Origin of the sequence: Sediminibacterium sp. KACHI17 (assembly GCF_040362915.1) — a bacterium.
In the GTDB taxonomy this organism is placed as follows: Bacteria; Bacteroidota; Bacteroidia; order Chitinophagales; family Chitinophagaceae; genus Sediminibacterium.
Genome location: NZ_AP029612.1, coordinates 519,042 through 749,727, shown reverse-complemented (window position 1 = coordinate 749,727; position 230,686 = coordinate 519,042). Strand labels below are relative to the sequence as shown.

The following is a 230,686-nucleotide window of genomic DNA, read 5'->3' as shown; positions in this document are numbered from 1 at the left end:
AATGAACGAAAGAAAAAAGAAGCAGATAATTTTATTCCAACCGTAAAGGTTATTACAAGGTATGATAACAATGTAGTGACTATTGTAGTAGAAGATAATGGATCAGGCATACCTCAATCGGTTCAACAAAAAATATTCCAACCCTTTTTTACGACAAAGCCGGCCGGACAAGGAACCGGTTTAGGATTGAGTTTGAGCTATGATATTATCAAAGCTCATGGAGGTACAATTCAAATGGAAAGTAAAGAGGGAGAAGGAACTTGTCTTGCTATCTATTTGCCAACATCATAAATACACAGTATTTTTCAATACCCAAAACTAAACCTAATGAAAATTCTTGTTGTGGATGACGAAACAGATGTTCAGGCTTTGTTTGAACAACGTTTCCGAAAAGAAATCCGATCCGGTGAATTCCAATTCGCCTTCGCTTTCTCCGGTGAACAGGCATTGGATTACATGCAACATAATCATCATGAAGCCGTTTTGATCTTATCAGATATCAATATGCCGGGTATGAGTGGACTCGAATTGCTCCGTGAGATCAAGGAAAAATATGAAGCTCCTCCGCCTGTTGTAATGATGCTCACCGCATATGGGGATCAGGAAAATCATGACCAGGCTATGCGTCTGGGTGCGGATGATTTCTTAACTAAACCCGTGGATTTTCATCTACTCAAAGAAAAACTAAAAACCCAAACAGCATGACCAAAATACTTGTAGCCGACGATGAAGCAGATCTGGAGCTGTTGATCAGGCAGAAGTTTCGACAGAAAATCCGGGAACAGCAATATGATTTTGTGTTTGCCTGTAATGGAAATGATGCACTCGAAAAATTATCCGCCCATCCCGACATCGATGTTGTACTATCCGATATCAACATGCCAGAAATGGACGGTCTGACCCTGCTCACTAAATTAGGAGATGTTGCTCCCCTTACAAGAGCTGTAATGGTATCTGCCTATGGTGATATGGACAATATCAGGGTTGCCATGAATAAAGGTGCTTTTGATTTTGTAACCAAGCCTGTCAACTTTGAAGATCTTGAACTCACGATCGAAAAAACGATCAAATATGTGAATCAACTCAAAGAAACACTGCAAGCGATTAAGGAGAATAATATCCTGAAGATGTATGTAGATTCCAATGTGCTGAATTTCATGGGCACGAAGGAATATGAACATTCATTACTGGAAAACGAAACAACAGAAGCTACTGTTGCTTTTATTGATATTTGTGGATTCACCAGTATCAGTGAAAAAGAAACGCCAGATACAGTGGTTCGTTTATTGAATCATTATTTTGATCTGATGGTGAAAGAGATCATTGCACAAAATGGCATCATTGATAAGTTCATAGGTGACTGTGTAATGGCTGTTTTCAAAGGTGATTTTCATCTTGATCGAGCGATTGAAGCCTGCTTGGCCATTCGTAATCGAATCGATGCACTGCCGGAAGAACACAGCTTTAGTCCACATGTGTCTATTGGCATCAATAGTGGTGAAATGATCTCTGGTAATATTGGGTCTGCTACTCTGAAAAGGCTTGACTATACCGTAATAGGTGATGTGGTAAATACTGCACAAAGATTACAAGCAGTGGCAGGCAGGGGGCAAATACTGATCACTGCTGAAGCATATGAGAAAGTAAAAATGTCTTTTCAATGTCAATCGATTGGCAAGAAAAATCTGAAAAATAAAGAAGAAGTAGCTGAACTTTTTGAAGTACTTAATTAATAGTAATGGATTCGTTTCAACATATATATAAGACCATTATTGATAAACTTGAGCATGGTTTACCGGCTTATTTGACATACCATAATGTACAACATACACAGAATGTTGTGGAAGCAGCCACACATTTGTCAAACAAAGAGGGGTTATCAGAACGTGAGACTTTATTGGTACAAACGGCTGCGCTATTTCATGATGCGGGCTTTTTGCAAAGTCATGATGAACATGAAATGCTTTCCTGTAAGCTTGCCCAAAAGCTATTGCCTGACTATGGTTTTACACCAGAAGAAGTAGAGCAGATCAGTATCATGATCATGGCTACCAAATTGCCACAGTCTGCTGCAGATACACTCAGTAAAATTCTTTGTGATGCTGACTTGTATTATTTGGGAACAGATACTTATAATACCATGGCAGAAGCTTTATACCAGGAAATGAAGCGATTTAATAGGGTGAAAGATGAACGGGAGTGGTTGATCAAGCAAATTGAATTCTTAAACGATCATAAGTATTATACCGATACAGCTAAGAAACAAATGGAACAAGGGAAACAAAAAAATAAAGAAGCTTTGCAAGAAAAACTTAATCAAACACTAGATCTTTCAAACGAAAAGGGAAGTGGCATTCAGATCTTTCAAGATTCACTTTTAATGATCCTGGGGATATTGTTTGCGGGAGTAGCGTTGAAAGGTTTTTTGGTGCCTAATCATTTTTTTGATGGAGGTGTCACCGGCATATCATTATTGATTCATGAGATCTATCATTACAACCTGGCAGTACTGATCATTGTATTCAATGTGCCGCTGATGATTGCCGGCTATTTTTCTGTTGGAAAACGGTTTGCTTTACGCATGTTAGCAGGGGTTTTACTGTTAGGGATATGTTTAGAATTGCTACCGAATTTTGCATTGACTGCTGATAAATTACTGATCTCTATTTTTGGAGGAGCTTTTTTGGGTATTGGCATTGGGCTGGTAATGCGTGTTGGAGCTGCATTAGATGGTATTGAAGTGATCGCATTGTATACACTCAAAAGAACTTCCTTTACCATCACTGAAATCATATTAGGGATCAATATTATCATATTCGCCATAGCGGCGTTTCAATTTGGTATTGAAACGGCTTTGTATTCTATTCTCACTTATTTCACAGCAACCCGCTGTATTGATTATGTGGTAGAGGGGATACAAGCTTATACAGGTGTTACCATTATTTCCTCAAAAAGTGAAGTGATCAAATACCAACTGGTAAATAAACTTGGCAGAGGGATCACTGTATATAAAGGAGAGCGTGGATTTTTACCTGGTAAATTCGAAGTCAGCTCAGAATGTGATATTATATTCACTGTTGTGACCAGACTTGAATTGCGAAAGCTTAAAAATCTCGTTCATGAAGTGGATCCAAAAGCATTTGTTTTTGCAAATACGATACGTGAAACTTCAGGTGGGGTATTGAAAAGAAGAAGTGCTCATTAATCGATTTTTTGATACTGCACAATTTTTACGATCAGAGCTTTGTATATCCTAATATTGTAAGGTCCTCAACGCTATTTGTTAAAACTGTTCGTCCATTAGACAGTAGATATAAGCTGTCTGCTAGATCAACGATATGTCTGTAAAGATGATCAGTCATGAGGATACCTTTGTTTTTCTTTTCTTCGATCAGCAGCGCTTTTACCTTTTCAATTTGTAATGGGTTTAGCATTGTAAAAGGCTCATCAAGCATAATGAATTGAGAATTTGATTGGATGATCGTATACAGTTCAACTAAACGTCTTTCGCCCCCGGAAAGCTTTCCAATACTATCTTTTTCTCTATGTATGAATTCAGGAAAAATTGCTTGAAATGATCGGTAATTCACATCGAAATCTCGAAAAATGCGATGTAATGATAAGGAATGAGGAATAAAATGGAACTGAGGTAAATACCTGATCAGATCTGGGTTTCTAAACCCTTCCGGTATTGATTTGCGATCGATCCTGACCGATTTCTCCGATGATAAACTGCCATATATAATATTCATCAGGCAAGATTTCCCCTGCCCATTTCTACCCAATAATCCTGTGATCTTTCCTGTTTCACATTTGACATAAATGCCTGATAAGATTTTTCTCCCATCAAATTCTAATTGAATACCATCTGCTTCTAGAATATGAGTCATGATAATTGATGGGCTATGCAGAGTAGAAAAATGAATAAAACAAAATCGAATAAAAGGCTAGTCGCCCATAATTGTATTTTCCCTATCCCATGATTGTAGTAATAGTAGTATTCTTTCTTTTTTATCTTATGTACAAATAAATAGGCTACCGCAAGACTGAATAGTTTACCCCAGAAAATACCAAAAAAAGATGCGAATCCATATAGCCAAAATGCCCTGACCAAAAACAGTGTAGCCAGTGCAGAGAATAAAACATAGCTTCTATAAAATGTCCAAATTAGTTGTATCGTTTTGATTTTTTTTGACATAATAGCTTATGAAAAATACAAAAGCTTATTTGGTGATTGCATCAATACTACGTTAAAATCATTACACATTTTCATCAAATCCTTACTGAAAGGCCTGGCCAAAATAAAAAGCCTGATTATTCCTTGGGGATAGTAAATCGGATTTTCCCGATTCAGGGCGAATCAATGACCCACTCGATAGAATCGGGATGTTCTACCCAGCAGCGCATAAAATAAAAAAGCCCCACATTTCTGTGAGGCTAGTGAACCGGATTGGATTCGAACCAATGACCTACTGCTTAGAAGGCAGTTGCTCTATCCAGCTGAGCTACCGGTCCATAAAGGACAAATTCTTACTCAATGACCTTCCCGATAGAATCGGGGTGCTCTATCCAGTTGAGCTCGTAGTCCAATTTTTCAGAGCCGCAAAATAAAGAAAAAAACATCAGTTCATCAAATCAAATGGCTTTCTCTTTTCCTTCTCCCAAAACTCCTTACTTTGCGACAAAGGATTGCTTCCATGAGCTATAATTACTTGCCCTTAGACAGAAAATGGCTGCATTTTAGTCAGATTAAGAATTTATTGGACTTCAACCAGCATGTTTCCATCACATTTGATGCACATGAACGCATCCTTGCTTGCCGAGAATACCTAGACCGTAAAATGGCTGAAAAAGACCGCCTTTTCTATGGAATCAATACAGGTTTTGGATTTCTTCAAAATGTGAAGATCGACGCTGATCAGATCGGGCAACTTCAGTACAATTTACTTGTTTCCCATGCCTGCGGATTAGGAGAGGAAGTGCCTGCCGATATTGTGAAACTGATGCTGATGTTGAAGATCAAATCCCTCAGTTATGGCCATAGTGGAGTTCAAATTGATACCGTTAAAAGGTTAATGGAGATGTACAATCACGATGTACTTCCCGTTATCTATACCCAAGGCTCACTGGGGGCTTCCGGTGATCTGGCACCACTAAGTCACCTGAGCCTGCCTTTAATCGGGTTGGGAGAAGTGTATTATCAAGGTCAGAAAATGCCTTCTGCCGAGGCCTTGCAGAAATTGGGATGGACGCCGCTTCAACTGCAGAGTAAGGAAGGGCTGGCATTGATCAATGGTACCCAATTTATGAGTGCTTATGGATTATACTGCCTCAAAAAGGCAGAACACCTCCTGGCCATGGCAGATATGATCAGTGCGCTATCTTTTGATGCCTTTGATTGTACAACCGAACCGCTTCGGGAACAAATACATGCCATTCGAGCACATGCCGGACAAATAAATACTGCTACTACTTTAAGAAAGTACCTTTCAGATAGTGCCATTGCTGCGAGATCCAAAGATCAGGTGCAGGATCCCTATTCCTTTAGGTGTATTCCACAAGTGCATGGCGCATCTAAAGATGCTTTTGAGCATGTATTGTCTGTATTTATTCGAGAAATCAATTCTGTAACGGATAATCCCAATATTTTTCCGGATGATGATCTGATACTAAGTGGAGGTAATTTCCATGGTCAGCCATTAGCGATGGCCCTGGATTATTTATCGATCTCAATGAGCGAGATCGCCAATATTGCAGAGAGAAGAACGTACCAGTTGATCAGTGGACAAAGAGGATTGCCCCTGTTTTTGGTGAAAAATCCCGGACTGCATTCGGGCTTTATGATTCCCCAGTATACCGCTGCGGGTATTGTCAGCGAGAATAAACAACTCTGCACTCCTGCATCCGTAGACAGTATTTCTTCTTCTAATAATCAGGAAGATCATGTGAGTATGGGGGCTAATGCAGCTACAAAATGTTATCGGGTCATCGAAAATGTTGAAAAAGTACTGGCTATTGAACTCATGAGTGCCGCTCAGGCACTGGATTTCAGACGTCCATCGAAAAGCGGCCGAGATATAGAGCACTTAGTGGCTGCTTTCCGCGAAAAAGTAAGCTTTAATGAACAGGATCGGGTATTACACGATGATATGAAAGCAGCGGTGAATTTCCTGCGTAACTACCGTATCCCGGAAGACGTCCGTTGACCTACAAAGCTTAACTTTGCAGGCCTAACCGAGTTTTATGTCTGAAGAAAAAAGTTTGAATTTTATTGAAGAGATCGTTGAAGCAGATCTGAATAGCGGAAAATATAAATCAATTGTTACCCGTTTCCCTCCCGAACCGAACGGTTATCTGCATATAGGTCATGCCAAAAGTATTTGCCTGAATTTTGGACTGGCAAAAAAATATGGTGGTATTACCAATCTTCGTTTTGATGATACCAATCCTGTTACAGAAGATACAGAGTATGTTGATAGCATTAAAGACGATGTACGCTGGCTGGGATTTGAATGGGCGGAAGAAAGATATGCGTCTGATTATTTTGAGCAACTATATGGTTTTGCTGTAAAGCTGATTGAAAAAGGATTGGCTTATGTAGATGATAGTACAAGCGAAGAAATCGCACAACAAAAAGGTACACCAACTCAGGCCGGAACCAATAGCCCTTTCAGAGATCGTTCTGTTACCGAAAATCTTGAACTGTTCAAAGCGATGAGAGCTGGTCAGTTCAAAGACGGTGAAAAAGTATTACGTGCTAAAATCGACATGGCACATCCCAATATGCATATGCGTGATCCGATCATCTATCGTATCAAACATGCGCATCACCATCGTACCGGTGACCAGTGGTGTATTTATCCCATGTATGACTTTGCTCATGGACAAAGTGATGCGATCGAAAATATCACGCATTCCGTTTGTACACTTGAATTCATTCCCCATCGTGCTTTGTATGATTGGTTCATTGAACAACTGGAGATATTCCCTTCCAAACAATATGAGTTTGCACGTTTGAATATGACTTATACGGTCATGAGTAAACGGAAGTTATTGCAGTTGGTAAATGAAAAACACGTAAATGGTTGGGACGATCCAAGAATGTCTACCATCAGCGGTATGCGTAGGAGAGGGTACACGGCTGAAGCCATTCGCGAATTTTGTGATCGTATTGGTATTGCCAAGAGAGATAATTTGATCGATGTCGGGTTACTGGAGTTCTGCGTTCGTGAGCACCTCAATAAAATTGCGGTAAGACGAATGGTGGTATTCGATCCCTTAAAAGTGATCATTACCAATTACGAAGGTGATGGAGAGGTTTTACTGAGTGAGAACAATCCGGAAGATCCGAATGCAGGTAACCGTGAAATTCCATTCAGCAGGGAGCTGTATATCGAAAAAGATGATTTCATGGAAGTTGCTCCCAAGAAGTATTTCAGACTTGCACCCGGACAAATGGTTCGACTAAAGAGTGCATATATCATTCGTTGTGATGAAGTGATCAAAGATGCGGATGGTAATATAACAGCATTACATTGTAGTTATATTCCGGAAAGTAAAAGTGGTTCTGATACATCCGGTATCAATGTGAAAGGCACATTACATTGGGTGAGCGCTCGTCACGCAGTAAAAGCAGAAGTTCGATTATATGATCGTTTGTTCAAGGTAGAAGATGTGGGAAATGCAGAAGGTGACTTTAAAGATCATATCAATACGGATTCACTGGAAGTGATCAGTAATGCTTATGCAGAACCGGCATTGGCAGCTGATTCAAGTGACAATCGCTACCAATTCTTAAGGAAGGGCTATTTCTGTTTGGATAAAGACAGTACAACAGAGAAACTCGTCTTTAACAGAACCGTGACTTTAAAAGATACATGGGCAAAAGAAGTAAAAAAAGGGTAGAGGATATATCATCATGAATTTGCTTCAGCGCTTTCAACAATCATTGGGAACTCGTTTTCCTTGGCTTTCTACTACACATGTGCAACTAGTAGTTGCGGTGAGTGGCGGTCTGGATAGTGTTGTGCTGACGCATTTATTGAAATCTTCCGGATTTGATCTGATGATCGCTCATGTTAATTTTCAATTAAGGGAACAAGAAAGTGATCGGGATGAGGCTTTTGTTCGTGAAATGGCAACGAAATGGCAATTGCCTGTCCACGTAACACATTTTGAAACCAAACAATTCGCCGAACAACATAAGCTGTCTACACAAGAAGCCGCCAGAGTACTAAGGTATGAATGGTTTGAGTCTTTACGTCAGCAATTGATCAAAGATCATTCGAAGAAAGTATTGGTTGTTACAGCTCATCATGCAGATGATAATAACGAAACTGTATTGATGAACTTGTTTCGTGGAACAGGATTATCCGGGCTTACCGGTATCAATCATTATAGACCTGAGCAAGCGTTGATCAGACCTTTACTGCCTTTTACTAAGCAACAATTACAAGAACATGCATCTGCTGAAGGGTTGAAGTATGTAGAAGACTCTTCTAACCTACAGGATGATTATACAAGAAATTTTTTCAGGAATCAGGTCTTGCCAATGATTCGTACAAAGTATCCTGCTGCAGATGAAAATCTGCAACATACAATATTGCGATTGAAGGAAGCTTATCAATTGTACGAAGCAGGTTTGCAAACGCAACTGAAAAAATTACTGCGATTTAAGGGTGAGGAAGTTAGTATTCCTGTTCTCGCATGGAAAAAAGCGAATCCATTGGCTACCATTTCATATGAATTATTGAAGCCTTATGGGTTTACTCCAGCGCAAACATTTGAAGCGATCAAATTATTGGATGCAGAGAATGGAAGTGTATTGTATTCAGAGACTCATCGATTGATCAAGAACAGGAATCATATGATTGTTTCTCCTGTTAATACAACGAAGGGCTCTATTCTATTGATTGATGAAAATACAGATAAAGTACAAGCCGAATCTTTCAAGTTAACCATTCAGCAACATATGGATCTTCAGATCCGTTCAAATTCGGATGAAGCATTGATCGATCAGGATGAGTTGCGCTATCCTTTGATCTTACGCAAGTGGAAGACAGGAGATTATTTTTATCCCTTGGGTATGATGAAAAAAAAGAAACTCAGTCGCTTTTTTATTGATCAAAAATTATCACTGACCGATAAAGAAAAAGTATGGGTACTCGAATCTGACAAAAGGATTGTTTGGGTACTTGGTTGTCGGATCGATCATCGTTTTCGTATTAAACCCTCGACAAAAAAGGGGATACTTTTTCGCTACGAGAAATAATTTTTTACCTGAAACAGGAAGTTGGTGATAGGATTAAATCTTGTCAGTAATAAGCAGGTAATGATGACGAATACAATTCCCCAAACGGCTCCCCAGAAATGCGCTGAGTGATTGATGTTATCACCCCCGCGCTTCGCCATATAAGCAGAAAGTATCAAATACAAGGGGCCAAATATAAAACCAGGAATTATAGGAGGAATGATAAGCAGCCCGATCTTAATGGTTGGGTCTAAGAATATTCCGGCAAATACAACAGCGGATACTGCACCTGATGCTCCTAAACTTCTATAGTGATAATTATCCTTGTTCTGTAAATAGGTTGGTATCAAACAAACGGGTAATGCAGTGATGTACATGGTAATGAATAAAATCTTCCCTCTTTCATCAAATAACGCCATGAAGTATTTCTCAACAAACTCTCCAAACATATAAAAGGAGAACATGTTAAAAGCCAGATGAGCAATGTCTGCATGGATCACCCCATTGGTAATGAAACGATACCACTGATTTCTTTGTGTAATAGCAGGAGGATAAAAAATCAGATCATTGATCACTTTCTGATTAGAGAATGCTGTGAATGAAATGATACAGGTTAATATTAGGATAACGATGGTGATGGAAAACATACCTGCAATTTAAGTGTTTTCACATATGATGGTATTTTTCATTCCTTAAAATCGTACAGGCCCGATAGAGTTGTTCGGATAGGATCAGTCTCACTAACATGTGTGGAAATACCAATTTTGAGAGGCTCCATATCATATTGGCTCTTTGTGTGATTGATTCATCTACACCAAATGCACCACCGATAATGAATATGAGTCGCTTTGTACTTTCATTGGCTCTTTTTTGTAAGATCTCTGCTAATTCTGTGGAACTGAATTGTTTGCCCCGCTCATCCAACAGTATCAGAAAATCATCTTTTTCTACTAGCTGTAATATGGCTGCTGCTTCTGCCTTTTTCTGTAGTTGATCAGACATTGAAGCAGACTGTTTGGGCGCGGGTATGATCTGCCATTGAGCCGGAAAATAATTGTTAAGCCGTTTTGTAAAATCTTCAATACCTGCTTTCACATAAGCATCATGAGGTTTGCCTACTGACCATAATTGAATTTTCATGTAATAAAGGTAGGGTAGAGTCCTTATAGAAAAAAGGCCGGACATTCATCCGACCTATTCTCAATAAACCTCGAAACCTACTAAAACCTATCTTTCAGAATCCCGCTGTGGATCTTTACTACTTTGTTTCGCTTGTTCAGCCATGATCTTTTCCAGGATCTCTTTATATTTTTCTGCATCATTATTTGCAGGATCTAATTCCAGTATCTTATCATAGAGCTCCAGCGCTGTATCATATTTTTTCTCTGCATTCACTTTGTAAGCTGCAATATATCCGTATGCTTCAATCAGCCATTTTTTATTATTGGCATTACCGGTGTCTTTGAGTGCAACATCGATCATGTCTTCATAATGTGGGATAGCAATACCCATTTCCATAGCGGTATCAACAGCCGCATTACTTCTCGCACGCCAGTAATAACCAAAAGTTTGGTCTGGATATTTCGTAGCATAAATACCAAATACACTATCTGCCATTTGGTAATTTTTAGCATTATAATATGCCACACCCCAATTGAAGATGTCTACATTGGTAAATGGTGCATTCATTTTATAAAGTTCTCCATTCCATTCTGCCTGTTTTACATAGTTCTTTTGACTTTTATATACAGCCATGATCTTCTTAACATAGTCCATCTTTAAAGTGGTATCTTTTTCAAGTTGATATGCTTTTTCATACCAGATAACACCTTCACCCGTATCTCCCTTGTTTGTTACGATCTTGCCCATAAGATCAAAGTCTTTGGCGACATAGTTGCTGTCATTTTCTTTTTCGAAATAATCTTTCATCCATTTTTCTGCATTGGTAGCGTCTTCTAATCCATCATAACTGTAAGCAAGCAACTTATAAATGCGAGGCTTTACCTGATTACCTTCTTTTGCTAAGACCTGTTGTCCTGCTTGTATCGCTTCATTGTACTTTTTTGATACATAGTACAGGTCTGTAAGCATATATTCATTTTCAATGCTATAGTCTGTTTTGCTTATGTAAGTCTGTAAGTATTCTAATGCTTTGTTTACATCCCTGAAATAGTAATAGTAATACAATGGATAGTATACCGGTGCAAAATCAGGATCGGCTTGAATAGCTTTATTGTAATATTCAGTGAAGACCTCTACATTATTTTGTGTTTGATAGATCTTGCCGATTTTATAGTATGCTTCTGCATTTTTAGAATCGGCATCAATGGCTTCCTGATACGCTTTTACTGCTTCTGATCCATTATACAATTTTCGATAAGCATCCCCAATGCTTAAGTAGATCAAAGAATTCTTTTTATCTCTTTCTGCTGCTTCACGTAATAATTCAATCGCTTTATTGAGATTTCCTTTAGGAGCATCGATCATTGCATTTGCTACCGCAAGTTGAATTGCAGGATCTTTCTTTCTTTTGGTTCCAATCGCTTCCGTAAATAATTGTAATGAAGTGATTGAGTCTTCTTTTTGTAGCAATACGGCACCCTGGATTACTTTTCCAAATGGCTGCAATTTGAGATCTGCTGGCATTTGTTGTATGGATAATGCTGCACTGTCTGTATTACCAGCTGCTAGCTGTGCACGCGTCAACCAATACCATCCATTTATATCCTGTGGATTTGCTGTAACTGTCTTCTTTAGTACTTCAATTGCACTGCGGTATCTTTCATACTCGAACAACTTTTTGCCTTCATCGACAGTTTGTGCGCTAACTGCAAACATCATTGTCATGAATACGCATACGGTATACCATAATTTCTTCTGCATAAACTAGATTTTAAATCGTTCTTTTCAAATAGGGTTTCAATGTCAGAATATGTAAAGCGGAAATAGGATTTAGCATATCTGTTATCCTTTGTCGCATAATGCCCGGGATTCGTTGTTTTTTATCAGGATTTACCAAGATCATATCTGCTTTAATCTGATCAGCATACCGCAGTAGAGCAGCATCACTGTCTGCTCCCTGCAGTATCTTGTATTGTGGGGGGTGACCATATTCTGATAAGATTTTATAAGTGAGATAAAATGCATCGACACGAATTTTCGCATCGCTGTCATTATTATCAAGCAGTGTGACCAAATGAATATGAGCATTGTATCTTTTGGCATATGCCAAAGCCACCTGTATTTTTCTTTCAGGAACAAACGATTTAACAGGCAGTAGAATAGATTTGATAGGGTGGTTCAAACATCCCTTTGTAACTGTAAGCACAGCAACACTGGCTTTTCTTGCCAGTTCTTCACTCCAATCCTTTTTAAACCAATGAAATCCTGAACGAGATGATTTATGTGTATTAATGACCAGGTCAATATTGTGTTGAGCCGTGTATTTGATCAGTTGATCACTGACGGCTGTTTCAATGATCACACTTGTTTTAACGATGGATAGCGGAGAAACAGTTGCAATCTTTGTTTTGATCGCTTCAATTTTTCTCTCGGCCAGAGTGTTTCTTTTTGCGAAGTATCGCTGTTTTCGAATAAAGTTTTCTGTATAAAATATCCGTTGCCAAAATGATCGGAAACGAATCACGCTGACTAAATGTATACAGGTCTCGCCCGGATCAGACAGTTCAAGTGCTTTTTCAGCAGCAACTTGGGCCTGATGCAATGAATCAATTGGGATTAATATGTTCTTATATGGGATCATAACAATTAACCAAACCTAGCCGTACTGAATTAGGGGGTTATTAGTGTTGAATTAAAAGATGATTAGAATATCAATGAGCTGCATACTCCAGCAATGGCTCAAATTTTTCTTCTTGTATTAAAAAATCAGCTGTTTGCTTCAGGTATTCATTTTTAGAACGAAACGCGATACCAAAACCGGCTTTTTTCACCATACAAATATCATTTTCACTATCTCCCATTGCAATGCAGTTGCCGTGTGTGATCTCATATTTATTCAATATGTGATCCAAAGCATTTGATTTACAAATGGTGTGTAAGCAGGAACTCTTTTCATGATGGAAAAAGAAGGAGGGGATCTTTACTTCTCCGGTAGCTATGCTATTTGAAAACTCTAATTCATTGGCTAACGAAAAATCAGCCCCAATCTTATGCCTGATGTGATTGGCCACAAAATCATAACTATCTGTAATAATGCCAACAATGTATTCACGATGGTGGAGTTCTTTCACAACTGCAGCGGCATCTGAAATGATCGCAATGCTATCTACCGTTTCCATCAACTCGCCTAGATTCTTTCCTTTAAACATTTTTGCAATCGCTTTTGTACGTAACGTACTATCAGTCACTCTATTCCTGATTTCAGTCAATTGCTCAGTCAAACCAAACTTTTCGGCAAAAATGTCTACAAATCTTCCTTTGAGAATGGTGTCGTCCATATCAAGTACTACCATTTTCTTAGCGTCTTTCAATTGTTCGGTAAATGCCATTTCCATTTGATCGCGAATGATATTGATGGATTGAAACTCTTCCATTGATATTGCATTTGTATTTTGACTAAATGCTTTTTTGATGATGGCACTTGCTACTTCTTTACTCATTTTACCTAACTCATGTAAAGGCTTACTGTCATTTTCAATATAACCGATATTCATTTCGAGGATCCTTGCCTTTTGGGTGTGCATATCGATGAGAATACCAATATCTACGCCATAGTCATTGAAGAAATCAATGTTTTCAAAAAAGCTTTTCTTCCCGGCTATCATACCGCTTAATGGTTGTGTATAATGGGAGAGACCTGGAAAAAACATACTGAGTAGTGGTTTGGCAACCAATTCTGTTACCCTGCCACTATTTCTGGCAAATGAGGCTTTGATGAAGTCGTATTGATCTTTTAAGATGGGTTCTGTCATTTGTTCGATCATTTTCTCAGGATAAGGATCGATATCACCATCCAGAAAAAGAATAATTTCGTTTTTAGCGCATAACAGTCCATCACGCATGGATGCTCCTTTTCCCAATCGTGTGCTTGTGATGGTTTTCGCACCGGCCTCACGTGCAAGTTTTACCGTATTGTCGAATGATTTATCATCAACCACGATTACTTCAGACACTACAGATTTCGACCTGCAATACTTGATGACATTGCTGATCGTTTTTTCTTCATTCAATGTAGGTATGATTACAGTTATCATAATTCAGCTTTATAATTCAAACGAAGATGTAAGACCACTCTTAAAAGAGAATTAGTGCTGAATTAGAAGGGTATTATAATTTAGGAGATGGTGGTAAAAACAAAGCCACTCTTAGACAAGAGCGGCTTTAAACTAAACCCTGAGCAAATAATAACAGTCTTAAATATTTTGAATGCAATATCATCTCGACCTATTAAGCATTCATTAGGACAAGATTAAAATAAGATTAGAAACTAAGTGATTGATTGTTAGCGTGTTCGAGTTCGTAAAATCAAATCAAATGAAATTTCCTTGCGATCGGTAGAGAAATGGTAAAGATGCTCCCTTGTGGTTGATTATTTGTTAGTTGAATATCACCTTTATGCAACTTGATGATTCTGGATGCCAATGAAAGCCCCAAACCAAATCCTTCGGAATTGGTTTCACTTTTACTTCTGAAAAAAGGCTGAAAAACAAGGGTTTGTTCTTCTTCTTTAATGCCGCTGCCAAGATCAGAGACAACGATCTTTAACTCATTTTCAGAAAAGTTTAATCCGACGATCGCTGTGTGGTCTCCTGAATATTTACAGGCATTGAGTGTGATATTTTTAATAGCACTTTCTAAAAGATCACCATTCCCAAATACTAATAACTTGTCTTCATCCTCAGGGAATGTATCAAAATGTAATTCAACTTTGAATTGTTCATTGGTTTTACGGAGCTCAACAGGTAGCTTCATCAGAATCTCATCAATTCGGACAAGAGATAATTCCATGCCATCAGAAGTGCCACTGGCTTTGGCCAATTCTAATAAACTTCTGGTTAGTCGGTTCAGATTTTTAACGTCGTCATATACTGAGAGCAAAACAGTCTTATATTCCTCAGCGTTTCTGCTATTTTGAAGCGATATCTCCAATTGACTGGAAATAGAAGTGAGTGGTGTTGAAAGTTCATGAGAGGCATTTGCAATAAATCTTCTTTGGATTTCAAAAGATTGTTGAAGTCTTGTCAGCAACTCATTAAATGTTGAGGAAAGCTCATGTAATTCATCTTTTGTATCATTAAGGATGATTCTTCTGGATAAATTTTGAGAAGAGATCTCTTTTACTTCACTTGTGATTTTTTTGATTGGAACAACCAGACGGGATGAAAAGATCAATCCGGACAATAGGGTGATCAAGGTTCCACTGATAAAGCTAACTACTAATACAAACCGTAGTTCTCCCATTTTATCAAGCCCTTCTTTATCGTAAGCGGCTGCTACGGATACATATTCGTGATCTCCTGCACGGTATTTTATTGCGATAACATCTCTATGACCTTTGGAGTATACATATTCACCATTATCTCGTGCGTATTGTAGTACACTGTTTTCCGGTCTTTCGAGTGTGGCACCTTCATCTCTGAAACGATAAACTTCTTTGTTATTGTTATCATAAACAATCACACTTTTTTCGCGCAGCGAAATGAGCATATTCTGATCAATCTTTTGTAACAGATCTCTGTCAATACCTTCTACTTTTACCAACAAGCTGATAGTAGATAAGGCTCTGTTACGAATTCTTCGCTGGAAGTCTAGTTTTCGATTTAGATCTGAGAAATAATAGATAGAGGCACATACAAAGAAGAGTATGAACGTTACCAATAAGGTAAAAAGAATCGTGATACGATATTTTATTTTCATCAGGTGCTCTCTTTCATGATATAACCCATGCCTACTTGTGTATGAATCAGTCGTGTATCAAATTTCTTATCGATCTTATTTCTCAGATAATTCACATAAACGTCAATAACATTGGTTTGTGTGTCAAAATCAATTTCCCAAACTCTTTCTGCAATATCCGCTCGGGAGAGAACCCTGTTCCTGTTGCGCATGAAATACTCTAGCAATTGAAATTCTTTTGCAGTGAGGGTGATTGATTGATCAGCACGTTTTACTTCCTTAGTGTCCAAGTTCATTTCAAGATCGGCTACTTTCAGAATATTTCCTGTGGGCAGCTGTTGGTTCATGGTTCTTTTCAGAAGTGCACGAATACGAACCAGTAATTCTTTAAACTCAAATGGTTTTATGATATAATCATCAGTGCCAGTGTCAAATCCTTCGATCTTGTCTTCGGTGGTATTCATGGCGGTCAGCATAATGATCGGAATATGCTGATTGATATTTCGTATGGCTTTACAAAGCTCATACCCGTTCATGCCAGGAAGATTGATATCAAGGATGAGTAGGTCGTATTCGTTGGAGTCGAATAATCTTTTGCCAATTAATCCGTCAAAAGCCAGATCAACATGATAGCCATTTTCAATGAGCCCTTTTTTTAATGTAGTGGCTATTTTCTTTTCGTCTTCTACAATCAATATCTTTCTTTCTTCCATAAGGATCCAATACGCTTAAGTCGTTAGCAAATTACATAATCTATTTAAGCAGCGTTGTTTCTAATCTGATTCTAATTTCGTTACTCCTAGAGTGGAAATACTGAAGCTGTTCCTTAAATTTACCCTTCGGCAATCATCCAAACCAACTTTATGACCAAACGATCTCGTCGTGCATTTCTTTCGACTTCTGTTTTAGCTACAGCAGCAACTGTAGTAGTTGACCCCTTGATAAGTGTTAAAGATTCTTCACCATTGATCCATCAGGTCTTTTTCTGGCTCAAAAATCCCGGTTCAATAAGTGATCGAAAGAAATTGGCTGAGGGACTTAAGAAGCTTTCAGCGATACCGCAGATCAAACTATTAAAGATCGGATTTCCGGCAGGTACTGAGAAGCGAGAAGTGGTGGATAATAGTTGGGATGTTTCAGAGCTTATGTTCTTTGAAGACCTGAAAGCACAAAAAGCTTATCAGGATCATCCTTTGCATCAAGCATTCATTCAGCAGTATAGTTATTTGTGGGAAAGAGTCATCGTGTATGATACTCTAACCATGGAGTCATAAGATCATTAAAGGCGCTTTTCGGCTGTGGCTTTTGCGAAGTCGGATATCTTCATTGAATTTGCTCTTGAAACAGGTAATTCGACGTCATTCACCGATACAAATCGTGTATTCATTTTTTGAACAGCCATCAGATTTACAATATAAGATCGATGAATTCGTTTGAATTTATGTTCTGGTAAATTTAATTCCGCCCATTCTAAGGATTGTCGGGCAATGATCTTTTGTGTTTTGGTAAAAATATGTATATAGTTGCCATTGCTTTCGATATATAAGATATCATCTGTAGGGATTCTTGTTGTCGTATTATTCTCTTTGATTGAAAGAAAAGATAGCTCAGGTGCTATATTGGTTTTCAGTGCCAATTGTATAGCTGCGAAAAGATCTGTTTTTTTAACTGGCTTTGTAATATAGCCTGATGCATTTACCTGTATTGCTTCCTGAATAATCAGCACATCAACATTAGCAGTAATAAAGATATACGGACATTTCTTCGTCTTATCAATGCTACGAGCGATTTCTAAACCATCTTTGGGTTGTTGTAAGTGGAGATCTAACAATATCAGGTCTATCTCCATACATGACAGTGCTTCAAGCGCTGTATTCTTTGTATGCGCCATACTGATATGACTGAAACCGAAATTCAAAAGGTAGTCCTTGATATGTTCGGCGATCAATATTTCATCTTCAACGATCAGTATCTTAAAATTTTTCATGCCGTTGCCTGGTTTATGACTAGTTTAAATCTAAATTTATTTTGTGTGGTTAATTCGTAGCTTCCTGCTAATTGTCTGCTAAAAATATCGACCAGTCTTCTGCCAAGTCCTGATTCGTTAGTAGTTGTTGTTATGCCATTTCCATTGTCTTCAAATACCAATTCAATATTTTTAGTGAGTTTATTTTTTTTGAGTTCGATATAGATCTGCGGTTTTTGAATATCTTTAAACGCATGTTTAAAAGAATTACTCATTAGCTCTGAAATAATAATACCCATTGAAAGTGCTTTTCTAGAGTCGAATGTGAGATCTTCTATCGAAAGCTTGATGTCTACTTGAGTTTCGTTTCCACCCTCAGCCATTTCTTTTAAATTATCGATCAATTGATAGATATAGGAAGTGATTGATATCCCCTTTGTATCGGGTTTTGCATATAGCATTTCATGAACAAGCGACATGGCTTTGATACGTCTAGATGTACTCAATAGTGCCTGTAATGTTTCCTTCGAATACTGCTTATTCATTTGCATCTCAAGCATAGCCATGATGAATTGCAGGTTATTTTTTACACGATGATTGATCTCTTCTATTAAAACTTCCTTTTCCTGATTTTGCGCATCGATGACATGAAGGCTTTCTTCAAGGGCATTCTTTTCTTTCAAAATAGTTGCCGTTTGTTCTTTCACTTTTTCTTCAAGCAATACATTTATTTTCAATTGTCTCTTTGCTTTTCTTCTAAAATATAGAATGATAGCTGCAACTACCGAGAAGCCTATAATACATCGGAAAAGGATTGTATTGTACCAGAAAGGATTTACAATAATATTAAATGGCTCAGCATAATAGATTTTATTTTTTTCTGTTCCTTTTAAAATAATCTGATAATTGCCCGGCACTAGATTATTGAGAGTGATTTTGCCATTGATCGGAACAGAAATTACTATTGTGTCTTTATCGTTATGAATTAGTTGATAGGATAGTTTTAAATGATTTTCTTTACCCCAATAAATAGTCCTGTAATCTATGATCAAAGTTTGATTAGGTAAAAATGAGATATCGTTATTGCCAGTAATCGTATCACTATTGAGAATCAAATTTTTAATAAAAAATAGCGGCTTTTTAGCAGGGGTAGTGAAGACACTGTCGTAGGTTAGTTTTTTCCCATTGATATTCCATGCTGGGTACCCAGAGTCATCGATAAAGACTTGTTGTGCATCACTTACAAACCTGCCATTGCTTTCATTGTAAATGGTATGTTCAGTGATCGATAATCCAGTCATTTTAAAAGATTCGATACCACGATTGGTAGCTATCCAAAATCGTCCTGCTCTATCCCTTCTGATATTTTTGATTTGATTGGAATACAACCCATTATTGGTTGACAACTGATATATACTCTGGTGGTGCTGTATGAATAGTCCATCTGAAGATGTTGTGAGAATACTGGTTGCAGAATCTACTATAAATTGTTCACCGACTATACCGGTGAACAATTTGTTATCGATATAGAATGTTTCCAATCCTCTTCGTGTAATTCTTTGTAAGCCTGCGTCACTCACAATATGAACTTGCTTCTCTTGATCTGTGTATAGCCGAATTGTATTCTCTGATAAAAGTCCGGATCTTTTGGTATACCTCCAGAATTCATCGTTCTTTAAATACATAAGACCATATTTGATAGGAGAGAACCATATGGTATTATTGAAATCTCTTTTTACGGATGTAATGATATTATTATCAGGTATTTCATTGATCTTATAACAGGTAAATTTATTTTTGGTGACTTTTGTTGGTCCCCATGCGTAACTTCCTAGCCATAATGAACCATCTGAATTTACGATGCCATCATTTATGTAAATCAGTTTTTTATTTTTTTCAGTGGGAGGTTCTATGTATTGAATAATACCACCCTTTGTTCGGTAGCATAACCCCTGCCCGAATGTAATAAGCCATTCTCCTTTGCCTTTTTCAGGAATAACGGTGTTCACTTGAGCATCGATATAATTTGTAAAATCAGACTGGTAAAACGAATTGTCATTGATTCGGGAAAAGCCGGATATAAAAGTACTTATCCAGATATTTCCAAAACTGTCATGAAACAAACGGAAATTCGATTGATAGGCCAATCCGTTGTTATGGTTAATATTAACTGTTCTTTTTTTATCAAAATAGTAGATGCCATTACTCAAGGTAGCAATCCATAGACCCGTTTTAACTGGAATGATATCGTTTATTTGTTCTCGGAAACTTCCAGTAAAGGAGTAGTGAATGGTATCTTTTAAACCAATGTTGATCAATGCCCCATTAAATAGACCCGCCCATATACCATCTTCATTTTCAGCGAAACATAAAAAACCATTCCAATCTAGTTTTTCGGGATGTCTGAAGAGTGATATCATTTTATCGGGCTGAATAATCACGATGCCTGATAGTCCTGATCCAATATAGATATCTCCTTTTTTATCAACAAAAACATTTATGATATATAGATCAGGTAAGCCTGCTCTTTTATCATAGATAGATACTGTTTTATTATTGATACATAAAACGCCTTTTTCTTTGGTGGCAATCCAAATGCGATGTTGCTTGTCGGCGGTAACTTTTCGCGCATTGATCTTTGAGAATTCAAGCGTTTTGGATTGAAGGGTAAAAATTGAATCGTTATGAATATAATAGATACCATTTTCACTGACCAGCCATAATCTTTTCAGATGATCGATAAGAATACTGGTTTCAGTGGTCGCAATATTAGGACTAGGGTATGCGTATAGAAAATATTGGTGGCCATCATATTTTATAAGACCATTACTGGAGCTGATCCAGATATTGTATTTGTCATCTTCTGCAAAAGTGAAACTGTTGGTGCCGGCAAATCCATGTTCTTTATTTGTATAAGACAGATTATAGATGGCGTTGTCACGAATTTGTAAGGGTGGGGCGTTCACAATTTCAGGAGCAGGTAATTTTTTACCGATAAAGGTCAGTGTTTCTATAACCGGAATTGTTGGGCCATTATGAATGAGTTTTCTTTCTGAAGGAATATTTTTTTTGTAGATCTTTCTTTCTGAATTTAATACCATGCGTTGTTGCAGCGGAAAGCTAAGAGGTGTTGTGGTAATTTTTTCTTTAACAGGAGAGGCATTAGTGAGTTTCCAGTTGGCAGATCCTATCAATTGAGGGTTAAGTTGCTGCGAGTGCACCTGAAGGTGTAAAAGGATCCCTAATAATATAAGCAGACAACTTCTCATTTTGGTTTACTACGGTATTTTTCAAGCAGTGGTTGACTTCTTTTCAACTGCTATAAAAATAGCATTGTGACAAGATAAGACATAATGTTATTGGTAGCTGTACAAATACCATTCGCACCTCATTTTGTGTAATTCACACCATTTTTAAGATTTTTTTAAAGATGTTATCAGCGATTGAATATTTTAGAATTATATAATCTGAAATACGATTATGTTAGTTAAAATCCAATGGAGTTAACTACGACTCCAATATCCAAGTAATAAATCCAAATCATAAAATTGTATCTACAGTAGATACAATTTTATACAACCGAACTAACTGTATGCAACCAAAACGTTTGCATGACGCATCATTTGATGTGGCCATGTGTATATCTTCTAGTGCTGAATCTAAACAGCCATTATCCCAGCAATATTTTAGTCTACTCTCAACGAAGTATACACTTCGAACAATGACGCAATCCGCTCAATCATTTATATCTAATCTCATGAAAACAAGTTTACTTAAACTTACGAGTGCCATTATATGCTCGTTATTTTCAATGTTATTGTTTGCACAAACAACAACTACATTCAGCTATACTGGTAATATAATTAACTACACAGTACCTACAGGAGTGACTTCTATAGTAATTGAAGCTTTTGGAGCACAAGGTGGGGGAACTGTACTTGCCGGAGGAAAAGGAGCGCAGATAAAAGGAACCTTCAGTGTTACGCCGGGTGAAGTGTTACGTATTCTTGTTGGTCAAAAAGGTGGTAGCTCTGGAAGTGACAATAACTACAATGGCGGAGGTGGGGGATCCTTTGTAGTAAGGCAGTTAAACAATACACCATTACTAATAGCTGGAGGCGGCGGCGGTGGGCCTAAAAGCCAAACTTCTACTAGTTGCCCTAGAGATATTAATCTGGCAGATGGACAAATCACAAATTCTGGGGCTACCATTCAATGTAATATTATAGCTTACGGAGGAAGTGGCGGATATGGTGGAGAAGCTAAGACTTATTCTTCTTATGCAGATGAAATAGGGGGAGGTGGAGCAGGATTTCATGGTGATGGATTCTCTTACTCAAGCGGCGGATGTGAAGGAAAAGGTGGCAAGTCTTTCATAAATGGCGGTGCTGGAGGATACAACGGATGTATTTCAAATGCTTATGGTGGATTTGGAGGTGGGGGTGCCGGTGGAAAAGATGCCCCAGGAGGTGGTGGTGGATATTCTGGAGGAGCTACAGCAGCAACCGGTGGAATTTTTCAAATTAATGCTTCCACTTATGGTGGAGGTGGCGGGTCATATAATTCTGGAGTCAATCAATTGAATATCCCAGGAGTTAGAACAGGTGATGGGTTAGTTAGTATCACAACTCTTACTCCAGCAGGTGCTTTAAAATTCGATCCAAGTTTAGCGATCAATGATAACAGCAGATTAAATTATGTAAGTGTCAATAATCCTTTTGAAGCTTTTCAGAAAGAAATGACTGTTGAGTTCTGGATGTATACGCCCAATGCGAATTTACCATTTGGTTCTGTAATGGGGCAAGGGGATAATAACGCCACAACGAATACAGTATGGCTGATGCACCCCAATAGAAATGGTACCATGACTTTCTATGTTAATGATGCAGGTACTTTACGAGGAACAACCGGTAACATTACGGCAAACGAATGGCATCATTATGCAGCAGTGTCGACTGGTGCCTTTACGAAATTTTATGTAGATGGTGTTTTAGTACATACTGGAGATGGTGTTTCAAATTCCATTGTAAACAATCCGAATTCTGTCATCCATATCGGTAAAGATGTTCGGTTTGCCACACGTCACGTTGCAAATGGTGATCCCGATAACCGTTATGGTACTATGATATTAGATGAGTTGCGTATTTGGAGTCGTGCATTGTGTCAGGAGGAGATTAATGCCAATAAAAATGTTGAGATCAATCCTACTGGGCAAAATGGTCTTCAAGAATATTATCGATTCAATCAAGGATTTGTTAATGCCAATAATTCAACAGTTACTACATTGACTGATCTTAGCGGTAATAATAGAAATGGTACACTGAATAACTTCACATTGGATGGAGCTAATTCTAATTGGGCAGCATCTGGTTCTACAAATACAGGTATTGTGAATGCTTTTGTACCTCCAACAGCGGCTATTCAAGGAGGCGCTACTATTTGTATTGGTCAGTCACGAACATTAACGAATACCATACCAGGGGGTAGCTGGACGAGTAGTAACACTGGAGTAGCTACCATTAATGCTACTACAGGTCAAGTTACTACCGTTAGTGCTGGTACCACTACGATTACCTATACAACAGCATGTGGTGGCGTTTCTACATTAAACTTTACCGTGAACCCTTTACCGACTCCGGCTATCGCTGGAACAAATACAATTTGTTCCGGAGGGTCTACAACATTAACAGCAAGTGGTGGAAATACTTATTCATGGAATACAGGAGCTACTACAGCTGCAATTACTGTGTCACCCACCGTTACTACTACTTATACAGCTACAGTTACAAATGTTAATGGATGTACAGCACAAGCATCAAGAACAGTGACTGTCAATGTTAAGCCAGATGTTACGGCTAGTTCAAACAGTCCGATATCGACTGGAAATAACCTTCAACTATCTGCAAATGGAGCATTTAGTTACTCTTGGTCTGGACCAAATGGATTTAACAGTACAGCCCAAAATCCAGTTATAAATAATATAACAAGTGCGGCTAATGGCACTTACACTGTAACGGGAACCAGTATATTAGGTTGTACTAATACAGCTTCTGTAAATGTAACTGTGCTGTCAACACCTGCTACTGCATTAAAAACAGATGGTGTGGATGATCATGTAACGATCAGTAATCCATTCAGAGCTTTCAACAAAGAAATAACTGTTGAATTCTGGATGAATACACCTACGGGTAAATTGGCCCAGGGTTCTATAATGGGTCAGTCTTCATTGAATGTGGATGGTATGGGTACTGATGTATGGTTGATGCATCCTGATATTGGCGGTACTAATCTTGACTTTTATGTAAATGATGCGGGAACATGGAGACGTGCAACAGTACCTATCAGAGCGGGAGGCTGGCATCATTATGTAGGTGTGGCGAGTGAGTTTGGTATTAAATTCTATGTAGATGGAGTATTGGAGCAGACAGGACCCGCTATCAGTACAGGTATCCTGAACAATGCCAATGCTATCATGCAAATTGGTAAAGACCCAAGACATACCAACTTCCGTTTTGCAGACATGTCTATTGACGAAGTAAGGGTATGGAGCCGTGCGCTTTGTGAGGCAGAAATCATTAATAATAAAAACTGTGAATTGAATCCTACAGGACAGACCGGATTACAAGAGTATTATCGTTTTAATCAAGGTTTTGTAGGTGCGAATAATTCAACAGAAACAACTTTGACAGATCTGAGTGGTAATAATCGTCATGGATTACTCAGTGGCTTTGGATTGACGGGTAATAATTCCAATTGGATAGAATCCGGATTTGTGAGTACAGCCAATTGTTCTCCATACGTAGCGCCTTCAGCACCTATCGTGGGTAATACTTCTCTTTGTATTGGAGGTAATAGTACATTGTCCAATACTATTACTGGAGGCTTATGGAGTAGCAGTAATACTGCCATAGCTACTATTAATGCGAATACAGGTGTTGTTAATGCATTTAGTGCTGGTACCACTACCATTACCTATAGAACTGAGTGTGGTGGAGTATCTACAGCTACCATAACGGTGAATACGTTTCCTGTAGCATCTATTTCAGGTATTAATACTACTTGTTTGGGAGGTTCAACAACATTGACAGCATCAGGTGGAGGTACCTATTTATGGAATACAGGTGCTACTACGGCATCCATTAATGTGTCTCCAACTGTTGCAACCACATATAGTGTTACAGTTACCAGTGCTGCTGGTTGTGTATCTACAGCGAATAGAACTGTAACGGTGAATCCAACACCAACTGTTACTGCCAGCTCAAATAGTCCGATCATCGCAGGTGATAATTTGCAATTATCTTCTACCGGAGCAACTACTTATAGTTGGACAGGACCGAATGGGTTTACCAGTGCGGTTCAGAATCCTGTAATAACAACTGCAACTACAACAGCCAGTGGTGTGTATACCGTTACTGGCACCAATGCTTCGGGTTGTAGTAATACGGCAACTGTAAATGTGACTGTTCAGGCAAAACCTGCTACTGCACTGAATACTGATGGTGTTGATGATTATGTTGTTATTAATAACCCATTCAGAGCTTTCAATAAAGAAATAACGGTTGAATTCTGGATGAATACACCTAATGCAATTATGCCTTATGGATCTGTGATGGGTCAGGCTACATCAGGTGTTGATAACATGTCTACCAATGTTTGGCTCATGCATCCGAATACAACAGGTGGAATTGATTTCTTAGTAAACGATGCGGGTACTTGGAGAGGTGCTACTGTACCTATCAAAGCCGGTGGCTGGCATCATTATGTGGGTGTGGCCAGTGAGTTTGGGACCAGGTTTTACGTGGACGGCGTATTGGAGGCTACAGGGCCTGCCATTACAACCGGAATCGTAAACAATCCGAATTCTGTGATTCATATTGGAAAAGATGTAAGACATAATACGGGTCGCTTTGGTAATATAACTGTTGATGAGGTCCGTATTTGGAGCAGAGTGTTATGTGAAAGTGAGATCAACAATAGCAAAAACTGTGAATTAAATCCATCAGGTTTAATCGGTTTGCAACAGTATTATCGTTTCAACCAAGGATTTGTTGATGCCAATAATATTTCTGTGACTACACTTGTAGATGCGAGTGGAAATGGAAGAGATGGACAACTCAATGATTTTACCCTAACAGGTGCTAATTCTAATTGGGTTGCATCAGGTTCTACCAATAATGGCACTTGCTCAAATTATGTTCCACCAACTGCACCTATTACCGGAACAACGTATATCTGTATTGGATCTACAAGTACTTTATCAAATGCAATACCTGGTGGTTTATGGAGCAGCAGTAATCCAAGTGTTGCTACCATTAATGCAAATACAGGATTGGTAACATCAGTTAGCGCAGGAGTAACTACGATCACTTACAAAAATGAATGTGGTGGTATTTCTACTACTACTGTTTCTACCCCTAATTTGCCTACACCTACCATAACTACACCTGTAGGAGGTACCAGTGTTTGTCCGGGTAATACCGTTACTTTAAGTGCTCCATCTGGCTTTGGTATAAGATACCAATGGTACAAAGATGGGGTGGAAATTCCAGGTGCAACATCTAGCAATTATACTGCAACAGTTTCTGGAACCTATACTCTCGCCAGAACTAGCATCCCATGTGTTTCAACTCAGTCAAGTCCTGTAATAGTAACTATTGCAGATGATGTTAAACCAAGTATTACATGTCCTCCAAATCAAACAATCGATCTTGATGCGAATTGTAAAGCAATATTACCGGATTACAGAAGTCTGTTAACAGTGAGTGATAATTGTACACCTTCTGGCTCTTTGACAATTACACAAAGTCCGGCAGCAGGATCAGAGATAAATGATAAAGGTTCTATGATTGTAGCATTTACAGTTAGAGATGCGGCAGGTAATGAAAGTACTTGTACCATTACTTTGACTAAGAAAGATGTTACTGCTCCAGTAATTACTTGTCCTGCTCCAATCATTGTGAATAATACTGCGAATACTTGTGGTGCAGTTGTAAACTTTATCAACCCAACTGCAACTGATAATTGTACAGGAGGAGCATTTAACTTCTGGAGTGGAGGTGAGCCGAATAATTTCCAAAATGCGAATGAAGATTATGTGCAGTTGTATACCAGTGGAAGATGGAATGATTTGCCTAACTCTTCGCTGAATAGATTTATTGTAGAGTTCAATGATATTCGTTCAACTGTTTACTCAGGATATACATTGATCGGAACATATGGTGGTCATACTTACTACATATCAACAGGTTCTGCAACTTGGACAGCTTCACGTTCTGCTGCTCAAGCGATAGGTGGTGATCTGGCATCTATTAACACATTAGGAGAAAGCTCATTCCTGGCTCCTTATGGTGGTAATACCTGGGTTGGAGGGTATCAAGACAAGTCAGTACCCGGATTTAGAGAGCCAGGTAATGCGAGTCAAAACTATTTGGGATGGAAATGGGTAGATGGCACACAACTAGGCGCTGGTCAAATCATCATCACACAAACAGCAGGTTTACCATCAGGTTCTGTGTTCCCAGTTGGTGTTACTACCAATACATTTGTTGCTCGAGATGAATCAGGCAATGAAAGTACTTGTAGCTTCACTGTGACTGTTCGTGATGTACAGCCTCCTGTGATCACTTGTCAGGCTAATATCAATGTTACTGCTACTAGTGCTGACGGTGTAGTGGTGAATTATACCACGCCTGTAGGCACAGATAATTGTAGCGGTGTAACAACTATAAGAACTGCAGGTCTTGCCAGTGGATCAACTTTCCCAATCGGTACTACAACTGTTACTTATCGTGTAACAGATGCTGCAGGATTATCAACGCAGTGCTCATTTACTGTAACGGTGGTTGGCGTGGCGCCGGTTATTACTTGTCCGGCCCATATCACTGTGAATGCAACTGCTGGTACTTGTGCAGCTAATGTGAATTTTGCTGCAACAGAGACAGTAGGTATTCCAGCATCAACTATTACTTACACCATCAATGGAAATCCAGTAGTATCAGGTGCCAGCTTCCCGGTTGGAACAACAACTGTTGTAGCTACGGCTACCAATGCAGCGGGAAGTTCAAGTTGTTCATTTACTGTAACTGTAGTGGATAATGAAAAACCAACTATTACAGCACCGGCGAATGTTCAAGGCAATAATACTACCGGACTTTGTACAGGAACTGTAACATTGGGTACACCTGTTACGGCAGATAATTGTGGAGTAGCATCTGTTGACAGTGATGCACCTGCTACCTTCCCAGTTGGTACAACAACTGTAACATGGACTGTAACAGATATTCATGGAAATACGAATACTGCAACACAAACAGTAACTATTAGAGATAATGAAAAACCGACTATTACAGCACCGGCGAATGTTCAAGGCAATAATACTGCCGGACTTTGTACAGGAACTGTAACATTAGGTACACCTGTTACGGCAGATAATTGTGGAGTAGCATCTGTTGACAATGATGCACCTTCAGTATTCCCAGTTGGTACAACAACTGTAACATGGACTGTAACAGATATTCATGGAAATACGAATACTGCAACACAAACAGTAACTATTAGAGATAATGAAAAACCAACTATTACAGCACCGGCGAATGTTCAAGGCAATAATACTGCCGGACTTTGCACAGGAACTGTAACATTGGGTACACCTGTTACGGCAGATAATTGTGGAGTAGCATCTGTTGACAATGATGCACCTTCAGTATTCCCAGTTGGTACAACAGTTGTTACATGGACAGTAACGGATATTCATGGGAATGCTGCTACTGCTACACAAACTGTAGTGATTGTAGATCATGAGAAACCCACGATTAGCACTTCTAATATATCGGTTAATAATGATCCAACTAAGTGTGGTGCATCAGTTTCGATCTCACAACCAACAACAGCTGATAATTGTGGTGTGCTTGCTGTGATGGGTATTAGAAGTGACAATGAATTGCTCACAGCCGATTATCCGGTAGGAACTACAACTATTACCTGGACTGTGAGAGATATACATGGTAATACAAATACCACTACTCAAACAGTAATAGTGAATGACACAGAGTTGCCGGTAGTTAAAACACAAAACATCATTGCTCAATTGGGTGCGAACGGACAGGTTTCAATTACTGCTTCGCAAATCAATAATGGATCAACTGATAATTGTGCAATTGCAACTGTTGTATTAGACAAAGTGAATTTCAACTGTAGTAATGTAGGACAGAATACAGTATTATTGACCGTGACAGATATTCATGGAAATAGCGCTTCTGGTACTGCAACAGTTACTGTTCAGGATAATATACGTCCAACAGTCATTACACAACCTGTTACAGTTACATTGATAAATGGTGCTGCATCTGTTACAGCAGCTCAGGTAAATAACGGTTCATTTGATAATTGTGGAATTGCTACAATCACCGTTTCTCCTGCCAACTTTAATTGTAACAATATCGGTAGTAACACTGTAATCTTAACTGTAACAGATGTAAATGGTAATACAAATACGGCATCAGCAACTGTAACAGTTGTTGGACAATTACCAAGCTGTTCAATCACATCTGTACCAACCAGCAATGTGTTTACTGGTGGTAATCCGAATAATATCTATCTGGGTTACGGTGCTCAAAGCACGGTATTGAATGTGGCAGCAACGGGTGGTAGTAGTTATACTTACCAGTGGAGTGGTACTGCAACACAAATGCTGAGCAGCATCACTGCTGCGGCACCAGTATTCACACCAACAGCACCGGGTAATTATACCTTCACAGTTACTGTTACCAATAACTTTGGATGTACTTCAACCTGCAGTATTACGATCTGTGTGAAAGATATCCGAGTGCCAGGAACAGGCTTGAAAGGAAGTCCGGCTAAAGTATACATCTGCCACTTACCTCCAGGTAATAAAAACAATCCTCAAACATTGGAGATCAGTGTTAATGCAGTTGCAACACATATTGGTCAACATTCTGGAGACAGACTCGGAACTTGTGCAATGACACCATGTCCTGAGCCAGCACCAGCAACTGTTTCAAATGCGCTGATTTCTAAAGCAGTGGTGGAAAGTGAGTCAAAAGCTGATACGAATGAAGAACTGAAAGTAACAGTGATGCCAAATCCAAGTGCAACATACTTTACATTGAAACTGGAAAGTAAGTATGCGGCCCCTGTTAATTTACGTGTGATGGATGCTTTGGGAAGGGTGGTAGATAACAGACAAAAACTTGGTTCGAATTCGACTGTTGAAGTTGGTCATAACTATCAGTCAGGAACTTACTTTGCAGAATTCATACAAGGTAATAGGAGAAGAGTGGTTCAGTTGTTAAAGATCAAACGATAATCATTTGTAACCCCTCAAATGATAAAGAAAAGGGTTCGTCAGAAATGATGAACCCTTTTTAATGAAATAGTGGTCGTAAAACGCAGATTTAATATATAAGTTGTGATAGGGTGGTTGCATAAAAAAAGACCAGCTATTGCTGATCTTTCTTTCTGTGTGACCTCGTCAGGATTCAAACCTGAAACCTTCTGATCCGTAGTCAGATGCTCTATTCAGTTGAGCTACGAGGCCTTTCCCTTAATCGGGGTGCAAATATAGGTCTAGAATGATTATTTTCAAAAAGCTTCCATGCTTTTTTAAAAAATCAATCCAATTCATAGATCCCTGCTGCGGTTTTTTCTGCCAACTTCTTTGGAAGAAGCCATACCAGAAAAGCGCCCAATTGATTGATAAAGCCGGTGATCACTTCCGCTTTTTTTCCATACATAGCATTCACTGCGATCTTAGCAACGGCTTCAGGTGTCATATTCACCTTTTCTGCGGCTTTTAATCCTTTTTGTCCAACTTTCGCCCTCGCTGCAAAACCTGTATCTGTTGATCCCGGACTCACAGCTGTTACTGAAACTCCTTTTTTTCTCAATTCATAACGTAATCCACGACTAAAATTCAGCATAAAGGCCTTGCTCGCTGCATAAGTACTAAGTCCCGGAACCGACTGATAAGCTGCGGAGCTGACGATATTCAGTATATATGAGGGATGATTCTGCTTTAAATCCGGTAGAAGCGCCGATGTTAATTCTACGGGAACCGTCATATTAACCCGCATCATATCCTTATGTTCTGATGCTGTATAAGATTCAAAAGGCCCACTCAGTCCATACCCTGCATTATTGACTAGGATATTTATTTGTACCTGTTGTTGTAAGATCCAATTGTATAACTGTTGAACAGCATCTGGTAAAGCAAGATCCAGAGAGCAATAGCGAACGTCAATATTGTGTTTTACAGATAAACCAGCGGCAAGTTCTTCCAATAAATGTTTATCTCTCGCTACTAATACCAAGTGAACGCCACGTGCAGCTAATTCCTGCGCAATGGCTTTACCAATTCCCTTACTGGCGCCGGTGATCAATGCATATTTCATATTCGATGAATTGAATAAAAAAGGTCAACATGCGTTGACCTTTTAAAGATATATTTTCTAATGAATTAGTGGTGTACTTTCCCAGTAAAACGGTGGTAGAAAGGTGTTTTACTGTTCTCATCCTTGGGTTTGTACTTACCGGTAACAATCGGTACATACATGACTCTTCTACGGCTTTCTTCACCGAATTTTGGTGATTGTTTTACACGATGCCATAGACGACCATCATGAACAGAAAGATCTCCTGAGAAAATATCAAACCCTACTTCACGCGGATCATCATTGTTATCAATAAAGTATTTCTTTCCGAAAAGCAGTTTGAACATGCCTTGTTTATGGGTGCCCGGTAAAACACGTAAACCACCGTTTTCAAACATGCAGGTATCCAAGTGAATTCCCACATTCAGCATTGGCATGATCTTTTGTCCCATAAAAAGGTCACGAGGACTATCTGTATGCCAGCCCATTTGGGTAAATGTGCTATTCGGTGTATTGATATAATTGTTGATGACCAATCCGTCCTTTTCATTCTCAGCAATACGTCCTTCGTAAGGATGTAAGAATGCAGTTAAGGCTTTCAAACGGTCATCTGACAATAGCGCATGCAATGGATCACTGTAAAGTGAGCTGAAACAAAGACGCTGAATTGTCGTATTTCCATTTTCGTCTTTACCAAACTTTAATGGAATACCATTGATCTTGTCTTTCTTTTCATCCAACCACTGTTTCTCCAGTCGTTGTAATTCGCTGATATAAGTGGCTACCTTTTCTTTGTCCAGAAAATTACGGAACACGATTACACCATGCTCATCAAAAAAATCCAGTTGCTCGGGGGTTACCGCATCGCCAAGCTTAAAATGACTTTCCCATTTTTTCATTCTGATCCGGTTCAGTTTTTTATGTGTCTGTAATGTTAATTATTTATTACAAAATTGTAAAACCATTACTGTTGTGAAACAAGCAAAAATAAGCAATTTACTGCTAGATTTTTGACTAATAAGGGTTCAACGGCTTATTTTGCATTTATATGACACAAATTATCAGGGTCTTATCTCTTTTTTCCTTCTTTCTTGGCAGTTTTTCCACATCCTTCGCTCAGGACAGTTCAAAACCCAATAAGGGTAAATTTGTGGCATTCCCGGCCATTACGCGCTCCATCGAAACAAGCTGGGCTGCGGGTGGGGCGGCTTCTTATACTTTCCGTCCATTTAAGGATGATACCATTTCCCGAACCTCCAGTATCCAGTTTGGATCAATTTATTCACTTCGCAAGCAATTGGTTGCTTCCGTAAAGGGAACCCAGTATCTCCGGAATGAAAACTGGATATTAAACGAGCAGATCTCATTCAGTTCTTTCCCCGATAAATTTTGGGGTATCGGAAAAAATACCAAGGATCTCACTGAAGAAGATTATGAGTTCAAACAAGCATATCTGTATTTACATTTCATGAAAAAAATCGCCCCACGTCTTTTTGGGGGTATCCTATACGAATACCAGCGTGTTTGGGATATCCATTATCAACCGGGTGGATTATTTGACCAACAAAAGGTTTTTGGTAGAACTGATTACCATGTTTCCGGTTTGGGAATGAGTATCACCTATGACTCCCGTAACCATGCATTTTGGCCTAATAAAGGATTGTTTGCGCAACTTTATTTTAACCATTACAGTCCGGTGACTGCTTCTGAATATAGCTTTACGAATATCGTTGCGGATTTGAGGAGATATATTCCAGCAGGCAGAAATGCTGTATTCGCTGCGCAAGCCTGGGTTTTCAGTAATATCGGATCCCATGTTCCGCTTAGGAGTCAGGCAGCTTTTGGCGGGGATAATATTATGCGTGGCTATTATCAGGGGAGATTCAGAGATAACCAGCAATTCGCAGTGCAAGGAGAATATCGGAGAGCAGTATACAAGAGATTTGGACTTGTTGCGTTTGCAGGTTTTGGTAATGTTGCGCATACGATAGATGGTTTGAATCTTCGTAACCTCAAATATTCAATAGGGGGAGGTATGCGTTATGCCTTGAATAAATCGGAAAAACTGAATCTTAGGATTGATTATGGAATCGGGAAAGGAATCAACCGAGGCCTTTACTTTCAACTGGGCGAAGCTTTCTAATGCGTAGCCGTCAACTTCGCAACCCTAAAAATCAGATAGGTAAATACAAAAGCAAATAGCACATCAACTGTATAGTGTACATGTTGTATCAATACCAAGCATGCTACCAAGATGGATGCTATTAAAGCTATTCTTTTATCGGACTTTCTCTCCAGGCATAAATACATCAAAAACATGTTGGAAGTGTGCCCTGAAAAGAACAGGTCTTTTGTAATGAATTTATCTTTCCCTCCGTAGATTAAACTTGTCAGTGGGTCATTCAATTTGATCAGTCCATCAGGTGGATCAAGGGGTACCATTACGATGCTTACCATTCTGGCCAAACAAAGAAGCGTGAATGACATCAGCATGAGCAAAGCAAATGAAGGCCTTTGAATACACCGGATGATGACCCAGCCACTCATTGACCAAATGATCAGAAATGTTAGTAGGGATACATCTGCAGCAGGTATATGTTGAAGGATCAGATCGTGCAGGTAGGCACCTTTTCTTTGCTCGATATAGTTAAAGAAAGTAGGTAATGAAAGAACAACAATGATCAGGATCACCACAGTGCTGATCATTTTTTTACGAAACGTTTTATTGGTAGACAGGATATCCTGCCACTCTCCAATAACACCTGTAAATCCCGTCATTTCCTTCTGCATGCCGCAAATATAAAATCAAAGCGATGGATTCAATCAGATGATTTGTTCAGTGGTCAAGTTAGTAATGCCAACGAACAAATGCCTCCATGGCTGCATATTTGGTCATACCTAAAGCTGCGTATAAATTGGCAGTATTGGCATTGCGGTCTTCTGCTCTTTGCCAGAATTCTCTGCTGTCACTTCCCTGGAAAGGCACCATATCTTTTTGAGATTGATGGATAAAAATGCCAAATCTCTTTTTCATGACCTGATCGGGGCTCATCGGGATGGCCATCTCAATTTCAGCGATATCCCATTCTTGCCATGCACCTTTGTACAACCACACCCAACAATCTTTGATCCATGGTTCACCGGCTGCTTTTAATCTACGGAGACTTTCAAAAATGATATCCAGACAAACCTTATGTGTACCATGTGGATCGGCCAGATCGCCTGCGCAGTAGATCTGCTGGGGTTGGATCTTCTTCAATAATTCCATGGTGATTTGTATATCAGCTTCACCCATCGGATTTTTTTCAACGGTACCGGTTTCGTAAAAAGGAAGATTCATAAAGTGGCAGCGATCATCGGTCAGACCTACATATCGGCAGGTGGCTTTGGCTTCACAGCGACGTATCAATCCTTTGATCGCACGAATCTCAGGGGTATCACGTTGGTTTTTTTGTTTGGATGCGATAAAACTTCTGGCTGCCTGAAGAATAGACTGACTTTTCTGGTTATCGATTCCAAACATATCTTCAAATCCTACTGCAAAATCTATAAAGCGTGTTACAAACTCATCAGCAACGGCAATGTTTCCACTGGTTTGGTAAGCAACATGTACTTCATGTCCCTGATCATGTAAACGCATGAAGGTTCCACCCATACTGATGATATCGTCATCGGGGTGAGGAGAGAAGATCAAACATTTTTTAGGATATGGAGTGCTTCTTTCCGGATGTGCAGGTATGATTGCATTTGCTTTTCCACCCGGCCATCCGGTTAAGCTATCACGAAGCATATAAAATACCTGCAAGTTGATCTCGTATGCTTCTCCTTTTTCAACGATCAGATCTGACAATCCGTTTTCATTATAGTCATGCTCTGTCAAACTCAAAACGGATTTATTCAGTTTCAGCGCCAGATTGATCACGGCTCTTTTGATCATTTTAGGTGTCCATTCACAATCGCCCGTTAGCCATGGAGATTTGATCCTGGTCAGTTCGGTCGATGCAGCTTCATCGATCACAAAAGTGCAGTCGGGGTGTTGTTGCAGGATACTCGCAGGTACCTGTTCGGTCACATCACCTTCCACAGAACGTGCGATGATCTTACCTTTCATTCCCCAGCCCATCAAAAGAATTCTTTTCGCTTTCAGGATGGTGCTGATACCCATGGTTACCGCCAGACGGGGTACTTTTGAAATATTCTGAAACTCATGCGCATTGGCAATACGAGTACTATTATCCAGATTTACCAGTCTTGTTTTTGAATAAATACTAGACCCGGGTTCATTAAAACCAATATGTCCATTGTTGCCGATTCCTAGTATCTGCAGATCAATGCCGCCTGCATCTTCAATCATCTGATCATATTCCGCACAATATTTTTTGATCTCTTCTTTTGGCCATAATCCATTGGGAAGATGAATGTTTTCAGGAGCAATGTCTACATGACTAAATAAATGCCTGTGCATGAAACTCCAATAGCTTTGAAAAGCATCACGCTCGATAGGGTAGTATTCATCCAGATTAAATGTGATGACATTGGCAAAACTCAATCCCTCTTCTTTGTGCATTCTCACTAATTCAGCATAGAGGCTAATCGGTGTAGACCCTGTTGCCATCCCTAACACGCATTTCTCTCCGGACTTTTGTTTGGCTCGGATCAACTGTGCGATTTCATTGGCTACATATTTGGAGCCTTCTTTCGAAGAAGTATGAATTTTTACAGGGATTTTTTCAAAAGAATCAACCATGACTGACATAGGATTTGTGTTAGACGAAAATACACCGATATTTCTAAAAACGCAAAAACCTGCATATTTTTAGCGTTATTATTTAGTTATAGGCTGATTATATAGCCTGTTTTTGCAATTTTCGGTTCTTTTTCGGATGAATAATGGGTTGATAATATTATTTTAAAACCGGCAGCACGATCTTCGAATCATTGTGATAGATCCGAATGGTGGCCTTTTTAAAGTCACTGTCTTTGGCCTGATAAATATCCATGAATTGTTGTGGATTTCTATCAACCAATGGAAACCAACTGCTTTGTACCTGTATCATGAGACGATGGCCTTTTTTGAATGTATGTGCCACATCCGGTAATTCATATTTTACACGTGTTGGTTTATTGGGAACGAATGGCTCTGGTTTTTCAAAACTGTTTCTGAATTTACCACGCATCACTTCACCGCGAACCAGCATTTGATAACCATTCATGACATAACCGTTCTCTTTCTCATATTTGAAATCATCCGGAAATACATCGATCAGTTTCACGACAAAATCAGCATCTGTTCCGGAGATAGCAACCATCAGATCTGCTGTTATTGGTCCTGCCAATGTGAGATCATTTTCCAGTGGTTCAGTTTGAAATACCAAAACATCCGGTCTTCTTGCCGCAAAACGTTGATCATCGGTCATGTATTCTCTGGTTCTTCCAAAATGCACATCTTCTGTATACGGAACAGGTTTGGCAGGGTCACTGGTATACTCTTGCCAGCTGCTTAGTGGCGCAATGAGTGGAACTGCTTTGGATAAATATCCTCCTTTCCGTAATGCATAACTTTCATAGGATACCTGATCAAGAGGCCATTTAGGTAACTGCTTCCATTCATTAGAGCCTGAGAAAAAGATGGTGGCTTCTTGTAACTGATCAATATTCCCTTTCTGTTTCAGATAATAGTTGAAGAAAGGCAGTTCCACATTTTTTCCATACCATTCACTTGTATTACTTCCCCATTGTACATTTCCTAAAAATGAACCATCCGTTCTGGCCCATTGTCCATGATACCATGGCCCCATCACGATCTTATTATTGTTCTTTGTTTTCTTTTCAATGGCCTTATAAAGATTCCATGCCCCATAACAATCTTCTGCGTCGTATAAACCGCCTACAACCAATGTTGGGATATCCTGTGAAATGAATTGCACATTCGCACGTGCATCTCGGGCCTTCCACCATGCATCATAATTTGGATGACTCATCAGGTCTTTCCAGAATTTGATACTATCACCCATTAATTTCGTGAAATTGGTGAGTGCTCCTGTTCTCAAATAAAATTCATAATTGTCTTTGGTTGGAAAATCAAATCCCTTAGGTCCGATCGTAGTGGGTTTGGGTCTGGGCTTACCAAAACCTGAATAGAAGGCAAAGCCATCCATTAACATAAAGGCACCATTGTGATGAAAGTCATCACCCAAAAACCATTCTGTAACCGGTGCTTGCGGACTTACTGCCTTAAGGGCTGGATGATTGCTCAGTGCTGCCATCGTGGAATAAAAACCGGGATAGGAGATTCCAAACACACCCACATTTCCATTATTGTTGGTCAGATTTTTTACCAACCAATCAATGGTGTCATAAGTATCACTGGCTTCATCTGTCTCTGTGCCTTTTTTATTCGGATTGTATGGACGAACATCTTCAAATACTCCTTCACTCATCCATCTTCCTCGTACATCCTGTTGTACATAGATGTAGTGCTCTTTCATGAAATAGCTTCTTGGACTACTCCAAAAGGCTGCGAATTTATCTTCACCATAAGGCGCACAGGAATACGGAGTTCTGGTTAGAAGGATCGGATGTTTTTCTGATACATTTTTTGGTAAATAGATACTGGTGAAAAGCTTAACACCATCCCTCATCGGGATATAGACTTCTTTTTTAGTATAATTATTTACGATCCAGGCTGAATCAGTTCCTTGCGTGAGCCCTACAAAGGGAAGCGTTAATAACAGGAGAATGACAATTTTCTTCATGGCAGCAGGTATGAATGATTAGGATGTACAATATAAAAAAAGATTCCCGTTGAGGAATCTTTTGATGGTAAAATATGATGACCTGTATATAAGGTTTAGATCACTTTGGTCAGCTTGATGATATTCGTTGGAAGGTGCTGCTCAACAGGAGTACTTCCCGTATTAACCACCACATCACCTGTCTTTAAAAAGCCTCTCTCTTTCAGAATATTGATCTGATCAAAAATGATATCATCTAAACTGTCTTCTTCTGCATAATAAAACGCACGAACGCCCCAGCTCAAACTCAATTGATTCACCAATGATTTTTCTTTGGTGAAAATATAGAGTGGGGAAGAAGGGCGATAACTACTCAACATAAAAGCTGTATAACCACTCTGAGTCATACCAACCAATGCATTGGCAGATACATCTTCAGATATTTTACACGCATTATAACAAATCGCATCACTGTGGAATGATGGAGAATGTGGTTGAGGTTTCAGATCTTCTGAGCGATTGTATCGGTATTCTTTTTTCTCTACTTCCAGAATGATCTTACGCATGGTTTCCACGACCAATGCCGGATGATTACCGGCTGCTGTTTCACCACTGAGCATTACGGCATCAGCGCCTTCTAATACTGCATTGGCAACATCCGTGATCTCGCTTCTGTTGGGTTTCACTCTGTCGATCATGCTCTCCATCATCTGTGTTGCAACGATCACAGGCTTTGCACGGTGAATACATTTGCGGATCAGTTCTTTTTGAATCAAAGGAATTTGTTCAACTGGAAGTTCAACACCCAGATCTCCACGCGCCACCATGATACCATCGCTCTCGATGATGATATCTCGAATATTGACCAGCGCTTCCGGTTTTTCAATCTTAGCGATGATCTTGGTTTTGCTTTTTTTCTCGGTCAGTTTACTTCTTAGGATGACAATATCTTTCACACTGCGTACAAAACTCAATGCTACCCAGTCAAGCTCTTGTTCAATAATGAAATCCAGATCGATCAGGTCTTTTTCAGTGAGTGCGGGAAGAGAAATTTTAGTGTCGGGTAAGTTGATTCCTTTTTTAGAAGAAAGAATACCGCCTAAGGTCACTACTACTTTTACATCACCGTTCTTTTCAATATTTACAACCTTAACTTCCAATTTACCATCATCGATCAAAATGATATTGCCGATGGTAACATCACCTGCCAGGTTTGGATAAGAAACATAGATCTTTTCAAGGGTGCCAATACATTTTTCATTCGTGAATGTGAGTATATCACCCACTTTTACTTCGAGTGCATTGTTCTCGATCTCACCCACACGCAATTTTGGGCCTTGCAGATCACCTAAGATGGAGATATTGTAAGGTTGGGTTTTATTGATATTTCGAATGTGTTCAATGATCCTTTGTTTGTCTTCATGACTACCATGAGAGAAATTGAGACGAAAAACATTGACACCGGCTTTTACCAGCTCCAGTAATTGTTCATAGCTGTCGCATGCCGGACCAACCGTTGCCACGATCTTGGTCTTGTGGTTCACGTGGGCGAGACCGGCTTCTTTGTCCATGTTTTTGTGGAGGTACTTTTCGAGATTCTTTGACATCTGTTTGAGTGTGTTTTGAGTTTAAGATCTGTACACATCCGCAAGTTTAGGGTCACTTGTTAACTGGCAAGGATCTTCACGATCTTCAACCAATCTTCGGATATTTTTTGCTTTGCTTTAATTGCGTTGTCGAGTGGTATATAGTTCATTTTGTTATTGAGAATACCTACCATCACATTGAATCGGCCGATCATCAGGCTTTCAACCGCATGATAACCCATTCTACTGGCGATGAGTCTGTCTAAACAGGTAGGAGAGCCCCCACGTTGAATATGTCCCAGGATACATACTCTCGTATCTGCATTGGGTAGTCTTTGTTTGATGATGGTAGCTACTTCATTCCCACCGCCAAAATCATCACCCTCCGCAACAACGATGAGATTTACTAGTTTCTTTCTTTTTTCTTTTTCTGATAAAGATGCGATCAGTTCTTCGATATCGGTCTTTGTTTCAGGGATGAGGATGTTTTCTGCACCGGTTGCAATACCACTGTGCAATGCGATATAACCGGCATCTCTACCCATCACTTCTACAATGAATAAACGGTCATGCGCATCTGCAGTATCGCGGATTTTATCGATGGCTTCAACAGCCGTATTGACTGCGGTATCAAATCCGATCGTAAAATCACTTCCGGCTATATCTTTATCAATGGTGCCCGGCAGACCGATACAAGGGATGTCGAATTCATTGCTGAACTTCTGTGCACCTCTGAAAGATCCATCTCCACCGATGATGACCAAACCATTGATCCCTCTTTTTTTCAGATTCTCATAGGCTTTTTGACGGCCTTCTTTTTCAAAAAATTCTTTACTTCTCGCAGTTTTGAGTATGGTTCCTCCGCGTTGTATGATATTGGCAACGGATCTGGAATCCATTTGGAAAATATCATCTTCGATCATGCCGCTATAGCCTCTCATGATGCCATACACTTCCATGCCATGATAGATACCCGTTCTTACAACAGCTCTTACTGCAGCATTCATACCCGGCGAGTCACCCCCGGAAGTAAGAACACCAATCTTAGTTACTTTTTTTTCAGCCATTTTGTTTCAGCAGTTCAACGTTTAGCGTTAGATGTGATTGACATACAAATACATATAGATTGTGTATCAATTACACGGAGTTTCAAAAATAAGCATTTGAGGCTAATTGTCCATCCCGATATCTAATTACATTTTAGTAAACTTGTCACATGAAAATCCTCATTACCGGCGCCAATGGATTTACTGGGATGCATCTTTGTTTAACCCTTATCAATAAAGGGTTTGAGGTATATGCCCTTGGGAGGGGAGAAAGACGACTCCCGATCATGGAACGATTGAATTATTACTCCATTGAACTAACAAGTGTTCGTTCTCTTTTGAAAATATTTGAACATGTTGCCCCCGATGTGGTGATTCATACAGCCGCGATGAGCAAACCGGATATTTGTGATCGTCATCGCAAAGAATGCCTGCTTAATAATGTGGAAGTAACGCGCTATCTATTAGAAGCCAGCCGTCATTTCCCGGTACATTTTATTCATCTCTCGACCGATTTCATCTTTGGAGATGGTGGACCGCATCACGAAGATGATATTCCTTCGCCATTGAACTTTTATGGTGAAAGTAAATTGCAAGCTGAAAAATTAGTACTCCAGACCGAGTTAACGACCACCATTGTTCGACCTGTTTTTATTTATGGTCCTGCGCTTCATCAGATCCGACCTTCTTTTATTCAATGGGTGCAAGAAAAGCTATCTAAGAACGAGAAGATCAAAGTGGTTACTGATCAGCAAAGAACACCGACATATGTATATGATCTTTGTGAAGGCATCGCAACAATCTTGATTTTCAAGAAGGCGGGGATTTATCATATCGCCGGAAAAGATATTTTATCTCCGTATGATATGGCTATAACTGTGGCAAAGGTGTTAGATTTGGATGCGCATCTGATTGAACCTGTAACCTCTGAAACTTTTCCCGAACCTGTTATCAGAGCTAAGCGATCAGGACTTCGTATTGATAAAGCCATCCGTGAATTGAACTATGCACCACATAGTTTTGAAGAAGCGGTCAGACTGAGTTTTAAATAGAAGAAACATGAGTAAGAGAAAAATATTATTGGTCATATTCCTCCTGATACTGCTAATGCATTGTTTGAGTATACAGGTAGAAATGACTCAGATACGTACAGTAACAAAAGTCGTATTGGTACCCTTACTGATGATCCATTTATTGATCAACCGATCCTTACGTTTATTGGGATATCTTCCATTGATCGCATTGCTGTTTTCCTGGATCGGAGACATATTATTGTTGGGGGATGAACCTGCATTTTTTCTCTCAGGTATGATCGCATTTGTCATGACCCATGTCAGCTATAGCTTTACTTTTTTAAAGATCAAACAGGTGACACCTAAAGACCGATCCTATTTTATCTTTCCACTGCTGGCATTATTGGCGTTTAGTTTATTGGTATTCTTTTACCTCAAAGACTATTTGGGCAGCTACCTGATTCCGGTTCTTTTTTATATGGTCTTTATCAGTCTGATGGCTGCTTTAGCCATTCATACCCGAACCAACTCCAAGATACAGACGCTAACACTCTACACATTTATACCGGGAGCACTTTTATTTGTTGTGAGTGATGCATTACTGGCCATTAATATGTTCAGGGTACAGCATATTGTACTGGAGGTATTAGTCATGTTGACATATGGATTGGCGCAATTCTTCATTACAAGAGGTTTTCAAAAAACTGCTGAGTTCTCCGAATAGTTTCACCGGAATGATTTAGATTGCTGTAACTCCTTAACCACGGTATATGGAATGGATACGCCGCAACATTCTTTATTTATTCTGGATGATATTAATTGTTCACTGTTTGTTTCATTTTTTCCATTTACCATTCGTAGGCATCAGTAAACTACTCTTAATACCCACGTTACTGGTATATCTGTTCACCAGAAAAAAAGAAGATGCATTGGCAGGTATCAATTTCTTTTATCTGGTTGCGATCGTATTTGCCTTTATCGGAGACATGTTACTGGTGATCATTAATGATCTTCTTTTTTTGCCGGGAATGATATCCTATATCGTTAACCTCTTTTTCTTGTGTATCTTCTTTTTGCAGTTGTATAAGATTCGGCTTGATCAATTGTTCAAACCCTTAATGGTGCTGCTTATCCTCGCGGTGATCGGATATTTTGTGTATGGATTTTTGGGAGATAAGTTAAAGCAGTTTCAACTGCCTGTTCTGGTTTATATGTTTTTTGTAGCGATTACTGCTGCTTTGGCGATGAATACAACACAGCACCCGCAATTGCATAAAACAGGATGGTATTTCTTTATTGGGATTCTTGTGTTTATTGTATCAAACACCATTTTGGTATTGAATCGCTTTCATTTTTTATACCATAATCTTTATATCGCAGTCATGCTCACTTATGGCACTGCACAATATTTACTTGTAAGGGGAGTAGCATTGGTAAGTAAAGATGTACGGTCATAAAAAATCCCCGCTCGCAACCGAACGGGGATTATTATTATTTCGCTTTTAGCGATGTTTTGATTAGTAACCCATACCACCCATGTCAGGTGCAGCATGTGTATGCGGCGCTTCAGGCTTTGGCTTATCTGCGATCACACATTCAGTGGTCAACAGCATAGCGGCGATAGAAGCTGCATTTTCTAATGCAACACGGCTAACTTTAGTAGGATCGATAACACCAGCTTTTAGTAAGTTTTCGAATACTTCTGTACGAGCATTGAAACCGAAATCAGCCTTACCTTCTTTGATCTTCTGAACCACGATAGAACCTTCGATACCACTGTTAGCAACGATCTGACGCAGCGGCTCTTCGATCGCTCTTTTTACGATCTGGATACCTGTTTGCTCATCTTCATTTGCACCTTTCAGTTTCTCCAGTGCTTCTACAGAACGGATATACGCAACACCACCACCTGGAACAATACCTTCTTCAACAGCAGCGCGAGTTGCATGCAGTGCATCATCTACACGATCTTTCTTTTCTTTCATTTCAACTTCAGTAGCAGCACCTACGTACAGTACGGCAACACCACCACTCAGTTTGGCCAAACGCTCTTGTAATTTTTCACGATCGTAATCAGAAGTTGTATTCTCGATCTGAGCTTTGATCTGATTTACACGTGCAACGATATCAGCTTTTTTACCTTTACCGCCAACGATGGTAGTATTGTCTTTGTCGATCGTTACTGAAGCAGCCTGACCTAAATAAGAGATGTCAGCATTCTCCAGTTTGAAACCTTGCTCTTCACTTACTACAGTACCTGCAGTGAGGATAGCGATATCAGTCAACATTTCTTTTCTGCGATCGCCGAAACCAGGAGCTTTAACAGCAGCTACTTTCAGCGTACCACGTAATTTATTCACTACCAATGTTGCCAATGCTTCACCTTCAAGGTCTTCAGCAATGATCAACAGTGGACGTCCACTTTGAGCAACTTTCTCCAGAATGTGGAGGATATCTTTCATAGCGCTGATCTTCTTATCGTAGATCAGGATGTATGGATTCTGTAATTCAGCTTCCATTTTCTCGCTATTGGTTACGAAGTATGGAGAGATGTATCCACGATCGAACTGCATACCTTCTACTACATCTACAGTAGTATCAGTACCTTTTGCTTCTTCTACAGTGATCACACCTTCTTTACCAACTTTAGCCATAGCAGTAGCGATTAACTTACCGATTTCACTATCGCTGTTTGCAGAAATAGTAGCTACTTGCTCGATTTTCTTGGTATCGTTACCAACAGCTTGTGATTGTGCTTTCAGGTTATCAACAACCTTAGCTACAGCTTTATCGATTCCGCGCTTCAGGTCCATTGGATTAGCACCAGCAGCAACGTTCTTCAAACCTTCACCGATGATCGCCTGAGCCAAAACAGTTGCAGTAGTAGTACCATCACCAGCAATATCAGCGGTTTTAGAAGCTACTTCTTTCACCATCTGTGCGCCCATGTTCTCGATCGCATCTTCCAATTCAATTTCTTTTGCTACAGTAACACCATCTTTGGTTACAGATGGAGCACCGAATTTTTTCTCGATTACCACGTTACGACCTTTAGGTCCGAGGGTAACTTTTACTGCATTCGCCAGGGTATCAACACCCTTTTTCATTTTATTTCTTGCTTCGATATCGAAGAATATTTGTTTTGCCATGTTTTTGGAATTTGAAAATTTGAAAATTTGGTCATTTGAAAAATTTGAGGGACAACTCTTGTGTGACTTGAATATTCATACAGATCAAGCCGTCCTGTCTGTAGGATCACAGACGATTTTTCAAATTAAACAATTGCCAACAAGTCGCTTTCGCGCATGATCAACAGGTCCTGACCTTCGATCTGGATCTCAGTTCCTGCATATTTACCATACAATACCGTATCACCTACTTTAACGGTCATAGGCTCATCTTTTTTACCATTTCCGGCAGCAACGATGGTTCCACGTTGAGGTTTTTCTTTTGCGGTGTCAGGGATAATAATTCCGCCGGCAGTTTTTTCTTCAGCAGCGGCCGGCTTAACAATTACTCTGTCATGCAGAGGAGTAACGTTGAGTTTCTTAGCCATACGTTATTGGTTTTTAATTTATGAGGTTTAAAATCTTTTTCCCACTCATCGAGAATTATGCCATGGGATGATAACAGGTCAAAATTTCAGTTTTAGCTTGTTTTTCAGTCCAGCAAGCCCTTTATCTGTCAGAACGGGCGGCAAAGATGCACTAAGTTTCTGGTTAGCAGTGTCAAATTTTCATTCCCGGCATTTATTTTAAAAAAAGACCCCCAGGACGCAATCCAATCCTTTCCGGTTACCGTAAATGTCATCAAACCGTCAGATTATGAAACTGATCAAGAAAATTGCCAAAGCCTTCATGATGACCTGTCTGGTCCTTTTTGCCACACTTTTTATTTATGCCAACTGGAATAAACCAAGTCTGGGAGAGAGGGTTTACATGGAAAATCCAACCCAAATCGTTGTTATGACTTTGCCTGAAACCTTTACGGAAAAGGATTCTGCGATGGTTGACCAGTTCCTTATGCGTAAAGAGGGCGTATATTCTACTGTTATCAGCAGATATAGTAATACCCTCTGTATCACAATTGATCCCAGGGAGACCGATAGAAGCAGTATGATCAAAACCATGGCTGCATTCAATCCTTCGATACAAGAAAGGGCTCCGTTGAACAACCGAGCTGAATGTCCGGTCAATCTGAATGCATTTCGAAAAATCACCTATGCGCTCAATGTGCGCAAATAGTCTTTCAAATCTTTAACCAATTAAATCAAATAGCAATGAAAAAGAGCCTCGTACGTATGTCGGCCCTTGCACTCTGTGCAGCCATGCTGTTCACTGCATGTAAAAAAGATGATGCACCTCCGGCTAATACCGGAAGTGAACTGTACAAAAGATTAGGCAGTAATGCAGGTATTAAAAAAGTAGTAGATGATTTTATCGGTATTGTGGTTGCTGATAATGTGATCAATGGCTTTTTTGCCAATACTGCCAGGTCTCAGGAGCGTGTAGATGACCTTAAAATGAATCTGGTGAACCAAATTGGTCAAGCCGTTGGCGGACCTGAAAAGTACACTGGTTTATCTATGAAGGCGGCACACGTTGGATTAGGTATTAAAGATGTACACTTCAATGCCCTAGTGAATGATCTGGTGGCGGCATTGAAGAAGAACAATGTAAGCGATGCTGATATCAACACAATTGGTGGTGTTTTATTACCAATGAGGGCTGATATCGTTGAGCCATAATCCGAAAGGGTTATTCATCATAGGTTGTATCAAGGTTAGACCCGTCCGTTCTCGGATGGGTTTTTCATTTTGAACGGGTCTTATTAATCAATACCTTTGCCGCTTCCAAACAAGTTCTTACCAGATGATCAGTAGAAGAAATATCCGTGTGAAAGTGATGCAGCTACTTTATATGATGGAAGCTGCCGAGACGAGTGTAACAAGACAAAAACCAGAGATCGAACTCAAAAAGCAATTCGATCAAACAACAGCTCTGTTTGTTTACCTGCTATATTTTATTACTGAAGTAGCGCGTTATGCTGAAACCCATGCGGTAAAGGGAGCTTCCAAAAATTTACCCACTACAGCTGATCTGAATATCAATACTAAGATTGCAGGGAATGAGTTGTTATGGACAATCCTGGAGAGTGCCACTTTTCAAAAAGCTGTAGAAACCCATACACCATCGAAATTGATCGATCAGGATCTGGTTCGCAAAACTTACACTGAATTAACCGCATTAACACAATACCAGGAATACATCAGTGTTCCGGCTCGTGAAAAAGCAAAAGAGAAGGAAATCATTAAGATCATTTTCACCCATCTCATGCTTCCGAATGAATCTTTTATCAGTCATGTTGAAGAACATTTCAATAACTGGGATGATGATGCTGAAATGATGGAACAACTGATTCTCAATTATTTTCAGAAACCATCCAGCTACAATATGCAAGAGATGGTAAGTCAGGAAAAATGGCAGTTCGCCAAGTCTCTGTTACTTACCAGCATTGAGAAAAAAGAGATCGCTACAGACCTTATTAAACCCAAGCTGAAGAATTGGGACGCAGAAAGGATTGCACAACTCGATATGATCTTAATGAGAATGGGAGTTTGTGAATTATTGTATTTTGAAACCATTCCTACCAAAGTCACTATCAATGAATACATTGATCTGGCCAAAGAATACAGTACGCAACAGAGCGGACAATTTGTGAATGGTATTCTGGATAATATTCATAAAGAGTTGACAGATGCCGGTAAGATCCAAAAAATCAATTACAAGAAATAAGATCAAGATGAAAACTGTTTCATGTCTGTTCTTTTTTGTTGCAACGATGTTCCTAATATCTTGTGCCGGACCGGAGAACACAACCCCGCCGGCAAATTCACATCTTGCAGATACAGCCAACTTTACCACCATTCAATGGCTTGACTCCGTCGTCGATTTTGGAACGATTACGCAAGGGGAGAAGATCCGGTTACAGTTCAAATTCAAGAATACAGGTAAAAAGCCTTTGTTCATTACGAATGTAAGAGCCGGATGTGGTTGTACAGTCCCTAACTATACCAAAGAGGCCGTTGCTCCGGGAACTACCGGAGAAGTAACCGCGGAATTCGATACCAATCGCTCGGCATCTGGTAATGTTCGTAAAAATGTGGTTGTACACACGAATACTTCTAACGGAAACGAACACACCCTTATCTTTACAGGAAATGTAAAAGAGGTTAAAGTCAACTAATTCTTTTATCACTTAAATAAATAGCAATGTTTTATCTTAATTCAGTATTACTTGCCGCAAATGGACAGCAGGGCGGAGGTATGGTTCAGTTGGTGATGATGGGAGCCATCATCCTTGTGTTTTGGTTATTCATGATTCGTCCACAAGCTAAAAAAGCAAAAGAGCAAAAAAAGTTCGTTGATAATATGCAGAAAGGTGATAAGATCGTCACTATTGCAGGTATCCATGGTGTGATCAATAAGATCAACGAGGATGGCACCATTCAACTCGAGGTAAACCCCGGAAGCTATCTGAAGATCGAAAAGTCTTCTGTTAGTATGGAATGGAGTGCTGCTTTGAACAAAGCTGCAGATAAAAAATAATTTCAACTGAAATTCAACTAAATTCAAGGTTCGGAACAGATAGATGTTTCGAACCTTCTTTTTTTATGCTTAAGATCGGCATTACTGGTGGTATCGGGAGCGGCAAATCTACCGTCTCAAGTATTTTTAAAGTGCTGGGTATTCCTGTGTTTGATGCAGATACCTGTGCCAAAAATATCATGCAAACCGATGAACAACTGAAAGCAGCTGTGATCGATTTATTCGGGGAAAACGCTTATCGACACGGTCTGCTCAATAGAAAATACATTGCCGAAATCGTCTTCAATGATCCTTCTCAATTAGAAAAATTGAATGCACTCATTCACCCAGCTACTATTAAGGCGGGTGAAGAATGGGCTGCCAGACAAACAAGTCCGTACACGATCAAAGAAGCGGCTTTGTTTTTTGAATCAGGATCGGCAGAAGGAATGGATTATATCATTGGTGTATACGCACCACAACATATACGGGTCAATCGTGTGATGCATCGAGATGGCGTGAGTAGAGAAGAGGTGATGAACAGAATGAAAAGACAAATACAAGAGGAAGTGAAAATGCGTCTTTGTGATTTTGTGATCATCAATGACGATCAGCATTTATTGATACCGCAGGTATTACAACTGCATGCAAATTTTATTACTGAATCCAAACAACAGCAGAATGAATAAGGTCAATGTGATTGAAAAGTTCGCTCAAGTAGACGGATACTGGAACCCTGCTGTAGTAGGGGCTTTGAATGGACAAGAAGTAAAGATCGTTAAATTCAAAGGACCTTTTACCTGGCATCATCATGATCATGAAGATGAGTTATTCTATGTGGTCAAAGGAAGTTTTGTAATGGAATTTCGCGATCGGAATGTTGAACTGAATGAAGGAGATTTCCTTATCGTACCCAAAGGAGTAGAACACAGACCCAACGCTTCAGAGGAAGTTTGGGTAATGTTGTTTGAGCCGGCTTCTACCTTGAATACAGGTAATGTCATCAATGAGTTTACAAAAAATACTTTACAGAAATTATGATTGCGCAAACACCACAGCCGCCTTATTATGCTGTCATTTTCACCAATGAGTTATCCGCTCATACTGAAGGGTATGAGGAAATGGCGCATCGTATGACAGAGCTCGCTTTACAACAAAAAGGATGTTTGGGATATGAGTCTGTTCGTAATGGTTTGGGGATCACCATCTCATACTGGGAGACATTGGATGATATCCATCATTGGAAATCCAATGCTGAGCATATGGTAGCGCAACAACAAGGCAGAGATATTTGGTACAAGCACTATAAAACCCGAATTTGCAAAGTAGAGAGAGATTATGGATATGAACATCCTTGATCCTTCCCCCTAATCCCTAAGCTATGATCTATGCCCCCATGCCTGACAATGAACAGGAAAGGTTACATGAACTCATTCGTTATGAAGTTTTGTATACGCAGTATGAAGAAGATTTTGATCAGATCGTTCGATTAGCTTCGGCTATTTGCAAAACTCCCATATCTACTATCACCTTACTGGATTTCAACAAACAGTGGTTCAAAGCAAAAATCGGTATCGATAATACAGAAGGAGACCGTGGTACATCTTTTTGTGGTCATGCCATTATGCAAGATGAGTCTATAATGGTGGTAAATGATGCTTTGGAAGATCAACGATTCATTGATAATCCACTGGTATTAGGAGACCCCAATATTCGTTTTTATGCCGGTTACCCCTTGGTAAGTCCATCGGGTTATAAATTGGGTACTTTGTGTGTCATAGATAAAGTTCCCCGAACATTAAATGAGGAACAGGAACTCACCCTGAAAACACTCGGGAATCAGGTTGTTAAGCTATTTGAATTGAGACTTCGCAACAAAGAAGCGCAGATAAAAGCCCAATTGATTGAAGACCAAAAAAAGCAGTTGGAAGAATCTTCATCGGCTCAAAGTAAGATCATCTCTATCATTGCGCATGATGTGCGTGGACCGGTTACTTCTCTCAAAACCATGATCGAGCTAACCAAGTCCAAGAGTTTGACCGAAGCTGAGACCGCTTTGTTGTTGGATATGCTCGATAAACAATTGGATGGTACTTTAGATATGTTAACTAACCTGGTGGATTGGGGAAGTATGTTACTGAGGAAAGGGAAGTTGTCGATAACATCAGTTCAGATATACGCATTGATCGATAAAGTATTCAAGAGTATTGCGCCAATGATGCAACTGAAAAAAAATCAGTTTCAAAATCTGGTGCCTGAAGATATTGCTGTAAAAGCAGATGAAAATACCTTGCGCTTCATCTTGCGGAATATCATCAGTAATGCCAATAAGTTTACCAGCAATGGTTCTATCACCATCAGTCTTGTACCTGCTGAAAATAAAGAGTATTTATCGATCGTTGTAGCGGATACAGGTTGTGGTATGCCTCTAGAGATCCAGCAAGAACTTTTTAATCCTGCCAAACGTCATAGTCGTGAAGGAACCAATAATGAGAAGGGGAGTGGGTTGGGATTGATCCTCGCTAAGGAATTTGCAGAGGCAATGCAGGCTTCCATCGAAGTGAAGAGCGAACCAGGAAAAGGAACGAGCTTTATACTAACATTGCCTGCCAGCATCTGAAGTTGACAATAACTCATGAGAAAGCCCGGCCATATCATCCGGGCTTTCTCATTTTTAGATATTATATTTCCTGATCCGGTAAACCAGGATCTTTTAGTTTCATTTTTTTATCATCACTTCCTCGATAACTTTTCCAACAGATCCATTGGGCATTTGAATGTTTAGCATGGCAGCCAATGTTACTGCGATATCTGTCATGTATCTTTCCTGATAACTCTTGCCCGGTTTAATATTCCAGCCATACCACAGTAATGGAATATGTGCATCGTATGGATTCCAAACACTATGATCGGTTCCTTTCCAATTTTCTTTGAACCAATTCGGTTTTGGGATGACTTGCAAGTCACCGCTCCGATAAGGAAAATAACCATTGATCAGTCTTTCCCGAATCGTAGCCTGCACATTTGATTCACCCAGTTCTTCTTTATCAACCACACGATAAATGCCTTCTTCTTTTTCCATCTCACGAATGATCAGTGATTTGATGGCATCCTTATCAATCCCTAACGAATCTATTTCTTTATGATTCAATGCCAGGTTGTAATAAGTTGAATGAATGATCCCATTCTTCACTTTGAATTTTTGTAGTATCAGGTCATTGACTTTTTTCACCAGATTACTCAGTGCAATCGAGCCACCGGGATGATTATTTTCTTTCAGAAATCCGGGTACATGTGCTGCACCATGGTCTGCAGTTAAAAAGAGCAGATAGTTGTTTTTACCTACCTGTGCATCGAGAAAATTGAGGAATTGTTCAATGTCCTTGTCTAATCGCAGGTAAGTGTCTTCCACTTCAATCGAGTTTGGCCCAAAACTATGACCGGTATAATCAGGTGAAGAAATACTCACAGCAAGAAAATCGGTCTCTTTATTTTTTCCCATTTGCTCATGGATGGCAGCTGCTTTGGCCATTTCAAATGTATAAGTAGCGGCTTGTGGCAGAAAGGGAAGTTTGTAGTAATCTTTTCCAATATATCCGCTCATATCATAAGGAAAACTGTTTTTGGGGCCGATCTCAGTACGTTCATAGTCTTTTGCATCACCGGTACTTTGAACATATGTATCGATCGGGTATAATGTTTTCCATCCTTCTTTGTAATAAGTATCAGGTAATTTTCTGGCGTTAAAATCTTTCACCCATTGCGGAAGGTCTTTCATGTAATAGGTACTGCTGATGAAGATCCCTTTTGACTCATCATACCAATAGGCAGCGTTGGCGGTATGTCCGGCAGGAAGAATTGCACCTCTGTCCTTGATCGAAATACCAATCACTTTACTTCTAAAGTTGGTGGCAAGCTTTAATTCGTCTGTGACAGTATTAGCAACCATGTTTCTCGGGCTCATTTCGCCGTCTTTACTATCAGAACCCACTGTAGCAACCGTTTTATCTTCGGCACAATACATTCTTCGTTGTAGTTTGGCATCCCACCAGTCATTACCGGTGATGCCATGAATGGCCGGAACAGTGCCCGAATAAACCGAAGCATGACCACAACCCGTAGCAGTAGGGGTATAGGGGATGAAGGTATTTTGACAGCTGAATCCCTGGGTCAATAAACGGTTAAACCCACCTTTTCCGTAACGATTTTGGTAACGGTACAGATAATCCCATCGCATTTGGTCTATCATAAGGCCTACCACCAGTTTTGGTCTTGCAACTGGTTGAGGAGTTGTGGCAGCTGTATTCTTTTGTGCAAAAGCCTGTAAAATCAGGAGGTTCAGGCATAATGCCCAGAGCAGATTCTTCTTCATTTTGAGTTTCTTTGATGTGAAGCAGGGGTGAAGATAGTACAAGGTGAATAAATGCGCTTGCCCCTTCAAGCCGAAAAGATTAGTTTTGCGCCAATTTTGAACCAAAGTAATAATTTGATAATATGGCAGACATCTTTGAGAAACTGGTTAAGAATTATGGACCGATAGGTCAGCACCGTGAGCGTGCACATGGATATTTCGCCTTTCCAAAACTGGAAGGAGAGATCGGAAGCAGAATGAAGTTTAGAGGTAAGGAAATGATCGTATGGAGTCTGAATAATTATCTCGGACTGGCCAACCACCCTGAGATCCGTAAAACGGATGCAGAAGCTTCACAGCAATTTGGTCTGGCACTGCCGATGGGAGCGCGTATGATGAGTGGTAACAGTAATTACCATGAGCAACTTGAAAAAGAACTGGCTGAGTTTGAGTCTAAGGAAGATGCTATTTTGATGAACTTCGGATACCAGGGTATCATGAGTGCGATTGATGCCATCTGTGGTCGTCATGATGTGATCGTATATGATGCAGAAAGTCATGCGTGTATCATTGATGGTTTACGTCTACATCCCGGACATCGTTATGTATTCAAGCATAATGATATTGAAGATTGTGAAAAACAATTACAGCGTGCTTCAGCATTGATCGAAAAACAAAAGACCGGTGGTATTCTTGTTATCACGGAAGGTGTATTCGGTATGGCGGGTGATCAAGGAAAATTAAAAGAGATCGCTGCACTGAAGAAAAAATATGAATTCCGCTTATTAGTGGATGATGCGCACGGTTTTGGTACTTTAGGAAAAACCGGAGCAGGTGCCGGTGAAGAACAGGGTTGTCAGGATGACATTGATCTATACTTTTCAACTTTCGCAAAATCAATGGCTTCTATCGGAGCTTTTATGGCCGGACCAAAGATCATCATCGACTTTATCCGTTACAATATTCGTTCTCAGATCTTCGCAAAAAGCTTACCGATGCCGATTGTAATTGGTAATCTGAAGCGTCTGGAGATGTTGCGCACCATGCCCGAATTAAAAGAAAAATTGTGGAGCAACGCCATGAAGCTGCAAAATGGTTTGAAAGAAAGAGGATTTGATATTGGTAAAACAGATACCCCTGTAACACCTGTTTATATGAAAGGTGGCGTAGAAGAAGCTACAGCGATGGTAATGGATCTAAGAGAGAATTATCATATTTTCTGTTCCATCGTAGTGTATCCGGTGATTCCAAAAGGTCATATCATTTATCGTTTGATCCCAACTGCGGCGCATACCGATCAGGATATTGAGGAAACATTAAAAGCATTCAGTGAAACCAAGGCGAAATTGGATGCAGGTGCCTATAAAGCAGAAGCCATTCCTGATATGGCAGAAACAAAAGCCTAAGTGAATTACAAGTAAATCATACAATGCCTTTCTTTTTGAAAGGCATTTTTTTTGATCTTTGAAAGATGAAAATTGAACATGTAGCAATATGGTGTCGAGATCTTGAGGTCATGCGTTCCTTTTATATCAGTTATTTCAACGCTGTCTCCAATGAGCTTTATATCAATGAAAAGAAACAATATCGTTCCTACTTTTTATCATTTGAATCGGGTGCGAGATTAGAGCTGATGCAGATGCATTCGGTTACCGAAAATCTAAATGGTACAGGTACGCAATATTTTGGCCTGAATCATTTTGCTTTTTCAACAGGTAGTAAGGAGAGTGTGGATGAACTTACCCGTCGTTTATCTGAAGCAGGATTTCAAGTGGTCGGCGCACCGCGAACAACCGGAGATGGTTATTATGAGAGTGTTGTGCTGGATCCTGAAAACAATCGTATTGAGATCACCATATAAAAAAGCCGATGTTGATAGACATCGGCTTTTTTGTATCAGAATGATATCCGTTTATAATTTTTTGATCAACTCAGCTCCCAGTTTCACATACTCATCATTCTTACCGGTAGTAGCTAATTCAATACATTTTTCAGCACTTGCTTTAGCTCCAACTTTATCTCCCATATCACGCTGGATCTTTGCTTTCAGTAAGAAGATCCAATAACCATTTGGATTTACTTCAGTTGCTTTTGTTGCAGCATTCAATGCTTTGGTCATATCCTTATCCCACTCATAATAAAAATTTGCAGCAGGGTAATACGCATTTGGATTTACTTTTTCTGCACTCAATGCTTTCTCTACCTGAGCACGTAAGCGATCTTTTACATTTGTACTGATCGGGATTCTTACTGAAGTGCCACCCCAAATAATATTCAGGTCGCAACTTTCAAATGCGATGTTTGCGAATTGCATGGTAAATGTTTCTGTATTACCGGTTGCTTTATCCGCTTTTACTTTAAAACGAACAACATCTTCTGCTTCTTTATAACCATCCGTTCCCCAATTGTTAAGACCTTTATTCAAGATCACTTCCCAAGTGTCTTTACCCGGGATCGTATACAATACATAAGAACCGGTATCTAATTTTTTGCCACCAATGGTAACGTTGTCTGTAAATTTCAGACGAGTTGCTGCATTGGCACCTGTGCGCCATAATTTATTGAGAGGAGCGAGGTCGCTGTTTTCTTTCAATAAAGAACGACCATTGATATTTGGACGTGAATAAGTCAGCTCAATACTACCCATGCCAAATGCTTGCGTAATATGCTGTGTAGTACTAGGCTGAGGCATGTTGATTTGTGCAAATCCATTCAAGCTGCAAATTGTTGCAACCAAGAAGAAAAACTTTTTCATATGTTTCCAGATTTTAGAATAGCGAAATTACCGCAATTTCATCGACCGCGCCTACCTTTTATACTTTAATCATTATTATTTCTTGAAAGCTGGATGAAACTGCTGCAAGGTGTTTCGCAGGAAGTCACGATCCAGATGGGTATATATTTCGGTAGTGGTAATGCTTTCATGTCCTAACATCTCCTGTACTGCACGGAGATCAGCACCACCTTCAACTAAATGGGTGGCAAAAGAATGACGGAATGTATGCGGTGAAATACTTTTTGTGATACCTGCTTTAGCCGCCAGATCACGAATGATATAAAAGATCATGACCCTGGTAAGACCTTTGCCACGTTGATTTAAAAAAAGAATATCCTCATATCCGGGAACCATGGGCTGATGAACACGAATATTCTCTTTGTACAGTTTAATGTATTTAATGGCATCAGATCCGATCGGTACCAATCTTTCCTTATCACCTTTACCGATCACTCTGATAAAGCCTACATCCAAATACAAACAGGAGATTTTTAAATTCACGACTTCACTCACCCGCAACCCACAGCTGTACATCGTTTCGAGTATAGCTTTATTTCTGCCGCCTTCAGGTTTACTTTGATCGATTTTTGAAATGATCAATTCGATCTCTTCAAAACTTAATACATCCGGTAATGCACGCCTGGTTTTTGGAGCTTCTAACAAGGCGGTAGGATCTGTGCTGATGATCTGTTCTGTAAGCAGATACTTATAAAAACTTCGAATCCCAGAAATGATCCTTGCCTGAGAGGTGGCGGTCATTCCCAATTCACTGATCCATTTTACAAATTGCTGAAGGTCTTTTAGATCAACTGCAGCAGGAGCTTTGATGCTTTCGCCGGATGCAAGGAATACAGTCAGTTTCTCAACATCCCTTAAATACGCTTCTACGGAATGATCGCTCAACGATTTTTCCAGACGTAAAAAAGCTTTGTATCCTTTTTTATAAGCATCCCACATAAAATGAAATGTACAATCAGTGGAGCAAAATGTCAAATAATGATGAAAATAAACGGTGCAAATTGTTTTGGCATTGCGGTAGGGGAGACCGATATTGCAAACTCAAAACAGACTAACCATTTTCGCATGCAGATCAATCTTCGTTCGTTCAAACAGAAAGTGAGACATCATCAAAAAGCCTTTAAAAAATTTTTAGGTAAGATCGAGAAAAACCCACCCAGACATCTAGATAAAATCGCAGAAGAAATCGATGCAGAAGTTTGGAAAGAAGTGGATTGTCTTAGTTGTGCCAACTGTTGTAAAAGCATGAGTCCTACTTTTACCAATACCGATATTAAAAGGATCGCTGCTCATTTTGAAATGTCTGCAAAAGAGTTCAAAGAGAAGTGGTTATATTTTGATGAAGAAGACAGTGACTGGATGAATAAGAAGCAACCCTGTCAGTTTCTGGATCTCTCAACCAATATGTGTTCCATTTACGAAGTAAGACCTGCAGATTGTGCGGGATTCCCACATTTGAAAAAGAAGAAGATGGTAGAATATATTCATGTTCACCAACAGAACGTTGAGTATTGTCCTGCTACATTTAAAATGGTTGAAAAAATGATGGCTCGCTTTTCCTGATCAATTGCTGATCAGTAGTGAAGTCATCGAGATCGAACCAAAAACGGTTTTGTCATTAAAGAACCGGATTTTTTCGTTCTCTTCTTTAAGCCCCAGTGTATACAATAACGGCAAATAGTGTTCCGGTGTTGGTATAGATTGATTTACTTCTGTACCCAGGTCTTTATACCTTGTCAAAGGCAGATGGTCATTATTGGCGATGAGTGCTTTTAATGTTTGATTGGCTTCTTCTGCCCAATCGTATCCTTTCTCCGGTGTTTTCCAGTTCATGACACCTAAGTTGTGCACCATATTACCACTACCAATGATGAGTACACCTTTGTTCCGCAATACACTCAACTCACGGGCCAATTCATAATGCCATAAAGGGTCTTGCAATTGATTTAAACTCAATTGAACCACGGGTATATTTGCATCAGGGTACATGTGTTGTAAAATACTCCAGCAACCATGATCCAGTCCCCAGGAAAGGTCTTTTTCAACCATGGTCTTTTCAACCGCTTCAATTGTGTCGTTAGCCAGCACTGAACTACCCGGTGCAGGATATTGCAGATCGAACAACTGTTTCGGAAAGCCATAAAAGTCATGGATCGTTCTGGGATGATCCATCGCAGTTACATAAGTGCCTCTGGTTTCCCAATGTGCAGAAATACACAGGATAGCGGTAGGTTGAACCAGCTCTTTTGTAATTTCCTGCCAGCCCTTGGAGAACTCATTTGATTCAATGGCGTTCATTGGACTACCATGGCCTGCAAAAATAACCGGCATTTTTGGCTGATCACTTTTAGCAGTGAGCGATGATGAAAAGGAGCTGACCGTTTGCATATTTAGTGTTTAAACATCAAATATACGATTTACTAAAATGAGGTATTGTTAAAAATAGACATCTTCGATCATAAAGATCTCTTTGGTGATACCATTGACTAGTGTAATAGCGATCACATCAAATTGGATATATTTCCATTCCGGATGTTGGTATTGGTATTGTTCAGCAGCATTTTTTAAATGGGACATTTTCTCTCTGGTGATACTTTCCTCCGGTTTCCCAAAACGGAGAGAGTTTCGTGTTTTGACTTCTATGAAATGAAGTTTACGGTTTCTGGAAGCGATGATATCAACTTCCCAATGTTTATAGCGCCAATTTCTCTCCAAAATATGATATCCTTTCTCGATGATGAATTCTCCGGCAATTGATTCCCCTAAATCACCGGTTTTTTTGTGATGGAGCATAAACTATTTCGTTAAAAATGAATAAAGGGATACGAATTAAAAAGATTTGAGCGTTCTTGCAACTGTTCATATGTCAAATCATCATTCCATCCTAAAATTGCAAGGTAAGGTTCAACACTACGAGTGGGGCGGATATACGTTTCTACCGGAGTTGTTAGGTATAAAAAATGAGGAAAACCTGCCTTTTGCGGAATATTGGCTAGGTGTGCACCACTCTGCTCCGGCGCAGGTTTCTATTCATAACCAGTGGGTAGCTTTACAAGAGTTGATCGATAATGAGCCGGCATCAACCCTGTCAGATTTTGTCCAACATCATTTTGGCAATATTCCTTACTTATTGAAAGTGATGGATGTTCGGGAGATGCTATCCATTCAGGTTCATCCCAGCAAGGAAAATGCAATAGCCGGTTTTGATCGTGAAAATAGGGCCGGAATTCCTTTGAATGCGTCGGCTCGAAACTATAAAGATCAAAATCACAAGCCAGAGTTTATGCTGGCAATCAGTGAGTTCTGGTTGTTACATGGATTTAAACAGAAAGAAGACTTAGAGCAAATCTTGAATGAAGTGATCGAATTTCAGATACTGCTACCACTCTTTAGAAAAGAAGGTCTTCAATCCCTGTATTGTTTCATCATGGAAATGGAACAACAAAGTATCAATGATCTTCTACTGCCGCTCGTGAAACGTGAGATTCGAAAAAAACAGGAAGGATTGCTCACCAAAGAACATCCAGGCTGGTGGGTTGCCAAGTATTTCCATGATCAGGCCCCTGCAGGTGATATTGATCGTGGTATCTTTTCTATTTATTTTTTCAATATCGTTCATCTGCAACCCGGTGAAGGTATCTTCCAAGGAGCCGGACTTCCCCATGCATATCTGGAGGGACAGAATATCGAATTGATGTCGAATAGTGACAATGTACTTCGTGGCGGTTTGACCAAAAAGCACATTGATGTTGCAGAACTATTGGCGAATATTGATTTTAGTCCGATTAGACCCGATATATTGAAAGGACAAAACAGACGTGACGGAGAGTATGTTTTCCATTTTCCGGTACCTGATTTTTCACTTACGCATCTGTTGTTGAATAGTGATACCATTTTTGAGGACAAAGCAGTTTCTCCTGAAATATGGATCGTTATTGAAGGGGGTGTTATTATAAATCAGCAGATCGTGGTCAAAAAAGGAGAGTCATTCATTGTATTTCCGGGGCAAGTCTATCAGATATTATCCTCCGGCAAAACTTCACTATACAAAGCTTTTGTATCAGTTCCGAATGCTTATTCACAGGATGAGGAAAATTGAGGACTAAACTTAGCTCATAACACCTATTTTTGTCTCTGAAATTCTTTACAATGAAATTGAATCGTTCACTCGTTATTTCTCTGGTTTTGACCATTTTTCTAAGTGCTGTGTACCGCGCTATGCCTAACAGACCTTGGGGTTTTGCGCCTCAGTTCGCCATTGCGCTTTTTGCTGGTGCTATTTTCGTAAAGGATAAGAAATGGGCTTTTGCATTACCACTGATTTCTATGTTCATATCTGACTTGTTATACCAGTTTTTATATAACAAAGGCCTGACAGAGATCCCGGGATTTTATAAGGGACAATGGGTTAACTACTTGTTGTTTACCAGTTTGACCATCTTCGGATTCATGGTTCGTAGTCAAAAACCTATGCAGGTATTGGGAGCCTCTATCGCAACACCTACTACTTTCTTCTTGATTTCTAACTTTATGGTATGGGCCGGTGGCGGCGGATTGAAACGCCCTAAAACATTTGAAGGTCTTATGATGTGCTATAATGATGCATTGCCTTTTTATGCTAATAGCTTAATGGCTACCGCTATTTTTTCTGCCATTCTTTTCGGCGGTTATTATTTCTTGAATCAGTCAGTTGCTAAGAAGAATATTTCTTTATAAAGACTTTTCGCACAATAAAAAAATCCGCAGCCATCGCTGCGGATTTTTTATTTCCTGAGTATGAGTTCCGAAAAGTAATATTGATTGTGCTGTAATGCTTGTTTTACTTCTACATGAAGAGGTTCCTTGAACAATGGACAGTCATACACCAAAGTATGAAATTCGCCATTTTCGCCACAAGCATCTACACCCAATGCTTCTAATTCATTGATCAAACTTGGAGTCAGGGTTTTTCCGATGAAAGATGGACCCATTACTTCATTACAACTTACGATCATGGTTTGAATACCACTAGCTAACATTTCTTCAACCAATGATCTTCTATCTTGCTGCCATAAGGGGAGAAGTGCAACGAGTCCGGCACCGGTACAAACTTTTTCCTCCCAATCTCGATGCGCTTGAAGGTCAATATCTCCAAATACAGCATGCGTCACGTGATAATTTGACTTGAGCTGTTTTAAAGCAGATGAAAAATGTTGCTCATACTCCTGCCAGCTACTACTGATCAGATGTATGGGTAACTGCGCAGCACTAGCTTGTGCTTGTAGAATAGATTCGGGTATACCATGACTTCTGGAAATTTTTCCATTTTCATTCATGACATTGAGGAGTACTTGAGGTGTATAGCCCAGTTCAATGGCTTTCATTAGCGCAAAACAACTATCCTTACCACCACTCCAGGAGCTTAAACAATGGTTCAATTTGAAGTCTTTTAAATACGATTTTTGATTTGAGGTTGATACATGACAGACACATCAATTATTTAAAACTTCTTTCTCGAAAACCTCATCCACTAAAAGATCAGTTCCATCTGCAGCAGTTGTGGCCAATTCATCACATCGATTGTTCCAAGGATTATTGGCATGTCCTTTTACCCACACAAACCGGATTTGAAAATGATTAGCGATTGCTTTATATCGCAGCCAAAGGTCTTTATTCTTTTTACCACCTTTGAAATCAGTCCGTATCCAATTGTCCAGCCATTTTTTCTCTACCGTATTTACGATATACTGACTGTCTGTATAGATCGTGACCGCAATATTTCTCTTGGTCAATGATTCCAAAGCAACGATCACCGCAAGTAATTCCATGCGGTTGTTGGTGGTATGACGATAACCGGCTGATAATTCCTTTCTTTTATCACCCCACATTAGCACAATACCATACCCGCCGGGGCCAGGGTTTCCCCTTGATGAGCCATCGGTATAAATGATCAGTTGATGTCCGCTGGATGTACTCATGCCAATTTGTATGCACCTTTCATATATAAAACAGCTTTACCGGCAATGGTTACTCTGTCACCATTGATACCACACCAAAGATCGCCACGTCGTTTGGATAATTGCTCGGCTTTCATACTTGTTTTATTCAATTCCTTTGCCCAATAGGGAATGAGAGTAGCATGAGCTGAGCCTGTAACAGGATCTTCTCCGATCACAGAATTCGGAACAAAGAAACGAGAGACAAAATCGGCATTGTTTCCTTTGGCCGTAATAATGATACCTAATGTTTCCACTTGGTTCAACTGAACAAAATCAGGAATTACTTTTTCGATCTCTTCTTGAGATTCATAGATCAAAAAATAATCTCGGGAACGTAATACTTGTTGTGGACGAATACTAAAACCTTCCAATAAGTGTGCTGGAATTTCACAAGGTTGAGGCATACGAGCCGGAAAATTCATTTCCATCAGATCGCCATTCTTCGTGACTGTCAGCAATCCACTTTTGCTGTGAAAACGAATGGTGTCTTGCGCATAGCCAAGTTCATTGAAAAGAACATATGCTGTAGCAAGGGTAGGGTGACCCGCAAGATCGATCTCTAGTTCCGGTGTAAACCATCGAATGTCATAGTCACCATCTTCTCGCTGAACAAAAAAAGCGGTCTCTGAAAGGTTATTCTCATTCGCTAATTGTTGCATGGTTTCGGTAGGTAACCATGCAGTAAGTGGACAAACAGCTGCGGGGTTACCTCCAAAAACGTGATCCGTAAATGCATCAACGGTATAAATAGGATAAGTCATATGAAATGATTGAACAGCAAAGTAAAATGATTCAGTCATATGATGACTTACCACTGACCATAATTTCAAAACAGATCAGACCTGAAACACACCAGTACGCAAAATATCGAGATCCGGGTTATGATTGGCGGCATGCAATCCTTCTGCGATCACTTTCCTTGTTTCAGTTGGATCAATGATTCCATCCACCCATAATCTGGCAGCTGCATAATAGGGAGTGGTTTGTCTTTCATATCGGCCTTTGATCTCTTTTAATAAAGCTTGTTCTTGTTCTTTATCGACTTCTTTTCCTTGGGCTTTCATTGATGCGACCTGAATTTGAGCCAATGTTTTTGCAGCCTGATCACCACCCATCACAGCAATTTTTGCTGATGGCCATGCATAAATAAATCGAGGATCATAGGCTTTGCCACACATAGCATAATTACCTGCACCATAGCTATTGCCAACAATGATCGTGATCTTTGGAACAATGGAGTTGGCAACCGCATTCACCAATTTCGCACCATCTTTGATGATACCGCTGTGCTCACTTCTGCTACCAACCATAAAGCCGGTCACATCCTGTAAAAAAACCAGCGGAATTTTTTTCTGGTTACAATTGAGAATAAATCTGGCAGCTTTATCAGCACTATCGTTATAGATCACACCACCGATCTGCATTTCACCTTTTTTATTCTTACAGATGAGACGCTGATTGGCTACAATTCCCACAGCCCATCCTTCAATACGGGCATAGCCACACAGAATGGTTTTTCCATAATCTTGTTTGAACTGATCGAACTCACTATTATCGACCATTCTTTCAATGATATCCAACATATCATATGGCTTTAGATTTCCTTCAGGAATAATACCATACAATTCTTTTGGATCTTTTTTAGGAGCTACGGGCTGGATCCTGTCGAAACCTGCATTTCCGGAGGCACCCAATTTGTTCATGATCTTTTTGATATGATCGAGACAATCCTGTTCCGTCTTAAACTTATAATCTGCAATACCGCTGATCTCTGTGTGTGTTACAGCGCCACCCAATGTTTCATTATCGATGTCTTCACCGATCGCTGCTTTCACCAGATAAGCACCTGCCAGAAAAATACTGCCATTTCCTTCTACCATTAATGTTTCATCACTCATGATCGGTAAATAAGCACCACCGGCCACACATGCACCCATCACAGCAGCGATCTGGGTAATACCCATGGCACTCATTCTTGCATTGTTTCTGAAGATGCGCCCAAAATGTTCTTTATCGGGAAATATCTCATCCTGCATAGGCAGAAAAACTCCTGCACTATCCACGAGATAGATAATTGGCAGTTTATTCTCCATCGCGATCTCCTGCATCCGTAAATTCTTTTTGCCGGTGATCGGAAACCAGGCACCCGCTTTTACAGTTTGATCATTGGCCACAATCACTGCTTGTCTACCACTTACATAACCAATTCCTGCTACTGTTCCGGCAGATGGACAACCTCCTTCAGCTTCATACATATCAAAACCTGCAAAGCCACCGATTTCTACAAAAGGCTTGTCCTTATCGCATAAATAATCGATACGCTCTCTGGCAGTGAGTTTATTTCGCTCTCTTTGTTTTTCGATCGATTTTTTTCCTCCCCCCAGTTTGATCTTTTCAAAATGCTGCTCAACCTGACTGAGCATGAGTTTCATCCAATCTTCATTACGGTTAAATGCCATATCTGTCATACGAACAATTGTTAGTTTTGCAAAGATAGGGGGCTATCCATCATTTACAGGATAAAATTGTGATGCTAAAGTTGTCATTTGATCAAATATCATTCAGTACTGGCATGCTTTCTTTTTTTACTTTACTTTTAAAGTATGTCTTATGATTACATTATCATCGGTGCCGGTTCAGCAGGTTGTGTGTTGGCCAATCGCTTATCAGAAGGCGGACATCATAAGATATTGTTATTAGAAGCAGGCGGACCTGATAAAAAGCCTGAGATACATATTCCCGGCGCATATACTAAATTGAACCGATCAGATGCCGACTGGGCATTTTGGACCACACCGCAAAAGCATATTGATCAACGACGTCTTTTTATACCCAGGGGAAAAACATTAGGAGGTAGTAGCGCTACCAATGCCATGGCCTATGTTCGGGGCAACAGAGCAGATTTTGATGAGTGGGCTTCGATGGGAAATCCGGGATGGAATTATGATGCTGTCTTACCCTATTTCAAAAAATCGGAGCACAATGAAAACTTTGGAGGTGATTATCATGGATGGGATGGGCCATTGAACATAACCCATTCCTTACAACCGCATCCACTTGGAGAAGTCTTTATTCAGGCTTGTGAAGAATCCGGTATTCAAAGAAATGATGATTATAATGGCGCACAACAGATCGGTGCTTCTTTACTTCAGTTCACTATCAAAAACAATCAACGTCACAGTACCGCAACTGCATTTCTAAAACCTGCGATGAAGAGAAAGAACCTTACGGTGAGAACACAATGTCAGGTAAAATCGATCTTGATTGAAAATGGTAGGGCTGTAGGTGTAGAAGTAATGATTGGTCAATCGGGTACCGAAAGGATCAATTGTTCAAAAGAAGTCATACTCTCAGCAGGTGCGATACAATCCCCGCATTTATTAATGTTATCCGGTATCGGTGATCCTATTGAATTGGGTAAACAAGGGATCAATGTGGTTCACGCTTTACCCGGAGTGGGTAAGAACCTACAAGACCATGTGTGGAGCGGCGTGTCGGTGAATAGTATCATTCCAACATCCAATGCATTGCTATCACCTTTGAATATGGGAAAGGCGCTTGTACAGCATCTTTTATTCAAGAAAGGCCCCTTGGGCAATAGTCCACTTGAAGCCAATGCATTTTATAGTACCCATGGCGGAGAAAGACCTGATATACAATTTCATTTTGCGCCCATCGGTATCGCAGACGATTATAGCACGGATATGTACAACCTCAAAACCTTTCCCAAAAAAAGTGGATTTGGAATCATGGCGATCCTCTTACACCCCGAAAGCAGGGGAGTAATCCGATTAAAAAATTCCAATCCGAAAGACGCACCGATCATTGATCATCGTGTATTGGATCATCCGAAGGATAGAGAACTTTTATTGATCGCCTTAAAAAAAGCCATTGCGATCGCGCAGACGCCATCAATGAATGCATATGCTGATGGTGATCTGGCACTACCCAAAAACTATCATGACGACAATGCATTACAACAACATATCAACAAAAGCCTTGAAACCCTTTACCATCCGGTAGGTACCTGTAAAATGGGTACTGATGAAGAATCTGTGGTCGATCATGAATTAAAAGTACATGGGATTCGTTCATTACGGGTTGTTGATGCATCCATCATGCCAACCATCGTCTCCGGTAATACAAATGCGGCAACAATTATGATCGCAGAAAAAGCAGCCGATCTCATTAAACAGCATCTATAAGCACTTACATTTGCGCTCGGACAGGAGATTATTGTGTTTTATTTACACATTAATCCCTATTTTAGTAATACCAAAAATGCTTGTAGTGGCTACGATGAAAAAAATGATTGCTCCAGCCAATGGGAATCCTGTGTCTTCACCCAATGCTGAAACCCCAACTATACCAAAGAAAGCAACACGTGGTAAGACATCCAAAAAGAAAGATACTTCGACGGCTGTAGCTGACAATAAAGGGAAAAGCAAAACTGTTACGAAAACGAAATCGAGTACTGCAGGCAAGAAAGTTACTTTCCAACTTAAATTTCATACCAGTTTCGGTCAGGATCTCTTCATACTTGGCAATCACCCTTTATTAGGAAATAATGATCCTGCCAAAGCAATACCGCTTCAATATTTCAATGAAGAATACTGGTTTATTACCATTGATTTTACCCCAAAAGATCTGAGTCAAGACAAGATTACCTATCACTACATATTACGCAACGCTGATGGAACTTCAAGCTATGATTGGGGTAATGATAAGGCTCTCGATTTAAATGCGATCAAAGCCAAAGAAATTCACGTGCTGGATGCATGGAATTTTGCAGGGTATTATGAGAACGCTTTTTATACAGAACCATTTACCAAAGTACTGCTGAATGCTGTTCATCCCAACACAGGTTCGAAAGTACCTAAAACCACTACCCATCTTCTAAAGATCAAAGCACCTTTACTTAAAAAAGGGGAGACGTTGTGTTTATTGGGCAGCAGTCAGCAGCTCGGTAATTGGGATACGACAGCCCCAATGTTGCTTACAAAGAATAGTAACGAAGATTTTTTTCAAATACAATTGGATCTTACCAAAGATTCTTTTCCCATTGCTTATAAATATGGGGTTTATGATACCGATCAACAACAATTCCTACGATATGAGGATGGCGATAATCGTGTGTTGTATGATGGTGTTGTAAAAGATAAGATCAGCATCATACACGACGGGTTTGCAGTACTACCCAATAACACATGGAAAGGAACCGGTGTTGCGATTCCGGTTTTTAGCCTGAGATCCGAACATGGATTGGGTGTCGGTGAATTCAATGACCTGAAACAAATGGTTGATTGGGCTGCGAAGACCGGATTGAAAATGATCCAGATACTTCCGATCAATGATACTACTGCTACACATAGTTGGACTGATTCTTATCCTTATGCAGCTATATCTGCATTTGCATTACATCCACTCTATCTTCATTTGGACACATTGATCAAAGATGATCGCAAACTGCAAAAACAAATAGCTGTTGAAAAAGCCAAACTGAATGCATTGGATACGGTGGATTATGAAGAAGTGATCCGTTTCAAAACAAAGATCATAGCGAAGATCTATGAAGAACAGGGAGCAGCTATTTTAGCAACTGCGGACTTCAAGCAATATTTCAACGACAATAAACATTGGCTACAATCATATGCGGTCTTCTGTTATTTGAGAGATCAATATGGCACTGTCGATTTCAATCAATGGCCTGCATTCAGACATTATGATGAGTCTGAGATTGAAAGACTGGCATCACCTGATTCTGCTGCGTATAAAGAGATCGCACTGCATTATTTTACGCAATACCATTTGCACCTGCAATTGAAAGAAGCCACGTCTTATGCGCATTCTAAAGGGATCATCGTAAAAGGGGATATTGCGATCGGGGTTTACAGACATGGTGCTGATGCATGGCAGCATCCTGAACTCTACCACATGGATGCACAAGCAGGAGCACCGCCGGATGATTTTGCGATCGCAGGCCAGAACTGGGGTTTCCCTACTTACAATTGGGAAAGAATGCAGGCTGATGGATTTGCCTGGTGGAAACAGCGTTTCGAGCAGATGAGTTATTACTTTGATGCTTTCCGGATAGACCATATCCTGGGCTTCTTTAGAATATGGAGTATCCCTATGCATGCGGTTGAAGGAATACTGGGACGTTTTGTTCCTGCCATTCCTGTTCACATCAATGAATTTCAATCGCGTGGAATCTCATTTGATCATCATCGATTCACTCAGCCATTTATCCATGAAAATGTTTTATGGGAGCTGTTTGGTTATGATAACGAATTGGTGAAAAAAGAATTCCTGAACTATGATGGTTTTGGTCAATACACTTTAAAGCCGGAGTTTGCAACACAACGTCAGGTTGAACAATATTTCAATACCCTTGAAAAGGATGAACAACATGATAAGGTAAAGAAAGGATTATACAACCTCATCAGTAATGTATTGTTGTTTGAAGACAAAGAAGGAGATCTGCAGCATTTCCATTTCAGATTCAATATGGAAAGCACTTCTTCTTTCCGTTATTTAGATCAGCACACACAACAGCAATTAAAAGACCTGTATGTAGATTATTTCTTCCGTCGTCAGGATGATTTCTGGATGAAAGAAGCCATGAAAAAATTACCGGCGCTGAAGCGGGTAACAAACATGCTGGTATGCGGAGAAGATCTGGGCTTAGTGCCGGCTTGCGTTCCGGATGTTATGAGACAGTTGGGACTTTTGAGTTTAGAAATTCAGCGGATGCCAAAAGATCCTAAGCGTACATTTTTCCATCCTTCAGATGCGCCATATTTGAGTGTGGTAACACCTTCTACGCATGATATGAGTACTATTCGTGGCTGGTGGGAAGAAGACAAAGATCGGATCCAGCAGTTTTACAATCATGAACTCGGACAAGCAGGTGAAGCACCATATTACTGCGAAGCATGGATCAACACAGCAATTGTCATACAACATTTGTATTCTCCTGCGATGTGGACTGTTTTCCAATTACAAGATATCATGGGCATGGATGCAGCACTTCGTAAACAAGACCCACATAGCGAACGCATCAATATTCCTGCAGATCCAAAACATTATTGGAGATATCGAATGCACATTACCTTGGAATCCTTGTTGCAACAAGATGATTTCAATCATACACTGCATCAGTACATTCAATTGAGTGGTAGGAGTTAATGGATTGCCACTGAAGTCACTGCTCACACTGAAATTTTCTGTGTTTGTCTGTGCTTTCAGTGGCAAATACAATCCTTAATTATCTTTGCCCCTCAAAATACATCTCTTGAAGCTCAGTTACAGACCCATCAATCTTCCTTTTGAATATCCATTCACCATTTCCAATGGTCGCACGAAAACACATCAGCCTTCGCTATTAGTGGCATTGGAATTAGGTCCCTTTATGGGTTTTGGTGAAGCTCCTGCGATTGCTTATTATGATGTAACGGTTGAATCCATGATCGCAGATCTGGAAAAGCATCGTCGTATGATCGAAAAATTTGCGTTAACGGAACCAGAGAGATATTGGCACTATTTGCATCATCTCATCCCTAATAATCCTTTTTTAGTATGTGCATTAGATATGGCTTGTTGGGATTTGTTTGGCAAAATGAAAGGTAAACCCCTGTATGAACTGATGCATACAGAGTGGAAGCAGCCCCCTGTTACTGATTACACGATTGGTATTGATACCATTGACAAGATGGTGGAAAAAATGAAAGCCAAACCTTGGCCTGTTTATAAGATCAAACTAGGCACGGCGAATGATATTTCGATCATCGCAACTTTGCGTCAACATACGGATGCTGTTTTCAGGATAGATGCCAATGCAGGTTGGACAACAGAAGAAGCCTTAGAAAAAATTCCACAGCTCGCAGAACTAGGAGTGGAGTTTATCGAACAACCACTTGCCAAAGATAACTGGGAAGGAATGAAGCTATTATACCAGCAGTCTTCCTTGCCATTGTTTGCTGATGAGAGTTGTGTATCGGAACATGATGTCAAGAAATGTGTCGGTCATTTCCATGGCATCAATATCAAACTCACAAAATGCAGTGGAATCACACCTGCCATAAGAATGATACAAGAAGCAAGAACATTAGGATTACAGGTGATGATGGGTAGCATGAATGAGTCAGAAGTTGGCTCTGCTGCGATCGCACATTTCCTTCCGCAATTGGATCATGTAGATATGGATGGCCCTCTACTATTATCAACATCCATCGCCACCGGTGTAACATATGATCATGGACAAGTTTCCGTTTCAGGTAAACCCGGTTTAGGTATACAGTTTCGTTGATCTTGTTCCCTCAACAAGATTTTCCTGAATTCACATTTCCCTAACAGAAAGCTTCTTTTTTGGCATCTGGTTTGGCTTTATATCCATATAAAACCGTGAACCATGAAAAGAAAAATTTTACCCATTCTAATTGTGTCATCCATTTTTTGGGTCGGCATAACACAAGCTCAGGTTAGATTGAATGTGAATGTGAATATAGGTCAGCGTCCGGCATGGGCCTTACCCGGCAACCATGTAGGAGATTATTATTATTTCCCAGAAATAGACATGTACTACAGCATTCCGGCAAGTCGATTTGTTTATTTTGAAAGAGGACAATGGATCTATGTTTCTGATCTCCCACGTGCTTATCGTCATTATGACTTACATCGTGGATACAAAGTGGTGATCAATGATCGAGATCCATTCAGACATCCACAAGTATACCGCGATCGTTATGCAAGACAGTACATGGCTTATCGTCCACCCGTCGTGTTCGTCGACAAACGCCGGGGTCATGACCGATGGGATCGCAGAGATCGTGACGATGATAGACGTGATAGAGATCGCCGCAGATGGTAATTCAAAAAAAGCAGGTATGATTACCTGCTTTTTTTACACGGTATTTGTTTAATCCTAATGAAGTACCGATTTTCGGGGTCTATGACACCTGAAAGAAGAGAAAAACTATTGCGTGTTTTACATCAGCGTCAATCTAATTTGGCCGTGGTAATGGAAAATGTGCAAGATCCTCACAACATATCTGCTGTAATGCGAACCTGTGATGCTGTGGGTATCCAGGATATATACATCCTTACCACTAAAATCCCCAGGCATGAAAAGTTTGGTCCGAAAAGTAGTAGTAGCGCTGCCAAATGGCTAACCATTCACCAGTTTGATGATGCCACTGCCTGTTTTGAAGCATTGCGTAAAAAATATGCACGCATTTTAACAACCCATTTATCCTCCGATGCAGTAAGTTTATATGACATCGACTTTACAGAAAGTGTAGCACTGGTATTTGGGAATGAGCATTCCGGTGTAAGTGAAGATATCAGGGCATTGGCGGATGGTAATTTCATCATCCCACAAATGGGTATTATTCAGAGTTTAAACATTTCGGTAGCCTGTGCTGTAAGTATTTATGAAGCGTATCGTCAAAAAAAGGCAGCAGGTCAATATGATCAGCCTTCTATGTCTGCCGAAAGACAAACTGAATTATTAAATGAATGGGGCTTCAAACAAGAAGACCCTTTGTAAAAGATCATTATGAAAAAAATTGTCTTGTTCCTGTTGGTGATAGTACTCGGAACGACCGTACACGCTCAGGAGATAAAAAAAGTAAAGATCAATGATCTTGTAAAAATGATCGACACCAGTTCGGTTCCTTTAGTGGTCAATTTTTGGGCCAGTTGGTGCGCGCCTTGTATCAAGGAAATACCCTGGTTTGAAAAATCTGTTGCAGCATTCAAAGATCAAAAAGTACAATTACTGTTGGTGAGTCTTGATTTCGCAGAGGATTATCCAAAAGGTATTGCAGCTTTTGCCAAAAAAAATAACTACCAATCCAAGATCGTATGGCTGGATGAAACCAATGCAGATGAATTCTGTCCCAAGATCGATGAAAAATGGGATGGTGCAATTCCGGTAACATTGATGGTCAACAATAAACGCCAATACCGTCAATTCTTTGCGCAACAATTACCCGAACAAAGATTGGTACAAGAATTACAAAAATTAATAGGGCAGTAGCACTCATCAATATTCGCCCTCAGCTTCCTCACGCAATTGTTTGTGAAGTTTTTCTGTCAGATAAATAGCGTATCCCAATGCTATCAGGCTACATGTTGCGAGTACAATACCGGTTGTACTACCATAATGAATCCCTTCTGCGATGGCATAGGTGATGGCCAATAACAACGTAATGATGATAAAAGGCTTCATAAAACAGGTTTTGGTTATTAAAATGATGCCCGTATTCATTATTTCCACAAAAAAGCCGCTTCTTTTTTAAAAGCGGCTTATATAACGATCATGGAAATGATCCAATTAACTTCTTTTAATGCTACAACCTACTGAGCGACTTTCTTTTACTGAAATAGATTTTCCAGTAGTAAGCTCACTGATCGCTTCTTTGGCATGAATACGTTTTACATTCCCTGCATCATTAGGATTATCATCGATTGCGCCTTTATACTGAAGTTTACCGGCACTATTGAATAGAAATAGTTCAGGTGTTCTGGTGGCACCAAAAGCATTGGCGATCTTTGAATCTGTATCAACTGTGTAATAAAAATCGTATCCCTGCTTTTTGGCATATTCCTTCATTGCATCATATGAATCATCTCCGCCACGGGTACCTTCATTAGCGTTCAATAGAATGATGCCAATATTATTTTGTTTGGCATAAGCAGCAATATCAAGTGTCCTTTGTTGGTTTTTAATCACGTACGGACAGGTATTGCATGAGAACATCACGAGAACACCATTGGCTTTCATGGCATCTGTAATAGAAACTTCTTTACCGGATACATCTTTCATCTTTACATCCTTCATTGGGAGATCAGCTCCAACAGGGAGTGATTGTGCTTGCATATTAAGTGCAGTGAACGCAAAAAACAGCGAATAAAGCAACGTTTTCATAATGATGGTTTTTATAGTGACAAATGATAGATATTACTTGTTCATGCAGGAACAAGTATTTTTCTTCAGTGCAATATCAGGAGGCGTTTTGGGCTTTCTCTTTCAGTTTCCGGGCTTCTGCTTCCTTAGTAAGATACGTGATACTTACATTTAACTCAAAGCCGATCAATAAAATTAACGAATTGATATAAATCAATAGCATCATGATCAGTACCGTTCCTATGGATCCGTAGATCCTGTTATAACTGGAATTTGCAAATAAACTGACCCAATAAGAAAAGACAAGGGTAGTAGCCAATGTGAGAAAAGTGGCCAATAAAGCCCCCGGTGAAGCTAGTTTCCAACGTTTTTGAACCGAAGGGGCGTATTTGTAGGTACAAGCGATTCCATAAAACACCAACCCTATAATCACCAACCATCTGGCGGCATTCCACACAGGAAGAAGGGTCTTTGATTTTATGTCAAACAAACTTTTCAGCAAACTAAATAATTGATCCTGACCAATTAATACCAAGGAGGATCCGATCACAAGTAAGATCAATATCGCTGTCAGTTGAATGGCTCTCCAACGCTGGTGAAAAATAAACCCTTTTTGTTCCTGAATCGATTTATCAAAAGTTCGGATTATACCGATCATCGCATTGGATGCATAAAAGATCAACAGTATAAAACCAAAGGAGAAAATACCCACATGTTTTTTAAGAAGATCATTGATGATCTGGCTCACAAAACGGTAAGTCTCTGAATTCGGTGTGATATCTTTAAATAGACTTAATATCTGCTTATCAACTTTAAATGATTTCGGGAAATAGGGGATGAGTGAAAATAAAAAGATCATAGCAGCAGGTAATGCCATGATCAGATTAAACGAAATGGCAGCAGCTCTTTCATTTAATCCCACCTTATTGATCTGTTTAAAGAAAAATAGAACTACATCATACAACGGCAATCCCTGAAATCCGGGAACAATAGTGGTCTTGCTTTTGCGGATCACAAAAGCAATAGGTTTCCAACTAATGATGATACGTTGTAGTTTGATCAAAACGGAATTACTTTTTATTGGCCATGTAAATGTCTAACTGCTTTTGATATTCTTTGGCATATTTATCATGCGTTTCATAATTATTACTGAAATGATGATATCCACTGAAATCACTCTTTGCCACAAAGAATAAATAATCAGTTACCGGAGCTTCTAGCACAATATCTATGGTTTTAGGTGAAGGCGTGCAAATGGGTCCGGGTGGTAATCCTTTCCTTCGGTAGGTATTGTATGGGGATGGATTAGATAAATATTTCTCATAAATACGCGTGATCGTAAAATCTTGCATAGCATATTTTATGGTAGGACAAGCTTGTAAGGGCATCCCTTTTTCTAAACGGTTTATATACACACTGGCGATCTTGTATTTATCTGAATCGAAATTGGTTTCTTCTTCTACGATCGATGCCAATGTGTAGGCTTCATTCTTTGATAATCCTTTGGAAGTGGCTTTGGCCAATCGATTGTTTTTTTGCCAAAATTGATCACTGTTGTCTTTTAGTTTTTTTAAGATCTTGATCAACGGAGTATTCCAATAGAATATGTAAGTGTTGGGTATGATCGTTGTAAATAGCTGTGTGGTATCCGTTCCCAATTGTTGCAAAGAGTCGTTCGATTGGAGGAATTGCATAACCGTTACTGAATCCGTGTTGAATTGTTTACTGATCAGTTTTGCGAGATCTGATTTGGTGCGGAGCTTATTGATCACCAGTTTTAATTCTGCTTGCTTTCCATTCCGTAACATGCGTGCAATGTCAAAAGCAGATTGCCCTTTTTTAACCTCGTATTTACCCGGCTTTACTTTCGGCCAAACTGCACTAACCGTACCTAACATTGATAATCCGATGGTCTGCGATACGATACCGTTTTCCTTGAGGGCTGCTAAGATCGAGGCCCTGTCTGTTTTTCCTTGCTCAACAATGAAGTATCGTTGTGCTTCTGAAAAAGCGGTATTGCTACCAAATATCAACCAGGCAGAGATACCTGAAATTATCAGTACGATCAGTAGAGCCCATCCAATACTTTTTTTCATACCAACAAATTAAACAAAAAACCCTGTCTGTAGAACAGGCAGGGTTTTAACAATCTAGTATTCAAATTATTTTTTTCCTGTATCAGGAGTTGCCGTTGTAGTATTGGCAGGTGTAGTAGGGGCTGGAGCAGGAGCACTGGTAGTTGTATTTACTTTTTGTAATACAGAGCTGTCTACACTTGCACCACCTTTTAGAAATAAACTGGATACCAAAGCCAATACCGCAATGATACCGGCAAATAGCCATGTACCTTTTTCGAGTACATCTGTGGTTTGTTTAACACCCATGAATTGATTACTCAAACCACCAACATTGGCAGAAAGACCGCCTCCTTTAGGGTTCTGAATCAGTACTACAAAACCAAGCGCTACACAAGCTAACACAATCAGAATCAGAAACAGAATGATCATTTTATATACCTTTTAATTGTTGAATCTTCGCCGCAAAATAAGCGGATTTTTCAGGATTTATGAAACTTAATTTGATATAAAGCTGAATGGCTTTATCCAATTGCCCTTGTTTTTCCAGAACCTCAGCCATGGTTTCAGTCACGACTTCCCTGGATTCATTGGAATTTTCAGCGATCAGGGCTACTGCCTGCTCCAGATCTGAGCCTGTTCCAAGGTCGGCAGGTTCATTGGGCACGTGTTTCATTTGTTTCAGCCAGTCTGTGAACTTACGGAGCTGGGAGGTCAATTTATCCTGCGGGATCTTAGAAAGATCGATTTTTATACCTTGAGAAGCAAAATAATCGATGGTATGCAGTCGCTCTGTTTCAATTTCTAATTGAGCCGCACTATCAACCGGCTTTTTGAAATCAGCCAGTTGTTCTGATAACAGATCGCTCAATTTCGTCTCAGGCAATGGCAACTCATCCATTGGTTCTTCATATTCTTCCTCGGTTTCATCTACCTCTGGTGGATTATCAGGAATCTTTCTAGGGTCGATCGACCGCATAATATCCCTCACATCATCCATGGTTGGGATATCGATAGTCTTGGATATGGATAGGGCAGGTTTATCGGCCACCGGAGTTTCCGGCATACCGACTTCATCCATAACAGTAGGTTCTTGTAATAAATAGGAAGTCCAAAGCGGGTTATCCGTGAAAAGAAACGATTTGCCTAAACTGGCCTCCAATTGTGTGGTCGCACCATCCGCTTTACACTTGGCATGATACAATAGCGTTGCGGGCGCAAAGTAAGGGTAGGTTTGAACCAATGACTCCAATTGATCGATAGGAACCGTTTGAAGGGTAGATTGTCCGGTCAGGTGTAATAAGGCTTTATCCCGTATGGATTTCATAGCGATAAATGTACAAATTGATTACCAGTCTGAGAAAATACGGTTAAATATCTCGTCTACCATATTTCTTACCACTTCATCCAATAACTGTGCTTCGGCAGTATTAAAAGCTAGATTGGCACTATAGTCAAAGCTTCGGCTCACTACAAATTCTTTGGTTTCATTTTCAATATTTTTTCTCAGCTTGATATTGATCGAAACAGTAAGACGGTTCGTACTTGCTTGCCTGCCGCTTACCCCAACAGTTTGTGTACCATCATAAGTTGAGATGTAGCCACTGATGACATAATCAGCATCATCATTCGATACACGCGTCAACTTGGTTTGGTTGGTGATCTTTTGCTGTAGCTTATCATTTAGCTTAGGACTCAACTGCGGGTTGATGTAACGGGCTTTGTTTTCAATGAAACCCAGTTTGATCGTTTTATATCGCGGATCGATCGTGGCATCATTAAAGCTATATTTTACTTTACATGCAGTAAATCCAATTAACATGATCATCCATAAAAGAATGCTATGCCGATAACTATATGTTTGAAATAATGATCTCATGTAATTAGATTATTCCTCAATATCGTATTCTTTCAATTTACGGTATAATGTTCTTTCACTAATACCCAGATCAAGTGATGCATCTCTTCTTTTCCCTTTGTGTTTTTTCAAAGCTTTTAGAATCAGTTCTTTCTCCTTATCCATGATATTCAATGATTCTTCAACTTCCTCATGGTGATGAATATCATCCTCATGCAAGATCACCGGCTGTGAACCTACATTACCGGGCAATACCGCTGTATGAGCAGCAGTCGAATTGCTTAGCACAGGGGAGATGTCACCATTCGTATGAAAATCCTGCATCAGTGAATCCCGGGTATAATTGGCTGCATTACCCGCTAATGAAGGGTTTTGCAGTATTTCTAAAAACATCTTTTTCAGCTCTGTCACATCCTTCTTCATGTCAAAGAAGAGCTTGTACAAAATTTCACGCTCATTCGCAAACTCTGATGAAGAGCCGCCTGCTTGTCCGGCTAGTACAGGCATTCTCATATGCTTACTTTGATCCGGTAGAAATTGCTGCAAGGTGACCGCTGAAATATTGTTGGTTTGACTCAACACAGATATCTGTTCTGCAATATTCTTCAATTCACGCACGTTACCTTGCCAAGGATGATTTATTAACAGGTTTTTAGCGTCATCATCGAGCTGTATCGGTTGTGTCTTGTATCGTTCGGCAAAATCAACCGCAAATTTTCGGAACAGCAGTAAAACATCTTCTTTACGATCTCGCAAAGCGGGAACACGGATCGGAACCGTACTCAAACGATAATACAGATCTTCACGGAACCTTCCTTTTTGGGTAAATTCCAATAACTCTCTGTTCGTAGCTGCGATCACACGTACATCTGTCTTTTGCACTTTAGAAGAACCCACACGGATGAATTCTCCTGTTTCCAATACACGTAAGAGTCTGGCTTGTGTACCCAATGGCATTTCACCGATCTCATCTAAAAAGATGGTACCGCCACTTACCGTTTCGAAATAACCCTTTCTGCTATCAACAGCCCCTGTGAATGCGCCTTTTTCATGTCCGAATAATTCTGAATCAATCGTTCCTTCCGGAATAGCACCACAGTTCACGGCAATGAATGGATTATGCTTTCGTGATGATAAAGAATGAATGATCTGAGAAAATACTTCCTTACCCACACCACTTTCTCCTACAATCAATACGGTCAGATCGGTAGCAGCTACCTGTACAGCTGTATTGAGTGCATGATTCAACGAAGGTGAATTACCTATTATGCCAAACCTGTTTTTTATACTTTGAAGATCCATAGCTTTAATTTGCTGATCCCTAATGTCAGATGCCTGATACATAGAGATCCGTTTTATTCATTGACCACTTGTTTGAACTTCCTGCATTCAGGATTCAATATTCATCATTGATGATTACAGTTCTCTTTCTCCACGCAGTGTTGTCTTGGTACAGTCGGTTACTTTCACCATTACATAAGTACCTTTCAGATCTTCATTCAGATCTTTCTTTGGGAAAACAATGACCTTATTCTGGCTGTTTCTTCCCATCCAATCAGATTCACTTTTACGGCTATTACCTTCGACCAATACTTTAAAGGTTTTACCCAGATCTTTTAAGTTGCTCTGACGAGATAATTCACCTTGAAGATCTACGATCTCCTGCAACCTTCTTTTCTTCACTTCTTCAGGAATGTCATCTTCATATCTTCTGGCTGCCAATGTTCCGGGTCTTTCACTGTAGAAGAACATATAGCTCATATCATAGCCACTGTACTGCATGATACTGAGTGTTTCCTGATGATCTTCCTCCGTTTCCGTACAAAAACCTGCGATGATATCAGAACTAATGCCGCAGTCGGGTAGTAGTTCTCTGATACGATCTACTTTGGCCATATACCATTCACGGGTATAAGTTCTGTTCATCAATTGTAGGATTCTGGAACTTCCACTCTGTACCGGTAAGTGTATGTACTTACAGATATTCTCATATTTAGCCATGGTGAACAATACCTCATCCGTAATGTCTTTTGGATGTGAGGTACTGAATCGAACCCTGAGATCCGGACTGATCAATGCCACTTTCTCAAGAAGAGCTGCAAATGTTACGGTTTCATCTTTTTGCTCATCGATCCAATAGTAACTGTCCACGTTTTGTCCCAATAAGGTTACTTCTTTGTAACCCTTATCACATAATGCTTGTACTTCTTGAATGATCGAATGCGCATCACGACTTCTTTCTCGTCCTCTTGTAAATGGTACAACACAGAAGCTGCACATATTATTACAGCCACGCATAATCGATACAAAAGCACTGATTCCATTGCTATCTAAACGAATGGGAGCGATGTCACCATAAGTTTCATCGCGGCTCAACAAAACATTCACGGCTTTCTGTCCGGATTCCGCTTCTTCGATCAGTGCCGGTAAACTTCTGTACGCATCAGGACCAACCACCAGGTCCACCAGTTTTTCTTGCTCGAGTAACTGGGCTTTTAATCGCTCAGCCATACAACCCAGCATGCCAATCAGCATTCCCGGTGTACGTTCTTTGATCTTGCGAAACTCTGTTAATCTTTTACGGACCGTTTGTTCTGCTTTTTCACGAATGGAGCAGGTATTCAATAAAATCAGATTGGCTTCTTCAAGATTTCGGGTCGCACCAAAACCGGCACCATTTAAGATCGAGGCCACCACCTCACTATCTGCAAAATTCATTGCACAGCCATAACTCTCAATATAAAAATGCTTTTTATACTGATTTGGATCATTAGCGAATGGCTGAAATGCTTCTCCCTGACGGGCTTCATCATGCACTTTATCTGTAGTAAGCATTGTATTCATACCTTCTTTTAGAATCGTTTAGATGCAAAATTAACAAAATTGTCTTGTTTTTGTGTCAGTTTGACAGGTTTTCAACGCTGAAAATTCTGTTAATCAATTAGTTTTGCAACGCAAATCCCCCGGCCACATGAAGAAAACTATGCTATGGATGCTGATGCTGTGTTTTTCATCAGCAGTTTTTTCTCAGGATATTGTAGTGAATAAACTTCGAAGTGAAACTTCCCGAACCATCAAAAAAGACGCGGATACCAGTACATGGGTATGGAAAAAAGGTGGTTTATTGAGTGCAAATCTTGCACAAGGCTCCCTGAGTAATTGGGCTGCAGGGGGTGATAATTTTTCACTCGCAGTAAGCTCATACTTCAATTTTTTCTATTTCTATCGTAAGAACCGCCACAGCTGGGATAACAACTTTGATATGAACCTCGGCTACGTGCAGACCACCAGCCTAGGAGGAAGAAAGAACGATGACCGTTTTGATTTTCTGAGTAAGTATGGTTATAAAATGGATAGTACCGGAAAAGTATTTTTATCCAGTCTTTTTAACTTTCGTTCCCAATGGTTTGATGGTTATACCTTTTCAGGAGGTGTGCCAAGTTTTTCATCATCATTCTTATCACCGGCATACATAATTCTTTCAGTCGGATTTGATTACAAACCTTCTGATAAGCTTTCAGTGTTTGTGTCGCCACTTACATCCAGGTGGACTGTTGTGGCGAATAACAAACTATCTACATTAGGTAAGTATGGTGTACCTGCAGGCAAAACATCGATCAATGAAATAGGAACTTTCGCTACCGTTAACTACAATAATACGATTGCGAAAAATGTGACTTACAAAGGAAGGTTAGACATGTTCTCTAACTATAACAACCAAGCACAGAATATCGACTTCTTCATGACCAATTTATTCTCTTTCAAGATCAATAAATTTTTCTCGGCAACATATAGTCTTGATCTGATCTATGATGACGATGTTCGTTTATTCGGTCCTAATAAAACATCACCCGGACTACAAACCAAAAGCCTGATTGGTATTGGATTCTTACGCCCTTTGAATGTGAAGAAAGGATAGTGAATGAGAAATGTGAGATGTCAGATTGGGTTCATTTATAAAATCAAATCTGACATCTGACATTAAAATTATGTGCTAATGACCTTCAATAAATGTTTGATCTTATTCGCCTTGTGTGTTAGATCCTGATAGTCTTTGTGCATAATGGTAACATGCCCCATTTTTCTACCGGGTTTTGTCTGCTTTTTTCCATAGAGATGTACAAAAACATTATCCATTTTTAAGACCTCGTCAAGGTTTTCATAAACTGCTTCACCGGAATATCCTTCGGCGCCGAGAAGATTTACAATGGCAGATGGAAGTATCGCATCAGTATTTCCCAAGGGATAACCTAACATGATACGCCATAACATATCATATTGACTGGAATAATTGGCTTCAATGGTATGATGCCCGCTGTTATGTACACGTGGTGCTGTTTCATTGACCAACACTTCTTCATTCTTATCAACAAAAAGTTCTACAGCAAATAATCCCGGGCTATTCAACCCTTTTACCACACGTAAAGCGATGGCTTCTGCTTTCCAAAATACTTTTTCCGGAAGTGATGCAGGACTCAATTGATAATCCAATAAATTTAACACAGGATCAAATACCATTTCAGCAGGAGGATACAATGCTGTTTCTCCTTTATCATTCATCGCAACGATCATTGCGATCTCTTTATGTATAGGCACCATTTTTTCAAGTACCGCTGGTGCATCAAATCCTTTTTCTATTTCTTGCTCATCACGAATGATCTGAACACCTTTTCCATCATATCCACCTTGTCCGATCTTATGAACAGCCGGTAAAAAAGCAGTGTGGTCTTTTAGATCACTCAGCTTTTCTGTGATAACAAATGAGGAAGTAGGGATATCATTTGATTCATAGAATTGCTTTTGAAGGATCTTATTTTTGATCGTTCTGATCGCAGAGGGTTTGGGATACACTTTAACGCCTTCAGCTTCGAGTTTTTCTAATGCATCCACATTCACCGACTCAATTTCGATGGTAAGAACATCCAGCCCTTTCCCAAATGCATATACTGCATCAAAATCATTGATATTTCCCAGAACAAAATGGTGACAAAGATGCGCGGCCGGACAATTAGGGTCGTTTTCCATTACCCAAGTTTCTACTGTGTAATTGGCTGCTGCTTGTAACAGCATACGGCCCAACTGGCCACCTCCAAGAATTCCTGCTTTCATGTCTGCGAAGATAAGGGGAACTGGGTACTAGGGTATGGGTCGTGGGTGATAGGTTATTTTTTGATGTTGAAGAAGGGTTTCTAAATCCGATAACCCATCGTCCATAACCCATTATCTATCCCCAAAATCCCTAACTTTGAACCATGCTACCTGATTATCCTCATAAAGTCTTCGGTGACAAACGCGGATGTTATTGTCTGCTGATGGAAGCATTGGCCATGGATGCCTGATCTTGTCTTTGACGACAAAGATTTTCTCCCTATTCATTCATTTTATAAACATATTGTATGGAATCGATTGTAACTTCTGCAGTACAGTCTACTACTACTGATTTTTTACCCTTATTGGGCACTGATTATGTTGAATTTTATGTCGGCAATGCAAAGCAAGCCGCTCATTTTTATAAAACAGCTTTTGGCTTTCAAAGTTTGGCTTATGCCGGACCTGAAACAGGGGTAAAAGATCGTGCCAGCTATGCTGTCAGACAAAACAAATTGACTTTTGTTTTTACAACCGCACTGCGTACCGATAATCCGATAGCAGATCATGTATACAAACACGGAGATGGTGTGAAGGTATTGGCATTGAAAGTAAACGATGCTACGGATGCCTGGAAACAAACAACACAGCGCGGTGGTAAGAGCTATATGGAACCGCAACGATTAAAAGATGAATTCGGAGAAGTAGTCATCAGCGGTATCCATACTTATGGAGATACTGTACACCTTTTTATTGAAAGAACAAATTATACCGGTGCATTCTTACCTGGATACAGAAAATGGGAGAGTCATTATAATCCAAGTGAAACGGGATTACTGTACGTCGATCATTGTGTGGGTAATGTAGGATGGAATCAAATGAATCCTTGGGTTAAGTTTTATGAAGATGTGATGGGCTTTAAGAATATCCTCAGTTTTGATGATAACGATATCTCAACCGAGTACTCAGCGTTGATGAGTAAGGTGATGAGTAATGGAAACGGATTCGTAAAGTTCCCGATCAATGAACCTGCAGAAGGAAAGAAAAAATCACAGGTAGAAGAGTACCTCGATTTTTATAATGGAGAAGGCTGTCAACATGTGGCACTGGCAACAAATGATATTGTCAGAACCGTCACCGATCTTCAAAACAGAGGTGTTGAGTTTTTAAAAGTTCCTACCACCTATTATGATGATTTATTGGATAGAGTAGGACATATCGATGAAGACCTAAATCCTTTGCGTGATCTGGGAATCTTGGTGGATAGAGATGATGAAGGATACTTATTACAAATTTTTACCAAGCCCGTTGAAGACAGGCCTACACTTTTCTTTGAGATCATTCAGCGGAAAGGGGCTAAGAGTTTCGGAAAAGGTAATTTTAAAGCCTTATTTGAAGCCATTGAAAGAGAACAGGCGGATAGAGGAAACCTATAATTGAAAGGAAATTATAAGACCGGAATCTTCGCAACGATTCCGGTCTTTTTATACAATAATCCTAACTTGCCAACGTTTCAATTTAACAGTAGCTTCAACAATCACATCTTGATCATTTAGTATTTTGCAATAATGAAATACCCCCTGTTATTTCTTTCAATATTGATGACCGCGGTATCCGTCAACGGACAGTCAGGTTTTATTGAAAATCAACGTGTGTTTCCCAGGGTTGCACAGGCCATTCGCTCCAAAGAAGATAGTTTGAAGAAACAGTTCGCAAATGCTAAACTTCAATGGCCCGCAAAAGATGTTTATATCCGAAGCTTTAAGTATGATAGTCAATTGGAAGTATGGGTAAGAAATACTTCAGCAGAACCTTATAAGTTATTCAAAACCTATAAGATATGCGCGCTTTCAGGAACGCTTGGGCCGAAAAGAATGGAGGGTGATTATCAGGTGCCGGAAGGATTTTACTATATCAATGAATTCAATCCCAAAAGCATGTATCACTTATCATTGGGATTGAATTACCCCAATGCATCAGATCTGCTTTTAAGTGATTCCATCAAACCGGGAAGTGATATATACATTCATGGTAGTTGTATCACCGTAGGATGTATCCCAATTCAGAACGATCAGATCGAAGAATTGTATGTGTTGGCCTCACATGCCCGTAATCAGGGACAAGACTTCATACCTGTTCATATTTATCCGGTTCGTTTCAGCAATAATAGAAGTCAGGAGTACTTGGATAGAAATAGTAAAGAAGATAAAGAATACCAAAAGTTCTCAACCCGTTTAAAAGAAGTATATGACTACTTCGAAGAAAACAAAAAGCTGCCATTGATCTCCGTAAACAAAAAAGGGGAGTACGTTATATTATAATGGCAGATCGCAGATTTCAGATTTTTGTAAGAAATATATCTTCGATACAATAAAGAAAGTCGAAAGCAAGATTCCAACTACTCATTGCTCCATCTTTTCTTCACGACATGATACAACTGCATGGCATCAGGGGTTAGCTTGAAGACAAATATTCCTGCGATCATAATACCCGAAAAGACAACCGCATTACAAATAATTGCTATCCAGCCACTCAAAGCACTGAAAGACTGTTTACAGATAAAATAAGCTGCAACAGCTAACAATAGAGAATACAAGGTCTTCATGGTAAATGGCTGCATATTGAATTTCCGTCTCAGAAATTCATAGCGTATAAAATTATAGGTAGCATACGCTATCAATTCGGCATAAGCCGATCCGATAATGCCATACTCTTTGATCATGAAATAAGTTAGTGGTAATCGAAGCCCGATCAACACCACTCCACTGATGAAATCAAATCGCCAATAAGTTGAGGTATTGATAACCATGGCATTCAAACCGGTGCCCGCATCAATAATTCGTACAATCCCTAAAATGAAAATAACATTCAAACTATTCAGATAATCTTGCTGAATATTCAACACTTTGATGCCCTCTTCTGCATTCAGCCATATATTACCGAAAATGAATAATGACATCAATAACAGATTGATACAGGATCTTGAATAGATGCGATGAATCTCGCCATAGTTTTTGTCTTTCCAAGCCCTGGAAAGAAAGCTCGAGGAAACTGCCTGAATACTTCTCTGCGGAACCTGAATAACATTCGCCGTGAATTGTGCAAACACAAAAATACCGACAGCTGTAAGTCCTTGAAAACCCGCAATGATAAAGCTATCAATGGTTGCAGCAACAGATGCGATCAATGTGCCTCCATAAATCAGGATCTGCATTGAGAGTATCTTTTTCCAGAACTTCCTGGTTACCCTGCTGATTTTAAAATGAAAGTGAAGGTGACCACTGCGTAATAGGTAGATGAATAGAAATAAAAAGATAGCTAGGTATTGAAATGCAAAGAGGTAGATGAACACGGTGAAACTGATCCATTTGAAATAAAATAGTCCGATCAATACACTGGTAATAACCCTGAGTAATGTCTCCTTTAAGAAGTTGGATACCACAGATAATTGCAATGCCCAGCTAAATCCTTCTATCACAGAAAAGAATAACATCCCCATGGCGAATGGAAACATCCAGTAATAGTAATTCAGGATTAAAGGGGATTTCTCTTGGTACTTTTCTACAAAAAATGGTTGAAATACAAAACCACTGACCAATACAATGACAAATCCAATGATCGATGCCAACATGGCCCAACTCATCAGATCGATCTTGCGAGGCTCAAGATTATCCTTATAATAAGGGTAGAATTTATAGATGACCGGAATGACACCCAAGGCTCCAAAAGCCATCATATTTTGTGCGAAATCAAAGAAAATACGCGTCAGACCAAACTGCTCGGGGGTAAAAGAACCATTTTTGGTGTAGAAATAATGATTGACAAACCCAATGGCAAAACCAATATAAACCAGTACGCTGGAAATGATGGTTTGTTTACGAATACTTCCCATGGGCCTGTTCGATAGATTCCTGTAAAAATAAGGTGCAGAAAACTAGTTTAAACAGATTTTACTGGGGTAGCTGCTAAATAAAAGCAAAAAAGAAGCCACAGATTCACAGATTAGTTCTTTAATCTGTGAATCTGTGGCTTTACTCAACACACTTCAATTATTGCTTCTTTAACTTGTCTTTGAACACCTTCTCGAATTTCTCCAATTTAGGTCTGATCACAAATCTGCAATATCCCTGATTGGGATTGTCATTGTAATAGTTTTGATGATAGTTTTCTGCCAGATAAAAATTCTTGAAAGGTTCAATGGTAGTAACGATGGGTTTATCCCAGGCACCACTTTTATCCAATAATGCTTTGTATTGTTCCGCTTTTTGTTTTTGTGTTTCGTTGTGATAATAAACCACACTTCGATACTGTGGCCCAATATCATTGCCTTGCTGATTTGGAGTTGTAGGATCGTGGGTCTTCCAAAAAACCTCTAAAAGCTCATCATAAGTGATCTTTGAAGGATCATAAACGATCCGTGCCAGCTCCACATGACCCGTATTCTTATCACATACCTGTTCATAGGTCGGATTCTCCACAAATCCACCACCATATCCACTAACTACTTCCAATACACCTTCCAATCGTTGAAAGAAAGCTTCTGTACACCAAAAACATCCTTCGCCAAATGTAGCCGTATCGGTAACGATACCACTATAATTCACCTTCGTATTCATATTTGTTACTTTTTTTGATGGCTGTTGGGCACAAGAAGCAAATACAATTGCCCATACCATTACACTCAAAATAAATCGCATATTAACCTTTTTTATAAAATTAGGTGTTGATTCTATAACAAATAGACAGCATGAATGTTCTAACCTTACAAAAGGGTTGTTAATCTCTGATTCTTTGATCTTTGATTGCTTGATTAGTGAACTGATGGTTCATGTCCTACACCTGATTAAGGAAATCAAAAAATCACAGATCTAAGATCAAAGATCACCTTTACCTTTGCGCCTTAATCGTAGTACAGAATTATGCGTTTGTATCCTGAAACAGCTTTGACTCAACTGGAATTTGATAAGGTCAGAACTTTATTGGAAAGTCACTGTAAAACCTTGCATGCCCGTGAGAAAGCAGCCCAATTAAGGATCCATACACGCAAAGAATATATTCAATTAGCCCTGCAGCAAACATTCGAATTCAAATCTATTCTTCAACAGGCGCAGTATTTCCCCAATGATTTTACCCTCCCTTTACAACAGGAACTTCGCTTATTGGGAATTCCCGGTGCACTGATCACAGGAGAACAGTGGTTACAGATCAGGAAATTATCGGAAAACACTGCCAATATTTTTCGATGGTTTGATACAGAAAGAAGACAGGCTTTCCCGGCCATGGCTGAAGTGATCAAAGATGTTTATTACGAGAAAACGATCATTGAAATGATCGATGAGGTGATCGATGAACAGGGAAATGTAAAAGACAATGCCTCACCCGATCTTCAAAAGATACGGATGAGCCTCTATCGCAAGAGAAACGAATTGCGAAGAATGTTTGAAAAAGTGATCGCTAAATTGGCCAAGGCCGGATATACAGCAGACATTGATGAAAGTTTTAGCAATGGCAGGAGAGTTGTTGCTGTTTTTTCAGAACATAAACGTCAGGTGAAAGGGATTCTACATGGAGAAAGTGACAGTAGAAAAACTTCCTTCATTGAACCGGAAGAAACCATTGATCTGAATAATACCGTGTTTGCACTGGAGCATGATGAATTAAAAGAAGTTCAACGCATACTCAGACAACTCACTGCTCGTTTATCCGTTTATGCTCCATTGCTTTCTCAATACTTATTGATCTCCGGAGAATATGATTTCATCAGAGCGAAAGCCAAACTGGCCATTGAAATGAATGGACAGTTACCTGAGTTATCGGACAAGGCGCATGTACACTTGATCAATGCCTTTCATCCCTTGCTTCTGTTGTATAATAAGACCGCCAATAAACCAACGATACCCGTCACACTTACATTGGATGAACAGAGCCGAATCCTAGTCATCAGCGGGCCCAATGCAGGTGGTAAAACAGTAACGATGAAAACGATCGGACTGAATCAGCTCTTACTGCAAAGCGGATTATTGGTGCCGGTAAGTCCGGATTCTCAGATGGGTATTTTTAAGCAGTTGTTTATTCACATCGGCGATACCCAAAATCTTGAATTTGAACTGAGCACTTACAGCAGTCATCTTTTACACATGAAGTCTTTTATTGAGTCTGCTAACGGAAAGACTTTATTTTTTATTGATGAATTGGGTAGTGGAAGTGATCCGAATCTGGGTGGTGCTTTCGCTGAAGTGATCATGGAGGAATTGGCACGCAAACATGCATATGGTGTTGTCACTACACACTATCTCAATTTGAAAGTGATGGCCAATCATACGAAAGGTATCATCAATGGTGCGATGCAGTTTGATGAAGTCAATCTTCAGCCTATGTATAAACTGATCGTTGGTAAGCCCGGCAGTTCCTACACTTTCGCGATTGCAGAAAGAATCGGATTGCCACAACACCTGATCAACAGAGCACGAAAGCTGGTAGAAGAAGACCATTTCAAATTGGATCGTTTGTTGAATAGAACCGAACAAGATCTGCAGCAATTGGAGCAAGAAAAAAAGCAACTCCACAAACTGCTCAGAGAAAACGATCGTTTGAAAAAGGAAATGGAAGTGGTGATGGACAAAGAACGACATCGTCAGCAAGTGGAATTATTGAAACAGCAGAACAGAATCACTGAGGATCGTCTTGTGTACCTGAAAGATATGGAGCGTAAACTCAAACAGATCGTATTGGATTGGAAAAAATCAGAAAATAAGCAAGAGGTCATCAAAAATTTACAGCATCTTTTATTCAAGCAAAAAGAAACCATTGTTGTAAATAAACTGGCGAAAAAAGTAGACCTGAAATACAAAGAACTCAATCAACAAATTGTAATAGGCTCGCTGGTGAAGTTGAGAAAGAACTACCAGGTAGGGGAAGTGAAAGAGATCCGGGGAAAAAGAGCCATCGTGCAAATTGGATTACTACCCATGCACGTCGACCTGTCAGATCTCGTCGTAGTTGAAAAACTTGAAGAGAAACCCACTTCCTAGTCCTTTCGTTTACAAAGAACTTCTCTGTAGCCCTTTCCCAATAAGGCTTTCAAAGTTTTTATCGGTTCTTTCTCTATTTTTTTTGGTAAATATCATTCAAAACGTACTTTTGCGCCGGAGAGATGGCAGAGCGGTCGAATGCGGCGGTCTTGAAAACCGTTGACTGTCAAAGGTCCGGGGGTTCGAATCCCTCTCTCTCCGCTTACGCCCACCATAGTTTTAGCAACGGTGGGCTTTTCTTTTATATACACGTCTAAATTCTGATATACTTCGACAGACGAGTTCGTTTTACTATTTTTATTTCAAGCTTTAGACACTCCGAAACGAAATCATTAAAAGTAAAACAATTGCATGCAGATTTTTCTCGTACTTCTTCTTGTAATTATCGGGTTAACGGTACTGACATCTGTATATAAAGTTTCTCCATTCGTCTCATTTTTAATTGTTTCAATTTGCGCCGGGTTGCTTCTTGGGATGCCTCTTATGGCAATTGTAAAATCATTGCAGAAAGGGGTGGGAGATATGCTGGGCTCCATCATCATCACCCTCGCCTCAGGAGCCATGATCGGTAAACTGGTAGCAAATAGTGGAGCTGCAACCGTTATTGCTGAAAGAGTCATTCGTATATGCGGTCAACAATATCTTTCCTGGGGTATGATGTTGACCGGACTCATCATCGGAATTCCTTTGTTTTACAATGTGGGGTTTGTTTTGGTGATCCCGATCATATACAGTTTAGTTTACAAATTCAAACTACCCGTTATACCGGTTGCAATACCCATTTTAGCTGCTCTATCTGTAGCCCATAGTTTATTACCGCCACATCCATCACCGGCTTCTTTGATCGGTATTTTTAATGCGAGTATCTCAAAAACATTTCTTTACGGAATGATCGTAGCCATTCCAGCGGTTGTATTGGCAGGTCCTATTTTTTCGAGATTTCTGATTCGCATCAAAACAACTTCATCACGTTTCGATTTTCAGGAAACTGTACAAGCTGAAAATCAACCTTCTTTGGGGATCAGTATTCTTTCTGCCTTAATGCCCATCTTCTTATTACTAGTCACACTCCTGACTTCTATCATCTTCAAAGCAAATGATAGCATTGCAAAAATTTGTGACTTCATCAATGAGCCTTCGATTTTAATGTTATGCTCCTTATTAATTGTGACGCTTTTATTAGGGAAAAGACAAGGTATGTCTGTACAAGCGATCATGACGACCTATGACCAAGGAGTCCGAGAGATCGCTACAATTATTTTGATCATAGGAGCGTCGGGAGGACTGAAACAAATACTGATTGACAGTGAAATGAGTAATGAAATTGTCGCTGTTTTACAATCGGTACAAATTCATCCACTCGTGCTTGCCTGGCTGGTAGCTGCGCTTATTCGACTCTGTCTGGGATCTGCAACAGTAGCGGGTCTTACGGCGGCAGGTATCATTGCGCCATTGATCACACAATTAGATGTAGAACCGAATTTGGTCATTTTAGCGATTGGTTCAGGCAGTATCTTTTGTTCACACGTGAATGATACGGGTTTTTGGATGTTTAAAGAGTATTTTAATGTTTCAGTAAAAGATACATTTTTATCCTGGTCATTGATGGAAAGCATTGTTTCAGTAGTTGGATTACTGGGAGTTTTGGTATTGAGTTTGTTTATTTAAGCTTAACTGATGTATGAAGCGAAGTGCAAAGATCTATTTGTTGATGGGTGTATCCGGAAGTGGCAAAACCACTATTGGACAGTTATTGGCAGCTCAGTTGGGTATTCCGTTTTTTGATGGAGATGATTTTCACTCCGCAAGTAATATCGAAAAGATGAAAGCCGGTATACCTCTTGATGATAGCGATCGGTATGAATGGCTCAAGAATATAAATAGAATAGGCAATGAGGCTTTAGTAGCTGATAGATCGGTGATAATAGCCTGTTCGGCATTGAAAAAGAAATACCGTGAGATCATCGCGGAGCATATGGAAGGTTCTATTTTTTGGATTTTTTTACAAGGATCAAAAGAGCTGATACAAAAAAGGATGGCAACCAGAAAAGAGCATTATATGCCCATTTCGCTTTTACAATCTCAGTTTGATATCCTTGAAATACCAAATGAAAGTATTAAGATTGACATATCACTCGATAAACAAACTATGGTGAACACAATTTTAGAGGAAACCAATAAGTCTACATTAGGTGTTGTTGGGTTAGGTGTAATGGGTAAAAGCCTGGCCAGAAACTGGGCACGAAACGGAGTAAAGCTTTCGCTGTATAACCGATATATAAAAGGTGTCGAGGAAAAAGTTGCTGAAAATGCAATTCATAATTATACAGAGTTGAATACTGCATTAGGTTTCGTAGATGTAAAACCTTTTGTACAATCGTTAATGCAACCTAGGATCATCTTTATGATGATAAAGGCCGGCAGAGAAACAGATCAATTTATTGATGAAATTTTACCACACTTAGAAGCAGGGGATATTTTAGTGGATGGAGGTAACTCTCATTATGAGGATACGAAAAGACGTATCGCTTATCTGGAAAAGCAACAAATTCATTTTATCGGCACAGGCGTCTCCGGTGGTGAAAAGGGAGCGTTAAATGGTCCGAGTATTATGCCTTCCGGCCCTTTTGAAGCGTATAAAAAAATAGAACACCTATTAAATACCATTGCAGCAAAAGATAAAAATGGCAAACCCTGCGCTGCATATATTGGGCCGGATGGATCAGGACATTTTGTAAAAATGATCCATAACGGAATTGAATATGCTGAGATGCAACTGATCGCAGAAACATATGCATACTTACGGTATGTTCAGGGATTAGCCCCCAATAAGATCGCTGATCTATTTCATGAATGGAATCAAGGAACACTTCGTAGTTATTTACTTGAAAGCACCGTTCATATCCTGCAAAAAAAAGAAGGCGATGCTTATTTGATCGACCTGATTTTAGATGTTGCAGGCAATAAAGGCACTGGAAACTGGGCTACCATTTCAGCTTCTGAATTGGGAATACCTGCGGGAATGATTACCGGTGCATTGTTTGCACGGTATGTATCAACCCTCAAAGAATCAGTGTGTAACTTAAGGCAACAGACAGTTACAAATAGTACTGATCAGTCGCTCAGCTTGAATACAGTAAAAGCTGCTTATACTGCAGCACGAATCATCAATCATCAACAAGGTTTTTTGATCTTGAAGGCGGCTTCACTTGAGTTTAAATGGGATCTGGATCTTTCCAACATAGCACGTATATGGACCAACGGTTGTATCATCAGAAGCGCATTAATGGAAGAAATGATCATCGCTTTTCATCAACACGATGAACTGTTTAACGATGATAAGATCCAGCAGGAAATCATAGCGTTGAAGCAAGATCTGAAATCCTTTTGTATCCACTCTTTGGCATCTGACTTGTCGATACCTTGTCATGCAGCTTCATTGGATTATTTGAATTCACTGCATGCAAAGCATGCAACTGCGAATATCATACAAGCACAAAGAGATTTTTTCGGCGCCCATACTTATCAAAAGAGGGATGATGTCACTGGGACATTTTATCATACAGAGTGGTAATCTAATTACTATATGCAGCTATTCACATCAATTCTTCATTACTTCCTGCATTTTATAGCGCCCATTTTCATTGCGTATATTTTTTTCAGGGATAAATGGAAAACCGTATCGATCATCTTTTTGCTAACCATGTTGGTTGACCTGGATCATTTATTGGCGACCCCCATTTTTGATCCATGCAGGTGTAGTATTGGTTTTCATCTGATGCATAGCTGGTATATGATTGCCCTTTACTTTTTATTACTATTTACAAAACTTCGAATTGTGGGTATTGGATTATTGATGCATATGCTGACCGATCAGATCGATTGTTGGATGCATGGTTACACCTGTTTGTAAATCCTAAAGTACGTATAGTGTCATTTCCTCACAATCATGCTCCGCTATATAAACAGGAAAGGGGTGTTTCTCCATCCCGGAAAACTCACCTGCTTCATCCATTTCTTTGAAAGCTTTATGCAGAAACAACCTTGATTGATACTGATAGTAAGTCATCAGGTCTTGTCCTAATTGCAATAATTCGTGTTCTTCATCTGCTTCATCGATCATGATGGAACAATCAGGCCAAACACCTGAAAAATCAGGGCCTTTTGCAAAACCGGTATAATGACCCGGTGGTAGTTCACGGTATAAATATCTCGGCTCTGCAATAATGGGAAAACTCAATTCTTGTTTAAAAAAATTGATCCCGGAGTCGTAATGAAAATACCAATCATACCCGATCTCCATTGCACCGGATTTCATCATTTGCGGTCTTACATCAGCATCAAACAAGCAAGATCGCAATTCATTTTTCAAATAAGTGACACATTCTTGCTCATTCAGGGGATGTGTATCAATAAAATTTGAATAAGGGTTGATGGCTGCGATATCAGTAGCTTTATCTCCAATCTCTTCTTCAACATTTGCACCGTCCATATCAATGAGTTCACCTCTTCGATACATATCAAGATAATCAGCATAACGTTTGAATAAAGGGGTATACAAACGATCCCTTATTTCATTATACTGCTTCTCTAGTTGCTCATATAGTATCTCATTCAGTGAACTTCGATTCATGCTAACCTATTTTTCCGGTAAAAAAACTTCCGCCATCATACATCTGGCACTACCACCACCATTGGTTTCAATAGTAGTGATATCAGAATGCAGTATCGGATTGTATTTTTCGATGCGCTGAACCTGATCAGGTGTTAAACTATGATATGCCTGTGATGACATTACCAAATAATGCTGTCCGGTAGTATTCTTCACCTGAAGCATATTTCCTGCAAAATGATTCATCTGATCAAAACTGATCTCAATGATCTCTTTTTTTGTATCCTGCAAGGTTTCTGTAACAGCGGTTCTTTCCTTGCTATCTGGAATTGAATCCAGACAGATCACTGCAAATCTATCCGCTATACACATCATCACATTGGTATGATAAATCGGGTCTCCTTTACTATCCACGGAAGTAAATGCAACCGGACGAAATCCTGCTTTATTGCACCAATCATTTAGCACAGTGAGATCTGTCCTGGGAGACAAACAAGCATAAGCGATTTTATTTTCTCGATCCAATACCATGCTTCCGGTTCCCTCTAAGAAAACATGTTGTTGCTCATATGTACTCAAATCAATGGTATTTGCAACCTGAAACTTCTCAGCGATCGCTGATAGTACATGAGGCTTGCGCTCAAGTCTGCGATTCACTGCGAACATTGGATATAAGAATATTGTTCCGTCTGTATGAAACGATATCCAGTTATTGGGAAATACGGAATCAGGTGTATGAGGCTCAGGTGTATCTTCTACAACAGTTACCTGAACTCCGGCATTTCTTAGGACAGATACAAACCGATCAAATTCAGCCGTCGCTTTTGCACTTACTTGCTCATCTGCAGAAGCCTGCTGAAAACTATTATTCACTGCCGTTTCTGCATTAAAATCAAAACGAACAGGTTTTATCATCAATAGATTTGAAGTTGTCTGCATGTTGGTTGTCATTTAAATTTAGTATTGCGGTTCCTAGTTGACAGTTGACAGAAGAGAAATTGTTTTCCTGTCAACCGTCAACTATCATCTGTCTACTCAAATATCTTCTCTCCACAATGGCATACTCATACAATGAAATCCACCACGAGCTCTTGACAATTCTGCGGATGGCATCAATATGAGCGTGTCTGTCATGGTTTCCGGGTTCAATTCACCACTTTCTAGTTTGGGTAATAATTCTTTCACATGAATAATGGTAAAGCCAGCTTTTCTGAAAGCTTCGGTTGTTTTATCATTACGATCATAACCCAATACAACACCTTCCTTCAATGCCAGCAAATTGCAGGAGTCTGTCCATTGTTCGCGAGCATTGTAGGGAAATTCATTGTTACCGGAAAAAATAAACCGTACATCATTCTCACAACGCAGGTCTGTCAGACTGATATCCTGTAAAAGATCTTCCAGACTATCGAAATAAACAGGGTTGTCCGGACACTTCTTATGGAATTGTGTGATCTTAATTTTTTCATCTTTCTTAACCTGTAATTCTCTTTCGATCACGCTATCATCTTCATGCTTTACGGCTTTACGCGAGAAATTTCCCAGCATTACCCATACATCTCTTTTCACCTGTGTGAAAACAGTATCAATATGCATATAATCTCTTTTCTTAGGAATACGAACGATCGTGACCTTATCCATCAAACTCTTTTCAAACATCACATTCGTGATCATCGCAGCAGCTTCTGCAGAAGTACGTTCACTAACACCCACGAGTAAATGGTTGTTACTGACAACCATGATATCACCGCCTTCCAGTGTTGTTTTGCGATCATCTTCTTCCTCTTCCGGCATCAAAAAACTCTGATTGGAATCCGCCAATTCAATGACATTATTTTGCCATGGAGCGAAAATGGGGTGATGGAAAAAGATATACTTTGCCAGAAGGGCTTCTCTTGTACGTGCTTTCTTGGCAGGCTTATTTAACAGTACATGGTCTTTGATCGTGATCCCAATATCTCTGGTGAAAATGAAGTTAGGAATAGGAGCGAACAGTAATTTCTTATCCGCTGATGTACCGGAAATAAATGTTTTAGCCAGTTCTTTGGCACTATAACCCAATAATTCCTGTTGGGTTTGAAAAGTACAACCTTCAATGGCAGATACAGATGCTACCAATTGAGAGCGGATATCTTCATTTTCCAGAATTTCAGCCAATAACCACTGTAGCTCTATGACTTTATCTGATTTATAAAATCCATCAGAGTCGGGTTTAAAAAAAGAACGATCGTTTCCATCAATCTCCTGGAGCTTTCCTTTGATCTTTACAGGATCCAGAAAATACAGCAACAGTTTGGTGTAATAATCATATTCATCCTTACGAATGGTATCCAGATGAACGATGTCTTCGAATAACCAGTCTTGGGCTTTGGAAGGGACTACTTTACCCAAGCCACTATCAGGACTATGTACCAATAAACGTTTTAAAGTACCTATTTCAGAGGTAACATGCAATGTATGTTCCATACTAATATTGTATTAAATAAATGAAGGGATCAAGATTCCCGAAATGCAGTAATGATCAGAATAACAAGAAGCGAACTCAGTGATCAGGCATAGAGTTCAGTCCACGATACATCCAGGCGAAGTGAGCGGTCAGGAATGTGATGGTAGAACAATGATTCATGCGACAAAACTAAGGATTTCTTTTGATTGGGTCATTTCCACGCAAACTACCCTTAGAATCAATGATTTGGAAGCGAACAAACAATTCTTCCGTGTACCATTTTTCTTGTCTCGTCTTACGTACCACATCTGCATGTTCTTGTAAACGATAGGCGAATGATTTCATATCTTCTTTGGATTCCCAGATACTAAAAGTTGCTTGTTTGATCCAGGGTACTTCACCAATTCCTACAGAAGTAATAAATCCGGGTGCTCCACTCATTCTCTGTGCAACAGCATCAACATGTTGCCAAAATCGGGATAGTTGACTAAGTCTGATGGTAGCCCTTGTTATAACAGCTATTCTTCCTGCATAATCTGTGTGTTTGGGTAATGTGCCAAAGACTTCTTTTCCATCCCACAAACCATGTCCTTCAATAGGACGAAGGATCAGTTCCCATTTTTCACACCTAAATAGATTCCACCATAAAATAAAAAAGCCCGATACCGGTACTTTTTCGTCCTGAATGATCTCCATGATCGCCCATTGGCGCCAATCGGGCGTTTTATCGAAGCTACCATTTCTACCACAGCCCATTAGCTTCCAAAATGAAATATCTTTTCTCAGCCAAAGCGGAAAACGAAAGAATGCCATGGATAAAAAGCCTGCCCATCCGAACCAAGCTGGATAACGTACTATGGTGAGTCGTGTAAGCATATGATAGTCGCAAGCTATACGCTGCAGGCTGCAAGTTTATGTTAAATGAATTATATCTGAATGATCATGTGAGTAATTAAATATAGTGATTCCAAAAAGCTTGAGACTTGTAGCTTGAAGCATGCAGCTAAATCCTTATTTTCCCATCATGAATCAAACGCTTCTAACAAACATTCACCAACTGATAAATGTTCGTCAGCAACCCATGCTATTACGGGGCAAGGAATTAAGCCATTTGCCGATCCTTGAAGATGCATGGCTATTGATTGTAAACGGAAGGATAGCAGATTTTGGGTCTATGAAGGATTGTCCGGAAGGAACAAATATCGTTGATCTACAAGGCGCCAGTGTAATGCCATGTTGGTGTGATAGTCATACGCATTTGGTATTTGCAACAAGTAGGGAAGAAGAGTTCGTAGATAAGATCAAAGGGATGACATATGCAGATATAGCGGCTAAGGGCGGAGGAATCCTGAATTCTGCAAGGAGGCTTGCTTTGACTACAGAAGAAGATCTCTATACATCTGCAAAACAGCGATTGATCGAAATCATACGGTTGGGAACGGGAGCTGTAGAAATAAAAAGTGGCTATGGTTTATCAGTAGATGCAGAAATAAAGATGCTTCGTGTGATCAAAAAGCTAAAAGAAACATCACCCATACCCATCAAAGCAACATTCCTTGGCGCTCACACCTATCCAACATTGTTCAAAGAAGATCATGAAGGTTATATCGATCAGATTCTGCTTGATATGCTACCGATCATTGATCGTGAACAATTGGCTGATTACATTGATGTGTTTTGTGAGGATGGTTTCTTTTCTCCGGATGAAACAAAACGTATCTGTGAGGCAGGAAAACAAATCGGATTGAAACCAAAAATTCATGCCAATCAATTGAATCTTTCGGGCGGTGTTCAAACGGGAGTGGCGGTTGGAGCGCTATCTGTTGACCATCTGGAAACCATGGATGAGGCAACCATTCAATTGTTAGCCTCTTCAAATACCATTGGTACACTTTTACCAACAGCTGCCTATTTTCTGAGAATGCCCTTTCAGCTTGCAAGACAATTGATTGACGCCGGTACTGCCATTGCATTGGCATCTGATTACAACCCCGGATCCAGTCCGAGTGGGAATATGAATATGGTTGTGTCCATGAGTTGCATACAAATGAAAATGTTACCGGAAGAAGCGATCAATGCAGCCACATTAAATGGAGCTTATGCAATGGAAGTAGAGAAGGAGGTAGGAAGTATCACGATCGGAAAAAGAGCGAACCTGATCATTACCAAACCCATTCCTTCTGTAGCATATATTCCTTATGCCTTCGGATCCAATCTGATAGATAAGGTACTCATCAATGGAGAAGTGTTTAAATAGTCCATGGTACATAGATCATAGACAATGGAGTATGAACTATTTAAAAAATCAGTATATTCATAGTAAATCCATTTACATTGCAACTACCTCACTTAAAGATCTATAACAAACAGGATGTTCTGTCTGTAACCCGAATCAGAAGATTTGAAACCAAAATTGGTGAACGGGTTCAAGTCATCAAAGATCCTTCAGCATTGGAGTTGTCTTTGCAACAGTCAAGTGCCCCTTTTGTATTGTTGGGTATCCCTGAAGATATTGGCGTGCTTGCCAATCAAGGTATTGGTGGCTGTGATTCCGGGTGGATCGCTTTTTTACAAACATTCCTGAATACACAGAGCAATGATTTCTTTGAAGGAAGTAGTATTCTCTTACTGGGTCATTTTGATTTTTCAGATGCCAAAAATTTAATCGAGCAAAACGCACAGAGCTACGATGAAAAGTTAGCCGCATATCGACATGCCGTTAATATGATCGATGATGAAGTAGAACAGCTAATACATGTGATCACACAAAATAATAAAATACCCATTGTGATCGGGGGTGGACATAATAATGCTTATCCATGTATCAAAGGGGCTGCAAAAGGTTTGTATAAAGCTGGCTTGATCCCTATTGCACAGATCAATGCGATCAATCTGGATGCCCATGCAGATTTTCGTCCAATGGAAGGAAGACATAGCGGTAATGGTTTTTCTTATGCCGAAGCAGATGGATATCTAGAGAAATATTGTGTCTTAGGCTATCATGAAAATTATCTTCCGCAAAATGTATGGATGGACATGGTCAATAATCCATTCATTGATTGTATCAGTTATGAAGATATTTTTATCCATGAAAAAAGAACATTTCTTCAATCGGTAGCACATGCGACCGGATTTACTGAAGATTCCTATTGTGGAATTGAATTAGATATGGACGTGATTGAGAATGCTGTCAGCAGTGCTTCAAGTCCGGCAGGTATTTCTCTTGCACATGCCAGACAATACATCAATTTCACAGCTACAGATAGCAAGGTTGCTTATTTGCATATTTGCGAGGGGGCATCACAACTTGCAGATGGGAGGTCGGGCCATCATACCGGAAAAATGATCAGTTATTTGGTTACTGATTTTGTAAAAGCCATGTTTACCAGTCGATAATTCAAGTCAAAAGCAAAAGACGAAACATAGAAAATACTACGCTTTTTGCAAAGGCGTTTTGTAGGTTTAGATGAGGTCTCACGTGTTGATTTCTTATCTTTACTTCATGCTTTGGAAATGTCGTTTTATTGGATGTAGTATTTTCCTTTTATTCATCGCTCATACAAAAGCTGCCGATACACTTGTATCTTTTAAAATATTACAAAGATTAGAACAGTTGCAGGTAAAGGAATCGGGTGTATTTCCTAAAGGATTGTTTCCATCCTATCGCATTTATGCTTTAAATCAACATCAACAAAAAGCAGATATCAATATATTTTTCACTGCGTTGATCGCGTTTACATTACGTGATCTAATGCCTGATCTGACAACGTATCAGCAATCCATTGCAAAAAGGATCATTGATGAGTCGTTAGTAGTGAGCAATAAATTTAAAAACCGAAAGGGAAGGAATACCTATAATTTCTGGCCTACAGATACACCTCAGATCTTTCCGAATTCCGGATGGATGAATCTATTCAATAAAAGTCAGGCACTACCTGATGACTTAGATGATACTGCTATCATGTTATTAGCCCTTGCGGCAGATAAACCTATTGCAGAAGAAGTACATAAGCTCATGCAAGATTATAGAAATGGCGGCATATCTAAGATCAAAAATACCTTCCCGGAATACCGTACTATACCAGCTTACTCAACATGGTTTGGCAAAAAAATGCCGGTTGATTTTGATGTATGTGTATTGGCCAATGTATTGTTAATGGTTCAGCGTTATGATTTAGCATGGACAAAAGCAGACTCAGCAAGCTTAGATCTCATCGTTCGTGTGATTCAGGAAAAGAAACACTTGAGTCATGCATCCTATGTATCACCGCATTACAGTAACCCTGCTATTGTTTTGTATCATATGTCCAGATTGATGTCTACAAAAAAGATCATAGCATTGGAAGCATTAAAATCTCAAATGGTGAGTGAAGCAAAGGAATTATTGCTACAATCTTCCTCATTTCTTGAACAAGTGATCTTATCCACTGCGTTGTTAAAATGGGAAGTGATGCCGCCTATTGTTACACCCAAAAAAGTGACTTCATTCCGAGAATTGACGGAAGATGAATCCTTCTCGTTTTTTATTGCCAATATGGCTTCTATGTTACCTGACCAATTAAAACAGTTCACAGGCAAAGCCCAACTAGGTAAATTCTATTACTATTGTCCGGCATACAATCAACTTCTTTTATTAGAACACTTTATTACTAATCAGAGAATGGCTTTACATTCGCAATAAATTTCCAGGCATGTCGATACATTCCGATGTTTTTAAAACCATCAGTCAGGAATTAAAAGAGAAAAAGGTGACACTGGTCGCTGTCAGCAAAACAAAACCTGTTGAAGATATTGAAGCCTTATACCAGTTAGGTCAAAGAGATTTCGGTGAGAATTATGTCCAGGAATTGGTAGATAAACAGGCAAGCTTACCAACAGATATTCGCTGGCATTTTATCGGACACTTACAATCTAACAAAGTAAAATACATAGCACCCTTTGTTCATCTCATACATGGTGTGGATAGCCTTAAATTATTGAAAGAGATAGATAAACAAGCTGCTAAAAACAATCGCATTATAGATTGTCTGTTACAAATCCATATCGCAACGGAAGAAACAAAATTTGGAATGGATCAACAAGAATTAACGGCAGCAATGGAACAACTCGAACACTTCCCTAATGTACGTGTATGTGGACTTATGGGAATGGCATCATTTACTGATGATCAGGAAAAAGTGAGAGCAGAATTTAAATCCCTTTATGATATTTTCAATACATCTGGTATTGGCCATCTGCCATCTGCCATTCTCAGTATGGGTATGAGTGGCGATTATAAAATTGCCATCGAAGAGGGGAGTAACATGGTAAGAATTGGGAGCTTATTGTTTGGGGCGAGAATATATTCTTAAATCAATTGCCACTGAAAACACTGAGATAGACAAAAACTTTCTGTGCAATTCTGTGTTCTCAGTGGCAATAAATCCTTACTTCTTACTCTTAGCATAATCAAATACCAACTGGCAGAAAGCTTTCACACCCAGATCGAATCCACTTTCGTCAATATAGAAGTCAGCGGTATGATGTTGTGGCGCCTTATTGACATCCTGATCTTTTGGCATACCTCCAAGATAGAAAAAGAAGGAAGGTGCTTTTTCACCATAAAATGAAAAATCTTCTGCTCCTGTATCCCAATCACGAGTAACCACTTTCCCTTTGCCTGCAGCTTTTTCAAGAAAAGGCAGTGTCAGTTTAACCAACTCAGGATCGTTATAGGTCACCAATGTTTTTGTATCAATGGTAACTTCCGCTTCTGTACCATTACTTGCAGCAATATGTTTAACTGTATTGCGAATTCTTTCATGCACTTCTTTTTGCATCTTACTATCCAGGGTTCTGATGGTACCTAACATCTCACAGGTCTCAGGAATAATATTATTTCTTACACCTGATTGTATGGCTCCTACAGTGATCACAACTGGCGCTTTCGTCAATTCCATTTGTCTACTTACAATATGTTGCAATCCTTCAATGATCTGTGATGCGGATGCGATCGGATCAATGGCTTTCCAGGGTTTAGAACCATGTCCGCCCTGACCCTTGACCACTATTTTAAACCAATCAGAAGACGCCATAAAAGCACCTGTTTTATATTGAATCTCTCCAACAGGGATCGTTGAGTTGATATGTAAGCCAAATACAGCTTCTACTTTTGGATTATCCAATGCACCCTCTTTGATCATTAAAGAAGCGCCACCTTCTTCATTTGCAGGTGCACCTTCCTCAGCAGGTTGAAACAAGAATACAATGGTACCTGGTACATCTGCCTGCATTTTTTTCAAGACAGATGCAGTACCCATAAGTATAGAAGTGTGAGAATCATGTCCGCATGCATGCATTACACCAACCGTTTGTCCATTGAACTCGGTCGTAACTTTTGATGCGAATGGAATATTTACGCGTTCAGTAACAGGTAATGCATCAATATCAGCTCTTAGTGCAACAACAGGCCCAGGTTTACCACCCTTTAAGATGGCTACTACGCCTGTTTTAGCAACATTCGCTTTCACTTCTAGACCGATTGATTTCAAATACGCAGCGATATAAGCGCCCGTTTTAAATTCTCTGTTTGATAATTCAGGATTTTGATGAAAATGACGACGCCATTCAACCAGTTTGGGTGTAATATCTTTTACCAGTTGAGGATAGGAGGTTGGTAATTCCTGTGCGTGTATAGCTAAACTGCTACCTAAGGCCAAAGCCAAAAAAGAAAATCTCATGTAAGTATATTTTGGTCATTGAAAGTTACTGTTTTCTGAATGTATATGGATCATATTCTACAAAATCATTTACAGGGATATCAATGCTGACAACCTGTTGCTGTTGTGTTTTGAACTTGACAGAAAAAATACCAAATGCAGGGTTACTGTAAGAAAGTCGCCATTCTTCATTGTCCATATACTGTAATCTTGCACTGAGTTGTCGATGTCCATCAAATTTGATCATCAGATCACGATCCTCTTTTACAATATGAATTGTTCCATAGAGCGGATGAACATATTTACCTGTATAAGCGATCAATGAAAGCGGAGGCTCTTTCAATTGCTGTATTCTTTTATCGTATGCATTGATACCGGCAAGTTTGCGATCCTCCATTTCACGAAAATGTTTATACGCTTCCGTATGTTTATCTATGAAGGCCGCTCCCATATAGGCCGCTAGTATTTGGTGTCTTAATATTTCAAAAAATGACTGATTATCATTATTCGTTAAGATCACGATACCCAATTTTTCTTCCGGCACAAAACAGGTATTACTAACAAATCCAAAAGCACCTCCTGTATGCCAAAAGACCTGCTTCCCGAAGTAATCGGTCATAAAGAGTCCCAGTCCATATCCCGTGAAATGTGAAGACGTATTTGTATTCAGTCTGCTGGATAAAGTAATGTTGACATCTCGGGTTTTTTGAATCACCTGCCATGGCAAAATGGTTCTTCCTTCATATCTGCCACTGTCTAACTGCATGATAAGCCATTTAGATAAGTCATGAACACTGCTCACCATACTGCCTGCAGGCCCTAAATTATCAACCTGATCATATGGCAATTCTGTGATCTTACCGGTGAATGAAGTGGTGTATGGTTTTGCAACATTGGGACGTTGGTTCATACCTGTGACCAGCGTATGGGTATTTTTCATTCCCAAGGGCATTAATAAGCTATCATATACATAGACTTCCCATGGTTTTCCGGTAATGACAGGGATGATCTCTCCAGCAGTTAAATAGCAGCTATTACAGTACCCAAAATCCTGACGAAAAAGTCCAGTGGGTTTCAATAACCGCATTTTTTGCATGATTTCTCTTCTTCCAATCTTTCCATTCCAGAAAGTAAAATCACCTTGGAAGGTCTTTGTTCCAATACGATGTGATAACATGTCCCGAATGGTGACCTGTTGAGTAGTCAATGAGTCGAATAATTTGAAATCAGGAAAATAACGAATGATCTTATCATTGAGCGATAGCAACTTTTGATGCTCCAATTGCGCAATAGCAGTTCCTGTAAATAATTTACTGTTACTAGCGATCATGAATAAGGTATGCTCAGTGACCGGCGCATGTGTGGTGGTGTTTCTTTCACCAAATCCTTTCATATAAACTGTCTTACCATCTTTTACAATTGCAATCGAGAGACCCGGAATTTGCCAGTCTGCCATTCCTTTTTGTATATACTTGTCAAGGCTGTCACCAATAAACGTAGGGGATTGAGCAAGCGGCTTTTGAAAAGAAAAAAGTAAAAAAAGTATTCCTACAACAAATTTCATATTGGTATTTAAAGGGAAATTACTGAATTAATGCCTGACAGATTTAATTTACAATGCATGATTTTTTTATTTAATTTCAGACTCTAAACTTTTTATATGAAAAAGATCAGTTTGAGTTTAATGGCTGTGAGCATCGTGTTATCTGCCAATAGCAGTATCACAGAGCCTACCGAAGTCATATCCGGTAAAAAAGAAGTCACAACACAACAAGCTCCTGTAATGAATGATGTAGTGGTGGAAGATGCTATTCGTGAATTCAAGAGCTTAAGCAGGACTGAACGAAAAGCGAGGATCAAAGAAGTAAAAAAGATCGCAAGAGAATATAAAGCTGCAAAAAAAGCAGGAAGTGATGTACAAACCAATACAGTATTGCTGGCTATTCTTGCCGTGTTGTTGCCACCTTTAGCTGTTGGACTTCATCAAGGAGAACTGAATGGTAAATTCTGGTTAAGCGTATTGCTTACTTTGCTATTCTGGTTACCGGGTGTTATTTATGCGTTGATCGTTGTATTAGGCTGATAAATAATCAATGTAGAATGTCCAATTTCGGAGTTGGACATTCTACATTCATCAGTTTGCTTCTTTCCTCCAATCCCATACTACTACATTCCATTCATCCATATGATCATGATAGGTGTGGATGGTTTTAAATCCAACTCGCTCGTGTGCTCTCAAAGAGCGGTGGTTGGAAGTTGATACTTCTGTGAGTAGGATATCATACTGATCACTATTGACCTTTCGATGATATTCATACAACTGATCGAACAAGCCTTGTCCACGATGCTCTTTTGCTATACATATTTGTCCCATCATGTAGTACTTATAGTCGTTCATCGGCTTGCCTTGATAGGTTAAAGTGGCAAGATTGTTCAGCATCACGTTCATTTCTGCATGCACTCCTGACATTGCATGTGTAGCTACTAGTGCATAGCCTACTACTTGGTCATTCCACTTTGCGATGACACTGGGCGCAATTTCATGCATATCCTGCAACAATTTTTCAGTGTATTCCCAAGTGAGGAAACCTTGTGCTGCCTTTTCGGTTTCACTGACAATGGTACGCAGATTGACTGAAGAGAGTGCTGCTATTTCCTGTAAATCTTTATGTGTGTTGGCTAACTGTATCGTATACATACATCTGAACTATTGATATTCTCCAAAGACTTTTCTTAAAGTATCCGATATCTCACCCAATGTTGCATAGTTTTCAACTGCTTCTATCACCAGTGGCATGAGGTTTTCATTTGTTTGTGCGGCCTGAGATATTGCCTGTAAACAAGCATCTACTTTAACCTGATCTCTTCTTGATCTGAGTGATTTGAGTTTATCACTTTGAACCTGACGAATACTATCATCAATCTTAAATACAGGGGTATTGTTTGTCTCTTGCACCTGAAATTTATTCACCCCAACAATGATCTTTTCACCACTCTCAATATTACGTTGGTATTCATAGGCACTACGTGCGATCTCATCCTGCATAAATCCTTCTTCGATTGCAGCCACACTTCCGCCCATAGCGTCAATTTTTTCGACTAGCTGCCAGGCTTTGTCTTCTACTTCTTTGGTCAATGACTCAATGAAATAACTTCCTGCCAAAGGATCAACTGTGTCAGGTGCTCCGCTCTCAAAAGCCACAATTTGCTGTGTACGCAAGGCAATACGTGCCGCTTCTTCAGTTGGTAAACTGAGGGCTTCATCATAACCATTGGTATGTAAACTTTGCGTTCCGCCTAATACAGCAGCAAGTGTTTGAATGGTGACACGACAAATATTATTCAAAGGTTGTTGTGCTGTGAGTGTGGCGCCACCTGTTTGGGTATGAAAGCGAAGCATCATTGCTTTTTCGTCTGTAGCACCCAATTCTTTCATCATGGTTGCCCACATTTTTCTGGCCGCTCTGAATTTTGCAATTTCTTCAAAGAGATTATTGTGTGCATTGAAGAAAAAGGAGAGACGTTTACCAAAAACATTGATATCAAGTCCTTTGTCGATAGCAGCTTTTACATAGGCTTTACCATTACTCAATGTAAAGGCGATTTCCTGCACAGCAGTGCTTCCTGCTTCACGAATATGATATCCTGATATGGAGATGGTATTCCACTTAGGCAATTCTTTACTACACCATTCAAAGATGTCAGTGATGATACGCATAGAAGGTTTGGGAGGATAGATATAAGTTCCTCTCGCAGCATATTCTTTCAGGATATCATTCTGAATCGTACCACTGATCTTCTTCAGATCTGCGCCCTGCTTTTTGGCAAGTGCCACATAAAAAGCCAGTAAGATAAATCCGGTAGCATTGATGGTCATGGAAGTGCTGACCTGCTCCAATTGTATCCCCTTGAAAAGGGTTTCCATATCTTCCAAGCTATCGATTGCTACACCCACTTTACCCACTTCACCTTCTGCTAATGCATGATCACTGTCATATCCTATTTGTGTGGGTAGATCAAATGCCACACTCAATCCCATTACACCTTGTGATAACAAATAATGATAGCGCTTATTACTTTCTTCTGCAGTTGAAAATCCGGCATACTGACGCATCGTCCATAATTTACCACGATACATATCCGGTTGCACACCTCTGGTATAAGGAAAACTTCCCGGCTTTTCCTGCTCAGTATTGGGGAGATCAGCAGGATAATACACTTCTTTGATATCAATGCCGCTGTCGGTAGTTATCTTTTTCATATTTATAGACCTAGAGTTTTGTGAATAGTGAGTAGTGAGTAAGTTTTTTATTGACTACTAACTACTCACTTGTTAAAACAGTTTCTTGGCTTCATAACTCAGCGCTTCGCTGACTACTTCATGCAAATTTGCTTTTGGATCCTGCATCAGGTATTCAAGAATGGCACGGTTAAGGGTAGCAGCAGAAGCCATGCTGGGTACAGATGTGCCGACCCGATGGATAATCAATAAATTATTCTCTTTCAGATTTCTGATCGCATTCCATATTTCAGGAGAAACATAGATCTGTTGTGAAATGTTATAGTCAAATTCATCTTTGATATTTTTCGTCAGTAAAAACTGCATTTCACTGGCATTCACATCAGGGTTACCCAAGCGACTGATCAGATTGGGCAAGGCGATGCGATCTGTTAGCAATGCCAATCGTTCATATGCTTGTAACTGAAGAGCAACCGAAGTCTTCTTTGAATGCTGCTCTTCACGTTGATTTTTTCTTTGTAGATAGAATAAGTATCCTGCGAAGCCCGCGATCATCAATCCGATCACAACCGTCAACAATGTTGTCATATCCAGCATATCCAGATTTTCGTCAAAAATAGCACAGAAAAGCCGAGAGTGAGCAGGGAGAAGAGTTGACAGTTGTTAGATGACAGTTGATAGGAAAATTAAGGGATAAGACAAATTAAACAAGGTTTTACTCACTGTCAACTGTCATCTAACAACTGTCAACTAATAAAAACTAATTTCCATTCTCGAAAAAGTCCTTACGGTCCCATTTTGGCGAAACCTTGTAAATTTGTATCTAAATGGATTTTTTATGAGTACGATCACAGGAACACCGGTGAGTTTAACGGAAGGCGCGATCAATGAATTACGTCGCTTGATGAATGAAGAGGGTTTTGATCAAAGTCAATTCCTGCGTGTAGGCGTTAAGGGTGGGGGTTGCAGCGGTATGACCTATGTATTGGGATTTGATCAGCCTACTGATGAAGACGAACATTTCGAAATTGAAGGCATTCGTTGCGTCATGAATAAAAGTCATCAGTTATACCTCTATGGGATGGAAATTGATTGGCAGGGTGGATTGAACAGTCGTGGGTTCACTTTTACGAACCCCAATGCCAGTAAGACCTGCGGATGTGGCACCTCTTTTGCAGTTTAATTTTTTTCTTTTTAAATAAAAATCCCCTTGTCAATGACAAGGGGATTTTTTTATGTGATGAGCTACGGATTATTTCTTTTCAGTAGCCTTACCTAATGGTTTGTTTTTAGCAAAGTCTACCAAGATCGGAGCTGCTACGAAGATAGAAGAGTAAGTACCAGTGAATACCCCGATCATCATGGCGAATGCAAAACCTCTGGTCACTTCACCACCAAAGATGAAGAGGATCAACAGGGTTAAGAATACGGTGAGAGAGGTCATAATGGTACGGCTCAATGTTTCATTGATCGCTTTATTGATAATCGTTGCATTGTTAACACCTTTCATCATACCGCTGTCTTCACGGATACGGTCATACACGATCACTGTATCATTCATTGAGAAACCGATCACCGTCAAGATCGCAGCAATAAAATGCTGGTCGATTTCTAATGGGAATGGTACAATAGTACGCGCGTAACTGAAAACGATCAACGTAACAAATACGTCGTGCATCAAAGAGAAGATCGTACCCAATGAGTATCTCCAATCACGGAAACGGATGAAGATATACAAACAGATCACGATGAGTGCGAAGATGGTAGCTTGTGTAGCACCGGCTTTCAAGTCATCAGAGATCGTAGGTAATACGGTCTGAGAGCTTTGCTTATACTTTGTTTCAAATTCATTGAAACTTAAGCCTTGTGGCAACTGCTTCTGTAAGCCGGTATACAACATGCGTTCAACCAAAGAATCTACATTGTTGCCGGTTTCTTCAATTTTATAAGAAGTAGTGATGTTAAGCTGGTTATTACTGTTTACTGTTTTGATGATGGGTGATTCGCCGAAAGTAACTTTCAACTGATCACGCACTTCTTCAACATTCACAGGCTTATCAAACTTAATGGTATAGCTACGTCCACCTGCGAATTCCACACCTTGATCAAAGCCATTGAAGAAGGTAGATACACCCAGTAAGAAGATCACGATAGAAATTGCATAAGCAACTTTTCTGTATTCAATGAATTTGAAAGCGGCTTTTTGGAAGATCTTTCTAGATAATCCTGTGAAATATTCAAAGTGACGATTCTTATTCGTATACCAGTCAGTGATCAGACGAGATACCAGGATACCGCAGAATAATGACAACAGAATACCAATGATCTGTGTGGTAGCGAAACCTAATACCGGACCTAATCCAAAATAGGCAAGGATAATAGCGGTTAATAAAGTAGTGATATGTCCATCGAGTACAGGAGCCAATGAACGTTTGTAACCATCATTCACAGCAGCTTGATAACCTTTTCCTTTGGTTATTTCCTCTTTGATACGCTCAAAGATGATTACGTTGGTATCCACTGCCATACCGATGGTCAGTACCAGACCTGCAATACCAGGAGCGGTTAAGGTAAATCCAAGTGCACTGAGGATACCCACAGTGAACAGTAGGTTAAGGATCAGGGCGATGTTAGCCACCCATCCGCCGGTATTAAAGTAAACCAGCATCAATACGAAGATCACCAAGAATGAGATACCGAAAGAAAGAGCACCGCCTTTTACAGATTCGCTACCCAAGGTAGGACCTACTTGTTGTTCCTGAACGATTTTAGCAGGAGCAGGCAGTTTACCGCTTTCAAGGATCTCAGATAGATCTTGTGCTTCTTTTAAAGTATAGTTACCACTGATCTGTGAGTTACCGGTAGTGATTGGATCATTCACATTCGGTGCAGAATAAACAAAATTATCCAATACGATAGCGATCGGCTTGCCCACATTACGTGTGGTCATTTTAGCCCAGATATTGCTACCCACTTTATCCATGTTCATTTTGATAGCGATACGTCCACGCTCATCAAAATCCTGAGCAGCGCTAGAGATATGATCGCCTTCCAATTCAGCCTGGCCATTATCTAATGTTTTGATCGCATAGAAAGCCAGAATATCTTTCATATTGGCATCAGAAGATTCTGTTTTGCCATACATGAATACCAGGTTAGAAGGGAATTTCGCTTTCACGAAATCAAGTTTCAAATAATCATTCAGTGTACCGGTATCTTTCGCTTGGATATAACCCAAAGCAGCCGGATAGATCACTTTACCACCCTGATCTTGATAAGGCTGAGAGAATTGGATCAATCTGGCGATCGGATTTTGGTTCAGACTATCTTTTGGTGTAGTAGTTGCAGCGGTTGTCTTTGCATCTTTTTTAATACCAGAGATGGTCGCAGTTTTAGTAGTATCAGCAGTGGTGGTTGCTGTAGTGGCTGCTTTTGTGGTATCAGCCGGTGTAGTTTGTGCTGAACCATTCAGGTAATCCTGAACTGCTTTATCAGCAGCTACTAAACCTTCTTGCAGATCGCGGCTCTCAAAAGTATATACTTCGAAGAACTGAAGATTGGCAGTAGATTGTAAATAAGATCTTACACGCTCTTTATCATTGACACCTGCCAGTTCAATATTGATGATACCTTTTGCGGGATCAGGATTGATGGTAGGAGATGCCACACCAAAACGGTCGATACGTGTACGCAAGATTCGGAATGTATTGTTGAAAGCAGCGGTAGCCTGATCATTCAGGTAGTTCGCTACTGCATCATCAGAAGCATCAAACTTCACTTTTCCATTGCTACGTGTAGCAAAAAAAGGAGCGAGGTTACCGGAAGGATTCTGTTTCTTGTATTCTTCACGGAATAAAGTGATCAAGTTCGCACCACTATTAGCTTTACGCGCAACTGCAGCATCCAATGCTTTATTGAAGACAGGGTCTTTGGTAAAGTTGGCCAGTGATTTGATCAAGCCATCCAATCCTACTTCCATAGTCACGCTCATACCACCTTGCAGATCCAGACCCAACATGAGTTCTTTTTCTTTCGCACTGCGGTACGTCGTTAAACCAAAAGCCAGCTTGGTGTCTTTGGTACTGTCGAGTAGACGCTGCAATCTTTCCTTTTTTACTTCAGAAAGGCTGTCGGCGTAGATCGCCTGTAGTTCTTTGTTCCCGGGGTATTTTTGTTCCGGAGTAGGGAAGCGGGAGATCCAGGCTTGCGCCTTTTCATCCATGGCTTTTTCGTGGCTGCGTACAAACCAGGTAAAAGATAACTGGTAGAGGCAGATTAAAATCAGGGCAATCGCAAAAAATCGCACTAAACCTTTCAGTTGCATATCGGTAAGGGTTTTCAAAAAATTTTAGAGCGGCAAAGATAGGGGAATGGTAATGAAATTTACCAGTTCCGCCAAGTTTGAAGCTTTGGGGGTATAAAATAGATAGAAAGTCTTGTTGGATAGGGGTTTCATCGAATATGAAGGCGCTCAATAAACGGGTTTATACACAGTTGTGAACATAAGTTTGGCGGGATATGATCCCGCCAAACCCGTTATTTATTTTACGTCTGTTAACGTTACATCAAAGAAAAGCGGACTATTCGGTGGAATCGAGTTTGATCCGGTACAGCTATATGCCAAAGCCGATGGTATCACCATTTTGATCCTGCCGCTCTTCTGGATAAGCGGAATACCGATCTTCCAGCCCTCAATCACACCACTCAAAGGAAAGCTGATCGGGTTTGCAGTAGCATCAAATTGAGTTCCGTTCAAAAGTTTTCCAGTATATACAGCAAAAACCAGGTTATTAATGGTAGGTGTGATGCCTGAACCAGTTGATACAATTTCATAAAGTATTCCACTCGAGTGCTCCGTAAAGTTGATCCCATTTGCCTGACAATAGGCCACCATTTCCGCTCTCTCCGATGCAGGTGTTTTGGGTTCACATCCTTTATCCTGCTTTCCACAAGAAACAAAGAGGGTTACAATTCCTAAACTCAATAACAATAAAGCTCTTTTCATGTATAAATTCGTCTGTTTTACGGTTAAGACCATTTTTTAGCCCGTGGGGCTGCTTATACTTCTTTTTTTTCAAGTGTTTTTTTTCTGGCCAACAACTCCCTATAGCGTTGTTCATTGGTTTCCCAACGAAACTTTCGGTACATAAATGCCATGAAAAAGGAGATACCCAATATCGCCAAAAGAAACACAAAGGAACTCAATCTCGAATTGGCCACCATATTGGCTCTTTCATACCAACCCGAAAAAACCACAGCGATCAAACTAATACCCAGAACAAATCCGGCTGAGAGTCCGATCATGAATGGACGTGTACTGTGTTTCTGTTGTAGGCTGTTTTTCTCCCAATAATCCAAAAAATCAAGTTCCTCTTTAGTCAACATGCCACAAAAATAAAGAATGATCGTATTGCCATCGGGATAATCTCTCGCCCCGTTTGTAACAATTGAGTGATTACCAGTGTTTCTGTTTGTAGTTTTGTCCTAAAGTCAATCATTCGTGAAGCACCTCTCGGCACTCAATAAATATTTCTGGAAATATCGCTTCCGATTCTTTCTCGGAATACTCTTTGTTGTTTTATCCAACTACTTTGCCGTATTGGCCCCCCAGATCACCGGTTTTGTGGTAAATCAGGTACAGCAGCAATTGCCCGGTGCGAAACCTTCCTCCCTTAAGAACACCGATGATGGACTGGTAACTGCCTTTATTCAATGGGTCAGTTCATCGGAATTCACTTTTGCATGGCTGGTGGCTATTTGCAGTATGACGATTTTATTATTGGCCATTTTGAGGGGTGTACTTATGTTCTTTATGCGTCAAACCATCATTGTGATGAGTCGCCACATTGAATATGATCAGAAAAATGAAATATTCAATCACTATCAACTATTAGATACTTCGTTTTATAAGACCCATAGTACGGGGGATCTGATGAGCAGAATGACAGAAGATGTCAGCAGGGTGAGAATGTATACGGGTCCGGCCATCATGTACCTTATTAATTTGGTGACACTGATCAGTTTTTGCGTTGTGAACATGTTACGAAAAGATGTAACGCTGACTTTATACGTTCTGGCTCCTTTACCAATTCTGGCCATTACTATTTATATTGTCAATAGTATCATCAACAAGAAAAGTGAACGCATCCAGGCTTTATTATCTGACCTTACCACCAATGCACAAGAATCCTATTCAGGCATACGTGTGATCAAGTCTTTTGTGCAAGAGAAGGCCATGATGGGCTTTTTTGAGAAAAATAGTGAATCTTATAAGAAAAACGCTATTGGATTGGCGAAAGTAGAAGCCATTTACTTCCCAAGCATGGCTTTAATGATCGGCATCAGTACACTTGTGACCATCTTTATTGGAGGCATTCAAGCTTTGCAGGATCCGAGTAAAGTAGGGCTGGTGGTCGAGTTTGTGATCTATATTAACATGCTGACCTTTCCTGTAAGTGCTATTGGCTGGACAGCCAGTATGATCCAGCGAGCGGCAGCTTCTCAAAAACGTTTGAATGAATTCCTGTTGACAGCGCCAGTGATCAAAGACAATGCGACAGAAAAAAGTACGGAAAAGGTAGGGGGTGATATTGTCATTCAGGATTTATCTTTCACATATCCGCATACAGGTATACGTGCAATACAGGATTTTAATTTATCGATTCGTCGCGGAGAAAAAATATTGATCCTTGGAAAAACAGGCAGTGGTAAGTCCACCTTGGCTCAATTATTATTACGATTTTATGATCCGACGAATGGTCGTATTCAAATTGGTAATCGTGATATCAGGAATATCCCTTTACATGAACTACGTTCTCAGATCAGTTATGTACAACAGGATGTATTTCTATTCAGTGACACGGTGCATGATAATATCAGTTTTGGTTTGAAAGAACCAGCAGAGAGAACTGTGGTTGAACGAGCTGCTTCATTTTCTAGTGTTCATAAAGAGATTCAGGGATTTAGTAATGGATATGAAACGATGATCGGGGAGCGTGGGGTGACTTTGAGTGGTGGACAAAAACAAAGGATATCGATCGCCCGTGCACTGATAAAAGAACCCGAGATCATCATTTTTGATGATTGTTTGAGTGCAGTGGATGCGAAGACAGAATATGAGATCATTAGTAATCTCTACCAATATTTACATGATAAAACGGCGATCATTATAACCCACCGAATTTTCACCAGCTTTAAATTTGATAAGATCATTGTACTCGACAATGGCTCACTTAGCGAATCCGGCACACATGAGGAATTGCTCAAGCGAAATGGATACTATGCCGAATTGTACCGTTTACAGTTAACGGATAACAGTTAAAGTTGACCGTTAATAGTTGACAGATGACAGAAAAACAAATAATTTCTTGCTGTCAACTGTCTACTATCAACTTGCTTCTAAACCCCAGTCCCAATAAGTTTTTCGAAAATTTTGGTAATTCCGAAACATCCCTATATTTGTCAGGCATAAAAAATCAGAAAACCAAAAAACAACAACTGTGGCGTACGAGAACAACGACAAAAAAATGGAAAGTGTTTACAGCAAACGAATCAGAGCTGGTAAAAGAAGAACCTATTTTTTTGATGTAAGGGCTACTCGCGGAAATGATTATTATTTAACGATCACCGAGAGCCGTAAGCGTTTTGATAACAATGGTTATGACAGACACAAGATCTTCCTCTACAAAGAAGATTTCAACAAGTTCATCAAAGCATTGGGAGAGGCTGTTGACTATGTGAAGACCGACCTGATGCCAGATTTCGATTTCGACGCATTCAACCATGAATATGATGATGCAGAAGGTGCTGAAGGGCAGCAAGACGGCTACACTGCCGATGCTGAAGTAGAAGAAGTAGCTGCTCCCGCTCCGGTAGCTGTTGCTGCGACACCTATCACTGACGCTGCTGCTGCATCAACCACTGCTTCTGAAGAAGTAGACAAATGGTAAAACAACCAAAACCAACTGCAAAAAAGCCGATCAATGATCGGCTTTTTTAATATGAAATAAGGAATAAGAAACATGAAATAAGAAAGTAAGGACTATAAATTGACTTTCTTATTTCATGTTTCTCATTCCTTATTTACAGTTTTCTAATCATCCAAATATCACATCCATTATGCCCGCTGTTTCCCATGGGACCATCAAGGTAGGTAAAGCCGAATTTTTCATAGACACTTACGGCTTTCTTTAATTCGGGCATTGTCTCAAGATAAACAGAAGTAAACCCTTTATTTTTTGCTGCTTCTAAACACTTCGCGATCATTGTTCTGCCTAAACCCAGTCCACGTGCGGAAGGAGTGAGATACATTTTTACCAATTCACAAGTTCCTTCAGGTAATGCATCGGTGGGATAAATACCGGCACCACCTAATAAAACACCCTCTTTTTCTGCAATGAAATACTCACTCAATGGTTCAGATTGAAACAATTCATAGAGATGATCAGTGCTATCATCAAAATAAACTGTACCTGGTCTGTTCGCACCAAACTCTTCCAATGATCTTCTGATCACATTTGCCATGGCGGCATTATCGGCTGGATGTATATGACGTATGGTAACTCCTTCCATGACTATGCTTTTCTAAACGCTTTATACGCATTGATTAGTCCATTGGTTGAACTATCATGAGAATGTATTTCAGAGTCATCTGCCAATTCAGGTAATACTTTATTGGCCAACTGTTTTCCCAATTCAACACCCCACTGATCAAAGCTATAGATGTTCCAGATCACACCTTGTACAAATATTTTGTGTTCATACAATGCAATGAGCTGACCCAAATTGAAGGGGTTGATCTCTTTGATTAAAATAGAGTTGGTTGGTTTATTACCATCGAATATTTTGAATGGAGCGATCTTTTTGATCTCTTCCTGTGATTTATGATCCTTCATCAATTCCACTTTCACTTCATTCTCTGATTTTCCATTCATCAACGCTTCTGTTTGCGCGAAGAAATTGGATAATAATTTTTGATGATGATCTCCAACCGGATTATGGCTGATAGCAGGTGCTATAAAATCGCAAGGCACCAATGGTGTACCCTGATGTAACAACTGATAGAAAGCATGTTGTCCATTGGTACCCGGCTCACCCCAGATAACAGGGCCTGTTGCATAGTTAACCGGGTTGCCGCTTCTATCAATGCTCTTTCCGTTACTTTCCATATTCCCTTGTTGGAAATAGGCGGCAAATCTGTGCAGGTATTGGTCGTATGGTAATATCGCTTCGCTTTGTGCACCAAAGAAATTGGTATACCAAATACCCAATAGAGCCATCAGTACAGGAATATTTTTCTCAAATTTTTCTTTTCTGAAATGTTCATCTGCAGCTGCAGCTCCTTTGAGCAATTCTTCAAAATGATCATAACCGATGGTCAATGCGATCGATAATCCGATAGCACTCCACAAAGAATATCTCCCACCAACCCAATCCCAGAATTCGAACATATTGTTCTTATCAATACCAAAAGCGGTCACTTCTTTTTCATTGGTACTGAGCGCTACGAAATGTTTGGCGATGTGTTTTTCGTCTTCGGCAGTTTCCAAAAACCATTGCCTAGCAGTATGCGCATTGGTCATGGTTTCTTGCGTAGTAAATGTTTTGGATGCGATCAGAAATAAGGTTTCTTCCGGTCTTACTTTTTTTAATACTTCACTGATATGTGTGCCATCAATATTGCTTACAAAAAAAGTTTCGATCCCTTTTTTCCAAAATGGCTTGAGGGCCTCAGTAACCATTACCGGTCCGAGATCACTTCCTCCGATACCGATGTTTACTATGAATCGGATTTTTTTTCCTGTGTACCCTTTATGTTTTCCGCTATGCACCTCTTCGGTAAACGATTTCATATGCGCCTGTACTCTTTGTACATGAGGCATGATATCTTTTCCATCTACTAGGATAGGGGTGTCAGAAAAATTACGCAGGGCTGTATGAAGCACAGAACGTTGTTCCGTTTCATTGATCTTGATGCCTGCAAACATCTCATGTATTGCATCTTTTAGTTTGCAGTCTTCAGCCAGTTGCAGGAGTAATTGTAATGTCTTCTGATTGATGATATTTTTAGAATAATCAAAAAGAAGATCATTCAATCTGATAGAAAATTTATTAAACCTTTCTGCATCAGCAGCAAAGAGATCGCGCATATGACGGCGATTCATTTCTTCCTCATAGTGCTTCTGCAATAAAAACCATGCTTGTGTATTGGTCGGATTGATTTTAGGTAACATCTCTTTTTTTGTCTTTAATTCTTCTGGCTAGCAATAATAATCGTCTATAACGCTTTGATCGTCTGAATAGTTGTTTCGATCATCGCAGGGGTAATATCCAAATGCACCACCAATCGTATTTGTGTTGGTGATATGGCTAAGGCTAGAATATTGGATCGTTTGAGTATCGTCACCAGATCTGGTGCAGTGAATCTACCTTTCACCTCAAAAATAACGATATTGGTTTCAACAGGCAGAATTTCTCCAACGAAATCTTTTTGTCGCAAAGTATCTGCCAGTAATTGCGTATGATGATGATCTTCCTGTAAACGTTGTACATGATGCTCCAGTGCATACAAACCAGCAGCAGCTAACATACCTGCTTGTCGCATTCCTCCACCAAATACTTTTCTAAAACGACGCGCTTTTTTGATGAATGATGCGGGCCCAAGTAACAAACTTCCTACCGGTGCACCCAATCCTTTGCTCAAACAAATAGAAATGGTATCAAAGACCTCACCGTATTGTTTACAAGTTTCATTCTTGGCGACAAGCGCATTAAAAAGTCTGGCACCATCCAGATGCAGTTTCAATTGATGCTGATCGCAGACCTTACGGATAGATCTTATCTCATCAAAATCATAACAACTTCCACCGGCTCTGTTGGCGGTATTTTCTAAGGATACCAATGTGGTCACCGGCTTATGAATATCATCCGGATTGATCGCTCCCAACACCTGCGTTGCTGTGATGCGTCCACGATCACCTTGCAATAAACGTACGGAAGCACCTGAATTGAAAGCGATACCACCTCCTTCATATTGGTAAATATGTGATAAATGATCACAGATCACTTCATCACCGGGCTGGGTATGACATTTAATGGCAATTTGGTTGGTCATGGTGCCGCTGGGACAAAATATTCCGGCTTCCATACCAAAAAGACCGGCAGCGAATTGTTCCAAATGGTTAATGGTGGGGTCTTCTCCGAAAACATCATCCCCAAGAGGGGCTTCGTGCATAGCTTTGAGCATACCAGGGGTAGGTCTGGTGACGGTGTCGCTCCTAAAATCGATCATGTGCCAAAGATAATGTGTGATGGCAAACATATCCTCCGGGATTATTGAGAAGAGTGATTGAAATAGGAGGAGGGATGGATACCTGCGCAAAAGTGCCAGCGGTAATGTGAATAAATATTTACAAGTATTTGTTAATCAGTATTTTAAAATATTTATTTTGCTTTGAAAGTGCGCAAATTTTGCCCATTTATGCAAGTTTTTCCACAAAAGCTGGCATATTCGAAGGCTGTTTCGTACTTTTGCACGCTTCTGAAAGAGCCATTGCTGCCAATTTTAACGAATCCAGCAACAGCTTTTATACAACATTCAGGGTCTAATAGTCGTTTATAATAATACAGTTAATAGCACATCATGAGGCAGCTCAAAATTGCAACACAGATTACCAACAGAGATTCGCAGGCGGTTGAAAAGTACTTACAGGAGATCTCGAAAATTCCGATGATCACACCTGAAGAGGAAACCACACTGGCTCAGCGTATCAAAATGGGTGATCAGCGAGCACTCGACAAACTGGTGCAGGCCAACTTACGTTTCGTGGTATCTGTTGCTAAGCAGTACCAGCACCAAGGTCTTTCTCTTAGCGATCTGATCAACGAGGGTAACCTCGGTTTGATAAAAGCAGCCCAGCGTTTCGATGAAACCAAGGGTTTTAAATTCATCTCATACGCCGTATGGTGGATTCGCCAGTCCATTTTACAAGCGTTGGCAGAGCAGGGTAGATTAGTCCGCCTGCCTCAAAACAAAATTGGCACTTACAACAAAGCTAACAAAGCCTATATGGCTTTTGAACAGGAACATGAGCGTGAACCTTCAACAGAAGAACTAGCTGAGATCCTGGAAATGAGCGAAACGGAGATCAACAACATCTTCCAAAGCAACACCCGTCACACATCCCTCGACGCTCCGGTTCACGAAGCTGAAGATGTGGCCATGGGAGATCTATTGGAAGGTAGCGATGACACTGATGATGATGTGATGAAAGACTCATTACGCGAAGAAATTCGCCGAGTATTGAAATCACTGAGTCCGAGAGAAGCTGAGATCGTGAATGCTTATTTCGGTCTGGATGGAGAAAATGGTGTTACCATTGAACAAATTGGTATGAAATATGACCTTACCAAAGAGCGTATCCGTCAGATCAAAGAAAGAGCGATCAAACGTCTACAGAAAGCGCGTTATAGCAATGCGTTGAAAGCTTATCTGGGATAAGGTTTTAAAAGAAAATGACCAGCCCTTTCCAACCCGGAAAGGGCTTTTTTGTTTTATATAGTATTAACATAAACTGAAATACCTTTGCAGCATGTTTCGGAAACTGATTTTTCTATTGTTAAGCATCACCCTGATCTCTTGTGAACGAGAAATCAATATTGTACCTACCGTTAGAGACAGTCGTTTAGTGGTAGATGCTGAAATCGAGAACGGTCGACCTCCGATCGTTGTGCTGAGCAGGTCACTGAATTTCTTTACTACAATTGATTCAGCAGAATTGGCCGCATCATATGTTCGAAATGCCAGTGTAACGATTCAAGAGGGTAATACCATTTATCCGCTCAAAGAATTTGAATTACGAGATTCCAGTGGTAATCGCTTTTATTATTATAGCACAGACCCTCAAGGTGCTTCTCCGTTGACCGGACAATTCGGTAAAACTTATAAACTGTCCATCACTGTTGATGGAAATTCTTATAATAGTGAAACCTCCATTCCTTTGTTGACAAAAACAATGGACTCTATCTGGTGGAAACCGGCACCCAATAATGATGATCCTAAGAAAGTTGTATTGATGGCTAGGGTACAGGACCCACCGGGATTGGGTAATTATATCCGTTATTTTACCCGTCAGAATAGACAACCATTCTTACCCGGACTCAACAGTGTTTTCGATGATAATATTATTGATGGAAAGACTTATGAAATTCAGGTAGACAGAGGCGTCAATAGAAATGAAGAGATCGATTTTGAGACTTATGGTTTCTTCCAGAAAGGGGATACGGTATCGGTAAAACTGTGCAATATCAATAAATCAACCTTTGATTTTTGGAGAACCTGGGAATTCAACCTGCAATCCGTAGGTAATCCATTTTCATCGCCGGGAAAAGTGATCGGCAATATCAGCAATAATGCCTTGGGTGCTTTTTGTGGTTATGCCGCACAATATCGGAGCCTGATTATCCCCAAATAAATACGGATTGTGTAAAAACGAAAACCGGAAACTGCAAGGGTTCAATAAATTTGTTCGTCTAATATAAAAAAACAAGTATGGCAAGTGAAGCAACAGAAAGAGTACATGTATTGATCATCGGTTCTGGTCCGGCAGGATATACCGCAGCTATATATGCAGCCCGTGCAAATATGAAACCGGTTTTATACCAGGGCATACAACCCGGTGGACAATTGACCATTACAACAGAAGTAGAAAATTATCCGGGTTATCCTGAAGGAATTCAGGGGCCGGAAATGATGGTTCATTTTGAAAAGCAGGCAGCAAGAATGGGTGCAGATATACGATATGGCATGGCCACTAAAGTAGATTTTAGTCAACAACCTTATCGGGTAGAGATCGATGAAGAAAAATGGATCGAAGCAGATGCTGTGATCATCAGCACCGGAGCATCCGCCAAATGGTTAGGACTTGAGAGTGAGCAAAGGCTCAATGGTTTTGGTGTGAGTGCCTGTGCGGTTTGTGATGGCTTTTTCTTCAAAGGAAAGGATGTAGCGATCGTAGGCGCAGGAGATACTGCTGCTGAAGAAGCTTTATACTTATCGAAGCTGTGTACTACTGTTCATATGTTCGTACGAAGAGATCAAATGCGTGCAAGTAAAGTGATGCAGGATCGCGTATTGAATGCGCCTAATATCAAAGTGTATTGGAATACTGATACCGATGAGATCTTAGGCGAAAAAAAAGTAGAAGGTGTACGCATCAAAAACAATCAAACACAAGAAACCCAAGAAATACCTATCAGCGGCTTCTTTGTTGCAATCGGTCATCAGCCCAATAGCGATATCTTCAAAGGATGGATCGATATGGATGAAACAGGTTACATTAAAACGATACCTGGTACCACCAAGACGAATCTGGAAGGTGTTTTTGCGGCAGGTGATGTACAAGATAAAAATTATCGTCAGGCTGTAACCGCAGCCGGCAGTGGTTGTATGGCGGCATTAGATGCTGAAAGATACCTTACTGCTAAAGGACTGGCATAGTAGTAAACAAAGAAATACGAATCAGGAAATAGGAAATAAGGAACTAAAAATCCATTCACCTATTTCCTGATTCTTGTTTCTTATTTTTTGTTTCTTATTTCTATTTTTCTCATGCTTTCAATTCATCTTCATAAAGTCATAATACATGCATACCATGGGGTATATGCGGAAGAGAAGGTTTTGGGAAATGACTTTCTTGTAGATGTATCCGTTAACTATCATCCTTCAAAATATCCTGTCACAACGATTGAGAATACTATCGACTATGTGGCATTGTATGATTTGGTCAAAAAAAGAATGTCGATCGCCACTCCTTTACTGGAAACGGTAGCATCTGACATCGCATTGGAAATCTTGGCACAATTTTCTCTGTCAGTAACAGTGAACATTGCGATCAAAAAACTACATCCACCGATCCCCGCTTTTCAAGGATCAACGGGTGTATCTCTCATCATTCATAGAAAAGATATTCAATGAAAAAAGTGCTTAATATAATATTGGCAACTTGTTGCTCACTGATGTTTCAGCCTTTATCGATATGGTCACAGGATATCAATGTTTTATTCAAAGAGGCATCCAATTTTGAGCGTGTACAAAAGGAGAATGAGGCCCTGGAGAAATATAAATTGATCCTCACACAAGACCCTGCGAATGTAAAAGCATTGGTAAAAGCAACTGAGCTGAGTGCCGCTATCGGGGGTAGGCAAGGAGATAAGAACAACAAGCGTCTGTTTTATGAAACAGCATTGTCCTATGCGAAACGCGCTTGGCAGTCAGACAGTAATCATGCAGATGCCGCTTATGCGATGGCCATGATCGCGGGTAGAATGACGGATATCGAAACGGAGAATAAGCAGATCGTAGCGTATGTGAAAGATATCAAACAATATGCGGATAAAGCATTAAGCATAAATGCCGATCATGCTAAAGCCAATTATACATTGGGTAAATGGCATTATGAAATGGTCACACTATCCGGATTGAAAAAAGCTGCGGTGAAATTATTTTATGGTGGCTTACCGTCTGGAGATCTGGATAAAGCGATCGCTTATATGGAGAAATGTAAAACTTTGGAGCCTTATTTCGCTTTGAATTATCTGGATCTGGCAAAAGCATACAAAGAAGCAAGACAACCGGCCAAAGCGATCGAAGTGCTCAATAAATTGGTTAAATTACCTACCAGAACCGGTGATGATCCTGCTATCAAAGCAGAAGGAGCCAAAATGTTAGAAGCTATTCAATAAAATACTGAATCAACACCTATGTCATTAACAGAACGTTTTACAGCTGCTGTAGCAAACAGCAAAACATTGTCTGAGAAACCCGATAATGAAACTTTATTACAACTGTACTCCTTATACAAACAAGCTACAGAGGGAGATAATACAGATGCCGGTCCTTCGAATCCATTTGATTTTGTTGCGAAATTCAAGCATGAGGCTTGGGAGAAATTAAAAGGAATGACCAAAGAAACAGCCATGGAGCAATATGCTGACCTGGTTGAAAAACTGAAAGGCTAAAAATAAAATAAGAGACGTACCAACCATACATCTCTTATTTTTTTATTCACGACTTCTTATTCGCTATTTAATCAGGTATCCAATACCGATACTCATATTATTGAAGGCTGTTCCAAGTGCACCCCCATAAATATTAAATGAGTTTGATCTGGTTTCATTGATCGTGCCGGAATATGTTTTACCATGATCAAAACGAATACCTGCCAATGACCCCATATTCGCAGAGAAGACCCACTTCTTTTTAGTCAAATAAACAATACCGATCGTTGCTGAAACACCTGCGGTGAAATTATTGGCCTTATTCACCAGTTGATTGTTACTCTTCAACTCAAAACGAGAAAAACTGGTACCAAAAGAAAAAGGGAAACTGAGGTACACCCTTTGTGCCAGCGGTGTTAAAATGGTATGTCCGAAAGCAATACCAATTCCATTTCTGATCTGTTTATTTTCAACAGTACTAGTTGGATTTTGCTTGGAAACATTGTGATTAAAAGACAAGGTCAGACTGTTCAACTTTCTGTCAGATATAAATTTGGATGCTGATATACTCAACCCTGTTCCAAAAGCAGAATTGCTGGAAGCGGGAGATAAGTTATTCGTTTTATTGGTTGACATATCCACAAATCCTGTCAACAAAACATTGTTCCGCTGGAATTGTGCATATCCGATAAAAGAAATCAACAACAACGGGAAGATGATTAATTTTCTCATTTTTCTTTTTTTCAAAGAAAAGAAAATAATCTCCAATGCTGCATGAATCGATCACTTTAACAAGAGATTATGTAGGGATTATAATTTTTGCTTCTTCCATCTTCCACTGGTCATATACCAGAAAGACGGGATGAATAGGGTGGTCCAATAAAGCATTTCACTTGCCCATCCCCATTCAATTGATAAGTGAAGTTTCTCTAGTACGGTATAAACGTATAAACAATATAAAATGATCGCAGCGATCTCACTATACAGGTTCACTTTGGTATTACCGGTACCCGTTACAGCATTCAGCCAAATCACTGATACCGACATGAATACAAGCGCTACAGATACTATGCGCATCACAGGGATAGCGGCTGTTATAAAATCTTCTCCCTGTCCATAAACAGACAAGAAACTATGTGGAAACAGATTCAAAACGGTGCAGACAAAAACAGCAAAACCCACACTCCACAACATGATCTTTTTCACCAGTTCGGTCACGCGTTCCTGTTTCCCTTGCCCGATAACATTGCTTACCATACTATTGGCTGTAGCACCAAAGGCCCAGGTAAAACAGCCAAAGAATCCAAAAATATTGCGCATTGTATTCGAGATGGCCAGATCTCTCGCACCATGATGTTCGATCAGAATGTAAAAGAACTCCCAGCTTATGATACTAATAGCAAACTGCAGGATCACCGGAAAAGAAATACGCAAGATCAATTTGATATTGTTCCAATCATATTTCGTGTTTTGAAACAAATTCAGGTTCTTACTGATGCCTTTGGCTTGAATCACAAAAAATATTACAAATAAACCGGCGACTTCTGAGATAATAGAGGCATAAGCAGCTCCATTGAACCCAAGTTCAGGTAATCCCAATTTGCCATAAATAAATCCGTAATCAAAATAAACATTGGTGACAGCTTCTGTTGCGGTGCCAATGATCAGATATCTACTTTGATTGGTACCTACCAACAATGCATTTCGCATTTGATACACGTACAAAAAGGGAAGACCTAAAATCCGGATATTCAAAAAAGATACGGCCATGTCTACACGTTCCGGATCCTGAAGTGCATATTTGAATAATATTGGAGCGAAAAACCAGGTGATCAATATTCCCATCAAAGCCAATACCAATGAAATGCGTATCCCCTGAAAAAATAAACTACCGATTTGATCGACCCTGTTTTCACCGGCTCTGCGAGAGATCAGAGCTTGTAAACCATTGTTAAGCCCTTGTCCGATGACCGCAAAGATCAAATAGTATACACCGGTAATTCCGGCGACACCTAATTCCTGCTGTCCCAAGCCACTCAGGAAAATATTATTGGTGATGAAATTGATCTGAGGAACAATAATGGAAGCGGTGATGGGTAGCGCAATGCTTAATATCTGCCGATGACTGATCGACACCTGTAAATTCATATTGCCTTTTCCGATTTCCATAAACGCGGGCAAAGCTACAATATTAACCTGTGCACAAATCAGTGGCTTTTTTTATATCATTGCAATCAATATCGATTGTATGGCAAGAAAAACAATGGCATTCTATCCACCCACACCGGTGGTCATCGCTCCTGAACATCAACTTCGGGTGGAAATAGGTCCTTTGTATGTTGCTTGCTCTATCGCCGATCAGGCATCGATCTATGCTTTTGAATTCTTTGAGCTGGATAATGATATCAATGAATGGAGTGATGTATTCTTCGAAATCAAAAACAATTCCGTTTTACTTGATAAATATTCCGGCAATATAGATCTCTGTTACAATTTTCGTGAAGCATTGATCATTCCGGGTGAGAAAATGAATAGTGCAGCCTCCGCAGACTTTTTATCCCTGATATACGGGGAGTCTAACAGACATGAACAGAAACATGATAAGTTAGCAGACCCAAAAAATATGGTGAACTGTTATCGCATCAGAAAAACCATATTAGACCAGGCCGTTAGACATTTCCACCTGTTCCAGGGGCATCATGTATACACAGGAATGCTTGATCAGCTTTTTGCCAGACAGGATCTTCCGGATCAATTATTGCAGCTACGCGTGTACCCACAATGTTTCATTGTGGTATTGATGATAAAAGGACAACTTCAGTTGATTCAATCATATACATTTGAAACAGCTGCAGATCTTTGCTTTTATCTGCTATCAATACTCAAGGAGCATACGCTAAGACCTGAAGATACCCATATTGAGATGAGTGGCTTTATCGAACCGCATGGTGAATTACATCAGCAGTTGCAACAATTATTCCCCAAACGATCTTTTAGTACGCTTGCGGAATCAGCGTTGATCCCTGAGATGCTTGAATCTTATCATTCACATTATTTTACCCCGTTCTTTAATCCGTCACTATGAGAATCATTTCCGGAAAATGGGGAGGCAGGAGGATCAGTCCACCCGCCCAGATGCCACATACCAGACCCACTACTGATATTGCGAAAGAAGGCTTGTTCAATATCCTTCAGAACAGAATGGATTTTGAAGGCATTGAATCATTGGATCTTTTTGGTGGTACCGGGTGCATCAGTTATGAGTTGGCTTCACGTGGCGCTGCACAATTGACCATTATTGAAAAAGACCCCATCATGCATGCTTTTATTAAAAAGAATGCAGACATGTTGGGTATGGAAAATTTTAAGGTCTTGAAGATGGATGTATTTGCTTATCTGCAATCCTGCGAAGAAGATTTCGATTTTATTTTTGCAGGTCCGCCCTATGCATTAGGCACCATTGATGAACTACCCAAGATCATCGTTGCAAAAAAAATGATCCGTAAGGGAGGTTTTTTTGTACTTGAACATACACCCAGAAATAATTATGAAAAATTTGAAGGCTTTAGCTTTCAAAGAAATTACGGAACAACTTTGTTTTCGTTTTTTGTGGACAATAGCTTATAGCTTATTGTTCATTGCGGATTGTCCATTATATATGAACGAATCATTGTACTGTAAGAAAATGTTCTGATAAATTTCTTTTGCAAAATATCATAAAATAAAACATCATGGTCTATTTACTATTTGCCATGAACGATAAGCTATCAACTAAATGAACCGCCCCATATTTATAACAGGTATTGGAACTGAGATCGGTAAGACCGTAGTATCTGCGATTGTAACTGAAGCGCTGGAAGCTGATTATTGGAAACCGGTACAAGCAGGTTTTGAAACCGGTACAGATTCGCAAAGGGTGCAACAATTGGTAACGAATACAAAGACCATCATTCATCCGGAGATCTATTGTTTACAGATGCCTGCATCACCGCATATTGCTGCACAAGCAGAGCAGAAAACGATTGACATCGATGTCATCACCAAAAAAGCAGTCGAACTGGAACATAAAACAGCTGATCGTCCACTGATCATCGAAGGGGCTGGAGGCTTATTGGTTCCTTTGAATGATCAGCAATCAATTGCAGACCTGATTCTTTCATTGAAGGCCAGGGTGATCCTTGTCAGCCGGAATTATTTGGGAAGCATTAACCATTCGCGTTTAACAGCAGCATACTGCAAACAGATGGGTATTGATGTGATGGGGTGGATCTTCAATGATCAATACCTGAACTATGAAGATGAAATTGTTACATGGAGTGGTTATCCTTCTTTGGGATCGATCCCTTATCTTTCTGAGATCAATCCTACCTTTATTCATCAGCAGGCAGAGAATATCCGTAGTACATTGTATCGTTATCTATAAGAGATCAACATGACCAAAGAAGCACTCAGAAAGATCTATAAAGCCAAACGAAAAGAATTGGATGGACATGATCGTTTGCGAATGGATGATCTGATGTTGATACAATTTCAGCAATTTGATTTTAGCAGTATTCATACATTACTAACGTACTGGCCGATGCATGCGCAAGCCGAGCCGAATACACACTTATTTTCCGGCTATTTAAGACATATGGTACCCGGTCTCAGGATCGCATATCCTGTAGCAGATCAAGAAGCATGCACTATGACCGCTCATTTGATCCATGAAGAAACGGTTTATAAGGTCAATCAATGGGGTATTACAGAACCGTCGGATACATCACCACTTCCGCCTAGTGATATCGATCTGATTTTTGTACCCATGCTGGTCTGTGATGTAAATGGATATCGGGTAGGTTATGGGAAAGGATTTTATGACCGATACCTGCAACAATGCCGTACTGATGTAGTTGCAATAGGATTCAGTTATTTTGACCCGATCCCATTGATCTCAGACACCCACGAATTTGATGTACCTTTGAACTACTGTATCACGCCGAACGAGGTCTATGAATTTTAATACAATATTTCTTACTTCTTTTAGGGTACTGTTGTTGCCGGTTGCACTATTATATGGACTCGTTATTCGGATCCGCAACTGGATGTTCGATAAGCAATACCTCAAGTCTGCATCTTTCAATTTCCCATTGATCTGTGTAGGCAACTTAGCAGTAGGCGGAACAGGAAAATCACCGATGGTAGAATATTTACTGTATCTACTATCACCGCAGTTCAAAGTGGGTACTTTAAGCAGAGGATATAAAAGAAAAACAAAGGGATATGCATTGGCCAATCCGAATACAACCGCTCTGGAAATAGGAGATGAGCCGATGTTGTTTCACATGAAGTTTCCGCAAATACCCGTTGCAGTGGGCGAAGAAAGACTGGTTGCCATCCCACAATTATTACAGGATGTACCGGATCTGCAAGCGATCATTTTGGATGATGCTTTTCAACATCGCTCTGTCAATGCGGGTTTTAATATTTTATTGACTGAATACAGCAATATTTACGTCAACGATTTCTTTTTACCAACCGGAGACCTGCGGGATGAAAGAAGATCAGCTAAAAGAGCCAATATCATTGTGGTCACCAAATGCCCTGCTGATCTTTCTTTTGAAAGAAAACAACAGATCATTCGCAACCTCAAACCACGTGCAGATCAAAAAGTATTCTTTACTAGGATCGCTTATGGTGTGCCTTATCATATTTTCAATTATGAAGATGAATGGCTGTTAACACCCAGAGTGGAAGTATTGCTGGTATGTGGTATTGCAAACCCCAAACCATTGAAAGAATACCTGCATGAATGCACGCACACTTATTATCAGCAAGACTATTCAGACCACCATATTTTTACGATCGATGACCTGAATGAAATAAAGGAAAAATTCGATGGTATTCATGCCAAAGACAAGATCATTCTAACCACAGAAAAAGATGCGGTAAGACTAATAAAATTCAGTAATGAATTAAAGTCATTACCGATGTATGTACTCCCCATACGACACGACTTTTTGTTTGGAGAAGGTGAACAATTTAATCGTATGGTTACTGATTTTATCAGGAACTTTAGGTACAAGCCTATATCATGAGTAAGAAAACATCCAAGCAAAAGAAACAAAAGCAAAAGCAAAAATCTGTAACGGCGCAACTACTTAAAGGTAAGCTGGAAGTAACCCGTTCAGGCATGGGATATGTAGTGATCGATAATGGCAGTGGCGACGTACTGGTTCGTCCGGGTGATTTCATGAATGCACTGAATGGAGATATCGTTCGTGTGAAAGTAGTGCGTGAAAACGGAAGAACAGGAAAGAAAGAAGGTAAGATCACTGAAGTGATCAGCAGAAGACAAACAGAATTCATTGGCTATATACAGCTCTCTACCAATTTTGCTTTTTTCGTTCCGGATACGGATAAACCCATGCCGGATCTTTTTATTCCGCTTACCTCATTGAATGGGGCAAAAAATAAAGACAGGGTAGTGGCCCGATTGGTCAAATGGGATAAAGAAGACAAAAAACCGGTAGGTGAAGTAGTGAGCGTTATGCAACCGGAAGATGAGAATGATGCGGCCATGAAGGAATTACTGGCACAGGCCGGGTTCCCGCTTTTCTTTCCGGAAGATGTATTGGAAGAAGCAGAACGATTGCCGGAAATATTGGATTCAGAAGAGATCAAAAAAAGAAAGGACTGCAGAGATATCCGCACATTTACCATTGATCCGGTGGATGCCAAGGATTTTGATGATGCCATTTCAATCAGAAAATTATCCAATGGTATTTATGAGATCGGCGTACATATCGCTGATGTGAGTTACTATGTTCATCCGGAGACAGAATTGGATGCAGAAGCGTATAAAAGAGCTACTTCCGTATATCTGCCAGACAGGGTGAATCCGATGTTACCCGAACGGATTTCAAATGAATTGTGTTCACTCAGACCACATGAAGACAAGTTCACTTTCTCAGCTATTTTTCAGATGAGTGCAAAAGGTGAGATCAAACAATACTGGTTAGGAAGAACTGTGATTCATTCGGATCATCGTTTTACTTATGAAGATGTTCAGCAGATCATAGAGACCAAAGAAGGAAAATTTGTTGAAGACATCCTACTCTTGAATGACTTCGCACAAAAAATGCGAAAGAAAAGATTCAGTAAGGGTGCCATCAACTTCTCTTCGCAAGAAGTTCGTTTTAAGTTGGATGAAAAGGGAAAGCCGGTAGGTATTGTAGTAAAAGAAAGCAAGGAAGCTCACCAACTGATCGAAGAGTTCATGTTATTGGCGAATCGTACAGTTGCAGAGAATGTTTCAAAAATTCAGATCAATAAAAAAGCTATCCCATTCCCATATCGTGTACATGACCAGCCTGATGCCGAAAGACTGGCTCCCTTTATGGAATTCGCGAAAAAGTACGGACATAAATTTGATCTCAGTACGCCTGAATCCATTGCAGCAAGTTTTAACCAGATGCTTGCAGATGCAAAAGGAAAGCCTGAACAACATGTACTGGAACAATTAGGTATCAGAACTATGGCCAAAGCAGTGTATACCACGGAGAATATTGGTCACTATGGACTGGCATTTGAATTTTATTGTCACTTCACGTCTCCCATCAGAAGATACCCCGACGTATTGGTACACCGTGTACTCGAAACTGTGTTACAGGGTAAACCGATGATCGATAAAAAGATGGAAGAAAAGTGCAAACACAGCAGCGACAGAGAACGCGCCGCGATGGAATGTGAGCGGGCAGGTAATAAATACAAACAAGTGGAGTACATGCGTGACTACCTGGGTGAAACTTTTGAAGGTGTGGTCAGCGGTGTTGCCAGTTTTGGTTTTTGGGTTGAAACGGTCGAACACAAATGTGAAGGACTGGTGAGCTTGATCGGATTGAGTGATTATGACGATTTTAGATTGGTTGAAAGTGATTATAGCCTGGTAGGCAGAAGAAGTGGCAGGACATTTCGCATGGGTGATAAAGTGACCATCAGGGTAGTGGCAGCGAATCTTGAAAAAAGACAATTGGACTATGAATGGGTGATCGAGGGAAAAAATGAAAAGTCAAAAGGAAAAAGTCAAAAAACAAAAGGGAAATAGGTAAATCAGTCTTCCACTTCATGAAAGACGATCCCTTCTTTTTCCAATAAAGACAATACCGGTGTATAGATCGATGAAATGATTGGAATATGTAAACCCCTTTCATGCAAAGATTTTTCTGCAAGTAAAACAGCTGCAATTCCCAAAGGCAATCCAACTGTTTTGGCCATGGCAGTACGCAGATGATCTTCCCCTTTTACTACCAAACTGCTTTTCACAGATTTGTGTTTGCCATTCAACTCATATTCGATTTCATGTAGCATTACGATCATGTCTTTATCATGCGGCTCTAATATCCAGGATGATTCCATTCTCCATTGAAGAATATCGGCAGCTGTACATATCCCTTTTTTGATCGGTAGTTCCGCATTCAAACCCAGACTCACTAACATTTGATGGATCTGTGAATCGGATGATAAACGATCAGCTGTTACGGGCAATTGATGACGTTGAATATGCAATTGGATAAAATCACACATGCGCATATTATCCGTATCATAGGTCTCGATTTCATCAGTAAGTTTCAGGTCAACGATAGCAGCCCAACCTTTGCAGAAATCCGGATAGCGAAGTGTGGTTCTGATAAAAGTTGAACAATCTTGTAAATCGTATTTCGGAATATAACTGAGCGAGTCTCTGTTGGCATAGTATGCTAATGTTCCCAGATCGGGGATGGATACTTTGCCGGATTCGCGGAATAAGTGTTCATAAGACAATGATTTTTCTTCCCCATTCTTTAGAAATATCGCCCCGGCTTTACCGGCGAGTACAACATTGCGGGGATTCCAACTGATTTTATAATGCCATGGATTGGTATCGCTTTCAGGAGCCACCAATCCACCACAATGTGATAAGAAAGAACGGATCTTTCCGCCTTTGGCTTTGATGGAATGAATGAGTTGCATCGCACTCATGTGATCGATGCCGGGATCCAATCCCATTTCACATAAAAACAACAATCCCTTTTCTGCTATTTCTTGTTGTAATGCTTTGATCTTATCGTCTACATAAGAAGCGGTGAGCAAGTGTTTTCCCAGGCTCAAACAATCCAATGCTACGTGATAATGAAGAGCAGGAGGCATCAAGGAGATCACTACATCAGCAGCGGCGATCAGTTTTCTTCTCTTTTCACTATCCGTGATATCCAGTTGAATGGCATGGGTATGAATTTCAGTACCCAGTTTTTGAATAACCGTTTCGAGATCAGCATCTGCCACCGTTAATTCCCATAGCCTGCGTCTGGTCTCACGTTTGAGATAATCGATCAAAACAGTAGCTGATTTACCGGCGCCAAAAACGAGGATATGGGTGGGTGGAAATAACATGCCGCAAGCTAAGGAGAAAAGAGGAATTGATCATTTGGTTAAAATCCTCAGAAAATTCAATATCCACCTGTAACTAAAGAAAAGCTCGTTCGTTCAACTCAAAAAACGCTACATGAAACATGTTATTACCTTATTCGTTTCCTTACTGATGTTAACGGGAACGATCCTTGCGCAAAAGACCATTCGTGATGCCAATGCACAATCGCGTAATGGACTCAAGAATTTCCATGCGGTGCAGGTATCCAGTGGTATTGATCTGTATCTCACACAATCTGCTGAAGAAGCGGTAGCGGTGAGTGCTTCTGCTGAAGAATACCGTGATAAGATCATTACGGAAGTAGTAGATGGGGTATTGAAGATATACTATGAAAAAAGTAATAACTGGAGTTGGGGAGGCAATAGTGGCAATAAGAAACTGAAAGCCTATGTTTCTGTAAAGCAGCTTGATAAACTAAGCGCATCCGGAGGCTCAGATGTATCTTTCGAAACGGTCATCAGAAGCAATAAATTGAGTATCTCCATTTCAGGAGGTTCAGATCTCAAAGGAGAAATAGCCTGTGATGATCTGAGTTTTACTGCTAGTGGTGGTAGTGATGCCGACCTAAGCGGTAAGGCATCTAAAGCCAGGATCAGTGCTTCAGGAGGAAGTGATGTGGATGGATTTGGTTTGATCACCGATGTATGTAATGTGATTTCCAGCGGAGGTAGTGATGTGAATATTACCGTGAATAAGGAAATGGATGCCAATGCTTCCGGAGGAAGTGATATTCATTATAAAGGAAATGCAACAGCCAGAACCTCTAAAAGTGGTAGTTCAGATATCCGTAAAGTGACCAATTAGGCCAGCCCGGAACAAAGGTTATAGAGCAGAAAACACCCTTCTTTTCCCATCGCTGTGAGTGATGGAAAAGAAGGGTGTTTTTTTATGCAGTTTTGTGGATAAAACAGCTTAAAAAACAGCTATTTCAGCCCCTTTTTCCCACCTAAAAAAACTATCTTCGCCATCCCGGATTTATAGGTCTAAAAATCTACCGGTAAGAACTCAAAAACACGTACGAGAAACGCGAACATGGAAGAAAATCTGCTACCCGAACAGACGAGCGATAACGACCGCATTATACAGGTCAATATTGAAGAACAAATGAAAACCGCCTACATCGATTATTCGATGTCGGTGATCGTTGGCCGTGCCTTACCGGATGCCAGAGATGGTTTCAAACCGGTGCATCGCAGGGTGCTTTATGCGATGAATGAATTGGGCAATAACAGCAATAAGCCTTATAAAAAATCTGCCCGTATCGTGGGTGAGGTCATGGGTAAATATCACCCGCATGGTGACTCATCCATCTATGATACATTGGTGCGTATGGCCCAGGACTGGACGATGCGTTATACGCTGGTAGACGGTCAGGGTAACTTTGGTAATCAGGATGGTGATCCACCTGCAGCCATGCGTTATACCGAAGCCCGATTACAGAAAGTGGCGGAAGCCATGCTGGATGATATTGAAAAAGAGACGGTAGATTTTCAATTGAACTTTGATGACTCTTTACAGGAGCCTACTGTACTGCCCTCACGTATTCCTCAGTTATTGGTAAATGGTTCATCAGGTATTGCCGTAGGTATGGCTACCAACATGATGCCCCATAACCTGAGCGAAGTGGTAGATGGTTGTGTGGCCTATATCGAGAACAAAGACATTACCGGTGAAGAGTTGATGCTGCATGTGAAAGCCCCTGATTTTCCAACCGGAGGTGTGATCTATGGCATGGAAGGTGTGAAACAGGCGATGCTGACCGGTAGAGGAAGGGTAGTTGTGCGTGGTAAATGTCATGTAGATACCAAACAAAGTGGCCGCGAACAGATCGTGATCACTGAAGTGCCGTATCAGGTAAATAGAGATCAACTGACCGATCGTATCGGACAATTGGTGAATGACAAGACCGTTGAAGGAATTGCACACGTAAACAATGAAAGTAACAAACGTGAAGGAACACGTATTGTACTGGATCTGAAACGTGATGCAGTAGCACAGGTCGTGATCAATCAACTGTACAAATACACAGAATTACAAACCAGCTACGGTATCAATAATGTAGCCTTATCGAAAGGCAAACCTAAGATCATGAATTTGCGCGACCTGATCGCTGAATTCATTGACTTCAGGATGGATGTCGTGATCAGAAGAGCAAAGTTCGATCTGCGTAAAGCAGAAGAACGTGCGCATATCTTAGAAGGATACCTCAAAGCACTGGATCATTTGGATGAAGTGATCAGTTTGATCCGTGCCAGCAGAACACCGGATGAAGCAAAAGAAAGTCTGATCAGTAAGAGTAAAGAAGCCAAATGGCTACTCAAACAAGAACTCTTCACTGATCTTTCCAATGAACTATACAAGCAGGAAGAAGGCTTATCAGAAGCACAGGCCAAAGCCATACTGGAATTGCGTTTACAGCGTTTGACAGGTATGGAAAGAGAAAAAATCATTGAAGAATTCAATGGTTTGATCAATACCATCAAAGACCTGAAAGCTTTATTGGCCAGTGAAGAACTGCGTTATGATCTGATCAAAAAAGAATTGATCGAGATCAAAGAACAATTCGGTGATGCACGTAAGAGTGAGATCCAATATCTCGCTGATGAAATGCGTATCGAAGACCTTATTGAAGAAGAAGATGTGGTGATCACCATCTCACACCTGGGTTATATCAAAAGAACCTCTGCTTCTGAATACCGCCAGCAAAAACGCGGTGGAAGAGGTGCCGTGGGTTCTAAGACAAGAGAAGAAGATTATGTAGAACACTTGTTCGTGGCTTCTACACATGATACCATGCTTTTCTTCACGGAAAAAGGACGTTGCTACTGGATGCGTGTATATGAAATTCCGGAAGGAGAAAAACAAAGCAAAGGAAGAGCCATTCAGAACCTGATCCAATTACCGGGTGATGATAAAGTAAAAGCCATCATTGATGTAAAAAATCTCGCCGATAAAGATTTCGTACAGCAACATTATATTGTACTTTGTACCAAGAAAGGGATCATCAAAAAGACCTCATTGGAAGATTTCAGTCGCCCAAGAGCCAATGGTGTGAATGCGATCACCATTGTAGAAGGAGATGAACTACTGGAAGCAAGAATGACCGATGGCAAATCAGAGATCATGCTGGCGGTTAAAAGTGGTAGAGCGATCCGCTTTGAGGAAGAAAAAGTAAGGGCAACAGGCAGAGGAGCGATCGGTGTGGCAGGAATTGAAGTAGATGATGAAAAAGATGAAGTGATTGGCATGATCTGTGTAAATAAGGAAGATACAACCCGAACCATCCTGGTGGTGAGTGAAAAAGGATTTGGAAAAAGAACACCGATCGATGAATATCGTATCACCAACAGAGGCGGAAAAGGGGTGAAAACGATCAATGTCACAGACAAAACAGGAAGTTTAGTTGGCATCCTCTATGTAACTGAAAAAGAAGATCTTATCATTACTTGTAGATCAGGTATTACGATTCGTACCAGCATCAGTGAGATCCGTGAAGCCGGAAGAGCGACACAGGGTGTAAAACTGATCAGGATCGATGAAGGAGATGAGATCGCTGCTATTTCACAGATCGAAGAAGATGATGAAGACGAGGCTAACACAGCGTCTACAGAGCCAACAGCAACCGATTCAACAGACGAAAACCCTGCAACAGAAAATAACGATTCAACCACTAACGAAAACCAAGATTAAAAACCTCCCGTTATGAAGAAGCTATTCATGCTTTCCATGTTCGCTGCAACCTTGCAGTTTGTTACCGCACAGGATTATAAAAAGGTACAAAATGCATTAATATTAGGCAGGGTGGAAGATGCAAAAACAGAGATCGATAAATTAGCTGCTGATCCAAAAGCACAAGCTAAAGCAGAGACATACATGTACAAAGGAAAGATCTATGCTGCGATCTTTAAAAGCCCTGAACTGAGCGCTAAGTATGCCAATGCCGGAACTGAAGCAGAAGCTGCTTTGAAAAAATACCAGGAAATGGATCCTACTTATGCCATCGCAAAAGAAAAAGATGGTATCGGTGCTTATTTTGATATGTATTCAGCATTCATCAACAAAGGAACCGGAAGCTTTAACGCCAAAGACTGGACCAATGCCGGTGAAAACTTTGCTACCGCTATTCGATACATCGATCAGATCATCGAAAACAAATGGATCAGCAATAACCTGAAGATGGATACCACTTCTATCCTCTACGCCGCTTATGCTTTCCAGAACGCAAAGAAAACAGCTACTGCTGCTGAATTTTATCAGCGCCTTGCAGATAACAAAGTGAATGACTCAACCTTCACAGATGTGTATCGCTTCTTATTGGATTATTATACCAATGGAAAAAAAGACGAAACTCAGTTCAAAAAGAACCTTGCACTGGCTAATGAAGTTCACCCTTCATTAAGCAAAGAGTGGGAGAGCTATGAAATGGATTTTATCGACACTTATGATCTGAAAGCAAAGACTGAAATGTATGACAAAGAAGATGCTGCTGGAACTTTGTCTGAAAACAAATACTTGCTATTCGGAGAGTCTTTCGCAAACGCTAAAAACAAAGACGATTTAGATAGTGCTACTGCCGCTAAATACACCGACAAATCGATCGAAGCCTTCAAAAAAGCATTTGCTAAAAACAGCAACAATGCCATCGCTGCGTTTAACGTAGGTGTAGTGAGCTACAATACATTTGCTACGCTTGATGATGTAATACGTGAAAACATTCGCTCGGTTCAAAGAATCAATGCGGAGAAGCCTGTTGAAAAAGATCCTAAGAAAAAAGCGGCTGTAGAAGCAAAAGCCAAAGCTGAAGCTGAACCTTTCCTGAAAGCCAATGCTGCATTAGAACCATCGATCGCGAAACAAGTAGACCAGGCGATCGAGTGGTTACAAAAAGCATATACCATTTTAAAAGATAAGAGCACCAGAACCAATAGCGAAAAAAGTGTGATCAACCGTTCTGTTGACTGGTTAGCTAACTTGTATGCTTACAAGCGTGATAAAGCCAGAGGTAAAGACAATGCTGCATTCGATGCTTTTGAAGCGAAATACAAAGAGTTTGATGCATTGCATAACAAATTCTAACACATAGTTCCACCAACAAATTTTGAAAAGCCCTGTTAAAGCCTTAACAGGGCTTTTTATTTGGCACCAGAACAATTACATTTAGTAGACTTTTCAAACGCATGCATATGAAATCAGCAATCATTACATCTTTATTGGGACTAACGCTCTTTCTTGGTTCCTGCCAAGGTTCATCCAATAAAAATCCTGAATTGCCACTTACCGGTGATCCCACATTGAAAACAACGGTCATTGTCAATAACAGAGAGATCATTTGGGGAATGGATTTCTTACCCAATGGTGACCTGCTTTTCACCGAGAAGAAAGGCACCATCGCTCGGTATACTTCCAATGGAAATATCCAGGAGATCAGCGGTGTGCCTGCCGGCATATTCACCAATGGACAAGGCGGTTTATTAGATATCAAAGTACATCCCAACTATGCCAATAACGGATGGATCTATATTTCTTATGCAGCCAGCGAGAATGGTCTGAATGGCGCACTCTTAAAACTCACACGTTTTAAACTCAATGGTAATCAGATCATCAATGCCGAGACCATCTTTCAAACCAAAACTGTCAATACCTGGTATGGCCATTATGGAAGTCGTATCGTATTTGACAAAGCCGGCTTTTTGTACTTGAGCATAGGAGAGGGCGGCTCTACCAGTTATGGAGGCGTAGGCAGCGGAAACATGAATGCGCAGGATACCAAAAGCGATTGGGGGAAAGTACATCGCATGACAGATGATGGAAAAGTACCTTCAGATAATCCCATTCTTCCGGGTAATACAACAGCCACTACCGTTTACTCTTATGGACATCGCAATCCACAAGGCATGACCTATGATGCGATCAATAACCGCATCTGGGAAAATGAACATGGTCCGATGGGCGGTGATGAGATCAACCTCGTAGAAAAAGGGAAAAACTATGGATGGCCACTCGTGAGTTATGGAAAAAACTATGATGGTGTTGCAGTATCATCCAATCCTTCTGCCAGCGGAATTACTGAGCCATTGAAATATTGGGTTCCATCGATCGCACCCAGTGGTATGGCGGTGATCACGAGTGATCAATTCAAATCCTGGAAAGGCAATCTATTGACGGGCTCTCTCAAATTCAATTATGTTAGCAGGGCTGTGTTAGAAGGCAACAAGATCACCAAAGATGAAAAGATCTTAGAAGGCATCGGTCGTGTCCGCAATGTAAAACAAGGACCCGATGGAAATATTTATGTATCGGTAGAAGGACCGGGTAGAATTATTCGGGTTACAGGGGAATAAGTTTGATTTTTTGATCTGTGATTTTTTGATTTTTATGCAATAAATCAAATCAAGAATTCACAGATCAAAAATTCAAAGATCATACATCGGAACTTACTTCTTCTTATAACGCAGCTTCACCTCCGCCACACCTTTTGTGCGCATGTCAATTTTCTTTGCTGCTTTTTCACTGAGGTCGATAATTCTTCCTTTTACAAATGGACCACGGTCATTGATGCGAACTTTTACACTTTGTCCGTTGGAGAGATTCGTCACTTTTACGATGGTACCAAAGGGCAGGGTTTTATGTGCAGCAGTTAGTTTGTTTTTATTGAAGGTTTCGCCATTGGCTGTTTTTTTACCATTGAATCCATCACCTGCTCCATAAAAAGAAGCTTGTCCGCTCTCCGTGATCTTTCGGCTACAACCCACCAACAACAAAAGACCCGATGCCATGACCCATAAGCCACTCAAGATCTTTCGCTCAATCCCTAAACGGTAAAAATTTTTCATCTTGAATTTCTTTAAGAACGGGCGGATGATGGTTGAGCGTATGTCCGTTCAAAACTATTTCATACTTCTGCAGGTATTGTTGCATCATATGTGTAGCCGTGAACTGATCCATCACGCGCTCATGGCAACGTTTTCGATCATACTGATCGATATGCTGTAAAGCTTCTGCCAATTCGTTTTTACTGGCCGATAAATAGCCGACATCCTTTGTAACGATCTCAGTAAGAGACCCATAGGGGGTGCCAAAAACAGGACATCCAAAATACAAACTCTCCGTGATCGCTAACCCAAATGGCTCATGCCAGCGTACAGGAAACAACATCGCAGCAGAATGACGAAGAATATGATTCTTCTCATCGCCACCCTTCATGCCATGAAAATGAACATGTGTATCAAAAGTGAGACGAATGCCTTGGTTGAAATTGAATCGATGTCCACCAATGACATGCAAGGGCCATTTCGCTTTGCGTGATACATCAATTGCACCCTGTACATTCTTCACACGCCAGGCCGCATCACCTAGAAAATGAATATAAGAACGTACTGTATCCAACGCAGGATCTCCATAATCATCCGGATCAATGCCATTGCAGACAAAGGACTCACTACAGAAACGTTCTGCATGATTGCGGGATACAAATACTGTATTCACAGGCAATGGAATCTGCTCATTCATATTGCCATGCATGGTCATCAAATGGGGAAGGAGTGGTGTTTCATTGACACCATGATTCAAGTGTATGATATCGATCCCTTTGTCTTTGGGCACTTGCTGATTGAAAGGCTGTGAAGGATCAAAAGGATAAACATCTGCAAATGGACAACTCGATCCGGGTGCAACCAGATAGGAGACCTGATGTCCGGCTTTGACCAAGGCTTTCCCCAGCCACCAGATCACACGTTCAGTGCCACCATATTTCAAAGCGGGAATTGCAGTGTTGTTGACGATGAGAACATGCATAGGATGTAAAAATAAGGAAGGGATCGCAGATGGCTGATGTCGGATTTTGGATAGAGAAGGAAATGAAAGCTGAAAAGAAAACAAAGTTTATTGCTGGTTAAAATACAACACCAAAAAAGTCATCAACAAAAATACAAGTGAAAGGATAGGGAATACAAGAGTTTTGAAAGATCGTTTGATGATACGATACATGATTACAAAGGGAAGTATAATACCCAATGCAAGTATTGGCAAAGCAAGCAGCTCATATATCGCACCGATTACCACATAAGAATAGACATTTATAGACTGACTAACCATCCAAAAAAGAAAGACGAAAACGGAGAGCAGTAGAATAATAAGATCTGTATGCCAAACTATTTTCTTCATGATGGAGCTGTTGTGTTAAAGATATCAATTGTGAAGTGGTTTTCAGATTTACTTCTATACGAGTGAAGGAAAACAAATGGCTAGCGAGGGAAACGAGCAACTATTCGCACCGTTATATTATAATTTTTTAGTAGGTTAGGGGTAACCGAAACCTGATCAATATGAAAGAAAATTTTATTCCTAAAGAATTAGTAGCTCATTTTTCTGCAAGCTCTGCTAGAGGACAAATTATAAATGTTTTTGCATCCTTAGAAACTCATTTAGATATTTTTCTAGGTCAACACTTTTGCACTCACGAAGACAAAAAAGATCAAATGTTAAACCTAGTGTTAAGCAGGATAACATTTGATAATAAAAGAGCAATATTTAAATTTCTTATTGATAATTATTATACTAAATGGTTAGCAAAATACCCTGATTTTAATGCGGCAATTAAAGATATATCCGATGAAAGAAACATATTTGCTCATTACACAATGGATACAACTCTAGAAGGGATTGACTACATGGTAAATAGTAGAAATGTTGTTTTTATAAAATTTAAAAACCAAAGAGAAAGAATTGAGTACAGTGAACAACGCATTAATGAATTAATAGGGAAAATAAGCAAATGGGCGGAAGCTATTGCAGAACTCATAAAGTTTGACGATAATAGCAACGCAGTCACATCTACACAATAAACAAAGTGCACTAAGTTTAAAGGATCAACGATGTGATAGCTATTTTTCAACTTTTATACTCGCACTAAGAAAAAAAAACAGAAGCAGAGCCGTTTTCTTTTTTACTCGTATTTCGCTGTGTGCGATTTAACATAAAAGTTAGTTATAAGTGTTTTTCAATGCCTTGGGGTCGGTTATTGCGATTTTATCATTTCTTTTTCCCAAACTGTATTTCTGGGAAAATCGCAATAACCGACCCCCAATCGTGCGTTCCTGCGCACACACTACTGACCATTGAAAAACAATTATAACTCAATATTATGTTACTTCGGTTGGCGCTGTGTAGGGGCTTTTGTATTTTTTAGCGTAGCGATACAAAAGACCCGATGCGGGAGAAATACCTTTTTTTCTTTTTTTCTGTGCCGCGGAGCATTCTTTTACTGAGCCAACAGGCGAAGAATTTATTTTGTATATTACTAATTGAAATATTAATAATATGACTGAGTCTATACCTGCTTCTATAGAAATGGCATTGCGAGGTGAAACAATGAGGCTTTCAACTTATATAGAAAGTGCATTGTTCCAAATAATAATAAGCGGCAATGTTGCAAATGGTAGAGAGAACGCTATCAATTTTTTAAGACTAACATTTGGCGAAAAATTAAAACAAGCAAAGGAGTTGATAATTCAACAAGCACCAAATATTTACAATGAAAAAAAATTGCTTTTTCAATACTTAAATGATATTTGTAAATTCAGAAATGTAATGGCTCATTGCCCATTTATTTGGAAGGATGGAGATACTTCTTTTTTTGGATTTTGGGATGTTGTAGTACCTGAAAATAAATCAGATTTTCAATACATAGACTCATTTAAGTACCAATTACAAGATGCAGTTGCTAATATAAAATCTATGGGAACTTTAGCGGTGCAAACAATTGAATTGGCTGCTTTATTTCAATCTCACGTTGGTGTTGATATAAAGTTTTTTGATCAGTTACAAACTGAGATAAATAAGAGACAACAAAATGGTTAGTTTCATTTATATTATTAATAAGTGATGAAACTCCGTCAGGAGACTCAGACGAATCTAAGCCCCCAATAGGTGTGCTGTTTATATGTTTCTCTTCGGTTATCATTTTTGATAACCTTTATATTAAACTACCTTATCTCTTTGATACTCGCACTAATCAGAAGCGTGGGAGAAAAAAAGAAAAAAAGGTATTTCGCTGTGTGCGATTTAACATAATATTAATTATAGGTTTTTAAAATGACAAGTTGGCACTGGTACAGTGTTTAATAAATCATTCAAACCTATAATATGAATCAAAAGACAAGATTAAAGCGGGAATGTGTTACCCGTTTGAAAGTCGCACAGACTTACAGTCGTTATCCTTTCAAAGGAAGTTTACTATTTACAATTGTTCGGATAATACCTGAAACTTCTGAAATGGTAGTTTATTGTCACTCTACTGGAGTTAATGTTATTCATCATCCACCTTTTAAATGTTATCGCAGAGATGTCTCAAAAGAAAACATACAATGTAATCACGAAATATTCAGGCGGAGGCGTTGCCAAACACCGAAATATTCAGAACGTACGAAATTTTATAGAATACATGAGTCGTGAATATTTGGCACATACCATGTTTTTCTACGATCATTCTAATCGTCAATATGTCGGTTACTGGCGCAAGAATTTACCATACCAAATTCATTATAAATGATCTACGTTATACAACGTCCAGACAACACACAGTATACTACACAAAGCAAATTCAATTTGCTTTTGCACTGTCTCGGATATAGACTTATTGCAATTATTCACCTTAAAATAAAACCCTTATGTACTACGCATTAATTGCATTACCGATACCCACATTAATGGGTGTTATTCCTGTTGGTTCTTCTTACGAGATTCGGAAGTTACCATTTCGTAGTCATTTGACTGGCCGTTTAATCACCGAAGGTACTTGGATAATATTCAGGGGCTTTCCTGTTCAGTTGCAAAATCATGAATTTATGTTAATGGCTACAATATGAATCATGCCCGTTCATGAAGTTTACCACCTTCCTGAACGGGCTTAAAAAACCTCATGAAAAACCACCCTTGCTGGGGTTTGGGGCTACGCCCCAATTTTCGCTTTCATAACTCACTCTAAACTTTTTACCACAATGGAGTTTACTTACCAACCTATTTTAGTGGCATATGCATTGCCACCGTATACGGTCGAAGATCTTCGGATTGTTCCCATAGATCAGTTCGATGTATCTCTCAAACCGTACATAATCGCTTTTTGTTACCCAAAATCCCTGTATCGTGAAAGCTAAGGACATACAACTCCCCTTAGCTAACAGGGGAGTAAATTTGCCAACTAAGCCCAAAGCAGACCGTTTACAGCCTCACCAGTCCGTTACTTATGCAATGGGCTTCGATTGGATTGAATTTACCTGCATCAGCGATCTTAACGGCTTACCGAACCATCCCTTTTTGTTCTCACACGAACATACTGGACACGGTACAAAGTATTTCAATGACCTCTACCGTGTCGAAACTATTGTCCATGGAGAAACTTTCCCATTTGCTGAAATCGAGGTGAAGCCTCGACCTTCTTTTCTTGACCCTTGTTTAGTTAAGGTAAAGATTGCAAACCGCTTCTGTTACAGTCCAGACATATTGGAATCCATCAACAAATTTTTGAGCGAATACAGGTTGACTTTTAAAAATTATGTACGGTTGGATATGTTCGTTGATGTACAACAGTTGAATGACTACGGAGACGACATTCAGAGTTTTATGCAGCATTGTGCTTCGAGAAAATTAGTGATGAAAGGTAAGAGTATGAAGGTGCATCACAAGCGCAATGAAGTACAAACGATCACATGGGGTTCACGTTCCTCCGGTACGAGCATCACGATGTATAATAAAACGGCTGAAATGCTTAAAAAGTCATGGAAGCCATGGATTGAATCTTTGTGGAAAGAATCAGGTTTTAATCCTGAACTGGACACATATCGTTTGGAATATTCAGTGAAAAAACCGAAAACCGACATTGTTTCTGAATGGGGTGAAACGATTGGATTGTTTTCAGATGTAACATTCATTTCAAAGTTCAACGATCTCCTACTCTATTATCACAATACGCATTTTCAGTTAGCGATCAACAAAGAAGGTGAAAGGTTTTCAAGGCTTCAAAGGTTTCATCCATTCATATTTAACGCAACTATTTACAGACCGAAAACAACTTGTATCAGACCACAGTCAAATAATTACACCAAAGCATATATAAAACGCCTTGCCATTGATGCAATGTTTTACCAGAAAGAAGGCAATCGAATACATTCAACGTATCTCTACGATCATTTAATGGAATTGGTTCATCGCTACTCATTGCAAAAATGGTTTAACGATAAATTCTACTGGCTCAATCTCAAAAATTCAAGTCTTACTGTATTCGATGTGTATGTACAACAACACATGAAAAGTACTCCGTTAACTCAATCACAAATCATACTCAACTAACATGAAAAATTTAATAAGAAGAAAGCGATTCAAGATGTATTTAAACGTAAGGATATACATTGAGAAAAATGTATTCAAAGTGTATCAATTCGGTTTCAATTCAATAGTTAAAGCACGATTATTCATTGAAAAATTACATTCAAATGGAATCATTACAAACCCTTAAGATCAATCCGATATTAAAGCCCCGACATTTACAATTTTATTTCGGAGTATCCCAACCAACTGCATCACGTTATATGAAAATACTGCGTGAAAGCATTGGAAAAAAACTGCTAACCTTCATGGATTTCTTTCGTGAATATGAAGCATTTCCCGAACCAAGATTTAAGCCTATTTGGATTCAATTAGAGCGTCCTAAACGTTATAAATAATTCAAAGTATTCTTTTTATTCAAATCATTCACGCACTACGAAACCTCGTTCTTTTTTTGTTCTCGTAAACGGAAGGGAGCGCGCCCCGACTATAACAGAAACAGAAAAAATGAACAAATAAAAAATGAAACTTAACGACGCCCCTATTACGGGTTCAGCATCAATCAAAATTCAAAGTAAGTTTGCAAAGTTCTTGTTTGTTATTGCTTGCGGAGAGGCAGGTAATGCAATGAACGCTACACAGGCATTGGCTGCTGTAAAAGCAACCAATTTTGAATTGGAGAAAGTTAGTCCTGATGGTAGTATTTCTCCATTGAGAAAATTATCTCTGTCTGATTATTTGGAGATTGGTTCTCTCCTTTCTACTGGTCCAGTTACTGTAGAAACTGCGGGAAACACAACCACAGTCACAGGCGATATCATCTGTGCATTGGATGGTGATATCGAACCAAACCCACAGGATATTTATACTTTGAAGATTACTGATTTACCTGCTTATTGTAAAGCGGACGTGTATTTGATTACACAGAAACGACGTGCTTCAATCCACTTCAAGTATGATCTTGCAAAGATTTACAGTGATGTACCGTCATTGGTAGAATTGTCATCTGCTCACTTATTAGGTATTCCAAAAACTGACCTCGTTAAAGTGGAATTGGAAGCCGATGGACAAGACCGTTTAGAGTTGTTACCTGCTGAATTAAAGAGTTTACTTGTAGATATGAACGCACAGGCGTTTAATATCAATGGTGCTGTTACTCCAGTCGGTTTGAATCTCTACACATTCCCTGTCCCTTCTGCCAATCGTGCATACCTGACAGCGACTCAGGATAAGACACTCATTGTTGTAAATGCAGTAAGAGTTTAACCTATGTCATTCTTTGAAGATTTATTCGGCAAATCCTTACCAGAAGGTACACCTGCGGGTAACCTTCTGCGTAAGGTGTCGTATGAATTAACAGGTGGATTATTAGGTAATGGAGCAGCAAAGATCACACAGGTTGAATACGATTTAACGAATCTTTCCGATAGCGATTATATCGCTAAGTATGGCGAGACTAAGACTGGCATAAAGCAAAACGTTATGCCTAATCCAAACATTACAGCTGTTGATCAACAAATAAGGACACGAAAACATGCTACATCTCCTATCTGGCAAACAGTATGGATTTTCTGTAAGCGATTTTGGTTTTTGGTTGTACCTGCTCTCCTGTTAATCATTATGTGGGTTATTCGATTGATTTCAGATAACCGATCAAGAAAACCAAGTTATAAACGTAAAAAGTAAAACAGTGGCAAAAAACTACAACAGAAGCCGCCAATACAATAATAACAATTCACGCAATGATCGTGATTATGTTAAGAAAAGCGGCTGTACAAAAGGCTTTGCACAGGGCGAACAGAACCGACCTTATGTAAGAGGTTGGCGTGCTTCAAAACGTGATGGTATTACTACCTATATGTGTTCACCGTATAAGTCTAAGACGAGTGAAACCAAACAACATAAATCAAATTCAGGTCGTATTTGGGAAAACTGGGCATGTAAGGTTCAACCACAAAATGGACAATCGTTTTTCGTGAGTTGTTTGTATGAACCTGCAAGCGGAAAAGTCATCATCCCTGAACTAAGTATGGTGTTGAATCCGAAAGGTGGACGAGGTGGTTATTGTGGTCGTAACTATTACAAAGATTAAAAATGTCAATTATTCAATGGCTTTCCGATAAGATTGGTGGTGGAATCATAAGATTAACCCGTCCAGATAATGAAACAACCGCAGGCGGCTGTCCTCCAAAAATCTATGGAATGTACTACGCAAAAAAACAAAGGAGATCAAAATGAAATTTCTAGATAAGATCGGCGGCGTTTTTAGTCGCTTACACAAATTCGGTGTTTTTCTCGGAGCGTTAACTGCGGGATTTAAAGCAGCAGACGAATACTGGCAGCAACATCAACCCACAATGAAAGTCATTGAATCAAAAAAAGAGGATAACTAAAATGACAGACACGTTATCACAAATCGTCAACACACCTGTTGGTGCAGCCGCCTCTGGCGTTGCCGCTGTACCAGTGATTGATCTGCCGAATACTGGACATGCACTTATAGACACCGTCTTAAAAGTTCTTGTTGTTGTTATTGGTCTTATACCATCAATTAAGCAACTATTCGGAAGGAAAAAACGCAAACAAAATTCAGAACCTGTAAAGTAAGAACCATGAAAAAATGGATGTATTGGGTTATCGGTGGAATCGCTGTTATTGGTACAGTGTGGTATTTCTTCGGTAACAAAATTAAGACTTCAATATCCGGTATGTTTTCAAAATAACATATCCTATGAAAAACCGTAAAAGTAAAACCACCCTCTTTAGTGTAGTGGTGGTTTTATTTCTTTTTTTAACGATCATCTGGCAAAAGATATTTCCAAAGCGTGATAACGCTGACGATACATCAATGACTGATGATTTCAAAAACACAATCACAATTATAAATCCTTTTATGAGTGCAAAAAAAACAGCTGAAGCCATCATCAAAAAATTTGAAGGTCTGCGCTTACGTGCATACTTAGACACTGCGGGAATACCCACAATCGGATATGGAACTATCGTTTATTCAGATGGAACACGTGTTAAAATTACAGACGTTATTACAAAGGAAAAGGCAGAACAAGAATTTCAACACCACTTCTCTAAGTTTTACACTGAGGTAGAACAAAAACTGAAAGTGTCTGTGAAAGATCACCAGAAAGCTGCATTAGTATCTCTTGCATACAACGTTGGTATTAGCGCACTCACCCGCTCTACCTTATGGAGAAAGTTACATGAGCAACGTCCAGAAAAAGAAATCGCAGATGAATTTAGAAAATGGGTTTATGCTGGCGGGGTTGTTGTTCAGGGTCTTGTAAACCGTAGGGAAAGTGAAAGGAATTTATATCTAAGCTAAGAATATGGGCTATTCAAAAAAAAATAAAATTGACTGGTCAGATCCAAAAGTGATTTCCATTGCAGTGGCAATTGGTATTCTCTTGCTTACGTTTGGTAAATCTATTATCAACCGTTTGTCATCAGGATTAAGTTTCCTTAATGCAAAGAAAGATCAGGACAAACTAGTTAACGAAACGCTTAACAACCCAGTGGGTGTTAGGTACACTTACGTTCAGGGGATTGTAGATGCCATTCATTCAGAGATCAACAATGGTATGTTTTCGGACACCGATGAGAAGATGATCGTTTCTGAAATGAACAAATTAAATACTCCTGAAGAAGTCATTTTCGCATCGAATTATTTCAAGAATAAACATGGCAAATCGTTAAAAACTGTTCTTAAATCTGAATTGAATAGTTCATGGCGTGACGGTTCGGGATTTCTTGGAAAGATTGTAAACCCCAATGCAGCAGGTGGCTCTTATAGCAACCTTTCTGACGTTGTACAAAAGAATCTGTTATGATTACAGGAGCAGAACTACAAGCCGCAAAATCCGTTATAGGAACTATTAGTGGTGTTATTTCAAAACTTACTGCTGTATTTGATAATTCTACAAGCCGATGGAAAAGTCGTTTACCTGAATTAAAAAAGTTGACACCTGATCAGCGTATTGCATTTTATATTAATGAAATGCAGCAGAATAAAGATTTCCATGCATCTGTGGTTCAATACGCAGAGTTATTCGGTAAGTCTCCGAATGGTAAAGGCATTGATGATAGAGGAAAGGTATCATATCAACTCCTTAAGGCGTTTAATGATCTTGCAGATTTGAATTATTTCAAAGGCGCTGAATATCGTGACCAAGGTTTTCGTTATTGGAAAAAAGACATATTGAATGATTTGTCAATTGCACCCGATAAGCCTAGCCTAGACATTTCCGCAATGCAACGATCACTTGGAATGTCTTCACAGAATGTTCTTTCTCTGATGGCAAAGGATAACCCAACTTATCAACTCCAACCAGAGATAAAAAAAGCATCTATTGGAAATAACATTATCATTTCTATTTTAATATTATTATCTCTCGTTGGTCTTTTCTTTGGATTTAATAAAAAAAATAAACGTTCATACAGATGAGTGTAATTAACCGATCACATAGACGACAAAAGAAATCAGACTGGAATGCAGAGGGTACAGTCCAAGAGATTTTAAATAAACCAATACCGTTAAAAGGCGATAAGGGCGATCAAGGTATACAGGGAATACAAGGTGTTAAAGGTGATAAAGGAGATCAGGGTATACAGGGAATACAAGGTGTTAAAGGTGATAAAGGAGATCAGGGTATACAGGGAATACAAGGTATTAAAGGTGATAAAGGAGATCAGGGTATACAGGGAATACAAGGTGTTAAAGGTGATAAAGGTGATCAGGGTATACAGGGAATACAAGGTGTTAAAGGAGATAAAGGTGATAAAGGTGATCCTGGCTCCTCTTCTGCAATATCAGACGAATTAATGATCGGTTTTCCTGCATCTTATAAAGCTTCCTTATTTAAATTTCATATGGAAAGCTTTCTTGAATTAATGTTTTTTCAAGGTGAAGGATTTTACCCTGCATTTGAATTCCATGAAAATGGTGATTTCACTTCTTTTGGCAATATTTCAGCAGCAAACTTTGGCTCTGGTTCATATTCTCCTACACTCTCTTATACAAATGGTTCTGCCACTCCTTACGCAGATTTTCATTGGACAAGAGTAGGTGATATAGTTCGTGTAACTGGACATTTGCTTGCAAATGCTGTATCTGGTACATCGCATTATTGTAAGATATCCTTACCCATTGAATCTGAATTTACTTTACCAGAAGATGTTTCTGGTTGTTCTGTAACTGCGTTAAGGCAAGCTTGTCCGATTATCGCTCATGTAATAGATAATGTTGCCTACTTGCAGATTGATACAACAAGCACCGGTAATTATCGATTTATTGTTGACTTTACTTATAAAATTAAAACACAACTTATATGAGTCCAGTACGATTAGATTTTATCGCTAAATGGACTGCAAAAATTATAGTTGCAGTCCAAAAATCAGGCTCTTTTGTTTATGAGATTACTGATAAATTCATACCAATTTCAGAAGTACGTAAACCTTATAATGTTAATCCAGAGTGGAATGATGACGATGCACGTAAGGCATTGTTGTCTTCTGATGCTGTTGACCTTGTTAGTTCCTTCACAGGGACAAATACTGATTTAACTGCATTAGTCGTTGACCCTAAAAAGATCACGCATAGTTTTTTCTCTGGTGATGGAAATTCATTATTGCAGGAAGGTGATGCAATGCTAATTCTAGTTCCACAGATGTAAAAAAGAAATCCCTCACTTACCACGGTGAGGGATTTTATAATAGGGTTACTCACCCACTCTAAACTACCGATTACCACATCGGCTTAAGGTTGTCAACATTTGTTGAAAAACAATATTTGAGAACCTTAATGCGTTATATAAATTAGCTGATCTAAATTACTTACCACATGCCACATACTTTAACCTTCTACCCTATTCGGGTACATTATCCTTGTTCAAATCTTCGTAGATCAAACATAAAGAAACTACCTGAATTTTTGTCGGGTGCTTTTTTTCTATTTATCCACTCTTGTGGATGGGGGAGAAGTTGACTTTTCTAATCTACTCAATGTCAACTTTTTATAAGTTTTAAATACTATTAATTATAGGAAATATAATTAGGTTTAAATAGAGAGACGAATAGCCGTATAATTATTTGATAGACTGATACTTATGTTGTAATCCATCTATAGTATCCTGGTCTTCGTTAGCAGATCTTGCCATTTGAAGGGCTTTTTGGAGACTTTCTCTGGCAGCTGTTTTTTGTCGCTGTAACAATTGAACATCTGCAAGTACTTCATATAATATATATACATCCGTTTGATCCAAACTCACCAACCGGTCCATCCAATTCCTGGCTCTTTGAATCATCTTTTGATTCGTCGGGTATCGTTTACAGATATCCTTTACCCAGTTCATCACTTCATAGATACTCAGTACATGATACCATTGGCTCACCAACCGATCTGCGGTACTGATCTGTTTTTCCCAATTGGTTTTCCCGTTTTGGATGGCAAAGAAACTGTCCAGCATCCCATAATAGATCGTCAATGCTTTTGCTTGCGGATGTTTGTTGGCGATCGAACGAACATATACTCCCGCCATTTTATACTCCTCAGACGACATATTTCCTGACCAATATCGGTTCAGGGTGTGATAAATGACCTGGTCTACATACTGCTTCCCATATTTTTGAACATAGGTCTTTTCATTCGTTAATACATATTGAAATGCCGGTGACAAAGGATTGCGCACATAATTATCCAGCAAATTCCACCAGGCTGCTTCCGTTTTCAATGAGTCGGGTGTTCGATTAAAAATGACTGTTAACACACTATCTGTATGGCAATTATAATTCTGTGTACAAGATGGCGGATACTTACTCTTTTTACAATAACGGGCTACTTCTCGTAAACTCGCAGTGCCAGATAAAAGCTTTTGATGCAATAAAGAAACAGATAATCCCATTTTACTCTCCTGCATGAATACCATCAATTCTTCCTTATCCATAAAGCCACTGGATTCATCAAGAATATTTCCGGCACTATCTACCATGAGCAAGGTTGGAAAACGATTGATCTCAAACTGTTTTTGAATGGCTCTTGCAAAAGGTTTTTCATCCACACAATCCACTTTCACCGGAATACTTACTTCCTCCACCAGCTTGATGACTTCCGGCTGATTGAATACGGTTCTCTCCATGATCTTACATGGTGCACAATAAGGATGTGTGAAATAAAACAACACATTCCGTTGTTGCATACGCGCCGCTTCCATGATGGTCTGATAATCAGATTCTCTAAACGCAATCGTTTCGGGTTTGTTTTGCGCAGCGATCACAGTGAAGCCATGCAGTAAAATACATACTAACCAGTACCTTTTTTTTCTCATGTTATGATATGGATTTACTGTTATCATCATCAAGCAACCCCAAGTACCGTTGCGGTGGCTGCATATGGAACGGGATCGATATCGTTCAGGTAAACGGGCACCCCCATTTGAATACCCATACCTGCCATTAAACTGATATCATCACGCTCCAACAGATCCGGATACGACAATTTAACAATAAAACTTTGTGCCGGCATCTTTTGTGTGCTCAACATCCAATTGCTGAATACATTGTTCACCATTACTTTTTTTCTACCATAGCTGGTATCATAACCGTTACCCTGATCATGTAAGTCGCCAAGCATACCCAAGGATAAAACAAACCTGAAATAAGCATGTTTCCACGGCAACTGCAAATTAAATCCCGGTATCAACTCCCCCATCTGTACATGCAACTCACCTTGCGCTCTGTTGATTTCAACAACAGGCCGCTGTCGAACAACAGATTCAAAAACAAAACGCTTATTCAACACCAAAGATGTTAAGGATGCTTTGTAAGCAGAAAATACGATCGACCGCTTCCCTGCCGCATTTATCTTGTCTTGCTGCTGAAGTACTTTACAAAATTTATTCATCGCGGGCGACACATTATAATCCGCCAATAAAATCAGTGATCCCAGTGCATCCCGCAATATTTTTCCACCATACGCACAAGCGGTGAACTCCGCATTGTTTCTGCGCATTGCTTCATACTGAGGCGCTGTCTTAAAAGTATCCTTGCCGGGAAAATATCTTTTTTTGCGAACAATGACCTTATCACTGTTACGCGTTCTGTAAGCAGTTAAATCATCGATCGTACCAATGTATTGTATCGGTCCTGTTAGTATGGCCATTGTCTTTATTTTATGCATTGAAAGTACCGATATTTTATAGGCATAACAAGTATGCATTTTTGCAGTATTGTTTCAGTACTTAATAGATATAAGATACAACTGAGTAAACACTGGGGTTTCACTGAGATAACACTGAGACAACCTTTAATAACTACGCCTACAAAGCGTAAATCAATACACAAATGGCATTGAGCAAATGATTATTGTTTTATAGCCGCATTTAGATTTCATTGAGTACGCGATATCCGAAAAGACCATTTAAACACCAAAGCGATCGGTCTATCGTCTGTAATCACCACTCGTCCCTACACACATATTTATGCGGTTGAGTACATGGGTTTTGTAGAACAGTTTTACACCGTAAATCGCAAAACTCAACCACCATATGAAAAGGTATTTTACATTCCTGATGCTCTTGATCACCACCACTGCCAACCTAGCATTTGCGCAACAAACAGGCAGTATCACGGGTACTTTAACAGGTAACGGTCGCACAATCGAAAGTGCTTCTGTAACCTTACTCAAACAAAAAGATTCCAGTCTCGCCAAAGCAGCGGTATCGGATAAGAACGGGGTTTTTACTTTTGAGAACATCCCTTTTGGCAACTACCTCATCAGTGTAAGCAGTGTTGGGTATGAGCGTTTTTACTCCACGCCGATCAGTGTATCTGCAAATAATAGTACAGTCAATATGGGTGCCGTTTCATTAAAGGCACAAGACAATTCATTGGGTGAAGTTACTGTCACCAGCAAAAAACCTTTTCTCGAAATGAAGGCGGATAAAATGGTGGTGAATGTAGACGCTTCACCTTCTAATGCCGGTAATACTGCGTTGGAAGTATTGGAGAAATCTCCGGGTGTATCAGTAGACAGAGACGGTAATATCAGTCTGAAAGGAAAGCAAGGTGTGATCGTTTTATTGGATGGTCGTCCCACTTACATGAGCAGCGAAGATCTGGCCAATATGTTGCGTGGCATGAATGCCAATCAGTTGGATCAGATCGAGATCATGACCAATCCGCCTGCACGCTTTGATGCATCGGGTAATTCCGGTGTGATCAATATTCGCACGAAGAAGATCAAAACCAAAGGCTTCAACGGTAATATCAATACCAGTTATGCACAAGGTGTTTATCCCAAAGCCAGTGTAGGCGCGAATCTGAATTATCGTATCAACAAATTGAATGTATTTGGCAACTATAACTACAGTTACAGAGAAGCATACCAGCAGTTCAGCATTTTAAGAAATTTCATTCATCCGACAACAAAATTACTGACCGGAACTTTCGATCAGCGCGCATATATGCCTGATAGTCGTAATTCACATTCAGGTAAAATCGGAATGGATTATACTTTTTCCAAAAGAACATCTGCTGCTTTGACGGTGAATGGCTTTGACACCAAAATGGAATACAACAACAACAGCGTTAGTAAGCTTACAGATGCACAGGGCAATTTACAGTCTACCATTTATGGCGGTACAAACATGAAACCCCATGTAACCAATTACAGCAGCAACCTGAACGTGCGTCACCAGTTCGATTCTGCAGGCAGAGAATTGAGTTTTGATGCTGACTATATTCAATACAAAGACAAACACCGCCAGCGTTTCATCAATAGTGTGTATGATGCCAATAACAATCTGACAGGTAAAGCAGATAGTTTGGTGGGATATCTTCCATCAGGATTTGATGTATATGCGGCCAAGTTGGATTATGCACAACCATTGAAAAACAAAGGAAAATTTGAAGCAGGTGCAAAAGTGAGTTTTGTGAACAGTGATAACAATATTCGTTTCGATAGCATCATCAATGGCAATCGTGTACAGGATCTTACGCGTTCCAACTATTTCATTTATAAAGAGAATGTTTATGCAGCTTATGTGAATCTGAATACGCCACTGAGTACAAAATTATCGATGCAGGCCGGACTTCGTTATGAGTACACGGATGCAAAGGGCGATCAGGTGACCAGTAATATTCAGTTCAAGAATAATTACGGACAGCTCTTCCCTACCCTATATCTGAGTTATAACCTGAATGAGAAACATATGTTGGCTGCGAATTTTGGTCGCAGGATCATGCGTCCGCAGTATCGCAACCTGAATCCGTTTGTATTCATTGTAGACAGGTATACGTATCAAAAAGGAAATCCAAGTTTACAGCCACAGTTCAGTAATAATATTGAGTTAACACACACATATGCCGGTGTATTGACCACTACTTTGAACTATTCTCATACCAGTGGTGTGATCTCAGAAGTGATCGAGCAGAATGAAGCCACGAAAGAAACATTTTTAATCAGAAAGAACATTGCTACGCGCAAACAATATGGCATTGCAATCAATTTCTATAAGCCCGTTACAAAATGGCTGACTGTGAGTGTGAATGCGAACTTATTCAATAACCAGTTCAAAGGTATTGTGAATGATTCGCTGATCGATATCAGTGTGAACTCAGGTAATTTCAGTGGCGCATTGCAAAGCAAATTGGGTAAAGGATGGGATGCAGAGATCAATGGATTTTACAATACCAAGGGTGTAGATGGGGTGATGATCTATAAAGGAATGGGCATGTTTACGGTTGCTGTATCCAAAGCAGTCATGAATAACAAAGGCCGAATCAGTCTGAACTATCGTGATCCATTTAAACTAATGCGTTTCAGTGGCACTACAAAATATGCAACAGTTGATGCGACCGTTAATAACAGATGGGAAAACAGTATCCTGAACATCAGCTTTAATTATCGTTTTGGTAAAAGCTTCAAAACCAATAAACGCAACTCCGGAAGTGCTACGGAAGAGCAGAGTAGAATTGGGGGGTAAAATAAAAATTAGAAAATAAAAAGTCAAAAGTAAAAAGTCAAAAATGAAATGGTACTCATTTTTGACTTTTTACTTTTGACTTTTGAATTCACCCTTTACCTTTCACCTTTAAAACCTGCTTATCCAATATTTCATGATTAAAAATGAAATAGAAACTTGACAAGGATCATACGTGGACGAATACGATAATTTCTTTCAACAATATTATTTGCAGCCGCTGATATAATTGTATAATGATCAGCACCTCCTATATTAGTGATAGAAAAATCGATATCGGTCTTGAGCCGATTCCATTTATAGACCATGGCTGCATCCCAAAACAGAAACCTGTTAGTGAATCTACTCGTTGCTGTAGAAGCATAATATTCTCCTCTGGTCTTGAACAACAGACTGTTACTTAGGGAGATATTCATATTAAGTTGCTGTATGGCAGTATTTAGCTTCTGAACACCGGCAGCTGCTTTTACATCCGGATCAGTTGGCATATTGGTCACCCATGAAAATTGCCCACGATAATCAAAATCGATCGTTGGACTGATTTTGATATGCATATTCCCTTCAGTACTCAATATGCGGCTTCGATAGGATAATAAAACTCCGTTCAGCAGTTGATTCATCCCATCTTGCTGAATCGTGATTTTTGCACTGACCGTTGTTTTTAGCTTAAATAAGTGCTTACTAATGCTCATGGAAAGCCTACTACTTTCTGTGATATTATCAAAAAGAACAAGTGAGGATTTCTGAAGAATAGTACTGAAGCGATTATCAGCAATGGTATTCATTCGATTGAAACTATACATTGCTTGGATATTTATGAAGAAAACCTTGAGTGTATTCCTTTTTTCATAAGACAGAGCCGTAACATGCATTTGTTGTTGAGGCAATGATCCGGAATTCGTATTGAAGTTCCGATAGGTTTGCATAACATACCCATCAAATACATGTTGTAGTCCCTTCCAATCATTGGTATAGCTATAAGAAACTGCTACTGTTTTTTCTTTCTTACCACGAATATTTACTGACAATACCGGTGTAATAAATAGTGAACGAACCTTTTGATCCAGGATCTGATGATTAAAATCAATGAAATGTTTTACTATGGGTATGGATAAATTAATACTTGTAGCATTATGTGTATAGCGGTAATCAATCTGCCCATACAATTTACGGTATCGCCAGTCTATCTGATTGATAAAGCTATCAGCAAGGCTTTTTTGTGTATCATTAAGATACCGAATATCCAACTGACTATTCAATTCTTGTTGCATTGTATTCATTCCTACTTTATACAACTGATTAAATTTTCCCGGTAGCCGATAACTAAGGGAATGATGGACAAATGAAGTAGGAACAGAAGCCCGCTGCAACAATCCGGCATAATCATTCCCTTGATTAAAAATACTTTGGTACAAACCGGGAGAAACATCAAGTAGAAAAGGATTGGTAAGTTTCCCAAAAAAAGAGTAAAAGTCAATGATATTCTTTTTATGGATTACGGTATTACACCTTAACTCATTGGAAAAATTAGTAACGGCTCCGCTCAGTTGTTGCTCAATACGGCTATTCCCGGTAGAAATCAAGTTGCCATAATTATGTTGAGGTTTGCTATCAAGAAGCAGTGAATTAGACAGGTAATAAGAAGATTTGTTTATTGTCAGTGCTAAATTCGTATTGAAAGATTGTTGGGCTAACTTATTCGTATAGCTCTCCTGAAACTGAATGGTATCACCGGGTAAATAATAATCAATCTTACTATTTACTTCTTGAAATTGTCTGTCATACAGATACGATACGTTGATTCTGATATCAGCTTCAGCAGACAGCTTTAAGAGATTATTGGCGTTGATCAATCCTGTTTGATTCAACAAGTATCTTTTCTTTGCTAACGGAGGATTATTGGAGGCTATTTGTAAAAGGTTCAGTGGTACAAATTCAGTTTCCGCATTGAAATGCGAAATCAGGTCACTTGAAAGATCTAACCCTGTATTATTCAGTTTATAGTAATTCATGAACTTGAGCTTCTTTTTAAACAACAACAGATTGGCTGTACCTTGATAGGCATCTGGAACACCGAATGCCATATCGCCGGAGCCTGTTAATTTAAGTTTGGCTTTGTCTTTTAATGAAATATTCAATGCAGGCTTATCACTTATTTCAGCATTTTGTAACGATTTAATTGGTTGATGATTTTCATATACCTGTATTTTATCGACCATTTGAACGGGTATTCCATTCGACGCAATATTATATTTTCCATCAAGTAGATTGTCTCCATCAATGTAAAAACGATTGATCTCTTTCCCTTGGTACTTTATTTTTCCATTATCATCCATTTCAACGCCGGGCAATCTTTTGATAACATCGCCAATAACACGATCTTGAACAGACATGAATGCTGAAACCGAATAGTTCAGGGTATCCCCTCTTCTACCGATCAAATTTTTTGAATTCTGGACAACCACATCAGGTAAACGTGCAGATGATCGGACAAGAATAAAATCTGTTAGTTGTTTATTTGATCGCAGGTTGACTTCTTGCCGCAGATACCCCACGGAACCAGCTTGTAACAACAAAGTATCTTTACCAATAGATTCATCAGATTTTAACTGATAAAAACCAAACTCATTCGTGAGAGTAAAAGCCAATACAATACCCGTTCGTTGCTGAATTAAAGCTATCGTAGCTCCTGCCAGTACTTTTCCCGTAGAATCTTTAACTGTACCACTTACTTCAACTTGCGCATGAATTTGCAACGCAGTTAATAAGATGAATGAAAAAAGTAACAGGCTTTTGTGCATAGACAGCAAGATGAATACGACTCAATATTTTTCTATTTCGATCGGATTGTTGTACATACGTCTTCTAGTAGAAGCAGCCGATTGTCCTTCACTTTGTGATATCATTGTTTTTCCAGCGGACGGGCTCCCCAAACTGATTTGATAGGCTTCGATCGCTTTATTGAGTTCTTTTGTGGTCGTCGGAATCGTGTTCTCCGGTAATTCGATCGCAAATGCAGCAGTATCCTGCATAGATTTAAAATTAAAAACGATTTCTTTTTTTGAGTCTGAGGCTTCGAGTATCAATCCCGGCAGCCCCCCTAATTTCCATGGTCCATATGGATAAGGTACTTTCGGACAAAACCAGACTTCATAAAATCTACCTTTAAATTCTGTGGTGGCCTTTTGACAAGTATATCCTTTGATCTCTTTTGTTTCAGGACTGATTTTCCAATCCGGTGTTGTAATATTTTCATTCAATAAATAAGTATTCCCTCTCAACTTGGCAACAGAAGAAAATTTACCGGCAGGAAGATTCCTAAAAAAATAAACAGGCGCTCCATAAAAAAGCGTCATGGATGTTGACATCGTAGGATTACTTTCTCGTTGATTTTTTACATAAAGCTCACTACGCATTGCAGCTCTTTCTCCGAAGAAACTAGTGCCATTACCGATGATCAATAGACCTTCATAGGTATTCGGTTTCTCCGGCATGGTTGAATCTATAACATAGATGAATTCATATTTAACCATCAGTTTTGTGGTTTGAGCATCTTGCGCTTGAATCTTATAACTGAAAATCAATACGATAAGCAGAAATAAAACATGTATTTTTTTCATAAACAAGTTTTAATAAGTTTAAGCTACAAATAAGAGTATCATATGAATGTTTAGTTGTAATTCAACAGGTCATAAAGTCACACAAAGCACTTTATTGCGTACCAAAAGCGGTTTGAAGTCAATATTGAAATTGTCACCTAAAAGATGTATATGATATATTATGATTCATTATCTACTGCCATCAATGATTTGGCAGCAAAAGGGTATACCACGGATTTCAATCTTGCCTTTGATCAGATCAAGTGTGCCAGTACAGGCATTTGCCTACTCCCCTCACAATTCACGATCGTTGCGCATCATCGATTTGAAGGAGATACCGATCCTTCCAACTCCAGTATCTTATACGTCATCGAATCACTTGATCAAACCCTGAAAGGAACACTGATCAATGCGTATGGAGCTTACAGTGATGCTTTGAGTGATGAGATGATTCGGAAACTGTCTATTCGTGAATTGTGAATGGTCAATGGTCAATGGGTTGTATACAATATTTTTACTATTCACAATTCACCATTCACAATTCACGAATCTGACATTTCTTCCTACATTCGACGAAACAAATCATCATGCTGCATCGTCGACATTTTCTTCAGCTAGGGTCTTTAGGATTATCCGCCCTTACCTTCTCTTCATTTCGCGGAAGAATGACCGCACAAAAACCATTGGTATTATCTACCTGGGATGCCGGTATTGCGGCCAATAAAGCGGCCTGGCAAATTCTTCGCAATGGTGGACGTGCGTTGGATGCTGTAGAGCAAGGTGTTCGTGTTACAGAAGCATCATTAAACTGTTGTGTGGGATTGGGTGCGAATCCGGATCGAGATGGTTATGTGACCTTAGATGCCTGTATCATGGATGAAAATTTCAATTGTGGTAGCGTCTTGTTTTTAGAAAAAATAAAACACCCGATCTCAGTAGCTAGACGTGTGATGGAAAAAACACCCCATGTAATGCTGGCAGGCTCCGGTGCACAACAATTTGCAGTTGCAGAAGGCTTTCCTTTAGAGTCTGGTGAATTATCTGAAGATGCAAAAAGAGCTTATCAGAATTGGCTGAAAAAAAGCGAATACAAACCGGTGATCAATATTGAAAATTCAAAAAGACAAGAAGCATTTGTTCCGACCAAACTGGAGAACGGTGATTGGAATCATGATACCATCGGTATGATCGCACTGGATGCAAAAGGCAATCTGAGTGGTAGTTGTACCACCAGCGGTATGGGTTTTAAAATGCGCGGACGTATTGGCGACTCTCCGATCATTGGTGCAGGATTATTTGTAGACAATGAAGTAGGTGCTGCGGTGGCTACGGGACAAGGTGAAGACATCATACGCATTTGTGGTGCACATACCATTGTTGAGTTGATGCGACAGGGTATGGATCCGGAAACAGCTTGTAAAAAAGCCATGGAAAGATTGCTGAAAGTAAAAGGCATCGATAAAGCAAAAGCCATTCAGGCTGGATTTATTGCGATCAGTAAATCAGGTGAGTATGGCGGTTATGCTTTACAGAAAGGATTCAACTTTGCTGTTTGTCATGCCGACGATAAAAATTTCTTAGTTGATGCAAAACCACTGATCTGATCTATGTCATTACCATTAGAGATATGCGTATTCAATACTGCTACAGCCATCGAAGCTGCCAATGCGGGTGCAGATAGAATTGAATTATGTGAGAACTATGCCAATGGTGGCACTACGCCATCTTACGGTTATTTGAAAACAACGCGTGAAAAAATATCCATCCCCGTATTCCCGATGATTCGTCCGCGTGGCGGAGATTATTATCATAGTGAAGAAGAATTGGAGATCATCCGAAAAGATATTCTGTTGTGTAAAGAATTGGGATTTGAAGGCGTGGTTGTTGGATTATTGAAAAAAGATGGCACCATTGACGCAGATAATACCGCTCGTTTGACTGAGTTGGCTTATCCGCTGGATGTCACTTTTCACCGTGCTTTTGATCGCTGTAAAGATCCATTACAAGCATTGGAGACGATCATTCAATGTGGTTGTACAAGAATTCTCACCAGCGGACAACAACCCAAAGCTCCGGATGGAAAAGTACTGATCAAACAATTGGTTGAACAGGCTGATGGACGTATCATCATTATGCCCGGTAGTGGCATCAATAGCAATAATATTGCAGAGATGCGAGCGTATACCGGTGCTGTTGAGTTTCACACTTCTGCACGCATCTTGATCCCTTCCTTGAGTGAATACATGAATCCGGATATGCCTGAAGATTTCAGCAGAGATTTTACCAATGCGGAAGAGATACAAAAAATAAAAAAATTGCTCTCCTAAAACAATCATGCAATCACATGAATATTCGGGAAGCCATATTAGCCGAACATTCCAGAGAACATGCACTTCGAATAGCAACTTATGCTATTCAAAATAAAAAAAAGTTCAAAGAATTGATGCATTGTTATATGGATCCAGACTATCGCTTGTCTCAGCGAGCAGCATGGAGTGTGAGTTGGGCTGCCAGAAAGAATCCTGCAATGATTCAACCATATATCGGCGAATTAGTAAAGCGTTTACAGGATGATACAGTACATCCGGCAGTGATTAGAAATGCAGTTAGGGTATTAGAAGAACTTGATATACCTGAAGAGTATCATGGAGAAGTAATGAACAGTTGCTTTCAGTTCTTAGAAAGTCCAACAACACCCGCAGCTATCAAAGCTTTTTCAATGACGGTTCTTTATCATCTTTCCAAATATTATCCTGAGATCAAACAAGAATTAAAACTTATCATCGAAGAGAACTGGGAACATGAAATTCCTGCGTTTAAAAGCAGAGGAAGAAAAATATTGAAGACACTGTAGGATGTCAGATATCAGATGGCAGATATAAAATCTGACATCTGATATCAATACAGCATTCTTACCTTAATCGTCTCTTTCACTTCTTTCAACAACTCAACCGCTCTTTTAGAAAGTTTTTTGTCTACATCTAATACTACGTATCCGATCTCTTCATTGGTTTTGAGGTATTGTCCGACAATGTTGATATTGTTTTTGGATAAAGCGGTATTGATCGCACTCAATACACCCGGAACATTTTTGTGAATATGAAGGATGCGATGAGCACCATCTACCGGTGGTAAGCCGATCGCCGGTACTGTGTGTGATCCATTGGTGATGCCACGTTCGAGGTATTGGAATAATTTCACGCTGACATCTTCTCCAATATTTTGTTGCGCCTCTTCTGTGGATCCACCGATATGTGGTGTGAGTATAACATTGGGTAAGCCTTGAAGTGGTGTTTCAAAATGATCTCCATTTTTTTCCGGTTCCCAGGGATACACATCAATGCCTGCGCCACCGATCATCCCTTCTTTGATGGCTTCACTTAATGCTTTCAGATCAACGACCTCTCCCCTTGCATAGTTCAATAAGATCGCTCCCTTTTTAAAGAGTTTGATATTATTTTTATTGATGAGGTTTTTGGTTTGAGGCGTTTCAGGAACATGCAGAGAAACAATATCACTGTTACTCAATACTTCTTTCATGTTTTTTGCTGCTACTGCATTCCCTAATGGAAGTTTGGTTTCGGTATCATAGAACAATACTTTCATGCCCAAAGCTTCACACAATACACTTACCTGAGAGCCGATATTTCCATATCCGATAATACCCATGGTTTTACCACGCAGTTCATAACTACCCTTGGCATCTTTCATCCAGATGCCCTTATGCGCGGCGATATTTTTATCGGAAATCTTTCGGATGAGCATCACTGAAATACCTATCACCAATTCAGCTACACTTCGGGTATTACTGTATGGCGCATTGAATACGACCACTCCTTTTCTTGTGGCTGCTTTCAGATCTACTTGATTCACCCCGATACAAAAGCAACCAATGGCTTGTAATTTTTTTGCAGCTTCCAGTACTTTCGGTGTGATCTGTGTTTTGGAACGGATGCCAATCAGATGAACATCTTTTACTTCTTTAATCAGTTCTTCTTCACTCAATGCACCGGCTATTTTTTTAACGTTGGCATAGCCTTGCTGTTTGAAATATTGTACAGCTTTATCACTGATGTTTTCCAGAAACAAAATATTGATCCGCTCTTTCGGATAACTGGTTGTTGCCTGCTTGCTCATAAAACGAAAATAATGTTTTTATTTTCTGGATAATCTTTCTCGTTTTAACCATTTCACTAACACATTGTTCTTTATTTTCGCCGCGAAGAAAAACTAACAGATGATCGTAAGAGTCTTTGGTATCGCAATTTTGATGGGATTGCTGCAAGCATGCAATGCTCAGCCGGCAGCAACTGATTCAGCAGTGAGTGGCAGTTCGTTTAATGCTATTCCTTCTGCTACAAAAGCATTGTATGCTGCTGAGATTGAAAAACAGTATCAGCAAATGTTGGCTAACCGTGGTTTCAACGGAAGTATCCTCGTAGCCAAAAATGGAGAGATATTATTTGAAGATTATCGTGGCTTTAGCAATTTTAAAACCAAGGATCCCATCACTCCCAATACACCCTTTCATTTGGCATCGGTGTCCAAGACTTTCACCGGCATGGCCATTCTAAAATTACGTGAACAGGGTAAGTTGCAATTGGATGATACAGTGGATGAATTCTTTCCGGGATTTCCTTACCAAAATATCACTGTACAATTATTACTGAATCACCGCAGTGGCTTAAATAATTATATGTATTTCATGGTCGACCGCAAAGTGGAGACCTATCGTGTAAAAAACAAAAAAGGTCGTTGGGTAAGAAGAACACGCACGATCAAAATGCCGCCACTAAAGCCGGGATTACTGACCAATCAGGATGTATTGGATTATATGATAAAACATCGTCCGGCCCCACTCTTCGCTCCCGACCGTGCATTCAGGTATAGCAATACCAACTATGCACTACTCGCTTTGATCATTGAAAAAGTGACCGGACAATCTTATCCTACTTATATGAGGGATAGTTTATTCATTCCATTGGGCATGAATGACTCTTATGTTTTTAATATAGCCGATACCGGAAATTATATCCCTTCGTATAAATACAATAATGTCCCATACGGAATCGAGAAGCTTGACTGCATTTATGGCGATAAAAATGTTTACTCAACGGTAAGAGACATATTATTATGGGACAGAGCGCTGTACGAAGGTGCTTATGTTAGCAAAGCCTCACAAGAGCTTGCCTATCAACCTTATAGTTTTGAGACCAAATCGTTTCATAATTATGGATTGGGATGGCGTTTGTTGAATTCCCCTACTGAGGACATTGTATACCACAATGGCTGGTGGCATGGTAACAATACTGTTTTCACCCGATATATTAAAGATTCGGCCACTATCATCGTATTGGGCAATCGTTATAATCGTAACATTTACAAGGCGAAAGCCCTATCCTCAGCCTTCACCGGAAGGACAGACAGCACAGAATTGGAGGAATAAGTCAGGATTGACTTGATATATTGTCAACACATAGGCTACTAACCGTTGTTTTTAGCCTTTTCCCCCTATTTTTGCAGACTTTCAATTAACATAAACTTACCAGACACACTGTATTATGGACAAAATCTTGTTTTATGCCGTTCCGGCGATGGGAGTTGTAGGTCTCCTGTACACATTTTTGAAGTTTAATTGGGTTTCGAAGCAGGATGCGGGTAATGACCGTATGAAAGAGATCAGTACCTATATCGCAGAAGGTGCCATGGCATTCTTGAAAGCGGAGTGGAAGATACTGACCTATTTTGTTGCGATCGTAGCCTTGTTATTGGGTGTAATGGCCAAGAGCAATCCTCATTCACACTGGTCGATCTCATTGGCTTTTGTGTTGGGAGCTGTTTGTAGTGCTGTTGCCGGATATATTGGTATGAAAGTGGCTACCAAAGCCAATGTTCGTACTGCTCAGGCAGCAAGAACCAGTCTGTCAAAAGCCCTGAATGTATCCTTTACAGGCGGTGCCGTAATGGGATTGGGTGTTGCCGGATTGGCTGTATTAGGTCTGGGTGGAGTTTACCTGATCTTAAAGCAGGTATTTGCTCCGGAAGCTGCAGCAAACTCTGCTGAAATGCTCCAAACCATTGAAGTACTGACCGGGTTCTCTCTTGGTGCTGAATCAATCGCATTGTTTGCCCGTGTAGGTGGTGGTATCTATACCAAAGCTGCTGACGTAGGTGCTGACCTTGTAGGTAAAGTAGAAGCAGGTATCCCTGAAGATGATCCTCGTAACCCGGCCACCATCGCCGATAACGTAGGTGATAATGTGGGTGACGTTGCAGGTATGGGTGCCGATCTGTTTGGTTCTTATGTAGCAACCGTATTGGCAACCATGGTACTCGGACAAGAGACCGTTTCCTCAGATAATTTTGGGGGATATGCTCCTATCCTGTTACCAATGCTGATCGCAGGTGTAGGTATCCTGTTCTCGATCGTAGGTACCTGGTTTGTTCGCGTGAGTGATGCTGCAGGTATCAACACTGCGAACGTACAGAAAGCCCTGAACATGGGTAACTGGGGTTCTATTATTTTAACTGCCGCTGCTTGTGCAGGTCTGGTATATTATATTTTGCCTGAAACCATGACCCTTCGTGGATTGGAATTCACGCGCGATGGCGTACTTGGTGCGATCGTGGTAGGTCTGGCCGTAGGTACTTTGATGAGTATCATTACTGAATATTACACTGCAATGGGTAAGCGTCCGGTAATGTCTATTATTCGTCAATCATCTACCGGACATGCTACCAACGTGATCGGAGGTTTGGCTGTGGGTATGGAATCTACTTTCTTACCGATTTTGGTATTGGCAGGTGGTATCTGGGGATCTTATGAGTGTGCCGGTTTATATGGTGTAGCGATCGCTGCAGCAGGTATGATGGCTACCACTGCTATGCAATTGGCAATCGACGCATTTGGTCCGATCGCTGATAACGCAGGTGGTATCGCTGAAATGAGCGAATTACCAAAAGAAGTACGTGAAAAAACAGATGTATTGGATGCTGTAGGTAATACCACTGCTGCTACCGGTAAAGGGTTTGCGATCGCTTCTGCTGCACTGACAGCATTGGCATTGTTCGCAGCGTTTGTGGGTGTTGCAGGCATCAATGGTATCGATATTTATAAAGCGAAAGTATTGGCCTCATTATTTGTAGGTGCAATGATTCCTTTCATCTTCTCTTCTTTGGCGATTCGTGCGGTTGGACAAGCAGCCATGTCGATGGTGGAAGAAGTGCGTCGTCAGTTCCGTTCTATTCCGGGTATCATGGAAGGAACAGGAAAACCTGAGTACGATAAATGCGTAGCGATTTCTACAGAAGCATCGATCAAGAAAATGATGCTGCCTGGTGCGATCGCGATCGTTTCTCCTTTGATCATTGGCTTCTTATTGGGCGCTGAAGCATTGGGTGGATTCCTGGCAGGTGCTACTGTAAGTGGTGTACTGATGGGTATGTTCCAGAACAATGCCGGTGGTGCTTGGGATAATGCCAAGAAATCATTTGAAAAAGGAGTTGAGATCAATGGTGAGATGTACTACAAAAAATCTGAACCACACAAAGCTTCTGTAACAGGTGATACCGTAGGTGATCCTTTTAAAGATACTTCAGGTCCATCTATGAACATCCTGATCAAATTGATGTCAATCGTTTCATTGGTGATCGCTCCTACACTCGCACAATTACATGGTGCAGATGTAGACAAGCAGATCGTAGAAAAAAGAATTGAGATCAAAGCTACTGACGGAGATAACAGCGCTTCAATGACCGTTAACGGAGAAGCCATCAATGTAGAAGGATTGATCAAAGAATTGAAAAATGCCGGATTAACTTCTGATGATAATGTTTCTGTAGAAGTAAAAGATGGCAAGATCATCATTAATGGACAAGAACTGTCTGAAGACGTAGCCAAGCAGTTTTCTATGTACCTGGATGGCAAAGAAAATGTGAGTGTGAAAGTAGATCTGAAGAAGAACTAATCAACTTTTACAATACAATAAAAAAAGGGTATCGATACTGATACCCTTTTTTATTTTAACGTGTTAGTTTGATCAATGCCGGAAGAGATAAATTAGCGCCGATAACACTTAGAAAATTATTGGAGCTGGTGAACGGGCCGTTGAAATCTTTTCCAACGGATGCAGTGAGTGACACCACTTCACTAAGTTGATATTCCATCGAGATGTTCAATCGATAAGTAGATCCCGACTTAATAGCTCTGATATCATTACCTAAAAAATCTTTGGTATAGTAGCGATATGAATAGTTGCGAAAGATCCACTCTACGCCATAATTAAATCCTTTACTGACAACACGGGTAGCTGTGAGTCCGAAATCAGTATTGGTATTGGCAGAATCATTGTTCGTAAAGAAATGCCGGCCCACAAAAGCGAACTCAGATTTCTGATCCTTACTGCGATAAGTCAGGGTTGCCCATACCCCTGCTTTTTGAAACGATGAAGGACTAAAACTGTTATTACCCAGGTATTGAATTCCGGCAAATGCCACTTCACAAAAAAAGCCAACTTTATTCTTATCACTCTCCTGAAACTTTTGAAGCTGTAAAGCATAAGCTGTTTTATTACCAATCTTGTCTAGTAGCTTACTCAGGTATTGTTGTCCGGTAAGTCCATCTGCGATACCCTCCATCTCATTCAAATGTTCTGTTGCCATTCCCAGTACTTTTTTTCGCTCCTCATCATCAAGATCAACAGAAACTTTCAGTAATCTCTCTATCGTACTCAACAACGATTGTTTGAATGCAATTGAATACGATGAGTCTTTCCGTGCTAAAGCAACATACTGAGCATTATTTGTTTGCTTTAAAAGTGTCAAGGATGATTGTATGACATCATAGGATTTCAATTTCAGATCAATTTCCCGGATCTCTTTTTTTGTTTGAGGCGACATTTCACCCGAGAGTAATTGTGTTCTCACACCCACACTCAATCGGGTACCCGGCAAACTGTCTTTGTTATCACCCAATTTAGATGTTGCTACAGAAATGGCCAGAGAACGAAGCATGTTTTCGCCAATGTCAACCGACGAACCTTTTGCGTCATTATTCAATTGATAATACTCAGCAAAACTGAGCTTACGTTGGGGTTTTAACCAATAAGGCGCAAATTCGATATTGATATTGGGATTGAATAATCCGCCCCCTCCTAATCCGGATAACAAAGAGGTTGCAAATCCTTTCGGGAGTGTTGGTCTGGTAATGGACTGTGTTCCCATATTCAAAATAGATGCCGCAGGCGTAGTAGGCATTCTAAAATTGTCCAGTTTAATGGTAGTATCTATTTGCGCGAAAGATGGTATACAAAACAGCATCATTAACACTGTAGCGTATATGCTGATCTTTTTCATACAATGTCGATATAGATATTGAATAATATGCTTCCGCCATTCTGAGCAACGGATTGTTCATATTCATACACTTCTTTCTTGCTATTGTCTGCTAATTCAATGGTAACAGGAATTAGGTTGGTATTTGCATTCGTATCGGTAGCATTGACTTCAATGAATAACTTCTTGTTTTTACAGTCTGCTACTTTGCCGATGGTTAACTTGGGAAATGTTCCCCAAACAAGTAACTCATCGCCTAACATGACCATCGTATTGTGATACTGTCCATTGCCCACTTGAAGTTTCAATACTAAATCACCACTTCCTGAAGTGTAGGTTTCTTTGATTTCATAAGTAACTGCCATATAATTAGGGTTTAAATGACGATTGAGAGAAATAATATAGACTGCTAAAAAGGCATGCAATTTTCATCGAATAGTAGGGGGAATTGAAGCCTGATAGTACCGGTTCACAAGTATCCTAAATATAATTATCTGGTATGATTATTTCAAGAAAAAACATATTAACTTTCTTATTAATTACATTAAATACTCATTTATCGTGAGAAAAATTATTGGCATCCATTCCTTGATGATCCTCTTTGTTATTGCATGCAACAGTAACCAGCAAAATGAGAAGAAGGAAACAGCTGTGGTGATACCTGCAGAAGCAATATCAGAACAACGTTCTACCGTTCGCAAAGAGGCGGTAGTTGCACATGAACAAAAAGTCGCAGATGAATTGAATGACTGGAAGTTCGCAGTGAGACTCTATGAAACAGAACGGAGGTTTCATTTTACGGTCCGAATGCAATACAAAGAATTGCGCATAACCGATTCGATCAATATTCCCAATTTGGGTAAAGAGCCGATCCTAAAAATTGAAAAAGACAGTACCCCCTATTCCTGTACCATCGGTTTTCTTGACAATAAAGGCACATTCAAACCCTATTACCGAGCCAATGTCATCAAAGAACAATTACGCTTTAAAAAGATCGCGGGATATGGTGTTGGAGTATATAAGAAGGCAGCGGATAGTAAATAGCTTATGGTTCATAGAATATAGTTCATTACAGATTGTTTGTTGCTAAAAAGTAGAATGAATACGATTCACTAACTTATTAGCCATAAGCCATGAACTATATGCCATAGACTATTAACATAACTTTTCTTGCTCATTTACGACTAACCTCGTAAATTGCTTACGAATTAAATCGTAAAGCATGGCAAAGAACATTAAGCCCACTGAAAGTGAGCTGGAAATATTGAGGGTTCTATGGGATAAAGGAACTGCTACCGTTCGTGAAGTACATGAAATATTGAGTGAACATAAGGATGCGGGTTATACCACTACCCTAAAACTCATGCAGATCATGTTTGAAAAGGGAATTGTAAAAAGAGACGACAGTAGTAAAACACATATTTACCGTGCCAATATCAGCCGGGAAAGCACACAACAGCAGATCGTTGGTAAAATGATCAACTCTTTATTCGGTGGATCATCCAGTCAATTGGTGATGCAGGCATTAGGTAATCAAACGCCGAATAAAGAAGAATTAGAAGAGATCCAGAAGTTATTGGATAACCTGAAAAAGCAATAAAATGCTCCCTGTTTTTCAGTCTGTTTTTCTGCAATCACTGGGTTATGCTATTGCGAATAGTTTATGGCAAACGGCTATTCTATGGCTATTCTATCTACTTATCACCTCCGTTCTGAAACCAAGGGCATCTGTAAAATATACCTTAGCGGTCATTTTACAAAGCATTGGTTTTATCTGGTTCATCTTCACCTTATTCTTTTATTACAGTGCTTATAACCAACTGGTACCTGTAACTGCAGGTACATCTGGAGGAACGATCACTACCATCGTGCCACCCGGAACAGGCTTTAGATCTTCGATCTTGAAACTGATGATATGGGCTGAACAATTACTGCCTTATCTGTCTGCGGCTTATCTGATTCTGATGATCTTCTTATCGGTAAAATGGATCATCGGCTATCGCTACACCCTACAAATAAGAAAAGAAGGATTGGCCAAAATGCCTGCCAACTGGAGAGTATTTGTACAAGATACAGCCCGACAATTGGGCATCACAAGAGAGGTGAGAATTTTTTTATCGGAAAAAATTGCCTCACCCCTTACGATCGGATTTTTAAAACCACTGATTTTAGTACCGGTTGCCAGTATCAATCATTTAACGATTGCCCAACTAGAAGCTATTTTACTGCATGAACTGGCACATATCAAGCGATATGATTACCTCATCAATATTTTATTGTCTGTTGCCGAGATCAGTTTATTCTTCAATCCATTTACAAGATTGTTTTCATCACATATTCGTAAAGAAAGAGAGAACAGCTGTGATGACTGGGTTTTACAATTTCAATACAGTGCTTCCACTTATGCAGAAGCTTTGTTACGAATGGCTCAACTGCAAGCTACACCTGCATTTGCCATGGCAGCGGCTGGCTCGCATCAACATGAATTATTGAACAGGGTCAAGCGAATGATCGGCGCGAATGAAAACAGATTTACGTACAAAAAGCAACTCTTATCATTTTTATTGGTAACAGGTATCTTAAGTTCCGTTGCATGGTTTCATCCTGAACAATCAAAAAATAATGGTATCGCTGTACAAAAGAATACAGCTAACAGCACTGCACTTCGATTGAAAGAAGTACAACCGGTAGCGATTGAACCGATGGCGGTGAAAGTGACGAACCCCTTATTCAACCCTGCATTCTTTCTTTCCAATACACTTAAAAAAGAAATGAGTGAAAATCTCGAACAGGCATCTCGCGAAATTGAAGCTTCATTGAACAGTAAAGAAGTAAGGGAAGCCATTCAGCAGATACCTGCAACATTACAAGGTGCATTTCAAAAAATACAAACAGAGAAAAACCTGGAATTATCTGATTGGAAAGAAGAACTGATCAAAATAGAAAAAGCGGAACAAGAAATGAAACAGGCATATAAAACATTAGATACAAGCGGAATGCCTGTTTATGTCCGTAAGCCTTTTAAAGAGGAATTCGAGAAGGATATGCAACGAATGGAAAAAGACTTACAAGAAGCCAAGCTGACCATCGCCAAAGAAATGAAAGCCACCCTATTAAATAAAACGGAGCAAGAAAAGATCAGTAAAGAAGTGGAGATGGCCATGAAAGCTGTAGAGGAATTGAATTTGCAACAAATCATTCCCTCAAGTTTAGAATCACTTGAGAAAATGATCGAGACATTTGAAAAGCTTGATAAGAAAATCAACCCAGTGAGTCCACCCGCTCCTGATAAACCCAAATTCAAAAAACCGGTTGTTGAAGAAAAGCTAAAAGAAAAAGAGCGCAAAGAGGGAGTCCTGATAAAGGAACCCGCTGAAATCTTAGCAGTACTTGATCGTTTAAACGCTCTGGAACTACAAAATGAATGGATCACCTACCCTGCCGCTTTCAGTGATCAAGATTCGATGTTGGTAAAAAAGCGAATGCTGAAGGATTGGTACAAACAACAATTACTTCGTCAGTTGATACAACGCGATAGTGTTATGGTCAAAGGTCTGAAGAAAGCAAGACTATAAGAAAACTGCTGATCACCAAAGATTACGCGGACACCAGTCTCCATATTTATTTCCCAATTGAAAACCGATCAGAATCTCATGAGTTCCTTTGCTGACAGTATTCAGCCTGGAGGTTTGCAGATCATAAGAGTAACCGATATTGATGTTGTGACTGATATTCAATCCCACCATACCTGCAAATCCATCCTGATAACGATAAGATCCTCCCACCCATAAAAGATCCTGGTACATAAACTTGGCGTTTACATCAAATCCAATGGGCAAAGGTGATACGTAACGAATCAATGTTGATGGCAATAAACTTACATCCTGTGATAACTGCATACGATAACCTGCACTAAAAAAAAGATGCGGCACCAGTTTCCCTTTCTCTACATAAACCGTGTTATTGGAGAACGCCACATTTTGAGGAACGATTTGTTGCGCAGATACCCCTAAAAAATAGTCTTTTGAATACAACCATAATCCGGCACTGATATCAGGTCTGATCTGATTGATCAAACCACTGCCTGCCACGGCAGGATCAACTGTTGTTGTACCAAAATTGAGTTTGGATGCATCTAAACTCATATTACTGATACCGGCTGAAACACCTGCAGATAGACTGGTTGTTGGAGAAATCCCTAAATGATAAGAATATGTACCAAAAGCGGCAAAGCGATTGAGTGGACCTGTTTTATCATTCAACATGGTAAACCCAATACCATGATGAGGCTCTGCAGACTGATAACTTTGCCAATATGCTTGTCCGCGAGGGTTCTCTCCTCTTGCACGCATACTTGTCGCGGTTTCCCAACCAAAATCATTTTTCTTTAAGGGTCCATGCATGGTGATATAGGTCGTCACCGGTGCATCTTGTATGCCAACCCATTGCATACGATGAGAAGCTTTTACATCCCAATAATTCTCAATACCTGCAACGGCAGGATTGATGATGTAATTATTCATGATATACTGGGTATAGTATGGACGCTGTTGTGCTGTAACCACAACGGTCATGAATATGCCCACCAATAATACATATAGTTTCAAACTCTTCATGCTATCTGATAATCGTTATGGACCCGGTATAAATCGGTTTTCCATTTTTGGGATTAATGATATAATAGTATGTGCCAATTGGTAACAGGTGTCCCTGTGATGTACCATCCCAAGGCCTGTTATATCCAAAAGAACGAAAAACAACTTGTCCATACCTGTTAAATACATCAACGGTTGCCCCGGGATAGCTTTCAAGATACTTAATATTCCAGGTATCATTGACACCATCACCATTGGGGGAAAAGGCATTGGGGATTTCGGGCGACTTCAATACTTTGATAAAGATGGTATCACTGACCGAACAACCGCCCTCTCCTGTTACCGTAAAAGTATAACGGATATCATCTACCGGTTTTGAGACAGGTGAATAAGCCGTATCGCTGCTCAAGAAAGAAGCAGGTGTCCATAAATAACGGAGATCATTGCCATACACAAATGATGGATTCAATTTGATCTGACCACCTTCCAATATCGTTACGCTCTTATTACCCATATTGAGTACGGGAAGAGGGTATACTGTTAATGTGAGCATTGCAGTATCACTGACACAGCCTGCAGCACTATACACGTGCAGCGTTGTATTAAAAGAGCCTGAATCTTTATAAGCACGAACAGGATTTTGAATGGTTGAAGTATTTCCTTTTCCAAGATCCCACACCCATCGGCTGGGCAACACAGCCGATCTTGTTGCACTTTGATCGATGAAAGATACCGGTTCATCAAAACAAATCTCAGCACTTGATACGGTAAATGCAGCCAATGGATTCGGATGTACGGTAATCGTCTTCGTTAATTCACTCACACAAGTATTCCCTCCCGAATAGGAAACCAATCTGATATTGAAATTTTGTCCCGCAGTATTGGATACAGCATATTTATTATTATATGCTTTATTCATTGTCGGCGACTCATCCGTTTGAAATGCGGTGGGATTATTGACCCTGTCCCAGTAAATTTCAGATCTTGTTACCGAGCCAAAATCAACGGTTGATTTATTCAATATTACAACAGGTGTCTTGGCACAGAGTACCGAATTCATTTGTACCTCAAAATCAGCTTTGGGGATGGATCCGTTGACCGTAAAATTTTGCGAAACAGTATTCACACATCCATCTTTAGAAGTTACTCTGAGAGAGACCGTATAATTATCCGATTTATTGTATTTCACTTGCGGATTCTTCAGGGTACTGCTATTGATATTTGGAGCAGGACTTACTGCCGGTGTTCCTGCATTGAAATTCCATACATAAGTAAACTGAGCTTCTGAGCCATCCGATATTTTACTGGTATCTGTGAACTGTGCGCTGGCATCGTTCAAACAAACTTCGGGTAATATAAAACCGGGTTGTGGTAAAGGATGTACAAAAGGTAATGTGGCAGGGATAAATACATCACTTTTACAACCTGAAGCGGTTTCTACTTGTAAGCTAACATTCTTCCCTCCTGTGGTGGTGTATTTGGTGGTTTGTGGTGCATTGGTTGTAGCAACAATGCTTCCATTTCCATCACCAAGATCCCAGGTCCATTTATTGATAGTACCTACCTGACTGGTAGATGCATCCGTAAATGTGATATCAGTATCTGTACAACGAACAGATGAGAAATTAAAATTCGCAATAGGCTTTGTAGTGATCGATAAAACTTTGGTAACCTCTTCAGACACACAGCCAATATCTGAAACCGTTCGAAGTTTTACATTGAAATTGCCGGGTTGTGCATAGACGACGCCATGTGTTTCATTGGTGAGATCAAGATTGGTACCATTACCCAGATCCCAAAGCCATCTTACACCGGATGTTTTCGGTGTATTGAAAGTCACAACATCCGAAACACATCCGCTAGCGGTAAATGAGAAATCAGCAATGGGTTTGCTATTCACTTTAACAGGAATGGTAAATACTTGATCAGTACTACCACAACCATCTGGCGTAGCAGAAGTTGTATATAATTTGATAGTATCTCGTAATGCGTTGGTATTTGTTGAAGTAAACTGAAATGTTTTGCCTGTGCTATAATAGTACAAACTTTGTCCGCCTACAATTAACGTGCTATCTGCAGCCGGGGTATTTATGATACCAATGGCGGTACTGGGTGTAATATTAGGCGCGGCTGTAAAATCCCATCTAAGACTTGTTGGTTGAAAGCCAAGTGGTACAGAGAACTGAACAGGAGTATTGATACAAGTAACCGCTGAGTCAATACGCGTGTATGGATTACTAAATGAGGCTTGTCGACTAAAGTCTCTCAAATTTGTGCCTGCATTGTATCCATAACTTTCTGCAGCTCCAAATCCATATGCAATGGCATTGAATCCTGTATCTGAATAAAGATTATGAGATCCTGCTGAAACATTTAATGTAGCATAGTAATAATTTGGTTCTGAAGGATGAACTTTAAAAGAATCTGAAATTAATCTACCATCCAGTTTAAAACTTTTTTCCCCACCTTTTTTTACTACTACGTTAATATAGCTTTGAATAATATTAAATCTATCAGCCGAGTAAAGCGTTATGTCATTAATAGTTTGTTCAACAGGGCTCAATAAAATCATTTCTGGATCACCTCCAGGTGTGGTATTAGGGTTGCCTTCCGTTCCTTGAGTAGTACAATATTGAGCAACTAAAATTGGCTTATCAGATTCAATTAGATTTGGCAGGGCTGCACCAGTTCCAGATATGTTACTATTTTTAAACTGATAGTAAAATCCATTTACTAATAGATTATTCGGAATAATGTTGCCATTCAATTTTACAATAGTAGAAGGATCAGAAACACAAATTCTATAAAAATTATTGGGTTGAGGACTGGTGGGAACAGTTAAATATTTTTTTCCCCATGCTACTATCGGAAATGCTTGGGCAAACAAATTATCTGCACTACCACTATTACCTCCTCCAATACTAATTTTACCTGTTCCTGAAAAAACTGCAATTTTTTTACAAGATCCAGAACTATTAGAACTAATTGATTTAACCTTTGATCCTGTCAAGTCTGATCCTGTTGCTCCATTAGTAGTTCCAAGTACACTGTATATCTGACCTTTATTTAGCTTAACAGTAAAGGGTTTATTTATTTCTTTATTATTTCTATTAGCCGCACTTGGTGTTATTTCAACTAATGTATTGTCCTCAGTAGCAACGACAAAAAAAAATGAATTAGAAAAAGGATCATTTGAAAACTGAGAATAACTAAGTGCATAATATTCTTGCCCTAATGTATTTGTTGGAAATAACAAAGAAGCCCCAGAAACGCTCTGGTTATAAATATGGGCATAAGCTACAATATCCTCAGTACTGGTAATGTGTATACCATGATTATATGTCCCAGTATCTGCAATTCTTGTATCTTGATTTCCTGATTTTGGTATTGGATTCGAAACAGTTACTTGGCCCTTCGTGACCGTATAAGTCTGAGTATAATTAATTGAAGGGACTTCAACCGTAACAGAGGCATCTTTGTTTGATGTAAAATAGAGTATCATGTCTTGTGATCCACCATTAGATTGAGGCACTCCGGTAGTCAATGAAACCATTCTTACATGATACCCGTAGCCTAGCCAAAAATCCTTGCCTTTATTAGAAAAATCTTGAGCATACAAAGAAAAGACACTACATAGGAGCAGTGAGAGCAAAAGTAATTTTCTATTATTCATCAGGGTGTTATACACAAACACTACATTGACCACGTTGGGTTACAAAGGTTTAAAATTAAGGTTTCAACCCTATTCCAACCTAAGATTATTTAAATGGGTAAAATGTTGCCTTTCAGCAGCGAATGAGCGGATGGACCCATGCAAAACAAAAGGTCTAAAATGCTGAGATTAGGCTGAAAACCGATTCGATCTTCAAATACCTGTCGATACCGGATCTTAAATGCATCCAATTGAAAGTTTTTGGGCACCCATCGATTACGGAAGTCCGTATGATCCTGGATCGGCGGAGTCTGGTAAGACGAGGTTTCAGCATAGCTCGACGGTATCTTCAACACCTTCCAAAGCCAGTTTCGGATATCCCGGTTGAGATCGATCAGATATACTGGTTTGCTGGTAAAGATGTTTTCCAGTCCATCCCGATAGAATTCATAAAAAGGAGATCGGTTGTAACAAGATTCGATCGTGCGCCAATGTTGCTGTTGCCAGGGCAACGAATAACTGATTTTAACATCGCTGATCGGCTGCTTTTGATCACGCCCTTTTTCCAGAGGAACAGACAAGTGAACCAATCCATTACTCCCCGCTACTACCATTCTATTGCGAAAACTCATTTTTTGAAAGCTCTCATATACTTCAAATTCAATATTTGAAAATTGAAACAAAGCATTAGTGTAATTAATGCTTCCAAAATATTGATATTCAATTATTAAATTATCATTCATAATTAAAAACTAACAAAACCGCCTTTCGTTCAAAAACATTGACTATTAAGCAAATAAAAGATGCATATATTATTTCATTAAATTATTCTAAAATAATGATAATCAATATTTTAAATTAAATTGGTAATACTAAATAAAATAGCTTCATAGTAAAATTAATAAAAGTATCAAAAAGCTAAATTATTTAGGAGAATAATTCATAAAAAAAGTCACCTCCGCTCCTTTCGAAACACTTCAATGACTTTTGATTGAATAAAGATAACTCAGTATTGATTCCATCCATTCACATTCTCCTCACAGTGAAAATTGACTTGATTGGATTGATTGATAAATGGCAAAACGGCAATCGTACAATCCGCTAATTTGCACCAAATTGAAATTGTGAAGTATCTTCTATTACTTTGGATTGTATCGGTCGGATTATTCGCTTGTCAAAAACCGCAGGCTTTTGATTACCGGAATGTGAAAAATGTAAAGATTGAAAAGCTAGGGTTCGAAAAGTCCACCCTAAGTATGGACCTGGTTTACTACAACCCGAATGCCTTCGGGGTTGATCTGAGAAAGGTAGATGCGGATATTTATATCGACAATCACTATCTCGGCAAATACCAATTAGATACCTTAATGCATATCCAACGTAAAGCCGAATTTGTACTTCCCTCCCGTATTCAGGTGGATATGCGTGGTATTTTCAAAAATGCATTGACAGTACTTTTCAATAAAGAAGTACTATTACATGTGAAAGGCACGACAAAAGTGGGTAAAGCCGGCTTCTTCAAAACCATTCCTTTCGATTACGAAGCCAGGCACAAATTGGAATTGTAAGTTTCAAGAGACAAGAATATAGGATTCAATCAAGGTACAAGGTATCAATCAGCTGTCTGTAGATTGCTTGTTCCCTGCTCTTTGTGTCTTGAAACTCCCTTATATCTTGCCCTCTTGTATTTCGAATCTTAATTAAAGGGTTTGACGTGACAAGGCTTTCTTGGCTGTGGTCCACCTCCATCCGTTGCCCTTTTGCAGGCCGGAGGTAAGCGTTTATAAGCGTCTTCAGTGGCCTTGGTATCATCTGCATCAAAACCGGCATTATTGAGCGTCACTTTAAGTGCATCCGGGTTGGTATAATTGGGTAGGTATTGTATCCTGATCTCTCCTTGCAACAAATTGATCTTCCATTGAACCAATCCGCCTTCGATGATCCCTTTTTCTTCCAGCAAAAATTTATCCAATACTTCTTTGCACTCCCAGCATTTGAGATTATTGGATTTGATGGTCACCCATTCCGGTTTAGCTTGTTGAGCATTTGTCAGCTTGCCCAAAGCAATACAAAGAGTCATCAACAGTAACATCTTTTTCATAGCTTACAATTTAAGTGATTCATTCAGTGCTATTCTGTGTCTTTAGTGGCAATTCTTTTATTAGACACCTAATTAACAATAAATGTTGCCACAGAGGGCACTGAGTTACACAGAAATTAGAGACCCTTCCAATTAGCGGGGTCTTTTCTCCACTCCAGCAATAACTGTTCCGTTTCTGCAGATACCTGTCCTTTTTCAACTGCCAGACTGATCAAACTGCTATAGTTGGTCAATGATTTGTAGGTGACACCTGCTTTAGCAAAAGCCTCATCGGCATGCGAAAATCCATAAGTAAAAATGGAGACCATCCCTACTACTTCAACACCTGCTGCACGCAATACATCTACAACCTGTAAACTGCTTTTACCGGTAGAAATCAAATCTTCGATGACCAATACTTTTTGTCCAGCCGAATAAAACCCTTCAATCTGATTCCCCATTCCATGCTCTTTGGGTTTTGGACGAACATATACATACGGCAATTTCAACTGATCAGCAGCCATTGCACCCCATGCAATACCCGCTGTAGCCACTCCCGCCAGCATTTCTGCTTCCGGGAATCCTTCAAAGATGACATTGCATAATTCACTCTTAATAAAATCCCGAACATAAGGAAATGACAATACTTTACGATTATCACAGTATATCGGGCTCTTCCATCCACTTGCCCAGGTAAAGGGTTGATCTGGACTGAGTTTTACAGCGGCTACCTGAAGTAGCTTTTCCGCTACAGCTTTTTCATTAGTCATGCTGCGAATGTAGAGCAATTAGTCAATTGTAAAATTTGAAAATTTGAAAATAATGACCAGATTTGACCCATGGGACTAAAAATAATAAAGGCTGCAGGCGGATTGGTTTTGAATGAGAAGCAGGAAATACTCATGATCTTTAGAAGAGGTAAATGGGATCTTCCTAAAGGAAAACTCGACGAGGGCGAAACAATAGAAACTTGTGCTGTTCGGGAAGTGATGGAAGAGACCGGATTAAGCGACGTAACATTGGGCCCATTGCTAACGGTGACCCACCACACTTATTTTGATCCATGGATCAAAGAAGAAGTCATCAAAGAAACATACTGGTACCAAATGCAAGCCACAGTTGATCAAACACTGATCCCGCAAACATCAGAAGATATTGAAGTGATTGAATGGGTTTCTTCAGCAACCCTTTCGGATAAATTAGCGGATAGTTATGATACGATTGTGGAGGTGGTGGGGAAGTTGACAGTTGATAATTGACAGTCTTTTTTCCTCCTATCAACTATCAACTATCAACTGTCAACTCAAAAACTACTTCTCACAAGGCTCCTTCCTTCTGGTATCGATCAGGTAATGAATCTTCCAACCATTTTTTTCACGGAGTAATTGGAAAGAGTTCACTCCACAGTGACTAAAGTTTCCGTTGAAGTAAAATTTGTAGGGAGTCCATACAGATGCGAGTGCTCCATCTATTTTGACAGTTTCGAATTGAATGCGCTCATCAGCTGCATTCTTCTGTAATCCTGCAATACTTCTTCCGAAATTGGATACTAACTCGGTTTTCACAGCCATGTTTCCGTCTTTATCACGAACGATGGTTTGCAAAATATTTTTTTCAGAAAAGCAATTCACAACACCCGCTGAATCGGCATTTCGCATGGAAGTAAATAATTGATTGATCACAGCTTTAACAGAATCTTCTGCAGACTGTGCTTTCACAAGCGTTGTTGCAGTGATCAATACGATGAGAAACAGGTATTTTTTCATAATGATTACTTTCATTAAAAATAGCAGTAATTATTGTTTGTACATATCCGCTTATAAAAAAAAGTCAGATCAAACAAGCTTGTCGGATCTGACTTTTAGAAATCGATTGGTAACTTATCTTAAGTAACCAAGTATTTTCAACATACTTTGTGCCGTTTGTTCTTTTGCGTATACCCAATCTTCCAGTTTTCCATTTTTATCATACTCAACGATCACATGTTTGGGAGATGGAATAAGACAATGTTTGATCCCTCCATAACCACTGATCTGATCCTGATAAGCACCGGTATGGAAAAAGCCAACATACAAAGGCTCTTTATTTCCTTCAACATCTTTCGCGTCGGAATTGGTGAGCTTAGGCAGGAACACTTCATTGATATGTTCTTCCGAATCGTAATAATCATGGCTATCACAAGTGATACCACCTAAAACGACTCGCTGGTATTCATTATCCCATTTATTAATGGGCAGCATGAGGAATTTTTCTCCAATGCCCCAAGTATCCGGTAAGGTCGTAATGAAAGATGAATCGATCATATACCAGCACTCGCGATCGTTCTGTACTTTTTGTCCGATCACGCTGTAAATATGTGCCATGCTCTCTCCTACAGTATAACTGCCAAACTCTGTATAGATATTCGGCATAGGTACTTTTGCTTTCTTGCAGGCTTTTTTGATATTGCTTACGATCTCATTGATCATGAACTGATAATCGTATTCAAATCCAAGTGAGTGCTTGATCGGAAATCCACCACCGATATTGATCGAATCCAGTTCTGGACAGATCTTCTTCAACTGACAATACAGATTGATGATTTTATTTAACTCCGACCAGTAATAGATATCATCTTTGATCCCTTTATTCAGGAAGATATGCAACATCTTCAACTGAAATTTATCTTCATATCCTTCGATCTCATCCACATAAAATTCCAAGATATCTTTTGCACGGATGCCTAATCGAGAGGTATAGAAAGGAAAGTTAGGTTCTTCCTCGGCTGCAACACGAATCCCTAAACGGAATGGTTGTTTTACACTGCGCTTATAGGCTTGTAATTCTTCTTTATTATCTAAAATCGGAATAACATTTTTAAAGCCGCTGTTGATCAGCTTTGCAATACGTGAAGTATAAGATTTCTGTTTGTATCCGTTACAGATGATATAAGTCTCTTTATTGATCTTTCTGCGTTGATACAAGCGATTGATGATCTCAATATCATACGCATAAGATGTTTCGAGGTGAATATTATGTTTCAGTGCTTCTTCTACCACAAAAGAAAAATGAGAACTCTTGGTACAGTAGCAATAAAAATATTCGCCTTCATACTTATGCTTTTTAAAAGCATCGGCAAACATCTTTTTAGCTTTGTTGATCTGCATCCCGATCTTAGGGAGATAGGTCAGTTTCAACGGAGTTCCGTACTTCTCGATGATTTTTTTAAGATCCAGTTCATTGAACTGCAAATAGCCATCGTCATTAACATCGAATCCTTCTTGTGGAAAATGGAAGGTCTGGTTCACCAGCGAGGTGTAGGTATTGTTCATTAGCCGGGTTAGTGGTTGTTTAGTGTGAACAAGAATGGTACCTTATTGAAACAACAAAAATAGTTCTTTGTACAGTTCTGCAAATAAAAAAACCGGGAAGTAGGGTTACTTCCCGGTTATATTTTTGATCAGGGTTACTGATTACTTTACAGAATTTACCAGTGCCTTGAAACTAGCTGGCTCATTCATAGCCAGATCCGCCAGCACTTTACGGTTCAGATCGATACCTTTTACTGCAAGCTTATTGATAAACTGGCTGTAGGTCAATCCTTCTTCTCTTACTGCTGCGTTGATACGGGCGATCCAAAGCTGACGGTATTCGCGCTTCTTCAACTTACGACCAACATAGCTGTAGGTCATACCTTTTTCAACAATATTTTTGGCTACGGTGTATACATTTTTACGTTTACCGTAGAATCCTTTAGCCTGCTTGAGGATACGCTTCCTGCGGGCTCTTGATGCTACTGCATTTACTGAACGTGGCATAATAACTTTTTTTAACTCCTTCTTCGGTAAACCGATATCAGGATTTGTTTTTTAATGGTTTGATTCCCTTCCGGGGATGATTGGCTTTGATTAACCTTTCAAACGCAATAAGCGCAGAACGAAATCTTTGTTAGGAGCTCCAACAACACCTTTCTTGTTCAATGCTCTTTTACGCTTTTTTGATTTTTTGGTTAAAATGTGCCTTTTGAAAGCTTTCTGGAAGGTGATCTCTCCACTGCCAGTCACCTTAAAGCGCTTCTTCGCGCTGGAGTTTGTTTTTACCTTTGGCATAAATAATAATCTGCTTAAGATTACACCCTGCTGGCGGCCTCGAACAGACGAGACACTTGTTGAGCCATACGGGAAAAATTTGGAGTGCAAAAGTAGGAAAAAAACAGAGAAATAAGAAATAAGGAACAGAGAAACAGGGATTTTTAAGCTACAAACCCTTTTATAGCAGAAATGTCGATGAAAATCATCGACATTTCTGCTATAAAAAATTGAAAATCAGAGCATTAAAACCTTTTCAATGGTCCTGTGTTTCTAATTTCTTATTCCTCTGTTTCTTATTCCTCTGTTTTACTAGCTGCTTTTTTCTTACCTGTTTTAGGCGTAAAGATGGCAAACATTCGCTTTCCTTCCAGTTTAGGCATGCTTTCCAAAGATCCGGCTTCAGCCAAACGCTCAGCAAATTTGAGCAGTAACAATTGTCCACGGTCTTGGAACATGATCGCACGTCCTTTGAACTGAACATAGGCTTTTACCTTATTGCCATCTTTCAGGAACTTTTCTGCATGTTTGGCTTTGAAATCGAAGTCATGATCATCGGTTCCAGGCGTAAAGCGAATCTCTTTGATCTCACTTTGCTTGGAATTGGCTTTCATCTCCTTTTCCTTCTTCTTCTTTTCGTAAAGGAACTTTTTATAATCGATCACCTTACAAACGGGAGGGTCAGCAGTTGGAGAAATTTCCACTAGATCCAATTCTTGCTCTTGCGCAATTTTCAATGCTTCTTGTGTAGAGTAAACTCCAACAGTTACATTGTCGCCAACCAAACGCACTTGTGGTACACGGATTCTTTCGTTGATACGATGTTCAGGCTCCGGTTGCCTGTTAAACCTGGGATTGAATCTTCCGCCCCCTCTTGGTGGTAATGCCATTAAAACTTGTTTAGTTAAAAATTTAGGTGTTAAAGATATAGCTATTTCCTTATTCCGAATTATTCCCCGCCTTTTCGGTGAAGAATTTCGTCCTGGATCATTGCTGTAAAGGCTGCTAATTCCTGCGTTCCCATATCACCTTTTCCTTGTCTGCGTACCGCCAGCTTTCTGTCAGCCGCTTCTTTCTCTCCCACTACAAGCATATATGGAACTCGACTCAATTCTGTATCACGGATCTTCTTACCGATCTTCTCACTTCGATCATCGATCTCTACTCGCACACCAATGGAACGCAGCGACTGCTTTACTTCCAGCGCATAATCCATGAACTTGTCACTGATCGGAAGGATCTTAACCTGTAATGGTGCCAACCATACCGGGAATTTTCCTGCATAGTGCTCTAAAAGGAACCCAATGAAACGCTCATGTGTTCCAAGCGGAGCACGGTGAATGATCAATGGCACTTCAGGCTGATTGTTCTGGTTTACATAATTCAACTTGAATTTGTTTCCGGAATTGAAATCTACCTGATTGGTTGCCAATGTAAACTCTCTTCCGATCGCACTCCATATCTGCACATCGATCTTAGGTCCATAGAATGCTGCTTCATCCGGTACTTCTACAAATGGAATATTGGATTCGATCAATACATCGCGTACCATTGATTCTGTTTCTTTCCAGAGCTCAGGCTCATTCACATATTTAGCACCCAGTTTTGTAGGTTCATGTAAGCTCAAACGCATTACATATTTATCAATGCCAAATATTTTGAAGTACTTAATGTACATATCATTCACCGCACGGAATTCTGCTGCGAACTGCTCTTTACTGCAGTAAATATGCGCATCATTCATATGCAAACAGCGAACACGCATCAAACCAAACAATTCACCACTCTGCTCATAACGATAACAAGTACCATATTCTGCAATACGGAATGGAAGATCCTTATAGCTCTTGGGTTCTGCATCAAATATTTTATGGTGATGCGGACAGTTCATCGCCTTTAGATAATATTTGGTGCCATCCAGCTCCATCGGAGGAAACATACTATCTGCATAATAAGGAAGGTGACCGCTGGTGAGATACATACTCTCTTTTGCGATATGTGGTGTCACTACTCGCTTATAGCCTGCATCTTCTTCTGTTTGCTTAGCCAGTTTTTCTAACTCTTCTATAATAACCGTTCCATTGGGCAACCATAAAGGCAACCCCGCTCCCACATCATCATCCATGGTGAAAATACCCAGTTCTTTCCCCAGCTTACGATGGTCTCTTTTCTTGGCTTCTTCCAGCATCAAAAGATATTCATCCAGTTCTTTTTGATTGGGGAAAGTAACACCATATAAACGGGTCAGCATTTTATTCTTCTCATCTCCTTTCCAATAAGCACCTGCAATACTGGTCAATTTGATGGCTTTGATAAATCCAGTGTGTGGGATATGTGGTCCACGACATAGGTCAGTAAACTGTCCTTGAGTATAGAAGGTGATAGAACCATCATCCAGACCTTGTAAGAGATCAAGTTTATATTCATCAGACTTATCCTCAAAATATGCAACAGCCTCTTGCTTTGATATTTCTTTACGCTGGTAAGCATTGTTCTGCTTCGCCAGCTCATTCATCTTTTTCTCGATAGCTGCCAGATCTTCTTCTGAGATATGCTGTCCACCCAGATCGATATCATAATAGAACCCTTTATCCAATGCCGGTCCTACCCAAAACTTAACGCCCGGATATAATGCTTCAACCGCTTCAGCCATGAGGTGAGCAGAAGAATGCCAAAAAGTATTTTTACCTTCTGCGTCATCCCAGGTATGTAATTTCAGCGTACTGTCTGTCGTGATCGGGCGTGTGGCATCCCATACTTGTCCGTTAACACTTGCTGCCAATACCTTTCTGGCCAGTCCTTCACTGATTGATTTAGCAATATCCAAAGCACTTACGCCTGCTTCATACTGCCTTTCTGCCCCATCGGGAAAACGAATGTTGATCATTTGTTCGATTGCTGAAAATTGAATAATTCTAAGGATTGCAAAAATAGTGTAAAGCTGCAAGCCGCAAGCCACTAGCTGTAAGTTTTGTACTAATTATAATTTATCCCAATTTCTTAAAGCGCAAACCTTGTGGCTTGTAGCTTGCAGCTCAAAGCTCAAAGCTTATTTAACGCTTCTTTATCAGCATGCACTATATTGCAATCGTAGTTTTGCCCGAATGAGACTGAATATTACCCTAACCTCTTTTTTATTGTTGTTCTCGCTTGCCCTGGGTGCCCAGAATTTAACAGGCATCTGGAGAGGTTATTTTGGGTCATCTACCAGCATGTACAAGGATGATACCCGCATGGAAATGTTCAAATATGAAGTTCAGATCGATCAGCAAAGCAATAATTCTTTAAAGGGGGTTACTTATTCTTACCAGAGTACCGTGTTTTACGGAAAAGCATCATTGCAGGGTATTTATACCGTACAAACCAAAAACCTGATCTTGAAAGAACTTGCAATGCAAGAATTAAAGATCGAAGACAATAGCGAACCATGTCTCATGACTTGCTATCTGGAATATTCCAAAATTGGAAATCTTGAAGTGTTACAAGGGACTTTCATCTCCGTAAATGCCAACAGCAAAGTGGATTGTGGTAGTGGTAAAGTCTATTTGGAAAGGGTAAAAGAATCTGATTTCGCACTGGAACCGTTCTTGGCAAAAAGAGGAGGATTTACATCCAAACGTGGAAAAGATTCTGCCAAACCTCCCGTGAGTCTTAAAAATCCGGTTGTAACTACTAAACCTGGCACGAATGCACCAAAGGATAACACTGTAAAAACACCTTTGAAAATACAAGCGGCTCCTCCTGCCTCTAAAAAACCAACTCCCGTTACTCAAGTACCAACATCAAAAAATAAAGCTGCGGTCACTACTCAAAAACCAGCTGCAAATACTGTTAAGAGCTCACCCAAAACAAAAACACAAACCCCGGCTAAAACGGATGCAACGATCGCACCTCCTCCTGCGTCAAACTGGAAGCAAGATGCTACGATCGCAACCAGAAAAGCTGATACCCCAATTGTGAAGTGGGAACAACCAACAACCACAAAGGGGCCGATACCTAAAGTGTTATTGGAGAGAGAAAACAACCTTATAAAGACCATTTATACCAACGAACGGACTTTAACAGTTGAAATCTTTGACAATGGTACCATCGATAATGATACCATTTCACTCTACCACAACAATAAACTGGTGATCAGTCACGGTAAGTTGAATTTTACACCACTCCGATTCAACATCAAGTGCACGGAAGAAGAGATCAGGCATGAGCTTATTTTGGTTGCGGAAAATCTCGGAGAAATACCACCCAACACAGCGTTGATGGTCATTACAGCCGGAAAAAAACGATACGAAGTGTTTTTAACTTCGAACGAAAAGCGTAATGCCAAAGTAGTTATTGAGTATAAACCTGATTAGTCACATGCTCCAGCGTCTCATTCATCAACCAAAATTTGTTTTCCTTTTTGATGCATTAGGCGCTTTACTTACCAGTACATTGATCGGCGGCTTATTGGTTGCATATCAGTCTCACATTGGGCTTCCCCTTACTTGGCTGTATATCCTGGCTTCCATTGCAGCCATATTCACGATCTTCTCCAGCTCTTGCGCCTCACTAATTCAATCGAATTGGAAACCTTTCCTGATCATCATTATTACAGGAAATGCCTTGTATGCTTGTCTTACCACCACACTGATCATCATGTATAGCAAAGAACTGACAGGCTGGGGCTTTGCTTATTTTATTGGAGAGATCTTTGTTTTACTCGGCGTTATTTGGCTGGAATTAAAGGCAGTGAAAGCGCTATCTCATTAAGATCATCGTTTAGGTTCCGAGATTGAAGTGGATACAAGATACTACAGTTACTATCTGCTGTTCCGAATGATCATATCCTGATGCTGATTACTTGATGCTTTCATCTTCCTTGCCCTCTTATTTCTTGATTCTTGACGCTTCTTCTTACATCTTAATATTCCATGTCACTGCCGGTATCACTGGAAATAGCGATACTTGTCTGGCTGTTACTCGTAAATCTCCGTTCGATGCCTGCCCTTCCTGATCGAAGTAAATGAAATAAGGATTCAGTCTACTGTAAGCATTGTATAAACTGAAGACCCAATTAGAAGTGTACTTCCTCACTTTCTTTGGAGTAGGTGTATAAGTAAAAGACAAGTCCATTCTATGATATGGCTTCATCCGGTAGGCATTGATCCTGCTATACTCCTGCGTGAGGACTCCTCCAACAAAATAAAAACGCTCAGGCAATGATGTTGCATTACCGGTTCCATAAACGAACACTCCTGATACTTTCCATTTTTTGGATAACTCATATGTTCCCACTACCGACATATCATGTCTTCTGTCATAGCGACTCGGATATTTCAATCCATCATTCAGGTCTTTGAATCTTCGCCATGTCCAGCTCAGTGTATAACCGATCCATCCGGTAAATCTTCCGCGCACTTTATTGATGAATAATTCTGCGCCATAACTCCACCCCTTTCCAAAAACAAATTCTTCTTCCGGATCTTTTAAAGAAGGCGTATACCCTTCTTTGTATTCGATCTGATTATTCATGGTTTTGTAATACACTTCCAAAGAAGTTTCAAACATGCCATTATTGAAATTCCTGAAATAACCGGCTGCATATTGCCAACCTGTTTGTGGACGAACCCGAATGGTACTCGGCACCCATAGATCCGTTGGTAATGTAGTACCGGCATTGGTTACTAAATGGATGTATTGAATGTTTCGTGTTATGGCTACTTTAAAGGAAGATAGTTCTGAAATGGCATATCGAACAGTGAGTCTTGGTTCAAATCCGCCATGTGCTTTTACTGTCTGCCCGCGACCGTACACTACACTATCTAATTTATTTCCATTTGCATCTCTTTCATACAAAGTATACCTGCCTATTTGTTGAAAAACGCTATAACGCAATCCCGCATTCACTTTGATCTTATCAGACAGCTCCCAGTCATCCTGTATATAAGCAGCATATTCATTGGCCAGTTTTCTGCTGGCATTATTGGGTTCGAAGATCACAGAATCCTGACTACCACTTACAATATTGGGTAAGAAGGTATGGTGTGTATATTGGATACCAAACTTGAGTTTATGCTCAGGCACCGGATAAAAATCAAAATCAGTTTTTAAATTCAGGTCTCTGATTCCTGATGATAAATTGATGTTGAAATCATTTTGTCTACCTGCCAGTTCAAACTTATAATCATTATACACCGCAGTAGTATTGGCAAATAGTTTCTTATTGAATACATGATTCCAACGCAACGTGGCCGTAGAATTACCCCAGGGTATTCTCGTACTGAACGAGCGCTTAGCATTATTGAAAGTGAATTTATCTCTGCCAAAATAACCACTCAGGTATAACACATCTTTTTCCGAGAACCTATAATTCATTTTCGCATTCAGATCATAGAAATAATAACCCGAACCATAGAACTCACTTTGTTTACTGATAAAAGGTTTTGACAAAAGATCTACATAAGTTCTTCTTGCAGATAAGATATAAGAAGCTTTATTTTTTTTCAAAGGTCCCTGAATCGAAAAACGAGATGCGATTAGTCCGATACCAGCATCGATCTGGGTTTTATTGTTATTCCCTTCTTTCATGGCCACATCTACCACGGATGACAATCTTCCTCCATATTGAGCCGGCATGCCTCCTTTGATCAGTGTTACATTCTTGATTGCATCCGCATTGAAAATGGAGAAGAATCCAAAAAGATGACCTGTATTATACACTACTGCATCATCCAATAAAATAAGATTTTGATCCGGTCCACCACCACGTACATAAAACCCTGCATTGCCTTCTCCGGCATTGCGAACACCCGGCAGAAGTTGTAAGGTTTTCAAAGGATCCACTTCCCCTAGAAAAGCAGGCAGTGCCTTTGCTGTATTCATGCTCAACTCGATCTTACCCATTTGAGCGGTCTTCACATTGTTCTCTCGTTTCCTCGCTATCACGGTCACATTGTTGATGACGGCTGTATTGGGTAAGAGTAAAATATTCTGTTGAATATCTTTTCTAAGATCGATCGTTAACTCGGCTGTTTGGTAACCAATAAAAGAAACCAATAAACGATAGGAGCCTTTTTCTAATGAAATGGAATAAAAACCATACTGATTACTTTGAACACCTTTACCCTGCCCCACTACTTGCAAATTGGCGCCAATCAGAGTTTCGCCGGTCAAAGAATCTTTGAGATATCCATTGAGTGTAACCCTGTCCTGCGCTATCACAGAAAAGACCATACAACACATTAACACCAGAAGTGAACCTCGCATGTAAAGAGAATAAAATGATTGTTGACTGATTTCGGAACAGTAACAGTAAACCGACGATTAGAGTTTTCGGAAATCAATAGAATCTTTTACTTCCCCACAGATCAGCATTTTCTTAGGAAGGTATGGATTACGAATATCTGAGGAATTACTTAACCAGAAAGCCCCGGCATCATTGAATGCCATGGGACAATACTGATGATATACGACTGCTCGATCGTATTTAACAGTACGAATCAGATCATACAACTGCTCACTCAGTACCTGAAACGATTTACGTCTTTCTTCAATATCTTTTTCCTGCTTCACTGCAGTGAGTTCATTATTGATGCCTGTAGTATAGGTTTTAGCAGTTGATACAATACTGGAATCCGCTTTTAATTCACTCAAAACGCCTGCCGCAGCATTGATATCAGCGATCAATTGTTCTGTTCCCTTGGTGATCAAGGTATCATTTTCCTTAATGAACTGATCTTTCAGTTGGAAATAACTATCCAGCATTTTTCCAAATACCAGATTGAAAGTATCAGAATTGGCACTTTGTCCGAGTGGTGCCTGTGGAGCTTCCGTTACAGCTGCTTTTTCATCATTTCCGCCACAAGCGGCCAAGAATAAGATCAGGGAGAAGGCCAATATCCTTTTCATAAGTATAAATTTTGCACAAATTTAAAGCAAATTGAAATGGCAGCCGTTTGCAATTACCTTTGCGCTCCTAAACCATTGTTAAGAAATGTTGATCGGCTTACAGAATGTGACTTTTGAATTTGGTGCCCGTGTGATCGTTGAAGATGCTACCTGGCATATACAACCCGGCGACCGTATCGGATTGATCGGTTATAATGGTACGGGTAAGTCTACCCTTTTAAAGGTATTGGTGGGAGAATATACACCCTCTAAAGGATCTGTTGAAAAAGGAAAAGATACCACGATTGGCTACCTGCATCAAGATCTATTAAGCTTTGACACCAATGAATCCATTACTGAAGTGGCATTGGGTGCATTTGAACGTGTGCGTCAACTGGAGAAAGAAATTGAAACACTGGGACATGAACTTGAAAAAGACCCGGAGAACAACGATCTACTGATTCGTTATACCGATGCCTTACATGAATTGGATGTATTGGATGGTTACAATATTCATCATAAAGCAGAAGAAGTATTACATGGATTGGGTTTCAGTAATGAAGACCTTATTCGTCCTTATAAAGAATTCAGTGGAGGATGGCGCATGCGTGTGCTGTTGTGCAAAATGATTCTGCAACAACCGGATGTGCTTTTATTGGATGAACCTACGAACCACCTCGATCTTCCTTCCATCGAATGGCTGGAAAAATATCTGTTGCATTACCAAGGCAGTGTGGTGATCGTGAGTCACGATAAATTTTTCCTGAATAGAATGGTCAATAAGATCGTAGAAGTTTATCAGCAACAATTACATATTTATTCTGGCAATTACAGCTACTATGAAACAGAAAAAGCGTTGCGCATAGAAATGCAGCAAAAAGCTTTTGAAAACCAGCAGGATTATATTCGCCAGCAAGAACGATTCATTGAACGATTCAAAGCCAAAGCCAGCAAAGCTGCTCAGGCGCAAAGTATCCAAAAGCGATTGGATAAAATTGAAAAGATCGAAGATGTAAAACTGGAACGTCCGGATCTGCGCATCAATTTTCAATTAGAGAAAGTTCCGGGTAAAGTATTGGTACAATTAAAAGATGCCAGTAAAAGTTTTGGCAAGATCAAAATTCTCGAAGGCGCACAAGCAGAGATCGAACGTGGTGATAAAATTGCATTGATCGGAGCGAACGGAAAAGGTAAATCAACCGTATTACGCATGGTAGCCGGCACTGAACCTTTTGAAGGCGAGCGTGTGTGGGGACATAATGTAGAAGAGAGTTTCTATGCACAGCACCAGTTGGAAGCACTGACCTTAACCAATACCATTCTGGAAGAATTGCAACAATGCGGAAGTAAGAAAACTGATGTAGAACTTCGAGCATTATTAGGCGCCTTTCTCTTTAGTGGCGATGACGTTGATAAAAAAATTCGTGTATTAAGTGGGGGTGAAAAAGCACGTGTAGCATTGGCCAAAACCATTGTAAGCAAAGGTAATTTCTTAATGCTCGATGAGCCGACCAACCACCTGGACATGCATTCAGTGGAATTATTGGCAGAAGCATTGAATAAATACGAAGGCACGATCATATTGGTCAGCCACGATCGTTATTTTATTTCAAAGACTGCAAATAAGATCTGGGAGATCGTGGATCATCAGATCAAAGAATTCAAAGGCACTTATCAGGAATGGGTGGAGTGGAATGAAAGAATGGAGAGAATCAAGGAGGAAGAGACAAGAGGAAAGAAACAAGAGACAAAGAAGGTACAAGAAACAGAAAATAAGACGCCCGTTGAAAACAAAAAGGTTGAAGTTATTGAACCTGTAAAACCCGCACCTACCAATCAACCGATTGATAGAGAGAAACAAAAAGAACTACAGAAACAAAAGAAAAGATTGAGCAATCTGGAAATAGAGTTAGATAAACTTAAGCAGGAAAAAGCACAACTAGAAAACGCATTGGGCGATCCCTCTAATTATTCTGACCCTACTAAATTCCAACAACTTGAAGCCTCTTATCAACAAGTCCAATCAAAATGGAATACGTTGAATCAAGAGTATGAAGAGGTATTTGAAAAAGTAATGGAAAGCGAATTGTAAAAAGTTAAAAATCAAAAGTCAAAAGTAAAAATGTAATGATACCTAACTACAACATTTTTACTTTTGACTTTTGATTTTTTATTTTCCAATCACCCCCTACGGCAGTAATACCGCATCAATCACATGCACTACACCATTGCTGGCAACAATATCAGTAGCCGTAATATTAGAAGCGGCCATATTACCATTACCTCTCACTTTGGCTCCTCCTGCTAAGGTTATGGTCACAGTTCCGCCATTAGCTGTTGCTGGTCTTGCACCTTCAGTAAGATCAGAAGAAAATACCCTTGCAGCGATCACATGATAAGTAAGGATAGATGCCAACGTATTGGGATCAGCCTGTTGTATGGATTCGATTGTTTGGAAACCTGCATTTTGAAAAGCTGTATTTGTTGGTGCAAAAACAGTGAATGGTCCTGCGCCAGACAATACCGCAGCTACATTGGTACTACCCTGACTTGCTCTAACAACCGCAGCAACCAAGAAAGATAAATTGGCATTTGACTGAGCCAGTTGTACAAGATTACCCGGAGGTGGCATCAACACTTTGTTGATCACATGAACGACTCCATTCGCAGCATCAACATCAGCAGTGGTTACTGCAGCTCCATTAACAAAAACCCCATTACCATTTTTAGTAACATAAACGTTTGCTTGACCGGCACTGGCTAACTCAGTGGTAGCAGTGGGGATCGCGCCGGATGCATACTCCTGTCCGAGTACATGATACAGTAGTATCTGACGTAATGTAGCTTCCGGCACAGCATTGATCGCAGCTTCTGTACCTAAGCCGGCAGCAGCAAATGCATTGTTATCCGGTGCAAATACTGTAAAAGTACCTTGTCCGGATAATGTTTCAACCAGTCCGGCCCTTACCACAGCTGTTCGCAATAATGATAAGTTTGAATTCTCTGTTACAAGCGTTGCAATGGTTTTAGCAGGTGCCGCTTCATCTTTTTTGCAAGACACGAATGCAAAGAGCGGCAAACATGCCAGCATCAGGATTTTAATGTGCTTCATCATACTTTTTGGTTTTTTGTTGGTTAATAATGGGATATGTAAAAGATGTTGTTTGTTGAAATGAACCATTCATGATGACATACATCTACACTTTTTGTGCATGATCACATAGTTATATTTCCATCGTTGCATTACACACATAGATGTATTGTTTGGACACATGACTGTTCCATTGATTTGGCATTAAGAGACAGGGGTAGATGCAAATAGTGATGTTATAAATAGTATCAGCTGATAGCTAAGTATAACGATCTCAACATATCATGTCGTCATCAAAAAGGGTTAATTGTGATCGTGTTGTGTAGGATAACATCGATCTGTATGCTTATCAAGAGGGGGTGATAATGGAACAACAATGCAAAAGTTTTGTTCTGATAATTTTATAAAAAAATGTAATAGAACATCTCTGTAAAAAAGATGAGAAGAATACAGCATGAAAGATTGAACAAACTTTTTCTTTTTACTAAAGAATGGTCTTATCGATCAAATTTTTCAACCACAAATTTTTGTGGCAATGCTTTTATGTAAAATGAAGCGATAGCCCTTGCAAGTCCGGGCAATAATTCACCATCATTACTTAATACTATGAATGTGTAGCCTTCCTTAGGGAATCTGAGAATTTCTGCTAAGCCTGGTCCACCACTATGTCCGGCATATGTAATACCATTTTCATTTTCCAATATCCAACCTGCGCGTGTGTAGGTTGATTTTTTTACTCCAATATCATCTCGTCCATAAATCATCCCATCCACCAACTGTTTGGAGAACAATTGATCATTATCAAGCCCTATAGCCCAATTCGTTAAATCACTAATGGATGCATAATAAGCACCAGCTGCATAATAAAATTGCGGATAAATGAACTTGTAGCCTTGCAGGTTGCCTTTTAAATCATAATAAGTTGTTGCTCTTTCTTTCATAAGACGGGTCCTCATTAAGCTTCCTGTTTTAGCTTCCATATCATAACCGCCGTCGTTCATTTTGAGTGGAATCGAAATTTCATCGTTGATCAAATCTGGAAATGACTTGTGGTATATTTTTCCTAGGATATATGATAAGAGCATAAAATCAGCCTGCGCATAATGCTGATCGGTTCCGGGGATATATTCCAATGTAGAATCTTTTAAAGATCGAACGACAGCATCAACAGGTGTATATGGATCTCCTTTGAATTCCCTTAACCCACTCGAGTGACTGATCAAATGCTTGATGCGCATAGATTTCCACGATTCAGGAATGGTATCTACATATAAAGCTACCGGATCTTCCAAATGAATTTTACCTGCGCTAATGGCTTTTAGTAAAAGCGTAGAGGTCATCAATTTGGTACAAGAAGCGATTTGAAAATTAGTATGTGAAGAAACCTGAGCATTCCATTCCAAATTCGCCATTCCGTATACGGATTGATTGATCACTTCTCCATTTTTTACTACTGCAATAGCAATACCGGTTATCTTCAGCATCTTCATTTTCTCATTGATAAATGAATCTACTGCAGTATTTATCACTTTCTCATTAGATAGGACGTTAGCCATGGTACAGAAGAACAAGGCTATAATTAGGACGATTTTCTTATTCATGTTAAAAATGGCTAACGAGTACATACATTATATGCTTTGCCATTCTTAACGTAGATTATTCAAAATGTTACAGAAGAAACTGTTACAACAAAAAATCATACGATACTATCGGAATCATCCACCCTACTTCAGATGCGTCATCGGGATCATAAAAAAAGGTGAGCTAATGCTCACCTCTGATTATAACTTTTGATTTTTTACTTTTTACTTACTTAAAATACTTCTACTGATCACAATCCGCTGCACTTCACTCGTACCCTCGTAAATCTGTGTGATCTTCGCATCGCGCATCAATCTTTCTACATGATATTCTTTCACAAAACCATAACCACCATGCACCTGTACCGCTTCTGTTGAGATCCACATCGCTGCTTCACTGGCATATACTTTCGCCATAGATGAACTCAGCGTATAATCAAGCCCATTATCTTTTTCCCAGGCTGCTTTTAAACAAAGTAAGCGAGCAGCTTCTATTTTAGTGGCCATATCCGCCAGTTTGAACTGGATCGCCTGATGGTGCATGATCTCTTTACCAAATGCCTTACGCTGCTTACTGTAAGCCAATGCCAATTCATAAGCACCGCTGGCGATACCCAATGCCTGAGAAGCAATACCAATTCTACCACCTGCCAATGTTTTCATAGCGAATTTGAAACCGAAACCATCTTCACCGATCCTGTTCTCTTTTGGCACTTTCACATCTGTTAATAGAATGGTGTGTGTATCACTACCGCGAATACCTAATTTATTTTCTTTCGCTGCAACGGTTACGCCCGGCCAGCTTTTTTCTACAATAAACGCATTGATGCCTTTACTTCCTTTTGCAGGATCTGTTTGAGCGATCACCAGGTACACAGAAGCGGATGAACCATTGGTGATCCAGTTCTTTGTACCGTTCAATAAATAATGATCTCCCATATCTTCTGCAGTAGTACGCTGACTGGTAGCATCACTACCCGCTTCAGGCTCACTTAATAAAAAAGCTCCGATATACAATTCACCATCTTTACGTCCTTGAGCCAATGGTGTCAGGTATTTTTGTTTTTGCTCTTCTGTACCAAATGTTTCCAATCCCCAACATACCAGACTATTGTTTACACTCATACAAACACTGGTACTGGCATCCACTTTACTGATCTCTTCCATCGCCAATACATAACTTACGGTATCCATTCCGGCGCCACCATATTTAGGATCCACCATCATCCCCATAAAACCCAATTCAGCCAGTTTCATGATCTGCTCTTTGGGAAACTGCTGTTTCTCATCACGTTCAATTACTCCGGGCAAGCACTCATTCTGAGCAAAATCACGAGCTGCTTTCTGAATCATTACATGTTCTTCACTAAGTTGGAATTGCATATCTTTTATTTTTGGCGGTGCAAAAATAAGCTAACAAACGTTAGGAAAAGCGATTTTTGATTTTTTGATGGCTGATTTTTTGATTTACATCAAAAAATCAAGCAATCAGAGATCAATAATATTTCTTCTGGAGATTGTTCAGGACACTTTTGTCCAAATCATTGATCCGCTTAGTAGTATCCTGTAAGAAATGCCTTTTGAAGGCCTGGATAGCCGCACTGGTATCTTTAACGTCATACCCAATGATGCGCAATGCCTGTATATGGTTAAAATCAGCCGGTACAGCTTCCCGGTTTTCATCATACCAGAGGCCAAACCCTTTTTCTGCTAATAATTTCCAGGGGAATCGATAATTGGGATCGTTTTTACGGGTAGGTGCAATATCACCATGACCTATAAAATTGGCAGCAGGAATGGCATACTGTTTTTTGAGTCTGTCTAGCAGGCTTAATAAACAATTGATCTGCAAACTATCGAATGGCTCAAATCCATTATTATCAAGTTCAATACCGATCGATACCGAGTTGATATCAGTTTGATTACCCCACTTCCCTACTCCTCCATGCCATGCCCTTAAATAATCATTGAGCATATGATGTAAGACACCTGATTTACAGATTACATAATGCGCACTTACCGAAGTACGGGGCAAAGTAAATGTTTTGAGTGTTTGATCACAGGAATTCTGAGCTGTATGATGAATGATCACAAAAGTTGGCTTACGCAAGTTGAAATTGGTGGTACCAACCCAATAAGGCGGCAATAAAGCAGAATCAGAAAATGTACTTTCTATAGGTAATGCCGCAATTTCTTTGGCGTATGTTTTCACTTTTTGTTTGTAGACCTTGTTGGTAGACTTATAAGGATGTGTTGAACAAGCAATCACTGTCAATACTAAGACGAGTAAAACTGTATTTCGCATATGTTGAGTTAAAACGGAAAAATACAAAGAAATGATCATGATGAATCCTTATTCACCAGTATCTCTTATTTACTTATTTTTATTCAGTGTACTTCTGAGTCTTCAGTGGCAAATCCATTGCTACTGAGTTCAGTGAGAGGCACTGAAATAAATGATGGACTATGTCTTTACACTTAGGAAGAACAAATTTTGGAGATCCTGCAAATAAAGGAAATGTATTAACCAGAGAAGAAGCAGAAACTTTGTTTCATGAATGGGTTTTGAATCCCAGACTGAAGCTGCATATGCGGCAGGTTGGACATCTGATGAAATGCTGGGCTGCTGAAAAATTACAGGCCAACGAGACAGAACAGTGGAGATGGGAAATGGCCGGACTTTTACATGATGCTGATTGGGATCAGTGGCCTGAACTACACTGCAAAAAAATCATTGAGGAATTGGAACAACGCAATATAGACCCCGAGATCATTCGTGCTATTGCATCGCATGGACATCATTACTTTGGCGTGATTCCGGAAACTGAAATGGATAAAATGCTATATGCATTTGATGAACTTTCTGGTTTGATACATGCATATTCACTGATGCGTCCGGGAGGATATGAAGGAATGGATGTAAAAGGAGTCAATAAACGACTCAAAGAAAAATCTTTCGCTGCGAATGTTTCAAGAGAAGATATCAAAGATGCCTGCGAAAGAGCTGGGATAGAGTTGAATGATTTGATTGGTTTTATCATTCCAAGACAGAGGGACGTGAGTAGTGAGTATTGAAAACAAAGTCAAAAGCGAAAATTCAAAATAAAAAATCAGACAGTCTACATCTGCTATCTGACATCTACCATAAACTGCTTCGTATGAAAAAACTACTGTTATTTTTTGCCATCGCTGTATTTGGTGCACTCGTGGCTCGTGCGCAATATATTTTACCGTTGAAAGAACAATCAAGAGTGATCGATGAGTTATTAGCAGAACGTTTGAACCATTTGTTACCCGGATTAATGAAAGAAGAAGGTATTGATATGTGGATCGTTATTTCAAGGGAATACAATGAAGATCCGGTGATCAAGACCATGTTGCCATCTACATGGATATCGGCAAGACGAAGAACCATACTGGCTTTCTATAATCATCCCAATGGTACAATAGAAAAATATGCCATTGCCAGATATAATGTAGGCAATGAGATCAAAGCAGCCTGGGATATGAATCAATTCCCGGATCAATGGGATGCGCTGGTTGATCTGATCAAACAAAAGAATCCGAATAAGATCGGCTTGAATTATTCCACACATTATGCGCATGCAGATGGGCTCACTTTTACGGAACAAAAAGAGCTGATGGCCAAATTGTCCGCTGCTACTGCTTCGAAAATAGTCAGTGCAGAAAAGTTAGCAGTACGTTGGTTAGAGACCAGAACAGAAAGAGAAATGCAACTATATCCACAACTGATACAGATCACACATGATATCATTCGGGAAGGATTCTCAGAAAAAGTGATCATGCCGGGCGTTACAACAACTGATGATCTTGTATGGTGGTTCAGACAAAAGATACGTGATCTAGGTCTCGACACATGGTTTCATCCTTCTGTAGCAGTGCAAAGAAATGATCCACAGAATTTTGACCACTTACGTTCTTTTTCAAATCGACCTAAAGATGAAGTCATTCGTACAGGTGATCTTTTGCATGTGGATATTGGCATTACCTATTTAAGACTGAATACAGACATTCAACAACATGCATATGTATTACAACCGGGAGAAAAATCGGCTCCTGATTATTTGGTCAAAGCTTTTGAAAAAGGGAATCGTTTACAGGATATTCTAACCTCACAATTCAAAACAGGAAAAACAGGAAATCAGATTTTGGCAGATGCCCTGGCACAAGCTAAATCAGAAAATATTCAGGCTGTGATATACACACATCCGATCGGATTTCATGGACATGCTGCCGGACCTACCATTGGCTTGTGGGATCAACAAGGAGGTGTGCCCGGATCCGGTGACTTTCCACTACACAAAAACACTGCTTATTCTATTGAGTTGAATGCAGCATCTGAAATTCCACAGTGGAAAAAATCCATTCGTATCATGTTAGAGCAAGATGGCTTTTGGGATGGAAATCAATTCAGATATATCAGTGGCAGACAAATAAAACTAATTACAATTCCATCGCATGCATCACATATCGGTGATTGACTTGTTGCTGATGTAATCTAACGGAACCAAAGAACTATTGATGAATCAATTTCTTTCAGGAGAATACTGGAACAATAGATACCTACAACAACAAACAGGTTGGGATATTGGCAATGTTTCCACACCACTTAAGGAATACATTGACCAGTTGACTGACAAAGATTGTAGCATTCTTATTCCCGGCGGTGGTAATAGTTACGAAGCATTGTACTTATTGGAACAAGGTTTTACAGATATCACGGTAATTGATTTGGCGCCAGCTGTAACTGAAAAATTAAAGCAACAAACTGTTACAAATGCAGATAAAATAAAGATCATTACAGGTGATTTCTTTGATCTTGAAGGACAATATGATCTGATCCTCGAGCAAACTTTTTTTTGCGCCATTGATCCTGAATTGCGAAAACAGTATGTGATTAAAATGGCAGCTTTACTAAAACCTCATGGTAAACTGGTAGGCGTATTGTTCAATAGAAGCTTCGAGGGCGGGCCTCCTTTTGGCGGTAATGAAACCGAATATAATCATCTATTCTCTTCAACGTTTCGCCATATCCGCATGGAGCCATGCTACAATTCCATCCCACCGCGAGTAGGCAGTGAATTATTTATAGTGATGAGGAAATAGGTTATAGTTTATGGCTTATAGCTAATAGTCCATGGGGAGAATAGTTTCATAATTGGGTGCAGGTTGACCACTTTTACTGTACCATAGGCAATTGAACTATTTGCTATAAGCAATGGCCCATCAACCAGGAGTCTGCTACTAAGTACTGTGCTTAATGATCGCATCAAAACTACTGATGCCAATGATCTTCTCCGTGATATAGCCTTCTGCATAACCGACACCTATCCTTTTTCCGAGCATCATGGCGCGTGCTTTCACTGTTTCAAGGAATTGTGGTGTTGAGATATACGTTTGAGGCTCATCTCCTCCTGTGCTATTGAATTGTGTAGTATAGGCTAAAATGGATTGGATTTTTTTATCCATGTGTGCGGTAATATCTATCACAAAAGAAGGTTGAATGAAGCGATCCTGAATATAATGAAACACATAAGTGGGTCTCCATGCCGTTTGCGCAGTACCATTGTGCGAGGTTTCAATTTTACGAAGACCAGATAAGAATGCAGCATCAGAAACCAGCTTGGCACTTCTACCATGATCAGGATGTCGATCTTCCGGAGCATTGGCAAGAATGATCTCCGGTTGGTACTTTCGGATCATCTCGATCACCAGTCGTTGGTTAGCTTCATCATTTTGAAAAAATCCGTCAGCCATTCCCAAATTTTCACGCACCTGTACGCCAAGTATCTCAGCTGCAGCAGCTGCCTCCTGTTTACGAGTTTCAGCAGTACCTCGAGTACCTAATTCGCCTCTGGTCAGATCGACAATACCCACTTTTTTGCCCTCGGCTAATGCAGCGAGAATCGTACCTGAACAACCAAGCTCAACATCATCCGGATGAACGCCAAATGCCAATATATCCAGTTTCATACTTTTCAATTGAATCACAAAGGTAAGGTTTGCATTTTCATAAATAAGAAAGGGTATTCCTGAGAATACCCTGACTTGATCGGTTGATTGCTTGCTTGTCTATTAGTAGTAATAAAATAAAGTGTTCGTCTCTATCAATACCCCTGACGGATCCTGGTATTGAAATTTCTTTGTCATTGGTTTCGACTGCGGATCATACGTAAATATGCTATTGAATATGGTCGTGATATTGGGCACATCCCTTTTCACAATTCTCTTTCCCGGATTATTTTTCAATCGAACAATACCAAAATAATAAGGCACTTGTCTAACCAGCTCTTCTGCATTGAATTTATTGTCATAATCTGAATACTCAATGGTCATATGTTTGACCAATTGCCCAGTAAAAGCATTCACTGCATAAGCAACTTCTTCCTTCAAATTACCATCGGGGTAAAAACTATAATTATGCAAAGCACTGAACTCGTAACCACGAGCGGCTCCGTTGTAGACATAGATTTCCATAGATGTGAGTACATCATTCACATAATTAAACAATTTATAAGAAGACTTATGTTGATTGATGTATTCACTAATAGCGATCACTTTACCATTCTCATAACTGTATCGATATGATCGATCTTCACTGCTATTGATCCGTTCAACTTTACCGGTAGCATCGTACACAAAATTATAACTGACCCCGTCTCCATTCACAGGATCAATATTGTTGATGAGTTTGGCGATTCTTCCATCAGCCAAATAATACAGCGAATCAAAAGCGCCGGTATCATATACTAATTTAGCCAGCTTGCCCGTTGGCTGTTGCGGCTGAGGCGGCGGTAATTGAGGAGTGATAGGTTGCTTCTTACAAGCAGTGAACATCAGACTTGAAACGATGAGTGTTGATGTTATAATTTGTCGGATCTGTTTCATTATTACGAATTGTAACAGCAAAACTATCTCTAGGATGCCCCAATGTCTATCGCATAACAATGTGGTTGATGATGAACGGAAATATTGAGCAAAAAAAAGTCCCGCAAGTGGTACAAGCGGGACTATCAATATGGTTGAAGTTGAAATTACTTCTTCTTCTCGTAACGCTTCTTGAATTTATCGATACGACCTGCAGTATCAACCAGCATGTTTTTACCGGTATAGAAAGGGTGAGAAGTATTAGAGATCTCCAATTTGATTACTGGATACTCATTACCATCTTCCCAAACGATGGTTTCTTTTGAAGCTGCAGTTGAACGGCTCAGGAATGAATGTCCATTACTCATATCCTTGAACACAACAAAACGATAATTTTCCGGATGGATACCTTGTTTCATAATTTTTATTTTTAGGTGGTACGGATTTGGCCGTACGCTTATTTTAAGGACTGCAAAAGTAAAGAAATACAGGTTATTTGCCAAAAAATGACTGCAAAAGAACCAAGTATAAAGGAACAATCGTCAAGAATGCAAGGTTTACGTTAGCTTTTCATGTTGATATACTGCAGGGGGATACCAAATCCACCGGCATTACATTTCGCTATAACTTCCTGTAAATCATCGATTTTCTTGGCTGTTACCCGGATAATATCATCCATAATGGCGGCCTGAACCTTCAAACCACTGTCTTTGATCATTTTTACGATCTTTTTGGCATCTTCCTGCTTCAGTCCATTTCTAACGGGGACTTCTTTTTTCACCACTTTACCACTGGGATATGCATCTTTTGAAAAATCGAAAGCATTGCCATCGATTCCTTGTTTAATGGCGCGGCCTATGAGGACATCGATCAACTGCTTCATTTTCATATCACTCTCTACTTCCAGCGATACGATAAAATCTTTTTTATTGAGTTCAATAGAAACATGAGAATCCCTAAAGTCGAATCTGCCTGCAATTTCTTTTTTTACAGTGTTGATGGCATTATCCAAGGTTTGCAGATCTACTTTGCTGGCAATATCAAAAGAAGGCATGGTGTTGTTTTTTGCAAAGATAGGGAGGTTGGTGGATGGTTCATAGTCCATGGTCCATGAACTATGGGCCAAAAAAAAGCCCCGATAGACATCGGGGCCGCCTTCTATATAATGCACATGAGAAAAAAACAAAGTTGATGCAGCTAAATTGACAGCTTAGGGCTACATAAAATTGTCAAATAAGGATGAACGGAGTCATTTTAGTTCGAATGGGAAATTGTATCTATTCTTCCGCCAAACTCCGTTCATCATTCTGTCAATTAATTACCTCCACCGATATTGACGCGATTCTGTTCTTCATTTGCACCACCTCTTTTACGCTGCGCTGCAGTTTTCCCTTTGCTAAAGCGATAAGTAAAGCTCAAGTTAACTACACGACTATCTCTAGCCTGACGAATCGTTACATCAACATTCTGATATCTGCTGTATCCACGGAATTGTTGCGTATATAAGATATCACGTGCCACCAGTCTGATGGTACCTTTATTTTTCATTACTTGTTTGGTAAAGCCAATGTTCAATCCACCCATAGATTTCATTGCCAACACTCCTTCTACTCCACCTGTGCGATAAAATCCACTCAACTCCGCACCCCAGCCTTTTGGCAATGTAAATTGGTTTGAGATATTGGTCATAAATGTTGCACCTGTTACTGATATTTCTCCACCATTTACCACACCTGTGAACTTGTTATAAAATCCATTCATGTAGATATTGGTTCTGAACCATTTTGTAACCGGCATACCCAGACTTACGGAAGCCCCTAGATTTTGTCTGCGTGCGATATTACTTTTCTTCATGAAGGAAGAGTTCGTACTATCGATCTGTTCCAGCACATCCTGCAGAATATCATTGGTCGTACTATAGTTGATAGAGCTGTTCAAAATCCCTTTAAAAGTGTGTGTAAGCTCAATGTTATGGCTGAATTGTGGTCTCAGGTATGGATTACCGACCTGGTAAGTATATTTATCCAGGAAGTAAAAGAATGGGTTTAGATCTTGATAATTCGGACGATCGATACGGCGACCATAACTCAAAGCGAACTGATTTTTTTCATTTGATGTATAACCGATATACATGGTTGGAAACACTTGTGTATAGTTCCGCTTGAATACTTCTCCGGTTGTTAACTGATTACCAGTGATGTTGGTATTCTCAGCACGAAGTCCTAATTGTGCACTCCATTTTTTGCTGAATTGTTTATTCAAATTCAAATAAGCGGCATTGATATTTTCTTTGTAGAGAAAGTGATTGCTACGCGTAACATCATTCACAAATGAAGTACCGTTCCAATTGGCATACTGAGCATCGTTATCCGTATTCACATAACTACTCTTCCACCCTGTTTCCAATTTCATTTGTCCTTTGAGTGATTGTGAATAATCGGCTTTGATACTATAGATATTGATCGCTGCAGGTAAAATACCACGTAAGATCTCTTTTGGCGCTTTGATACTACCGTTATGATCATAGAAATCATTGGTCAGCATTTGTGTGTTATCCTGTGTGTATCTGATATAGTCAGCGTCCATTGTCAATTCCTTACCAGTGCTATCAAATACATGGCGCAGATTCATGTTCACACCCACATTATTGAAATGCAAATGAACATCATTGATTGCTTGTGTACGTGTTACCAATGCACCCATTGGATCTTTAATAAAGGTTGTATTATCTGTATACTCAATTCCTTTACTATCGTAACCATTTACAACTAACCCTAAAGTGGTTTTCTTATTCATAAAATAATCAAACCCTGCTTTATAGTTATAACTCTTGAACTCACGCTGATTGTCTGCGAGTTGATCAAAAGTTGACAATAACGCATTGGTGGTTTGATTGCGGAAGTTTCTGTCGATCTTCAGCTCTCCAAAATTCTCATTGTAGTTATGACTGGCATTTCCGAAGAAGTTCATTTTACCTTTTCTATAGTTCAGGTTAATGCTGTTATTGGTTTTTGGAAGAACACCTTGTGTATAACCTGTGGTAATACTGGCGTTATAGCCCATCACTTTACTCTTTTTTGTTTTGATATTAATGACACCAGAATTACCAGAAGCATCAAAACGTGCAGGAGGATTGGTCATGATCTCAATTGATTCGAGGTTTGAGCTTGACATGTTGTTTAACATATTAGCCAGATCCTGTGCACTGAGGTAAGTAGGTTTACCATCTAACATTACTACCACACCTTGTTTTCCTTTAACACTGATATTACCATCTTTATCAACTGAAATACCCGGAGATTTTTCTAATACTTCCATTACCGTAGTACCGGCATTGGTTGGAGAAGCATCCACATTAATGATCGTTCTGTCCAGCTTTTGTTCGATAAAGGGCTTTTTAGAGGTAACTACTACACCCTGTAACTCTTTTGAAGCATTTACCAAGGTAACCGGTTTAACTGTATAGGATTGTCCATTACCCAAATCAAAAGATTCACTGTAATATTTGGCATATCCTACAGACTGTATAACCACCAGGTATTTGCCGGCAGCTAGTTTTTCAACTTCAAACTGACCGGCTTTATCGGTAACGGCCAATTTTACTACTGAAGAGTCTTTAGCGCGTAAAACACCCACTGAAGCTGCTTCAACTGCTTTTTGGCCACCATTTACGGTACCATTTACTTTCGCTGTTTGTGCCTGAACTGCCATGGACATTGTTGTGAGTCCGATTGTGGCGAGCATGGTCATCAACTTTCTCATACTTAGTTTATTTTAAGGTTTTTAGTTCTCGTTGTTGCTAATTACAGAACAAAACTATGTACTATGTTTTGCATAGTACATAGTTTTATAATGAACGGTGCTTTACAAGGATGAGCGGTAAGCGATGAAAAACCGGTAAAAAAGCGACAAAAAAAATCGTCTATCTGATTGATTATCAGATAGAAGATTTCATTTAGGAGATAATTAGAGTAGGTTATTTAGCATACTTGGCAAACCAATCTTTTGCCTTCACCATCAATATAATACCTGCAATAATCATTGTTAATGATATCAATTCAGCCTGAGTGGGCTGGAATGGAAGATCTTCATACTTGGTATTTACCCTGATCTTTTCGATGAAAAAGCGCTCCAATCCATTCAAGATCAGGTAAAGTCCTGCCAATTGACCGGCAACTTTTAACTTCTTACGATAATACCATAACACCCCAAAAAGGAACATACAAGCGATAATCTCATACAATGGGGTTGGATAAACAGGGGGTATCAACTCATTACAATAAGGTCCTTCACAACCTGCAATGGGTTTACCTTCACCAATCACATTATGGGGATAGTTATATGCCCATAACCAATCGGGCATCCAACTAATAGGTTTAGGATTAGTATTAACGATACCCCAATCACCATCTCCACTCACTTGACATCCGACTCTTCCAAACGCATAAGCAAACATCATGGTAGGTGCCATTGCATCTGCAAGATGAATGACATTGATCTTTCTTTTGCGTGCAAACACAACTATAGCGATCCCTGCACAGATCAACCCACCATAAAAAGTAAGTCCACTAAAAGAGATCAATGCCCCGATCGGGTCTTTTGAAAACTCATTCCAATTTTCGAGATTATGAAACACTTTCGCACCCAAAAAACCAAATACTGCTGCGTAGAGCACAAAATCTCCTACTCTATCATGAGGCCAGATACGGATCACTCTTTCTTCCGGCTTATCCAATTTTTGTTTTTGTTTTTCCCACCATTTCAATCCTCCAAAAACCAATCCCACCAATAATCCCATCGCTAAACTACCTTTTGAAGACAAGATAAATGCTTGAGGATCATTGAATGCATCATCGGTTACGAACGCACCAATGATCTTATAACCAAAAACAAAACCCAGTAAAAAATTGATCAATAATTCACTAAAGGATGCCGGTGCTCCAACAAAAATCTTTTCTTCTGTAAATGTGAAGAGACCCTGGTTTTGCTTTCTTTTCAATTCGAGGGTCAGTATCCATGCGGAAAGAATAAAAGAAAGTGCTACAAAGAATCCAAAGCTGTTGACAAGTTTCAATCCTTCCAGTTCTATTCCAAATATGTCTTTGAAGGCGTAGTATAAATTAGGATACATAGTTAAAGGGTCTATAGATCATGCAAACTTTGAGTGATGCAATGATAATCAGAATTTATGATACGGAAAGCCGCTTTCATATGAACAAAAAAAGAGGCTCTGCCAAAGCAGAGCCTATACTTACTAACCCATCCGTGAACAAAACTAAGGTAAAAATTAATTGCAATGCTCATCAAAAACCGAAATCAGGTGCTGTGCGATGACCTGAGCCGGACGACCTTCGATCTGATGGCGCTCTACCATACTCACTAATTGTCCATCCTTGAACAAAGCGATGGCCGGAGATGATGGTGGATAAGGTAATGTGTGCTTACGAACCTGATTCACAGCCTCCATATCAAAGCCTGCGAAACTAGTGGTAAGCCTGTCTGGACGCTTTGTGGCATTTTGAACAGCCATCAAAACTCCAGGTCTGCAAGTGCCTGCTGCACAACCACATACGGAATTAATAACCACCAATGTGGTACCTTCCTGTTTTAATGTTTGATCAACCGAATCAGCGGTGGTCAGCTCTTCAAAACCATTGTCGGTCAACTCTGCTTTCATCGGTAATACTATCTCTGCGGGATACATAATTGCTTGTTTATTTAGTACAACACAAAATTACTATTAAAAGTTGTAACACTAAAAAAAGCATAATAAAGCCATTTTGTCGCTAAGAAATACCTAAAAGCGTCATTTTGTCTCTTTTTTAAGATTAGAATTGCCATCCTGCCTCATTATTGGATCAAAATTGCCAATGGTACATCCTTTGAAGAATAGTAAGGGTAATCATTTAAAAACTAAAAACATAAGAATATGACACTTGTAAAACACAACACCGTTCCTTTTAACAGTCTTTTCGACGAACTCTTTAATCATTTCCCTGCAACATGGGGTAGAGACGCGAACCAGGCTTATGCTGTAGTTCCTGTCAACATTCATGAGACCAATGAAGGTTATCACTTGGAATTGAATGCTCCTGGAAGGAACAAAGAGGACTTCAAGGTGAATATTGAGAACGGCTTATTGACGATCAGCTATGAGAAAAAGGAAAGTCAGGAACAAAAAGATTACAAAACAATCAGAAGAGAATTCAGCTTCCGCTCATTCAAGCGCAGTTTCACGATCGATGAAAAGATCAATGCAGACGGTATTCAAGCGCGTTATGAAAACGGCGTATTGAAAGTATATCTGCCAAAAAAAGAAGAAATAAAAGTATCTCCGAAAGAGATTTCGATCTTATAAAATTTTCATAGTAGTGTCTCACCAGACACATACATGCAGTTGGTTTTGGTTACGCCCCGGGTTTCTACCCGGGGCTTTTTTTGTCGTTTAGTAATATTTTGCGTTCTTGAACGACACATGCAAAAAGCAAAGACCATCAATATGTTATCCAGATTTTTCATATTACTGATATCGGCCCTAACTTTTAGTAACACATCTTCTTTTAGCCAAGAGCAGCCCAAAAATTCATTATTATGGATGATCAGTGGCAAAGACCTCTCCCGCCCCTCTTTTGTATTCGGCACTTTTCATATGATGTGTAGATCTGATTTTTCAATTACGGATAAACTCAAAGAAAAGCTCCAAAATACAGAACAGTTTTACGGCGAACTCGACATGGACGACCCGACTTTACAAATGTCGTTGATGGGTAAAATGCGCTTAAAGGATAAAACACTAAAAGACCTGATGAGCGAGTCTGAATTCAGTGCTATCAGTGAGCAGTTCCAGCGGATCACAGGCATGTCATTTCAAATGTTCAATCAATTCACGCCATTCATGCCTTTGAGTTTATTAACGATGAGTAGTATTGAATGTGCAGATAAAGTTCAGCCTGAGAGTGAATTTGTAAAGCTGGCTCAAGAAAAAAAACTGCCCATTTTAGGTCTTGAAACCATCGATGATCAGATAGCTGCGATCAATAGTCAACCCCTGGATTCTCAGTTGCATTCTTTAAAAAGAATGGTGCTATCATACGATAGCGTAAAACAAGTGATGACCAAGATGGTGGATGTTTACAAACAGAACAATGCTGACAAGCTATATGATTTCATCAAAGAAAATAGTAATGGAAATGATCAGTTTGAAACAGATATGCTGATCAAGAGAAATAAAAGATGGATTCCTGTCATTGAAAAAGCCATTCATGAAAAGCCAAGTTTTTTTGCTGTAGGAGCAGGTCACTTAGGTGGTAATGAAGGTGTACTTGAACTACTGAGAAAACAAGGCTATACACTCACCCCTGTATTGTACTAATTTAGCTAGATGTCCAAGGAGAAGGAATTCATAGCATTACTTAACGAGCACCAACGCATCATCCATAAAGTGTGTAATCTTTATATGGATGCACATGCTGATCGTGAAGACCTGTTTCAGGAGATCACGTTACAAGCTTGGAAAGCGTATGGTAATTTCAGAGGTGATGCAAAATTCTCTACCTGGCTCTACCGCGTTGCATTGAATACCGCCATTACTTTTTTCCGAAAAGAAAAAAGACAACCGGATATTTTTTCTACCGAAGCAGTACCCGACTTCAATGCCAATGATGCTTACGACCCCATCGAAGAACAGGTAAAAGCCATGTACGCAGCGATCGGCGAATTATCAAAAATTGATAAGGCCATCGTGATGCTGTATCTGGAAGATTATAACTACAATGATATTGGAGAAATGATGGGTATTACTGCTAATAATGTTGCGGTGAAAATGAACCGCATCAAAACAAAGCTGAAAGAATCCACACAAAAATATATGACCCCCGCATAAATGAAGTGTTATGGAATTGGATGAACTAAAATATCAACTCAATCAGAAACTGGCAACGGATCATGCCAGTCGCAGCGATGCTGATCTTTCTGTATTACTGAAGAAGAAAACACATTCTGTGATCAGCAAACTGAAAAGAAGCCTGATCATTGAAATGGTTTTATGCATACTTTTTTTTGCAGCCATGCTCTACGTTTGTTTCATCACAAACTACTGGTCTGTTCGCTTGTATTTTGGTGTATTTACAGTACTCACCGTCCTAATGACATTTGTCCTTTATTATCTGTATCGCAGAACTTCCACATTGAGTAATTCAGATCAACCTATTAAAAACAACTTACAAATGCTTGTTGGATTACTGGAAGAGTTTGTTAAGCGTTACTTCCAGTTCACAATGGCCTTATTGCCTGTTTGTTTCATGTTCTCTATGATCTTATCATATGCAGATCCCGTTGAAATCCCGGAGATCGAAAAGTTTTCTGTGAAAATTTTTACTGCCCGCTGGCAGGTGATGTTATTCCTCGGACTTTATATGATCACTTTAGCAGTGGCTGTTTACTATTTTACGAAATGGTACCTGAAGAAGCTGTATGGTAATTATTTGCAGGAACTGAAACAGTATATTACAGAATTGGATCAGTGATATCAGCCTTTGCGTTTTAAGACTGCAACGGTAAGACGACTAATACACACAAGTTTTTCTCGTTCATCGTAGATCTTGATCTCCCATACCTGAGAACTGGCACCGATATGCACAGGCTTCGCCACTCCTGTCACCAAACCATTGCGAACACTACGCAAATGATTGGCATTGATTTCTTGTCCCACACAGATCAATTGCTCATGATCAACCACCAAAGCAGCACCTACACTTCCCAACGTTTCCGCCAAAGCCACTGATGCACCACCATGCAATAATCCATAGGGTTGTTTTGTACGATGATCTACAGGCATGGTTGCTTTCAGATAATCCGCTCCGACTTCTGTAAATATCATTCCCAAATGTTCACCCATGGTGTTCTTTCCCAGTGGTTGAATATCTTCCACGGTGAGGTCTTTTTTAAACCAGATCACTGACATACTGCCGTTTATTTTTGAATAGATTGAATCACTGCTTCCGGAAGAAAAGGAGAAGCATCGCCCCCATTTTTAAGAATATCTCTGACAATGGTTGATGCTACAGAAGTGTATTTAGGCTCACCTGTCAGAAAGATGGTTTCAATATTTTTATCCAGTGTGCGATTGGCATCAGCGATGGTTTTCTCATATTCAAAATCACTCACATAACGAATACCTCTCAATATGAATCTTGCTCCGATCTTTTTACAATAATTGATTGTCAAGCCTTCATACACAACACTCTTGACCCTGGGTTCATCGCGATAGATCTCTTTGAACCATTCCATACGCTGCTCCGGACTAAACATCGGCGACTTAGCTGAATTGATACCGATACCGATATAGATCTCATCAAACAAAGGCAAGGCCCTGTTGATGATATCGATATGACCTAATGTAACTGGGTCAAAAGTTCCGGGGAATAAACAAATGCGCATGAAAGTGATTTAGAGCACTAAGTAACAGAAAAAAGAACAAAGTAGGTTAAATGTGTTACAGACCCCTTGTAGGAAGATACAAGGGTGAAGAAACAAGATACAAGGAAGACATAAGGAAGAAGCAAAAGATAAGGAACCAGAAAATCACTATGTACCAGATCTCACTTGCAACTTGAAGCTTGTGACTGGAAGCTTAAAATACTACTTACGCTTGCTCATTCGCCAGCAAATACAACACTGCCATTCTCACAGCTACTCCATTTTCTACCTGGTTCAAAATAATTGAGAATGGTCCGTCAGCAACATCGCTATCCAATTCTACGCCTCTGTTAATGGGACCGGGGTGCATGATGACGATCTCTTTACCGAGACCTTCCAGTAATCGTCTGTTGATACCGTATGCCAGATTGTATTCACGAAGCGAAGAGAATAAAGGCTGATTTTGTCTTTCGAGCTGAATCCTTAACACATTTGCAACATCGCACCATTGCAAGGCCTTCTTCAGATTGTATTCAACGCGCACATCTAAAGCCTGTTCAATATATTTTGGAATGAGTGTAGGCGGACCCGCAATCGTGATCTCGGCACCCATTTTTTTGAGCAGATACATATTACTCAAAGCAACACGGCTATGCATGATATCCCCTATAATGGCCACTTTCAGTCCTTCCAATTTTCCCAATTTCTCTTTCATCGAAAACGCATCCAATAAAGCTTGTGTTGGATGTTCATTGATCCCATCTCCTGCATTCACGATTGCCGCGGGAATATGTTTAGCCAGAAAGTGAGGAGCACCAGATGCACTATGACGCATCACCACCATATCCACTTTCATACTAAGGATATTATTCACCGTATCCAGTAAGGTTTCCCCTTTTGCAGCTGAAGAGGTAGTAGCGGCAAAATTCAATACATCTGCAGAAAGTCTTCTTTCAGCAAGTTCAAAAGACATCCGTGTGCGGGTTGAATTCTCATAAAAGAGATTCACGATCGTTACATCACGCAGTGATGGCACTTTCTTGACAGGTCTTTGTAAAACTTCCTTGAATTGTTCTGCTGTAGTAAGAATTAACTGAATATCATCTCGGGTGAGATCTTTAATACCAAGGAGATGTTTGGTAGAGAGTTTCATTAAAGGTCAAAGATAAAGTAAAAACAAATACATTGATATAGCAGCTCTCAGATCTCAGATATCAGATTTTTATGCTAACAATTTACATCTGACATCTGACATTCTTAAATCAATATCACCTCATCCACCTCATCCCTCTCCTTCCAGCAAACCTTGACTTTCTGAGATATGATAGTATCAATGGTTTTGCCGGAGAAATCAGGCTGAATGGGCAGTTCGCGACTAAAACGGCGGTCGATCAACACGCAAAGCGAGACTTTGGCAGGTCTTCCAAAATCCAGTAACGCATCCAATGCCGCTCGGATCGTTCTACCGGTATACAGGACATCATCAATCAAAATGACGTGCTTATTCTCTAAACTGAAAGGAATATCGGTACTATTAGCAATATGCAAACCCTGACGCACATCATCCCTATAAAAAGTGATATCCAGTTTTCCATACCGTATGGCTTCTGCTGTCGTTAAACTGCGCAACTCTCCCACAATACGGTCACTCAGAAAAATACCTCTTGGCTGTAATCCAATGATCACTGTATCCTGCAATGTGGCATTGTTTTCAAGTATCTGGTGTGCCAATCGCTTTACCGTAAGGGTCAATTGCTGTGCTGATAATATCGTCTTCAAACCAATTTTTTATTAAAAATAATTGCTTTCCCTGATACCTGCCATGAATTATTCCGGCTTGGGTGCTTTAATTTGCCGTCTTATGTTCCGTTTGAGTGAAATAACATTGGTTCAGTTTCGCAATTATTTGCAGCAATCTTTCCATTTTAAGGAGAGAATTGTAGGCATATGCGGACAAAACGGTACCGGCAAAACCAATTTATTGGATGCGATCTATTACCTAAGTTTTTCCAGAAGTTATTTTACTCGTCCGGATGCACAAAACGTTCACCATGGATCTTCCGGCTTACGGATACAAGGACACTACATCAGGGGAGAAAAAACAATGTCCGTAATTGCCATTGTTCGTGAAACAGGAAAAAAAGAACTTCAGTTAGATGGAGAACCCTACAAAAAGTTCTCAGACCATATCGGCAAAATGCCCGTAGTAATGATCGCTCCAGATGATGTGGAATTGATCAGTGGACCCGGTGAAGAGAGAAGGAAATTTCTGGACACACTATTATCCCAATTGGATCACTCCTATTTACAGCAACTCATTAACTATCAAAAGATCTTACAACAAAGAAACAGTTTACTGAAGCAAGCAGCCGAATCAGGCCATGTTGATGAAACATTATTGTCTATCTTAAATGATCAACTATGTGATAGCGGCAACTTTCTCTACCATGCACGTAAAGATTTTCTAACGAGTTTGCTGCCATTGGCTTTTACCATCTATGAACGTATTGCCGGTAAATCAGACAGCCTTTCCTTAGCATACTACAGTCCGTTATCATCGAATGATTTTAAAGAACTGCTACAAATCAATCGTGCCAAAGATCTGGCCTTACAGCGAACCAGTTCAGGTATCCATCGTGATGATATCATACTTTCCATGGGTGATCAATTATTCAAATCAGAAGCTTCACAAGGACAAAGAAAAAGTTTACTCTTCGCACTTAAGTTGGCGGAGTGGCAGATACTAAAAGAGAAAAAAGGGTTTACTCCTATCCTATTACTAGACGATGTTTTTGAAAAATTGGATGATGCGAGAATGTCACAATTATTACAATGGGTTTGCACAGAAAGCGACGGACAAGTATTCATTACTGACACGCATCCCGAAAGGCTAAAACAACAGTTAACTGGCACAAAAGTTCCGTTTCAAATGATTACACTATAATGCAAAAGTCAAAAGTAAAAAGACATAAATGAAGGCTGATCTTCTATATGGCATGAATTATTAGCCTTCTGCTTTGATTTTTGACTTTTGATTTTTGACTTTTCACTTTTCACTTACCTTTACCCCATGTCAGAATTCCACATTGGTGATGCGATCAAAGGCTTTTTAAAAAAGAGCAATCTCCGTAATGGCGTAAGAGCCGTGCAGATTGAAGACATCTGGGAAAAACTGATGGGCAAAACGATCGCCAGATACACCGATAAAATTCAGATCATCAACCAAAAACTTTTTATTACCACCAGCGTAGGTCCTCTCAAGAATGAGTTACTCTATCAAAAAGCGCAAATCATTGAACGCGTGAATGAAGCTTTTGGTGAGAAAGTGATCACTGAAGTCATCATCCAGTAAGCCATATTTATGGAATCAAGCGAGCAGCTTTTCCCGCCGGTAATTTTTCCTTGACCAAAGACCCATTCATCAGAAAATAAGTAGGATTCACCCTTGCTGCAGTTTTAATGACTGTGGCATCTCCTTTTAAAATGGTTATATCAGGGAATAGGCTCTTGGCTTTTTCAGCGTCTGCAGTTACGATCATAACAACCACTCCTTTTGACACCCATTTTTGGTATTGAGCAAGAAACTCCTCTTTCCATTGATCAGTGGTACTCATATCTTTTGCCAAAACCAGCACATAATCTTGCTTACGTGCAAATACAGCTTGCGTTGTATCTTCTCCCATAAAATTCTGTAAAGAAAAGTCAACGATCTTAGCAGTCAATCCATTCCCCTTTCGGATCAATTTATCTTCTCTATCTACATATTCATAGGTAGAATCAAAATCAGCAGGAAACGAAGCTTGATCAAAACTGATCTCTTTCCCATCCTTTTTATATTTAAATACAATGGAAAAACTATCAGGAATCGCACCTTCCGGTGTTTTCATTTGCTCTACAATATCATTTCCTTTTTTATATGGCAAACAGTCTATCAGTGGCAAATACTTCAATACATACCATTGCAAAGCTGCTGTTGCGAGCAGGCTAATGAATACGATCGTGATACTTCCTGTTTCGCTCATCATGGCAGGCACACGATCCACGGTGAACAATAGGATCAGGATGAGCACAAATAAAATGATGTCTTTGCCGAAAGACATGGCAGGTGTTAATGGAATACAATCTCCAAAGCATCCGCATGTTTTGATTTTGCCTGAGAATAAAGCATAGCCAGTAAGGAAAGTGAAGAAGATGATCAGCCATAAAAGCATCCATGTAATACTGCGTAAACGCCACCCGACGATCACTGCCACTCCGGCAACGATCTCAAACACATTCATCACCAATGAAAATACCAAGGTATAATCATGCAGAAAATGCCATCCCCACACTTCAAAAAATTCCTGCATTTTATAACTCAGTCCCAATGGATCATTGGCCTTTACCAATCCTGAGAAAATAAACAGCAATCCAACGATCCAGCGGATCAAAGTAATGAGTGTTCTCATGCGTGATGTTTTCCTTCGTCAATTAATATCAATGCAAATACTGAATAGTTGATGATATCTACATAATTAGCATCAATGCCTTCACTGATCAGGGTTTTACCATCATTTTCCAAAATTTGTCGGATCCGTAATAATTTCATCAATATCAGATCCGCAAAGCTTTCCTGACTCATATCGCGCCATGCTTCTCCGTAATCATGGTTTTTATCCAACATGGTATTTTTAGCGAAGGCTATGTACTTATTGTAATTCGCTTCTACCAGATCAACAGGCAATTCCTCTACTTGTGGATTCCCCATTTCCAATTGTATCAGACCAATGACCGCATAGTTAATGATGCCTTTGAATTCAGAGGGAATATCGTCCCCTACTTTTTGGGTTTTCAGGTCTTGAATGGTACGGATACGTAATGCTTTGATGAATATCTGATCCACCACCGAAATAGTACGCAATACGCGCCATGCAGTACCATAGTCTTTTGTTTTCTTGATGAAAATATCTTTACAAGCTCGAATGGCGTTATCGTATTGTTGATTTGTTGTGCTCATTTTTCAAGAACCGCTTAGGGCTTTGGTAATATCTTTGAAGTGTGCTGCAATATAAATGAAACCAAGGATGTTTACACTCAACTGCAAAGGAAGATTACTGACAATTGACCAACCCATCGTAATGGGCATCATCAATACTACCCCTGATTCTTTTTATGAGGAAAGCAGAAAATCATCCATCGACGCCGCTTTACAACAGGCCGAGAAAATGATTCATGAAGGAGCTACAATACTCGATATCGGGGCGCAGAGCACCCGTCCGGGCAGTACTGCTGTTGGACCGGATGAGGAGATCAAAAGGCTTTCCCATATCATTCCAGAAATTCATCAACGTTTTCCCGATACCATTCTTTCTGTCGACACTTATTACAGTACTGTTGCTATACATGCCGCAGATATGGGCGCATCGATCATCAATGATATCAGTGGTGGACAGTTCGATCCTGTTATGATCTCCACAGCGGCCCGATTACGTATGCCTTTTGTTTGTATGCATGTGGAGGGACAAAAGGATACCATGCACCAAACATTTGTAGAAGGTGATATCACCACGAGTGTGACTGATTATTTCATAAAAAGGATAGGTCTTTGCACAGAGGAAGGACTCACAGACCTGATACTGGATCCCGGATTCGGCTTTAGCAAAACAATTGATCAGAATTTTGAACTGATTCGTTCTGTATCCCAGTTTAAATTATTGGGCAAACCCGTTTTGATGGGCGTTTCCAGAAAATCAACGATCTATAAAACTTTGAATTGTACCGCTGCAGAAGCATTGAATGGCACGACAGTTTTGAATACGGCGGCTCTTTTAGCCGGAGCTGATATCCTGCGGGTTCATGATGTGAAAGAAGCGATGGAAGCCATCTTACTAACCCGATACTTATTATAAAAAGAAAGTCCGCAAAATTTGCGGACTTTCTTTTTGAATATTTTCAATACACCTTATTGTTGTGGAGCACCAGGATTAGCTGGATTTCCAGGTTGAGCCGGTTGTGGTGTAGGTTTGGTAACATCAACCACTTCAATATCAAATCCAAGATTTGCAAATGGAGGAATTACCGGTGCAGAACCTTGCTGACCATAGGCCATCCAAGCAGGAACGATGATACGTCCTTTACCACCTTTCGCAAACAAACGAAGGGCTTCATCCCAACCCGGAATCACATTACGACTTCCGATCACAACAGGATAAGGTTGGTTATTCGGGGCATTAGGATTCATATTGGTGTCAAATACTTCTCCATCTTTTTTGCCTTGTGTAAAGTAACCTTTATACAAAACAGAAGCCTGCCAACCTGAATCAGCTTTTTGTCCGGTACCCGGATTCAGGATCTCTACCTGAACACCTGAAGCCGTGGACTGTACTTTCATATTTTTCTTCTTGGCATACTCTTTTACTTCTGTGATCTCTCTTTGCTTTTCGAGTTCCATTTCCTTGTCATAATCCGCTTTCACTTCATCTTGTGTATTGAACACTTTCAAGATCTCGAAACGTCCGTTGATCATGTCTCCTTGTTTGAACATTTCATTGTAATCGATCACCTGCATTTTTTTCAGGGTATCAATGAAAAGCACGAATTCAACTTTATCTCCTGATGCACATTTAGTAATGATCTCAGTGAAAGTATGTTTACCCAGGTTTGCGGTATCAATTGGGAAATAAACAGGGATACGGCCAAAAGAAGATTGTAATACAGAATCCTTAGACTTTAACTTGTATTCAATGTGCAGTTTCAAAAACTGTCCTTGCTTAACTTTTTCCTTAGTTCCTCCGCTGGTGATTTTATATGTCATTCCGGAAGGTGCTTTTTCGAATTGATTACAGCTTGCAAGCAAAACGATCGCCAGTAACAGCGAAGTGGTTGTTCTCATCATTGTTTTATTGTAATTGATTGTGATACGCTTTTATGATCTCTTTAAATTGTTTGACCGTTGTTTCCAGACTCTCACTACTTCTCCCTCCTGCCGCATTTTTATGTCCGCCGCCTTCAAAATGTTTTCTCGCAAATGTGTTCACATCAAAATCGCCTTTGCTTCTAAAACTCCATTTCCGCTCTTCATCTCTATCAATCACGATGGCACCTAGTTTGATCCCCTGAATGGTCAATAAATAATTCACCAATCCTTCAGTATCGCCTGTTTTGATATCAAACTTTTGTAAATCTGCCCGTGTAATATACATCAGACTCGTATTGTATTCATACAAAACTTCCATTCTGTTCAACAAAGCGTGGCCAATAAAGCGCAATCTGTTTTCCAGGAAACTATCATAGATGCTTTCATGCACTTTGGTATGATTCATTCCCGTTTCTTTCAGATGGGCGGCCATTCTATGAACAGAAGCGGTCGTAGCAGGGAAACGGAAAGATCCAGTGTCCGTCATAAGACCGGTATAAAGACATTCTGCCATGGCGATATTCAGCAGATCCGCATGTCCGGAAGACATGATAAAGTCATAGACCATTTCGCAGGTAGAACTTTTGGATGTATCACTGATACCATAAGTAAATGCTTCTTCCTGGGGTTGCTGGTGATGATCGATCAGGATCTTTGTACATTTCGCGTCGGTCAAAGGCTGCTCCATGTGTTTGGTACGATGGAGCACATTAAAATCAAGGCAAAAGATCACTTCTGCATTGTTAATGATATCCAGCGCATAATGTTTTCGCTGCTCAAAATCCACTACTTCGCTGCATCCGGGCATCCAATCCAGGAAATTGGCCCAATTGGTAGGAGAAATGACTGTAACATCATGACCCAGGGCTTTCAGGAAATGGTATAATCCCAATGAAGAGCCCATGGCATCCCCATCAGGTTTCTGGTGCATGGTAATAACCGCTTTGAATGGGGTTTTAAGAGAAGGCAGAAATTGATCGATCGATTGCATAGTCAGGCGGCAAAATTGCAGTTTCCCCGCTGTTTGGGCAAATGATTTTCCTACCATTTAACAAAATTCCTGTGATAAACTCCACAAAACGCCTTGCTTTCCTGTACTTTTGCCGCCGAAATTGATAAAGCAAGTAATATGAGCAACAGAACTTTTACCATGATTAAGCCGGATGCAACCGCTAAAGGACATACCGGAGCTATTTTAGACCAGATCGTGAAAGCCGGTTTCAGCATCAAAGCCATGAAGTGGACTCGTCTGACCCCTGAACAAGCAGGTCTGTTTTATGATATCCATCGTGAGCGTCCTTTCTTTGGTGAATTGGTTGAATTCATGAGCAGCGGCCCGATCGTTGCTGCCATTCTTGAAAAAGAGAATGCCGTAGCCGATTTCCGTAAACTGATTGGTGCTACCAATCCTGCACAAGCTGAAGAAGGAACCATCCGCAAACTATATGCTGCTTCAGTTGGCGAAAACGCTGTTCACGGAAGTGATAGCGATGAAAACGCTGCGATTGAAGGAGATTTCTTCTTCTCTAAATTGGAGAGATTCTAGAGGGTTGACAGTTGACAGTATTTAGTTGACAGAAATAGAAAAGAAAAAGGCGAACAGTTGTTGTTCGCCTTTTTTTTGCTGTTGGTGAGTAGCTTTTAGTACAAATGAGGTTCCCCTCTCAATAGATCCTTATTAATAAAAACCTACATTAACGAATAACTCATAATATACCAATCAGACATCCAACATCTGACTTTGAAAAATTGTCCCCCTGTCATCTGTCAACTGTCAACTAAAAAAAAGAGGTCAAGCATCAACTTAACCTCTTCGTCGGGACGACTGGATTCGAACCAGCGACCTCTTGCACCCCATGCAAACGCGCTACCGGGCTGCGCTACGTCCCGTCTCATCAAATCAAAGATCTGAGATCAAAAAAATCACAGATTTGATTAGGGCTGCAAATATAGGGGTAAAAGAAAATTTCAGGTTATATTGCACAAAATTTTATACCCGCTACATGAAGATCCTCATCAGGCAGGCAAAGGTTGCCGATCCACATTCAGCACACAACGGAAAGGTCAAAGATATTTTTATTGAGGATGGAATCATTACTCAGATCGCTGATAAGATCAACACAAAAGCTGACCAAGAGATCACCACCGAACAACTCATCATTTCATCCGGATGGGTAGATATTTTCGCTCATGCCTGTGACCCAGGATTTGAATATAAAGAAACACTTGCCACCATGTCTGCTGCAGCAGCAGCCGGTGGCTTCACGCATGTCTTTGCATTAGCGGATAATAAACCTGTTACAGATAATAAAGCACAAGTAGAATATATACGCCTCGGTTCACAATGTTTACCAGCCAGCATTCTTCCGATCGGAGCCATTACCAAAAACAAAGAAGGACAAACACTCGCTGAAATGTATGATATGCGTAACAGCGGCGCTGTGGCTTTCTCTGATGGACTACAACCTGTACAGTCACCCGGTCTTTTTTTGAAGGCCTTACAGTATGTGAAAGCATTTGATGGCGTATTGATTCAAATGCCGATCGATAAAAGTATTGGTGCCGGAGGATTGATCAATGAAGGCATTGTATCAACCAGACTAGGATTACCCGGATTACCTGCCTTGGCAGAAGAACTGATTATCAAGCGGGATATCGACCTCTTAAGATATACCGGATCTAAGCTACATATCACAGGTATCTCAACTGCCAATAGTGTAGCATTGATCAACGAAGCAAAAAAAGAAGGCTTACAAATTACTTGTAGTGTCACACCTTATCACTTGTTCTTTTGTGATGAAGACTTACAGACTTATGATACAAATCTCAAAGTGAATCCTCCATTGAGAACCAGAGAAGATATGATGGCATTAAGAGCTGCGGTTAAAAATGGCTCTATCGATTGTATCGCTTCACATCATATTCCGCAGGATTGGGATCATAAAACGTGTGAATTTGAATATGCAGCTTATGGTATGCTGGGGCTGCAGACCGTATTACCAGCACTCGTTGAATCTGTACCGGAATTGAGCAATGATCAGATCGTTTCACTTTTATCGATCAATGCCCGTAATATTTTTGGATTACCGCAGACCCATATACAGGAAGGTGCAAAAGCAGAACTGACACTGTTCTCTACAACTGTTTCAAGTACGCTTACCAAAGAGACATTGAAAAGCAAATCGAACAACAGTGCCTTTTTAAATAAGACCATGAAGGGAGCAGTGATCGCCACCATCCATAAAGGACAGCTTCATCAACCATAAACCAACACAACCATGAAACCGAACTTGAATCAAACCGCCATTACTTACGGAATTATTACCGGATTGATATACCTCGCACTTACATTTGGTGCATGGTCTATCGGAAGTACGGATACTTTTGTATCGATCACCGGTATTACCACTTTTATTCCTTACGTAATCGTTACATTGATCATTGTCGGTATCAAATTGCGCAAAAGCAATGATAACTTATTGAGTTTTCAGGAAGCACTTAAATTCAGTTTTCTGGCTTATGTGATCTATGCGTTGATCGAAGCTATTGGCAACTATGTGTTATATGCCCTGGTAGATCCTGATCTTACTGCTAAAGTGATGGAGATCACCATGCAAAAAACCATGAAAATGATGGAGTCATTTGGCGCAACCGAGCAACAAATGGAAGAAGCCATGGGCAAGGTTGAAGCTGAACCCAAGCATACTTCTTTCAAACAAATATTCTTAGGACTGGGTATTACTTTAATCTGGAACTTTGTGAAATCATTACTGATCAGCTTAGTGATCAGAAGAGAAGCTAAATTCGAAGACCAATTATAAAATCATTTATGGATCTGTCAATAGTCGTTCCACTACTGAATGAAGATGAATCACTGCCCGAATTATGCGGGTGGATAGAATCTGTCATGAACAAACACGGCTATAGCTATGAAGTCATCTTGATAGATGATGGCAGCACGGACAATAGTTGGTCTGTAATTCAGGAAATTGGCAGTAAGAATTCATGTTTCAAAGGCATCAAGTTTCAGCGTAATTATGGCAAATCCGCAGCTTTGAATGAAGGTTTTAAAGCGGCACAAGGAGATGTCATCATTACCATGGATGCTGATATGCAGGATTCTCCCGATGAAATTCCAGAACTGAGACGTATGATCCTTGAAGAGGGTTATGACATGGTAAGCGGATGGAAGAAAAAGCGTTACGATAATACCCTCACCAAAAATATCCCATCCAAACTATTCAACGCTGTTGCAAGAGGCAGCTCGGGAATACGCTTGCATGATTTCAATTGCGGACTAAAAGCTTATCGTAAGAAAGTAGTCAAGAGCATTGAAGTCTATGGAGAAATGCATCGCTATATTCCTATTCTAGCGAAATGGAGTGGATTTAAAAGAATTGGTGAAAAGGTAGTAGAACATCGTCCACGTAAATATGGCACGAGTAAATTCGGTTGGCAAAGATTTATAAACGGCTTTTTAGATCTTGCTACCATTATGTTCCTTGGAAAATTTGGTAAAAGACCGATGCAATTCTTTGGGCTTTTAGGAACCCTATCGTTTTTGATCGGTTTGATTGCCAGTATTTCATTGATCATTTCTAAATTTTTATCGTCGGATTTTTCTTTGACCAACAGACCTTCTTTTTATATCGCACTTACAACAATGATCATTGGTATGCAATTGTTCCTAACAGGATTTGTTGCAGAATTGATCGCACGCAATGCTTTCGAAAGAAATGTGTATTTGATCGAAGAAACTTCCGGACTGGAATAACCTATCTTCCCTTTTGGATGAATCAAAAAGTCATCATCATAGGATCCGCCTGGCCACTGAGAGGTGGTGGTATTGCTACTTTCAATGAAAGACTGGCCAGACAATTTCAAGCTGAAGGTGATGAGGTAACCATCTATAGTTTCTCCTTACAATACCCATCCCTACTGTTTCCAGGCAAATCGCAATATGGTAATGAGCCTGAACCAAAAGACCTGCAGATCAAAAGTGTGATCAATTCCATCAACCCATTCAATTGGATCAGGGTAGGAAAACAAATACAAAAAGAACGTCCCGACCTCATCGTTGTTCGATATTGGTTACCCTTCATGGGTCCATGTTTAGGTACGATCTTAAGAGGAGTTAAAAAAAATCGTCACACAAAGATCATCTGTATTGCAGACAATGTGATACCACATGAAAAAAGACCGGGTGATCATGCATTCACACGATACTTTATTCAACCGATCCATGCTTTCATTACCCTGAGTGAGAAAGTATTTACAGACCTGAGAACCTTTACGAATAAACCTGCTGAAGTTGTCATTCATCCTTTGTATGACAATTTTGGGGAAGCCATCTCTAAAACAGAAGCACGACTGCTGCTAAATCTTCCAAAGGAAGAACGCATCATTTTATTTTTTGGTTTTATCAGAGCATATAAAGGGCTGGACTTATTGCTCAAAGCAATGGCATTACTCAAGCAAAATGGAATAATGATACCGCGATTACTGATCGCCGGGGAGTTTTATGAAGATCAGGCAAAATATGATGCATTGATCGATGAACTGAAGATCAGAGATCTGTTGATACTCAAAACCGATTTTATTCCGGACAGTGAAGTGAGAAAGTATCTATGTGCTGCAGATTTTGTGATACAGCCGTATAAACATGCCACTCAATCTGGCATCACACCTCTATCCTATCATTTTGAAAAACCCATGTTGGTAACCAATGTGGGGGCTTTACCCGCAATGGTACCTCATGAAAAAGCAGGGATCGTTACGGAACCAACTCCTGAAGCGATCGCAGATGGCATTCAGCGACTATACAATTTAGGAGAAGACCATTTTTTATTTCATCTTCGCGAAGAGAAAAAGAAATACAGCTGGGAAGTACTCACCAGTGCTATCCGCAGTCTGGCCGCTGAATAATAACCGATTAAATCACAGTCTATGGCAACAAAAATCTATGATATCATCGCTGCTTCTATTTCTGTTAAGCAAGAGATCTTATCCGATGCTTCTTTTCAGCAAAAAGTACAAGCCGCTACTGATGCTGTGATCCACGCTTTTCAAGCCGGTAAGAAAGTGATGTTTTGTGGCAATGGAGGAAGTGCTGCAGATGCGCAACATTTAGCAGCTGAATTCTCCGGCAGATTTTATAAGAACAGACGCGCTTTGCCTTCTGACGCATTACATTGCAATACCTCGTACTTAACTGCTGTTGCGAATGATTATAGTTATGATGACATCTACAGTCGCCTGGTAGATGGTACTATGGAAAAAGGTGATGTATTGATCGGCCTTAGCACTTCGGGCAATTCTCCAAACATCGTAAAAGCCTTTGAAACCGCGCGTGCCAAGGGTATCACTACCATTGGCTTCACAGGGGCTACCGGCGGTAAAATGAAAGACTTATCAGATCATTTGATCAATGTTCCGTCTACTGTTACTCCGCGTATTCAGGAAAGTCATATCCTACTCGGACATATCATTTGCGAATTGACAGAAGCGGCCATTTTTAACGACTAAGCATTGGTACATGTTTCAACTGGAGCATATTACAAAAGACTGGACTTTATTTCTTGATCGAGATGGCGTCATCAATCATGAAAAGAACAATGATTACATCTTACACAAGGGTGAGTTTCATTTTTATGATGGCGTAGTCAATGCATTGGCTTATCTCCGACCTTTGTTTCGGTATATTGTTCTTGTCACAAATCAAAAAGGTGTCGGCAAGGGCTTGATGCGTTTGGAAGATCTTCAGGAGATCCACAGTCACATGAACCTTGAAATTGAAAAAGCCGGTGGTAGTATTGACAAGATCTATTTCTGCTCCGATCTTTCCGATGACTCTCCCAATCGCAAACCCAATCCGGGCATGGCTTTTCAGGCACAACAAGATTTTCCGGATATTGATCTTTCCAAAAGTATCATGTTGGGCAATAGACCCAGCGATATGAGATTTGGCAGAAATGCAGGTATGCATACAGTATTTGTAGCCACAACCCATCCGGAAGTTGCGTTTCCTCACCCGGATATTGACCTTCGGTTTTCAAATCTGCCTGCTTTTGCAGAAGCTTTATCAAATTTGAGAGGTCTGTAATAAAATCTTAAAACTGTATTGAACCATTTCGATTGAGTTATTTTTACAGTATGAAGCAAAGATTGTTCTTACTCTTTCTGATCATTACATCACTGTCGTTGCATGGGCAAGATGGTCGTATGCAACTGCAACAGATGGAAAATGAACTCAAGCCTCTGGCCACAGCTATTTTAAATGAAGAGCAATTCATTGATCGTTTCAAAGCTGACAGCGCTTTTACACGTGGTTTAGTAAGAGCACTACGTACCCAGCATTCCTTTCGCTATCGTTTTGATTCTTTGATCACCATCTCACAGCAATACGCGCCTGATAGTAGCTTTCGGATCTTCACCTGGCAAATACAAATGGAGGACATGAATCATTTTCGTCAGAAAGGAGCCATACAAATGCGCACCAGTGACGGCTCATTGAAACTGATTCCATTATTTGATGCATCCAAATTCACCGAAGCACCGTTTGATTCTGTACGTACCAATCAAAATTGGATCGGTGCCGTATATTACAACATCATACAAACCAGTTATAACAACAGAAAATATTATACCCTCTTCGGTTATGATGAAAATGATGCCAGAAGCACACGAAAATGGATGGAGGTATTAACTTTTGACGTGAATGGTAATCCTCAATTCGGCGGACGTTATTTTAATTATCGTGAAGATGATATCAAACCGAAACAACCCGCTTTTCGGTTTTGCCTGGAATACAAAAAAGATGCAAATGCCAAACTCAATTATGATCCTGAATTAAATATGATCGTAATGGCACATCTGGTGAGTGAAGAAGGTGATAACAAAAAGAAACACACCCTTGTACCCTATGGTACTTTTGAAGGATTCAAATGGCTCGGTGGAAAATGGGTACATCAAGCAGACATCACAGAAGTAAATCCCGATGGAAGGGTGAATCCGGATCAAACGAGAAAGAAAGGGAATCTTTGATTTTTTGATCTGTGATTTCAAGAATTAAATCAAAAATCACAGATCAAAAAATCAAAGATTAGTCTAATTTAAGTACCGCCAAAAACGCTTCCTGAGGCACTTCTACGTTTCCAATTTGGCGCATACGCTTCTTCCCTTCTTTTTGCTTTTCCAACAGTTTTCGCTTACGGCTGATATCACCACCATAACATTTGGCAGTTACATCCTTACGCATCGCACTGATGTTTTCACGAGCAATGACTTTTGCGCCAATAGCTGCTTGTATCGCGATCTGGAATTGCTGTTTAGGCAATAATTCTTTCAGTTTTTCACAAAGTCTGCGACCAAAATCCTGTGCGCGACTGCGGTGAATCAATGCACTTAAAGCATCTACTTTATCACCGTTCAATAAGATATCCATCTTCACAATATCTGCTTCACGATAGCCGATCGGACTATAATCGAAGGATGCATAACCACGAGTTGAACTTTTCAGCTTATCGTAGAAATCAAATACGATCTCAGTCAATGGCATTTCAAAAATCAATTCCACACGTGAAGGTGTGAGATAACTTTGATTGATGAGAATACCACGTTTACCCAAACAAAGGGTCATGATGTTACCGATATAATCAGGCAGTGTGATGATCTGTGCTTTGATAAATGGTTCTTCGATGCGATCGATCTTTACTACATCAGGCATTTCAGCCGGATTATTCACGATGATCTTTTCACCTCGGGTAGTGTATGCATTGAAGCTTACGTTCGGTACGGTTGTGATCACCGTTTGATTGAACTCACGTTCCAATCTTTCCTGAATGATCTCCATATGGAGTAACCCTAAGAACCCGCATCGGAAACCAAACCCAAGGGCTTGCGAAGTTTCCAGTTCAAAAGTGAGTGAAGCGTCATTCAATTGGAGTTTGTCCATACAATCACGCAACTCCTCAAATTCATCTGTATTCACCGGGAAGATACCCGCAAATACCATGGGCTTTACTTCTTCAAAACCGTGGATCATTTCACCGGGATTACTTGCCAGTGTAATGGTATCACCCACTTTCACTTCTTTGGCATTCTTAATACCCGTAATGATATATCCTACATCCCCTGCACGCACTTCCTGTTTAGGAGTCATGCTCAGTTTCAATACACCTACCTCATCCGCAAAATAATCATTGCCACTGGCCACAAATCTGATCTTATCGCCTTTCTTCAATACTCCATTCAGAATACGGTAATAAACGATGATCCCACGAAAACTATTGAATACACTATCAAAGATCAAAGCTTGTAGCGGCGCTTCAGGATCACCTTCCGGAGCCGGAATACGTTCTACAATGGCTTCCAGAATTTCTTCGATACCGATTCCTGATTTACCACTTGCTAAAAGAATATCTTCTTGTTTACAACCGATCAAATCAACGATCTGATCTGTTACTTCAGGGATCTTAGCCCCATCCATATCGATCTTATTGATCACAGGAATGATCTCCAGATCATTTTCAATCGCCAGGTATAAATTACTGATTGTTTGTGCCTGGATACCCTGAGATGCATCTACCAACAATAAAGCACCCTCACAGGCCGCTAATGCACGGCTCACTTCATAACTGAAATCCACGTGTCCGGGAGTATCGATCAGGTTGAGCACATACTGCTCCCCTTTATAATTATAATTGATCTGAATGGCGTGACTCTTAATGGTAATCCCCTTTTCACGTTCCAGGTCCATATCATCCAGTACCTGGTCCATCATCTCACGCTCAGTAATGGTCTTGGTATGCTCTAACAATCTGTCTGCCAGCGTACTTTTCCCATGGTCGATATGTGCGATAATGCAAAAATTCCTGATTTGCTTCATAAGGGCGCAAAGATAAGATGAAAAGGGACAAGACCGAAGAATCAAGGAACAAGCTTAGGCCAGTTTACGCACTGATATTCAACAAAATCGGATCAAGGCCATATTTTGCTATATTAGGGGTACTAAGTCCCTGATAACTATGTTTTTGAATAAGATCAACAAAAAAGCCCAGATCAACAATGAAACAGGGCTTGGTACCAATACTACCCTAAGTGGTGGTGGGCGATTTTTCAATCGTGACGGTAATCCCAATATGGATGTCAGGGGGATGAACCTTTGGGAGAGGCTGAATATCTACCACTCTTTACTGACCATGTCTTGGTTCAACTTTTTGACAGTAGTCGTGATCTATTTCGTAAGTACCAATTTATTATTTACCGCTATCTATTTTTTGATCGGGATCGATCATTTAGGTGGACTGATGGAAGTAACCGGAATCGAGTTGTTCGGAGAAGTATTCTTCTTCAGCGCTCAAACCTTTACGACCGTTGGTTATGGACGCATTAATCCGATCGGATTTGCTGCCAGTTTCACGGCTTCCATGGAAGCATTGACCGGGCTGATGACCTTTGCCATTGCTACCGGCATCATGTGGGGGCGATTTTCAAAGCCAAAAGCTTATATACGTTACAGTAAGAACGCCATCATCGCTCCTTTTAAAGAAGGTATTGCATTGATGTTTCGAATGGTGCCTTATACAAGAAACTATCTGGTGAATGTGGAGGTAAAACTAACGTTGGCGATCCATGTGGAAGAAGATGGTCAACGCAAAAACCGGTTTTATAATATGCCATTGGATATTGCCAAAGCCAATACGATGACAGCTAACTGGACATTGGTTCATGTGATCAATGAAGACAGTCCGATTTATGGTTTTACCAAAGAAGACCTTACCAATGCTAGAGCAGAAATATTGGTATTTGTTCAGGGATTTGATGAAAGCGTATCAAACACGGTTGTGTCGCGTACTTCTTATACTTATGAAGAGTTTATTTTCGGCGCGAAATTTTTACCGATGTATCATCCGAATGAAGATGGCACTAAAACTGTGTTGCATCTTGATCAGTTAGATGCTTATGAACCTGTTGTTTTACCGGTGAAATGATTGTTAGAGAAGGATGGGACGCAGATTTTTATGATTGATTATGATCATAATCAATCATAAAAATCTGCGGTTCATCAAAATACACTGAATACTATTTAAGAGAATCAATAATCACTTTAAACTCATCGGCAATCAGAGAAGCACCGCCAACCAATCCGCCATCTACATCCGGCTGACTAAATAATTCTTGGGCATTGGATGCTTTTACACTACCACCGTATAAGATAGTAATTTCTTGCGCTACAGCATCGCCATATTTAGCTGCCAGTTGCTGACGAATATAAGCATGCATTTCCTGCGCTTGTTCACTTGTAGCTGTCTTACCTGTACCAATAGCCCAGATAGGCTCGTATGCGATCACTACTTTTTTTAATTCATCAGCAGATAAATGGTATAATGATTCTTCCAGTTGCTTGGCCACAAATTCATTCTGAGTTCCTGCTTCACGGATCTGCAATGGTTCGCCACAACAAAAGATGGGAGTAATCTGATGTTCCAATGCGATATTCACTTTCTCAGCCAAAAACTGATTGCTTTCCTGAAAATATTCGCGACGCTCAGAATGCCCTAATACTACATGTGTGATACCCAATGAATTCAACATCACCACAGATGTTTCTCCGGTATAAGCACCACTCTTTTTATTGTAACAATTTTGGGCTGCAATATGGATATGCTTTTTCTCGGACACAGCAGCTTGCGCCATCGCTAAGTAAGGAGCCGGCACTGCAAATACGACTTGTCTGTTCTCATTCAGATCATAACTGTGAGACAATAACTGATCCAGTAATTGTTGTCCTTCAGTGATCGTAAGGTTCATTTTCCAGTTGGCGGCTGCTATTTGCTTTCTCATTATAGTTTTTTTGGAGTCGCTAAAATACAGTTTTCTTCTGTGCGCGCTGTGTATTCAGTGGCAATTAATTTGGCACTGAAGTCGCTGAACTACACTGAAATTATTTTGATGAGAGCGTGATGAGTATCTGCTTTTCTATTTCACCCAAAGATTGGTTTTTGAGTTTTTTCCAGTTATTGATATCCTCCAAAGCCTTATCCATCCTATATTTCACCCCCTTACACCCCCAACTGAAATCAGGAATGATATTCGGCAGTAGGCCTTCCCCAAATACATTGCAGGATACCCCAATTACTGATCCTGTATTGATGGAAGCGTTGATGGATGTTCTTGAATAATCACCCATGATCACTCCGCATTTGTAACCGGCCGGCAAATATGTCTGATCAGCCTCACTCCAAACTTTAACGACACCTGCTGTATTTTTTAGGTTACTATTGCTGGTACCTGCACCCCAATTACACCATTCACCGATCACCGCATCACCCATATAACCATCGTGCGCTTTATTGGAA

Annotated in this window: 214 protein-coding genes and 4 tRNA genes (2 of these 218 only partly in view); 113 read left to right on the top strand and 105 right to left on the bottom strand. The window is 39.8% G+C overall.

Annotated features, from left to right (window positions below; all coding sequences use genetic code 11):
- The 4 genes in view from ABXG83_RS03235 to ABXG83_RS03220 are tightly spaced (at most 36 nt apart) and all read left to right on the top strand, a layout consistent with a single transcriptional unit that may run on beyond the window.
- On the top strand, positions 1-291 hold the 3' portion of the coding sequence (locus ABXG83_RS03235) for an ATP-binding protein (RefSeq protein WP_353550054.1). It extends 2,898 nt beyond the left edge of the window; 291 of the gene's 3,189 nt are visible here — the last part of the coding sequence; its start codon lies off the left edge, out of view; its stop codon occupies positions 289-291.
- A 36-nt stretch (positions 292-327) separates the two neighbouring features.
- The gene (locus ABXG83_RS03230) at positions 328-705 is read left to right on the top strand and encodes a response regulator (protein ID WP_353550053.1); all 378 of its coding nucleotides are present in this window, start codon (positions 328-330) and stop codon (positions 703-705) included.
- Complete coding sequence (locus tag ABXG83_RS03225) at positions 702-1,733, top strand: adenylate/guanylate cyclase domain-containing protein (protein WP_353550052.1); 1,032 nt, start codon at positions 702-704, stop codon at positions 1,731-1,733. Before ABXG83_RS03230 ends, ABXG83_RS03225 begins: the two co-directional genes overlap by 4 nt.
- 5 nt (positions 1,734-1,738) lie before the next feature.
- Complete coding sequence (locus ABXG83_RS03220) at positions 1,739-3,205, top strand: YitT family protein (protein ID WP_353550051.1); 1,467 nt, start codon at positions 1,739-1,741, stop codon at positions 3,203-3,205.
- A 31-nt stretch (positions 3,206-3,236) separates the two neighbouring features.
- Here ABXG83_RS03220 and ABXG83_RS03215 read toward each other — a convergent pair whose 3' ends face one another.
- Together ABXG83_RS03215 and ABXG83_RS03210 are read right to left on the bottom strand one after the other, a co-directional pair.
- On the bottom strand, positions 3,237-3,890 hold the full coding sequence (locus ABXG83_RS03215; protein WP_353550050.1) for an ATP-binding cassette domain-containing protein: 654 nt from the start codon (positions 3,888-3,890) through the stop codon (positions 3,237-3,239).
- A 551-nt stretch (positions 3,891-4,441) separates the two neighbouring features.
- Positions 4,442-4,515 (bottom strand) — tRNA-Arg (locus tag ABXG83_RS03210).
- A 182-nt stretch (positions 4,516-4,697) separates the two neighbouring features.
- Between ABXG83_RS03210 and hutH the strand changes: the two genes are divergently transcribed.
- From hutH to tilS, 3 genes are read left to right on the top strand one after another with little or no spacing between them, the layout of a single operon-like run.
- Entirely contained in the window at positions 4,698-6,206 is a 1,509-nt protein-coding gene (gene hutH / locus ABXG83_RS03205) for a histidine ammonia-lyase (protein WP_353550049.1), read from the top strand.
- A 37-nt stretch (positions 6,207-6,243) separates the two neighbouring features.
- Positions 6,244-7,905: a glutamine--tRNA ligase/YqeY domain fusion protein gene (locus ABXG83_RS03200; protein ID WP_353550048.1), complete on the top strand. Its 1,662-nt coding sequence runs from the start codon at positions 6,244-6,246 to the stop codon at positions 7,903-7,905.
- Positions 7,906-7,918: 13 nt separating this feature from the next.
- Positions 7,919-9,271 carry a tRNA lysidine(34) synthetase TilS gene (gene tilS / locus ABXG83_RS03195; protein ID WP_353550047.1) on the top strand — a complete coding sequence of 451 codons (1,353 nt, stop codon included), beginning with the start codon at positions 7,919-7,921 and terminating at the stop codon, positions 9,269-9,271.
- Here tilS and ABXG83_RS03190 read toward each other — a convergent pair.
- From ABXG83_RS03190 to ABXG83_RS03160, 7 genes are all read right to left on the bottom strand, one after another.
- On the bottom strand, positions 9,259-9,897 hold the full coding sequence (locus ABXG83_RS03190; protein WP_353550046.1) for a rhomboid family intramembrane serine protease: 639 nt from the start codon (positions 9,895-9,897) through the stop codon (positions 9,259-9,261). The genes tilS and ABXG83_RS03190 overlap by 13 nt on opposite strands.
- Before the next feature lie 19 nt (positions 9,898-9,916).
- Complete coding sequence (locus tag ABXG83_RS03185) at positions 9,917-10,390, bottom strand: 23S rRNA (pseudouridine(1915)-N(3))-methyltransferase RlmH (RefSeq protein WP_353550045.1); 474 nt, start codon at positions 10,388-10,390, stop codon at positions 9,917-9,919.
- An 87-nt stretch (positions 10,391-10,477) separates the two neighbouring features.
- On the bottom strand, positions 10,478-12,133 hold the full coding sequence (locus tag ABXG83_RS03180; protein ID WP_353550044.1) for a tetratricopeptide repeat protein: 1,656 nt from the start codon (positions 12,131-12,133) through the stop codon (positions 10,478-10,480).
- 10 nt (positions 12,134-12,143) lie between these two features.
- Positions 12,144-13,013 (bottom strand): universal stress protein, encoded by an 870-nt coding sequence (locus ABXG83_RS03175; RefSeq protein WP_353550043.1) that lies wholly within the window; start codon positions 13,011-13,013, stop codon positions 12,144-12,146.
- Between the two features lie 70 nt (positions 13,014-13,083).
- The gene (locus ABXG83_RS03170; protein WP_353550042.1) at positions 13,084-14,466 is read right to left on the bottom strand and encodes an HAD-IB family phosphatase; all 1,383 of its coding nucleotides are present in this window, start codon (positions 14,464-14,466) and stop codon (positions 13,084-13,086) included.
- 271 nt (positions 14,467-14,737) lie between these two features.
- Complete coding sequence (locus tag ABXG83_RS03165) at positions 14,738-16,129, bottom strand: HAMP domain-containing sensor histidine kinase (protein WP_353550041.1); 1,392 nt, start codon at positions 16,127-16,129, stop codon at positions 14,738-14,740.
- Positions 16,129-16,821 (bottom strand): response regulator transcription factor, encoded by a 693-nt coding sequence (locus ABXG83_RS03160; RefSeq protein ID WP_353550040.1) that lies wholly within the window; start codon positions 16,819-16,821, stop codon positions 16,129-16,131. The genes ABXG83_RS03165 and ABXG83_RS03160 overlap by 1 nt, the downstream gene beginning before the upstream one ends.
- A gap of 150 nt (positions 16,822-16,971) precedes the next feature.
- Between ABXG83_RS03160 and ABXG83_RS03155 the strand changes: the two genes are divergently transcribed.
- Complete coding sequence (locus ABXG83_RS03155; protein WP_353550039.1) at positions 16,972-17,382, top strand: Dabb family protein; 411 nt, start codon at positions 16,972-16,974, stop codon at positions 17,380-17,382.
- 5 nt (positions 17,383-17,387) lie between these two features.
- Here the strand turns inward: ABXG83_RS03155 and ABXG83_RS03150 are convergent, their stop codons facing one another.
- Both ABXG83_RS03150 and ABXG83_RS03145 read right to left on the bottom strand, forming a co-directional pair.
- Positions 17,388-18,095: a response regulator transcription factor gene (locus tag ABXG83_RS03150; RefSeq protein WP_353550038.1), complete on the bottom strand. Its 708-nt coding sequence runs from the start codon at positions 18,093-18,095 to the stop codon at positions 17,388-17,390.
- Positions 18,092-21,343 (bottom strand): histidine kinase dimerization/phosphoacceptor domain -containing protein, encoded by a 3,252-nt coding sequence (locus tag ABXG83_RS03145; protein ID WP_353550037.1) that lies wholly within the window; start codon positions 21,341-21,343, stop codon positions 18,092-18,094. Before ABXG83_RS03145 ends, ABXG83_RS03150 begins: the two co-directional genes overlap by 4 nt.
- A gap of 488 nt (positions 21,344-21,831) precedes the next feature.
- On the opposite strand from ABXG83_RS03145, the gene ABXG83_RS03140 reads away from it, so the two are divergent.
- Entirely contained in the window at positions 21,832-30,399 is an 8,568-nt protein-coding gene (locus tag ABXG83_RS03140) for an HYR domain-containing protein (protein WP_353550036.1), read from the top strand.
- A gap of 157 nt (positions 30,400-30,556) precedes the next feature.
- Here the strand turns inward: ABXG83_RS03140 and ABXG83_RS03135 are convergent.
- The 3 genes from ABXG83_RS03135 to ABXG83_RS03125 form a co-directional block, all read right to left on the bottom strand.
- Positions 30,557-30,630, bottom strand: a tRNA-Arg gene (locus tag ABXG83_RS03135).
- A gap of 73 nt (positions 30,631-30,703) precedes the next feature.
- Positions 30,704-31,483, bottom strand: coding sequence for an SDR family oxidoreductase (locus ABXG83_RS03130; RefSeq protein WP_353550035.1), 780 nt, complete (start codon positions 31,481-31,483; stop codon positions 30,704-30,706).
- Between the two features lie 65 nt (positions 31,484-31,548).
- Positions 31,549-32,361 (bottom strand): phytanoyl-CoA dioxygenase family protein, encoded by an 813-nt coding sequence (locus ABXG83_RS03125; protein WP_353550034.1) that lies wholly within the window; start codon positions 32,359-32,361, stop codon positions 31,549-31,551.
- A gap of 149 nt (positions 32,362-32,510) precedes the next feature.
- Between ABXG83_RS03125 and ABXG83_RS03120 the strand changes: the two genes are divergently transcribed.
- The gene (locus ABXG83_RS03120) at positions 32,511-33,605 is read left to right on the top strand and encodes a BamA/TamA family outer membrane protein (protein ID WP_353550033.1); all 1,095 of its coding nucleotides are present in this window, start codon (positions 32,511-32,513) and stop codon (positions 33,603-33,605) included.
- Here ABXG83_RS03120 and ABXG83_RS03115 read toward each other — a convergent pair.
- The 5 genes from ABXG83_RS03115 to pfkA form a co-directional block, all read right to left on the bottom strand.
- Positions 33,602-34,252, bottom strand: a complete 651-nt coding sequence (locus ABXG83_RS03115) for a phosphatase PAP2-related protein (RefSeq protein ID WP_353550032.1) — start codon at positions 34,250-34,252, stop codon at positions 33,602-33,604. The genes ABXG83_RS03120 and ABXG83_RS03115 overlap by 4 nt on opposite strands.
- A gap of 58 nt (positions 34,253-34,310) precedes the next feature.
- The gene (gene nagB, locus ABXG83_RS03110; protein WP_353550031.1) at positions 34,311-36,218 is read right to left on the bottom strand and encodes a glucosamine-6-phosphate deaminase; all 1,908 of its coding nucleotides are present in this window, start codon (positions 36,216-36,218) and stop codon (positions 34,311-34,313) included.
- 148 nt (positions 36,219-36,366) lie between these two features.
- Entirely contained in the window at positions 36,367-38,217 is a 1,851-nt protein-coding gene (locus ABXG83_RS03105; protein ID WP_353550030.1) for a CocE/NonD family hydrolase, read from the bottom strand.
- A 95-nt stretch (positions 38,218-38,312) separates the two neighbouring features.
- Positions 38,313-39,803 carry a pyruvate kinase gene (pyk, locus tag ABXG83_RS03100; RefSeq protein ID WP_353550029.1) on the bottom strand — a complete coding sequence of 497 codons (1,491 nt, stop codon included), beginning with the start codon at positions 39,801-39,803 and terminating at the stop codon, positions 38,313-38,315.
- Between the two features lie 59 nt (positions 39,804-39,862).
- The gene (pfkA, locus tag ABXG83_RS03095; RefSeq protein WP_353550028.1) at positions 39,863-40,849 is read right to left on the bottom strand and encodes a 6-phosphofructokinase; all 987 of its coding nucleotides are present in this window, start codon (positions 40,847-40,849) and stop codon (positions 39,863-39,865) included.
- Between the two features lie 149 nt (positions 40,850-40,998).
- Here pfkA and ABXG83_RS03090 point away from each other — a divergent pair, with 149 nt between their 5' ends.
- The 3 genes from ABXG83_RS03090 to ABXG83_RS03080 are packed head-to-tail and all read left to right on the top strand — an operon-like array spanning position 40,999 to position 43,298.
- Positions 40,999-41,880 (top strand): SDR family oxidoreductase, encoded by an 882-nt coding sequence (locus ABXG83_RS03090; RefSeq protein WP_353550027.1) that lies wholly within the window; start codon positions 40,999-41,001, stop codon positions 41,878-41,880.
- Between the two features lie 7 nt (positions 41,881-41,887).
- Positions 41,888-42,565 (top strand): lysoplasmalogenase, encoded by a 678-nt coding sequence (locus ABXG83_RS03085; RefSeq protein ID WP_353550026.1) that lies wholly within the window; start codon positions 41,888-41,890, stop codon positions 42,563-42,565.
- A gap of 46 nt (positions 42,566-42,611) precedes the next feature.
- On the top strand, positions 42,612-43,298 hold the full coding sequence (locus ABXG83_RS03080; RefSeq protein ID WP_353550025.1) for a lysoplasmalogenase family protein: 687 nt from the start codon (positions 42,612-42,614) through the stop codon (positions 43,296-43,298).
- A gap of 60 nt (positions 43,299-43,358) precedes the next feature.
- Here ABXG83_RS03080 and groL read toward each other — a convergent pair whose 3' ends face one another.
- Complete coding sequence (groL, locus tag ABXG83_RS03075) at positions 43,359-44,990, bottom strand: chaperonin GroEL (protein ID WP_353550024.1); 1,632 nt, start codon at positions 44,988-44,990, stop codon at positions 43,359-43,361.
- A gap of 125 nt (positions 44,991-45,115) precedes the next feature.
- Positions 45,116-45,397 (bottom strand): co-chaperone GroES, encoded by a 282-nt coding sequence (locus ABXG83_RS03070; RefSeq protein ID WP_322196007.1) that lies wholly within the window; start codon positions 45,395-45,397, stop codon positions 45,116-45,118.
- Between the two features lie 268 nt (positions 45,398-45,665).
- Between ABXG83_RS03070 and ABXG83_RS03065 the strand changes: the two genes are divergently transcribed.
- From ABXG83_RS03065 to ABXG83_RS03025, 9 genes are all read left to right on the top strand, one after another.
- Complete coding sequence (locus tag ABXG83_RS03065; protein WP_353550023.1) at positions 45,666-46,085, top strand: hypothetical protein; 420 nt, start codon at positions 45,666-45,668, stop codon at positions 46,083-46,085.
- A gap of 35 nt (positions 46,086-46,120) precedes the next feature.
- Positions 46,121-46,588, top strand: a complete 468-nt coding sequence (locus tag ABXG83_RS03060) for a group 1 truncated hemoglobin (protein ID WP_353550022.1) — start codon at positions 46,121-46,123, stop codon at positions 46,586-46,588.
- Positions 46,589-46,712: 124 nt separating this feature from the next.
- Positions 46,713-47,636 carry a transcription antitermination factor NusB gene (gene nusB, locus ABXG83_RS03055; protein WP_353550021.1) on the top strand — a complete coding sequence of 308 codons (924 nt, stop codon included), beginning with the start codon at positions 46,713-46,715 and terminating at the stop codon, positions 47,634-47,636.
- Positions 47,637-47,643: 7 nt separating this feature from the next.
- Positions 47,644-48,087 (top strand): DUF1573 domain-containing protein, encoded by a 444-nt coding sequence (locus ABXG83_RS03050; RefSeq protein WP_353550020.1) that lies wholly within the window; start codon positions 47,644-47,646, stop codon positions 48,085-48,087.
- A gap of 26 nt (positions 48,088-48,113) precedes the next feature.
- Complete coding sequence (gene yajC, locus ABXG83_RS03045) at positions 48,114-48,449, top strand: preprotein translocase subunit YajC (protein ID WP_353550019.1); 336 nt, start codon at positions 48,114-48,116, stop codon at positions 48,447-48,449.
- 65 nt (positions 48,450-48,514) lie between these two features.
- On the top strand, positions 48,515-49,117 hold the full coding sequence (coaE, locus tag ABXG83_RS03040) for a dephospho-CoA kinase (protein WP_353550018.1): 603 nt from the start codon (positions 48,515-48,517) through the stop codon (positions 49,115-49,117).
- Positions 49,110-49,469, top strand: a complete 360-nt coding sequence (locus ABXG83_RS03035; RefSeq protein ID WP_353550017.1) for a cupin domain-containing protein — start codon at positions 49,110-49,112, stop codon at positions 49,467-49,469. The genes coaE and ABXG83_RS03035 overlap by 8 nt, the downstream gene beginning before the upstream one ends.
- Positions 49,466-49,786 carry an antibiotic biosynthesis monooxygenase gene (locus tag ABXG83_RS03030; RefSeq protein ID WP_353550016.1) on the top strand — a complete coding sequence of 107 codons (321 nt, stop codon included), beginning with the start codon at positions 49,466-49,468 and terminating at the stop codon, positions 49,784-49,786. Before ABXG83_RS03035 ends, ABXG83_RS03030 begins: the two co-directional genes overlap by 4 nt.
- Positions 49,787-49,809: 23 nt before the next feature.
- Positions 49,810-51,048, top strand: coding sequence for a GAF domain-containing sensor histidine kinase (locus ABXG83_RS03025; RefSeq protein WP_353550015.1), 1,239 nt, complete (start codon positions 49,810-49,812; stop codon positions 51,046-51,048).
- 99 nt (positions 51,049-51,147) lie between these two features.
- On the opposite strand, the gene pafA is transcribed toward ABXG83_RS03025, so the two are convergent.
- Positions 51,148-52,800, bottom strand: coding sequence for an alkaline phosphatase PafA (gene pafA / locus ABXG83_RS03020; RefSeq protein ID WP_353550014.1), 1,653 nt, complete (start codon positions 52,798-52,800; stop codon positions 51,148-51,150).
- A gap of 122 nt (positions 52,801-52,922) precedes the next feature.
- Between pafA and ABXG83_RS03015 the strand changes: the two genes are divergently transcribed.
- Both ABXG83_RS03015 and ABXG83_RS03010 read left to right on the top strand, forming a co-directional pair.
- Positions 52,923-54,185, top strand: coding sequence for a pyridoxal phosphate-dependent aminotransferase family protein (locus tag ABXG83_RS03015; RefSeq protein ID WP_353550013.1), 1,263 nt, complete (start codon positions 52,923-52,925; stop codon positions 54,183-54,185).
- A gap of 65 nt (positions 54,186-54,250) precedes the next feature.
- Entirely contained in the window at positions 54,251-54,640 is a 390-nt protein-coding gene (locus ABXG83_RS03010) for a VOC family protein (RefSeq protein WP_353550012.1), read from the top strand.
- Between the two features lie 51 nt (positions 54,641-54,691).
- Here the strand turns inward: ABXG83_RS03010 and ABXG83_RS03005 are convergent, their stop codons facing one another.
- On the bottom strand, positions 54,692-55,534 hold the full coding sequence (locus ABXG83_RS03005; RefSeq protein ID WP_353550011.1) for a DUF2911 domain-containing protein: 843 nt from the start codon (positions 55,532-55,534) through the stop codon (positions 54,692-54,694).
- Positions 55,535-55,609: 75 nt separating this feature from the next.
- Positions 55,610-56,512: a site-specific tyrosine recombinase XerD gene (xerD, locus tag ABXG83_RS03000; protein ID WP_353550010.1), complete on the bottom strand. Its 903-nt coding sequence runs from the start codon at positions 56,510-56,512 to the stop codon at positions 55,610-55,612.
- 39 nt (positions 56,513-56,551) lie between these two features.
- Between xerD and ABXG83_RS02995 the strand changes: the two genes are divergently transcribed.
- Complete coding sequence (locus tag ABXG83_RS02995; RefSeq protein WP_353550009.1) at positions 56,552-57,136, top strand: YkgJ family cysteine cluster protein; 585 nt, start codon at positions 56,552-56,554, stop codon at positions 57,134-57,136.
- Here ABXG83_RS02995 and ygiD read toward each other — a convergent pair whose 3' ends face one another.
- On the bottom strand, positions 57,137-57,961 hold the full coding sequence (ygiD, locus tag ABXG83_RS02990) for a 4,5-DOPA dioxygenase extradiol (protein ID WP_353550008.1): 825 nt from the start codon (positions 57,959-57,961) through the stop codon (positions 57,137-57,139).
- 48 nt (positions 57,962-58,009) lie between these two features.
- The gene (locus ABXG83_RS02985) at positions 58,010-58,366 is read right to left on the bottom strand and encodes a YraN family protein (RefSeq protein ID WP_353550007.1); all 357 of its coding nucleotides are present in this window, start codon (positions 58,364-58,366) and stop codon (positions 58,010-58,012) included.
- A 70-nt stretch (positions 58,367-58,436) separates the two neighbouring features.
- Here ABXG83_RS02985 and manA point away from each other — a divergent pair, with 70 nt between their 5' ends.
- Together manA and ABXG83_RS02975 are read left to right on the top strand one after the other, a co-directional pair.
- A complete protein-coding gene (gene manA / locus ABXG83_RS02980; protein WP_353550006.1) occupies positions 58,437-59,672 on the top strand; it encodes a mannose-6-phosphate isomerase, class I in 1,236 nt (411 codons plus the stop codon).
- A gap of 50 nt (positions 59,673-59,722) precedes the next feature.
- The gene (locus tag ABXG83_RS02975) at positions 59,723-60,289 is read left to right on the top strand and encodes a DUF6580 family putative transport protein (protein WP_353550005.1); all 567 of its coding nucleotides are present in this window, start codon (positions 59,723-59,725) and stop codon (positions 60,287-60,289) included.
- A 47-nt stretch (positions 60,290-60,336) separates the two neighbouring features.
- Here the strand turns inward: ABXG83_RS02975 and ABXG83_RS02970 are convergent, their stop codons facing one another.
- From ABXG83_RS02970 to ABXG83_RS02955, 4 genes are all read right to left on the bottom strand, one after another.
- Positions 60,337-60,990, bottom strand: coding sequence for a diphthine--ammonia ligase (locus ABXG83_RS02970; protein ID WP_353550004.1), 654 nt, complete (start codon positions 60,988-60,990; stop codon positions 60,337-60,339).
- A 54-nt stretch (positions 60,991-61,044) separates the two neighbouring features.
- A complete protein-coding gene (rnhA, locus tag ABXG83_RS02965; RefSeq protein WP_353550003.1) occupies positions 61,045-61,530 on the bottom strand; it encodes a ribonuclease HI in 486 nt (161 codons plus the stop codon).
- Complete coding sequence (locus tag ABXG83_RS02960) at positions 61,527-62,312, bottom strand: PhzF family phenazine biosynthesis protein (protein WP_353550002.1); 786 nt, start codon at positions 62,310-62,312, stop codon at positions 61,527-61,529. The genes rnhA and ABXG83_RS02960 overlap by 4 nt, the downstream gene beginning before the upstream one ends.
- 75 nt (positions 62,313-62,387) lie before the next feature.
- A complete protein-coding gene (locus ABXG83_RS02955) occupies positions 62,388-64,019 on the bottom strand; it encodes a carboxyl transferase domain-containing protein (RefSeq protein ID WP_353550001.1) in 1,632 nt (543 codons plus the stop codon).
- 135 nt (positions 64,020-64,154) lie between these two features.
- On the opposite strand from ABXG83_RS02955, the gene ABXG83_RS02950 reads away from it, so the two are divergent.
- The 6 genes from ABXG83_RS02950 (at position 64,155) to ABXG83_RS02925 (ending at position 71,590) form a co-directional block, all read left to right on the top strand.
- On the top strand, positions 64,155-65,756 hold the full coding sequence (locus tag ABXG83_RS02950) for a GMC family oxidoreductase N-terminal domain-containing protein (RefSeq protein ID WP_353550000.1): 1,602 nt from the start codon (positions 64,155-64,157) through the stop codon (positions 65,754-65,756).
- 94 nt (positions 65,757-65,850) lie between these two features.
- Positions 65,851-68,739, top strand: a complete 2,889-nt coding sequence (locus tag ABXG83_RS02945; RefSeq protein WP_353550753.1) for a 4-alpha-glucanotransferase — start codon at positions 65,851-65,853, stop codon at positions 68,737-68,739.
- Positions 68,740-68,845: 106 nt separating this feature from the next.
- On the top strand, positions 68,846-69,859 hold the full coding sequence (locus ABXG83_RS02940) for a dipeptide epimerase (RefSeq protein WP_353549999.1): 1,014 nt from the start codon (positions 68,846-68,848) through the stop codon (positions 69,857-69,859).
- Between the two features lie 102 nt (positions 69,860-69,961).
- The gene (locus tag ABXG83_RS02935) at positions 69,962-70,420 is read left to right on the top strand and encodes a hypothetical protein (RefSeq protein ID WP_353549998.1); all 459 of its coding nucleotides are present in this window, start codon (positions 69,962-69,964) and stop codon (positions 70,418-70,420) included.
- A gap of 57 nt (positions 70,421-70,477) precedes the next feature.
- Positions 70,478-71,098 carry an RNA methyltransferase gene (locus ABXG83_RS02930; protein ID WP_353549997.1) on the top strand — a complete coding sequence of 207 codons (621 nt, stop codon included), beginning with the start codon at positions 70,478-70,480 and terminating at the stop codon, positions 71,096-71,098.
- Positions 71,099-71,107: 9 nt separating this feature from the next.
- Positions 71,108-71,590, top strand: coding sequence for a TlpA disulfide reductase family protein (locus ABXG83_RS02925; RefSeq protein WP_353549996.1), 483 nt, complete (start codon positions 71,108-71,110; stop codon positions 71,588-71,590).
- 6 nt (positions 71,591-71,596) lie between these two features.
- Here the strand turns inward: ABXG83_RS02925 and ABXG83_RS02920 are convergent, their stop codons facing one another.
- The 9 genes from ABXG83_RS02920 to miaB all read right to left on the bottom strand — a co-directional run bounded on the left by ABXG83_RS02920 (position 71,597) and on the right by miaB (position 79,237).
- Positions 71,597-71,782 (bottom strand): hypothetical protein, encoded by a 186-nt coding sequence (locus ABXG83_RS02920; RefSeq protein WP_353549995.1) that lies wholly within the window; start codon positions 71,780-71,782, stop codon positions 71,597-71,599.
- A gap of 105 nt (positions 71,783-71,887) precedes the next feature.
- Positions 71,888-72,481 (bottom strand): redoxin family protein, encoded by a 594-nt coding sequence (locus ABXG83_RS02915; protein ID WP_353549994.1) that lies wholly within the window; start codon positions 72,479-72,481, stop codon positions 71,888-71,890.
- A 76-nt stretch (positions 72,482-72,557) separates the two neighbouring features.
- The gene (locus tag ABXG83_RS02910; protein WP_353549993.1) at positions 72,558-73,523 is read right to left on the bottom strand and encodes a YihY/virulence factor BrkB family protein; all 966 of its coding nucleotides are present in this window, start codon (positions 73,521-73,523) and stop codon (positions 72,558-72,560) included.
- A 7-nt stretch (positions 73,524-73,530) separates the two neighbouring features.
- Positions 73,531-74,556: an endolytic transglycosylase MltG gene (gene mltG, locus ABXG83_RS02905; RefSeq protein ID WP_353549992.1), complete on the bottom strand. Its 1,026-nt coding sequence runs from the start codon at positions 74,554-74,556 to the stop codon at positions 73,531-73,533.
- Positions 74,557-74,622: 66 nt separating this feature from the next.
- On the bottom strand, positions 74,623-74,967 hold the full coding sequence (gene secG / locus ABXG83_RS02900; RefSeq protein WP_353549991.1) for a preprotein translocase subunit SecG: 345 nt from the start codon (positions 74,965-74,967) through the stop codon (positions 74,623-74,625).
- Between the two features lies 1 nt (position 74,968).
- The gene (locus ABXG83_RS02895) at positions 74,969-75,862 is read right to left on the bottom strand and encodes a hypothetical protein (RefSeq protein ID WP_353549990.1); all 894 of its coding nucleotides are present in this window, start codon (positions 75,860-75,862) and stop codon (positions 74,969-74,971) included.
- Between the two features lie 21 nt (positions 75,863-75,883).
- On the bottom strand, positions 75,884-76,414 hold the full coding sequence (lptE, locus tag ABXG83_RS02890) for an LPS assembly lipoprotein LptE (RefSeq protein WP_353549989.1): 531 nt from the start codon (positions 76,412-76,414) through the stop codon (positions 75,884-75,886).
- 9 nt (positions 76,415-76,423) lie between these two features.
- A complete protein-coding gene (locus tag ABXG83_RS02885) occupies positions 76,424-77,695 on the bottom strand; it encodes a sigma-54 dependent transcriptional regulator (RefSeq protein ID WP_353549988.1) in 1,272 nt (423 codons plus the stop codon).
- 114 nt (positions 77,696-77,809) lie between these two features.
- Positions 77,810-79,237 (bottom strand): tRNA (N6-isopentenyl adenosine(37)-C2)-methylthiotransferase MiaB, encoded by a 1,428-nt coding sequence (miaB, locus tag ABXG83_RS02880; RefSeq protein WP_353549987.1) that lies wholly within the window; start codon positions 79,235-79,237, stop codon positions 77,810-77,812.
- A 127-nt stretch (positions 79,238-79,364) separates the two neighbouring features.
- Here miaB and ABXG83_RS02875 point away from each other — a divergent pair, with 127 nt between their 5' ends.
- On the top strand, positions 79,365-80,312 hold the full coding sequence (locus ABXG83_RS02875; protein ID WP_353549986.1) for a DUF3078 domain-containing protein: 948 nt from the start codon (positions 79,365-79,367) through the stop codon (positions 80,310-80,312).
- Positions 80,313-80,380: 68 nt separating this feature from the next.
- Here the strand turns inward: ABXG83_RS02875 and ABXG83_RS02870 are convergent, their stop codons facing one another.
- The gene (locus ABXG83_RS02870; protein WP_353549985.1) at positions 80,381-81,502 is read right to left on the bottom strand and encodes a 5-(carboxyamino)imidazole ribonucleotide synthase; all 1,122 of its coding nucleotides are present in this window, start codon (positions 81,500-81,502) and stop codon (positions 80,381-80,383) included.
- Positions 81,503-81,789: 287 nt separating this feature from the next.
- Here ABXG83_RS02870 and hppD point away from each other — a divergent pair, with 287 nt between their 5' ends.
- Positions 81,790-82,917 (top strand): 4-hydroxyphenylpyruvate dioxygenase, encoded by a 1,128-nt coding sequence (gene hppD, locus ABXG83_RS02865; RefSeq protein ID WP_353549984.1) that lies wholly within the window; start codon positions 81,790-81,792, stop codon positions 82,915-82,917.
- Between the two features lie 132 nt (positions 82,918-83,049).
- Positions 83,050-83,802 (top strand): L,D-transpeptidase family protein, encoded by a 753-nt coding sequence (locus ABXG83_RS02860; protein ID WP_353549983.1) that lies wholly within the window; start codon positions 83,050-83,052, stop codon positions 83,800-83,802.
- A gap of 77 nt (positions 83,803-83,879) precedes the next feature.
- On the opposite strand, the gene ABXG83_RS02855 is transcribed toward ABXG83_RS02860, so the two are convergent.
- On the bottom strand, positions 83,880-85,373 hold the full coding sequence (locus tag ABXG83_RS02855) for an oligosaccharide flippase family protein (RefSeq protein ID WP_353549982.1): 1,494 nt from the start codon (positions 85,371-85,373) through the stop codon (positions 83,880-83,882).
- A 157-nt stretch (positions 85,374-85,530) separates the two neighbouring features.
- Positions 85,531-86,097, bottom strand: coding sequence for a peptide-methionine (S)-S-oxide reductase MsrA (gene msrA, locus ABXG83_RS02850; RefSeq protein ID WP_353550752.1), 567 nt, complete (start codon positions 86,095-86,097; stop codon positions 85,531-85,533).
- Between the two features lie 303 nt (positions 86,098-86,400).
- On the opposite strand from msrA, the gene ABXG83_RS02845 reads away from it, so the two are divergent.
- The 5 genes from ABXG83_RS02845 to ABXG83_RS02825 all read left to right on the top strand — a co-directional run bounded on the left by ABXG83_RS02845 (position 86,401) and on the right by ABXG83_RS02825 (position 92,425).
- Positions 86,401-88,512, top strand: coding sequence for a DNA mismatch repair protein MutS (locus tag ABXG83_RS02845; RefSeq protein WP_353549981.1), 2,112 nt, complete (start codon positions 86,401-86,403; stop codon positions 88,510-88,512).
- A 116-nt stretch (positions 88,513-88,628) separates the two neighbouring features.
- Positions 88,629-88,713: transfer RNA gene (locus tag ABXG83_RS02840), tRNA-Ser, on the top strand.
- Positions 88,714-88,863: 150 nt separating this feature from the next.
- Positions 88,864-90,180 carry a gluconate:H+ symporter gene (locus ABXG83_RS02835; RefSeq protein WP_353549980.1) on the top strand — a complete coding sequence of 439 codons (1,317 nt, stop codon included), beginning with the start codon at positions 88,864-88,866 and terminating at the stop codon, positions 90,178-90,180.
- Positions 90,181-90,193: 13 nt separating this feature from the next.
- The gene (gene gndA, locus ABXG83_RS02830; RefSeq protein ID WP_353549979.1) at positions 90,194-92,086 is read left to right on the top strand and encodes an NADP-dependent phosphogluconate dehydrogenase; all 1,893 of its coding nucleotides are present in this window, start codon (positions 90,194-90,196) and stop codon (positions 92,084-92,086) included.
- A gap of 12 nt (positions 92,087-92,098) precedes the next feature.
- Positions 92,099-92,425 (top strand): DUF6122 family protein, encoded by a 327-nt coding sequence (locus ABXG83_RS02825; protein ID WP_353549978.1) that lies wholly within the window; start codon positions 92,099-92,101, stop codon positions 92,423-92,425.
- 3 nt (positions 92,426-92,428) lie between these two features.
- Here ABXG83_RS02825 and ABXG83_RS02820 read toward each other — a convergent pair whose 3' ends face one another.
- The 4 genes from ABXG83_RS02820 to ABXG83_RS02805 all read right to left on the bottom strand — a co-directional run bounded on the left by ABXG83_RS02820 (position 92,429) and on the right by ABXG83_RS02805 (position 96,446).
- Positions 92,429-93,145: a hypothetical protein gene (locus tag ABXG83_RS02820; protein ID WP_353549977.1), complete on the bottom strand. Its 717-nt coding sequence runs from the start codon at positions 93,143-93,145 to the stop codon at positions 92,429-92,431.
- A 6-nt stretch (positions 93,146-93,151) separates the two neighbouring features.
- A complete protein-coding gene (ctlX, locus tag ABXG83_RS02815; RefSeq protein WP_353549976.1) occupies positions 93,152-94,063 on the bottom strand; it encodes a citrulline utilization hydrolase CtlX in 912 nt (303 codons plus the stop codon).
- Between the two features lie 96 nt (positions 94,064-94,159).
- Positions 94,160-95,590: an arginine deiminase family protein gene (locus ABXG83_RS02810; protein WP_353549975.1), complete on the bottom strand. Its 1,431-nt coding sequence runs from the start codon at positions 95,588-95,590 to the stop codon at positions 94,160-94,162.
- A gap of 169 nt (positions 95,591-95,759) precedes the next feature.
- Entirely contained in the window at positions 95,760-96,446 is a 687-nt protein-coding gene (locus tag ABXG83_RS02805; RefSeq protein WP_353549974.1) for a spheroidene monooxygenase, read from the bottom strand.
- A gap of 148 nt (positions 96,447-96,594) precedes the next feature.
- Here ABXG83_RS02805 and hutI point away from each other — a divergent pair, with 148 nt between their 5' ends.
- The 4 genes from hutI to ABXG83_RS02785 all read left to right on the top strand — a co-directional run bounded on the left by hutI (position 96,595) and on the right by ABXG83_RS02785 (position 100,921).
- On the top strand, positions 96,595-97,827 hold the full coding sequence (hutI, locus tag ABXG83_RS02800; RefSeq protein WP_353549973.1) for an imidazolonepropionase: 1,233 nt from the start codon (positions 96,595-96,597) through the stop codon (positions 97,825-97,827).
- Between the two features lie 77 nt (positions 97,828-97,904).
- Entirely contained in the window at positions 97,905-98,966 is a 1,062-nt protein-coding gene (locus ABXG83_RS02795) for a formimidoylglutamase (RefSeq protein WP_353549972.1), read from the top strand.
- A gap of 106 nt (positions 98,967-99,072) precedes the next feature.
- Positions 99,073-100,251 carry a hypothetical protein gene (locus ABXG83_RS02790; RefSeq protein WP_353549971.1) on the top strand — a complete coding sequence of 393 codons (1,179 nt, stop codon included), beginning with the start codon at positions 99,073-99,075 and terminating at the stop codon, positions 100,249-100,251.
- Between the two features lie 10 nt (positions 100,252-100,261).
- Positions 100,262-100,921, top strand: coding sequence for a YggS family pyridoxal phosphate-dependent enzyme (locus ABXG83_RS02785; protein WP_353549970.1), 660 nt, complete (start codon positions 100,262-100,264; stop codon positions 100,919-100,921).
- A gap of 75 nt (positions 100,922-100,996) precedes the next feature.
- Here ABXG83_RS02785 and ABXG83_RS02780 read toward each other — a convergent pair whose 3' ends face one another.
- Together ABXG83_RS02780 and ABXG83_RS02775 are read right to left on the bottom strand one after the other, a co-directional pair.
- Positions 100,997-102,289 (bottom strand): amidohydrolase, encoded by a 1,293-nt coding sequence (locus tag ABXG83_RS02780; protein ID WP_353549969.1) that lies wholly within the window; start codon positions 102,287-102,289, stop codon positions 100,997-100,999.
- 25 nt (positions 102,290-102,314) lie between these two features.
- Positions 102,315-103,832: a serine hydrolase gene (locus tag ABXG83_RS02775; RefSeq protein ID WP_353549968.1), complete on the bottom strand. Its 1,518-nt coding sequence runs from the start codon at positions 103,830-103,832 to the stop codon at positions 102,315-102,317.
- A gap of 96 nt (positions 103,833-103,928) precedes the next feature.
- On the opposite strand from ABXG83_RS02775, the gene ABXG83_RS02770 reads away from it, so the two are divergent.
- Complete coding sequence (locus ABXG83_RS02770) at positions 103,929-104,351, top strand: YqaE/Pmp3 family membrane protein (RefSeq protein ID WP_353549967.1); 423 nt, start codon at positions 103,929-103,931, stop codon at positions 104,349-104,351.
- Between the two features lie 51 nt (positions 104,352-104,402).
- Here the strand turns inward: ABXG83_RS02770 and ABXG83_RS02765 are convergent, their stop codons facing one another.
- The 3 genes from ABXG83_RS02765 to ABXG83_RS02755 all read right to left on the bottom strand — a co-directional run bounded on the left by ABXG83_RS02765 (position 104,403) and on the right by ABXG83_RS02755 (position 107,096).
- Entirely contained in the window at positions 104,403-104,966 is a 564-nt protein-coding gene (locus ABXG83_RS02765) for a GNAT family N-acetyltransferase (protein ID WP_353549966.1), read from the bottom strand.
- Positions 104,967-104,975: 9 nt separating this feature from the next.
- Positions 104,976-106,529 carry a methylmalonyl-CoA mutase family protein gene (locus ABXG83_RS02760; protein WP_353549965.1) on the bottom strand — a complete coding sequence of 518 codons (1,554 nt, stop codon included), beginning with the start codon at positions 106,527-106,529 and terminating at the stop codon, positions 104,976-104,978.
- A gap of 72 nt (positions 106,530-106,601) precedes the next feature.
- On the bottom strand, positions 106,602-107,096 hold the full coding sequence (locus ABXG83_RS02755) for a hypothetical protein (RefSeq protein ID WP_353549964.1): 495 nt from the start codon (positions 107,094-107,096) through the stop codon (positions 106,602-106,604).
- Positions 107,097-107,346: 250 nt separating this feature from the next.
- On the opposite strand from ABXG83_RS02755, the gene ABXG83_RS02750 reads away from it, so the two are divergent.
- Entirely contained in the window at positions 107,347-107,691 is a 345-nt protein-coding gene (locus ABXG83_RS02750; RefSeq protein ID WP_353549963.1) for an iron-sulfur cluster assembly accessory protein, read from the top strand.
- Between the two features lie 69 nt (positions 107,692-107,760).
- On the opposite strand, the gene secDF is transcribed toward ABXG83_RS02750, so the two are convergent.
- The 3 genes from secDF to ABXG83_RS02735 all read right to left on the bottom strand — a co-directional run bounded on the left by secDF (position 107,761) and on the right by ABXG83_RS02735 (position 111,893).
- Complete coding sequence (gene secDF / locus ABXG83_RS02745; RefSeq protein ID WP_353549962.1) at positions 107,761-110,832, bottom strand: protein translocase subunit SecDF; 3,072 nt, start codon at positions 110,830-110,832, stop codon at positions 107,761-107,763.
- Between the two features lie 216 nt (positions 110,833-111,048).
- On the bottom strand, positions 111,049-111,513 hold the full coding sequence (locus tag ABXG83_RS02740) for an FKBP-type peptidyl-prolyl cis-trans isomerase (protein WP_353549961.1): 465 nt from the start codon (positions 111,511-111,513) through the stop codon (positions 111,049-111,051).
- A gap of 53 nt (positions 111,514-111,566) precedes the next feature.
- On the bottom strand, positions 111,567-111,893 hold the full coding sequence (locus ABXG83_RS02735) for a hypothetical protein (RefSeq protein ID WP_353549960.1): 327 nt from the start codon (positions 111,891-111,893) through the stop codon (positions 111,567-111,569).
- 115 nt (positions 111,894-112,008) lie between these two features.
- On the opposite strand from ABXG83_RS02735, the gene ABXG83_RS02730 reads away from it, so the two are divergent.
- Both ABXG83_RS02730 and ABXG83_RS02725 read left to right on the top strand, forming a co-directional pair.
- Positions 112,009-113,829 (top strand): ABC transporter ATP-binding protein, encoded by a 1,821-nt coding sequence (locus tag ABXG83_RS02730; RefSeq protein ID WP_353549959.1) that lies wholly within the window; start codon positions 112,009-112,011, stop codon positions 113,827-113,829.
- 178 nt (positions 113,830-114,007) lie between these two features.
- Entirely contained in the window at positions 114,008-114,457 is a 450-nt protein-coding gene (locus ABXG83_RS02725) for a DUF3276 family protein (protein WP_353549958.1), read from the top strand.
- Positions 114,458-114,590: 133 nt separating this feature from the next.
- Here the strand turns inward: ABXG83_RS02725 and ABXG83_RS02720 are convergent, their stop codons facing one another.
- Genes ABXG83_RS02720 through ABXG83_RS02710 form a run of 3 tightly spaced genes read right to left on the bottom strand, consistent with a single transcriptional unit; the run spans position 114,591 to position 117,828 of the window.
- Entirely contained in the window at positions 114,591-115,079 is a 489-nt protein-coding gene (locus ABXG83_RS02720) for a GNAT family N-acetyltransferase (RefSeq protein ID WP_353549957.1), read from the bottom strand.
- Positions 115,080-115,081: 2 nt separating this feature from the next.
- Positions 115,082-116,740, bottom strand: coding sequence for a glucose-6-phosphate isomerase (gene pgi, locus ABXG83_RS02715; RefSeq protein WP_353549956.1), 1,659 nt, complete (start codon positions 116,738-116,740; stop codon positions 115,082-115,084).
- A 44-nt stretch (positions 116,741-116,784) separates the two neighbouring features.
- On the bottom strand, positions 116,785-117,828 hold the full coding sequence (locus tag ABXG83_RS02710) for a GntG family PLP-dependent aldolase (RefSeq protein ID WP_353549955.1): 1,044 nt from the start codon (positions 117,826-117,828) through the stop codon (positions 116,785-116,787).
- Positions 117,829-118,149: 321 nt separating this feature from the next.
- On the opposite strand from ABXG83_RS02710, the gene ABXG83_RS02705 reads away from it, so the two are divergent.
- The 6 genes from ABXG83_RS02705 to ABXG83_RS02680 all read left to right on the top strand — a co-directional run bounded on the left by ABXG83_RS02705 (position 118,150) and on the right by ABXG83_RS02680 (position 122,525).
- Positions 118,150-119,007, top strand: coding sequence for an RNA polymerase sigma factor RpoD/SigA (locus tag ABXG83_RS02705; protein ID WP_026770093.1), 858 nt, complete (start codon positions 118,150-118,152; stop codon positions 119,005-119,007).
- Between the two features lie 91 nt (positions 119,008-119,098).
- Complete coding sequence (locus tag ABXG83_RS02700) at positions 119,099-119,980, top strand: DUF4249 domain-containing protein (protein WP_353549954.1); 882 nt, start codon at positions 119,099-119,101, stop codon at positions 119,978-119,980.
- 77 nt (positions 119,981-120,057) lie between these two features.
- A complete protein-coding gene (gene trxB, locus ABXG83_RS02695; RefSeq protein ID WP_353549953.1) occupies positions 120,058-121,005 on the top strand; it encodes a thioredoxin-disulfide reductase in 948 nt (315 codons plus the stop codon).
- 111 nt (positions 121,006-121,116) lie between these two features.
- Positions 121,117-121,482, top strand: coding sequence for a dihydroneopterin aldolase (locus tag ABXG83_RS02690; protein WP_353549952.1), 366 nt, complete (start codon positions 121,117-121,119; stop codon positions 121,480-121,482).
- Complete coding sequence (locus ABXG83_RS02685; RefSeq protein WP_353549951.1) at positions 121,479-122,249, top strand: tetratricopeptide repeat protein; 771 nt, start codon at positions 121,479-121,481, stop codon at positions 122,247-122,249. Before ABXG83_RS02690 ends, ABXG83_RS02685 begins: the two co-directional genes overlap by 4 nt.
- 18 nt (positions 122,250-122,267) lie before the next feature.
- Entirely contained in the window at positions 122,268-122,525 is a 258-nt protein-coding gene (locus ABXG83_RS02680; RefSeq protein ID WP_353549950.1) for an acyl-CoA-binding protein, read from the top strand.
- 63 nt (positions 122,526-122,588) lie between these two features.
- On the opposite strand, the gene ABXG83_RS02675 is transcribed toward ABXG83_RS02680, so the two are convergent.
- Both ABXG83_RS02675 and ABXG83_RS02670 read right to left on the bottom strand, forming a co-directional pair.
- On the bottom strand, positions 122,589-123,236 hold the full coding sequence (locus ABXG83_RS02675) for a hypothetical protein (protein ID WP_353549949.1): 648 nt from the start codon (positions 123,234-123,236) through the stop codon (positions 122,589-122,591).
- A gap of 78 nt (positions 123,237-123,314) precedes the next feature.
- Entirely contained in the window at positions 123,315-124,673 is a 1,359-nt protein-coding gene (locus ABXG83_RS02670) for an MATE family efflux transporter (RefSeq protein WP_353549948.1), read from the bottom strand.
- Between the two features lie 79 nt (positions 124,674-124,752).
- On the opposite strand from ABXG83_RS02670, the gene ABXG83_RS02665 reads away from it, so the two are divergent.
- The 6 genes from ABXG83_RS02665 (at position 124,753) to rnr (ending at position 130,590) form a co-directional block, all read left to right on the top strand.
- On the top strand, positions 124,753-125,589 hold the full coding sequence (locus ABXG83_RS02665) for a DUF3822 family protein (RefSeq protein WP_353549947.1): 837 nt from the start codon (positions 124,753-124,755) through the stop codon (positions 125,587-125,589).
- Positions 125,586-126,131 (top strand): RsmD family RNA methyltransferase, encoded by a 546-nt coding sequence (locus tag ABXG83_RS02660; RefSeq protein ID WP_353549946.1) that lies wholly within the window; start codon positions 125,586-125,588, stop codon positions 126,129-126,131. The genes ABXG83_RS02665 and ABXG83_RS02660 overlap by 4 nt, the downstream gene beginning before the upstream one ends.
- A gap of 148 nt (positions 126,132-126,279) precedes the next feature.
- Positions 126,280-126,927, top strand: a complete 648-nt coding sequence (bioD, locus tag ABXG83_RS02655; protein WP_353549945.1) for a dethiobiotin synthase — start codon at positions 126,280-126,282, stop codon at positions 126,925-126,927.
- A 9-nt stretch (positions 126,928-126,936) separates the two neighbouring features.
- Positions 126,937-127,506 carry a 5-formyltetrahydrofolate cyclo-ligase gene (locus tag ABXG83_RS02650; protein ID WP_353549944.1) on the top strand — a complete coding sequence of 190 codons (570 nt, stop codon included), beginning with the start codon at positions 126,937-126,939 and terminating at the stop codon, positions 127,504-127,506.
- Complete coding sequence (gene lpxK, locus ABXG83_RS02645; protein WP_353549943.1) at positions 127,496-128,581, top strand: tetraacyldisaccharide 4'-kinase; 1,086 nt, start codon at positions 127,496-127,498, stop codon at positions 128,579-128,581. The genes ABXG83_RS02650 and lpxK overlap by 11 nt, the downstream gene beginning before the upstream one ends.
- Positions 128,578-130,590: a ribonuclease R gene (gene rnr, locus ABXG83_RS02640; protein WP_353549942.1), complete on the top strand. Its 2,013-nt coding sequence runs from the start codon at positions 128,578-128,580 to the stop codon at positions 130,588-130,590. Before lpxK ends, rnr begins: the two co-directional genes overlap by 4 nt.
- Positions 130,591-130,595: 5 nt before the next feature.
- Here the strand turns inward: rnr and ABXG83_RS02635 are convergent, their stop codons facing one another.
- On the bottom strand, positions 130,596-131,915 hold the full coding sequence (locus tag ABXG83_RS02635; protein ID WP_353549941.1) for a saccharopine dehydrogenase C-terminal domain-containing protein: 1,320 nt from the start codon (positions 131,913-131,915) through the stop codon (positions 130,596-130,598).
- A 112-nt stretch (positions 131,916-132,027) separates the two neighbouring features.
- Between ABXG83_RS02635 and ABXG83_RS02630 the strand changes: the two genes are divergently transcribed.
- From ABXG83_RS02630 to ABXG83_RS02615, 4 genes are all read left to right on the top strand, one after another.
- A complete protein-coding gene (locus ABXG83_RS02630) occupies positions 132,028-132,756 on the top strand; it encodes a head GIN domain-containing protein (protein ID WP_353549940.1) in 729 nt (242 codons plus the stop codon).
- Positions 132,757-132,984: 228 nt separating this feature from the next.
- A complete protein-coding gene (gene gyrA, locus ABXG83_RS02625; RefSeq protein ID WP_353549939.1) occupies positions 132,985-135,642 on the top strand; it encodes a DNA gyrase subunit A in 2,658 nt (885 codons plus the stop codon).
- Positions 135,643-135,654: 12 nt separating this feature from the next.
- Positions 135,655-137,028: a hypothetical protein gene (locus ABXG83_RS02620; RefSeq protein WP_353549938.1), complete on the top strand. Its 1,374-nt coding sequence runs from the start codon at positions 135,655-135,657 to the stop codon at positions 137,026-137,028.
- A 107-nt stretch (positions 137,029-137,135) separates the two neighbouring features.
- Positions 137,136-138,293 (top strand): PQQ-dependent sugar dehydrogenase, encoded by a 1,158-nt coding sequence (locus ABXG83_RS02615; RefSeq protein ID WP_353549937.1) that lies wholly within the window; start codon positions 137,136-137,138, stop codon positions 138,291-138,293.
- Between the two features lie 93 nt (positions 138,294-138,386).
- Here ABXG83_RS02615 and ABXG83_RS02610 read toward each other — a convergent pair whose 3' ends face one another.
- Both ABXG83_RS02610 and ABXG83_RS02605 read right to left on the bottom strand, forming a co-directional pair.
- The gene (locus ABXG83_RS02610; protein WP_353549936.1) at positions 138,387-138,785 is read right to left on the bottom strand and encodes a septal ring lytic transglycosylase RlpA family protein; all 399 of its coding nucleotides are present in this window, start codon (positions 138,783-138,785) and stop codon (positions 138,387-138,389) included.
- Positions 138,757-139,746 (bottom strand): glycosyltransferase, encoded by a 990-nt coding sequence (locus ABXG83_RS02605; protein WP_353549935.1) that lies wholly within the window; start codon positions 139,744-139,746, stop codon positions 138,757-138,759. Before ABXG83_RS02605 ends, ABXG83_RS02610 begins: the two co-directional genes overlap by 29 nt.
- Positions 139,747-140,276: 530 nt before the next feature.
- Between ABXG83_RS02605 and ABXG83_RS02600 the strand changes: the two genes are divergently transcribed.
- The 14 genes from ABXG83_RS02600 (at position 140,277) to ABXG83_RS02535 (ending at position 149,957) form a co-directional block, all read left to right on the top strand.
- Positions 140,277-140,795 (top strand): hypothetical protein, encoded by a 519-nt coding sequence (locus ABXG83_RS02600; protein ID WP_353549934.1) that lies wholly within the window; start codon positions 140,277-140,279, stop codon positions 140,793-140,795.
- Positions 140,796-141,270: 475 nt separating this feature from the next.
- Entirely contained in the window at positions 141,271-141,810 is a 540-nt protein-coding gene (locus ABXG83_RS02595) for a hypothetical protein (protein ID WP_353549933.1), read from the top strand.
- Between the two features lie 1,284 nt (positions 141,811-143,094).
- Positions 143,095-144,297 carry a hypothetical protein gene (locus ABXG83_RS02590; RefSeq protein WP_353549932.1) on the top strand — a complete coding sequence of 401 codons (1,203 nt, stop codon included), beginning with the start codon at positions 143,095-143,097 and terminating at the stop codon, positions 144,295-144,297.
- Between the two features lie 143 nt (positions 144,298-144,440).
- Positions 144,441-144,671 (top strand): LysR family transcriptional regulator, encoded by a 231-nt coding sequence (locus ABXG83_RS02585; RefSeq protein WP_353549931.1) that lies wholly within the window; start codon positions 144,441-144,443, stop codon positions 144,669-144,671.
- Between the two features lie 124 nt (positions 144,672-144,795).
- Positions 144,796-145,539, top strand: a complete 744-nt coding sequence (locus ABXG83_RS02580; protein WP_353549930.1) for a hypothetical protein — start codon at positions 144,796-144,798, stop codon at positions 145,537-145,539.
- A 3-nt stretch (positions 145,540-145,542) separates the two neighbouring features.
- A complete protein-coding gene (locus ABXG83_RS02575; protein WP_353549929.1) occupies positions 145,543-145,959 on the top strand; it encodes a hypothetical protein in 417 nt (138 codons plus the stop codon).
- A 4-nt stretch (positions 145,960-145,963) separates the two neighbouring features.
- Entirely contained in the window at positions 145,964-146,365 is a 402-nt protein-coding gene (locus ABXG83_RS02570) for a hypothetical protein (RefSeq protein ID WP_353549928.1), read from the top strand.
- 142 nt (positions 146,366-146,507) lie between these two features.
- Entirely contained in the window at positions 146,508-146,666 is a 159-nt protein-coding gene (locus ABXG83_RS02565; protein WP_353549927.1) for a hypothetical protein, read from the top strand.
- A 1-nt stretch (position 146,667) separates the two neighbouring features.
- A complete protein-coding gene (locus ABXG83_RS02560; protein WP_353549926.1) occupies positions 146,668-146,880 on the top strand; it encodes a hypothetical protein in 213 nt (70 codons plus the stop codon).
- 124 nt (positions 146,881-147,004) lie between these two features.
- The gene (locus ABXG83_RS02555; RefSeq protein WP_353549925.1) at positions 147,005-147,610 is read left to right on the top strand and encodes a lysozyme; all 606 of its coding nucleotides are present in this window, start codon (positions 147,005-147,007) and stop codon (positions 147,608-147,610) included.
- 4 nt (positions 147,611-147,614) lie between these two features.
- Positions 147,615-148,115, top strand: coding sequence for a hypothetical protein (locus ABXG83_RS02550; RefSeq protein ID WP_353549924.1), 501 nt, complete (start codon positions 147,615-147,617; stop codon positions 148,113-148,115).
- Positions 148,112-148,729 (top strand): hypothetical protein, encoded by a 618-nt coding sequence (locus ABXG83_RS02545; protein ID WP_353549923.1) that lies wholly within the window; start codon positions 148,112-148,114, stop codon positions 148,727-148,729. The genes ABXG83_RS02550 and ABXG83_RS02545 overlap by 4 nt, the downstream gene beginning before the upstream one ends.
- Positions 148,726-149,616, top strand: a complete 891-nt coding sequence (locus ABXG83_RS02540) for a collagen-like protein (RefSeq protein ID WP_353549922.1) — start codon at positions 148,726-148,728, stop codon at positions 149,614-149,616. Before ABXG83_RS02545 ends, ABXG83_RS02540 begins: the two co-directional genes overlap by 4 nt.
- Positions 149,613-149,957 carry a hypothetical protein gene (locus tag ABXG83_RS02535; RefSeq protein WP_353549921.1) on the top strand — a complete coding sequence of 115 codons (345 nt, stop codon included), beginning with the start codon at positions 149,613-149,615 and terminating at the stop codon, positions 149,955-149,957. The genes ABXG83_RS02540 and ABXG83_RS02535 overlap by 4 nt, the downstream gene beginning before the upstream one ends.
- A gap of 411 nt (positions 149,958-150,368) precedes the next feature.
- Here the strand turns inward: ABXG83_RS02535 and ABXG83_RS02530 are convergent, their stop codons facing one another.
- Positions 150,369-151,607, bottom strand: a complete 1,239-nt coding sequence (locus ABXG83_RS02530) for a thioredoxin fold domain-containing protein (RefSeq protein ID WP_353549920.1) — start codon at positions 151,605-151,607, stop codon at positions 150,369-150,371.
- A gap of 29 nt (positions 151,608-151,636) precedes the next feature.
- Positions 151,637-152,440, bottom strand: a complete 804-nt coding sequence (locus ABXG83_RS02525; protein ID WP_353549919.1) for a hypothetical protein — start codon at positions 152,438-152,440, stop codon at positions 151,637-151,639.
- Between the two features lie 385 nt (positions 152,441-152,825).
- Here ABXG83_RS02525 and ABXG83_RS02520 point away from each other — a divergent pair, with 385 nt between their 5' ends.
- Positions 152,826-155,264 (top strand): TonB-dependent receptor, encoded by a 2,439-nt coding sequence (locus ABXG83_RS02520; protein ID WP_353549918.1) that lies wholly within the window; start codon positions 152,826-152,828, stop codon positions 155,262-155,264.
- Between the two features lie 137 nt (positions 155,265-155,401).
- Here the strand turns inward: ABXG83_RS02520 and ABXG83_RS02515 are convergent, their stop codons facing one another.
- Both ABXG83_RS02515 and ABXG83_RS02510 read right to left on the bottom strand, forming a co-directional pair.
- Positions 155,402-158,062, bottom strand: a complete 2,661-nt coding sequence (locus tag ABXG83_RS02515) for a carboxypeptidase-like regulatory domain-containing protein (RefSeq protein ID WP_353549917.1) — start codon at positions 158,060-158,062, stop codon at positions 155,402-155,404.
- 21 nt (positions 158,063-158,083) lie between these two features.
- The gene (locus ABXG83_RS02510) at positions 158,084-158,881 is read right to left on the bottom strand and encodes a GLPGLI family protein (RefSeq protein ID WP_353549916.1); all 798 of its coding nucleotides are present in this window, start codon (positions 158,879-158,881) and stop codon (positions 158,084-158,086) included.
- Positions 158,882-159,031: 150 nt separating this feature from the next.
- Here ABXG83_RS02510 and ABXG83_RS02505 point away from each other — a divergent pair, with 150 nt between their 5' ends.
- The 4 genes from ABXG83_RS02505 (at position 159,032) to ABXG83_RS02490 (ending at position 161,714) form a co-directional block, all read left to right on the top strand.
- Positions 159,032-159,340 (top strand): phosphoribosylpyrophosphate synthetase, encoded by a 309-nt coding sequence (locus ABXG83_RS02505; RefSeq protein WP_353549915.1) that lies wholly within the window; start codon positions 159,032-159,034, stop codon positions 159,338-159,340.
- 107 nt (positions 159,341-159,447) lie between these two features.
- Positions 159,448-160,464 (top strand): N(4)-(beta-N-acetylglucosaminyl)-L-asparaginase, encoded by a 1,017-nt coding sequence (locus ABXG83_RS02500; protein WP_353549914.1) that lies wholly within the window; start codon positions 159,448-159,450, stop codon positions 160,462-160,464.
- Positions 160,465-160,467: 3 nt separating this feature from the next.
- Positions 160,468-161,187 (top strand): copper homeostasis protein CutC, encoded by a 720-nt coding sequence (locus ABXG83_RS02495; protein ID WP_353549913.1) that lies wholly within the window; start codon positions 160,468-160,470, stop codon positions 161,185-161,187.
- 17 nt (positions 161,188-161,204) lie between these two features.
- Positions 161,205-161,714 (top strand): hypothetical protein, encoded by a 510-nt coding sequence (locus ABXG83_RS02490; RefSeq protein WP_353549912.1) that lies wholly within the window; start codon positions 161,205-161,207, stop codon positions 161,712-161,714.
- Between the two features lie 44 nt (positions 161,715-161,758).
- Here the strand turns inward: ABXG83_RS02490 and serA are convergent, their stop codons facing one another.
- Entirely contained in the window at positions 161,759-162,997 is a 1,239-nt protein-coding gene (gene serA / locus ABXG83_RS02485; RefSeq protein WP_353549911.1) for a phosphoglycerate dehydrogenase, read from the bottom strand.
- Positions 162,998-163,097: 100 nt separating this feature from the next.
- Between serA and ABXG83_RS02480 the strand changes: the two genes are divergently transcribed.
- Both ABXG83_RS02480 and ABXG83_RS02475 read left to right on the top strand, forming a co-directional pair.
- The gene (locus tag ABXG83_RS02480) at positions 163,098-164,306 is read left to right on the top strand and encodes a serine hydrolase domain-containing protein (RefSeq protein WP_353549910.1); all 1,209 of its coding nucleotides are present in this window, start codon (positions 163,098-163,100) and stop codon (positions 164,304-164,306) included.
- A 115-nt stretch (positions 164,307-164,421) separates the two neighbouring features.
- Entirely contained in the window at positions 164,422-166,827 is a 2,406-nt protein-coding gene (locus ABXG83_RS02475) for a sodium-translocating pyrophosphatase (protein WP_353549909.1), read from the top strand.
- Between the two features lie 55 nt (positions 166,828-166,882).
- Here ABXG83_RS02475 and ABXG83_RS02470 read toward each other — a convergent pair whose 3' ends face one another.
- Together ABXG83_RS02470 and ABXG83_RS02465 are read right to left on the bottom strand one after the other, a co-directional pair.
- The gene (locus tag ABXG83_RS02470; protein ID WP_353549908.1) at positions 166,883-168,214 is read right to left on the bottom strand and encodes a hypothetical protein; all 1,332 of its coding nucleotides are present in this window, start codon (positions 168,212-168,214) and stop codon (positions 166,883-166,885) included.
- A complete protein-coding gene (locus tag ABXG83_RS02465) occupies positions 168,211-168,558 on the bottom strand; it encodes a hypothetical protein (protein ID WP_353549907.1) in 348 nt (115 codons plus the stop codon). Before ABXG83_RS02465 ends, ABXG83_RS02470 begins: the two co-directional genes overlap by 4 nt.
- A gap of 196 nt (positions 168,559-168,754) precedes the next feature.
- Here ABXG83_RS02465 and ABXG83_RS02460 point away from each other — a divergent pair, with 196 nt between their 5' ends.
- The 3 genes from ABXG83_RS02460 to ABXG83_RS02450 all read left to right on the top strand — a co-directional run bounded on the left by ABXG83_RS02460 (position 168,755) and on the right by ABXG83_RS02450 (position 171,768).
- A complete protein-coding gene (locus ABXG83_RS02460; protein ID WP_353549906.1) occupies positions 168,755-169,237 on the top strand; it encodes a hypothetical protein in 483 nt (160 codons plus the stop codon).
- A gap of 178 nt (positions 169,238-169,415) precedes the next feature.
- Complete coding sequence (locus ABXG83_RS02455; RefSeq protein ID WP_322197373.1) at positions 169,416-169,793, top strand: BlaI/MecI/CopY family transcriptional regulator; 378 nt, start codon at positions 169,416-169,418, stop codon at positions 169,791-169,793.
- A 1-nt stretch (position 169,794) separates the two neighbouring features.
- A complete protein-coding gene (locus ABXG83_RS02450) occupies positions 169,795-171,768 on the top strand; it encodes a M56 family metallopeptidase (RefSeq protein ID WP_353549905.1) in 1,974 nt (657 codons plus the stop codon).
- Positions 171,769-171,780: 12 nt separating this feature from the next.
- On the opposite strand, the gene ABXG83_RS02445 is transcribed toward ABXG83_RS02450, so the two are convergent.
- From ABXG83_RS02445 to ABXG83_RS02435, 3 genes are all read right to left on the bottom strand, one after another.
- Positions 171,781-172,809, bottom strand: a complete 1,029-nt coding sequence (locus ABXG83_RS02445) for a type IX secretion system membrane protein PorP/SprF (protein WP_353549904.1) — start codon at positions 172,807-172,809, stop codon at positions 171,781-171,783.
- 1 nt (position 172,810) lies between these two features.
- On the bottom strand, positions 172,811-176,341 hold the full coding sequence (locus tag ABXG83_RS02440; RefSeq protein ID WP_353549903.1) for a PKD domain-containing protein: 3,531 nt from the start codon (positions 176,339-176,341) through the stop codon (positions 172,811-172,813).
- A 209-nt stretch (positions 176,342-176,550) separates the two neighbouring features.
- Positions 176,551-177,183 (bottom strand): WbqC family protein, encoded by a 633-nt coding sequence (locus ABXG83_RS02435; RefSeq protein WP_353549902.1) that lies wholly within the window; start codon positions 177,181-177,183, stop codon positions 176,551-176,553.
- 381 nt (positions 177,184-177,564) lie between these two features.
- Here ABXG83_RS02435 and ABXG83_RS02430 point away from each other — a divergent pair, with 381 nt between their 5' ends.
- Entirely contained in the window at positions 177,565-178,008 is a 444-nt protein-coding gene (locus ABXG83_RS02430) for an LEA type 2 family protein (RefSeq protein WP_353549901.1), read from the top strand.
- Between the two features lie 128 nt (positions 178,009-178,136).
- Here ABXG83_RS02430 and ABXG83_RS02425 read toward each other — a convergent pair whose 3' ends face one another.
- Complete coding sequence (locus ABXG83_RS02425; protein WP_353549900.1) at positions 178,137-178,541, bottom strand: hypothetical protein; 405 nt, start codon at positions 178,539-178,541, stop codon at positions 178,137-178,139.
- 116 nt (positions 178,542-178,657) lie between these two features.
- On the bottom strand, positions 178,658-179,290 hold the full coding sequence (gene pyrE / locus ABXG83_RS02420; protein WP_353549899.1) for an orotate phosphoribosyltransferase: 633 nt from the start codon (positions 179,288-179,290) through the stop codon (positions 178,658-178,660).
- A gap of 69 nt (positions 179,291-179,359) precedes the next feature.
- Here pyrE and ABXG83_RS02415 point away from each other — a divergent pair, with 69 nt between their 5' ends.
- On the top strand, positions 179,360-179,779 hold the full coding sequence (locus ABXG83_RS02415) for an NUDIX domain-containing protein (RefSeq protein ID WP_353549898.1): 420 nt from the start codon (positions 179,360-179,362) through the stop codon (positions 179,777-179,779).
- A 51-nt stretch (positions 179,780-179,830) separates the two neighbouring features.
- On the opposite strand, the gene ABXG83_RS02410 is transcribed toward ABXG83_RS02415, so the two are convergent.
- From ABXG83_RS02410 to thrS, 6 genes are all read right to left on the bottom strand, one after another.
- Positions 179,831-180,286: a hypothetical protein gene (locus ABXG83_RS02410; RefSeq protein WP_353549897.1), complete on the bottom strand. Its 456-nt coding sequence runs from the start codon at positions 180,284-180,286 to the stop codon at positions 179,831-179,833.
- A 114-nt stretch (positions 180,287-180,400) separates the two neighbouring features.
- Positions 180,401-181,831: an arginine decarboxylase gene (locus ABXG83_RS02405; RefSeq protein ID WP_353549896.1), complete on the bottom strand. Its 1,431-nt coding sequence runs from the start codon at positions 181,829-181,831 to the stop codon at positions 180,401-180,403.
- A gap of 141 nt (positions 181,832-181,972) precedes the next feature.
- Positions 181,973-182,317: a 50S ribosomal protein L20 gene (gene rplT, locus ABXG83_RS02400; protein ID WP_133475825.1), complete on the bottom strand. Its 345-nt coding sequence runs from the start codon at positions 182,315-182,317 to the stop codon at positions 181,973-181,975.
- A 90-nt stretch (positions 182,318-182,407) separates the two neighbouring features.
- A complete protein-coding gene (rpmI, locus tag ABXG83_RS02395; RefSeq protein WP_178889314.1) occupies positions 182,408-182,608 on the bottom strand; it encodes a 50S ribosomal protein L35 in 201 nt (66 codons plus the stop codon).
- A gap of 275 nt (positions 182,609-182,883) precedes the next feature.
- Positions 182,884-183,477 carry a translation initiation factor IF-3 gene (gene infC / locus ABXG83_RS02390; RefSeq protein WP_178889315.1) on the bottom strand — a complete coding sequence of 198 codons (594 nt, stop codon included), beginning with the start codon at positions 183,475-183,477 and terminating at the stop codon, positions 182,884-182,886.
- Positions 183,478-183,536: 59 nt separating this feature from the next.
- Positions 183,537-185,474 carry a threonine--tRNA ligase gene (thrS, locus tag ABXG83_RS02385; RefSeq protein ID WP_353549895.1) on the bottom strand — a complete coding sequence of 646 codons (1,938 nt, stop codon included), beginning with the start codon at positions 185,472-185,474 and terminating at the stop codon, positions 183,537-183,539.
- Between the two features lie 217 nt (positions 185,475-185,691).
- Here thrS and ABXG83_RS02380 point away from each other — a divergent pair, with 217 nt between their 5' ends.
- Together ABXG83_RS02380 and ABXG83_RS02375 are read left to right on the top strand one after the other, a co-directional pair.
- Positions 185,692-186,942 carry a hypothetical protein gene (locus tag ABXG83_RS02380; protein ID WP_353549894.1) on the top strand — a complete coding sequence of 417 codons (1,251 nt, stop codon included), beginning with the start codon at positions 185,692-185,694 and terminating at the stop codon, positions 186,940-186,942.
- Between the two features lie 4 nt (positions 186,943-186,946).
- Positions 186,947-187,339: a hypothetical protein gene (locus tag ABXG83_RS02375; RefSeq protein WP_353549893.1), complete on the top strand. Its 393-nt coding sequence runs from the start codon at positions 186,947-186,949 to the stop codon at positions 187,337-187,339.
- 144 nt (positions 187,340-187,483) lie between these two features.
- Here ABXG83_RS02375 and ABXG83_RS02370 read toward each other — a convergent pair whose 3' ends face one another.
- Both ABXG83_RS02370 and ABXG83_RS02365 read right to left on the bottom strand, forming a co-directional pair.
- The gene (locus ABXG83_RS02370) at positions 187,484-189,835 is read right to left on the bottom strand and encodes a TonB-dependent receptor (protein ID WP_353549892.1); all 2,352 of its coding nucleotides are present in this window, start codon (positions 189,833-189,835) and stop codon (positions 187,484-187,486) included.
- Positions 189,836-189,892: 57 nt separating this feature from the next.
- Entirely contained in the window at positions 189,893-190,477 is a 585-nt protein-coding gene (locus tag ABXG83_RS02365; protein ID WP_353549891.1) for a DUF3347 domain-containing protein, read from the bottom strand.
- Between the two features lie 85 nt (positions 190,478-190,562).
- Between ABXG83_RS02365 and ABXG83_RS02360 the strand changes: the two genes are divergently transcribed.
- Positions 190,563-192,548, top strand: a complete 1,986-nt coding sequence (locus tag ABXG83_RS02360; RefSeq protein WP_353549890.1) for an ABC-F family ATP-binding cassette domain-containing protein — start codon at positions 190,563-190,565, stop codon at positions 192,546-192,548.
- Positions 192,549-192,644: 96 nt separating this feature from the next.
- Here ABXG83_RS02360 and ABXG83_RS02355 read toward each other — a convergent pair whose 3' ends face one another.
- The 4 genes from ABXG83_RS02355 to ABXG83_RS02340 form a co-directional block, all read right to left on the bottom strand.
- Positions 192,645-193,571, bottom strand: a complete 927-nt coding sequence (locus tag ABXG83_RS02355) for a fasciclin domain-containing protein (RefSeq protein WP_353549889.1) — start codon at positions 193,569-193,571, stop codon at positions 192,645-192,647.
- Positions 193,572-194,044: 473 nt separating this feature from the next.
- Positions 194,045-195,148, bottom strand: coding sequence for a serine hydrolase domain-containing protein (locus tag ABXG83_RS02350; RefSeq protein ID WP_353549888.1), 1,104 nt, complete (start codon positions 195,146-195,148; stop codon positions 194,045-194,047).
- Positions 195,149-195,352: 204 nt separating this feature from the next.
- Complete coding sequence (locus tag ABXG83_RS02345; RefSeq protein ID WP_353549887.1) at positions 195,353-196,510, bottom strand: acyl-CoA dehydrogenase; 1,158 nt, start codon at positions 196,508-196,510, stop codon at positions 195,353-195,355.
- A 112-nt stretch (positions 196,511-196,622) separates the two neighbouring features.
- Positions 196,623-197,432 carry an N-acetylmuramoyl-L-alanine amidase gene (locus ABXG83_RS02340; protein ID WP_353549886.1) on the bottom strand — a complete coding sequence of 270 codons (810 nt, stop codon included), beginning with the start codon at positions 197,430-197,432 and terminating at the stop codon, positions 196,623-196,625.
- A gap of 161 nt (positions 197,433-197,593) precedes the next feature.
- Here ABXG83_RS02340 and ABXG83_RS02335 point away from each other — a divergent pair, with 161 nt between their 5' ends.
- The 3 genes from ABXG83_RS02335 to ABXG83_RS02325 all read left to right on the top strand — a co-directional run bounded on the left by ABXG83_RS02335 (position 197,594) and on the right by ABXG83_RS02325 (position 200,254).
- On the top strand, positions 197,594-198,202 hold the full coding sequence (locus ABXG83_RS02335) for a hydrolase (RefSeq protein ID WP_353549885.1): 609 nt from the start codon (positions 197,594-197,596) through the stop codon (positions 198,200-198,202).
- Positions 198,203-198,285: 83 nt separating this feature from the next.
- Positions 198,286-199,629, top strand: coding sequence for a M24 family metallopeptidase (locus ABXG83_RS02330; protein ID WP_353549884.1), 1,344 nt, complete (start codon positions 198,286-198,288; stop codon positions 199,627-199,629).
- A 40-nt stretch (positions 199,630-199,669) separates the two neighbouring features.
- A complete protein-coding gene (locus ABXG83_RS02325; protein WP_353549883.1) occupies positions 199,670-200,254 on the top strand; it encodes a methyltransferase in 585 nt (194 codons plus the stop codon).
- A gap of 138 nt (positions 200,255-200,392) precedes the next feature.
- On the opposite strand, the gene bshB1 is transcribed toward ABXG83_RS02325, so the two are convergent.
- From bshB1 to ABXG83_RS02290, 7 genes are all read right to left on the bottom strand, one after another.
- Complete coding sequence (gene bshB1, locus ABXG83_RS02320) at positions 200,393-201,121, bottom strand: bacillithiol biosynthesis deacetylase BshB1 (protein WP_353549882.1); 729 nt, start codon at positions 201,119-201,121, stop codon at positions 200,393-200,395.
- 102 nt (positions 201,122-201,223) lie between these two features.
- Complete coding sequence (locus ABXG83_RS02315; protein WP_353549881.1) at positions 201,224-202,036, bottom strand: hypothetical protein; 813 nt, start codon at positions 202,034-202,036, stop codon at positions 201,224-201,226.
- 146 nt (positions 202,037-202,182) lie between these two features.
- Positions 202,183-202,434 (bottom strand): type B 50S ribosomal protein L31, encoded by a 252-nt coding sequence (locus tag ABXG83_RS02310; protein ID WP_178889330.1) that lies wholly within the window; start codon positions 202,432-202,434, stop codon positions 202,183-202,185.
- Between the two features lie 143 nt (positions 202,435-202,577).
- Positions 202,578-203,069 carry a YajQ family cyclic di-GMP-binding protein gene (locus tag ABXG83_RS02305; RefSeq protein ID WP_353549880.1) on the bottom strand — a complete coding sequence of 164 codons (492 nt, stop codon included), beginning with the start codon at positions 203,067-203,069 and terminating at the stop codon, positions 202,578-202,580.
- A gap of 260 nt (positions 203,070-203,329) precedes the next feature.
- Positions 203,330-205,777 (bottom strand): TonB-dependent receptor, encoded by a 2,448-nt coding sequence (locus ABXG83_RS02300; protein WP_353549879.1) that lies wholly within the window; start codon positions 205,775-205,777, stop codon positions 203,330-203,332.
- A gap of 214 nt (positions 205,778-205,991) precedes the next feature.
- Entirely contained in the window at positions 205,992-207,146 is a 1,155-nt protein-coding gene (locus ABXG83_RS02295) for a prolipoprotein diacylglyceryl transferase family protein (RefSeq protein WP_353549878.1), read from the bottom strand.
- A gap of 156 nt (positions 207,147-207,302) precedes the next feature.
- Complete coding sequence (locus ABXG83_RS02290; protein ID WP_353549877.1) at positions 207,303-207,719, bottom strand: BrxA/BrxB family bacilliredoxin; 417 nt, start codon at positions 207,717-207,719, stop codon at positions 207,303-207,305.
- A gap of 225 nt (positions 207,720-207,944) precedes the next feature.
- On the opposite strand from ABXG83_RS02290, the gene ABXG83_RS02285 reads away from it, so the two are divergent.
- The 4 genes from ABXG83_RS02285 (at position 207,945) to ABXG83_RS02270 (ending at position 210,540) form a co-directional block, all read left to right on the top strand.
- The gene (locus ABXG83_RS02285) at positions 207,945-208,373 is read left to right on the top strand and encodes an Hsp20/alpha crystallin family protein (protein ID WP_353549876.1); all 429 of its coding nucleotides are present in this window, start codon (positions 207,945-207,947) and stop codon (positions 208,371-208,373) included.
- A 141-nt stretch (positions 208,374-208,514) separates the two neighbouring features.
- The gene (locus ABXG83_RS02280) at positions 208,515-209,387 is read left to right on the top strand and encodes a TraB/GumN family protein (protein WP_353549875.1); all 873 of its coding nucleotides are present in this window, start codon (positions 208,515-208,517) and stop codon (positions 209,385-209,387) included.
- 9 nt (positions 209,388-209,396) lie between these two features.
- Positions 209,397-209,897 (top strand): sigma-70 family RNA polymerase sigma factor, encoded by a 501-nt coding sequence (locus ABXG83_RS02275; protein ID WP_353549874.1) that lies wholly within the window; start codon positions 209,397-209,399, stop codon positions 209,895-209,897.
- Between the two features lie 10 nt (positions 209,898-209,907).
- A complete protein-coding gene (locus ABXG83_RS02270; protein ID WP_353549873.1) occupies positions 209,908-210,540 on the top strand; it encodes a hypothetical protein in 633 nt (210 codons plus the stop codon).
- A 2-nt stretch (positions 210,541-210,542) separates the two neighbouring features.
- Here the strand turns inward: ABXG83_RS02270 and ABXG83_RS02265 are convergent, their stop codons facing one another.
- The 4 genes from ABXG83_RS02265 to pyrR form a co-directional block, all read right to left on the bottom strand.
- Positions 210,543-210,977, bottom strand: coding sequence for a hotdog fold thioesterase (locus tag ABXG83_RS02265; protein ID WP_353549872.1), 435 nt, complete (start codon positions 210,975-210,977; stop codon positions 210,543-210,545).
- Between the two features lie 8 nt (positions 210,978-210,985).
- The gene (coaD, locus tag ABXG83_RS02260) at positions 210,986-211,453 is read right to left on the bottom strand and encodes a pantetheine-phosphate adenylyltransferase (RefSeq protein ID WP_353549871.1); all 468 of its coding nucleotides are present in this window, start codon (positions 211,451-211,453) and stop codon (positions 210,986-210,988) included.
- Between the two features lie 205 nt (positions 211,454-211,658).
- On the bottom strand, positions 211,659-212,585 hold the full coding sequence (locus ABXG83_RS02255; RefSeq protein WP_353549870.1) for an aspartate carbamoyltransferase catalytic subunit: 927 nt from the start codon (positions 212,583-212,585) through the stop codon (positions 211,659-211,661).
- A 104-nt stretch (positions 212,586-212,689) separates the two neighbouring features.
- Positions 212,690-213,211, bottom strand: a complete 522-nt coding sequence (gene pyrR, locus ABXG83_RS02250; RefSeq protein WP_353549869.1) for a bifunctional pyr operon transcriptional regulator/uracil phosphoribosyltransferase PyrR — start codon at positions 213,209-213,211, stop codon at positions 212,690-212,692.
- Between the two features lie 82 nt (positions 213,212-213,293).
- Between pyrR and ABXG83_RS02245 the strand changes: the two genes are divergently transcribed.
- Positions 213,294-214,376: a DNA replication/repair protein RecF gene (locus tag ABXG83_RS02245; RefSeq protein ID WP_353549868.1), complete on the top strand. Its 1,083-nt coding sequence runs from the start codon at positions 213,294-213,296 to the stop codon at positions 214,374-214,376.
- A 126-nt stretch (positions 214,377-214,502) separates the two neighbouring features.
- Complete coding sequence (locus tag ABXG83_RS02240; protein ID WP_353549867.1) at positions 214,503-214,784, top strand: DUF721 domain-containing protein; 282 nt, start codon at positions 214,503-214,505, stop codon at positions 214,782-214,784.
- 7 nt (positions 214,785-214,791) lie between these two features.
- On the opposite strand, the gene ABXG83_RS02235 is transcribed toward ABXG83_RS02240, so the two are convergent.
- Both ABXG83_RS02235 and ABXG83_RS02230 read right to left on the bottom strand, forming a co-directional pair.
- Positions 214,792-215,880, bottom strand: a complete 1,089-nt coding sequence (locus tag ABXG83_RS02235) for a BT_3928 family protein (RefSeq protein ID WP_353549866.1) — start codon at positions 215,878-215,880, stop codon at positions 214,792-214,794.
- Positions 215,877-216,428 carry a DUF1599 domain-containing protein gene (locus ABXG83_RS02230; RefSeq protein WP_353549865.1) on the bottom strand — a complete coding sequence of 184 codons (552 nt, stop codon included), beginning with the start codon at positions 216,426-216,428 and terminating at the stop codon, positions 215,877-215,879. The genes ABXG83_RS02235 and ABXG83_RS02230 overlap by 4 nt, the downstream gene beginning before the upstream one ends.
- 67 nt (positions 216,429-216,495) lie before the next feature.
- On the opposite strand from ABXG83_RS02230, the gene folP reads away from it, so the two are divergent.
- Positions 216,496-217,320 (top strand): dihydropteroate synthase, encoded by an 825-nt coding sequence (folP, locus tag ABXG83_RS02225; protein WP_353549864.1) that lies wholly within the window; start codon positions 216,496-216,498, stop codon positions 217,318-217,320.
- A 53-nt stretch (positions 217,321-217,373) separates the two neighbouring features.
- Here the strand turns inward: folP and ABXG83_RS02220 are convergent, their stop codons facing one another.
- Both ABXG83_RS02220 and ABXG83_RS02215 read right to left on the bottom strand, forming a co-directional pair.
- On the bottom strand, positions 217,374-218,303 hold the full coding sequence (locus ABXG83_RS02220) for an FKBP-type peptidyl-prolyl cis-trans isomerase (protein WP_353549863.1): 930 nt from the start codon (positions 218,301-218,303) through the stop codon (positions 217,374-217,376).
- Positions 218,304-218,310: 7 nt separating this feature from the next.
- Positions 218,311-219,258, bottom strand: coding sequence for a bifunctional oligoribonuclease/PAP phosphatase NrnA (locus ABXG83_RS02215; protein ID WP_353549862.1), 948 nt, complete (start codon positions 219,256-219,258; stop codon positions 218,311-218,313).
- Between the two features lie 198 nt (positions 219,259-219,456).
- Here ABXG83_RS02215 and ABXG83_RS02210 point away from each other — a divergent pair, with 198 nt between their 5' ends.
- Positions 219,457-219,873, top strand: coding sequence for a nucleoside-diphosphate kinase (locus ABXG83_RS02210; RefSeq protein WP_322195937.1), 417 nt, complete (start codon positions 219,457-219,459; stop codon positions 219,871-219,873).
- Positions 219,874-220,143: 270 nt separating this feature from the next.
- Here the strand turns inward: ABXG83_RS02210 and ABXG83_RS02205 are convergent.
- Positions 220,144-220,217: transfer RNA gene (locus ABXG83_RS02205), tRNA-Pro, on the bottom strand.
- A gap of 113 nt (positions 220,218-220,330) precedes the next feature.
- Here ABXG83_RS02205 and ABXG83_RS02200 point away from each other — a divergent pair.
- Genes ABXG83_RS02200 through ABXG83_RS02170 form a run of 7 tightly spaced genes read left to right on the top strand, consistent with a single transcriptional unit; the run spans position 220,331 to position 226,370 of the window.
- Positions 220,331-221,593, top strand: coding sequence for a dihydroorotase (locus tag ABXG83_RS02200; protein WP_353549861.1), 1,263 nt, complete (start codon positions 220,331-220,333; stop codon positions 221,591-221,593).
- Between the two features lie 12 nt (positions 221,594-221,605).
- On the top strand, positions 221,606-222,148 hold the full coding sequence (locus tag ABXG83_RS02195; protein WP_353549860.1) for a DUF4199 domain-containing protein: 543 nt from the start codon (positions 221,606-221,608) through the stop codon (positions 222,146-222,148).
- An 8-nt stretch (positions 222,149-222,156) separates the two neighbouring features.
- On the top strand, positions 222,157-223,101 hold the full coding sequence (locus ABXG83_RS02190) for a glycosyltransferase family 2 protein (RefSeq protein ID WP_353549859.1): 945 nt from the start codon (positions 222,157-222,159) through the stop codon (positions 223,099-223,101).
- A gap of 17 nt (positions 223,102-223,118) precedes the next feature.
- Complete coding sequence (locus ABXG83_RS02185; protein WP_353549858.1) at positions 223,119-224,252, top strand: glycosyltransferase; 1,134 nt, start codon at positions 223,119-223,121, stop codon at positions 224,250-224,252.
- A gap of 21 nt (positions 224,253-224,273) precedes the next feature.
- Positions 224,274-224,852: a D-sedoheptulose 7-phosphate isomerase gene (locus ABXG83_RS02180; RefSeq protein WP_353549857.1), complete on the top strand. Its 579-nt coding sequence runs from the start codon at positions 224,274-224,276 to the stop codon at positions 224,850-224,852.
- Between the two features lie 10 nt (positions 224,853-224,862).
- Complete coding sequence (locus ABXG83_RS02175; protein WP_353549856.1) at positions 224,863-225,429, top strand: HAD-IIIA family hydrolase; 567 nt, start codon at positions 224,863-224,865, stop codon at positions 225,427-225,429.
- Positions 225,430-225,479: 50 nt separating this feature from the next.
- A complete protein-coding gene (locus ABXG83_RS02170) occupies positions 225,480-226,370 on the top strand; it encodes a hypothetical protein (RefSeq protein WP_353549855.1) in 891 nt (296 codons plus the stop codon).
- A 58-nt stretch (positions 226,371-226,428) separates the two neighbouring features.
- Here ABXG83_RS02170 and lepA read toward each other — a convergent pair whose 3' ends face one another.
- On the bottom strand, positions 226,429-228,213 hold the full coding sequence (gene lepA / locus ABXG83_RS02165; RefSeq protein WP_353549854.1) for a translation elongation factor 4: 1,785 nt from the start codon (positions 228,211-228,213) through the stop codon (positions 226,429-226,431).
- A gap of 145 nt (positions 228,214-228,358) precedes the next feature.
- Here lepA and ABXG83_RS02160 point away from each other — a divergent pair, with 145 nt between their 5' ends.
- Positions 228,359-229,318 (top strand): ion channel, encoded by a 960-nt coding sequence (locus ABXG83_RS02160; RefSeq protein ID WP_353549853.1) that lies wholly within the window; start codon positions 228,359-228,361, stop codon positions 229,316-229,318.
- A gap of 91 nt (positions 229,319-229,409) precedes the next feature.
- Here ABXG83_RS02160 and tpiA read toward each other — a convergent pair whose 3' ends face one another.
- Together tpiA and ABXG83_RS02150 are read right to left on the bottom strand one after the other, a co-directional pair.
- Positions 229,410-230,174, bottom strand: a complete 765-nt coding sequence (gene tpiA / locus ABXG83_RS02155; RefSeq protein ID WP_353550751.1) for a triose-phosphate isomerase — start codon at positions 230,172-230,174, stop codon at positions 229,410-229,412.
- A gap of 97 nt (positions 230,175-230,271) precedes the next feature.
- Positions 230,272-230,686: the final stretch of a putative sugar nucleotidyl transferase gene (locus ABXG83_RS02150; protein WP_353549852.1), read on the bottom strand. 743 nt of this gene lie beyond the right edge of the window; the window shows 415 of its 1,158 coding nt (coding positions 744-1,158); the start codon falls outside the window, past its right edge; its stop codon occupies positions 230,272-230,274.

Excerpts from the sequence above, each read along its gene's own strand:
- nusB (WP_353550021.1), top strand. The coding sequence starts at position 46,713 with ATGATCAGTAGAAGAAATATCCGTGTGAAAGTGATGCAGCTACTTTAT.
- ABXG83_RS02275 (WP_353549874.1), top strand. The coding sequence starts at position 209,397 with ATGTCCAAGGAGAAGGAATTCATAGCATTACTTAACGAGCACCAACGC.
- ABXG83_RS02665 (WP_353549947.1), top strand. The coding sequence starts at position 124,753 with ATGGCAAGAAAAACAATGGCATTCTATCCACCCACACCGGTGGTCATC.
- ABXG83_RS02985 (WP_353550007.1), bottom strand. The coding sequence starts at position 58,366 with ATGCTCCATCACAAAAAAACCGGTGATTTAGGGGAATCAATTGCCGGA.
- ABXG83_RS02660 (WP_353549946.1), top strand. The coding sequence starts at position 125,586 with ATGAGAATCATTTCCGGAAAATGGGGAGGCAGGAGGATCAGTCCACCC.
- ABXG83_RS02450 (WP_353549905.1), top strand. The coding sequence starts at position 169,795 with ATGCTCCCTGTTTTTCAGTCTGTTTTTCTGCAATCACTGGGTTATGCT.
- ABXG83_RS03005 (WP_353550011.1), bottom strand. The coding sequence starts at position 55,534 with ATGAAAAAGTTTTTCTTCTTGGTTGCAACAATTTGCAGCTTGAATGGA.
- ABXG83_RS03015 (WP_353550013.1), top strand. The coding sequence starts at position 52,923 with ATGGCAGACATCTTTGAGAAACTGGTTAAGAATTATGGACCGATAGGT.
- ABXG83_RS02680 (WP_353549950.1), top strand. The coding sequence starts at position 122,268 with ATGTCATTAACAGAACGTTTTACAGCTGCTGTAGCAAACAGCAAAACA.
- ABXG83_RS02710 (WP_353549955.1), bottom strand. The coding sequence starts at position 117,828 with ATGTTTGCCATCACACATTATCTTTGGCACATGATCGATTTTAGGAGC.
- ABXG83_RS02315 (WP_353549881.1), bottom strand. The coding sequence starts at position 202,036 with ATGAAACAGATCCGACAAATTATAACATCAACACTCATCGTTTCAAGT.
- ABXG83_RS03165 (WP_353550041.1), bottom strand. The coding sequence starts at position 16,129 with ATGAAAATAAAATATCGTATCACGATTCTTTTTACCTTATTGGTAACG.
- ABXG83_RS02200 (WP_353549861.1), top strand. The coding sequence starts at position 220,331 with ATGAAGATCCTCATCAGGCAGGCAAAGGTTGCCGATCCACATTCAGCA.
- ABXG83_RS02835 (WP_353549980.1), top strand. The coding sequence starts at position 88,864 with ATGCAGATTTTTCTCGTACTTCTTCTTGTAATTATCGGGTTAACGGTA.
- ABXG83_RS02960 (WP_353550002.1), bottom strand. The coding sequence starts at position 62,312 with ATGACTTATCCTATTTATACCGTTGATGCATTTACGGATCACGTTTTT.
- pyrE (WP_353549899.1), bottom strand. The coding sequence starts at position 179,290 with ATGACTAATGAAAAAGCTGTAGCGGAAAAGCTACTTCAGGTAGCCGCT.
- hppD (WP_353549984.1), top strand. The coding sequence starts at position 81,790 with ATGGAATCGATTGTAACTTCTGCAGTACAGTCTACTACTACTGATTTT.
- ABXG83_RS02425 (WP_353549900.1), bottom strand. The coding sequence starts at position 178,541 with ATGAAAAAGATGTTACTGTTGATGACTCTTTGTATTGCTTTGGGCAAG.
- ygiD (WP_353550008.1), bottom strand. The coding sequence starts at position 57,961 with ATGCAAACGGTCAGCTCCTTTTCATCATCGCTCACTGCTAAAAGTGAT.
- ABXG83_RS02480 (WP_353549910.1), top strand. The coding sequence starts at position 163,098 with ATGATCGTAAGAGTCTTTGGTATCGCAATTTTGATGGGATTGCTGCAA.
- ABXG83_RS02895 (WP_353549990.1), bottom strand. The coding sequence starts at position 75,862 with ATGAAATCCATACGGGATAAAGCCTTATTACACCTGACCGGACAATCT.
- ABXG83_RS03125 (WP_353550034.1), bottom strand. The coding sequence starts at position 32,361 with ATGAAAAAATGGGAAAGTCATTTTAAGCTTGGCGATGCGGTAACCCCC.
- ABXG83_RS02775 (WP_353549968.1), bottom strand. The coding sequence starts at position 103,832 with ATGAAATTTGTTGTAGGAATACTTTTTTTACTTTTTTCTTTTCAAAAG.
- ABXG83_RS02210 (WP_322195937.1), top strand. The coding sequence starts at position 219,457 with ATGAGCAACAGAACTTTTACCATGATTAAGCCGGATGCAACCGCTAAA.
- ABXG83_RS02530 (WP_353549920.1), bottom strand. The coding sequence starts at position 151,607 with ATGAGAAAAAAAAGGTACTGGTTAGTATGTATTTTACTGCATGGCTTC.
- ABXG83_RS02245 (WP_353549868.1), top strand. The coding sequence starts at position 213,294 with ATGTTCCGTTTGAGTGAAATAACATTGGTTCAGTTTCGCAATTATTTG.
- ABXG83_RS02780 (WP_353549969.1), bottom strand. The coding sequence starts at position 102,289 with ATGAGATTTTCTTTTTTGGCTTTGGCCTTAGGTAGCAGTTTAGCTATA.
- ABXG83_RS02955 (WP_353550001.1), bottom strand. The coding sequence starts at position 64,019 with ATGACAGATATGGCATTTAACCGTAATGAAGATTGGATGAAACTCATG.
- ABXG83_RS02670 (WP_353549948.1), bottom strand. The coding sequence starts at position 124,673 with ATGGAAATCGGAAAAGGCAATATGAATTTACAGGTGTCGATCAGTCAT.
- ABXG83_RS03080 (WP_353550025.1), top strand. The coding sequence starts at position 42,612 with ATGGAATGGATACGCCGCAACATTCTTTATTTATTCTGGATGATATTA.
- trxB (WP_353549953.1), top strand. The coding sequence starts at position 120,058 with ATGGCAAGTGAAGCAACAGAAAGAGTACATGTATTGATCATCGGTTCT.
- tilS (WP_353550047.1), top strand. The coding sequence starts at position 7,919 with ATGAATTTGCTTCAGCGCTTTCAACAATCATTGGGAACTCGTTTTCCT.
- ABXG83_RS02180 (WP_353549857.1), top strand. The coding sequence starts at position 224,274 with ATGGCAACAAAAATCTATGATATCATCGCTGCTTCTATTTCTGTTAAG.
- ABXG83_RS02525 (WP_353549919.1), bottom strand. The coding sequence starts at position 152,440 with ATGGCCATACTAACAGGACCGATACAATACATTGGTACGATCGATGAT.
- pyk (WP_353550029.1), bottom strand. The coding sequence starts at position 39,803 with ATGTCAAAGAATCTCGAAAAGTACCTCCACAAAAACATGGACAAAGAA.
- ABXG83_RS02560 (WP_353549926.1), top strand. The coding sequence starts at position 146,668 with ATGACAGACACGTTATCACAAATCGTCAACACACCTGTTGGTGCAGCC.
- ABXG83_RS02620 (WP_353549938.1), top strand. The coding sequence starts at position 135,655 with ATGAAGAAGCTATTCATGCTTTCCATGTTCGCTGCAACCTTGCAGTTT.
- ABXG83_RS03180 (WP_353550044.1), bottom strand. The coding sequence starts at position 12,133 with ATGCAGAAGAAATTATGGTATACCGTATGCGTATTCATGACAATGATG.
- coaE (WP_353550018.1), top strand. The coding sequence starts at position 48,515 with ATGCTTAAGATCGGCATTACTGGTGGTATCGGGAGCGGCAAATCTACC.
- ABXG83_RS03130 (WP_353550035.1), bottom strand. The coding sequence starts at position 31,483 with ATGAAATATGCATTGATCACCGGCGCCAGTAAGGGAATTGGTAAAGCC.
- ABXG83_RS02825 (WP_353549978.1), top strand. The coding sequence starts at position 92,099 with ATGCAGCTATTCACATCAATTCTTCATTACTTCCTGCATTTTATAGCG.
- ABXG83_RS02455 (WP_322197373.1), top strand. The coding sequence starts at position 169,416 with ATGGCAAAGAACATTAAGCCCACTGAAAGTGAGCTGGAAATATTGAGG.
- msrA (WP_353550752.1), bottom strand. The coding sequence starts at position 86,097 with ATGAATACGAAGGTGAATTATAGTGGTATCGTTACCGATACGGCTACA.
- ABXG83_RS02925 (WP_353549996.1), top strand. The coding sequence starts at position 71,108 with ATGAAAAAAATTGTCTTGTTCCTGTTGGTGATAGTACTCGGAACGACC.
- ABXG83_RS02440 (WP_353549903.1), bottom strand. The coding sequence starts at position 176,341 with ATGGTTTCATTGACTACCGGAGTGCCTCAATCTAATGGTGGATCACAA.
- xerD (WP_353550010.1), bottom strand. The coding sequence starts at position 56,512 with ATGTGGGATGCTTATAAAAAAGGATACAAAGCTTTTTTACGTCTGGAA.
- ABXG83_RS03220 (WP_353550051.1), top strand. The coding sequence starts at position 1,739 with ATGGATTCGTTTCAACATATATATAAGACCATTATTGATAAACTTGAG.
- ABXG83_RS03070 (WP_322196007.1), bottom strand. The coding sequence starts at position 45,397 with ATGGCTAAGAAACTCAACGTTACTCCTCTGCATGACAGAGTAATTGTT.
- ABXG83_RS03050 (WP_353550020.1), top strand. The coding sequence starts at position 47,644 with ATGAAAACTGTTTCATGTCTGTTCTTTTTTGTTGCAACGATGTTCCTA.
- ABXG83_RS02810 (WP_353549975.1), bottom strand. The coding sequence starts at position 95,590 with ATGGAACATACATTGCATGTTACCTCTGAAATAGGTACTTTAAAACGT.
- ABXG83_RS02220 (WP_353549863.1), bottom strand. The coding sequence starts at position 218,303 with ATGAGAACAACCACTTCGCTGTTACTGGCGATCGTTTTGCTTGCAAGC.
- ABXG83_RS03175 (WP_353550043.1), bottom strand. The coding sequence starts at position 13,013 with ATGATCCCATATAAGAACATATTAATCCCAATTGATTCATTGCATCAG.
- ABXG83_RS02470 (WP_353549908.1), bottom strand. The coding sequence starts at position 168,214 with ATGAAAAAGATCAGCATATACGCTACAGTGTTAATGATGCTGTTTTGT.
- ABXG83_RS02700 (WP_353549954.1), top strand. The coding sequence starts at position 119,099 with ATGTTTCGGAAACTGATTTTTCTATTGTTAAGCATCACCCTGATCTCT.
- ABXG83_RS02490 (WP_353549912.1), top strand. The coding sequence starts at position 161,205 with ATGAATATTCGGGAAGCCATATTAGCCGAACATTCCAGAGAACATGCA.
- ABXG83_RS02190 (WP_353549859.1), top strand. The coding sequence starts at position 222,157 with ATGGATCTGTCAATAGTCGTTCCACTACTGAATGAAGATGAATCACTG.
- hutH (WP_353550049.1), top strand. The coding sequence starts at position 4,698 with ATGAGCTATAATTACTTGCCCTTAGACAGAAAATGGCTGCATTTTAGT.
- ABXG83_RS03010 (WP_353550012.1), top strand. The coding sequence starts at position 54,251 with ATGAAAATTGAACATGTAGCAATATGGTGTCGAGATCTTGAGGTCATG.
- ABXG83_RS02885 (WP_353549988.1), bottom strand. The coding sequence starts at position 77,695 with ATGGATCTTCAAAGTATAAAAAACAGGTTTGGCATAATAGGTAATTCA.
- folP (WP_353549864.1), top strand. The coding sequence starts at position 216,496 with ATGTTTACACTCAACTGCAAAGGAAGATTACTGACAATTGACCAACCC.
- ABXG83_RS02345 (WP_353549887.1), bottom strand. The coding sequence starts at position 196,510 with ATGCAATTCCAACTTAGTGAAGAACATGTAATGATTCAGAAAGCAGCT.
- ABXG83_RS02235 (WP_353549866.1), bottom strand. The coding sequence starts at position 215,880 with ATGAGAACACTCATTACTTTGATCCGCTGGATCGTTGGATTGCTGTTT.
- ABXG83_RS02305 (WP_353549880.1), bottom strand. The coding sequence starts at position 203,069 with ATGCCTTCTTTTGATATTGCCAGCAAAGTAGATCTGCAAACCTTGGAT.
- ABXG83_RS02630 (WP_353549940.1), top strand. The coding sequence starts at position 132,028 with ATGAAACATGTTATTACCTTATTCGTTTCCTTACTGATGTTAACGGGA.
- ABXG83_RS02365 (WP_353549891.1), bottom strand. The coding sequence starts at position 190,477 with ATGAAAAGGATATTGGCCTTCTCCCTGATCTTATTCTTGGCCGCTTGT.
- ABXG83_RS02175 (WP_353549856.1), top strand. The coding sequence starts at position 224,863 with ATGTTTCAACTGGAGCATATTACAAAAGACTGGACTTTATTTCTTGAT.
- ABXG83_RS02575 (WP_353549929.1), top strand. The coding sequence starts at position 145,543 with ATGTCATTCTTTGAAGATTTATTCGGCAAATCCTTACCAGAAGGTACA.
- ABXG83_RS02820 (WP_353549977.1), bottom strand. The coding sequence starts at position 93,145 with ATGAATCGAAGTTCACTGAATGAGATACTATATGAGCAACTAGAGAAG.
- manA (WP_353550006.1), top strand. The coding sequence starts at position 58,437 with ATGTCAAATCATCATTCCATCCTAAAATTGCAAGGTAAGGTTCAACAC.
- ABXG83_RS02300 (WP_353549879.1), bottom strand. The coding sequence starts at position 205,777 with ATGAGAAAGTTGATGACCATGCTCGCCACAATCGGACTCACAACAATG.
- thrS (WP_353549895.1), bottom strand. The coding sequence starts at position 185,474 with ATGATCAACATTCGTTTTCCCGATGGGGCAGAAAGGCAGTATGAAGCA.
- ABXG83_RS02195 (WP_353549860.1), top strand. The coding sequence starts at position 221,606 with ATGAAACCGAACTTGAATCAAACCGCCATTACTTACGGAATTATTACC.
- ABXG83_RS02935 (WP_353549998.1), top strand. The coding sequence starts at position 69,962 with ATGAAAAGAAAAATTTTACCCATTCTAATTGTGTCATCCATTTTTTGG.
- ABXG83_RS02585 (WP_353549931.1), top strand. The coding sequence starts at position 144,441 with ATGGAATCATTACAAACCCTTAAGATCAATCCGATATTAAAGCCCCGA.
- miaB (WP_353549987.1), bottom strand. The coding sequence starts at position 79,237 with ATGAATACAATGCTTACTACAGATAAAGTGCATGATGAAGCCCGTCAG.
- ABXG83_RS02335 (WP_353549885.1), top strand. The coding sequence starts at position 197,594 with ATGTCTTTACACTTAGGAAGAACAAATTTTGGAGATCCTGCAAATAAA.
- ABXG83_RS02915 (WP_353549994.1), bottom strand. The coding sequence starts at position 72,481 with ATGAAAACGTTGCTTTATTCGCTGTTTTTTGCGTTCACTGCACTTAAT.
- ABXG83_RS02330 (WP_353549884.1), top strand. The coding sequence starts at position 198,286 with ATGAAAAAACTACTGTTATTTTTTGCCATCGCTGTATTTGGTGCACTC.
- ABXG83_RS02415 (WP_353549898.1), top strand. The coding sequence starts at position 179,360 with ATGGGACTAAAAATAATAAAGGCTGCAGGCGGATTGGTTTTGAATGAG.
- ABXG83_RS02215 (WP_353549862.1), bottom strand. The coding sequence starts at position 219,258 with ATGCACCAGAAACCTGATGGGGATGCCATGGGCTCTTCATTGGGATTA.
- ABXG83_RS02805 (WP_353549974.1), bottom strand. The coding sequence starts at position 96,446 with ATGCTTACACGACTCACCATAGTACGTTATCCAGCTTGGTTCGGATGG.
- lepA (WP_353549854.1), bottom strand. The coding sequence starts at position 228,213 with ATGAAGCAAATCAGGAATTTTTGCATTATCGCACATATCGACCATGGG.
- ABXG83_RS03230 (WP_353550053.1), top strand. The coding sequence starts at position 328 with ATGAAAATTCTTGTTGTGGATGACGAAACAGATGTTCAGGCTTTGTTT.
- ABXG83_RS02540 (WP_353549922.1), top strand. The coding sequence starts at position 148,726 with ATGAGTGTAATTAACCGATCACATAGACGACAAAAGAAATCAGACTGG.
- nagB (WP_353550031.1), bottom strand. The coding sequence starts at position 36,218 with ATGTCAGTCATGGTTGATTCTTTTGAAAAAATCCCTGTAAAAATTCAT.
- ABXG83_RS02770 (WP_353549967.1), top strand. The coding sequence starts at position 103,929 with ATGAAAAAGATCAGTTTGAGTTTAATGGCTGTGAGCATCGTGTTATCT.
- ABXG83_RS02975 (WP_353550005.1), top strand. The coding sequence starts at position 59,723 with ATGAAATTGAATCGTTCACTCGTTATTTCTCTGGTTTTGACCATTTTT.
- mltG (WP_353549992.1), bottom strand. The coding sequence starts at position 74,556 with ATGAAAAAAAGTATTGGATGGGCTCTACTGATCGTACTGATAATTTCA.
- ABXG83_RS03160 (WP_353550040.1), bottom strand. The coding sequence starts at position 16,821 with ATGGAAGAAAGAAAGATATTGATTGTAGAAGACGAAAAGAAAATAGCC.
- ABXG83_RS03215 (WP_353550050.1), bottom strand. The coding sequence starts at position 3,890 with ATGACTCATATTCTAGAAGCAGATGGTATTCAATTAGAATTTGATGGG.
- ABXG83_RS02600 (WP_353549934.1), top strand. The coding sequence starts at position 140,277 with ATGAAAGAAAATTTTATTCCTAAAGAATTAGTAGCTCATTTTTCTGCA.
- secG (WP_353549991.1), bottom strand. The coding sequence starts at position 74,967 with ATGATCATTCTGTTTCTGATTCTGATTGTGTTAGCTTGTGTAGCGCTT.
- ABXG83_RS02310 (WP_178889330.1), bottom strand. The coding sequence starts at position 202,434 with ATGAAACAAGGTATCCATCCGGAAAATTATCGTTTTGTTGTGTTCAAG.
- gyrA (WP_353549939.1), top strand. The coding sequence starts at position 132,985 with ATGGAAGAAAATCTGCTACCCGAACAGACGAGCGATAACGACCGCATT.
- ABXG83_RS02635 (WP_353549941.1), bottom strand. The coding sequence starts at position 131,915 with ATGTTATTTCCACCCACCCATATCCTCGTTTTTGGCGCCGGTAAATCA.
- ctlX (WP_353549976.1), bottom strand. The coding sequence starts at position 94,063 with ATGCAGACAACTTCAAATCTATTGATGATAAAACCTGTTCGTTTTGAT.
- ABXG83_RS02755 (WP_353549964.1), bottom strand. The coding sequence starts at position 107,096 with ATGACAACATTGTTGACGGTTGTGATCGGATTGATGATCGCGGGCTTC.
- ABXG83_RS02230 (WP_353549865.1), bottom strand. The coding sequence starts at position 216,428 with ATGAGCACAACAAATCAACAATACGATAACGCCATTCGAGCTTGTAAA.
- ABXG83_RS02720 (WP_353549957.1), bottom strand. The coding sequence starts at position 115,079 with ATGGAAGGAGTTACCATACGTCATATACATCCAGCCGATAATGCCGCC.
- ABXG83_RS03085 (WP_353550026.1), top strand. The coding sequence starts at position 41,888 with ATGAGTAAGAGAAAAATATTATTGGTCATATTCCTCCTGATACTGCTA.
- ABXG83_RS03150 (WP_353550038.1), bottom strand. The coding sequence starts at position 18,095 with ATGAAAAATTTTAAGATACTGATCGTTGAAGATGAAATATTGATCGCC.
- ABXG83_RS02875 (WP_353549986.1), top strand. The coding sequence starts at position 79,365 with ATGAAGAAAACTATGCTATGGATGCTGATGCTGTGTTTTTCATCAGCA.
- ABXG83_RS03225 (WP_353550052.1), top strand. The coding sequence starts at position 702 with ATGACCAAAATACTTGTAGCCGACGATGAAGCAGATCTGGAGCTGTTG.
- ABXG83_RS02370 (WP_353549892.1), bottom strand. The coding sequence starts at position 189,835 with ATGCGAGGTTCACTTCTGGTGTTAATGTGTTGTATGGTCTTTTCTGTG.
- ABXG83_RS02270 (WP_353549873.1), top strand. The coding sequence starts at position 209,908 with ATGGAATTGGATGAACTAAAATATCAACTCAATCAGAAACTGGCAACG.
- coaD (WP_353549871.1), bottom strand. The coding sequence starts at position 211,453 with ATGCGCATTTGTTTATTCCCCGGAACTTTTGACCCAGTTACATTAGGT.
- ABXG83_RS02515 (WP_353549917.1), bottom strand. The coding sequence starts at position 158,062 with ATGCACAAAAGCCTGTTACTTTTTTCATTCATCTTATTAACTGCGTTG.
- ABXG83_RS02760 (WP_353549965.1), bottom strand. The coding sequence starts at position 106,529 with ATGAAAAAGATAACTACCGACAGCGGCATTGATATCAAAGAAGTGTAT.
- ABXG83_RS02380 (WP_353549894.1), top strand. The coding sequence starts at position 185,692 with ATGAGACTGAATATTACCCTAACCTCTTTTTTATTGTTGTTCTCGCTT.
- ABXG83_RS03065 (WP_353550023.1), top strand. The coding sequence starts at position 45,666 with ATGAAACTGATCAAGAAAATTGCCAAAGCCTTCATGATGACCTGTCTG.
- ABXG83_RS02995 (WP_353550009.1), top strand. The coding sequence starts at position 56,552 with ATGATGAAAATAAACGGTGCAAATTGTTTTGGCATTGCGGTAGGGGAG.
- ABXG83_RS03090 (WP_353550027.1), top strand. The coding sequence starts at position 40,999 with ATGAAAATCCTCATTACCGGCGCCAATGGATTTACTGGGATGCATCTT.
- ABXG83_RS02750 (WP_353549963.1), top strand. The coding sequence starts at position 107,347 with ATGAGTACGATCACAGGAACACCGGTGAGTTTAACGGAAGGCGCGATC.
- ABXG83_RS02280 (WP_353549875.1), top strand. The coding sequence starts at position 208,515 with ATGTTATCCAGATTTTTCATATTACTGATATCGGCCCTAACTTTTAGT.
- ABXG83_RS02495 (WP_353549913.1), top strand. The coding sequence starts at position 160,468 with ATGTCATTACCATTAGAGATATGCGTATTCAATACTGCTACAGCCATC.
- ABXG83_RS02650 (WP_353549944.1), top strand. The coding sequence starts at position 126,937 with ATGACCAAAGAAGCACTCAGAAAGATCTATAAAGCCAAACGAAAAGAA.
- ABXG83_RS02545 (WP_353549923.1), top strand. The coding sequence starts at position 148,112 with ATGATTACAGGAGCAGAACTACAAGCCGCAAAATCCGTTATAGGAACT.
- infC (WP_178889315.1), bottom strand. The coding sequence starts at position 183,477 with ATGGCATTACCACCAAGAGGGGGCGGAAGATTCAATCCCAGGTTTAAC.
- ABXG83_RS02605 (WP_353549935.1), bottom strand. The coding sequence starts at position 139,746 with ATGCATGTTCTCATCGTCAACAACACTGCAATTCCCGCTTTGAAATAT.
- ABXG83_RS03200 (WP_353550048.1), top strand. The coding sequence starts at position 6,244 with ATGTCTGAAGAAAAAAGTTTGAATTTTATTGAAGAGATCGTTGAAGCA.
- ABXG83_RS02435 (WP_353549902.1), bottom strand. The coding sequence starts at position 177,183 with ATGAATGATAATTTAATAATTGAATATCAATATTTTGGAAGCATTAAT.
- ABXG83_RS02845 (WP_353549981.1), top strand. The coding sequence starts at position 86,401 with ATGCGTTTGTATCCTGAAACAGCTTTGACTCAACTGGAATTTGATAAG.
- ABXG83_RS02555 (WP_353549925.1), top strand. The coding sequence starts at position 147,005 with ATGAAAAACCGTAAAAGTAAAACCACCCTCTTTAGTGTAGTGGTGGTT.
- ABXG83_RS02265 (WP_353549872.1), bottom strand. The coding sequence starts at position 210,977 with ATGTCAGTGATCTGGTTTAAAAAAGACCTCACCGTGGAAGATATTCAA.
- ABXG83_RS02950 (WP_353550000.1), top strand. The coding sequence starts at position 64,155 with ATGTCTTATGATTACATTATCATCGGTGCCGGTTCAGCAGGTTGTGTG.
- ABXG83_RS02790 (WP_353549971.1), top strand. The coding sequence starts at position 99,073 with ATGCTTTGGAAATGTCGTTTTATTGGATGTAGTATTTTCCTTTTATTC.
- ABXG83_RS02360 (WP_353549890.1), top strand. The coding sequence starts at position 190,563 with ATGTTGATCGGCTTACAGAATGTGACTTTTGAATTTGGTGCCCGTGTG.
- ABXG83_RS02350 (WP_353549888.1), bottom strand. The coding sequence starts at position 195,148 with ATGAATAAGAAAATCGTCCTAATTATAGCCTTGTTCTTCTGTACCATG.
- ABXG83_RS02510 (WP_353549916.1), bottom strand. The coding sequence starts at position 158,881 with ATGAAAAAAATACATGTTTTATTTCTGCTTATCGTATTGATTTTCAGT.
- ABXG83_RS03120 (WP_353550033.1), top strand. The coding sequence starts at position 32,511 with ATGACACAAATTATCAGGGTCTTATCTCTTTTTTCCTTCTTTCTTGGC.
- ABXG83_RS02240 (WP_353549867.1), top strand. The coding sequence starts at position 214,503 with ATGTCAGAATTCCACATTGGTGATGCGATCAAAGGCTTTTTAAAAAAG.
- ABXG83_RS02410 (WP_353549897.1), bottom strand. The coding sequence starts at position 180,286 with ATGAAAAAATACCTGTTTCTCATCGTATTGATCACTGCAACAACGCTT.
- ABXG83_RS02610 (WP_353549936.1), bottom strand. The coding sequence starts at position 138,785 with ATGAAAAATTTTTACCGTTTAGGGATTGAGCGAAAGATCTTGAGTGGC.
- rnr (WP_353549942.1), top strand. The coding sequence starts at position 128,578 with ATGAGTAAGAAAACATCCAAGCAAAAGAAACAAAAGCAAAAGCAAAAA.
- ABXG83_RS03155 (WP_353550039.1), top strand. The coding sequence starts at position 16,972 with ATGACCAAACGATCTCGTCGTGCATTTCTTTCGACTTCTGTTTTAGCT.
- ABXG83_RS02870 (WP_353549985.1), bottom strand. The coding sequence starts at position 81,502 with ATGAAAGCAGGAATTCTTGGAGGTGGCCAGTTGGGCCGTATGCTGTTA.
- ABXG83_RS02735 (WP_353549960.1), bottom strand. The coding sequence starts at position 111,893 with ATGTTGACTAAAGAGGAACTTGATTTTTTGGATTATTGGGAGAAAAAC.
- bshB1 (WP_353549882.1), bottom strand. The coding sequence starts at position 201,121 with ATGAAACTGGATATATTGGCATTTGGCGTTCATCCGGATGATGTTGAG.
- serA (WP_353549911.1), bottom strand. The coding sequence starts at position 162,997 with ATGAGCAAGCAGGCAACAACCAGTTATCCGAAAGAGCGGATCAATATT.
- secDF (WP_353549962.1), bottom strand. The coding sequence starts at position 110,832 with ATGCAACTGAAAGGTTTAGTGCGATTTTTTGCGATTGCCCTGATTTTA.
- ABXG83_RS03115 (WP_353550032.1), bottom strand. The coding sequence starts at position 34,252 with ATGCAGAAGGAAATGACGGGATTTACAGGTGTTATTGGAGAGTGGCAG.
- ABXG83_RS02945 (WP_353550753.1), top strand. The coding sequence starts at position 65,851 with ATGAAAAAAATGATTGCTCCAGCCAATGGGAATCCTGTGTCTTCACCC.
- gndA (WP_353549979.1), top strand. The coding sequence starts at position 90,194 with ATGAAGCGAAGTGCAAAGATCTATTTGTTGATGGGTGTATCCGGAAGT.
- ABXG83_RS03060 (WP_353550022.1), top strand. The coding sequence starts at position 46,121 with ATGAAAAAGAGCCTCGTACGTATGTCGGCCCTTGCACTCTGTGCAGCC.
- lptE (WP_353549989.1), bottom strand. The coding sequence starts at position 76,414 with ATGAGATCATTATTTCAAACATATAGTTATCGGCATAGCATTCTTTTA.
- ABXG83_RS02340 (WP_353549886.1), bottom strand. The coding sequence starts at position 197,432 with ATGCGAAATACAGTTTTACTCGTCTTAGTATTGACAGTGATTGCTTGT.
- ABXG83_RS02930 (WP_353549997.1), top strand. The coding sequence starts at position 70,478 with ATGAAGTACCGATTTTCGGGGTCTATGACACCTGAAAGAAGAGAAAAA.
- ABXG83_RS02860 (WP_353549983.1), top strand. The coding sequence starts at position 83,050 with ATGAAATACCCCCTGTTATTTCTTTCAATATTGATGACCGCGGTATCC.
- ABXG83_RS03145 (WP_353550037.1), bottom strand. The coding sequence starts at position 21,343 with ATGAGAAGTTGTCTGCTTATATTATTAGGGATCCTTTTACACCTTCAG.
- yajC (WP_353550019.1), top strand. The coding sequence starts at position 48,114 with ATGTTTTATCTTAATTCAGTATTACTTGCCGCAAATGGACAGCAGGGC.
- ABXG83_RS02765 (WP_353549966.1), bottom strand. The coding sequence starts at position 104,966 with ATGTATACGATACAGTTAGCCAACACACATAAAGATTTACAGGAAATA.
- rplT (WP_133475825.1), bottom strand. The coding sequence starts at position 182,317 with ATGCCACGTTCAGTAAATGCAGTAGCATCAAGAGCCCGCAGGAAGCGT.
- ABXG83_RS02375 (WP_353549893.1), top strand. The coding sequence starts at position 186,947 with ATGCTCCAGCGTCTCATTCATCAACCAAAATTTGTTTTCCTTTTTGAT.
- ABXG83_RS02785 (WP_353549970.1), top strand. The coding sequence starts at position 100,262 with ATGTCGATACATTCCGATGTTTTTAAAACCATCAGTCAGGAATTAAAA.
- pgi (WP_353549956.1), bottom strand. The coding sequence starts at position 116,740 with ATGTTACCTAAAATCAATCCGACCAATACACAAGCATGGTTTTTATTG.
- ABXG83_RS02615 (WP_353549937.1), top strand. The coding sequence starts at position 137,136 with ATGAAATCAGCAATCATTACATCTTTATTGGGACTAACGCTCTTTCTT.
- pfkA (WP_353550028.1), bottom strand. The coding sequence starts at position 40,849 with ATGGCTGAAAAAAAAGTAACTAAGATTGGTGTTCTTACTTCCGGGGGT.
- ABXG83_RS02740 (WP_353549961.1), bottom strand. The coding sequence starts at position 111,513 with ATGAAAAGAGCTTTATTGTTATTGAGTTTAGGAATTGTAACCCTCTTT.
- ABXG83_RS02535 (WP_353549921.1), top strand. The coding sequence starts at position 149,613 with ATGAGTCCAGTACGATTAGATTTTATCGCTAAATGGACTGCAAAAATT.
- ABXG83_RS02295 (WP_353549878.1), bottom strand. The coding sequence starts at position 207,146 with ATGTATCCTAATTTATACTACGCCTTCAAAGACATATTTGGAATAGAA.
- bioD (WP_353549945.1), top strand. The coding sequence starts at position 126,280 with ATGAACCGCCCCATATTTATAACAGGTATTGGAACTGAGATCGGTAAG.
- ABXG83_RS03105 (WP_353550030.1), bottom strand. The coding sequence starts at position 38,217 with ATGAAGAAAATTGTCATTCTCCTGTTATTAACGCTTCCCTTTGTAGGG.
- ABXG83_RS03035 (WP_353550017.1), top strand. The coding sequence starts at position 49,110 with ATGAATAAGGTCAATGTGATTGAAAAGTTCGCTCAAGTAGACGGATAC.
- pafA (WP_353550014.1), bottom strand. The coding sequence starts at position 52,800 with ATGAAGAAGAATCTGCTCTGGGCATTATGCCTGAACCTCCTGATTTTA.
- ABXG83_RS02170 (WP_353549855.1), top strand. The coding sequence starts at position 225,480 with ATGAAGCAAAGATTGTTCTTACTCTTTCTGATCATTACATCACTGTCG.
- ABXG83_RS02355 (WP_353549889.1), bottom strand. The coding sequence starts at position 193,571 with ATGATGAAGCACATTAAAATCCTGATGCTGGCATGTTTGCCGCTCTTT.
- ABXG83_RS03140 (WP_353550036.1), top strand. The coding sequence starts at position 21,832 with ATGAAAACAAGTTTACTTAAACTTACGAGTGCCATTATATGCTCGTTA.
- ABXG83_RS03190 (WP_353550046.1), bottom strand. The coding sequence starts at position 9,897 with ATGTTTTCCATCACCATCGTTATCCTAATATTAACCTGTATCATTTCA.
- ABXG83_RS02405 (WP_353549896.1), bottom strand. The coding sequence starts at position 181,831 with ATGAACAATACCTACACCTCGCTGGTGAACCAGACCTTCCATTTTCCA.
- ABXG83_RS02290 (WP_353549877.1), bottom strand. The coding sequence starts at position 207,719 with ATGTATCCCGCAGAGATAGTATTACCGATGAAAGCAGAGTTGACCGAC.
- groL (WP_353550024.1), bottom strand. The coding sequence starts at position 44,990 with ATGGCAAAACAAATATTCTTCGATATCGAAGCAAGAAATAAAATGAAA.
- ABXG83_RS03030 (WP_353550016.1), top strand. The coding sequence starts at position 49,466 with ATGATTGCGCAAACACCACAGCCGCCTTATTATGCTGTCATTTTCACC.
- ABXG83_RS02855 (WP_353549982.1), bottom strand. The coding sequence starts at position 85,373 with ATGGGAAGTATTCGTAAACAAACCATCATTTCCAGCGTACTGGTTTAT.
- ABXG83_RS02465 (WP_353549907.1), bottom strand. The coding sequence starts at position 168,558 with ATGGCAGTTACTTATGAAATCAAAGAAACCTACACTTCAGGAAGTGGT.
- ABXG83_RS02445 (WP_353549904.1), bottom strand. The coding sequence starts at position 172,809 with ATGAAGAGTTTGAAACTATATGTATTATTGGTGGGCATATTCATGACC.
- ABXG83_RS02690 (WP_353549952.1), top strand. The coding sequence starts at position 121,117 with ATGCTTTCAATTCATCTTCATAAAGTCATAATACATGCATACCATGGG.
- ABXG83_RS03170 (WP_353550042.1), bottom strand. The coding sequence starts at position 14,466 with ATGATAACTGTAATCATACCTACATTGAATGAAGAAAAAACGATCAGC.
- ABXG83_RS02255 (WP_353549870.1), bottom strand. The coding sequence starts at position 212,585 with ATGAAACTCTCTACCAAACATCTCCTTGGTATTAAAGATCTCACCCGA.
- ABXG83_RS02580 (WP_353549930.1), top strand. The coding sequence starts at position 144,796 with ATGAAACTTAACGACGCCCCTATTACGGGTTCAGCATCAATCAAAATT.
- ABXG83_RS02675 (WP_353549949.1), bottom strand. The coding sequence starts at position 123,236 with ATGAGAAAATTAATCATCTTCCCGTTGTTGTTGATTTCTTTTATCGGA.
- ABXG83_RS02285 (WP_353549876.1), top strand. The coding sequence starts at position 207,945 with ATGACACTTGTAAAACACAACACCGTTCCTTTTAACAGTCTTTTCGAC.
- ABXG83_RS02500 (WP_353549914.1), top strand. The coding sequence starts at position 159,448 with ATGCTGCATCGTCGACATTTTCTTCAGCTAGGGTCTTTAGGATTATCC.
- ABXG83_RS02705 (WP_026770093.1), top strand. The coding sequence starts at position 118,150 with ATGAGGCAGCTCAAAATTGCAACACAGATTACCAACAGAGATTCGCAG.
- ABXG83_RS03185 (WP_353550045.1), bottom strand. The coding sequence starts at position 10,390 with ATGAAAATTCAATTATGGTCAGTAGGCAAACCTCATGATGCTTATGTG.
- ABXG83_RS02685 (WP_353549951.1), top strand. The coding sequence starts at position 121,479 with ATGAAAAAAGTGCTTAATATAATATTGGCAACTTGTTGCTCACTGATG.
- ABXG83_RS02595 (WP_353549933.1), top strand. The coding sequence starts at position 141,271 with ATGACTGAGTCTATACCTGCTTCTATAGAAATGGCATTGCGAGGTGAA.
- ABXG83_RS02920 (WP_353549995.1), bottom strand. The coding sequence starts at position 71,782 with ATGAAGCCTTTTATCATCATTACGTTGTTATTGGCCATCACCTATGCC.
- ABXG83_RS02505 (WP_353549915.1), top strand. The coding sequence starts at position 159,032 with ATGATATATTATGATTCATTATCTACTGCCATCAATGATTTGGCAGCA.
- ABXG83_RS02475 (WP_353549909.1), top strand. The coding sequence starts at position 164,422 with ATGGACAAAATCTTGTTTTATGCCGTTCCGGCGATGGGAGTTGTAGGT.
- rnhA (WP_353550003.1), bottom strand. The coding sequence starts at position 61,530 with ATGAGTACATCCAGCGGACATCAACTGATCATTTATACCGATGGCTCA.
- ABXG83_RS03025 (WP_353550015.1), top strand. The coding sequence starts at position 49,810 with ATGATCTATGCCCCCATGCCTGACAATGAACAGGAAAGGTTACATGAA.
- ABXG83_RS02185 (WP_353549858.1), top strand. The coding sequence starts at position 223,119 with ATGAATCAAAAAGTCATCATCATAGGATCCGCCTGGCCACTGAGAGGT.
- rpmI (WP_178889314.1), bottom strand. The coding sequence starts at position 182,608 with ATGCCAAAGGTAAAAACAAACTCCAGCGCGAAGAAGCGCTTTAAGGTG.
- ABXG83_RS02325 (WP_353549883.1), top strand. The coding sequence starts at position 199,670 with ATGAATCAATTTCTTTCAGGAGAATACTGGAACAATAGATACCTACAA.
- ABXG83_RS02520 (WP_353549918.1), top strand. The coding sequence starts at position 152,826 with ATGAAAAGGTATTTTACATTCCTGATGCTCTTGATCACCACCACTGCC.
- ABXG83_RS02565 (WP_353549927.1), top strand. The coding sequence starts at position 146,508 with ATGAAATTTCTAGATAAGATCGGCGGCGTTTTTAGTCGCTTACACAAA.
- hutI (WP_353549973.1), top strand. The coding sequence starts at position 96,595 with ATGAATCAAACGCTTCTAACAAACATTCACCAACTGATAAATGTTCGT.
- lpxK (WP_353549943.1), top strand. The coding sequence starts at position 127,496 with ATGAATTTTAATACAATATTTCTTACTTCTTTTAGGGTACTGTTGTTG.
- ABXG83_RS02550 (WP_353549924.1), top strand. The coding sequence starts at position 147,615 with ATGGGCTATTCAAAAAAAAATAAAATTGACTGGTCAGATCCAAAAGTG.